Source organism: Kineosporia succinea (assembly GCF_030811555.1).
GTDB lineage: Bacteria > Actinomycetota > Actinomycetes > Actinomycetales > Kineosporiaceae > Kineosporia > Kineosporia succinea.
The window spans coordinates 3,904,840-4,135,525 of sequence record NZ_JAUSQZ010000001.1 but is presented as its reverse complement, the minus strand read 5'-3'; the positions used below and the strand labels follow the sequence as shown (position 1 = coordinate 4,135,525).

The following is a 230,686-nucleotide window of genomic DNA, read 5'->3' as shown; positions in this document are numbered from 1 at the left end:
CCTCGGTGGCCGGGAAGAGAGCGGTGAGGTCGATGTCGTTACCCGACTCGTCCTTCACCGAAGCGCGCTCGAGCACCTGGGCGAGGGCCTTGCGGCGGCCGACCTCGGCCACCATCGACGGCACCTGACCGGCCTGGTCGACGGCCTTGATGAACTCGTTCGGGTCCATCCGGTACTGCTGGGCGGAGGCGAGCAGGTACTCGATCAGCTCTTGCTGACCGACCTGGACCTCTTCCTTCTCGGCGATCGCGTCGAGCAGGAGCTGGGCCTTGAACGCCTTGCGGGCCTCGACCTCGACCTCTTCGCCGTGCGGGTCGTCCTCCGCCTTGTTCTCCTGCTCGAGGTGCTGCTTGACCTCGGCCTTGATGATGCCGTCGGGCACGGGGATCTCGACGCCGTCGAGCAGCTTCTCGAGGAGGCGCTCGCGGGCCTGGATGCCCTGCTGGTACTTCGCCTCCTGCTCGGCCTGCTCGGAGAGGCTGGCGCGCAGCTCCTCGAGCGTGTCGAACTCGGACGCCATCTGGGCGAACTCGTCGTCGGCCTCGGGCAGCTCGCGCTCCTTCACCGACTGCACGGTGACGGTGACGTGGGCTTCCTCACCGGCGCGGTCGCCACCGGCCAGCGGCGAGTCGAACGTGGTGGTCTCGCCGGCCGAGAGGCCCGGGAGCACCTCGTCCATGCCCTGGAGCATCTCGCCCGAGCCGACCCGGTAGGAGACGCCCTTGACCGAGTCGATCTCGTCGCCGTCGATCGAGGCGGTGATGTCGATGCTGAGGAAGTCGCCGTCGGCGGCCGGGCGCTCGACGGTGACGAGGGAGCCAAAGCGCTCGCGCAGCGTCTGGAGGCGCTCGTCGACCTGCTCGTCGCCGACCTTCACGTCGTCCACGACGACCTCGACCGCGTCGAGGGCGGGAAGCTCGAACTCGGGACGCACGTCGACCTCGGCGGTGAACGCCAGGTCACCGCCGGTGGCCGGGTCGGGCACGGACGTGACGTCGACCTCGGGCTGGCCGAGCGGGCGGATCTCGGTCTCCTCGACGGCCTGCGAGTAGAAACCGGGAAGCGCGTTGTTCACGGCCTCCTCGATCACGACGCCCCGGCCGAACCGCTGGTCGATGATGCGCGGCGGCACCTTGCCCTTGCGGAAACCGGGGACCGTGACCTGCGTCGCGATGTTCTTGTACGCGGCGTCCATGCTCGGCTTGAGTTCGTCGAAGGGCACCTCGACGGTCAGCTTGACCCGGGTGGGGTTGAGGGTCTCGACGGCGCTCTTCACGAGGGGACTTCTCCTGGCCTTTGGACAACTGAGGACGATGTGGCCAGCTGTCGGTCCCGGCAGCCGGTGCGCGATCGCGCGCCTGGGAGCAGGACAGGCATCATGGCCTTCGGCACATCCTAGCCGCGCTACGAAGGCGCGCAGGACATGCCCGACCCACCCTAGCCACTATTCGTGACCGAGAGCTCGCTCAAGCCCGTGACCAGGCCAGATGTTCGGCGCATCACTGCGCTCGTCGGGGTACCCGGATTCGAACCGGGGGCCTTCCGCTCCCAAAGCGGACGCGCTACCAAGCTGCGCCACACCCCGCCGACACCCATGGAGGCCGTGCTCGTGGTCCGACCGACCGGGTGACAGGCAGTAGGCTACGACACGTTGGCGGAACCGTTCGCCCGGTTTCCGGATTTCCGGGTATCGTGCAGACTGCTCCACCGCGCGGGTGTAGCTCAATGGTAGAGCCCCAGCCTTCCAAGCTGGTCATGCCGGTTCGATCCCGGTCACCCGCTCCGCTGCGAAGGGCCAGGTCAGAGGCGGGCAGCCTCCGATCCTGGCCCTTCGTCACGAGGCTGACATCGCCTGCCGTGCCAGACGGGCCGTTCACGGGCCACCATCTGATCCACTCTCGCTGATCAGGTCATGGTGCTCGAAGTCGTCGGCCTCCACGCGGGCGACACTGTCGAGCAGGCGACGGGCATTAGCCGGCGAACGCAGCAGGTAGCGCGTTTCCGCCAGGGAGCGCCAGAGATGTTCCGGCGTCGAGAAAGCCGCCCCCGGCTTTGGACGCGATCTCCTCGTCATCGTTGACCTTTCGATGAGCGGAACGGATGTTTGCGCACCTCACTTGCCGGCATGGCCTTGGCAACCTCCAAGTCGCACCACAGCGCGCTACCGCTCAGAGTGGGTGGAGAGCTCGTGAGTTGAATAGGACCTGTCCCGGCACCTTCACGCCCTTGCTCTCTCCGGGTACGTATCGATAGTCATGGACGGTGACGAACCGGACACAGGAGATCGAGCGATCCCTGTCCGCGCTCGCCACCGCACTGCATCAGCACCACGAGCAGACCACCGGCGCGAGCACCGCGGTGGAGGAACGGGCGCTGAGCTGCTGGGAGCACGGCTGGGACTCCGTGGCCCAGGGATACGAGGCCGCCTCGGAATACCTGGGTGAGGTCGCCGGAGAACTGGCCGAAGTGTCTGACCGAACCGATCGCTGTTTGAGCGTCCTCCAGCAACTGCACGGCGAGCACGGTCTGACGGGGGTCGCCGACCAACTGTCGGCGGCAACGTCTGAGATCGACATCGGCCTGGACCGGGTGCTGGCTCAACTCGCCGAAACCCATTCCGTCCTCGCCGCGACCGGCGAGGAGTACTTCGCTGAATTCCTTCACCGCCTGATCGAGACGATCCAGGGGTCGGCCGAGGCACTCACGACGCTCCAGAACGACATCGCCGATGAACTGGCATCCTCCGCCGCGGGCAGAACAACCGGAGGCAAACCGGAAAGCGAACCGTCTGGCACTCTGGCCGCGATCCGGACACGCATCACAGAGCTAAGCCGCCAAGGCCATTCCCCGCAACGCCACGGCACCCAGGTCACTGACCGGCAACTCACCGACCGGGCTCTCTGGGGCATCGACCCGATGACCGGAACCACCACCGACGGCGTCCACGGCGGCACTCATCAGTACAGCCGTAACGCCACCAAGTTCACGAGCGACGAAGCACTGATCCGGGCCGACCAGCACATCCGCTCGACGAGCGAGTACTCGGCCAAGGAAAGAGAGTGCCAGACCACAGGACGCCGCACATTCGTGGTCCGGGCCCCGTTGAAGGATGTCTTCGGCCCGGACTACCTCAACCAGGTGAAGGGGATCCGGCGCACCGGATCTCAACGAAGGCCGACAGGCGACCCACCAGGCAGCACTCCCCCAGAGCAGTCGGACCTTCATGACGGATTCGTCCACGCCGTCTTCCGCAGGACCAGCGACGGCGAATACCATCTCACCACTATGTATCCGGACCCCAAGGAATGAACGTGACCACAGACCCCGACATCAAAACCTTTCTGGATTTCTCCGCAGGTGCCATGAACATTAACGGACTCATCCGAAACTGGGAAAACGAGTTCGTCGAAGAGATGGAGAATCTGAAGATCGAATCTCTGAGAACCAGCTTCCGCCAGGGTTTCGCCAAGAGCCTGAACGGCCAGATCACCCCGCTCGAGTACGAACGCGCAACCGGATGGGAGTTCGACACCCAGGAAGAACTGCACGATCACCTGAAAGCACTCTGGGCCAGATTCTACGGCGACGCCAATCCCGAGGACGGCCTCAAGTGAATGCCGATACCCGCAACGCCCGGGCACAGATGCCATACCGCACCGGGATTCAGGGAATGTCTCCCCGTCCTCGTCGACACCGACTGACTCGCAGCCCGACCGGCATCCCGACCGTTATGCAGGTTCGCGAGCGCTCTACCGAAACGCCCGGCCCGGCATCCCGACCGATCAGCGAGGTCCGTTGACCGCCCAGCTCCCCCCGAACGTCCGTACCGCCGTTCGCGTCCTGTGGGACTACCACGACCTTCACCACGTCCTGACCCCTACGGACCTCGGAATCGGTCTCGGCAGTCACGATCTCGGCGTGGCCACCTGCGCGGCACAGCTCTACCTGGGCGGCACCGTGCCGTTCATCGTCTTCACCGGTGCCAACGCCCCCACGACCATCGAGCGCTTCCCCCGTGGCGAGGCGGTGCACTACCGCGAGCACGCTCTCGGCCTCGGGGTGCCGGACGAGGTCGTCCTGGTCGAGTCCCGGGCCCGGAACACCGGCGAGAACATCACCTTTAGCCGGGATCTGCTGCGCGAGCGCGGAGTCGAGCCCCGTTCCGTCACTCTCGTCACGCGTCCCTACCAGCAGCGCCGCGCCTATGCCACGTGCCGCAAGCTGTGGCCCGAGGTCGGGACCGTGCAGTGCGCGTCCCTGCCCCTGGCGCTCGACGACTACGTCGCCCGTATCGGTGATGCCGACCGCGTGGTGAGCATGCTCGTGGGAGACACCCAGCGCATCGAGGTCTACGCCGACCGGGGTTTCGCCGTGGAGCAGCCCGTGCCCGACGAGGTGCGCGCCGCGTTCCACGAGCTCGTCGACGCCGGTTACACGTCCCGCCTGATCTGAGCGCCCACCCCGGACGAGGACAATTCCGGGTCCGGGCCACGTCACCGGCGCCCCTGCCAGAATGACGCCGTGATCACCGTCGCCACCCCCGCCGACCGCCCGGCCGTCGTCCGCATGCTCGTCGCGGCCTTCGTGACCGACCCGTTCCTGCGGCTCGCCTTTCCCGATGACGCCGAGTACCCCGCCGGGGCGGAGGCGTTCTTCGGGCACCTCTTCGACCAGCGCGTCGGGCACGGCACGGTCTGGATCGCGGACGGCGGCACCGCGGCCGCGCTCTGGGAGCCGCCGGGCATCACCTTGAAACCGGAACTGCGACTGGATGAACCGGCCCGTTCCCGGATGCGCGCCTATGACGACGCCGTGCACCACGCCCTGCCCGCCGAACCCTTCTTCTACCTGGGTGTTCTCGGCACCCATCCGGATCACCAGGGGCGCGGGCACGGGCGGGCCGTGATGGCCGCCGGACTGGAAGAGGCTGCCCGGCAGAATCTTCCGGCCTACCTGGAGACCACCAATCCGGGCAACGTCGCCCTGTACGAGCGGGCCGGCTGGAGGGTCACCGCCGAGCTCGACAGTCCTCTGCCCGTCTGGGTGATGAAGCAGTAGAACCTCAGTCGGGGTAGTACTTCCACTCTCGCTGGTCGTACATCCAGTAGTAGTGCGGCCGTCCGGGAACTCCCGTGGTGCGGAACGGCTTTCCGTGGTCGTCGATGCGCAGCGTGCCGTGCCGGCCGCCCGAGCTCCAGTCCAGCTCCAGGTACCAGCTCACGTCGTGCTTCTCGACCACCGCGGCGACCTGCAGCTGCACCGGGTCACTGCTGCTGGTCTTCAGCGGAAGTGTGTTACCGGCCGCGGATCTCGGCTTCGGCTGGGGCATGTCCAGGTTCACGTCGAAGATCGCCGTGTCCACCTTGCCCCCGCAGCCGTCGCCGAGCACGAACACGTTCCCGGCCGTCGGCGTCTCCTTCGACTCGACGGTGCGCACGTTCAGCGACTCCAGCACCACCGTGTCGTTGCCGGTGCCCTGAACCGTCACGGTCAGGTCGTGATGGTGGGTCACCACACCGTCGAGCGCACTCACCCAGGCCGAGGTGTCCGGCACGTCGACCGGCGGGGGCACCTGGTCGGCGGTGCTGTCGACCAGGATGTCGCGGGCACACAGGGTGAACGGGGTCACGAGCACGTCGAGCGGTGCCGGGGGGCCGACGGTGGACGGCGCGGTCACCGGCGTCGCCCCGTCACCTCCCGGGGTCCCCGAGGAGGAGCCGTTCACGACGTTCAGCACGCCCAGCGGCACGCCGACCGCGAGCGCCACCGCGCCCACGACAGCCAAAGCCCCGAAACGGCGGCGCCGGGCCGACGGCACGGGCGGCGAAGAGATGGTCTCGGTGGGGTGCGGCCCGGAGGCCGCGCCATCGGTCTGCATCGAATCCTCCGTGTCCACCCCCGATTCCGGGTGATGGTCGTCCCGGGAACCCGGGACCGGTGCGACCGACGCGACCGCGTCGTCCGCCCTGGACAGGCCGTCGTTCGCGAGGCCCGAGCGGGACTGGCCGTCGCTCGCGAGGCCCGAGGGTGATTGGCCGTCGTTCGCGAGGCCCGAGCGTGATTGGCCGTCGTTCGCGAGCCCGGCCGCCGGGACACCGGCACCCGCGTCGGGAACCGGTGCCGACGCGTCCTCGAGCTGATCGCCCGGCGCGGCCGAATCGTCGCGCCGGGCCCGCCGCTCGAGCGCGTCGGCCCAGCGACGGTTCAGCTCGGCCAGTTCGGTGGGACTCGCCTTGCACAGCCGGGCGAACCGCTCGACCGGCGCGAACTCCAGCGGCACCGTCTCGCCGTTGCAATAGCGGTGCAGGGTGGACGTGCTGGAGTGGAGCCGCCGGGCGAGGACGCCGTAGCTGAGGCCCGATCGTTCCTTCAGCGTCAGCAGCATCGCGGCCAGGCTGTCCTGGCCGGCCTGCTCGTCCATCGTGCGCTCCGGTCCGCTCGGCTCACCGGGACGGAAATCGCCCGGGAAGCCGCATCTTGCCCTAACCGCCGCGAGCGCCGCGAACCCCCGAAGTCACAGCCGTCTGCCGGGTGTGCGGTCGGTGTAGGTGACGGTCGGGTCGTACATCACGCGAGCGCGGTTCTTCTTGAGCAGCTCCTCACCGACGTGGTTGCCGGTGCGCCGGTCGATCACCCGCCGCCAGATCTCGTTGCTGCGCCACCAGACGCCGCGCAGCTGCTGGAACCGCTCCTGCCGGGCCTCGACGTGGTAGCTGTGCGCGGGCATCACGGCGGCCCGCAGTTCCCCCTCGAGATGGGTCTCCCCCACGCGGATCCGCAGTTGGTAGGGCACGTCGGTGTCGTTGCGCAGCTGCAGGTCGATGTAGTTGTAGAAGATGGACGTCCCGGTCCCCCAGGGGATCACGCGGCCGGAGTCGGGGAACGGGTCGAAGCTGTGCTCCGAGCGCTCGACGATCGTCAGTGGGCTGTGCAGGGCCATCCAGTGCAGCAGGTTCGCGGCCTGGCAGATGCCCCCGCCGATGTCGGGCCTCACCTCGCCGCCGGACAGGAACATCCCGACGACGTAGCCCTTCTTCGCGGTGGCCCGGCCGACCAGCCGGCAGAACGAGAACGTCTCGCCGGGTGCGATGACGACCCCGTCGAGCTGGCCGGCGGCGATGCGCAGGTTGATGACCTTGTTGCGCTGGAGCCACATGTCGGCGTCGCCGAGCTGCCTGAGCAACAGCGAGCGGTGACGCTTCACCAGCACGGGCAGCGGTTCGGTGCTGCGGGTACGGGTGAAGGTCGCACCACCGACGAGCCACTTCACCCGGCGGCGCATCCGGAAGTACGTGACCGCGAGGGGCAGGATCCAGGGCCAGCGCTCGCTGGGGCGGATCGGGGGCAGCCGGGTCTTGATGACGGACGCGTCGGTGGGCTCGGGCGCACCGGTGCCGGCGGGGAGATCGGCGGGGAGGGGAACGGCAGGCATCAGGCGGCCTTTCGCAGCGGGATCGGGGTGGCCCCAGCCTGCGGCCGGCCTTGTCCCGCCGTCCCCGGATCGGCCCGCCTGGGACGTTCCACCCCGTCCCACCTGCGACGACGCCGACCGGCCGGAACGTCAGCCGAAGGGCGGGCGCTGCAGTTGCACCTGGTGCTCGGTGTCCTGGAAGCCGAGGGCGCGGTACAGGCGGATCGCGTGGTACCCCGGGTCGGCCACGATGACCAGCTCGCGTACGTCCGGGCGGTGCAGGCCCCACTCGCCGAGCTGGTGCACCAGCGACGAGGCCAGGCCGCGCTGCCGGAACCCCGGGTGGGTCTCCACGTTCTGGTAGCGGGCAACCCCCTCGCCGTCGGTGTAGAGCCCGGCGCCGCAGCGCATCGTCCCCTCGACGAAGGCGCCGAACCAGACCCCGTGCCCGGCCTCGGCCAGCCGGCGGTGCTCGGCCACCTTGCGCCGCAGGTACCCCGCGTGGGCCGGGGTCACGCGGACCTCGTCGAGTGCCAGGCGCAGCTGCACCGCCTGCTCCCAGTCGGCGTCACCGAACAGCGGGCGGATCTCGGCGTCGGCCGCGGCCGGCGCCCGCAGCGCGGAGGCGGTGAGCACGGTGTCGACGAGAACGTCCAGGCCCAGGTCGATCGCGCCGTCGATGTCCCCGACCGTGCCGTCGGGACGGTCGAGACCGAGTGCGACGTGCGGCGCCTCGGGGAACTCACGGGCGAACTCCCGCACCCAGCCCGGCCACTCCCCCGGGCCGGGCCGTTCCCGCAGCAGCAGGAAGTTGCCCCACCAGTACGCCGGGTTCGACGGTGTGCGCACGACCAGGTGCGACCCGCGGTCGGAGACATCGGAGCCACCCAGCCCGCGCAGCATCAGATCGGTCCGGTACCCCAGCGACGCCACCCTCATGCCGTGCAGGGTAGTGATCGGCCACCGGACTCAGAACATCCCGAGGTACTCCCTCTGCTCCCAGTCCGAGACGTGCAGCAGGTAGCGCTCGAACTCGCGGCGCTTGATCGCGGCGTACCAGGCCACCGTGTCGGCCCCCAGCGCGTCGGCGAAGACCGGATCGTGTTCCAGCGCCTCGACCGCCTCGCCGAGCGAGCGCGGAAGTCGGGGCGCATCACTCTCGTAGGGGTTCGCGACCGGTTCCCGCAGCGCCAGGCCGCGCCGCATCCCGTCCAGGCCGCTGACCAGTTGCGAGGCGATGTAGAGGTACGGGTTCGCGGCCGGCTCACCGGTGCGGTTCTCCAGCCGGGTGCCCGCGCCGCCGATGACGGCCCGCACCATCGCCCCCTTGTTGTCCACGCCCCAGGCCACCCGGTCCGGCGCCAGCGAGTAGGGCTGATAACGCTTGTACCCGTTGACGGTCGGGGTGCTGAAGGCCGCCGCACCCCGGGCGTGCGTGAGCAGGCCCTCCAGGTAACCGCGGGCCACCGGGGAGAGGCCGTCCGGCGCCGCGAACACCGGCTGCCCCGATTCGGCCGAGGTGAGCGACTGGTGCAGATGCCAGCCGGTGGAAGCGCTCTCGGCACCCTGCGGCCTCGACATGAACGTGGCCTCGTAGCCCAGGCGCCGCGCGATCTGGCGCACGGCACTGCGGCACAGCACCACCGCGTCGGCCGTCTCCGCCGCGTCCGCGGCCTCCATCGTGATCTCCAGCTGGCTCGGCCCGAACTCCAGCTCGATCGACCGCAGCGGCAGGTCGAGCGCCGTCAGCCCCCGGTAGAGCGCCTGCACCAGGTCGTCGAAGGTGTCCAGGCCCTCTTCGTGCAGCAGCTGGGAACCGGGGGAGGTCGGTTCCATCCGGGGTCCGGCCCCGGGAACGCCCGCGACGGGACGGAAGACGTGGAACTCCAGCTCCGCCCCCACCGTCATCCGGTAGCCGGTGCGCTCCAGCTCCGACAGCTGGCGCCGCAGCAGGTCCCGGGTGCTGAACGCCACGTCCGACCCGTCGGGGAAACGCAGGTCGCAGAGGATCCACCCGGTGCGCGCGGCCCAGGGCAGCACCCGGAACGTGGTCGGGTCGGGCACCAGCACCACGTCACCCGCCCCGGAGAGCTGACGGACCCCGAGTCCGGCGTCAGGTGCGAAGACCGGGAACACGGACTTGCCGGACGTGTCCTTCAGCAGCAGCGAGCTGGGCGCGGTGAGACCCGAGCGCATGGCCGCGGCGACGGCGGAGCGGGCGATCGTCTTGCCGCGCAGCAGACCGTGCTGGTCGACGAACGCGAATCGAACCATCTCCAGGCCGATCTCGTCGATCACCCGGCGCATCTGGGCCGAGGCGGCGTACTGCGCCTCGCTCCGGAGCCCGAACTCGTCGACGAACCCCCCGCGGTCCTTGGCCAGCATCGGGCGGGCGCTGCGCCCCTCACCCGCCGCGGCCACGTCGCGCTCGTCGTGGTTGCGCCGGGCCGGCCCCGGGAAGGCGAGTGCAGACGCGTCGTCAGGCATCGGCGTTCTCCGGTGACCGGGAGGCCCACGGGGAAGCCTGCCGGCGCTCGGCATCCACGGAAACCCAGTGTTCCTGCCAGTTCTCGTTGGCCGCGGTGGTGTCGACCGCGAGCGGTCCGGTGCAGGCGGCGGCCTCCGTCTCGTCGAGCGGGTGCGCGGGCAGCCGCCCACCGGCGGCGAACGCGTCGATCGCCTTCAGCAGCAGCCGGCGGTTCGCGGTGACGGCCCGGTCGGAGACGCCGAGACGCTCGACGGTGCGGTCCTGGATCGGGCCCATGCTCTCCACCGCCCACTGGTCGTGGACGTTGATGTCCAGGCCCATGCCGGTGTAGGTGGTCGTTCTCTGCTCGACCGGATCGAAACCCCAGTCGTTGGAACGGTTTCGCAGCGGGCGGTAGTCGGGCAGGCTGACCTCGGCCAGGCGCTGCCGCAGAAGTGTCTCCTTGTCGGTCTTCTCGGCGTAGTCGTACCAGATCATGTACCAGTAGTGATGGTGGTCGTCGATCGGCACGTGCCACTGCGTGAACACCTTGGTCCTGCCGAACGGCACCACGAAGGCGTTGGGGAACAGCAGATTCGTGACCCGCACATGCTTGAGGGCCTCGGTCAGCTGCCGCACCGCGAACACCCGCAGGCCGTGGGCCGCGCTCTCCACCTCGATGTCGGGCCGGAAGTGGTCGCCGACCAGCTTGGACAGCTTCGTGCCGGTGCCCTCGACCTCCTCGCTGAACTGCTGGCCGTAGGTCTCGCGGGGGTCCTCGTCGATGAAGCGGTGCAGGAACGAGACGTGACTGGGATCGATGCCGCCCTCCACCCCCTGCAGCCAGTTGCACTCCCACAGGCCCTTGAACGCGAACGTGTACTCGTCGGGCGCGGCGAAGCAGTCGTAGTTCGGGAACGGCGGCGGATCACCGGCGCCCAGGTAGGCGAAGATGATGCCGTTCTTCTCCTGGCACGGGTAGCTCGAGACCCGGATCTTGTCGGCGAACCGGCTGTGCTCGGGCTCGGCGGGCTGGTCGACGCAACGACCGTCGGCGTTGAAGAGCCAGCCGTGGTAGAGGCAGCGCAGGCCACCGTCCTCCAGCCGGCCGTACGACAGGTCGACCCCGCGATGGGCGCAGTACCGGCTGATCAGACCCCAGGTGCGGTCGGGCTTACGGAAGAGCACCAGGTCTTCGCCGAACAGCCGCACCGCCTTGACCGGTTTCTCGTCGGACATCTCGGAGACCAGTGCCGCCGGCTGCCAGTAGGCCCGCATCAGCCCGCCCAGCGCGGTGCCCGGCCCGGTCCGGGTGAGCTTCTCGTTGTCCTCGCGCTTCAGCACCGACGACCTCCTCGACCAAAGCAGTGAATGGATCCCAACTTAACAGTCGTGGATCCCATTAGACAGACTTCCCACCCACACTTGTCGGACTTGGGTCCGATCCGTGGAGTTCTGCTAGCTTCGTCGAGTTGAGCTTTTCGCGAAGGGAACAACAGTGGACGCTGCATCGGGGCACGCCCTGGTGGACGACGTGGCAGCGCGCATCCGTGAGCGCATCATGTCGGGCGAGATCCCGATCGGCGCCCAGCTGCGGCAGGCCGAACTCGCCACCGACTTCGGGGTGAGCCGTACCCCGATCCGCGAGGCCCTGCGCCAGCTGCAGAGTGGCGGGCTGATCGAGGTGCTGCCCAATCGTGGCGCCGTGGTGCGGGTTCCGGCCCCCTGGGAGGTCCGCGAGGCCTACGAGGTGCGCGCCGAGCTCGAGGCATTGGCTGCCACCCGGGCGGTCGACCGGGTCACCGACGCCGAGCTCGACGAGCTGCGGCGCGCGAACCGGTCGATGTACGACCAGTCGTCGGCGGTGAGCCGCGGTGAGACCCCCGAGGCCACCGGCAAGCCCGCCAACGACGTCTTCCACACGCTGATCCTGACCATCTCGGCCAATGCCCGGCTGGGCCGCGCGGTCAACGACATCAACGAGACGTTCCCGCGCAACGTGTCGTCGGCCCTCATCGTCAACGACGCCCGGCAGCGCGAGGAGAACTTCCGCGAGCACGAGCGCATCGTGGCGGCGCTCGCGGCCGGTGACACCGAGGCGGCCGGCCGTGAGATGCGTGAGCACGTGCGCAAGGCCGGTGAGCACCTGGCGCACTGGTACGAGCGCCGGTCGAGCACGGTCTTCCGGGGGTAGATCCCCCAAGGCGACGATGAAGGACGCGTCGGTCGACGCGTCCTTCATTGTCGCCCTTGGTCTTTCAGTGACAGCACTCGTCGGCAGCGCCGTGGCTCATCGGCGCCGGCAGATCCAGCGACGGGTTGCGGTCGAAGAAGCCGTCCGGCTCCAGGCGCATGCCGAGGCGGTGCACCGGCATGATCGGCCACTCCTCCGGACGCGGCACGTGATGCACCCCGATCACCGGCCAGAGCACGAGTTCCGCACCGTCGAGCGACCGGTCGGCCTGCTGCCAGGCCTGGATGCCGTCGGCCCCCAGATCGGCCTGGTTCGGGTACTCCCCGGCGATGAACCGCTCGTTGCCGTCGAACACCGAGGCCCACAGGTGCTGCCCGACGAACGGCGCCTTGCGTTCCACCACGCTGCCCGGCTTTGCGAAGAGCCGTGCGGTGTTCTGGATCGACAGCCGGTACGCGGTCTTGTCGCCGTACCGGTTCACCGTGTCGTCGCTCTCGACCAGCCAGAACGTCGACGCGGCCGGATTGGCCCGGCGCGCAGCGGCTTTCTCGGTCAGCAGCGGGGTGCGTACCACCTTGCAGGCGTTGCCGTACGGGTTGAGCTCCTCGTCCTCCTCGACCTCGGAGTGCACCTCGTAGAGCCGGTTGACCGGGCCGTCGACGGCCATGTCCATGCGCATGCCGAAGTAGTGCTGGTGGTTCGGCGCCTGCACGTTGGGGCTGACGAGGCGCCCGTAGGCCGGCCGCGCGTCGTCGGCGATGCCCGAGACCGACATGACGCCGGTGAGCTTGATCTCCAGCTCGATCATGCCGTCCTGGTAGAACGACCAGTAGAAGCCGTAGTCGTAGTTGGCGACCGTGGCGAAGAACGAGACCACCAGACGCCGGGCGCGGCGCACGTCGGCCTCGCCGGTGCGGGTGTTCACGTGCTTCCAGAGGATCGAGTAGTCCTCCTCGTGCAGGCAGACCGCGTTCTTGATGGTGCGCGCGTCACCGTGGCCGTTCACCACCGCGGCGTCGAAGTAGCGGATCTCGCCCAGGCAGTCACAGCCCAGCTCGAGCGAGGCGGTGAGCGGTCCGGCGCCGTACTCGCCCCAGTCGAAGAAGTTCTTGCGGTAGGCCGTGGGGTCGGGGTCGAGGTAGGGCACGTACATCTCGTTCACCGCCGCGCGCTTCACGATCGACCGCCCGGCGTGGGTGATGTCGTGCAGCACCATGCCCTCGCGGTGCGTGAACCCGATGCGGAAGGCCCAGTCCTGCCAGGTGATCAGCTGCCCGTCGATGCCGAAACCGGGCCCCTCGGGCTGGATGATCTCGAGCGGGGACACCTCCCGGTCGGGACCCCAGCTGCCCGAACGGTAGTTGCCGTGCTCGGAGGCCATCGGCAGCACGCCGTGGTCTTCGATGGAGAGGACCTCGAGCGTCTCCAGGTCGATGATCGGCACCAGGCCGGCCACCGGACGGGCGTATCCGTTGTCGTCGGCGCTCTCGCGGTGCCACACCGTGCCCCACGAAAGCCGGCGGTCCTCGTAGCCCTCGGGCTCGAACCCGGTGATCGACTCGGGGTCGACCCAGACCAGCGACACGTCGGTGATCCCGCGCTTGGCCAGGGCGTCCTTCAGCCCCTGGTCCTCCCGGCAGGCCTGCGCCACGAGCCGGGCCTCCTCGCTGGAGACGCCGGGGCGCTTGGCGTCCACGTCCCGCCAGGTCGCCAGCGAGGCCTCGCGGTCGTCGCCGGCCGTCCAGGCCGCGACCTCCCACGCGGCGTGCGCGTCCGGGTTCATCACCACGGTGCGCACCGGGCGGCCCTGACCGGGGGCCAGGGCGCGGGCGAGGGCCTCGTCCACCGCGATACCCCAGAAGCGCGGCCGGTCACCGATGCGGGCGTCGGCCCGGACCAGGGCGATCACCCCGGCGATCTCGTCCTCGGTGAGCGGGTCGTTCCAGTGGCGCGTCACTGCGTACTCCTCACGTGATGGCGCTGTACGCCGACGAATTCCAGGTCTTCCCGCGGGTTCCCGAGCACCAGGTCGGCCACGGCCTCCCCCACGGCGGGACCGAACTTGAACCCGTGCCCGGAGCAGGCCGCGGCGACGGTGACGGCGGGCGACCAGGGCAGGGTGCCGATGACGAAACGTCTGTCGGCGGTCATGGTGTAGAGGCACGACGCGACCTCGGCCACCTCCGGCTCGATGCCCGGCACGTAGCTCGTCATCAGGGTGACCAGCTCGTCGATCTCGGCCGGCGTGGCCGGAGTCGCGGGTTCGTCCGGATCCCAGACCTTTCCGGCGTCGATTCCGGCCTTGAACCCGTTGCCGTCGGCGTCGGGAATGCCGAACACCAGGCCCTCCGGCCGGTCGACCGAGAAGCAGCCGAGCTGCGGCGGCTGCCCGGCGCTCTGCCCGGCGGCCAGGGTGACCGTGACGATGCGCCAGACCTCGAACAGGTGGGCCAGTTCGGGAACCAGTGTGCCGGACCAGGACCCGGCCGTGAGAACCAGCTTGCGGCAGCTGATCTCGCGACGGTCGGTGGTCACGACCACACCCTCCCCCTTCTGACGCCACGACAGCACGCTCTCGCCGAACGCGAGAACAGCGCCGTCGGCCACCGCACCTTCCTGAGCGCCCCTCAGCGCCGTCGAGGCCTCGAGCACTCCGGCGTCAGGATCGTGAACCCCCGCATACCCCTCCGGTGCGACGAATCCCGGCATGACCGCGGCCATCTCGGACCGGCCCTTCAGTACCGAGGTACCCGGCCCCTGCATACTCGACTCGCCCGCATAGGTGTAGAGACCTCCCGTGCGATGCAGGAGCGGGGTGCCGAAGGCCGCCTCCCAGCGGGCCCAGCCGGCGTAGGCCCTTTCCACGAGCGGGTTCCAGAGCTGGTTCGGGTAGGCCCGGCGGATCATCCGGGTGCGTCCGTGCGACGATCCCCGGCTGTGGCCCGGATCGAACCGTTCCAGCCCGAGCACCTCGACCCCGCGCCGGCTCAGCTCATGAACGGCGGCCGAGCCGTGAATCCCGAGCCCGACCACGACCACGTCGACGTCCGTCATGTCAGCCCCCCGTCGCGATCCGGGCGACCGCGTCCACCAGCGCAGCCATGTCGTCGTCATCGTTGTAGACGTGCACCGACGCCCGCACCACCGCGTCCACGCCCCGCGCGCCCAGGTCCCACTGCGCGTGCGAGGCCGGCACCGAGACCGTGCGCACGCCCAGCCGGCCGAGCTGCTCGTTCACCCGCAGCGGGGTGATGCCGTCGACGGTGAAGGTCACGATGGCGGACGGGGAGCACGGCGGATCCTGGACGGTCACCTTCGGTGTCTCCGCCAGACTTTCGCGCAGGGACGCGGCGCGGGCCACGAGATGCCGCTCGGTCTGCTCGGTTCCGAGGGACAGGGCCTCCTCGAGCGCCACCCCCAGCCCGACGCGTGCCCCGATCGACGCCTCCCAGGTCTCGAACCGGCGCGCCCCGGGCTTGAGTTCCCAGCTGGTGGACGCGGTCCAGACCGCCCCGCGCACGTCGGGTGCGGTCGGGGGGAGGTCGAGGCCGGCACTGACGTAGGCGAATCCGGTGCCGCGCGGGGCCCGGAGGAACTTGCGGCCGGTGGTGACGAGGACGTCGCACCCGATCTCGGTGACGTCGATGTGCACCTGGCCGACGGACTGCGTGGCGTCGAGCACGTAGCGGGCGCCGTGACGCCGGGCCAGGGCGCCGATCGCGGCGACCGGCTCGACCAGGCCGGACGAGGTGGGGATGTGCGCGACGCAGACCACGGCCGGGCCGCCGGAGGCGAGCTGCCCGTCGAGCGCGGTCAGGTCGATCGTGCCGTTCGGGTCGTTGGGCACGACCACCAGCTCGACGTCGTGCTCTCGGCCCAGGCTCATCAGGTGCAGCGCGTGGCTGACGTAGGTCGACCGGCTGACCAGCAGGCGACTCTTGTTCTCCCCGAGGCGGAGCGCGTCGACGATCGAGCGCAGGCCGGTGCTGGCACTGTCGAACAGCGCGATCTCCGGCGCCTGCGCCCCGATCAGCCGGGCCGCGTCGCCGTAGACCGCCTCGATCCGGTCGGCCACCTGGTGCGCGGCCTCGTACCCGCCGATCCGCTCCTCCAGCCGGAGGTGGTCGACCACGGCCTGCACCACCGAGGCGGTCGGCAGGGCCGAGCCCGCGGCATTGAAGTGATGCGTGACGGCCGCTCCCGGCGTGCGCGCCCGCTCGGCCGCCACGTCGATCGGGCCGCGCACCTGTAGCGAGCTCTCCACACCAACCGCCTCGTGATAGCAACGTCGATCCATCTGCATCCAATTCTATGCGAGATGGATCCAATTTGAACAGGTGGCTCTACAGCGCCACGACCACGGCCTTGCTCTCCGTGTAGCCGAGCAGCGCCTCATCACCCAGGTCACGGCCGATGCCGGAGTCCTTCACACCGCCGAAACCCAGGGCGGGGTCGAAGATGTTGTAGGTGTTGACCCAGATCGTGCCGGCGTCGATGCGCGCCGCGACCCGGTGAGCCCGGCGCAGGTCGTTGGTCCAGACCCCGCCCGCCAGGCCGTAACTGGAGTCGTTGGCGATCGCGATCGCCTCGTCCTCGTCGTCGAAACCGATCACGCCCACGACCGGGCCGAAGATCTCCTCGCGGGCGATCACCATGTCGTTGCGCACCCCGGTGAACAGCGTGGGCTCGACGTAATAGCCCGGGCCGGAGGGTGTCCCACCCCCGGCCACCAGCTCCGCCCCCTCGGCGACCCCCTGCTCGACGTAGCCGAGCACCTGCGCCCTCTGCTCCGCCGAGACCAACGGGCCGACCGAGACCCCGCCGCCCAGCCCGTCTCCCATCGGCACCTTCGCGACCGCCGCGGTGAGCCGCGCCGTCATCTCCGGAAGGATCGAGTTCTGCACCAGCAGGCGGCTTCCCGCCGTGCACATCTGGCCGGAGTGACCGAACGAGGCCCGCATGGCCATGGTGACGGCCGCATCCAGATCGGCGTCGGCGAACACGATGTTGGCGCTCTTGCCCCCGAGCTCGAGCGTGACCCGCTTGAACGTGGAGGCGGCGGAACGGCCCACCAGGCGCCCCACCTCGGTGCTGCCGGTGAACGAGACCTTCGACACGCCAGGATGTTCCACCAGTGCGGCACCCACCCGCCCGTCACCGGTGAGAACGCTGACCACACCGTCGGGCACCCCGGCCTCGCGCATGATCGCCGCCAGGCGGAGCATCGTGAGAGGCGTCTGCTCGGCCGGTTTCACCACGATCGGGCAGCCGGCCGCCAGGGCCGGAGCGATCTTGAAGGCCCCGGTCATGATCGGGAAGTTCCAGGGCAGGATCAGCGCGGCGACACCCACCGGGTTCAGCGTGGTGTAGACGTGGTGGCCGTCACCGATCGGCACGGTGGCCCCGGCCAGACGGGAGGGAGCGCCCGCGTAGTGCCGGAAAGTTCTTGCGGCGTTGGCGGTGTCGGCCCGCGAGCGCTCGATCGGCTTGCCGTTGTCGCGGGTCTCGAGGACGGCCAGATCTTCGAGCTCGGCCTCGATCAGGTCGGCGATCCGGTTGAGCACCCGGGCTCGTTCGAGCGGGTCGAGGCCGGTCCAGGTGCGGTCGGCCAGGGCCTGACGCCCGGCCCGCACGGCCTGATCGACGTCGGACGCGGTGGCCTGGGGCACCTGGGTGAGCACCTGCTCGGTGGCCGGGTCGACGACGTCGAAGAGCTCACGCCCGTCGGACACCCACTCCCCCGCCAGCAGGAACGGGCTCACGGCGGGCAGGGCGCCCAGACCGTCGCGCAGCGTCTCGGACACGTGATCTCCTCACGACTCGACTTCTCGGGATCCTAACAAATGAACATTGGATCCAACTAACGTCCGTGAGTATGCGGCTCCGCGTGCGTGTTCCTGAGACCGGAACCTCGTCGCGGTCAGTTCCCCGGGCGCTCAGGGCCGCCCGGCCGATCAGCTGTAGGTCACCTGGGTCAGATGCGGTTCGCCGTGGGCCAGTTCGCCGAGAAGGGCGAGGGGCGCCAGGGCGGACGCGTCGGCACACGTGATCGTCACGGTCCGGCTTCCGGAGGTGGTGGCGTAACGGTCGCCGATCCGGCCGAGGGTGTCGCTGAGCGCGGACTGCCCGGCCCGGATCGTGCTTTCGGCCGGGGCGTCGATCGTGGTCAGCAGCACGGTGCCCAGGGTGGGAGTGGCACTCCCGCCCGAGGTGCCGCTCTCGGTCAGGGCGTTGAGCAGGGACCGGGCGGCGCGGGCCTCGGTGGCGTAGACGCCGGCGAACGTGCGGTCGTGCTCGGTCACGCCGGTCACGTGCACGACGAGGTCGAGGCGGCCGCGGTCGGCGAGCACGGTCTTGACCAGGCGCACGGCCTCGGACTCGTCGGCGGTGTCGAGGCGGTGGTGCACGACGTCGGCGAGGTGGCCCTCGGCGGTGCGGGTCGTGGCGAGATCAGCCAGCAGCTGCCCGACCTGGCGGGAGGCCAGGGCCTCGCGCGCCTGGAGATCGACCGCTCCGGGCAGCAGTCCTCCGGACCGGGCCAGGGCGGCGTAGAGGTCGGCGAGGTCGCGGGCCGTCTCCGCGTCGCCCTCGTCCTCGCACGACACCGGGGCCGGGGCTTCGGCCGGGGGCTCAGGCGCGGTCGGGCCGGCCAGGTCGACACGGCATCCGGCGCGGGCCAGGTCGCGCACCAGATCGGCTGCGACGCCGTGGAACCCACCGGAGACGAGCACGACGCTGCCCGGCTCGAGACCGGCCTCCCGGATCAGCTCGGCCGCACTGCCGGGGTCACCGGTGATGGGCTGGGGCGTCATCTCGGCCCGGAACCAGCGTCCACCCCAGCGCGTGACCTCAGCCGCCCGATCCGCCGCCACCGACGTCCCTTCTCTCGAGGCAGGCACCCCACCCGCGGTGGGCACCACCCCTCGAGCGGGCGCCGCACCCGGCGCGGGCGGTGGGGTGTGGGGGTTCGGGAGGGCGGGGCGGAGGACTTCGGTGGCTACTTCGGGGAGCAGGGTGGGCTCGGGGGCCCGGTCGGTGATGTCGACCAGGCGGATCTGGGCGTGGGGGTGGCCGAGGCGGAGAGCTCGCAGGGTTCCGGCGAGGCCGTCGGACTCCGTCCCCCCGCCGGTCAGCGCCACGAGACGCCCCACCCCGGACTTCAGCGCCCACGTCAGGTGCGGGTGGACGTCGGGCAGGGCAGCACGCGGGGCCTCGGAAAGTGGGCCGGTGAGGAGGACGCCCGCGACGTCCACCACGGGGCTCGAAAGATCGTCGGCGACCCGCACCGCCGAACCGTGTGAGCGCAGGAGGGCGGCGAGTTCGTTCACCCTGGGGCCCCGGCCGACGAGCAACCAGGAGCCGGAGGAAGTGGCGTCAGCGGGCTCGAGCAGGCGCAGGGTGCGCACCCGGCGCACGGGCCGCTCGTCGGCCGCCTCGGGGTCGGGGGTGTCGTCGTTCAGGTAGGCGAGCATCACCTCGCGCTGCGTGGCCAGCATCTGCTCACTGACCCGCAGGTACTCAGCCATGAGCTCGTCGCGCACGGTCGAGGCGCTGGCGCGTGCGCGCGCGTCGCTCATCCACCCTCCCTACGGTGTGAAGGCGGGGCCCGCTGAACCGGACGTCCGTACGAGACGGTACCGGGTGATGGTTCACGGATCGCACCAAATGTCATGGACGACCCGCGCCGGGGCGATACGGATCACTCTCCGCGCCCGTCCGGCTGCGGCGTGAATGCGCTCAAAGGGCACGAGGACGCGTGGTGATCAGGAGGGCGCCGAACGTATCGTGAAGGGTGGCGATGCTGCCGCACCTCAACGACCACGACGTTTCAGGGTTGCCCGTGATCACCGAGCTGCTACGCGCTCTCTCCCCTTGGCGCCGGGCCGAGCCCCCGGCGTCCTCACCCGACCCGTTCGAGGCGCTGCGCCTGCAGATGCGCCTGGCCGTGCTGGCCGACGAGATGGCCCGGCTGCACCACGACGAGACGATCTTCGCCCGGGCGGCCCGGCTCGAGGCCCGCGCCGCGGCCTACGACGCTCTGCTCGGAAAGGCCTGCTGCCTGGCCGGCGTCGCCGAGCCGGCGCCGGAGTGCGCCCCGGTGGGACACGCCACTCCACCGCCGGTGCGGCTGGCCGGCCGCGACCTGCGCGCCCGGCGAGAGCTGCTTCTCGCCGAGCGCGGCTGGTCGTGGTGACGCGTGCCTACTGCTTGATCGTGTTCTTGCCGGTGCCGCCGAGCAGCGTGTCGGTGCCGGGACCGCCGGACAGCTTGTCGTTGCCGCTGTTGCCGTAGATCGTGTCGGCGCCGCTGTTGCCGTAGACGGTGTCGTTGCCCCGGCCGCCGTACAGGGTGTCGTTGCCCTTGCCGCCGTGGATCAGGTCGTCGCCGTCGTCGCCCCAGATGTCCTGGCGACCGTCACCGCCGTAGATCTTGTCGTTACCGGCGCCGCCGTGGACGCGGTTCCAGTCACCCGCGGTACGGATGACGTCGGCCCCCGCTCCCCCGTCGATCGAGGCCAGGTCACCGACCTGGTAGGCGGTGGTGATCGTGTCGTTGCCCGAGCCACCCCCGATCAGGTTCGGGTCGATCTTGCTGGTGGTGCTGGTGTACGTGTCGTGGCCCGCGCCGAGGTCGAACGCGTCGCTGTCGTAGCTGTCCTCGGTCTTGTTCACGAACTTCACCGTGTCGTTGCCGTCGCCCAGCCGGAAGGTGCCGACCCGGTCGGGGTCCTGCCCCGACTCGTAGACGAACGTGCAGACCAGCAGCGTCTTGTCGGAGCTGGTCGGGTAGGTGCAGCGGTCGTCGGACGAGGTGATCTCGACGCTGTCGTCGAGGCGGTAGGTGAACTCCGCCGATCCGAAGGGCGACTCGTCGTTCTCGACCGGCGCCTCGCTCTTGGTCACGGTCAGCCGGTTGGCCTGGCCCGCCGCCGCGGTGTAGGTGAGACCAGCACCGCTGACGGTGACCTGGGCCGGTCCCGTCGCCGCCTGGGCGGCGCCGCCGGTGAGCACCACCAGGGAACCACCCGCGGCCAGCAGGGTCGCCGTCACCGTGAGTCCGGCCGACGTGCGCCGGGTGTTACGCGTGTCCACGGAGAACCTCCGTCATCGAAAATCGTTCGGACACAGTGCACCATGCCAGAGATGCCCACGCCGCACCGGCAGAACCGGCCGGGACGGGCCTGAACTGCGTGAACGACCCGACCGGTTGCCCTTTCGCCCCGACCGGAGTGGGGAATCGGTGCCGGCGCCCGCCAAAGGCACCGACCCGTCCGTGCTTTGGATCAGTAACCCCAGCGCTCGACCATGGGACGCAGCTCGACCGGGACCTCGGAGATGTCGGGCAGCGGGCGGCCCTTCTGGATCGTGCCCGTCTTGATCTTCTCCTTCCAGTCGCCGATGCCCTTGACGAAGTCGCCGTGGTCCTTCTTGCCGTACTCGAGCATGCCCGGCTCCCACTCCAGGCCGAGGAACTCGCAGATCGCCTGGGTCTGCTTCTCCGGCTCGGCGGTCAGGTCCTCGTAACGCAGGGTCAGGCCGACCCGCTTGTTCCGGGCCTTCTCCAGGTACTCCATGTAGTTCAGCGTGTGCGTGATCGCGGTCGCCAGGGGACGCCGCTCCGGGTCGCCCTCGTGCCAGGACTGGGCGATCGACCAGGGATGACGGATCAGGTAGACGAACTTGGCCCGGGGCCAGGCGGTGGCCAGCCGGTCGGCGACGAACACGTTGCTCGGGGTCTTCTCGACCAGCACCGACTTGCCGCTCAGCGTGAGCTCGCGGTGCAGGAGACGGTCCCAGAGCAGGTGCTCGAGGTCGCGCTCGTTGATGTCGGCGTGCTCGAGGGCCTGCTGCACCGGCTCGGTGTAGGCGCTGACCTGGATGCGCCGGAAGTGCATCTCGTGCGGCGCGTGGATCTGGGAGTGACTGTTCAGCACCACCCGCAGCAAGGTGGAGCCGGACCTCACGGACGAGAGCACGAAGACGGGGCGCTGGAGGAGCCGGTCACGGGGATCGGACGGACGACGCACCGGGACCCGCTTGGCCTTCGGCTCCTCCACCACCGGTTCCGGCGGGGCGTCGGATTCGTCCTGAATCTTCACCACCCGAAACCCGAAACGTTGCTCGAGTTCGCGATTGACCGCTGCTACCACTTTGCGTCGCTGTGCCACGCGCAGAGAGGTTACGCAATTTCTCTGTGCGTTGTGCATGCGTGACCTGTGTAGACCCCGAGTTGGTACGAAATTCGAACATGACCTGAACGAATGTCGAGGTTCGTCGTCCGTTCGGTTGATAGAACTCGACTCGAATACCCGTTGGTTAAGTGCGGGTGAAGCGGACAGCACTGTTCGGGATTCACAGGCAACTGTGATGATGAGGAGGTGCCGGAACCCACAGAGCCCGAAGCCGCGGAGCACGTCGAGGTCATCGTCGTCGGCGCCGGGCTGTCGGGCATCGGCACGGCCTGCCACCTGCAGCGCTCCCTGCCTGATGTGTCCTACGTGATCCTTGAGTCACGTGATACCAGCGGGGGCACGTGGGACCTGTTCCGATACCCGGGACTGCGCTCCGACTCCGACATGTTCACCCTCGGATACTCGTTCAATCCCTGGAGGTCTCCCGTCGCCATCGCCGAGGGTGCGGCCATCCTGCGCTACGTGCGGGAAACCGCCGAGGCGTTCGGCGTCGATTCCCGGATCCGCTACCGACAACGCGTGGTTTCGGCTTCCTGGAGCCAGGAGAAGGCTCGCTGGACGGTGCGGATCGCGGCCGACGGGAAAGACCGCACGATGAGTTGCGACTTTCTCTATCTGAATACTGGGTATTACGACTACGCCGATCCCTATCGGCCGGAGTTCACACGTCAAAGCGAATTCACCGGCGAATTGATTCATCCGCAACTGTGGCCCAGAACCGCGAACTGGGACGATCAGGACGTCGTGGTGATCGGCAGCGGCGCGACCGCGGTCACCCTGGCCCCGGCACTCGCACCTCGCGCCCGCAGCGTGGTGATGCTCCAGCGCTCACCCGGCTACGTGATCTCGCTGCCCCGGCGTAACACCGTGGCGGAGCGCCTGTTCCGCTGGTTCCCGCCGGTGATCGCCTCCCGCCTGGAACGGGCCCGCAGCGCCGGCGTGGTCAGCCTGATGTGGCACGTCTCCCGCATCGCACCCCGCCGCACGGCCCGCTGGCTGGTCGGTCGGGTGCGCCACGCACTCCCGCACGGCTACCCGGTGCGTGAACACTTCACACCGTCGTACCGTCCCTGGGACCAGCGCCTGTGCGTCGCTCCCGACGGCGACCTGTTCACCGCCGTCGCGGCCGGTGACGTGGAGATGGTGACCGGGCGGATCGCGGCGCTGGGCGAGCGCTCGGTGGAGCTCGACGACGGGCGCTCGCTGCCGGCCGACCTGATCGTGCTGGCCACCGGGCTGCGGGTGAAGATGCTCGGCGGGATCGCGCTCGACCTCGACGGGGAGCCGGTCGTGCCCGCCGACACCGTGCTGCACAAGGGCACGATGCTGTCCGGGGTGCCGAACCTCGCGGTGTCCGTCGGCTACGCGAATGCGTCCTGGACGCTGAAGATCGAGCTGTCGGCCCGGCTGGTGGTGCGCACACTGCGGTACATGCGCTGGCACGGCTACCGCGTCGTGGTGGCCTCACCGCCGCCCACCCCGGGCCGGGTGCCGCTGATGTCGCTGATGTCGGGGTATCTGCGGCGGGCCGAGGGGCTGCCCACGCAGGGGCGGCACTGGCCGTGGCGCATGGTCTCGTCGTACTGGGTGGACGCGGCGCTGATGCGGGCCGGGCGCCTGCACGGCCGGGGGATTCACTACCTCCGCTGATCCGGGGGCCCTCAGGCCTGCCTCGTTCGGCTGAACCGAACCGGGACAGGACCGGCACCGCCACCCGGCCCGGTCAAGACCCTGCGGGCTCCCGCCGAGACAGAGCGGGTGAAGACGGGGGTCGAACACAACGGTTCCGGCGTTTCCCTGCTGGTCTGCGGGACCGGCGGGAAGACCTTCGCCGTGCCGCTCACGAGCGTGCGCGAGACCATGCGCCCGCTGCCCACCTCAGCGGTTCCCGGGATGCCGCCGTTCGTGCTCGGGGTGGCCCGGATCCGCGGATCGGCCGTGCCCGTGGTCGATTCCGGGATTCTCACCGGCGGGGCCGCGGTGGACGCGTCGCGCTGGATCACGCTGCACACCGACGACCACCGCGCGGTCGCCCTGGCGGTGCAGAGCATCGCCGGGATCCGCACCGTGGAGCGCGACGACCTGGAGGAGCTGCCGCCGCTGCTCGACGGTGACGCCCCCCAGCTGTTCTCGGCCCTGGTCTCGCGGGACGCCCAGCTGCTGCTGGCCCTGCAGGCCTCGCACCTGCTGCCCGACGGCGTCTGGGAGCGGCTGGCGGAGGTGACGTCATCCTGACCGACCACCGGGTGGGCCCCCGGCTACGGGCCGAGCAGATGGACCGGTTCGCCCACCTCGTGGAGCGCCGGCTCGGGCTGGTGTTCGAGGGCGGCGACCGGGAGCGGCTCAGTCACGCCCTGCTCCACCGCCTGCCCTCGCCGCAGCGCGTCACCGCGTACCTCGACGACCTCGAGGCCGGTTGCGAGGCCGGGGTTCCCACCGCCCTCGACGAGCTGGCCGCCCTGGCCTCCGACCTCACCGTGGGCGAGACCTACTTCCTGCGTCAGCCCGACCAGTTCCGGGTGCTGACCCACAGCGTCCTGCCCGACCGGATGTCCCGCCCCGACCGGCCCCTGCAGCCCACGACCGAGTCTCCGTACACGCGTCCGCTGGCCCCCCGTGTGCTCTCGGCCGGCTGCGCGAGTGGTGAGGAGGCCTACTCCCTGGCCATCGCCCTGGCCGAGGCCGGCTACCCCGACGCCCGCGTCACCGGGATCGACGTGAACCCGGCGGCCCTGGCCAAGGCCCGGGCCGGGCGGTACACCTCGTGGTCGATGCGGGCCGTGCCCCCACTGACCCAGCGCCACTGGTTCAGCACCTCCGACCAGCACTTCTCGGTGGTGCCGAAACTGCTGGCGGCCGTGGACTTCCGCGCCCGCAACCTGGCCGCGCCGGACCCGGCGTTCTGGCGGCCCACCTTCGACGTGATCTTCTGCCGCAACGTGCTGATGTACTTCTCCCCCACGATGATGGCGGACGTGGTGCACCGGCTCGCGTCGGCGCTGCTGCCCGGTGGCTACCTGTTCCTCGGGTCGGCCGAGACGCTGCGCGGGCTGTCCGAGGAGTTCGGGCTGCGGGAGACCGACGGCACGTTCTACTACCAGCTCGCCGACCCCGCCGCACCCGCCCCGGCCCCCACCCGGCCCCGGGTGCGGGCGCTGCCCCGGCCGCGCCCGGTGCCCGGGCCGGAAAGCCTGTCGGCCGCGGACTTCCAGCAGGTGCTCGACCTGATCCGGGCCGAGCGGTACGGCGCCGCGCTGGGCGCGATGGAGCGCATCCCGGTGCCGACCAGCCCGCCGCGCACCACCCGGGAGACCGAGGTGGTGCTGGTGCGGGCCGTTCTCCTGACCCAGTCCGGCGACCTGGCCGGGGCCGGACGCGACGCGCATCGCCTTCTCGGGCAGGGAGTCTCGGTCTCCGCCGACGCCCACGCCGTGCTCGCCACCGGCCGCGAGGCCGACTCCGACCCGCGCGGCGCCCTGCTGCACTGGCGGGCCGCGGCCGACGCCGACCCCCGGTTCGCGATCGCCCACCTGCAGCTCGGGCGGCTCAGCCGGGCCGGAGGCGACCCACGCGGCGCGGCGCGGGCCTACGACCGCGCCGCCGAGCTGCTGCCGCACGAGACCGAGCGCCGGGTGCTGCTTTTCGGTGGGGGCTTCGACCGGGGCGCACTGCTGTCGGTGTGCCGCACGATGTCCCGCGGCGGTGCCTCGTGAGCCCGCACCGCACCGGGCTCGCCGAACTGGCCGGGCGAGCCCCGGCGATGCGCGCCGAGTTCGACACCTCGTTCGCCGAGGTGCCGGCCGCGGTGGTGCTCGACCTCGAGGACGTGCTCGCGATCCGGCTCGGCGACGAGGAACGGCTGATCACGCTGGACGAGGTGGCCCGGGTGACGTCCCGGCCCGCGATCACCGCGCTGCCCACCTTCCACCCGGCGATGATCGGCGTGGTCAGCGACCGGGGCAGCCTGGCCGCCGTGTGGGACCTGGCCCTCCTGCTCGGCCTGCCCGCGCAGAGCCCGGACTGGCTGGTCGTGCCGTCGGCCGAACCCGGTCTGGCCATCACCTTCGAGCACTTCGCCGGCTTCCGCCGGGTGGAGAGCGCCCGGATCGGCGACGAGGAGCGGCTGCGGCTGGCCGACCTGGTCCGGCTCGTGCGGGACCGAGCCGGGGCCCAGAACGAGGGAGACCCCAGATGAAGGCAACCTGGACGTTCGGCCGGACCCTGGCGGCCGGCTTCGCGGCGGTGCTGCTGCTCAACGTGATCGGCGGCACCGTGGCGATCTTCGGGCTGAGCGAGGTGGTGCGGGCCAAGGACCGGGTGATCGAGGTCGACAGCGAACTCGAGCTGCTGGCCCAGCAACTGCTCACGGCGCGCGCCGAACGGGCCGCGGAGGTACGCGGTTACCTGCTGACCAGCGATCCGGAGTTCCGCGACGCGGCGCGCCGCGACGCCGACGAATTCGAGGCCGCCATCGAGAAGGCCGACGGCCTGGTGCACACCGAGCGGGGTCACGCGCTGGTCGACTCGATCCGGACGGCGGAGGTCAATTCCCGCAAGGCCCAGGACGAGCTGATCGCGCTGCGCACGACGCGCAGCACCCAGGAGGTCGCGGACGCGTTCGCCGGCGCCGGCACGACCCGGCAGACCCTGCAGCGGTCCCTGAACGAGTTCGCCGCCTACGAGCGGCAACTCAAGCAGGAGGGAATCGCCTCGGCCGACTCGGCGCAGCGCCGCGACATCATCACCATCGTCTCGGTGATCGCCGGGGCGGTGCTGGCGACCGCGCTGATCGGCTGGAACATCACGCGCCGTCTGCGGAACCGCATCGGCACCGCGGTGGGAGAGGTGCAGACCTCCTCGGCCGAGCTCCAGACCACCGCCAACCAGCAGGCCGTGGGCTCGATGGAACAGGCGACGGCGATGAGCGAGATCTCCACCACCGTCAACGAACTGCTCGCCACCTCGCGACAGATCACCGAGAGCGCGCAGCGGGTGGCGGACGTCGCCGAGCAGACCGCGTCGGCGGGCGGGACCGGGCGCACCCGGCTGGAGTCGGCGCAGCAGTCGATGGCCGAGATCCGTGAGCAGGTGCAGGCGATCGTCGGTCACACGATGGCGCTGGGCGAGAAGTCGCAGCAGATCGGGGCCGTGCTCGACATCGTCTCGGAACTGGCCGAGCAGACCAACATCCTGGCGATCAACTCGACGATCGAGGCGGCCGGGGCCGGGGAGAGCGGGCGGCGTTTCGGTGTGGTCGCCGACGAGATCCGCAAACTGGCCGACCGGGTGGCGGAGTCGACCAAGGAGATCCGCTCGCTCATCGACGTGGTGCGCGACTCGGTGCACACCACGATGATGGCCACCGAGATCGGCGCCAAGTCGGTGGACACCGGCACCGCCCAGTTCGAGGGCGTGGCCGCCCAGTTCGAGCAGATCGTCGACCTGGTGCAGACCACCACCGAGGCGGCCCGCGAGATCGAGCTGTCCACCAAGCAGCAGAGCACCGCCGTGGAGCAGGTGAACTTCGCGGTCTCGAACGTCACCCAGACCACCAAGGAGGCCGAGACCAGCTCCACCCAGACCCTGGCCACCGCCTCGCAGCTGGCCGAGCTCTCGGCCCGGCTGCGGCGGATCATCGAGCCGGTCCCGGGCATCCATCCGGTGACGGGCAGCCACCCGGCCACGGGCGGCCATCCGGTCGCGGCGGGCCGGTACTCCCCCGGTCGCGACGACGAGGAGGAGTCGACCGAGCCGTGAGCGATCTCTTCCAGTACTTCCGGATCGAGGCCCGGGAGCTCGTCGACGAGCTCTCGGTGGCCCTGTCCGGGCTGGCCCGGGGCGGTCCGGCGACCGAGCAGGCCGGTATCGCGCTACGGCACGCGCACACCCTCAAGGGGGCCGCGCGGGTGGTGGCGCGCACCGCGATGGCCGACCGGGTGCACGAGCTCGAGGAGATGCTCGGGCCCTTCCGCAGCTCGGCCGACCCGGTGCCGCCGGAGCTGCTCGAGCGCATGCAGACCCTGGTCGACGCCCTCAGCGACGAGCTCGAGACCGCTTCCGCCACCGGTGACTCAACGGTGGACGACGTGGTCGCCGGAGCGGGCCCGGCGGCTCCCGAACCGCTCGCCGAGGAGACGCCGGTCCCCCTGCCCCGCAGCAGCGGTGACGGCGGCGGCACAATCGGGATGTCCCGGTCCGAGGAACCGGTGACCCCGGCCAGCCCCGCGGCCACCGCCCGTGCGTCCCTCGCCGAGATCGACAGCCTGATCGACGGCGTCAGCCAGACCCGTACCCAGCTCGGGGCGGTGCGCGACGGCGCCCGCCGGGCCCGGCGGCTGCGGGCCACGGCCGAGGCCGAGGGCCGGTTCACCGAGGAGCAGAGCGACGAACTGCTGGCGCTGGCGCGGCGTCTGGAGACCGGCGCCGACCGGATCGAGCGGGAGCTGCGCGAGGTCTACACCACCGCCGAGCGGCTGCGCCTGATCCCGGTCGACACCATCGTGCCCGACCTGGAACGCGGGGTGCGGGACGTGACCGCGGCCCAGGGCAAACACGCCCGGCTCGAGGTGCGTGGCGCCGAGATCGCCCTGGACGCGACCGTTCTCGCCGGGGCCCAGACCGCCCTGCGCCAGATCGTGCGCAACGCGGTGGCCCACGGCGTGGAGATGCCGGAGCAGCGCCTGGCCGCGGGCAAGGAACGGGTCGGGCGGGTGCGGATCGAGGTCACGCACAGCGCGGCCGGGGTGCGCTTTCGCTGCGTCGACGACGGGAGCGGCATCGACCTGGCCGGGGTACGGCGGAAACTGGTGCAGACCGGGCGGATCCCGGCCGAGGACGTCAGCGACGCCGAGACCCTGCGGCTGCTGCTCGGCGGCGGCATCAGCACCGCGGCGACGGTCAGCGAGATCTCCGGGCACGGCATCGGGCTCGACGTGGTGCAGGACGTGGTGCGGCGTATCGGCGGGCGGATCGAGATCAGCACCACCCCGGGCCGGGGCACCACCATCGACCTGATCGCCCCCGCCTCGATGACCGCCCAGGAAGTGGTGCTGGTGCGGGCCGGCGGCAGCTCGGCCGGGAGCCTCGACGGCGGCGGGCGCACCACCGACGCCGGTTCCGTGGTGGCCCTTCCGCTGCGGGCCGTGCGCCGGGCCCGGCGGATCGCGACGGCCGACTTCCCGGGCCCGTCCGCGGTGCTGTACGACGGCCGCCGTATCCCCTACGCGCCGCTGCCCGACCTGCTCGGCCTGGCCGGCGGCGACCTCTCCCCGATCGACGACCAGAGCTCCCGGGACGCCCACGGCACCACGGTCCTCCTGCTCGACGGAACGAAAGGAACGGTGGCGGTGGGAGTCTCGCGACTCATCGGGACCGCCGACGTCGCCGTCCGGGCCCTGCCCGCCCTGGCGCCGGTGCCACCGCTGGTGGCCGGGCTCTGGATCGATCTCGACGGCTGTCCCCGGCCGGTGCTCGACCCGGCGCACCTCGCCGCCACCGTGACCACCGCGTCCACCGGAGGCCGGGAACCCCGGGCGACCACCACGTCCACCATCACCCGGCCCGGCACCGAAAGACCCGGCGGCCAGGGCGTCGCCGTGCTGATCGTGGACGACTCGCTGACCACCCGGATGGTGGAGCGCAGCATCCTGGAGAGCGCGGGATACCTGGTGGACGAGGCCGGTTCGGCCGAGGAAGGGCTCTCGATGGCCGCCCGGAAGCGGTACGCACTGGCGGTCGTCGACGTGGAGATGCCGGGCATGGACGGCTTCGGGTTCATCGAGCAGACCCGGACCCGGCCCGAACTACGGCACCTGCCCTGTGTTCTGCTCACCACCAAGGCCTCCCCGGAAGACCGGGAACGCGGCCGGGCGGCGGGCGCGCGCGGGCACATCGACAAGGGCGAGTTCCACCAGAGCACGCTGCTGGACACGGTGGCGGGCCTGATCGCGGAGGGGGCGCGGCCGTGACCCGGGACACCCGGATCCGGGTTCTCGTGGTCGAGGACTCGCGCACCGTGCGGGCGCGGATCGTCGCCGCCCTGCGCTCCGACCCGGCGCTCGAGGTGGTCGGCGAGGCCGGCGACGGGCAGGCCGCGATCGACGAGTGCACCCGGCTGCGGCCGGATGTCGTGACCATGGACATGATGCTGCCCGGCCTGTCCGGCCTGGCCGCGACCGAGCACCTGATGCAGCACTGCCCGACGCCGATCCTGGTGATCTCCAGCGCCGACAACCGGGCCGGGTTCATCGACACCATCGCCGCGCTCGACGCCGGGGCGGTGGACGTGCTCGACAAGCCGCTCGGCCGGGACACGGTGGGCGCCAACGAGAACTGGGACCGGGAGTTCCTGCGGACGGTGAAGCTGGTGTCGAAGATCCGGGTGATCCGGCGGGTCGGGCACCATCCGGCCGTACCGGTACCGCGCGCGCAACCGGCGCCGCGGGTGGACCCGGGCCACCCCTACTCGGTGGTGGCGATCGGCGCGTCCACCGGCGGGCCGACCGCGGTGGCGGCCCTTCTACGTTCTCTCCCGGTCACTTTCGTGCTCCCCATCCTGCTCGTGCTGCACGTGCACGAGTCGTTCGGCACCGCGTTCGCCAGCTGGCTGGCCGAGGTCACCGAACGGCGGGTACGCCTGGCCGTGAGCGGCGAACCACTCTCGCACGTCGCGCCGGGCGAGGTCGTGATGGCTCCGCCGGGCCGGCACCTGCGGGTGCTGGGCAGCACGCTGGTGCTCACCGACGAACCGGAAAGACATTCCTGCCGGCCCAGTGTCGACGTGCTGTTCGAGTCGCTGGCGGCCTCGCACGGCCCCCGGGTGGCGGCCGTGCTGCTCACCGGAATGGGCCGCGACGGGGCCCTCGGGCTGCTCGACATCGACCGGGGCGGTGGCCTGACCATTGCCCAGGACGAGGCCACCTCGGCGGTGTTCGGCATGCCGGGCGAGGCGGTGCGCCTGGGCGCCGCGCAGCACGTGCTCGGCATCGACGCGATCGGGCCGGCCCTGGGCCGGCTCACCGTCCCCTCCGACCTGGCCGCACGGGTGAGGCACCGATGACCACCGAACAGCTGGAGACCACCGGCACCGTTCTGATCCTGGACGACAGCCTGACGGTCCGCATGGACCTGAAACACGCCTTCGAGCGAGCCGGCTGGCGCACGGTTCCGTGCGCCACGGTGGCCGCGGCCTGGGAGCAGCTGGCCGAGCAGGAGGTGGACTGCGTGGTGCTCGACGTGGTGCTGCCCGACGGCGACGGGGTGGACGTGCTGCGCCAGCTGCGCACCGATCCCGTCACGGCGGCGCTGCCGGTGCTCATGCTCAGCGCCGAGGTGGAGGTCAAGGACCGGATCCGGGGCCTGCGCACCGGCGCCGACGAGTACCTCGGAAAGCCCTACGACTCCGGCTATCTGGTGGCCCGGGCGCAGGAGCTGTGCCGTCCCGCCACCCCGGAGGCCGCCGACCACGTGGTGCGGGTCCTGGTGATCGACGACGACCCGGAGGTGCAGGAGCGCTTCACGACGCTGCTGCAGCACAACGGGTACGAGGTGTTCCAGGCCGACTCCGGGCTGGCCGGGCTGCGGCACGCGGCGGTGCGGCGGCCCGACGCGGTGCTGGTCGACGCCCTGCTGCCGGACATCGACGGCGCCACCGTGATCCGCCGGATCCGGCTGGACTCGGCCCTGCGGGGCATCGCCTGCCTGCTGCTCGCGGCCTCCGACGACGCCGGGGCCGAGCTGACCGCGCTGGACGCCGGGGCGGACGCCTTCGTGCAGGCCGGCACCGACTCCGGGGTGGTGGTGGCGAAACTGCAGGCGGCGCTGAGGCAGGCCACCGTGCCCGGCACCGGCGTGGACACGGCCAGCCTGCAGCGGCTCAAGAAGGTGGTGGCGATCGGGACCACCGTGATCGCCGCGGACCACCTGCGCGGTGAGGGTTTCGACGTGGTGCAGGCGAGCAGTGGGGAGGAGGCCCTGGAGCTGCTGGCCTTCCAGCGCTGCGACTGCATCCTGTTCTCCCCGGGAGCCGACGACGACTTCCTGGACGTGTGCCGCAAGATCAAGGCGGCGCCCGGGGTGCGGGACGTGCCCCTGATCGTGGTGGGTGACGACGAACGGCGCCAGAGCATGGTCGACGCGCTCGACGCGGGGGCCGACGACTACGTCGCCAGCACGGTCGACCCCCGGGTGCTGCTGGCCCGGATCCGGGCCCAGCTGCAGCGCAAGCAGGTCGCCGACGAGCACCGGCAGATCCGGGAGAGCCTGCTGCGCAAGGAGATCGAGGCGGCCCAGGCCCGGGCGGACGCCGAGATCGCGCTCACCAAGGCCGCGATGGTCGAGGAGCTGGAGCGCAAGAACCAGGAGCTGGAGGCGTTCAGCTACTCGGTCTCGCACGACCTGCGCTCACCGCTGCGGGCGATCGACGGGTTCACGGCCATGCTGCTCGAGGTGGTCGACGAGCACCTCGACGAGTCCGGCCGGCACTACGCCGACCGGATCCGGGCGTCGGTGAAGCGGATGAACGAGATGATCGACGACCTGATCGAGCTGTCCCGGGTGGGCCGCGCCGAGGTGACCCGGCGGCCGGTGGACGTGGGGGCCCTGGCCGGGGAGATCCTGGCCGATCTGGCGGTGGGGTCGCCGGGGCGGTCGGTGGAGGTGGTGGTGGCGGAGGGGCTGGACGCGTCGGCGGACGCCCGGCTACTGCGCAACGTGCTGGAGAACCTGCTCGGCAACGCCTGGAAGTTCAGCGGGGCCATGGACGACCCCCGGATCGAGGTGGGCCGGTCCGGCCCGGACGAGTTCTTCGTCCGGGACAACGGATCCGGCTTCGACATGGCCCAGGCGGGGCGCCTGTTCTCACCCTTCCAGCGGCTGCACAAGCAGAGCGAGTTCCCCGGCACGGGCATCGGCCTGGCCACCGTGCACCGCATCATCGAGCGGCACGGCGGCCGGATCTGGGCGGAGTCGGCGCCGGGCGAGGGCGCGACGTTCCGGTTCACGCTTCCCGGGTGACGACAGCGTCGACGTCTGGACCTGGGGTGCCCGCCGGGTCGCCGGCGCCGTGGCCGGGGCGTCCACCGCGGTGACCGGCACGCCGAGCAGGGCGGTGAGCCGGGACGCGAAATCGCCCAGCCCGGCCTCCGCCCCGCCGCCCGAGGTGCGTTCCCCGGGAGCCGTCACGATCATCACCGGCCGCCGGTGCAGGCCGGCCCGGAGCAGGTCGAGCGCCATCTGCTCGGCGGTGATCCGGCCCGCGGCCCCCCACGGCTCGCCGCACCAGCGGCGCACCCAGACCAGGGTCGGTCCCGGGGGCACGACCCGGGCCAGGGCCCGGCCGATGCCGTCGTCGTAGCGCAGGCCCACCACCGTGTCGTCCCGGCGCACCTCGACCGGGGCCCAGCGCCGGCCCGGGGCCCGGCCGGGGGCCCGCAGGCGGACCGGTTCCACGGCCTCGTCGGACAGCCAGGCCGGCTGACCGGGCGCGTTCAGGTTCGATCCCAGCCAGCCCGACGGGCGCGGGTAGCGCACCAGCATGGCCTCGGCCTCCGGAGGCAGGTCGACCCGCTCGATCCAGCCCTCGTCGCTCCAGCGGGTGTCGGTGACCGACGTGACCGCCGGGACCGCGCCCAGGGCGCGCAGCTGCTCGATCCGGGTCAGCACGGCGATCCAGGCCGCGCCCGGGTCGGGCAGCGAGGCGATCACCGGGGCGACCTCGCTCAGGTAGAGGTTGCCCCGGCGGTTCAGCAGATGGCGGGCGAGGGTGGAGACGACGTCCAGGAGCAGCTCGGCGGTCTCCTCCGGACCGAGCGGGCCGGCCTTCTCCTCCAGAGATCCCGGGGCCCAGCTGAGTTCGCTGTGGTAGTCGATGGCCGCGGGCACGAGCCGGACCATGGCGCGGCCGAGCGGCTTCACCCGGACCGCGGCCAGCACCCGGTGGTGGTTGCGGCCGGTGCGGTGCACCACCGAGTACCGCAGCAGCCCCTTGTCGGCGCGGGCGTAGCGCTCGGTCATGAAGTGGGTGTCGCCGAACAACTGGGGCTGGTCGAGCCGGTACTGCAGCCGGGAGATCTCACGCCACAGACGCATCGCGGGATGCCCGGCGGGCGCCACGATCACGTCGTTGCCCCCGCTGCCGAACTCCTCGATCACGATGACGCTGAAGGCCGGGGTCGAGGCCGCCACGTCGTCGAACATCGTCGGCAGGGCGTCTCCACCGACGAACCCGTTGTCGCCGTCCACGTAGGCGCCACCCAGCTGGGTGACGATCTCGACCCGCAGATGGTCACTGGCCGCCGCGTACGCGCGGGGCCGGCGCTTCGCCCGCTCCGCCGCCATCTGGGCCCACAGCACGGTGTCCGTCCCCGCGTGGAAGACCTCCTCGAAGTTCACCACCAGGACGCCGTTGTCACGGGCCCAGTCGAGCATCGAGCGGATCCCCCGGGCCCGCGGGCCCGGGTCGACGTCGCGCAGCGCCGCCAGCGCCTCCGGCCGGCTCACGTCGGTCCACAGCACGAAGGTGACACGCCCGGCGTACTCCCGGGCGGCGGAACCGTAGTTCGCACGGAACCCCCCGGACTCCGGGAGCGGGCCTCCCATCCAGATGCCGTGCACCAGGTGGGGCAGGACCACCTCGGCGTCCAGCCGGGGCGCCTTGCGACGCTGGCCCCAGGCCCGCGCCCGCTCGTCCTTGGCAGCGCGGCTGACCCGGCCCTCCTGCCCCTGCATCAGCCGGACGCCCAGGTCACCCGCGTCGGGGGCCGGGACGGCGTCCGGGCCGGCGAGGTCCAGCCAGCGCAGGAAGGTGTCCACCGCCTCGGGCGGCAGCTTGGACACGTCCACCGTCTGCCAGGCCGGACGCGCCGGGCGGACTCGGCGCCGGTACGGGTCCGGTCCCATCCGCCAGGCCAGCTCGGCCTCGAAACCCGCCGTGTAGAGGCGCTTGTCGGTGATGCGACGCAGCCAGGACACCGCGTCCCGGGTGCCCTCGGACATCGGTACGTCCTTGCCGGGCCGGAACGTCAGGAACGGCTCGGTGTCGAAGACCTGCGGTGCCTCGGTGCCCCGCAGACCGGACAGCAGCTCGGCGGCCCGCCGTCGGCGGCGCTCGCCGTCCTCGTCCTGCCGTGCCCGCAGCTGGGCCGCGGACGAGACCACCTGGGTCGGGTGTGGACGACCGGGCTCGTGGGCCACGACGACCGGACGGCCCAGCAACGCCGTCAGCCGGGCGGCGAACCACTCCCGGCCGTGCTCCGGTCCACCGGCCATCCGCAGCAGGATCGGCCCGGTCAGCGGGCCGACGCCGGACAGGACCGCCGCGACGTCCTCCGGGGTCACGAGCACCCGTCCCACGCAGGCTCTTCCGTCCCGCCCGGAGAGCTGGACCCCGGTGAATCCGTCGGGCAGCCACGCCGCCCGGGTGACGACGCTGGACGCGGCGGCGATCCGCGAGGTGGCGAGGTCACCCTCCGGCGGCGCGAGCACGAGCTTCATCGGCACGACCAGCTCGTCGAGGACCCAGGCGAGCTCTCGGGTCTGGCCCAGCTCCCGGGCGAACCCGTCACCGCGCCCCCGGGTGGGCACGAGCAGCCGCTCGGCGGCCGCGGGCAGTCCCACGTAGTCCGGGCGACCGTCGTCGGTCCAGCGGAACCGGGTCACCGAGGTGATCTGCGGGACGGCGTTGCGCTCGGCCAGCAGGGCGAGGAACCGCAGCAGCGCGAGCCAGGCGGCGTCCGGGTCGGGCATCGTCTCGATCACCGGGGCGACGGCGGTCAGGTGCAGGTCGCCGGGACGGCTGATCAGACGCCGGACCAGGGAGGCCACGACCTGGGCGAGGCGGCCCGAGAACGGCGCGATCGCCGCGGGCGGCAGGGGCCGTCCGGTGGGGGCGACGCGACGTCCGCCGCCGGAGTCGGTCCAGGTGCGGGCGCTCTGCTCGCGGATCGCCCCCATCACCCGGACCAGGCGCGGATCGCTGTGGGAGATGCCCAGAAGACGCATGACACTCGAGTGCACGAACCCGGCCCGCAGCGCCACGGTGTAGCGGTGCCAGTAGCGGTACGGCGCCGCCGCGGCCCGGCGCTGCACCAGGTCGGACCGGCCGAACAGGAACTCCTGGCTCACCGAGCAGGCGATCCGGTCCATCTCCCGCCACAGGACCAGGGCCGGGTGCCGGGCCGGGGCCACGATCACGTCACAGTTCACCCGCGCCGGCGGGGTCACGTGCGGGGTGAAGGCGTGCACCGACCGGGCGACGGCCGCGAACACGGCGGGCAGGTTCTGGGCCCCTTCCCGTTCGACCGGCTCGCGCTCGTCACCGGGGAACAGGAAGCGGTCGTCGCTGTCCACGTAGGCCCCGCCGAAGCGGTTCATGATCTCCAGCCGGAGCCGGTCGCTGGCCCCGGAGTAGCCGCGGGGCAGCAGCTTCACCATGTCGGCCACGTACTGCCACCACAGGTGCATGGGGGCGCCCGCGTGGAACACCTCGGTCACCGGGACCACCGAGATCCCTTGCGCACGAGCCCAGTTCAGCATGGAACGCACGACCGCGGCGCGTCCCTCCGGTCGTGGCTCGGCCATCGCCCGGGCCGCCTCGGACCGGGTCAGGTCGGTCCACACCACGAAGTGCACCTGCCCGTGGTAGTGCCGGGCCGCCGCGCCGAAATTGATCCGCAGCAGCCCGTTCTCGGGGGCCGGGCCACCGACCCAGATGCCGTGCACGACATGCGGAATCGCCGCGCGGGCGGGCAGCGGCGGCGCCCCCTCGACCCCCCAGTCCCGGCCCGGGCGGACCCGGCTGACCTTGTTGCGGGCCAGTCCCTCCGGCGCGAGCTCACCCGGGGCGGGTGCGACGAACTCACCGTCGAGGCGGGTCAGGCTCAGCCCGGCGAAGAACGAGGCGACCCGGTTGGCCGGGATCCGCAGGACGTCGACGCCCTCCAGGAAGGCCGGCTCCGGAGCCGGGCGGCGGAAGCCGAACAGGTCGGGCCCGAGGTGGGCCAGCATCCGGGCCTCGTGCGCCGGGTCACCGACCGGCTGCCGGAGCAGTTCCCCCAGCCAGGGCCGGATCCGGGCGCCACGGGGCCCCTCCAGGTCGGGGGCGACGGGACGCAACGCCGGGGACGGGACCCGCCCGACCCGTTGCCGCAGGGCCGAGCACAGCAGGGAGGCGGTCCGCTCGGACGCCGCCCCGGCCGCGCGGGCCCGCCCCGGCTCCGGGAGCACGGTCAGGGAATTCCCCGGGGCGCCGACCACCGACCGCACCAGGGCCGGGCCGGTGAGTTCGCCCAGCAGCCAGACCGGTTCACCGTCCGGGCCGGCGCCCGCGCCGATCCACGGCCAGGGGTGCGGGCCGCGGTACAGCAGCGCGGCCGCCGCCGCCGGCAGCCGGACCGGCGTGGGCACGCCGTCCTGACCGGCCCGGACGTCGGTCACGGACCGCACCTGCGGGATCCCGCGCGTCCCGGCCAGTTCGGTGACCAGGGTGAGAACGGCGACCCAGAGCTCGTCCCGGTCGGGCCGGGTGTCGACGAGCGGGGCGACGGCCGCCAGGTGAAGGTCTCCCTCGCGGGCGATCAGGCCCCGGACGAGTGACGTCACCAGGCGCCGGGCGACCTCCCCGGCACTCGTCCCGGGGCGTGCGGTCACCGGGGACGACGTGTCCGCCGGCTTCCGGCGCCGGGTCTCGTCGGGAGTGAGGCCGAAACGCTCCCGGAGCATGGTGAGCGCGGCCCGGGTCCGGGCCCGGTCCGGGCGGCGGCGCCAGGCCTCGGCGGGCGGCAGAACCGGGCCGAGCGTCGTCATCGTCTCCGCCCCGCCGAGCAGCTCCCGCTCCGGCCGGGCCGCGGTGACGCGCAGGAGCTCGCGCCATAGGTAGAGGGCCGGATGGTGGGCCGGGGCGACGATCACCTCGCCCTCCGGTCCGCGCACGCTGAAGTCGGTGGCTCCTGCGAGCGCACCGGGCTCATCGGGCTCACCGGGCACCTCGATCCCGGCGTCCACGTGGACACCGCCGAAGCGGATCAGGACCTCGAGCCGGACGTGCTGCGCGGCGAAGTCGAGCGCCTCGTCCCGGGCCGCGAGGTAGTGCTCGTGCAGGAGCATGGGCGCCCCGGCGTGGAACACCTCGTCGATGTTCACCAGCAGGGTGCCGGTCTCCGAGGCCCGGCGCAGCCAGGCCTCGACCTCGGCGTCCGGCCGGACGGTCTGTTCCCGGGTGACGTCGGTCCAGACGACGAGGGTCGCGGTGGTGCTCGCCGGCGGGGCGTCCTCCAGCGGGCCGGGGCCGCCCAGCCGGACCGAGTGCACGATGTCCGGGACCGCTTCGGCCACCGGGATCCTCAGCATCGCCGCGGAGTCGTCGCCGGGCATCGGGACCACCGGTCCCGGCTCCCGCAGCAGCTGTGCGGGGGTGAGGGAGTCGGCGTGCGGGGCCGGGGCGGTCAGGCTGAGCCGGCGGAGGAACGGCAGCACGGCGGCGGGGGCCAGCGCGGTCACGTCGACGCCGGTCAGGAAACCCGGGGCGGGGTGCGGCGCCCGGCCGCCGAAGAGGTCCGGGCCGAGGGCCGCCGCCAGCTCCGCCTCCCCGGCCTCGTCGTAGAGGCGCTCGTCGCCGGTCACGCGCAGCCAGCCGCGCAGGGCTCGCCCGGGGGCCGGACGCGGGGCGGGGGCGGTGTCCGCCCGCAGGTCCGCACGCAGGTCCCGGAGGAGGGGTGGCACGCGTTCCCCCAGGTCCGTGGCCGTCTCCCCGACGGCGGGCCGGCCCACCGAAGCAATCTCCTTCACAGCACCTAGCACGGTTCTCGCCACGGGAGCGTTCAACGGTGACCTTCCGTGACGACCGGGTCGGTCCCCCGTCTTCGCGGGAGACCCCTTCCCGGGTTAGGGTTTCGGGGTCTACCACCGGGGGGTCGTACAGGACGGAGCACGATTGCCTGGCCAGGCCCCGGGGTCCCCGACACCCCTGACTCCCGCCGCCGTGCCCGTGCTTCCGGCTCCTGAGGCGCTCGCCTCGGCCCGTTCCGCGTACGCCGCCCTGGCTCTCCTCGATCCCCGCACACCGGTACCGGCCGCGCGGCGCGCCCTGCTGCGCCGGCTGGCCGACGTCACCCACGCCGATCACGCGCAACTGTGGCGGGCCCGGACGGACGACCCGACGCGACTACGGGCGGTGATGTGCTGGCCGCCGGACGCCGTGCCCTCCCGGGAACAGGGAACGACCGAACTGCGCCGGTTCCCGCACGCCCTGCTGCACGGCCCGCAGGATCAGGTGCACACGGTGCTGACCCTGGCTCCCGGCCGCAGTTCCCGGCGCCGCCGGCGGGAGCTGGCCGACACCGCGAACTGCCTGATGGTCCTGCACCAGCGCGAGGACCTGCAGACCGAGCTACGGCGCCAGGTCGGGTACACCACCCAGCTGGCCGGTGAGGTCCTGGACTCGTCCCGGCGGCTGGCCGGGGTGCGAGAACTGGAACGCCGGCGGGTGGCGGCCGAGGTCGTCACCTTCAGCCGTGGGCGGCTGACCCCGCTGCAGACCGGGATCGACCGGCTGATGCGTGAACCGGACCTCGACGGCCGGCTGGGCGACCTGCGGACCCAGCTCGACCGGCTGCTCACCGACTTCCGTTCACTGGTGCGCGGTATCCACCCGCAGGTGCTCTACCGCCAGGGGCTGCGGGCGGCGCTGGCCGAGGTGGCGAGCGCCCATCCGGGCCGGGTGCGGATCACCGGTTCGGTACCGGCCCGGGTGGACCAGGAGGTCGCCGCCTCTCTCTACTACCTGAGCGCCGCGGCCCTGCACGCGCTCGGCGCGGGCGGGTCCGACCTGGAGATCGTGCTCGAGCACCGGCTCCTGGCCAGCCGCGCGGCCGGGCTCCAGGTCACCGTCCAGGCCCGCTGCGACCGCACCGAGGCCGCGGTCCGGGCCGAGCTGGCGGTGGACGCCGGCCGGCTGGGGACGCTCGGCGGCTGGGTCGGTGTGACCGGCGGGCCGGGCACCGTGCAGGTGGTGGCCTGGGTGCCCGACCGGCTCGAGCCGGTCTCCCGGGCCGCCCTGGTCGAGCCGGGCAACCTCTACGCCCGGGTGCGGGCGCAGGCGCTCTCGCTCGTGGCGCGGTACGCCGACGCGGCCGGCTCGGCGCGGGCCCGGCGCCTGCTCGGCCGGATGGACGAGCCCGTGCACGTGGCCGTGGTCGGGCTCGAGGAGGGCAGCCGCCGCACCGAGCGGATCACCGAGACCGTGCGCAACCGGCCGGATCTCGTGCTGGTGCCGGTGCTCCCCGACAGCCCGGCCACTCCCGCCGACGGCCTGCCGACGCTGCGTGGTGACCTGTCCATGGGCCTCATCGACACGGTGCCCGACGTGATCGTGCGGCCCTCCCCCGCCGCGCCCGAGGCGACCTTCGACGTGGAGCTGCCCGGCGCCGGTCTGCTGCGGGCCGGGGCCGACTGGCGCGACCTGTCCGAGGTGCTGACCACCGAGGTGGTGGCCCGGGCCGATCTGCTGCGGGCCCGCACCGCTCTGGGCACCCTGCTGCGCCTGGCGGTGGTGACCCCGCCACCGGCGCACCGGCTCGGCTCGATGGAGACCGACCTGGAGGAGCTCCGGCTCGGAGCGACCGAGCTGGTGGAGCTGGAGAGGACGGCAGCGCTCAGAAGGGGATGAACCCGAGCACCGTGGTGCCCGCCCCCGGCGCCGAGCGCACCTGCAGCCGGCCCCCGGCCGCCACCATGCGGCGCCGCATGTTCGCCATGCCGGACGACCCCTCGTGCAGGTGACGCGGGTCGGCGCCCGGCCCGGTGTCGGTCACCGAGAACGTGAGCCCGGCCGGGCTGTCCGACAGCCGCACGGTCACCTGGGCCTCGGGCGCGTGCTTGCGGGCGTTGTTCACCGCCTCCAGGCAGATGAAGTAGACGGCGAGCTCCACCAGCGCCTCGTACCGTCGTGCGGCGTCCCACTCCGACACGTCGAACCGCACCTGCGAGCCGGCGTCGCGGAACTCGGCCAGCAGCGCCGGCTGCACCCCGGCGTCCTGCAGCAGCGGGCTGCCGCCGGTGGCGGTGATGAACAGCGCGTTCTCGGCCCGGTCCAGGCCGTTGCGCAGGCGCAGCAGCTGTTTCCGCTGCCCCGGCACGTCGTCGTTGGCCGCGTGCAGCTCCAGCAGTCCCAGGGTCATCCCGAGGGCCACCAGGTGGTGCTGGGCGCCGTCGTGAAGGTCCCGCTCGATCTGACGGCGCTCGGCGTCACGCTCGCCGAAGGCCCGGCGCCGCACCGCCGCCACCCGTTCCGCATGCCCGCGCGCCGACTCCAGTGACCGGTCGATCTCGCTCTGCAGCTGAGCCCCCCGGAGCAACGGCCCGAGCAGCCCCGCCACCTCCGAGAGCAGTCGCCGACGGCGCCGCCCGAACGGGAGATAGCCCTGTTCGACCCCGATCTCGCCGACCTTCTCGCGGCCGGCCGTCAGCGCCGTCCAGCGCGGGCGGTGCGGTGACGGCTCGGCCGGCCAGGCGAACTCGCGGCCGTCGGAGAGCACGAGCCGGACCCGCGCGACGCCCAGCCCCGAGCGGATCTGGCGGCACAGCTGGGTCAGGTGCACGCCGCCGGGGCCCGGGCGGACCGCCGCGATCCCGGCCAGAAGCCCGTCCCTCCCGGTCGGGACGACGCTCATCCTTCCCGCCGGGCCCTCAGGTAGGTCAGCACGGCCAGAACCCGCCGGTGGTGGGACGTCGCGTCGGTGGGCAGGTTCAGCTTGGCGAAGATGGCGGCCACGTTCTTCTCCACGGCCTTCGGCGACAGGAACAGCTCCCGGGCGATGCCCGAGTTCGACCGGCCCTCGGCCATCAGCCGCAGCACCTCGGCCTCCCGCCCGGTCAGCGACCCCAGTTCGTCGGGCTGCCCGGCCGGGCTGCCGACCAGGTGCGCCGCCACCACCGGCTCGATCACGATCTCGCCGGCCGACACCCGGCGCACCGTGTCCCGCAGGGCGTCGGCGCTGGAGATGCGGTCTTTCAGGCGGTACCCGATGGCCTCGGTACCGATCTTCAGGATCTCCATCAGGTAGTGCGCCTCCGCGTAGTGCGAGAGCAGCAGCAGTCCTGTACGCGGGTGGAGGGCGCGCAGGCGGCGGGCCGTGGTCAGGCCCCCGTCGGGTTCCGGGGGCATCCGGATGTCGAGCACCGCGACGTCGACCGGGGTGCGCTCGATCAGGGCCGCCAGCTTGTCCCCGTCGTCCACCGCTCCGACCACGTGGTGCCCGGTGGCCTCGAGGAGCAGGACCAGGCCCTCCCGGAAGAGCGCGCCGTCCTCGGCCACCGCCACCCTCAGCGGGACGGGTGGCTCGGCGCTGGGGTCGGTCATGAGATCGCCATGGGTCTTGTGAATGAGCCTTCAGGTAGCCGCATCAGGTACAGCGGGGCAGATTACCTCGCTGGATTATCCTCAGCATCGAGCAAATATGCATTTCTCGAATCCGAGAGGAAACCGTTGAGCTACGGCCTGGGGATCGACGTCGGCACCGCGTTCACCGCCGCCGCCGTCAGCCGGGGTGGCCCGGTACGAACCTTACGGCTGGGCCGCCGCTCCCCCCTCATGCCCTCGGTGGTGCGGGCGCTCCCCGACGGCACGCTCGCGGCCGGAACCGGCGAGGGCGGGGCCGAGATCGCCGCGCACCTGTTCCGGCGTCGCCTGGGCGACTCCGCCCCGATGTCGGTCGGCGAGACCTCCAGCACCCCCGCGGAGCTGATGACCGCCCTGCTCACCGGCGTGCTCGAGCGGGTCAAGGCCCGGCTCGGCGGGCCTCCCGACCGGGTGGTGCTCACCTGTCCGGCCGGCTGGGGTCCCTACCGGCGTGAGCAGTTCGCGGAGGTCACCCGGCGGGCCGGGCTCAGCCGCGACCGGGTCACCCTGATCACCGACGCCGAGGCCGTGGTGGTGCACCACCACGGCGGCCGGCCGAGCGGTGGGCCCGCGCCGATCGCCGTGTACGACGCCGGGGGCAGCACGTTCGACGCCACGGTGATCCGGACCGTGCGGGTCGAGAACGCCGAGGCCGGCCCGATCGGCGTGCTCGGCGTGCCGGAGTCGCTGGAGTGGTTCGGCGGGGTCGACCTCGACGACGCGGTGATGACGCACCTGGACCGCGCCGCCGACGGTGCCGTCGGCCTTCTCGACCCGGCCCGGCCCGAGGACACGGCCGCGCTGCGCCGGCTGCGGGAGGCCTGCGTGCGGGCCAAGGAGTCGGTGTGGGAGGCCGGCTCGGTGGACATCGACGCCCCCGGCCTGGGCCGGTCGCGTCCGGTGACCCTCACCCGCGAGGCGCTGCAGGCCTGGCTCCGTCCTCCGCTCGAGGCCGGTCTGCCGGTGCTGCGGCGGGTCCTCGACTCGGTCGGGGTCCGGCCGGCCGACCTCGGTGAGGTGCTGCTGGTCGGCGGGACGGCCCGGATCCCCCTGGTGGCAACCATGCTGACCGAAGACCTGGGCCGCCCGGTGACGGTGCTCAGCGACCCCCAGCACCGCGCCGCGCTGGGCGCCGCGATGCTGGCGGGCCGGGCCCAGCGACCTGTGGGCCCAAGGGCCTAGGGTCTGCGGGTCCTGTGGGTCCCGTGGGCCCTGTGGGCTTTAGGGCTCCACCGGCCGGCCGGAATCCGGCGGCGAACTCTTCCCGTCCGTCCCCTGACGAGTGCTCGTCTGCGCAGTTCCCTCGGTGGCGGCCGGTGCTCCCGGGGTCTGCCCGGCCGGCAGCTGCCCGGTCGGAGCCTGCTGGGTCTGCCCGGCCGGGGCCTGCTGGGCCTGCCCGGCCGGCACCTGCTGGGTCTGCCCGGCCGACGCGGAACCCGCGGTGGCCTTCACCGGTTCCTGGTCGTAGAGGAACTCGCTGTCGGCCACGTTCCAGTGGGTGGCCAGGTACGAACCGGCCGGCGGCGCGGTGTTGAAGTAGTCGTCGCCGTTGCAGTCGATGACGTTGGCCGCGAGCCCGGCCTTCGACGCCCGGGCCGGCAGCTTGCAGACCTGCTTCAGGCCGCCCGCCGGAAGCCCCTCGTCGTCGTAGCAGAGCACGTCGTTCGCGTCCCAGCAGTGCCCCTTCTCGGAGGCGTGGGGCGCGCTCGGGTTCACCGCGCCCAGGGTGTGCAGGAGCTCGTGCAGAGTGGTCGACCAGCTCCAGCAGGAGGTGCCGATCATCGCGTAGTGCGGACCGTAGTTGTAGAGGTTGTACCAGTCGGGCAGATCGTTGCCGCCCGCCCCGAAACCGACGCCGCAGCCCGCCTGGTCGTACCAGACCACGTACTTGCGGTCGGCCCGGTCGTACCCCTGGGCCTTCAGCGCCGCGGTGATCGTGTCGGTGTCCTCCATCGACGTCTGCGGCACCACGACGTCCTCGACCACCTGCTGGCAGGTCATGGCGTCGCGGGCCCAGCGCACCTTGCGCCAGCCCCCGCCGTTGATCCGGGACGAGTAGACGAACGCCCGGTCGACCGTGTCCAGCCAGCTCCGGAACCGGCTCTCGTTGGCGGCGAACCGGTCGCTCTGGTCGTCACCCCGCACGTACAGCGCCAGTACCCGCTTGCCGGCCGTCGAATCGTCCGCGCACTGACCCACCGGTGCCGGCGACGTCGAGGTCACCGGGGTCGGCGAAGGGGGCGGAGCCGTCTCGGCGGCACTCGGAGAGGCCCCGGCCCGCGGCGCGAACGGGACCAGCGCCAGGCACAGCAGCAGCCCGACCACGGGGATCAGGGCCGGACCGCCGAGCCGGAGCAACCAGGTCTTCACGGTGCGATCAACGCCTTCCCAGCGCGGCCACGACGTCGGTCTGGGTCAGCAGCTGCATGTCCTGGACCGAGGGGTTCGGGATCGTGCGCAGCCGGCTCGCCTGCCGGGTGATCGCCTTGTCGAGCAGCTGACGGGCGTATCGGCCGTTGCCGAACGTGTCGCCGCGATCGACCGTGCCGAAGTGCGTCCGCAGCACCTGCAGGGTCTCCCCCGAGGCCTCGTACCCGCCCGAGCCGGCCAGGGCCTGGAAGATCGCGACCAGTTCGTCCGGGCTGTAGGAGGCGAAGTTGATCTGGTGGCTGAACCGCGACGCCAGACCGACGTTCGCGTCCAGGAACTGCTTCATGTCCCCGGTGTACCCGGCCACGATCACCACGATCTCGTCGCGGTGGTCCTCCATCAGCTTGACCAGCGTGTCGATCGCCTCGCGGCCGAAGTCGTTACCGGCCCCGGGCGGCGCGAGCGTGTACGCCTCGTCGATGAACATCACGCCGCCGCGGGCGCGGTTGAACACCTCGAGCGTCTTCTGCGCGGTGTGCCCCACGTACTGCCCGACCAGGTCGGCACGGGCCACCTCGACCATCTGACCGGTCGAGAGCACCCCCATCGCGTTCAGCAGCTGCGCGTAGAGCCGGGCCACGGTGGTCTTACCGGTACCGGGCGGGCCCGCGAAGACCAGGTGCCGGGACATCGACGGAGCCGGCAGCCCCGCCTCCACGCGGGCCTTGGCCGAGGCGATCAGGTCGACGACGTCGGCCACCTCACGCTTGACCTCCTGCAGGCCGATCATGCTCTCGAGCTTGTGCATGAGGCCGTCCACGATCGCCCCGGTGGCACTTCCGCCCGAGGTCGAGGTGTCGGCGGTGTCGGACAGGTCCTCGGGAAGCAGCCGGGCCAGCTCGATCTCGGCGACGTCGGGGGTGGCCGCCAGCCGGTAGGCCTGCCGGCCCAGCATCTCCTCGAACACCAGCCGGGCCGAACGCGCGTTACCGAACGTCTCGGTGCGGGGCATCTTGTCGAAGACGCGGCGCAGCGCCTGCTGCGTCTCGTACTCCAGCGCGTAGTGGTTCTTGCGGCACAGCCGCTCCACGATCGTCACCAGCTCGTCGCTGGAGTAGCTCTCGAACTCCACGGTCTTGGTAAAACGCGAGTCCAGGCCCGGGTTCTGGGCCATGAAGGCCCGCATGTTGGGCGCGTACCCGGCCACGATGACCACCAGCTCGTCGCGGTGGTCCTCCATCAGCTTGACCAGGGTGTCGATCGCCTCGCTGCCGAAGTCCTGGCTGCTGCCGTCGGGCGGGGCGAGAGTGTAGGCCTCGTCAATGAAAAGCACTCCCCCGAGCGCCTCCTCGACCTTCTTGGTGGTCTTCACCGCGGTGCCACCGATGTGCTCGGCCACCAGGTCGGCCCGCGCCACCTCGACCATCTGACCGGTCTTCAGCACGCCGAGCGCGTAGAGGATCTTTCCGTAAAGCCTGGCCACCGTGGTCTTACCGGTACCGGGAGGACCGGCGAAGACGAGGTGACGCGACATCGGCGGGGCCTGCAGCCCGGCCGAGGAACGCCGCTTGGCCACCTGGTGCAGGCCCACCAGGGTTCCCACCTCGCGCTTCACCGCGGCCAGGCCGACCATCGCGCTCAGCTCGGACAGCAGCACCTTGATCGGGTCGTCGTCCTTGGCCTCGTCGGCCTTCGGCTTCTCCGGCGCTGACCGGTCGTAGGCCTGCAGCGAGACCCGCTCACCACCGCCTTCCCCCGACGACGGACGTTCGGGTCGCTGGGGAGCGACCGGTCGCCTCGGTTCGGGGTCCCGGGAGGGGGACGGACGGACGCCGTTGTGACCGACGTCGAGATCCGACGTGTCCACGATGATGCCGGGGTTCGAGGTGACGAGCCCCTCGCCCTGGTTGCCGCGCAGCGTGCAGCCGCGCACCGCCACCGGGCGGTTGGTGCGGACGTCCACGCCGTCCCGGGCGTTCGAGATCACCTCGGTGCTCACCAGTGACCCCTGGCTGCCCTGCTCCCAGATCACGCCGGTGCCCTGGGAATCACGCACCCGGCAGCCGCTGAGTTCGGCGACCGCGCCGTCCCCCACCAGCACCCCGGTGCGCTCGGACGCGGACACGTCGGTCGAGCTCACGGTCGCCCGCGAGCCCGAGGCCAGGTCGAGGCCCGAACGGCTGGCCTTGACCTGCGAATTGCTCATGATCAGAACGGTTTCGCCGGCCAACCGGACACCGGCGCGGGTCGCCGCCTCGAGCGTCACGCCCTCGACGGTGACCAGGCCACCGGCGGCGTGCAGACCGTACTGGCCGCCGTTGACCTTCAGCCCGCGCAGCATCGGCCTCGCCGAGTTCTCGACCGAGATCCCGACCTCGTTCTCGGTCAGCACGGTGCCGTCGACGGTGGCGGACGACTCCCCGATGAGAAGCAGCCCGACGCCCTTCGACCCGGTCACCGACCCACCGGTGATCACCGGCGCGGCCTGCTCGATGACGGCCACCCCGGCCGCGCCCGACCCGGAGAACCCGCACCCCCGGAACGCTCCGGTCGCCGTGCCCGAGACGTGCAGCGAATGTCCCTGCGAGTCCTGCACCGTGCAGTCGGTGAGGTCCGGGGCGGCCGCGTCGCGCAGCACCACACCGTGCGCCGCGGACCCGACGAAAGTGCTCTCCTCGACGCGAGGCACGGCCTGCCCGCCGACGTAGAGGCCGACCTGCGCGTCCTGGACCGTGGTGCGCACCATCTCCAGGCGGGCGTCCTGCTGAACCACCACGCCGGCGCCCTCGACCCCGTTGATCACGCAGTCGCGCAGCACCGCCGCACTGGAGCCACCGGCCATCACGCCGCTGCCCTTGACCCGGCTGATCGTGCAGCTCTCGAAGACCGGAGCGCTCTCCCCGGCCAGGAGGAGCCCGCCGTTGCCGAGGTCCTCCAGCGTGACGCCCTTGAACTCGCCGCTGCCCTCCTCCACGACCACGCCCGAGCCGGCCGGATTGCGGATCGTGCCGCCCTGCATCCGGGCCCGGCCGCCCCGCACGTGCAGTGCGGCCACGCCCCGGGCCTCGATGACGCAGTCGACGAGGCGGACGTTGCCGCCGAGCACCTGCATCGTCGGAAGTTCCTGGTCACCGCCGCGGATCGTCAGCCCGTTCAGCTCGACCCGGCCGTGCGCCACCAGAACACCCTGTCCGGGCGGGATCTCGATGATCACCGTGCCCGGCCCCTCTTCCGCGACCACGGTCACGTCCTGCCGGAACGCGAGCTGCTCGCGGTAGGTCCCGGGCCGCACCGCGACCGTGGCCCCCCGTGAGGCCGAGGCCAGAGCCTGGCCGATACCGGTGACGCAGTCGGAGTCCGTAGCTGATACGGACAGCACCGCGACGGTCATGACCGTGCTCCTTCGGGTTGGGGGCTCAGCGCGTACAACGTTCCGTCGGAACGCATGCCGAGCGGATAGCGCCACTGCTCGGGAATCTTGTGCTGCATCTCGTTCTCGGGGGCCCGCTCGATCGACTCCCGCAGCCGCTCGGCGGCCCGGGCATCGGCGGACGAGTCCGGTCGGGGCCGCCCCTGGGCACCGGGCGGCAACTCCCGCAGGAGCACCCGCAGCCGGCCGCCGTCCTCCGGCTGCACCACGTCGAGCACCACGAACTGGGCTCCCGGGGCGAAGAGCACCCGGGCGGCGCCGTCGTCGGCCGGGCCGGTGACCCGGTCGGTACGACGAGCCGTGCTCGACCAGATCGCGTACTCCACGGTGCTCTCGGACTGCGTGACCGGGCTCAGCCGGGCCTCGGTGAAGGCGGGCTCGACCAGCCGCAGCCCGGAGCGGTACCGCTTCAGCTGACTGGTGTCGGGACTTCCGGCCCGGAACACCGGCCCCACCACCGCGGGCAGCCGGCTCAGGCCCGAACGGGCGCAGCGGGCCAGCAGAGCCGCGCCGGCCGGGTCGATCTCGGCGAAACCGCCGTCAGAATCGATCTTCTCACCGCGCAGCACGGCGTCGACCATGGTGCTCGCACCGGACAGGTGAGCCCGCACCGCGACCAGACCGACCATCAGGTCACCCCGGCCGGCCGCCGCCCGCAGTCCCGGCTGAAGCGCGAGCACGCCGGTGATCGCCCGGGCGTGAGCCTCGTAGCGCCAGCCCAGCAGCGAGCGGATCTGCTCACGGTCCTCGCGCGACGCATCCCCCGCAACCTCGGCCCAGCCGGCCCGCTCCCGCTCGTCCTCCTCGAAAAGGTCGGCGGACTGCGCGTTCTCCTGCGCCTCAGCCTGCTCGGCCGCCGCCTGGAGCTCAGGATCCGCCTTGATCTCGGCCTCGATCTCGGCGCGCGTCCGGGGCTCCGCCGGCTCCTCGACCGGGATCGCCCGGGCCTGCGCGACGGACGGGAATTCCAGCTGCACCAGAGCGGCCGCGACCTCCCCGATCGGGAGAACCGCCTCCGGCAGTGGCTTTCCGGCTCGTCGCGCGGAAGCGCCACCCCGGATCGGGGCCCGGGTGGCCCGGGTCGGCGTGGTCGCGCGGCGCGACGCCACCGCTCCGGTAGTGGGCGAAGTTCCGGCGGACGCGGTTTCCCCGGTGTCGCTCTCGGCCTCGGCATCCCCTTCAGCCTCGACCGTGCCCTCGAAAGCCTCGGTGCTGGCTGAGGTTTTGGTTTCCGCCTCGGTTTCGGCGCCGGTTTCGGTGCCGGTTTCGGTGCCGGTTTCGGTGCCGGTTTCGGTGCCGGTTTCGGTGCCGGTGGACGCGTCGGCCTGGCTGGAGTCCGCAACCCCCGGGTCCGCAACCCCCGGGTCCGTGACCTCGGAGTCCGGAGCCGCAGAATCCGGAGCCTCGGAGTTCGGAGCCTCGGAGTCCGCGTCGGCGGGCTTGTCGGTGCCCCCGAACTCAATGGCCCCGGCCGACGCCCCGGACACCGTGATCCCCGGGATCGCCAGGTCAGGAACCGATCCGCCCAGCAGTTCGGTGGTGCCGGAACGCGAAATCCCACGCGCCGGCACGTTCCCTTCGGCCTCGTCGCCGACCGTAGCGGCCACCGCGCCCAACTCGGCCGGCCCGGCCTCGCCAACCTGCCCGGCCTCGCCAACCCGCCCGGCCTCTTCGATCTGCGCGGCCGCCCCAGCCTGCCCGGCCTCGCCAACCTGCCCGGCCTCTTCGATCTGCCCGGCCTCTTCGATCTGCCCGGCCTCTTCGATCTGCGCGGCCACCCCAGCCTGCCCGGCCTCGCCAATCTGCCCGGCCTCTTCGATCTGCGCGGCCACCCCAGCCTGCCCAGCCTCGTGAACCTGCCCGGCCTCTTCGATCTGCGCGGCCCCAGCCTGCCCGGCCTCGCCAACCTGCCCCGTCTCGTCAACCCGCCCGGCCTCGTCAACCCGCCCGGCCTCGCCAGCATCACCCGCCGGCCCCGCCGCCTCGGTCGGCGCGGCGACCTCAGCCTGCGCGGCCACCTCAACGTCGCCCGCCCGGCTGGCTGCCTCGGTCTGCGCGGCCCTCTCGGTCTGCGCGGCCCCCTCCGTCTGCCCGGCCCCCTCGGTCTGCGCGGTCTGGTCGACCTGCGCGGTCTGGTCGACCTGGTCGACCGGTGAGGCGGATTCGTCCGGCGCCGCCGACTCGACCGAGGTGACCTGCTCAGCCTCGGGAACCGCTTCGTCCGACAGAGCCTGGTCTGCAGGATCGCCGTTCACCTCCGGCTCCGCCGATGCGGACGGACGACCTTCCTCGGCCTCCGCGGCCAGACCTACTTCTTCGGCCGCCGCCGGCTCCCCGCGGAGGCGCTCAGCTTCCTCGGTCAGCCGTACCTGCTCCGCCGCCGCAGCCTCGGACTCGCGTTCGGCCAGCTCGGCGAGGCGGGCTCGTTCGGACTCCGCCGCCAGACGCTCCGCCTCAGCCTCCTCAGCCAGACGCGCCCGCTCAGCCTCCTCAGCCAGACGCGCCCGCTCAGCCTCCTCAGCCAGACGCGCCCGCTCGACCTCCTCGGCCAGACGGGCTCGCTCGACCTCCTCGGCCAGACGGGCTCGCTCGACCTCCTCGGCCAGACGGGCTCGCTCGACCTCCTCGGCCAGACGCGCCTGCTCGACCTCCGCCGCCAGACGAGCCCGCTCAGCCAGACGGATCCACTCAGCTTCCTCAGCCAGGCGCGCCCGCTCGGCCTCGTCAGCCAGACGTGCCTTTTCCGCTTCCTCAACCAGACGAGCCCGCTCGGCTTCCTCAGCCAGACGCGCCTTTTCCGCTTCCTCAACCAGACGCGCCCGCTCGGCCTCATCAACCAGACGAGCCCGCTCAGCTTCCTCAGCCAGACGCGCCTGCTCAGCCTCTTCGACCAAACGCGCCCACTCGGCATCCTCAACCAGACGCGCCCGCTCGGCTTCCTGAGCCAGACGCGCCTTTTCAGCTTCCTCGACCAGACGTGCCCGCTCAGCCTCTTCAGCCAGACGGGCCCGCTCCGCTTCCTCAGCCAGACGGGCCTTTTCAGCCTCCTCAGCCTGACGCGTCTGCTCCGCCAAGCGGGCCTGCTCGGCCTCACGCCTGGCCAGTTCCAGCGCCCGCGCGGCCTCGGCCTCCGCCGCCATACGGGCTTGCTGGGCCTCGGAACGCCGAATCTGTTCCAGCCGGGCGGCCTCGGCCTGACGGGACTGCTTCACGGACTCCAGGGTCTCCGCGAGCACGGCCGGCGTGGAGGCCCCCGGGCCGGCGAAAAATTCTGTCCGCTGGTCGTCTTCAGGCTTCGGGGGCGTGCCTCCGATCAGGTCCTCGAACGAGTCCGAGGCACCGACCGCCATCCAGGCGGGAGCCGCACCCGGTGAGCCGACAGCGTGAGGCGGTGGGGCGTCCGTCATCGGAGGGGCCGGCACCGGACCGGTGACCCGGATCGGAGTCGTCGCCCCGGCGAGGCCGGGCCGCTCCGGCCCCGAGTGCGAGGGCACCCGCGGACGACGGGCGACGGGCAGCACCCGCCCGAGTTCGACCGGCCCGACCCCGCCGGGGGCCCGGGAGACGAAACCGGCCTGCGCCATCAGGATCCGGGGGCCGAGCAGGATCGGGCCCGGGCTGCCGATCACGACGACCTCGAGAGCCGAGGCCAGGCTGGACATCACCGAACCGAGCACGGCGGGAGCCACCTCCCCACCGGCGGCCAGCACCACCGGACGCCGGTCCCAGTCCGGGCTGCAGCGGATGGCCTGGGCCAGCATCCGGGGGGAGACCGGGCGTCCGTCGACGCGGAAACCGCTGCGCCCGAACGGGACATGGACGACGAAGTGGGAGTCCGGAGCGGCCGGGAGTTCCTCGACCGGAAGCGGCGGCGCCATGAAGAACCAGCCGGCCCGGGTCGCGAGCCCGGCGGCGAGAACCCGCTCGGTCGCGGCGTCGGACGGCATCGGCGGCGCCTCTTTCCGCCGCGCCGGGACGCGCCGGGAGGGGACCCCGCTCGGCGTGATCTGCCATCCTTCCGCGGACAGCCGCACCGAGGGCGTCCCGTCCGTCCCGAACCGGAGGTCACCGCTGCCCCGCAGCTGGGCCCAGCCGGGCCGGTTCAGCATCCAGGGCCGGGACCGGCGCCGCGATCGGCGCCCCGGTTCCCGGGAGGAGGGCATCAGGCGTTCACCTGCGGCACGGTCCAGACCGGCTCGTCGTCCTGGGGATGCTGCAGGAAGCTCAGCACCCGGTGCAGGGCGACGTCGGACACCTCGGGCCAGTCCGGGGAGGACCTCAGGTAGTCGAGCAGCTCGGCCTCGGGGGCGAGGCCGTAGCGCTCGAGGTAGTAGCCGATCGTGTCGGTCCAGACCCAGTTCCCGTCGGTGCGGAAGGTCAGGGGCACGATCTCCGGACGCTCGGGGTCGAGGATGTCGCTCATCGTGGCCGACGTGGTCATCACCGGCAGGCCGTTGCCGAGGTACTGCAGCAGCCGGGTGAGCTCGTCCAGGTCGTCGATCACCGGGTGGTCCTCGGCGAACATCGGGCCGTGCCGGGGGTCGACCCGGTCGAACACCCTCGCCATACGCACCGGCACGGCCGGCTCGTCGGACCACACCAGCGCCGCGTGGGCGCAGGCACTGCTCTGGTAGGCGGGCACCGGCGTCCCCGGACCGCACACCTCGACCTGGGGGTTCGTCTCACCGGCGCTGAACAGGGCGTGCTGCATCCGGCCGGTGATCGCGGCCAGGTCGTCGGCCGGGTGCGGGCCGGTCTGCACCACGAACACGCGGCGCGGCGCCGGCCAGGGGGATCCGTCGGCCGGGGTCCGCCAGGCCCGCCACACCGCGACCAGGCCGGACTCCTGCCCGGCGGCGAGACGGATGGCGTGGTCGGCGTCGTCGAGCAGCGGGCCGGAGTCGGCGGTGGTCAGGTCGATCGGGCCGGGATGGGCGGCGGGGTCGTCGAGGCGCGGGTCGGCCGGGCTGAAGACCCAGGGCACGGGCATGATCACCGAGTCGTCGATCCGCTCGAGGGAGTCCACGAGCTCGGTGTCCTCCCCCGCCCGCCGCAGCTCCTGCGCCATCATCGCGGCGTCCCGCGTGAGCACGGGCACGCGAGCGGTCGCGGCGGCGAAGCCGACGGCCTGCGCCACGTCGATCGTCGCGCCCTCGGACAGCCAGTCCCGGGCCTCACTGATCAGGTCGTCGGGCAGCGCCCCGGCCAGCCGGAGCAGCATCGTGTGCCACGCCTCGGGCCCGGGGTCGAACCCGATCGGCCGGGTCGAGTCCTCGTCGGTGCTGGAGTCGCCGAAGGAGGGCGGCCCCCATGCCGCCACGTCGGTCTCCTGCCGGGACATCTCCGACTCGGGCACTGCCACCTCCGGTCACACGCCTGTTCCGGCCCGCACCACGCGGACCGGCCCCTACCCCCTGCACGGACGGGCAGCGGGAAGGGTTCAAGCTGGATCCGGACGATTGTCAGCCGGCAGCCCGAGAGCCGGGCGAGGCCCGCGACCAGGCCGACCACGTGCCGGCCCGAACGCCGTCCAGGTGCCCTCGCGCGGGCCCTCAGCTGTCCAGACCCGGCCGCGGGGTGACCTCCGTGATCAGCCGGCCGTCGGCCGTGAACCTCACCGGGCCCGTCAACGGGGTGACCCTCGGGGCCAGACCGGGCCGGCCGACCGTGGGCGAACCCCATTCCTGAGGCCGCGGACCGCGACGGGTCGCTGGGGCCGCACTCAGGTCGGGGCCCGTCCCGTCGGCCCATCCGGCCGCCGGCGAGATGTGACCGACGGCCACGACTTCGGTGCGGGCGGCGATGCGTGGGGCCAGGGACCGCACGATCTTGGCGACCGTCGCCCGCTGCGCCGGGGTCAGGCCGAACACACCGGGCAGGAACAGCAGACGGGAGGACGCAGCGGCCGGGTGGCGTCGCACGTCGAAGCCCGGGTGCGGGTCACCCGGGAAGGTCACCAGCAGTCCGCCGGCGACCACCTGGACCTGGGCGTCGTCCACCCGGAACCGGCCCTCACCCTCAGACGTCACGTCCGGCCCGGTGAGAACGTCCAGCCCCGGGTTCGGCGCCGCCGGCTGCTCACCGTCCGGACGCGAGGCCACCGGCCCGGCCGCCGGGGACTCCCCCACCGCGGCATCCAGCCGAAGGACCTGGTCCTGCGCCCAGTCCCGCTGCCCGGCCAGGTGGTCGGCCTCGCGCTGCGCGGCCTGCCCCTGCGGACTGCCCGGGGTCGCCGCATCGGCCTCGGCCTGGGCCTCGCGGCGCAGCCCCTCGACGTGCCCGGCCCAGTCGTCGTAGGCGTCCCGCAGCTCACGCCGCATCTGATCGGGCCCACGCACCGGGGTCCGGCCGGCGGGCGACGCCGTCTCGCCGGACGTCTCGGCGCCCTCCGGGGTCGCGCCGTCACCGAACGACGGGGTGCCGAGGACCTCCGCCCGCTGCTGCGGATCCGGGTCGAATCCCTTCCACAGCGGCGGGTTACCGTCCGACGACGGCACCAGGGCACTCACCCTCCGCCCGGTCTGCCCGGCGATCTCGCGGGCCAGCACCTCGGCATCGGGCAGCGACTTCTGCTGCGTCACCTCGATTCCCGGCGAGCGCAGCACCAGGTTCCCGGTGTCGTCGACCACCAGGTTCCAGCGGTCCGACAGGCCGATCTCGGCACCGGCGCGCTCCGCCTCCGGCCCCGGCGGGCCGAGTGTGGGCGCGGTCTGCGGGGCCGCGGTGAGACGGTCGAGCCGCAGCAGCTGGTCACGGCGGAACGTTTGCTCCTCCTGGCGTTCGTCGAGCTGCCGGGTCGATCGGTCCCGCAGATGATCGGCCTGCGCACCGTCGATCCGGTCGGCCACGGCGTTGCGCACGGCGTTCGCGTCGCGCTGGATCGCCAGCCGCTGCGAGCTGTCCCGTTCCGCCCGCACCAGGGTCAGCTGGAGCTTCTCGGCCACCTGACCCGCGGCCCAGGCCGAGAGTTGCTCCCCCGGGGTCTTTCCGGACGGCGGGTCACCCAGCGCGGCCAGGGTCGCGGCCGCCTCGTCGACGCCTTCGACGGGCCGCAGCGACGAGAAGTCGGGCTGCAGAGCCTGGTTCAGCCAGGTCCGGGCCGCCCGGGGAGCCCCGTCGCCGTCCCGGACACTGATCGAGTCCCAGCGCTCGCCGGGCAGCGCGGTCAGCCGCTCGATCGTCTGCTCGCGGGTGCCGGCGTCGACCTCCCAGATGGTGGACGACGTGGGCACGCCGGTCTCTCCCGGAGCCTTCACGATCGGGTCACCCGAGGTGACGTCCTCGGAAACGTCGTCACCCGCGTCCGAAAGACTGCTCTCTGAAGCCCTTTCCGGAATCGTCGGCACACCGGCCGGCTGCGGGGTGCCCGAGGCGGTGAACGCCACGGTCGCGGCCGCGACCGGTTCGGCGTGACGCATCAGACCCTCCAGCGAGGCGAACGACGGCCCGGAGCCGGGTTCGAAGAGGTCACCACCCCGTGCGGGCGGACGGCTCGAGATCGCCTCCACCAGACCGTCCAGGGAGGCGAACGACGCCTCCGGGCGAGGCTCGAAGAGGTCACCGCCCCGTGCGGGCGGACGGTCCGAGATCAACTCCACGAGACCGTCGAGCGAAGCGGACGACGCCTCCGGACGGGGCTCGAGGACGTCTTCGGGAGTGACCACCGGGGCCGGAGCGTCCCAGTCCGTCACCGTGATCTCGGGGAGCGCCAGAGGACCGAACGCCCGTGTCTGCGCCTGGACCGCGTCGTCCTCCGGAACCGGCCGCAGGCCGCCGGACTCGGGACGCAACTGCAGCCCGGAGCGGGGTGCTCCGTCGAGACGCCCGAGAACGTCGTCGAGGGCCTCGGTCAGGGAACCGTGAGCCGTCCAGGTGCGATCGGCACCGGAAGGCACGATCTCCCAGGTGTTCCGGGCGTCGACGGCGCTGTGCAGCGGGGCGGTGGCGTTGACGGATGCCGGCCGGGCGACGGCGGCCTCGGTGGTGGGCACCCTCAGCGGGCCCGCGACCCCCACGACGACGGTGCCCTCCGGGAGCGCGGACGCGATCTCCTGAAGGGTGCGGGTGCCGGCCGGGAGCGAGTCCGAGACCAGGACCAGCACCCGGATCTTCTCGTCGTGCCGCACGATCGGGGCCAGGTAGTCGGCCGCGAAGGCGGCCGCCGTCACCGGGCGACCGTAGGCCGTCACCCCGAGCACGGGTGAGTCGGCCGTGGGCTCGGCGAAGTCCAGGTGGACGATCGAGGCGCGGGGCTCGTCGACCGTCGGGAACTCCTGCCGGGCGAGCAGTTCGGGCCCCGGCGTGTTCCGGGCACCGGGCAGGAACCAGCCGGAGGGAACCTTGACCGGCACCGGGGTACCGGTCCAGTCGCCCAGCCCGGCATCGTGCACGAGCCGTTGCGGAGACCACTGGGCCTCCACCAGGTTTCGCACCCGGAAGGTGATGGGCATCTCGGTGCCGCCGTAACCGATCTTGTCGCGCTCGTTGCGCGTACGCACCGTCACGGTGACCTCGGCGTCCAGGTAGACCGGCCCGTACCAGGTGGTGTCGAGCTCCCATGCCTCCCACTGGGTGGTGACGCGCTGGGAGGCCGAGAGCCCCATCTGGGACTTGCCCGAGTACATCGGCGCGGCGATCAGCGTGGCCGCGACCGGGTCGGCCGTGGCCTTGCCCCCGTTGCCCTCCACCGGGCGGGACCCGAACCGCAGCGGCATCAGCGTGTTCGGCCCGGCGCCGTGCGCGTCACCGGTCTGCATCGAGGCGTTTCCCGGAGCCGATCCGGCCGTCATGACGTCGGCCCGGCCGGCCACCTGCACCGCCGGGAAGTTCGTCGAGACCTTCGGGTCCACCAGGCGGAAACTGACCGACAGCGCGCCGGTCGTGTCGGTGAAGACGCTGCCGGTCGACCGCACGGGCACCCCCAGCCGGGCGGCGTCACCGCTCGCGCCGGTACCGGTCTGGATCAGATGGTTCTCCAGCACCGAGGGGTCGGTCAGGGCCCGCAGCTCGTCCTGGCCGATCTGCCCCCAGGCGGCCAGCAGCGCGGGCGAACCGGCGTGTTCCTCCAGCGCCCGGCTCCACGCGTCGTAGAGGTGCCGGACCTTGGCCGGGTCGAGCTGCAGCGTGATGTCCTTGCGCATCAGCTCGGCCCCGGTGAACGTCACCTCCGGCCGGCCCGAGGACGGGGCCCCGGGAGCGATCCGGCTGATGATCGGCTCACCGGTGGGCGCCGGCAACGGGCGCCGCAGGGCCGCGGTCGACGTGGCCGTCTGCACGCCGAGGGAGATGTCGCGGTTCGCGACGTTGGCCGTCGTACCCGTGGGACGGGACGCGGTGACCTGCTGGACGTGCCGGGACAAGGCCGTCGGCAGGCCCAGGCCGACCGTGTTCAGCAGCGGCGAGGGCCGCCACACACTGATCAGGGCGACCGAGACGCGGGCCTGGCCCACCTGCCCGGTGAGCGCGCCCTTCTCCTCGAAACCGTCGTAGCGGAACGAACTCGACGCGAACGAGCCGGCGTCGCTGCGGAACCGGCCCTGCAGCATCTCCGCGACGAACTGGCTCTGCGGCATGACCGGCGCCGCCACCCCGTTGACGATGCCGGTCGTGCCCACCGAGACGTTCAGCGCGGTGGAGCGCCCCCAGGCCGTTCCGGCCCGCCACTCGCCCCGGTTGTAGTACGACACGCTGCCTTCGGGCGCCTCGGTGGAGACCAGGCCCCGCCCGTCCGGGTCGATGTCGAGACGCAGCAGCAACTGCGTCACACGCTGGCCGAGGAACGTGCCGTCCACCCGCGTCAGCAGCAGACCGCCGGCTCGCATCCGGCCCTCCTGGCTGCCCAGGGCCTGCGGCGAGAGCATCGTGTCGAGACCACCCCGGACGGACGCCCCGGGCACCCCGAGCTGCCAGAGGGATCCCAGCGCTCCCGGGTCGTGCAGACGGAGCAGATCGGTGACGCCCTCCAGCACCGGGTTGTGGCGGCTCAGGGCCGGCGCGCCCGCCGCGGGCAGGAAGTGCTCCAGGCCCGAGATCAGCGGAAGCAAGGGATATTCCGCTACCGGCGTCGGGTCGGAATCGCTGAGCGGCGCGGTCGGGACGACTCGCTCGGCCTGGCCCGGTGCGTACCGGACCACGTCGGTGCCGGGCAGATCGGCCCGCACCACCCGGGGCTCGCCCTCCCGCAGGGCGGGCAGGTCCAGCTCGGCCGACTCCAGCTCGGCCAGGGTGTACGAGGTGCGCTCCGGGCGGAGGAACTGGATGCCGTCGGGCACGTCCACGTCGACCGCCACGGCCCGGAGGCCGAGGTGCTGGTCCACGCGCCGGCTCTCGGTGAGGTTCCGGCTCGAGACCGCGACGACACGCCAGCGCACCACGCCGGTCTGTCCCAGGTGGGGCAGCTTCGCGGTGATCTTGTGCCCCGGGGCGCGAGTGACCATCTGGGTCGAGCTGCGGGTGTCCGACACCGTGTAGCTCGGGCCGACCCGCACGTGCGCACCGCCGCCCTGGGCATTGCCGTACTCGTCCCGGCCCGGCGACTGGGTCGCGCCGAGCCGCGCGTTCGCCTCCACCCCGAAAGCGGCCACGGTGCTGGACGTCACGGTCGTCGCGGCGGAGTGCTCCGTCACCATGCTCGTGTCGAGCGTGATGCGGTCGCCCGTCGCCGACATCTGGTGCACCACCGGAACCAGGGCGAACTGGGCCTCCCGGTCTCCGAACGTCAGCTTCTGCGAGACCTTTCCGGCCTGGACGCCGGCGTCCCGGACGAACACGCCCCGTAGCTGGTCGCGGGTGACGGCCGAACCGGCCCACAACCCGGCCTGATCCCGGTCGATCCCCACGGCGACGAGCTGGTCGACCAGGGCGGCACGCACGGCCTGCACGCCGTCGACCCCGATGACCCGGTCGGAGGGGCGCACCTCGACCGTCCCGGGGGGATCGGTGTACGGCGAGAAGACCCAGCCGGTGTCGAACTGCCACCAGCGTCCCGGCTGACGAGTCGGGGTCTGGGTCTGCGTTCCCTCCCACCGGGTGAGCGCCTTGTCGACGTCGTCGAGACGCTCGACCGCCAGGGTGGGCACCCGCTCCAGCGCCGGGGTCGGCGCCGGGTCCGCCGACGGACCGTCCTCGAGGGTCGGGAGCAGCGGATCGGCCGTCGACGTGAGTGGTTCGGGCACCATCCAGCCGGCATCGGCCCGGAACTGCTCGCTGCCGGACGCCCTCAGGACCGGAGCCTGACGCCCCACCAGCCCGCGGGCCCCCTTCTCGATCGCGCGCACGATCTGCGCCGACACGTCGGGCGAGAGCACCCGGCTGACCGAGACGCTCAGCGTCACCTCGGCCGGGTAGCGGAAGACCCAGGCCGGGCCCGAGTACGAGAGCTGCTTGGACACGGCCCCGCCGTGCGGGACGTCGACGGTGTCGGTGTGCGTGCGGCTGGCCGAGGAGCCCGCCAGGAAACGCCCCTGGAGCGTGCGGTCGGTTCCCGGGACCGGCAGGGTGAACTGCCAGCGCGAGCCCACGGACACCCCGGTGCCGCTGCCGTCGGCCCCGCTGTGGGCGTGGTCGAACGACCCGCTCGGGTTCATCCCGACCGTGGCGTCCACCACCCGGAAGGAGTCTCCCGGCACCGGTTCCAGACGCCGCGCCGTCAGCTCGAAGGTGATGTGCTCGTGGTCGCCCGAGGCCAGCTCGCGTACGTAGGTCGCGCTGCGCCCACCGTCGGAGAAGATCGCCTCCTGCCCGTAGCGCACGTCCGGCTCGCTGAAGTGTGCCGTCAGGAACTCTTCCAGCAACAGGTCCTCGTCCCGGGTGCGCGGCGGCACGGCCACCCGGTCGGCCCCCGGGTCCCGGCGGGAGCGCTCGAGCAGCGCCAGACGATCGGTGAACCTCTTCACCAGGTTGTGGGTCCCGGTGATCCCGAGATTGCCCGCGAAGCCGGACGGGCCGGTCGGGCGGGCCAGGTTCAGCGGCGCGAACCGGTTTTCCGCTGTCTCGACCGTGGTTTCGGCCGGCGCTTCCGGCGCCGGCGCGTCGTCGGGCGTGAGTGTCGGCGCGTCGTCGGGCGTCGGTGCCGGCGCATCGTCGGACGTGAGCACCGGTGCGTCGTCCGGCGTGAGCGCCGGCTGGCCCGGCGTGACCGCGGTCCCGGTCACCGGCGGCGTCGGCGTCGGCGTCGGCGTCGGCGAGGTGGCCGCCTCGGCCAGGGCCTTCTCGAACAGCGGCACCATCTCCGTGGGCACGTAGACCGTGACGGACAGATCGGTGCGCAGATCCGCGACGGGAGCACCCGCGTCCGTCGTCTGCCCGGTGATCGCCTCGGCGCCCAGCGACAGACGCACCTGGAGCTGGAACGGCACACTGGAACCCGAGAAGCCCACCTTCTCCGACACTCCCAGCCCCTGGGAGCTCGTGAGCGTCACCCCTCGCGACGTGCTGACCGGGAACCCCACGGCCACCAGGGGAACCCAACTGCCCAGTGGCGCAAGGCTTCCCGTGACACCGGCGGAGAAGCCGAAGGTCCCGCTGTTGCCCTGCCCCCAGACCAGGCTGCCCGAGCCACTCTGGTCCAGGCGCACGGGCACCTCGACCGGCGGGCCCAGACGCCGCGCCGCCAGCACCTCGGCACCGAGACGGGGAGACAGCCGACGGCCCTTGGTCCAGGGCACCGCCGGCAGCGGCATGGACGTGCCGAGGATCCGGGGCAGTTCGTGCAGGACCGCGTTCTCGGCCAGGCGGTGCGACGCCACGGTCGACACGAGCGAGTCCGGACGCTCCGAGAGAGCCTCCCGCGCGGCGCGTTCCAGGTTTCCCAGACCACCGATCGGGCCGTAACCGGGAAGCACCCCGCCCAGGGCCGAGGTGAGCGGCGCGGCCTCGGAACCGGTCACCCAGGGGCCGGGATCCGGCTGGTAGGTGGCGATCTTCTCGGGGAACGAGACCCGCAGCGGGCGGGTGTCGGGGGTGTGCTGCACCGACTCGAACAGGACGGTGTCGCTGCCCTGCGCCCGCACCCGGGTGACCAGACGGGCGGCCAGATCGAAGTAGACCTGGGCCCCGGCCTGCACCGGCCCCCCGCCGGAACCGGAGTCCTGGCCCGCGCCGGCCGTGCGGGTGGAGGTCGACGAGGCACTGATACCACCGCTGACCATCACCGCCATGTTGCCCTGGCTGATGCTCGCCAGCACCGAGAAGTCGGCCGTACCGGTCTTGGTGAAGGTCTGGGCGATAGCGACCGAGCGCGACACCATGCCGTCCAGGGCACCGCTGAAGTTCTCCCCCGCGCGCGGCCGGGGCTGCTGGGACGGCGTCACCCGCTGGGCACCGTCGCGGTCGACGTCGCTGAGGCTCACCGTCATGGTGTGCCCGGCGGCGCTCACGTCGAGGCCGCCCTCCAGCATCATCCGGGCCGCGTCGGTGGCCCCCAGCTGGCCGATCCGGGAGGCCAGGTTCTGCTGCAGTTGCGCGAGCAGGGCCGGGGACGGGGACGTGGCGAACTGCGTGGCCAGGCCCGTGAAGGCCGGGTCGGTGAATCCGGTGCCGGCGAAGCTGTCGGCCCGGCCGAGAGGGCCGAACCCGAACTGCTCCCCCGTGACCAGGTTGACCCCGGTCACCGGAAAGGCGCCGGACCGCCCGAAACCGGCAGGCAGAACCGCCGGTTTCGCGGCCGCGTCCTGGATCGCCCCGTCGAGCCGCGCGGTCTCGACGAGCGCCGCCCGGCTGATCGCGGCGGACTCGCGCCCGGCCGCCAGCCGGGACAGGTCCCGGGCCATCGTGACCATGACCAGGGCGTCCGCCAGCTCGGGCACCAGACGCGCGCCGGCGTTGGCGACCAGCTGCCGCCAGTCCGGGTCGTCCCGGCCCGGGAGCATCGTCATCCCGAGCCCGGCCTCGACCTCGTCGCCGATCTCCCGCAGGGCCCGCTCGTGCCCCGGGTCGATCGTGGACTCCCCCAGCGCGCTCTCCAGCCGGCCGGCCACGAACGGCGCCCAGGCCAGGTGCCCGGCGAGATCGCTCAGTTCCGAGCGGGCCGCCGCGTCCAGGCCCGTCAGCACCTTGCTGTCGCCGCCGAGCTGGTCGACCGTCTCGGCGAACTCGTTCCGCCCCTGCGTCGTGAGCCGGTCGATCGCGGCGGCCAGGTCGCCGTCCGTCAACCGGGCGACACGGTCGAGCCCGGCCAGGTCGGCCAGGGCGTCGGTGTCACCCAGCAGCGCCCCCTCGAGCAGGTGACTCACCACCGGCGTGGCGAGCCGGAGCCGTTCGGCCGCCGTCGCCTCGACCCCGTCCGGGAACTGCCCGGAGATGCCGCGCAGGCTCTCGACCAGCGTGGTGTTCTGGCCCGGGGTCCGTGCGGCGGCCGACAGTTCGAGGGAGGGAACGGACGGGACGCGGCTCATGCCCTTGCCCCGTTCGGCGCTGCGGCTCCCCGGTCCACCACCCCGTCCGCCGCTCGCGCCGACGCCCTGCCCACCGGTGCGGCCACCGCTCGGGCCGCTGCCCGTGACCGTGGTCTGATCGCCGGACTGGGAGCCGCTCTGGTCACCGCCCTGGCTGCTGCCCTGGTGGCCGCCCAGCCCACCCGTGTGACCACCGCTGAAGCCACCGCTCGGGCCCCCGCCGGAGTCCCCGCTCGGCATGGAGGGGAAGAAGTCGGGGTTACCGCCCTCGCCCCGGAGCAGCAGCAGGCCCGCACCGCCCAGCGCTCCCCGGACCGCCTCCCGGACGTCCCGGAAGGTGTCCGACGTCAGGGTGTCCGGGCCTTCCCCGGCCGGGGCGTGGGCCAGCAGCATCGCGGCCACCACCGGAACCGCGTCCTGCTTCACCGCGTTCAGCGAACGATCGACCGGCAGCCCTCGCAGCACGTCCTCGGCCGCGGCCCGGAAGGGCCCGGCGAGCGAACCAGCCTCCCCCAGAGCATCTCTCGACTGCCGCGTGCGGTCTCTCCACCAGGAGTCGAACGGCGTGGTGCGGTCCCGCTGGAGCCGGGCCCCGGTGAAGCCCGTGAGCCCGGAGACCTTGAGCAGATCGGCCGACTCCCGGCCGAACCGGTCGGCCCGCAGATTCACGCCGGGCTCCGGCCCGACCGGGAGCGGGGTCGTGAGATCGTCCGGCCGCGGCGTGCCCTCCGCCGTGAACGAGACGCCCGGCGTGACGGCCGGGGCCGGGCGGGGCAGGACGGACCTCTCACCGGAACGGTCCGGGGTCGGCCAGTACGGGTCGAGACCGCTCCATCCCGGGCCGGGGTCGATGGTGCTCCAGCTGCCGGTGCGGTCGACCAGTGACCCGTCCGCCCCCTGGAACGTGACGTTACCCGGGGTTCCCGGGTGCCGATCGGCCGACAGCGGGGCCTGCATCGCCGCGGTGACGAGGGCCTGGGCGGAATGCTTCCAGGAGAAGCCCTTCAGAGCCTCCTGCAGGTCGGCCGCCTTCACCTCGCGATCCCGGATGTCGCGCGCGAGGTTCTCGATCGCGCCGACCCAGTCGCTCACCGCGTCGAGCGGGTTGGACGACGACTGCGCCACGCTGTCGGAGTGCCCGAGGAAGTTCAGGAAGTCCGCGGCACCGCTCTCACTGTTGACCAGCACCGGGATGCCCTCGCCCGCAGCCTCCGTCGCCACCAGGCCGAAACCCTCGTGCAGCGACGGCATGATGATCGCATCGGCGTCGGCGCGGTCCCGGACCAGGTCGAGCGGATCCTTGGTGAAGCCTCTCAGATCCAGTGCGTCACCGTAGATCTCGACAATGTGGTTCCAGCGCTGACGGAGACTCTCCTCCTTCTGGGCGTCCGTCGCGTCCGGCGGCAGCGGGTCGTCCCAGCTCGTGTTCACGTCGTCGCCGATCGAGGAACCGTCGTCGCTGAACGCCCGGCGTTCGGAATCGGCCGGCGACGCGGGCGTCTCCGACCGGGCCACTCCCGCCGGCCCGCCCCGCACGATGATCTTCACGTTGAGCTCGTCGGCGCCCTGGCTCAGGTCGACCGGCCGACCGTGCTTCAGGGACTCGCGGTGGGCGTCGACCGAAGCGTTGAGGTGCTGTGACCGGAGGGCCCAGATCGCCTTCAGCGCACCCTCGACACCCTTGATCGGGTCGGTCGCCCGCCCGGAGAGCAGGAGGGTGATCGGCTTCCCGGGATCCCGGGAGCCACCGCGAGCCTCGCCCGACACCGTCGCCCCGGGGATCAGAGCGTGCAGGGACTGACCGTGGACGTCGCGCTGAGCCAGCCGGTCGGCCTCGCGGGTGAGCAGTTCCCCGACACCGACGATCAGGTCGGACCGGGTCATCACGTCCTGGTCGATCGCGGCCTTCCGCGCACCCGACTGGTACGCCTTGGCCCACGGGGTGCCGGCGTCCGGGGCGGGCGGAACCACCTTCGCGTCCTCCGGATCCAGGTCCGGCTTCTTCACCACGTCGAGCCGGAGCGGGCTGGTGTGCAGGAAGTGCACCAGCTTCGCCTCCGGGAAGAAGTTCTGCCGGATCCGGTCCGCGGCCGGCCCCGAGAACCGGGAGTGGCCCAGGACCAGGTCGAACTTCCCGCCCAGCCCCTTCGGCAGCTCGTCGCCGTTCGCGATCGCCATCAGGCGGTCCCGGCCCTCGACGTTCCGTGCGGTCTGATCCGCGGTCGGGGGCACGTTCACGACGCTCACGTCGCCGTGCTTCGCGCTCACGTCGGCGGCGTCGTAGCCGTCGTGCCCGTCGACGGTCAGCAGCACCACGTCGTTGTCGCCGGCCAGGCCGTTGGTGAGCTCGAGGTTGAACACCGGGACGCCCCCGAGACCGTGACCGCTCTCGTCGATCACGACCAGGATGCGCGGACGGTCACCGGCCGTCGGCACGAGGTGCACGTGCTGCGGATCCGCGCCCGCCTCGTCGTCCCGGTCGTGACCGCCGCCGGAGTCGCCGTCCGGCTCGTTCCCCGCATCGGTGGTGCCGTCGCCCTGGTGCTGAGAAGGCCCGCCGAAGTCGGGATTACCACCCCGCAGGCCCGGCGGGTCGATCCCCAGACCACGGATGATCTCGCGGCCGGCGTCCTGAACCCGGCGGGCGGTGTCCGATCCCGGCGGATTGTCCAGCAAGAGCGCCGTCAGTACCGGAACCACGTCCTGGCGCACACGGTTCGGGGCCGTCGTCCGGAGACGACGCGCGATGTCCTCCGCATTCTGCCGGGCCGGACCCACCTCGGAATTCGGCCTGCCGTCGAGGAACTCACGCACCTGCCGCGACGTCCCGTGGAACCAGCGGTCGAAACTCTCGCCCCGATCCTCCTTGCTCATCGGGTCACGCCAGCTGTTCGCGTCCCCCAGACCCGCCCCCTCCAGAGCGTCGTCCAGCCCTTCGCGGAAATCGGTGACGTCGAAACCGGACTCGATCTGCACGCCTCGCGGCAGCGGCCAGTACGGATCCAGGCCGTTCCAGTCCGGGCCCGGGTCGGTCGAGCGCCAGTCCGCCGTCTGATCCACCAAGGACCCGTTACGCCCCTGGAACGTGATCAGACCCGTGGCCCCATCAGCTCGCTCCTGCCGCGACGGCGCCTGCGCCGCCGCGTCGATCATCGACTGCGCGGCATCCTTCCAGGAGAAATCCTTCAGAACCTCCTGCAGCTCCGCCGCCTTCTCGTTGCGCTCCCGGAGGTCGTGCGCCAGATCCTTGATCGCGGAGGTCCAGTCGTGCACGGCCTCGATCGGGTTCGACGACGAATCCGCCACACTGTCGTCGAAGCCGAGGAACCGCAGGAAGTCCCCGGCCCCGCTCTCCGCATTCACGAGAACGGGAATGCCCTCGCCGGCGCCCTCGGTCGCGACCAGCCCGAACCCCTCGTGCAGCGACGGCATGATGATCGCGTCGGCCTCGGCCCGGTCGTTCACCAGATCCTGCGGGTCCTTGGTGAAACCCCGCAGATCCAGCATGTCGCCGTACAACCGCACGATGTTGTTCCACCGCTGTCTGAGCGCGGCGTCCTTCTGCGCGTCCGTCGCGTCCGCGGGCAGTTCGTCGTTCCACCGCGTGTCCACCGGGCTACTGGGGACGCTGCTGTCGGAATCGCTGTCGGGCTCCGGGAACAGGAACGTGGTCCGGTCCACACCGGCCGGCCCACCCCGCACGATGATCTTCACATTGTGCTCGTCAGCGCCCCTCGAGAGGTCGCCACCGTCCTCGGCCGCGGCGTTCAGCTGCTGCTGACGCAGGTTCCAGACCGCCTTCAGCGCTCCCTCGACGCCCTTGATCGGGTCCGTCGCCCGCCCCGAAAGCAGGAGGGTGATGGGCTTTTCCGGATCCCTCGTGTGCGTACGCGGACCGCCGGCCACCGAACCCGGAATCAGCGCGTGCAGGGCCTGGCCGTTCTCGTCCCGCTTCGCCAGACGATCGGCCTCACGGGTCAGCAATTCACCGACACCCACGACCAGGTCGGACTTCACCATGACGCTCTGGTCGATGTCCGCCTTGCGCTTACCCGAGTTGTACGCCTTCGCCCACGGGGTCTTCGCGTCCGCCGGCGGGGGAACCACCGTGGCATCAGCCGGGTCCAGATCCGGCTTCTTCACCACGTCCAGCCGCAACGGGCTGGTGTGCAGGAAGTGCACGAGTTTCGCGTCGGGGTAGAAGTTCTCGCGAATGCGGCCGGCGGCCGGGCCCGAGAACCGGGAGTGGCCCAGCACCAGGTCGTACTTCTGTCCCAAGCCCTGGGGCGGGGCGTCCCCGTTCGCGATCGACATCAGGCGATCGCGGCCCTCGCCCGTGTCCCCCGGCTTCGGCGGGACGTTCACGACACTCACGCCGCCGTGCGCCGCGCTCACCCGGGCCGCGTCGTAGTCCCCGTGCGCGTCGACCGTCAGCAGGGTGACGTCGTTGTTCTGCGAAAGACCGTTCGTGAGCTCGAGATTGAACACCGGGACGCCACCCAGCCCGTGACCGGACTCGTCGATCACGACCAGGACCTTCGGACGGCCGTCATTCGACGGCGCAACGACATGGACGTGCTGCGGGTCCACACCCGCGTCATCGTCGCTGTCGCCATCGTCGTCCGACTCGTTCTCGGAATCCGCATCGCTGTCGTCGCTGTCGTCGCGGTGCTGAGAAGGACCACCGAAGTCCGGATTACCGCCCCGCACCCGGGTCGGATCGATTCCCAGACCGCGAATGATCTCCCCGGCCGCATCCCGGATCCCGGTCACCGTCTCCGGCGTCTGCGGGCTGTCCATCAGCATCGCCGTGATCACCGGGACCACGTCGTACTTCACCTTGTTCGGTGCCGTCGTGGGCAGGCGGCGGACGATGTCCTCCGCCTGCTGCCTCACCGGACCGACCTCGGGCGTGGGCCTGCCCGCCAGGTAATCCTTCGCCTGCTGCGACCGCCGGTCGAACCAGGAATCGAACGAGCCTCCCCGGTCGCCCTTCCCACCCCGGTCACGCTGCGTCGACGGATCGCCCAGACCCGAATCGCGCAGGGCGTCGTCCAGCCCGTCCCGAAGATCGGTGACATCGAACCCGGAAGTCTCCCCCGAGTCCTTCGGCCGCGGCCAGTACGGGTCCAGACCGTTCCAGTCCGGCCCTGGATCCGTCGACTGCCAGTCCGCCGTCTGATCGACCAGCGAACCGTTCCCGCCCTGGAAGGTGATCTGCCCCGTCGCCCCGTCGGCCCGCTCCTCGCGCGTGGGCGCCTGCATCGCGGCATCGACCAGAGAACGCGCGGAATCCCGCCAGGTGTAGTCCTTCAGGACCTCCTGCAGTTCCGCGGCCTTCTCGTTGCGCTCGTTGAGATCCCGCGCCAGGTCCTTGATCGCCTGGGTCCAGTCACCCACCGCCTCCACCGGATTCGACGACGAATCCGCCACGCTGTCGTCGTACCCCAGGAACCGCAGGAAGTCTCCCGCACCGCTCTCGGCATTGACGAGCACCGGAATACCCTCACCAGCGCCCTCGGTCGCCACGAGACCGAAGCCCTCGTGCAGCGAGGGCATGATGATGGCGTCGGCCTCGGCGCGGTCATTGACCAGGTCCTGCGGGTCCTTCGTGAAACCGCGCAGGTCGAGCATGTCGCCGTACAACCGCACGATGTTGTTCCACCGCTGCCTCAGCGCCGCTTCCTTCTGCGCATCCGTCGCATTCGCCGGCAGCTCGTCGTTCCACCGCGTGTCCACCGGACTGCTCGGCGCGCTGCTGTCGGAATCGCTGTCCGGCTCCGGGAACAGGAACGTGTTCCGGTCCACGCCCGCGGGCCCACCGCGCACGATGATCTTCACGTTGTGCTCGTCAGCGCCTCGCGACAGATCACCGCCATCTTCAGCCGCGGCGTTCAGCTGCTGCTGACGCAGGTTCCAGACCGCCTTCAGCGCACCTTCGACACCCTTGATCGGATCCGTCGCGCGTCCCGAAAGCAGCAGGGTGATGGGCTTCTCAGGAGCACGGACGTGCGTACGCGGACCACCGGCCACCGAACCCGGGATCAGAGCGTGCAGCGACTGGCCGTTCTCGTCCCGCTTCGCCAGACGATCGGCCTCACGCGTCAGCAGCTCACCGACACCCACCACGAGGTCGGACTTGACCATGACGCTCTGGTCGATGTCCGCCTTGCGACGACCCGAGTTGTACGCGTTGGCCCACGGGGTCTTGGAGTCGGCCGGGGGCGGGACCACGGTCGCGTCCGCCGGGTCCAGGTCCGGCTTCTTCACCACATCGAGCCGCAGCGGGCTCGTGTGCAGGAAGTGCACGAGTTTCGCGTCCGGATAGAAGTTCTCGCGAATGCGGTCGGCGGCCGGACCCGAGAAGCGCGAGTGGCCCAGCACCAGGTCGTAGGAGTCGCCCAGGCCCTTCGGCGGTGCTGCACCGTTCGCGATCGCCATCAGACGATCGCGCCCCTCACCCGTCTGTCCCGGCGACGGCGGAACATTCACCACACTGACGCCGCCGTGGTTGGCGCTCACCTGAGCGGCGTTGTAATCACCGTGCGCATCGACCGTCAGCAGCGTGACGTCATTGTCGGCCGCGAGGCCGTTCGTGAGCTCCAGGTTGAACACCGGAACCCCACCCAGCCCGTGACCACTCTCGTCGATGACGACCAGGATCTTCGGACGTCCGTCATTCACCGGAGGAACGATGTGCACGTGCTGCGGATCCACACCCGCGTCATCGTCACCGTCGTACCCGTCGTCCGACTCGTTCTCAGAATCGGCGTCGCTGTTGTCGTGCTGCGGATCCGCGAAGTTCGGATTACCGCCCAGGCCGGGTGTTTCCCGGATCCCCAGGCCACGGATGATCTCCCCGGCGGCGTCCCGGATCATCGCGGTCGTGTCCGCGTTCAGTGGATTGTCCATGAGCAAGGCCGTCATCACCGGGACGACGTCCTGCCGCACCCGGTTCGGCGATGTCGTCGGCAGGCGCCGGGCGACGTCCTCCGCCAGCTGCCGGGCCTCGTTGACGGCCGCTCGCGGCCTCTCGTCGAGGAATTCGCGGGCCTGCTGCGACGTCTCGTGGAACCAGCGGTCGAAGCTCCGGCCCTCGTCCTCCTTGCTCATGACGTCGCGCAGGGTCGACGGGTCCTCGAGGCCGGCCTGCGCCAGGGCGTCGTCCAGACCGTCCCGGAAGCCGGTGACGTCGAAGGGTGAGGTGATCTGGACGCCGCGGGGAAGCGGCCAGTACGGATCGAGCCCGTTCCAGTCCGGTCCGGGATCCGTTGACCGCCAGTCCGCGGTCTGATCGACCAGCGACCCCTTGCTGCCCTGGAACGTGATCCGGCCGCTCGTCCCGTCCGCCCGGTCCTGCGCCGACGGCGCCTTCTGGGCCGCATCCACCAGTGAACGCGCGGAGTCTCTCCAGGTGTAGTCCTTCAGGACCTCCTGCAGCTCCGCGGCCTTCTCGTTGCGGTCCTCGATGTCACGGGCCAGGTCCTTGATCGCATCGACCCAGTCACCCACCGCATCGACCGGATTCGACGACGAGTCGGCCACGCTGTCGTCGAAACCCAGGAACCGCAGGAAGTCCCCGGCGCCGCTCTCCGCGTTCACGAGCACCGGGATGCCCTCGCCCGCCCCCTCGGTCGCCACGAGACCGAAACCCTCGTGCAGCGACGGCATGATGATCGCGTCGGCCTCGGCCCGGTCGTTCACCAGATCCTGCGGGTCCTTCGTGAAACCGCGCAGATCGAGAGCATCTCCGTAGAGGCGCACGATGTTGTTCCACCGCGCCTGCAGAGCCGCCTTCTTCTGGGCGTCGGTCGCGTCGGACTGCGGAGGCACCCAGCTGGTGTCGACCTCCCCGTCGCTGTCGCTCTGGTAGGTGCCGTCGTCCAGGGCGTCACGGCTCACACCGTCGGGACCGCCCCGCACGATGATCTTGACGTTGAACTCGTCCGCGCCGTCGCGATGCTGTGACCGCAGGCTCCAGATCGCCTTCAGCGCGCCCTCGACACCCTTGATCGGGTCGGTGGCCCGGCCGGAGAGCAACAGGGTGATCGGCTTGTCCGGATTCCGGGTCCAGGCGCGCGGAGCCCCCGCCACCGATCCGGGGATCAGAGCGTGCAGCGACTGGCCGTTCTCCTCCCGCTTCGCCAGACGGTCGGCCTCACGCGTCAGCAGCTCACCGACCCCCACGACCAGGTCGGACTCCACCATCACACTCTGGTCGATGTCCGCCTTGCGCCGACCCGAGGTGTACGCCCTGCTCCAGGGCGTGTTCGCGTCCGCCGGCGGCGGGACCACCGTCGCGTCGTCGGGGTTCAGGTCCGGGTTCTTGACCACGTCCAGCCGCAGTGGGCTGGTGTGCAGGAAGTGCACGAGCTTGGCCTCGGGGAACCAGTTCTCCCGCATCCGCTGAGCCGCCGGCCCCGAGAACCGGGAGTGCCCCAGCACCATGTCGTACGTGCCCGTCAGACCGGCCGGGGGCTTGCCGTTCGCGACCGCCATCAGACGGTCCCGGCCCTCGCCGCCCTGACCCGGGTTCGGCGGGACGTTCACGACACTCACGTCACCGTGGTTGGCGCTCACCTGAGCGGCGTTGTAGTCACCGTGCGCGTCGACCGTCAGGAGGGTCACGTCGTTGTCGGCCGAGAGGCCGTTCGTGAGCTCCAGGTTGAAGACCGGTACGCCACCCAGCCCGTGACCGGACTCGTCGATCACGACCAGGATCTTCGGGCGTCCGTCATTCGACGGCGGAACGATGTGCACGTGCTGTGAATTCAGGCCCGCGTCGTCGTCGGCACCGTCGGGGTCTGCGTCCGACTCGTTCTCGGAATCCGCGTCACTGTCGTCGCGGTGCTGCGAAGGGCCGCCGAAGTCCGGGTTGCCACCCCGGCCGGGCGTTTCGCGGATCCCGAGTCCCCGGATCATCTCCACGGCCGCATCCCGTACGAGAGCGGTGTTGTCGGGGTTCTGGGGGTTGTCCAGCAGCAGAGCCGTCATCATCGGGACGACGACCTGATTCACGCGGTTCGGAGCCGTGGTCGGCAGGCGGCGCGCGATGTCCTCCGCCAGGGCCCGGGTCTGCCGGACGTCCTGCTCGGACTCGCGGTCGAGGTAGGTCTCGGCCCGCTCCAGCTGCTGCGCGAACCAGCGGTCGAAGCGGGCGCCCGCTTCGGTGCGGTCCCGGCGGTCGCGCAGGGTCGCGCGGTCGCTCATGCCGGCGTCGCGCAGGGCGCTGCCCAGATCGCCGCCGAAGGCCCGGATCCCGAAGTCGACGTTCTGCTGCGCCTCCTGCGGCAGCGGCCAGTACGGTTCGAGACCGTTCCACTCCGGGCCGGGGTCGACCGTCTCCCAGTCGTCACTCCGGTCGACGATCTCGCCGCCCCGCCCCTGCACGGTGACCTGGCCGCTCGCCCCGGCGGCCCGCTCCTGCGGCGAGGGAGCCTCGTTCGCCGCCTGCACCAGCGCCTGGGCGGCGTGGTCCCAGGAGAAGTCGCGCAGAACCTTCTGCAGCTTCTCGGCCTTGAACTCCCGGCGCTCGATGTCCTGGGCGAGCTTCTTGATCGCGTCGCCCCAGTCGCTCACCGCGTCGATCGGGTTGGACGACGACTGCGCCACGCTGTCGGAGTGCCCGAGGAAGTTCAGGAAGTCCGCGGCACCGCTCTCACTGTTGACCAGCACCGGAATACCCTCACCGGCGCCCTCGGTCGCGACCAGGCCGAAGCCCTCGTGCAGCGACGGCATGATGATCGCGTCCGCCTCGGCCCGGTCGTTCACCAGATCCTGCGGGTCCTTCGTGAACCCCCGCAGATCCAGCATGTCGCCGTACAACCGCACGATGTTGTTCCACCGCTGCCTGAGCGCGGCGTCCTTCTGCGCGTCCGTCGCGTTCGCCGGGAGCTCGTCGTTCCAGCGCGTGTCGACCGGACTGCTCGGCGCACTGCTGTCGGAATCGCTGTCCGGCTCCGGGAACAGGAACGTGGTCCGGTCCACGCCCGCGGGCCCACCGCGAACGATGATCTTCACGTTGTGCTCGGCCGCACCCCGCGACAGGTCACCGTCTCCCTCGGCCGCCGCGTTCAGCTGCTGCTGACGGAGGTTCCAGACCGCCTTCAGCGCCCCCTCGACCCCCTTGATCGGGTCCGTCGCCCGACCTGAGAGCAGCAGGGTGATGGGCTTCTCGGGATCACGGGTGCGCACGCGCGGAGCGCCCGACACGGCCCCCGGGATCAGGGCGTGCAGCGACTGGCCGTTCTGGGAACGGTTGGCCAGCCGGTCGGCCTCGCGGGTCAGCAGTTCGCCGACCCCCACGATCAGGTCGGACTTGACCATCACGCTCTGGTCGATGTCCGCCTTGCGACGACCCGAGTTGTACGCCTTGCTCCAGGGTGTCTCGGCGTCAGCAGGCGGTGGGACGACCTTCGCGTCCGCCGGGTCCAGGTCGGGCTTCTTCACCACATCGAGCCGCAACGGACTCGTGTGCAGGAAGTGCACCAGCTTGGCATCGGGGAAGAAGCTGTCCCGGATCCGGTCGGCGGCCGGCCCGGAGAACCGGGAATGCCCCAGCACCATGTCGAAGTCGTGGCCCAGCCCGTCGGGGAGACTGTCGGCGTTCGCGATCGCCATCAGCCGATCGCGCCCCTCCCCCTTCTGCCCCGGGGCCGGCGGCACGTTCACCACACTCACGTTGCCGTGCGCCGCGCTCACCCGGGCCGCGTCGTAGTCACCGTGGGCGTCGACCGTCAGCAGGGTGACGTCGTTCTCCTTGGCCAGCCCGTTGGTGAGCTCCAGGTTGAAGACCGGGACACCCCCCAGCCCGTGACCACTCTCGTCGATCACGACCAGGATCTTCGGGCGTCCGTCGTTCGACGGCGGAACGATGTGGACGTGCTGCGGATCCACGCCCGCATCATCGTCGTCGCTGTCGTGGTCGTCGGCCGACTCGTTCTCGGAGTCCGCGTCACTGTCGTCGAGGTGCTGCGAGGGACCGCCGAAGTCCGGGTTCCCGCCCAGTCCGGGCGTTGTGCGAATCCCCAGACCACGGATCATCTGCTCGGCCGCATCCCGCACCGAGACCGCGGTGTCGGGCGTCAGCGGCGTGTCCAGCAACACGGCCGTGAGCACCGGAACGACATCTTGCCGCACCCGGTTCGGCGCCGTTGTCGGCAGGTTTCGCGTCAGGCTCTCCGCGTTGGCCCTCGCCTCGTTGACCCGTCCCCGCGGCTTGTCGTCCAGGAACTCCCGGGCCTGATCCAGCTGGTTCGCGAACCACCGATCGAAGCTCCCGCCCCGATCCTGCTTGCTCATCGGGTCACGCAACACCGAGCGATCACCCAGGCCGGCGACGTCGAGCGCGTTGTCGAGGCCCTCGCGGAAGCCGGCGATGCCGAACTCCGACCCGATCTGAACACCGCGCGGCAACGGCCAGTACGGATCCAGACCGTTCCAGTCCGGACCCGGATCCGTCGACTTCCAGTCCGCCGTCTGATCGACCAGCGAACCATTGGCCCCCTGGAACGTGATCAGACCCTTCTCACCATCGGCACGATCCTCGGCCGACGGAGCATTCTGCGCCGCGTCCACCATCGAACGCGCGGCGTCCCGCCAGGAGAAGTCCCTCAGGACATCCTGCAGCTCTGCGGCCTTCTCGTTGCGCTCGTTGAGATCCCGCGCCAGGTCCTTGATCGCCTGGGTCCAGTCGCTCACCGCCTCGATCGGATTCGACGACGAATCAGCCACACTCTCGTCAAAGCCCAGGAACCGCAGGAAGTCTCCCGCACCGCTCTCGGCATTGACGAGCACCGGGATACCCTCACCAGCGCCCTCGGTCGCCACGAGACCGAAGCCCTCGTGCAGCGAGGGCATGATGATGGCGTCGGCCTCGGCGCGGTCATTGACCAGATCCTGCGGATCCTTCGTGAAACCGCGCAGGTCGAGCATGTCGCCGTACAGCCGAACAATGTTGTTCCAGCGCTGCCTGAGCGCGGCGTCCTTCTGCGCATCCGTCGCGTCCGCGGGCAGCTCGTCGTTCCACCGCGTGTCCACGGGACTGCTCGGCGCACTGCTGTCGGAATCACTGTCCGGCTCCGGGAACAAGAACGTGTTCCGGTCCACGCCCGCGGGCCCACCGCGCACGATGATCTTCACATTGTGCTCGCCGGCACCCCGGGAGAAGTCGCCGTCACCCGTCTCGGCCGCCGCGTTCAGTTGCTGCTGCCGGAGGTTCCAGACCGCCTTCAGCGCACCCTCGACACCCTTGATCGGATCCGTCGCCCGACCCGAAAGCAGCAGAGTGATGGGCTTTTCCGGATCACGCGTATGCGTACGCGGACCGCCGGCCACCGAACCCGGAATCAGCGCGTGCAGGGCCTGGCCGTTCTCGTCCCGCTTCGCCAGACGATCGGCCTCACGGGTCAGCAGCTCACCCACGCCGACCACGAGATCGGACTTCACCATCACGCTCTGATCGATGTCCGCCTTACGACGACCAGAGTTGTACGCCTTCGCCCACGGGGTCTTCGCGTCCGCCGGCGGGGGAACGACCGTCGCGTCCGCCCGATCCAGGTCCGGCTTCTTCACCACGTCCAGCCGCAGCGGGCTGGTGTGCAGGAAGTGCACGAGTTTCGCGTCCGGGTAGAAGTTCTCCCGGATCTTGTCCGCCGCCGGACCCGAGAACCGCGAGTGGCCCAGCACCAGGTCGTACTTCTGCCCCAAGCCCTGGGGCGGGGCGTCACCGTTCGCGATCGACATCAGGCGATCGCGGCCCTCGCCGGTGTCCCCCGGCTTCGGCGGGACGTTCACCACGCTGACGTCACCGTGGTTGGCGCTCACCTGAGCGGCGTTGTAATCACCGTGCGCATCGACCGTCAGCAGCGTGACGTCATTGTCGGACGCGAGGCCGTTCGTGAGCTCCAGGTTGAACACCGGAACCCCACCCAGCCCGTGACCCGACTCGTCGATCACGACCAGGATCTTCGGACGTCCATCATTCACCGGAGGAACGATGTGCACGTGCTGCGGATCCACACCCGCGTCATCGTCAGTGTCGTACCCGTTGTCCGACTCGTTCTCGGAATCCGCGTCACTGTCGCTGTCGTCGCGATGCTGGGACGGACCACCGAAGTCCGGGTTGCCGCCTCGCAGACCCGGCGGATCGATACCCAGACCCCGGATCATCTCCCGGCCCGCGTCCTGCACCTCGCGTGAGATGTCCGGGCCCTGCGGATTCTCGAGCAGCAGGGCGGTCATCACCGGAAGGATGTCTTGCTTCAACCGGTTCGGCGCCGTCGTCCGGAGACGACGCGCGATGTCCTCGGCGTTCTGCCACGCCGGGCCCTTCTCGGCAATCGGTTTGCCGTCGAGGAAATCCTTGGCCTGCTGCGACGTCTCGTGGAACCAGCCGTCGAAACTCTGCCCCTGGTCGTTCTTGTCCATCGGGTTACGCCAGCTGCCCGGGTCACCCAGGCCGGCGACGTCGAGCGCGTCGTCGAGGCCATCGCGGAAGCCGGCGATGCCGAACTCCGACCCGATCTGAACACCGCGCGGCAACGGCCAGTACGGATCCAGACCGTTCCAGTCCGGGCCGGGGTCGGTCGACTTCCAATCGGCCGTCTGATCGACCAGCGAACCATTGGCCCCCTGGAACGTGATCAGACCCTTCTCACCATCGGCGCGATCCTCGGCCGACGGAGCATTCTGCGCCGCGTCCACCATCGCCTCGGCGGCGTCCTTCCAGGAGAAGTCCTTCAAGACCTCCTGCAGGTCCGCGGCCTTCTCGTTGCGCTGCTCGATGTCACGGGCCAGGTCCTTGATCGCCTGGGTCCAGTCACCCACCGCCTCCACCGGATTCGACGACGAATCCGCCACGCTGTCGTCGTACCCCAGGAACCGCAGGAAGTCTCCCGCACCGCTCTCGGCATTGACGAGCACCGGAATACCCTCACCAGCGCCCTCGGTCGCCACGAGACCGAAGCCCTCGTGCAGCGAGGGCATGATGATGGCGTCGGCCTCGGCGCGGTCATTGACCAGGTCCTGCGGGTCCTTCGTGAAACCGCGCAGGTCGAGCATGTCGCCGTACAACCGCACGATGTTGTTCCAGCGCTGCCTCAGCGCCGCTTCCTTCTGCGCATCCGTGGCATTCGCCGGCAGCTCGTCGTTCCACCGTGTGTCCACGGGACTGCTCGGCGCACTGCTGTCGGAATCACTGTCCGGCTCCGGGAACAAGAACGTGTTCCGGTCCACACCGGCCGGACCACCGCGAACGATGATCTTCACATTGTGCTCGTCGGCGGCTCGCGACAGGTCACCGCCGCCGCTCTCGGCGGCTGAGTTCAGCTGCTGCTGACGGAGGTTCCAGACCGCCTTCAGAGCACCCTCGACGCCCTTGATCGGGTCCGTCGCCCGCCCTGACAGCAGCAGAGTGATCGGCTTTTCCGGGTCACGGGTATGACTGCGTGGGTCACCCGCCACCGAACCCGGAATCAGGGCGTGCAGGGCCTGGCCGTTCTCGTCCCGCTTCGCCAGACGATCGGCCTCACGCGTCAGCAGCTCGCCCACCCCGACGACGAGGTCCGCCTTGACCATCACGCTCTGGTCGATGTCCGCCTTACGACGACCCGAGTTGTACGCCTTCGCCCACGGCGTCTTCGCGTCGGCCGGAGGCGGAACCACGGTCGCGTCCGCCGGATCCAGATCCGGCCTCTTCACCACATCCAGCCGCAACGGGCTCGTATGCAGGAAGTGCACGAGTTTCGCGTCCGGATAAAAGTTCTCACGAATGCGGTCAGCGGCCGGACCCGAGAACCGGGAGTGGCCCAGCACCAGGTCGTACTTCTGCCCCAAGCCCTTGGGCGGGGCGTCCCCGTTCGCGATCGTCGTCAGCCGGTCGCGGCCCTCGACCCCATGGGCCACCTGCTCGGAGGTCGGCGGAACGTTCACCACGCTCACGCCACCATGCGCCGCACTCACATCGGCGGCGCGGTAGTCGCCATGGGCGTCGACCGTCAGCAACGTGACGTCGTTGTTCTCCGAAAGACCCCGCGTCAGCTCCAGGTTGAACACCGGAACCCCGCCCAGCCCGTGACCCGACTCGTCGATCACGACCAGGATCTTCGGACGTCCGTCATTGGCCGGCGGAACGATGCGAACGTGCTGCGGATCCAGACCCGCGTCATCGTCGCCGTCGTACCCGTCGTCCGACTCGTTCTCGGAATCGGCGTCGCTGTTGTCGTGCTGCGGATCCGCGAAGTTCGGATTACCGCCCCGCAGCCCCGGAGGATCGATCCCCAGACCGCGGATCATCTCCCGACCCGCGTCCTGAACCTGCGTCGTGGTGTCGGGCCCCGGCGGGTTGTTCAGCAACAGAGCCGTCAGGACCGGGACCACGTCTTGCTTCACCCGGTTCGGAGCCGTCGTCGGCAGGCGACGCGCGATGTCCTCCGCGTTCTGACGCGCCGGGCCCTTCTCGGCCACCGGCTTGCCGTCGAGGAATTCCTTGGCCTGCTGTGACGTCTCGTGGAACCACGTATCGAAGCTGTCACCCCGGTCGTCCTTGCTCAGGGGGTTGCGCCAGCTGTCCGGGTTCCCCAGACCGGCGCCCCTCAGAGCGTCGTCAAGACCGTCGCGGAAATGAGTGGCGCCGAAACTCGTATCGATCTGAACACCGCGCGGCAACGGCCAGTACGGATCCAGACCGTTCCAGTCCGGACCCGGATCCGTCGACTTCCAATCGGCCGTCTGATCGACCAGCGAACCATTGGCCCCCTGGAACGTGATCAGACCCTTCTCACCATCGGCACGATCCTCGGCCGACGGAGCATTCTGCGCCGCGTCCACCATCGAACGCGCGGCGTCCCGCCAGGAGAAGTCCTTCAAGACCTCCTGCAGGTCCGCGGCCTTCTCGTTGCGCTCGTTGAGATCCCGCGCCAGGTCCTTGATCGCCTGGGTCCAGTCGCTCACCGCCTCGATCGGATTCGACGACGAATCAGCCACACTCTCGTCAAAGCCCAGGAACCGCAGGAAGTCTCCCGCACCGCTCTCGGCATTGACGAGCACCGGAATACCCTCACCAGCACCTTCCGTCGCCACCAGGCCGAAGCCCTCGTGCAGCGACGGCATGATGATCGCGTCGGCCTCGGCGCGGTCATTCACCAGATCCTGGGGGTCCTTGGTGAAACCGCGCAGATCCAGCATGTCGCCGTACAGGCGCACGATGTTGTTCCACCGCTGCTGAAGAGCCGCTTCCTTCTGAGCGTCCGTCGCGTTGGCCGGAAGCTCGTCGTTCCAGCGGGTGTCCACCGGACTGGTCGGGGTGTTGCTGCCGTCGGAATCGCTGTCGGGCTCGGGGAACAGGAACGTGTTCCGGTCCACACCGGCCGGACCACCGCGCACGATGATCTTCACATTGTGCTCGTCGGCACCCCGCGACAGGTCACCGCCACCTTCGGCCGCGGCGTTCAACTGCTGCTGACGGAGGTTCCAGACCGCCTTCAGCGCACCCTCGACACCCTTGATCGGATCCGTCGCCCGCCCCGAAAGCAGAAGGGTGATGGGTTTTTCCGGGTCACGCGTGTGCGTGCGCGGATTGCCGGCCACGGACCCCGGAATGAGTGCGTGGAGTGCCTGGCCGTGCTGGTCGCGGTTGCTCAGGCGGTCGGCCTCCCGGGTCAGCAGCTCCCCCACACCGACGACGAGGTCGGACTTGATCATGACGCTCTGGTCGATATCAGCCTTACGACGTCCGGAGTTGTACGCGTTGGCCCACGGCGTTTTCGCGTCGGCGGGCGGGGGAACGACCGTCGCGTCCTCCGGATTGAGGTCCGGCCTCTTCACCACATCGAGCCGCAGCGGGCTCGTGTGCAGGAAGTGCACGAGTTTGGCGTCGGGGTAGAAGTTCTCGCGGATCTTGTCCGCTGCCGGCCCGGAGAAACGGGAGTGGCCCAGCACCATGTCGTACTGGTCGCCCAACCCCTTCGGCGGGGCATCCCCGTTCGCGATCGCCATCAGGCGGTCGCGACCCTCACCGGTCTGGCCCGGCGAGGGCGGGACGTTGACCACGCTCACGTCACCGTGCGTCGCACTGACCCGAGCGGCGTTGTAGTCACCGTGCGCATCGACCGTCAGCAGCGTGACGTCATTGTCGGCGGCGAGGCCGTTGGTGAGCTCCAGGTTGAACACCGGAACCCCACCCAGCCCGTGACCGGACTCGTCGATCACGACCAGGATCTTCGGGCGTCCATCATTGGCCGGAGGAACGATGTGAACGTGCTGCGGATCCACGTCCGCGCCATCGTGGTGGCCGTCGTCCGAATCGCTGTCGTCCGAATCGTTCTCGGAATCCGCATCGCTGTCGTCGTGCTGCTGAGCCGGATCCGCGAAGTTCGGGTTACCTCCCCGCAGACCGGGCGGATCGATCCCGAGCCCGCGGATCATCTCCCGGGCGGCGTCCTGCACTTCCCTCGTGGTGTCCGGTCCGGCCGGGTTGTCGAGCAGCATGGCCGTCATGACCGGAACGATGTCCTGCCGCACCCGGTTCGGAGCCGTCGTCGGCAGGCGACGCGCGATGTCCTCGGCGTTCTGCCGCGCCGGGCCGCTCTCCGCCCGTGGCTTGCTGTCGACGTAATTCTTGGCCTGCTGCGACGTCTCGTGGAACCAGCTGTCGAAGCTCTCTCCCCGGTCGTCCTTGCTCATCGGGTTGCGCCAGCTGCCCGGCTCTCCCAGGCCGGCACCGTCCAGGGCGTCGTCGAGACCGTCGCGGAGATCGGTGACGTCGAACGCGGAGTTCTCCCCCGAGTCCTTCGGCACCGGCCAGTACGGGTCGAGGCCGTTCCAGTTCGGCCCCGGGTCGGTCGACTGCCAGGTCGCGGTCTGGTCGACCAGCGAGCCGTTGCCGCCCTGGAACGTGATCTGGCCGGTCGCCCCGTCGGCGCGCTCCTGCCGGGTCGGGGCCTGCAGGGCGGCGTCGACCAGGGAACGGGCGGAGTCTCGCCAGGTGTAGTCCTTCAGGACCTCCTGGAGCTCGGCGGCCTTCTCGTCGCGCTGGTCGATGTCCTGCGCCAGCTTCTTGATCGCGTCGGTCCAGTCGCCGACGGCCTCGATCGGGTTGGACGAGGAGTCCGCGACGCTGTCGTCATAACCCAGGAACCGCAGGAAGTCCCCGGCCCCGCTCTCGCCGTTGACGAGCACCGGAATGCCCTCGCCCGCGCCCTCCGTCGCCACCAGGCCGAAACCCTCGTGCAGCGACGGCATGATGATCGCGTCCGCCTCCGCGCGGTCATTCACCAGATCCCGCGGATCCTTGGTGAAACCGCGCAGATCCAGCATGTCGCCGTACAGCCGCACGATGTTGTTCCACCGCTGCTGAAGCGCGGCCTCCTTCTGCGCATCCGTCGCGTTCGGAGGAAGCTCGTCGTTCCAGCGCGTATCCACCGGGCTGGTCAGGGTGTTGCTGCCGTCGGAGTCACTGTCGGGCTCGGGGAACAGGAACGTGGTGCGATCGACGCCGGGAGGACCACCCCGCACGATGATCTTCACATTGTGCGCAGCAGCTCCCCGCGAGAGGTCGCCACCGCCCTCGGCCGCGGAGTTGAGCTGCTGCTGGCGGAGGTTCCAGACCGCCTTCAGCGCACCCTCGACGCCCTTGATCGGGTCGGTCGCCCGCCCCGAAAGCAGCAGAGTCATGGGCTTTTCCGGATCACGCGTATGCGTGCGCGGACCACCCGCCACCGAACCCGGAATGAGCGCGTGCAGAGACTGGCCGTGCTGATCACGGTTGCTCAGGCGATCGGCTTCACGGGTCAGCAACTCGCCCACGCCGACCACGAGATCGGACTTCACCATCACGCTCTGATCGATGTCCGCCTTACGACGACCAGAGTTGTACGCATTGGCCCACGGCGTCTTCGCATCCGCCGGCGGCGGAACGACCGTCGCGTCCGCCGGATCCAGGTCCGGCTTCTTCACCACGTCCAGCCGCAGCGGGCTGGTGTGCAGGAAGTGCACGAGTTTCGCGTCCGGATAGAAGTTCTCGCGGATCTTGTCCGCCGCCGGACCCGAGAACCGCGAGTGGCCCAGCACCAGGTCGTACTTCTGTCCCAAGCCCTGGGGCGGGGCGTCACCGTTCGCGATCGACATCAGCCGGTCGCGACCCTCGCCGGTGTCCCCCGGCTTCGGCGGGACGTTCACCACACTGACGTCACCGTGGTTGGCGCTCACCTGAGCGGCGTTGTAATCACCGTGCGCATCGACCGTCAGCAGCGTGACGTCATTGTCGGACGCGAGGCCGTTCGTGAGCTCCAGGTTGAACACCGGAACCCCACCCAGCCCGTGACCCGACTCGTCGATCACGACCAGGATCTTCGGACGTCCATCATTCACCGGAGGAACGATGTGCACGTGCTGCGGATCCATGCCCGCGTCGCCGCTGTCACTGTCGCTGTCGTCGTCGGAGTCGCTGTCCGAGTCGTTCTCGGAGTCCGCGTCGTGATCCTGCGTCGGATCCGCGAAGTTCGGGTTGCCACCCCGCAGGCCGGGCGGGTCGATACCGAGACCACGGATGATCTCCCGGCCGGCGTCGTGCACCTCCCGGATCGTGTCCGGGGTGGGTGGGTTGTCCAGCAGCAGCGCGGTCAGCACGGGCACCACGTCCTGCCGCACCCGGTTCGGGGCCGTCGTCTGCAGGCGACGCGCGATGTCTTCGGCGTTCTGCCGCGCCGGGCCCACCTCGGCGCGTGGCTTGTCGTCCAGAAAATCGCGAGCCTGCTGCGATGTCTCGTGGAACCAGCTGTCGAAGCTGTCGCCCCGGTCGTCCTTGCTCATCGGGTTGCGCCAGCTGCCCGGCTCTCCCAGGCCGGCGCCGTCGAGGGCGTCGTCGAGACCGTCGCGGAAATCGGTGACGTCGAAACCCGAGTTCATCTGCACGCCGCGTGGGAGCGGCCAGTACGGGTCGAGACCGTTCCAGTCCGGGCCCGGGTCAGTAGATTTCCAGTCGGCGGTCTGGTCGACGAGCGAGCCGTTGCGGCCCTGGAACGTGATCAGGCCGCTGGTGCCGTCGGCCCGCTCCTGACGCGTTGGCGCGTTCTGCGCCGCGTCCACCATCGACTGCGCGGCGTCCTTCCAGGAGAAGTCCTTCAGGACCTGCTGAAGATCGACTGCCTTCTCGTTGCGCTGATCGAGGTCCTTCGCGAGATCCTTGATCGCCTCGGTCCAGTCGCTGACCGCCTCGATCGGGTTGGACGACGAATCCGTGACGCTGTCGTCGTACCCGAGGAACCGCAGGAAATCGCCCGCGCCGCTCTCGGCATTGACCAGGACCGGGATGCCCTCGCCGGCTCCCTCCGTGGCCACGAGGCCGAAACCCTCGTGCAGCGAGGGCATGATGATCGCGTCGGCCTCGGCCCGGTCATTGACCAGGTCCTGGGGGTCCTTGGTGAAACCGCGCAGATCCAGCATGTCACCGTACAACCGCACGATGTTGTTCCACCGCTGCTGAAGCGCGGCCTCCTTCTGCGCGTCCGTCGCGTTCGGAGGAAGCTCGTCGTTCCAACGGGTGTCGACCGGGCTCGTCGGGGTGTTGCTGCCGTCAGAATCGCTGTCGGGCTCGGGGAACAGGAACGTGTTCCGGTCCACGCCCGCCGGACCACCCCGCACGATGATCTTCACATTGTGCTCGCCGGCGCCCTGCGAGAGGTCGCCACCGCCCTCGGCCGCGGCGTTCAGCTGCTGCTGCCGCAGGTTCCAGACCGCCTTCAGCGCACCCTCGACGCCCTTGATCGGATCCGTCGCCCGACCCGAAAGCAGCAGAGTGATGGGCTTTTCCGGATCACGCGTATGCGTGCGCGGACCACCCGCGACCGAACCGGGAATCAGGGCGTGCAGAGCCTGACCGTGCTGATCGCGGTTGCTCAGGCGATCGGCCTCACGGGTGAGTAGCTCACCCACACCCACGACCAGGTCGGACTCGACCATCACGCTCTGGTCGATGTCCGCCTTACGACGACCAGAGTTGTACGCGTTCGCCCACGGGGTCTTGGCGTCGGCCGGAGGCGGGACCACGGTCGCGTCCGCCGGATCCAGGTCCGGCTTCTTCACCACGTCCAGCCGCAGCGGGCTCGTGTGCAGGAAGTGCACGAGTTTCGCGTCGGGGAACCAGTTCTCCCGCATCCGCTGTGCCGCCGGACCGGAGAACCGCGAGTGGCCCAGCACCATGTCGTACGTACCCGTCAGGCCGGCGGGGGGCTTGCCGTCGGCGATCGACATCAGCCGGTCGCGACCCTCGACCTTCTTGCTGACCTGGTCGGGCGTCGGCGGCACGTTCACCACGCTGACATCACCGTGGTTCGCGCTCACCTGCGCGGCGTTGTAGTCACCGTGCGCATCGACGGTCAGCAGGGTGACGTCGTTGTTCTCGGACAGGCCGTTGGTGAGTTCGAGGTTGAACACCGGGACACCGCCGAGACCGTGGCCGCTCTCGTCGATGACCACGAGGATCTTCGGGCGTCCATCATTCGCCGGGGGAACGATGTGGACGTGCTGCGGATCCACGCCCGCGTCATCGACACTGTCATGGTCGCTGTCGTCGTCACTGTCGTCGTCGGAGTCGCTGTCGTTCTCCGAGTCCGCGTCACCGTCGTCGGTGCGATCCTGAGAAGGACCAGCAAAGTCCGGATTACCGCCCCGCAGACCCGGCGGGTCGATCCCCAGACCCCGGACCATCTCCTGCGCCGCCGCATAGACGTCCCGCGAGGTGTCAGGCCCCGCAGGGTTGTCGAGCAACATGGCCGCCATCACCGGCACGATGTCCTGCCGCACCCGGAACGGAGCCGTCGTCGGCAGACGACGCGCCATGTCCCCGGCGTTCTGCTCGGCCGGCCCCCTCTCGGAGACCGGCTTGCTGTTGACGTAATCCTTCGCCTGCTGAGACGTCTCGTGGAACCAGCTGTCGAAGCTGTCACCCCGGTCGTCCTTGCCCATCGGGTTGCGCCAACTGCCCGGCTCTCCCAGGCCGGCGTCGTCCAGGGCGTCGTCGAGATCGTCCCGGAAACTGGTGACGTCGAAGTCCGACCCCATCTGCACGCCACGTGGGAGCGGCCAGTAGGGGTCGAGGCCGTTCCAGTCCGGCCCGGGATCCGTCGCCTGCCAGTCCGCGGTCTGGTCGACCAGAGACCCGTTGCGCCCCTGGAAGGTGATCTGACCGGTCTCGCCATCGGCCCGGTCCCGCGCGGACGGAGCGTTCTGCGCGGCGTCGATCATCGACCGGGCCGCATCCCGCCAGGAGAAGTCCTTCAGGACCTCCTGAAGATCCGCTGCCTTCTCGTTGCGCCGGTCGAGGTCCTTGGCCAGATCCTTGATCGCCTCGGTCCAGTCGCTGACCGCCTCGATCGGGTTGGACGACGAGTCGGTCACGCTGTCGTCGTACCCGAGGAACCGCAGGAAATCGCCCGCGCCGCTCTCGGCATTGACCAGGACCGGGATGCCCTCGCCGGCTCCCTCCGTGGCCACCAGGCCGAAACCCTCGTGCAGCGAGGGCATGATGATCGCGTCGGCCTCGGCCCGGTCATTGACCAGGTCCTGCGGATCCTTCGTGAAACCGCGCAGATCCAGCATGTCGCCGTACAACCGCACGATGTTGTTCCACCGCTGCTTGAGCGCGGCCTCCTTCTGCGCGTCCGTCGCGTTCGGAGGAAGCTCGTCGTTCCAGCGGGTGTCCACCGGACTGGTCGGGGTGTTGCTGCCGTCAGAGTCACTGTCGGGCTCGGGGAACAGGAACGTGTTCCGGTCCACGCCCGCCGGACCACCACGCACGATGATCTTCACATTGTGGTCACCGGCGCCCTGCGAAAGATCACCACCGCCCTCGGCCGCGGCGTTCAGCTGCTGCTGCCGCAGGTTCCAGACCGCCTTCAGGGCGCCCTCGACGCCCTTGATCGGGTCGGTCGCCCGACCCGAAAGCAGCAGAGTGATGGGCTTTTCCGGATCACGCGTGTGCGTGCGCGGACCACCCGCCACGGAACCGGGAATCAGGGCGTGCAGAGCCTGACCGTGCTGATCGCGGTTGCTCAGGCGATCGGCCTCACGGGTCAGCAACTCACCGACCCCCACGACCAGGTCGGACTTCACCATGACGCTCTGGTCGATGTCCGCCTTACGACGACCAGAGTTGTAGGCATTGGCCCACGGCGTCTTCGCGTCGGCCGGAGGCGGAACGACCGTCGCGTCCGCCGGATCCAGGTCCGGCTTCTTCACCACGTCCAGCCGCAGCGGGCTCGTGTGCAGGAAGTGCACGAGTTTCGCTTCCGGATAGAAGTTCTCGCGGATCTTGTCCGCCGCCGGCCCCGAGAACCGCGAATGCCCCAGCACGAAGTCGTACTTCCTGCCCAGCCCCTTGGGCGGGGCGTCACCGTTCGCGATCGACATCAGCCGATCGCGCCCCTCGCCCGTCTGCCCTGGCTTCGGCGGAACGTTCACCACGCTGACATCACCGTGATTGGCACTCACCTGCGCGGCGTTGTAATCACCGTGCGCGTCAACCGTCAGCAGTGTGACGTCATTGTCGGCCGACAGCCCGTTGGTGAGCTCCAGATTGAACACCGGAACCCCACCCAGCCCGTGACCGGACTCATCGATCACGACAAGGACCTTCGGGCGTCCATCATTGGCCGGAGGAACGATATGGACGTGCTGCGGATCCACGCCCGCGTCATCGACACTGTCGTCGTCGGAGTCGCTGTCGTTCTCCGAGTCCGCGTCACCGTCGTCGGTGCGATCCTGAGAAGGACCAGCGAAGTCCGGATTACCGCCCCGCAGACCAGGCGGGTCGATCCCCAGACCCCGGACGATCTCCTGCGCCGCCGCATAGACGTCACGCGAGGTATCGGGCCCCGCAGGGTTGTCGAGCAACATGGCCGCCATCACCGGCACGATGTCCTGCCGCACCCGGAACGGAGCCGTCGTCGGCAGACGACGCGCCATGTCCTCAGCGTTCTGCTCGGCCGGCCCCCTCTCGGAGATCGGCTTGCTGTTGACGTAATCCTTCGCCTGCTGAGACGTGTCGCGGAACCAGCTGTCGAAGCTGCCGCCCCGGTCGTCCTTGCTCTTCGGGTCGCGCCAGCTCCCCGGGTCGCTCAGACCCGCGTCGTCCAGAGCGTCGTCGAGGTCGTCGCGGAGATCGGTGACGTCGAACGCGGAACTGTCGGCCGAGTCCTTCGGCCGCGGCCAGTAGGGCTCGAGGCCGTTCCAGTCCGGCCCGGGATCCGTCGACTGCCAGTCCGCGGTCTGGTCGACCAGAGACCCGTTGCGGCCCTGGAACGTGATCTGACCGGTGGCCCCGTCGTTACGCTGCTGCTGGGTCGGCGCCTGCATCGCCGCGTCGACCATCGACTGCGCGGCGTCCTTCCAGGAGAAGTCCTTGAGGATCTCCTGCAGGTCGGCCGCCCGGTCGTTGCGCTGCTCGATGTCGCGGGCGAGGTCCTGGATCGCCTGGGTCCAGTCGCCCACGGCCTCGATCGGGTTCGACGACGAGTCGGTCACGCTGTCGTCGAAGCCGAGGAACCGCATGAAGTCCCCGGCCCCGCTCTCGCCGTTCACCAGGATCGGGATGCCCTCACCGGCGCCCTCGGTCGCGACGAGACCGAAACCTTCGTGCAGCGAGGGCATGATGATCGCGTCGGCCTCGGCCCGGTCGTTCACCAGGTCCTGTGGGTCCTTCGTGAACCCCCGCAGGTCCAGCATGTCGCCGTACAGGCGCACGATGTTGTTCCACCGCTGCTTGAGCGCGGCCTCCTTCTGCGCATCCGTCGCGTTCGGAGGAAGCTCGTCGTTCCAGCGGGTGTCCACCGGACTGGTCGGGGTGTTGCTGCCGTCAGAGTCACTGTCGGGCTCGGGGAACAGGAACGTGTTCCGGTCCACGCCCGCCGGACCACCACGCACGATGATCTTCACATTGTGGTCACCGGCGCCCTGCGAAAGATCACCACCGCCCTCGGCCGCGGAGTTGAGCTGCTGCTGCCGAAGGTTCCAGACCGCCTTCAGGGCGCCCTCGACACCCTTGATCGGGTCGGTCGCCCGACCGGAAAGCAGAAGGGTGATGGGCTTTTCAGGATCACGCGTGTGGGTACGCGGCCCCCCGGCGACCGAACCGGGAATCAGGTTGTGCAGCGACTGGCCGTGCTGATCGCGGTTGCTCAGGCGATCGGCTTCACGAGTCAGCAACTCGCCCACCCCGACGACGAGGTCGGACTTCACCATGACGCTCTGGTCGATGTCCGCCTTACGACGACCCGAGTTGTACGCATTGGCCCACGGCGTCTTCGCGTCGGCCGGAGGCGGGACCACGGTCGCGTCCGCCGGATCCAGGTCCGGCTTCTTCACCACATCGAGCCGCAGCGGGCTCGTGTGCAGGAAGTGCACGAGTTTCGCGTCCGGATAGAAGTTCTCGCGGATCTTGTCCGCCGCCGGCCCCGAGAACCGCGAATGCCCCAGCACCAGGTCGTACTTCTGCCCCAGGCCCTTGGGCGGGGCGTCACCGTTCGCGATCGACATCAGCCGATCGCGCCCCTCGCCCGTCTGCCCTGGCTTCGGCGGCACGTTCACCACGCTGACATCACCGTGGTTCGCGCTCACCTGCGCGGCGTTGTAGTCACCGTGCGCGTCAACCGTCAGGAGGGTGACGTCATTGTTCTCCGAAAGACCGTTGGTGAGCTCCAGATTGAATACCGGAACCCCACCCAACCCGTGACCACTCTCGTCGATGACGACCAGGATCTTGGGGCGTCCGTCATTGGCCGGAGGAACGATGTGGACGTGCTGCGGATCCACGCCCGCGTCATCGACGCTGTCGGAGTCGCTGTCGTCGTCGGAGTCGCTGTCGTTCTCCGAATCCGCGTCGCTGTCGTCGTCGCGGTGAGTGTTGGTGTCGGCGTCAGTACTGTGAGACGGCCCGGCGAAGTCCGGGTTGCCGCCCCGTAGCTTGGTCGGGTCGATCCCCAGCCCGCGGATCATCTCGTTCGCGGCGTCGCGGATGTCGGTGACCGTGTCGGGCGTCTGCGGACTGTCCAGCAGCATCGCCGTGATCACCGGGACCACGTCGTACTTCACCTTGTTGGGGGCGGTCGTGGGCAGACGACGGGCGATGTCCTCCGCCTGCTGACGTACCGGTCCGACCTCCGGCGTGGGTTTGCTCGCCAGGTAGTCCTTCGCCTGCTGCGACCGCTGGTCGAACCAGGTGTCGAACGAGTCGCCCCGGTCGTTCTTGCCGCCCCGGTCGCGCTGCGCCGACGGGTTGTCCAGACCCGAGTCGTGCAGAGCGTCGTCGAGGGAGTCCCGCAGGTCGGTGACGTCGAAACCCGAGTCGTTCTGAACACCGCGCGGGAGCGGCCAGTACGGGTCCAGACCGTTCCACTCCGGGCCCGGATCGGTCGATTTCCAGTCCGCGGTCTGGTCGACCAACGACCCGTTCGGGCCCTGGAACGTGATCTGGCCGGTGGCCCCGTCGTTACGCTGCTGCTGGGTCGGCGCCTGCATCGCCGCGTCGACCATCGACTGCGCCGAGTCCTTCCAGGAGAAGTCCTTCAGGACCTCCTGCAGTTCGGCCGCCTTGTCGTTGCGCTGGTCGATGTTCTTCGCCAGGTCCTTGATCGCCTCGACCCAGTCACCCACGGCCTCCACCGGGTTCGACGACGAGTCGGTCACGCTGTCGTCGTACCCGAGGAACCGCAGGAAATCGCCGGCGCCGCTCTCGGCGTTCACGAGCACCGGGATGCCCTCGCCCGCGCCCTCGGTCGCCACGAGACCGAAACCCTCGTGCAGCGACGGCATGATGATCGCGTCGGCCTCGGCCCGGTCGTTCACCAGGTCCTGGGGGTCCTTGGTGAAGCCGCGCAGATCCAGCATGTCGCCGTAGAGGCGCACGATGTTGTTCCACCGCTGCTGAAGGGCGGCCTCCTTCTGCGCGTCCGTCGCGTTCGGAGGAAGCTCGTTGTTCCAGCGGGTGTCCACCGGGCTGGTCGGGGTGTTGCTGCCGTCGGAGTCACTGTCGGGCTCGGGGAACAGGAACGTGGTGCGATCGACGCCGGGAGGACCACCCCGCACGATGATCTTCACGTTGTACTCGTCGGCGCCCTGGGTCAGGTCGACATCGTCGCCGTTGCGCAGCCCCTGGTCGTTCGCGTTCGCCGTGGCGTTCAGGTGCTGCTGCCGCAGGTTCCAGACGGCCTGCAGCGCCCCCTCGACACCCTTGATCGGGTCGGTCGCCCGCCCCGAGAGCAGCAGAGTGATGGGCTTTTCCGGATCACGCGTATGCGTGCGCGGACCACCCGCCACCGAACCCGGAATGAGCGCGTGCAGCGACTGGCCGTGCTGATCGCGGTTGCTCAGGCGATCGGCTTCACGGGTCAGCAACTCGCCCACACCGACCACGAGGTCGGACTTCACCATCACGCTCTGGTCGATGTCCGCCTTACGACGACCAGAGTTGTACGCATTGGCCCACGGCGTCTTCGCATCCGCCGGCGGCGGAACGACCGTCGCGTCCGCCGGATCCAGATCCGGCTTCTTCACCACATCCAGCCGCAGCGGACTCGTGTGCAGGAAATGCACGAGTTTCGCGTCCGGATAGAAGTTCTCCCGGATCTTGTCCGCCGCCGGCCCCGAGAACCGCGAATGCCCCAGCACCAGGTCGTACTTCTCCCCCAGGCCCTTGGGCGGGGCGTCACCGTTCGCGATCGACATCAGCCGATCGCGCCCCTCGCCGGTGTCCCCCGGCTTCGGCGGCACGTTCACCACACTGACATCACCGTGGTTGGCACTCACCTGAGCGGCGTTGTAATCACCATGCGCGTCGACGGTCAGCAGGGTGACGTCGTTGTTGCCCGAGAGGCCGTTGGTGAGTTCGAGGTTGAACACCGGGACGCCGCCGAGGCCGTGGCCGCTCTCGTCGATGACGACGAGGATCTTCGGGCGTCCGTCGTTGACCGGGGGGACGATGTGGACGTGCTGGGAGTTCAGGTCCGTGTCGTCGTGGGTGACGACGTCGTCTTCGTTGTCGCTGTCGTCTGCGTCGTTGTCGTTCTCGGAGTCCGCGTCGCTGTCGTCGGCGCGGTTCTGAGAAGGTCCACCGAAGTCCGGGTTTCCGCCCTTGAGCCCAGGCGGGTCGATGCCCAGCCCGTGGATCAGGTCGCCCGCGGCATCGCGGATCTGCTGAATGGTCTCCGGGGTCTGCGGAGTGTCCATGAGCAGGGACGTGATGATGGGGATGACGTCGTTGCGGACCTTGTTCGGTGAGGTCGTGGGCAGACGGCGGGCGATGTCCTCGGCCGTCTGCCGCACCGGGCCGACCTGGGCCGGGGGCTTGCCGGCCAGGTCGGTCCTGGCCTGCTGCGCCTGCTGGTTGAACCAGGTGTCGAAACCGGCCCCGCGGTCTTCCTTGCCGCCGGGGTCACGCAGGACCGAGGGGTTGTCCAGACCGGAGTCGCGCAGCGCGGAGTCGAGGTCGGAACGGAAGTCGTCGATGCGGGTGGGGCCGGGGTTGCCCGGGGTGGGGTCGGGCTGCAGCTGCTGCTGGTCGGTCTGGGTCTGGTTGTCGGTGCTCGAATCCGGTTGCGTCGCGGGCTGGTTGGCCGGCTGAGGGGTCGGCTGGTCGGAGACCGGGGACTCGGGTCCGGAATCTTGCTGGACCTCCGGGGCAGGCTGGGTCTGAACCTCGGGGGCAGGCTGGGTCTGGACCTGCGGGGTCGGCTCCGGCTGAACGCTTGCGTCCGGCTGGGGCTGGGTCTGCGGCGTCGGCTCCGGCTGGACATTGGCGTCCGGCTGGGGCTGAGTCTGCGGCGTCGGCTCCGGCTGGACGTCGGGGTCCGGCTGGGGCGTCACGCTGTCGACCGAGGGGTTCGGCACGACCGCCGGGATGTCGAGGCCCCGCAGATCGGGGTGCAGGGTCGGCACGACCGGGGGCACCCGGGTGACCGAGGGGTCGGGCGCGGGCGGCGCGATCGGCTGCACCTTCCCGGACGAGTCGACCACGATCATCTGCGCACCGGCCGGCGGCGTCGACGGCAGGTTGCCCCGCACCTGCACGGGCGTGGAAGTCGGCTGACCGGAAGGGTTCACGTCGGGCTGACGGAGATCGACGATCACCGTCTGGTCGCGCCAGTTGACCAGGGTCAGGTTCTGGGCGGGACCGTCGGGCGTCGGCACGTTCACGACCACCGTGGTGCCGTGGCCGCCGTCGCCAAGGGCCTTCAGGGCTCCGTCCCAGCTGTTGCCCACCGGGTTCCAGCCGGCCGGGTCGGGAGTCGGCGTGACCAGCGGCGTGGATGCGGGCGGGGGCGGAAGCGGAGTCGTCTGGCCCGGGTGCAGCAGGGTCTGCAGCTGCTGGCTGTCGACCATGTGACCGCCGAGAGGCAGGTTCTGGGCCGGGTTCTGGAGCACCTGCTGCTGGCGGTCGACGATGAACTGGTTGAGCTGCTGCTGCGCCGCACCCGGATCGGTGAGTGGCGAGGTGTTGAAAGAGGAGATGGGGTCCCGGTTCACCATCTGCTCGTACCAGGTGGTGTACTGCTTCAGCGCCTCGTTCTGACGGTCCTGCAGGTTCTTGATCTCGCCGGCGGACGCGTCGGGGTGCTGCGCGAGAACCGTGTTCGTCTCGTCGTGCAGTGAATCCCGCATCTGGTCGGGCGTGATGATGGGACCTGTCGTGTCGACCATCGGATCGGGCGTCGGCAACGGCAGCGGGCTGGGCGTGGGCGTCGGGGTGGGCAGGGCCCAGGAACCGCCGCCCGTGGCGTCGGGGGTCAACACCGGCGGCAGAACGGAGTTCTCGGTCACGGGGATCGGCCCGAGCAGGTCAGGCCCAGGAACGGTCGTGGTCCCCGAACCGTTCTGGCTCGAACCGTTCTGCCCGGAACCGTTCTGCCCGGAACCGTTCTGGCCCGAACCGTTCTGACTACCGGAGGCCGGGTTGACAGGGTTGTTCGACCCCGACCCGCTCGTCACGGGGCCGTTCTGCCCCGGAGTGTTCACGAAACTCGTCACGACCGGCGGATTTCCGCCGGTTCCGGTGGTCGACCCGCTGGTCGGTGCGGGCGAACCAGAATGGAGGACGTTGTTGTCACCGCTGCCGGTTGACACGACGGTGTTGTCGTCGCCTCCACGACCGGGCTGGCCGGACTGACCGCCGCCCGAGGTGTTTCCGGACTGCCCACCCGTAACCACCGGCTGGTTGGTCACATTGACATTGTTGTTCGAGGAACCCTGCCCGTTGACCACCGGCGGCACCGGGAGGTTGTTCCCACCCGACAACGAGCCGGTGTCCGGGTTGTAGCCCCCCTTGGTGTCTTTCGGGTCGGGCGAGGTGTTGCCGTCACCGTTGACCGTCGACGGAGAACCGTTCTTGTCACCACCGCCACCGAACAGGAAGCTCGGCTTGTTCAGACCGCCCGGCTTGTTGAGCAGCGCCAGGCTGGCCAGACCGGCGGCACCGGCCCCACCGGTCGCGGCCGTCTCGATCATCGCCGACATCGCGGCCGAGGCACTGACCGACCAGGTGCCGTTGAGGATGCCGTTGGCCATGAGTTCGGCCACGACCTCGGTGCCGATGCCCACCGGGAACTCGGTGACCAGGTCGGCGACGAACTCGTTCTTGCCCTTGTGGAGATCGATGTTCAGGTTCTTGAACACGTTCTTGACGCCGCCGCCCAGGAACTTCGCTCCCGGGAAGGCGGTGCCGAAGATGACGAGGGTGCTGATCACGGCGCCCAGCGCGGAGTCACTGAGCTTCTTGCCGTCGAGACCGCCGGGGCGGATGCCCATCGCGACCTGCTCGAGCTGGGCCAGGAGCCCGGTGCCGACCTCGTAGATGAAGCTCGAGGCGGTGATCTTCACGCCGACCGTGGTGGCCGCCCGCAGCACCGACTGCTTCGCGATCTCACGGGAGGTCACGATGCGGGCGATCGCGCCCGGCGGGTCGTAGAGCATCTCGACGTAGGCGATCGCCATCTGCACGGCCAGGAAGATGATCATCCAGCGCATCAGGCGCTTGAGATAGTCGACCTCCAGGGCCATCTCGTCGAGATAGCGCCCCGAACCCTCGAGCATGTCCGCCGTCGAGTACAGCAGTTTGGGCTCGGTCAGGGCGTACGGTGCCACCGAACCGTAGAAGGCGCCCTCGGTCTCACCTTTCAGGTTTCCCTGGACGTTGCGCAGCATCTTCTCGATCTGCGGCGCGTACTCCCGCAGCATGTTCGCGATGTTGCGCAGCTCGGCCGACCCCATACGCATCTTGGCGTCGTTGGCCGCCGGGTACTTCACCCCGGTGATGAACTCGAGGAGGAGCTTGGTGTCCGAGCTCGTGATGGCCACCAAGCCACCTCTTTCCGGTCGTGGTACTCAGAATGCTGACGCCCCGGGCCCTCCCCCGGGCACGAAAACGGCCGGTCGGATCACGGCGTCCGCGATCTGACCGGCCGGTCGATCAGTGCTTGCCGCCCGACGTGCCCGCACCCCAGTTACCCACGGTGGCCGCGTTCTCACCGGCGATGTCGCGCAGGGCGCCGGCGGTGGTGACCCCGTCGGTGAACTTCAGCAGGGTCTCGCCGAGGCCGCCGGTGGTGCTCTGGCTGATCTCGCCGACCATCTTCCAGGTCTTCTCGACACCCTGCGAGAGCTCGTCGTCGGCGTTGCCGTCGATGATCGAGCCGATCTGGTTGAACATCCGGTCCATCCGGTCGCGGATCACCCCGAGCCCGCTGACGGCCAGGTCCATCCCCTGGATGCCGGCCCCGAGGCTGTCGGGGTTGTGGCTGATCTCACCGCTCATGGGAGCTCCCTGCGTCTCGGAATGTCGTCGGGCGCCACGTTGGGCATGGACCGCCCGGCCGCGTCGAGCAGACTGTCCATCAGATCGTCCATCGTAGACGCCGGATTCATCAGGTCCAGGGGCAGCGCGGCATTCGGCGTGAGCTCGGCGATACTCGCCATGCCCGCCGCGATCGCCTGGGACCGGGCCTCTTCAATCGTCTCGACCAGCAGCTTTCCCAGTTCGGCGGGGGCCAGGGAACGGTAGGCGCTGGCTCGGAACGTGATGTCCTGCACCTCGCCCCGGCCACCCACCGTGACCGTGAACATCTTGTTCTTGGGCGTCGCCTTGTGCACGGCGGAGTTTCCGCGCATCCGGATGTCGTCGGCCAGCTGCCGCACCTGGTCGAGTTCGTCCTGCGCCCGCCGGAACTCGCCGAGCTCGTCCTCAGACTTCATCGTTACCTCCTCTTCCACCACTCATCGCTGGTCATCGGTCCGGGCCGACCGTCGCGCCCGGCCCGGGGTGTTCATGAAATCGGTGTCGGTCTCCGGGTTCTCCAGGTCCGGAACCTCCAGCGGCGCCTGCAGGTCGTTGTAGAAGCGACCGACCACGGCCGGGCCGACATCGGGATCGGAACCCCACACGTCGTCCACTCCCTGCATGTTGACGTTCCGGTTGCGCCCCTGGTCACGGCTTCGGGACGAGGCGGTGAACGACCCGGGCACGCCTCCCGCGCCGGGCATCATCGGCATCATGCCCGGTGCACCGGCGCCGCCGATAGAGCCGACAGCGGCACCCGCACTCGCTCCGGCCACCGACGACGGCACACTGAGCGTGCCGATGTTCTCCACACCCGCCAGTTTGCCACCCGGTTCGAATGCCTTGACCGAGAAACCGGTTCCGCTGCCCAGGTCGGTGGCCAGGGACTTCGAGATGTTGCCCAACGGAGCGTCACTGCCCGACGGCATACCGAAATCACCGCCGCCCTGGCCCACCCCGAGTCCGTCGAGGGCCGTGGGGAACTGACTGGAGGGCAGGTCGAGACCGAAACCACCCGAAGAGCTGCCCCCGGTTCGACCCTGAGCGACCGGGTCGTTACTCAGACCGAGCTCGGACAGCTGCCCCGGGCTCAGATCGACGTCGTCGAGAAGCCCCGCCCGCTGCAGGTCTTCCAGCTGACCGGGGGTCAGGTCACCGAGCGACTCCAGCGCGGAGCCGTCGCTCCCCAGGAGCCCGTCCTCCTGGAGCGTGCTGAGCTGCTCGGACGTGACCGGGACGTCGTCGAGCAGCCCGGCGTCCTGCAGGTCGCCGAGCTGACCGCCGGTGAGATCCCCCAGGTCCTGGGGGCCACTGAGCATGCGCAGGCTCGACCCGGAGTCCAGCGAGGACGAGGAGAACAGCATCGCCCCGTCGTCGTCGGAGCGGCCCGGCCCGGAGTCGGCTCCGACCCCGTCGAGCAGCCCGTCACCCTGCAGCTCCCGGAGCTGGTCGTCGCTCAGGTCGCCGAGCGTCGAGGCGTCTGGCGCGTCCAGCCCGGCCGAGGCCAGGGCGTCTCGCATGTCGTCGGTGAGCGGGATCCCGTCGAGACCACCGTCGTCGCGGCGCTGGATGAGCTGCGTCGCGGTCAGGCCGCCCAGTCCCGCCGGCCCCAGGATCCAGTTGTCGTCGTTGTTCTGCTCGCTGCTCACCACCAGGTCGTCGAGCAGTCCCTGCTCCTGGAGCTCGGTGAGCTGTTCCAGGGTGAGCTCGTCGAGAGTGACCGCCCCGTCGGCCGCCATCCCGGCGTCCCTCAGGACGTCCCGCATCTCGTCGGTGACGAGGAACTGCTCCAGCTGCCCCGAGGTCTTGACCCGCGACAGCTGGCCCTGGCTCATCGTGCCCAGCGACAGGCCCAGCCCGGCGGATCCGAAGCTCGAGCCGCCGAAGCCACCGTCGCCGCCGCCCGAGCCGACGAGCGTACCGGCGCCCATGACGAAACCCGGATTGAGCTGCCCCGCTCCGGCTCCGCCGGCCGCGCCGCCGTCGGCCCCGAAGCCACCGTCACCGAAACCGCCCGCACTGCCGGAACCGAACGCGTTCGGGTCGGTGCGGAAGGCCGAAGCGTCTCCCCCACCGCCGAACTCGCCGGCCCCGTTGACGACGTCCTGGGTACCGAACGTGTTCGCGTCGCCACCGCCGCCGAAGAAGCGGGTGTCCTGCCCCAGGCCGAGCCCGCCCGGGCCGTTGCCGGTCGGGGTGTCCGGCGGCAGGTTGGTGAACGTGTTGCCGACCTGGCTTCCGCCCGTGGCCGGATCGGGGTCACCGTTCTCGCCGTCCCCGAACTGGTTGTCACCACCCGCCCCCGGAGAGTTGGGATTGTTGTCGGCGTTCGGGGTGTTGTTCTGGGAGGTCTCGGTGCCGTCGCCGGGGATCGGGCGCCCCTCGAGAGCGGCCGTCGCCCGCTCGAACTCGGTCACCAGGCGGGTGGCGGCGGCCAGCGAGTCGGGGAAGAGCGACGACACCTCGGTGGCCCACTTGGCCCGGATCGCGGAGTCGAGCGCCGTCCAGCTGCCGGCCTGGAACACGTCGTACGGCCCGGCCGCCGCCCCCAGTTCCGGGATGGTCATGAGGATCGTGTGCGAGGCGACGGTCTTCTCCTCACCACCCCCGGCCCCCAGGACACCGTCGGACGTGACGTTGTGGTCGGCGTTCAGGTCCTGTCCGGCCAGGGCCGCCAGGGTCGACTCCAGACGGGCACTGTTGAGCAGCTTGATCACGAAGTTGATCGGGTTGAGCAGTGCCCCCTCGTAGCGGGCACCGAGATTGGCCAGCTCCCGCAGCACCTGCTCCTGGAAGTTGCGGGCCGCCTGATAGGCGCCGTCGAACGCCGAGTCCCAGGCCTGGGCCTTCTCCCGGGCGCCCTCGACCTTGCCCATCGCGGTGTGGATCCGCGACACGAAGGTCTCGCTGGCCGAGCCCCGGAACGACGTCGAGTCCTGGTCGAGATTGTCGAGCATGGACAGCATCTCGTCGAGCTTCTGGCCGTAGTACTCGGCCACCGCCGCATACCAGAGGCGGGTGCGGTGAAGACTGCTGGGGTCCAGCACCTTTCCGTCACCCATGTAGCCGGGCACGGCCTGGTAGAACTGCTGCCAGGCGTCCCGGGTCAGCACCAGGTTGCCCACGCCGGGCGTATTTGCGTCGTACGTGTTGATGTTCGGGCTGCCGGCCAGCTGGATCTCCACGTACTCGTTCTTCGTGGAGTCCAGCCGCCGCCAGAAGGTGAGCTTCCCGTCCGTCCGCTCGGCCGTCCAGCCCGCCGAGGGCTTGTCGCCCTGGGCCACCAGAACCAGCCAGGGTGGTGCCCCCGGCTTGCCCACCTCCCCCGGGGTCACCGCCGGATCGATCGATCCCACCCCGCCGGGCGCGCCCAGAGCGTGCATGAGCACGTTGAACACCACCTGTTCGATCGAGGTCCCCGGTTCGTACGGTGCCATCTCTCCTCATCGCTCCTGAAAAAGTTTGACGCCGGCCGGCTCAGGCCCGGCCGGGCCTGCGCTGGTGGTCGGGCTTCGGCGCCGGGCGCGGTGCGCTCGGGAAGCCCGGCATCATCGGCTCTTCCGTGACGTCGAAGTCGTCGTCGGCGTCGGAACGGCCGATCACTGCGGGGGCGGCGTCGAACGGATCCGTGCCCCAGACGTCTTCGTCCTCGGTGAGCCAGGTCTTGCGTTCCCGCTCCTTGCCCTGCGCGCCGCCACCAGGATTACCCATACCGGGCATCATCGGCATCATGCCCTGGCCACTGGTGCCGTTCAGCTTCGCCGCCGCGTCGGCCGCCTGGGCGTCCTCCATCGACGTGGTCAGGTTGCCGATGTTGCTGGCCCCGGCCAGCTCACCGTCCGGCTTGATGCCGCCCGTGGAAAGGCCGGTGTTGCCCGGCATGTTCGACGACATCGCCGCGGAGACGTTCTTCAGCGGGGTGCCGGTGTCGGCCCCGAGACCACCACTCGCGCCGCCGCCACCGACGTCCATCGTGTCGATCGCCGTCGGGAACGAGCTCAGCGGGGTGTCGGAGCCGAACGAGTCGGGGCTCAGCCCCGATCCGAGGCCCCCGCCCAGACCGTCGGTGCCCGGGTCGGAGGAGGACAGTCCCGAACCGAGACCCGCCCCCAGCCCCGAACCGAGCCCCGAACCGAGCCCCGCTCCCAGCCCGCCGGTGTCCGCGTCGAGACCGGAACCGCCGACCCCGAGCTCGGCCAGCTGGGTGGGGGTCAGGTCGACGTCGTCGAGCAGACCGGCCCGCTGCAGGTCCTGCAGCTGCGCGGTCGACAGGTCACCCAGCGAGTCGATGCCGGTGGTGTCGGACCCGAGCAGACCATCGGCCTGGAGCTCGGCGATCTGCTCGCCGGTGAGCGGGATGTCGTCGAGCAGTCCCGAGCTCTGCAGTTGCGAGAGCTGCCCACCGCTGAGATCGCCCAGGTCGGAGGGTGTCTCGGTGAGCGACGAGCCGAGGTCGAGGCCGTCGCCGGAGCTCAGCAGCCCGGAGTCCTGGAGGATCTGCTTGTCTTCGTCGGTCAGACCCAGGTCGTCGAGGAGCCCGTTGTCCTGCAGGGCGTCGAGCTGGTCGAGGCTCAGGTCGCCCAGCGTGCTCGCACCGTCGGCCGGCATCCCGGCCTCGGCCAGGGCGTCGATCATCGCGCCGGTGAGCGGCACGTCGTCGAGGGCCCCGGACTCCTGCAGCGCGTCGAGCTGGCTGGCGGAGAGGTCGCCCAGGTTCTCCGGGGTGAGCAGACCGGCCTTCGAGAGGATCTCCTGGTCGGCCGCGCTCAGGTCGATGTCGTCGAGCAGCCCGGCGTCGGACAGGGCGTCGAGCTGAGCGTCGCTGAGCTCACCGAGGTTCGTGGCGCCGCCGGCCGGAAGACCGGCCTCCTCCAGCGCGTCCCGCATCTCGTCGGTGATCGGCTGGTCGTCGAGCGCACCCGCGTCGCGCAGGGCAGCGAGCTGCTTGCGCCCGAGCTGGCCCAGGGAGGTGGGCGTTCCGGCCGCACCGCCCAGCCCCAGACCGTCGCCGATCCCTCCACCGATACCGCCGCCGATGTCCCCGCCGACACCGCCGCCGACACCCCCGCCGACACCGCCACCCACCTCGGCGTCGGGGATCCCGTTCCCGTCGGAGTCGAGCCCGCCGCCGAAGTTCGAGCCACCGGTGGCGCTCTCCTCGGAGTCCAGGATCCCGTTGTCGTTGAGGTCGAGTTCCGGCGCCAGCGAGGACATCCGGTTCAGACCCGTGAGGGTCTCGTCGTCCGGGCCGAGCCCACCCCCGCCGCCGCTCGAGAAGAACGGGCTGTCTGTCGTGTCGAGGTTCAGGTTGGGGCTGGAGTTGGGGTTTCCGAGGCCGTCGTCGAGGTTCAGGCCGCCGCCACCACCGCCACCGGTGAGGTCGGGCGTCGGGCCGAAGTTCAGGTTGGGGCCGTCACCCCAGTTGAACGACGGGATGTTGAGGTTGTTGTTACCGCCGCCCCCACCACCGCCGCCGCCGCCCAGGTCGAAGTTCGGCCAGTTGATGCCACCGGTGTTGAGACCACCGCTGTTGACGTCCGCGTTGTAGGGCGGCTTCGGGTTCTTCTTGACCTCCGGCACCTTCAGCTGCGGCACCGCGGCCTCGAAGGCCGTGTTCATGGCGGCGGCGGACGCGATCGTCTTGGGGAACGACGCGGCGAGCATCTCGGCCCACCGTTTGCGCAGGCCCTGGTCGATGACCTGCCAGCTCGCCTTGTTGAAGACGTCGTGCGGGCCGGGGTTCTCGATGCCGGGAATGGTGATCGAGATGGTGTACCAGTTCTTGACACTGTTGGTGATGAGGCCACCACCGTTGTCGCCGGTACCACCGTTGGTCGCGAGGTTGTCGCCGGAGTTCAGGTCGGTCAGCGAGGCGTTCGGATTGCTCGTCTGGGTGGACGTGTACCCGTTGGACTGCCGGCCGCCGTTCGCCTGCTGGTAGTTGCTCGTGACGGTGGCCCCGTTCAGGGCCTTGACCACGAAGTTGTGGGGGTTGAGCAGGGCGCTGCCCAGCGTCGGATGGCTCCAGACCTTCCGGAACTCCTCGTCCAGATCCTTGGCGAACTGGGCGGCCGCGTCCCCCGCGGCCCCGAAGGTCTTGGTGAAGCTGTCGCTGGCGGCCTTGGCCTCGGCCACCTTGACCTTGCCGATCTCGACGGACCGGACGTAGGCCTGGCTGGCCGACCCCTTGAAGGCACTGTCGTCCTTCTTGACGTCCTTGATCATGTTGTCCATGTCGGTCCAGCGATTGTGGTAGTACAGCCCCATCGCATCGAACGCGGCACGGGTGTTGAGGATCGAGGCCGGGTCGAGCACCGAACCCGACTGACTCCCCACCAGTTTGGGAACCTCCCGGGCGAAAGTCTGCCAGGCGTCCCGAATCTTGGGCAGGTCGCTGCCGCTGAAGCTGCCGGTGTCTTCCTTGCGGATCGTGGTGTTGTTGTCCGCCGTACCGGTGAGCTGGATCTCGATCCACTCGACGTGCGTACCCGGGTGCTTACGCCAGAACGTCAGCTTCCCGTCGCTGGTCCCCGGCTTCCAGCCTGCGGTCAGCTTGTCTTCCTTGTGGCTGACGTAGAGCCACTCCTTGGTGCCGGAGGCAATCGTGGCAGGCCTGAACTCGTCAGCCGGGTCCTTGTCGCCAGCCCCCACGCCGAGACCGAATCCCAGCACCCGGGCCACCACCATCTCAATGGTGACGCCAATGTCCATCCCTCTCACCACTCCTGATCTCTGGCTGACCGCCCGGCCGCACCGGCCCGGTGGCCGGTGCGGCCGGCACCGTCGTCACTGTCGTGACAGGTCAGGTGGTCTGACCGCCACTGGTCGTCGCCGGTCCGCTCGCAACTTCCTCGACGTAGTACCCGAACTCGTCCGCCGTGATGTTGTTCAGGTTCTGGATCTCTTCCTGGTTCTCCAGGAGGTCGTCCAGACCTTCGTAGAGGTTCTCCGACTGGATCTTGAACTGACCCATCCGGCCGGCGAAGTTCTCGCGCACCGCCTCGGCGGCGTTGTACAGGTTCGTACCGGGGGTGAACTTACCGCCACCGCTCGGCATCACGAGCTTCTGGCTCAGGTTGAACGTCTGACCCGTGGTCCAGCTGTGGTAGCCGAGCCGGGAGACCGCCTGGTCGTAGAAGTTCGCGAAGTCCGTCTTCCGGGCCTTCAGGTAGGCCTCGTTGATGACGATGGGCTCTGCCATGTCTTCTGCCTCCCTTCCCTTTTCAGGTGGCCGCCGGCGACCGGAGGACACCGGTCACCGACGTCCGCACGCTGACGTCTGGTCAGCCGCCGAAGCCGGCGGCGCCCTTCTTGTCGCCCATCAGGATCTCGTTGTGGATCGCGTCGAGCGCCTGAATACCCTTGCCCATCGCCATGTTCATGGCGGTCTGGCCCTGGTTCCACTCGTTCTGCGCCACCGCGTAGTTGGCGGGGGCCTCACCCTCGTTGGCGATCTTGAAGGCCTCGGCCGCGCGGGTGAGGTCGGCCAGCGAGCTCTCGAGCTTCTTGGTCAGCGCGATGAGGTCGGCGCCGGTGTCCAGACCACCCTGCGGGTTGTAGCTGTAACCGTTGGTCATCTCGTCTCCAGGGATTCTGTAGTTGCTTGTGCGGATCCGCGGAAGCGGATCAGACGCCCTGCGCCCAGCCGGAGCCGTAGCTCTGGTTGTTCGTCTCGGTCGTCGTGGTGACGACGCGGTACTGGCCCATCGACTCGTTGATCATGTTGAGGGCGTTCTGCACGCGGGTGAAGCCGGAACGCCACTCGCTCATGCTGTTCTGGTAACGCGTGGCCGCGTCACCGGAGTACGAGGACGCCAGCAGCGCCTGCGCCGAGTCGACGCCGCTCTGGATCGTCTTGCACTCGGCCTGCGCGGTGTCGAACGCCGCGAGCATGTTCTGGGTGGTGACCGGGTCGTATGTCCTCTGGCCGTTGGCACCAGTCGCCATGACGGTTTTCCTCTCCTGATGGGGTGTCGCGCACCGGCACACCGACTTTCGGCGTCACCGGCTCCTTCCCGCCAGGAACCTCCTGGCGGTGGTCTGAAAAGATGCCCGTCACCGCAGGCCCGCCGTGCTCAGCAGGGTTCCCGGGCGCAACAGGCCGATGAACGACCGGGGCACACCGACCGCCTGGGTCGCGTCGTACCCCAGCGCCTTGATCACGTCCTCGTCGGCCAGCGGGTACGCCGTGCCGGAGTCGTTGACCAGGAGGTACGAGGGGTTCGAGCCGTCCTCGGCGAGCGAGAGGCCGACCAGGCGGCCGGCTCCCGGCACGACCCGTACGGCCTGCGTGGGCTCGCTGACGTTCTCCTGCGTCGAGCCGTTGCCGACGTGCGCCCCGGCCGGCAGCGGGGCCCGGACCAGGTCGACCTGGTCGGTGCCGGCCGCGGACTGCTCGACGCACGGCGCGCTGCCGCTGGACTCGCGGTTCACCGCCGGCGGAACACTCGGCAGGCCACTGCTGTTCGCGGGCGACGTCTTCTGCGCCGCGGCCAGCCCGGCCGCGCTGATGGTGCGGGTCGGACGGCCCGAGTCGCCGCTGCCGAGCAGGTACTGGGTGCGGTTCAGCGCCGACAGGCCGTTGCGCTGCAGCACGTAGTAGGTGCTGTCGACGGTGGTCCCGGTGGCGAAGAAGTCACCGATCCGGGCCCGCTGACCGTCGATCTCGGGTCCGGGCCCGCCGGCGCCGGGCACCGGGGACGGCCCCAGTGTGGGACCGGCCGGGATCAGGTCGAGCCAGGCCGTGGGCACCCGCAGCGGGGTCACGTTGCCCCAGCCGAGTACGTCCGCCACCCAGGGCTCGCCCAGCGGCAGGGCCTGCCCCTGCCAGAGAAGGGTCGTACTGCGTCCCGGGGCGGTGACGAGCAGGCCCTCGTCGTCGGTGAAACGGTCGGTGGACGGCTCCGACCCGATGTCCGTGACCACCCCGACGGTGGGGGCCGTGGCGTAGTTCGCGCTCGGGGTGGTCGCGCAGACCCGCCAGATGCCGGTCGCGAGGCCGGTCGTGGTGGGCAGGCTGTCGGGCGCGCCCTGGATGCCGATCGGTTCCCCGCGCGGAACGTCCTGCAGGGTGCTGCTCTTCACCGACGCCGTGGTCACCGCCCCGCCGACCGCCAGACGCGCCGAGGCCAGGTTCTCCACCGGGCGCAGCAGACCGTCGATCATCAGGTAGCGGCTGCCGTCGGTCTTGTTGACGATCAGGGTGTTCGCCGCCTGCCAGGCGGTCGAGCCGCTGGACGAGAGCAGCGCGTACAACGCCACTCCCCCGCAGGCCAGCAGGCCGACCATGACACTGGCCGCGAAGCCGCGCAGGTCACGGCGGGTGGGGTTCTCCACGCTGTCCGGCTCGGCGCTCACCAGCGCGCCCGCCAGCCGCTGGGTCATGTACGACTGGGCCTCGACCTGGTCCCGGCGTGACTGCATGTCAGCCCACCATCGAACGGATCAGGGCGTAGTAGCCGAGGACGCCGATCGCCAGCGGTACCAGCGCCGCGAGCGCGAGCACGTGCAGGATGTCGCCGGCCCGGCCCCAGACCGGGGTGAGCCGGCGCAGCTGGAGCGTGTGGGCGAGGGTCGCCAGGGTGGCGGCGCCGGCGGCCAGGGCGGTGACGAGGAGCAGGCGGCCGAGGGTGTTCGCGTCGGCGGCGGCGCAGATCGCGATCGCGCCGATGCCGATCACCGAGGGGACGGCGAGGGCCAGGCGGTGCCAGGCGCTGGTCATGACGCGCAGGGCGAGCAGCGGCGGGATCGAGGCGACGGCGGCGGCGCACGGGCCGAGCCAGCCGGGTTCGGCGGCCAGGAGCACCAGGGCCACGGCCGACGGAAGGCCGATGCCGACGTAGAGGGCGGTCATCAGCTGGTCGGCGGTGGCGGCGCCGTCGACGACCTCGGCCCCGGGTTCGGGGTCGATGTCCTTCTGCAGGTCCTCGGGCACGACGGGGAGTTCCGGCAGACGCAGGCGGCAGAGCCGGAAGCCGAGGTTGGGCACGTAGGGCCGGACGGCCGCGGCGAGCAGCAGCCCGAGCGTGGCGATCTGGACGTACTTGAGGTTGGTCAGGAGGACGAGGACGCCGGTGACCAGGGTGAGAACGGTGGTCACCAGGAGGAGGGTGACCCAGGGGGTGATGCGGCGGGGGCGGATGATCAGGTTCGCGGCCATGCCGGTCACGACGAGCATGGTGGCGGCGACGAACATGGTGACGGCGGGCCCGGTCCGGTCGGCGAGCTCGAGGAAGCCGGACAGCCCGATCGCGCCGTCCACCCCGAAGAGCACGGCACCGCCGGCCAGGACGACGGCGACCGCGCGGTCCTTGACCCGGTGCTCGGCGACCCAGGCACCGCTGAGGAACGCGACGGCGGCGACGACTCCGAAGGCGGCGCGGGCGAGGGATCCGCCCTCGAACCAGAGGGTGGCGGCGCCGACGAGCATGGTCGCGACCGAGGTGACGAGGGCCGCGGTGCGGGTCCAGGCCGGTCGCCACAGCCCGGAGCGGGTGCTCAGGCCGGTGGCGATGCCGTCGATCAGGTCGTCGAAGTCGAGCGGCGGGATCTGTTCGGAGCGGGGGCGCAGGTGCAGGTGCTGGCCGTCGGCGAGGCCGAGTTCGTCAACGGTCTGGTCCTCGTCCAGGGGGGTCTCACCGAGGCGCTGCAGAACCCAGCCGCTGTGCTCGAGGCCACGGTCCGCGAGGTCCGGGCCGAGCGCGTGCAGCAGGGCGGGCAGCAGGTCCGCGAGCGGCACGTGGACGGGCACCGACAGATCGACCTGGCTGGTCGGTCCGGTGATGACGAGCCTGCAGAGCTCGCCGGTGCTGGTGTCGGGCATACCGGGTTGCACGTGGCGGACGTCCGGTCGGTTCACCGATCGGATCTCGATTCGGATGAATATCCGGTGAGCGCTCCGGCCACCTCATCCGTGTGAGTGGTGTGACGACCGTACCTTTCCGCCGGCCCGCACGCCGGAACGGACCGGAGATGCCGCACGGGGAGATCACTCTCCAGGAGCCGCCCGAACTGCCGGAGGTCAAGCCGGCGGGAATGCGCATGCTCATCACCGTGCTGCCGATGATGCTCATGACCGGCGGCATGCTGCTCATGTACACGAACCGTGGCAGTGGTGGCAGCTCCGGCGGTGGGGGCATGAGCTACCTGATGATGGGCATGATGGCCGCCGGCATGGTGGGCATGGCGGCCGGTCAGATGGTGACGGCCGGCGGTGACCGCAAGCACCAGGTCGGGGGCGACCGGCGCGACTATCTGCGGTACCTGTCCCAGACGCGTCGGCAGGTGCGCACCTTCGCGGAGAAGCAGCGCTCGGCGCTGGCCTGGCGGCATCCGGACCCGGAGTCGTTGTGGTCGATGGCGATGACGAGCAGGTTGTGGGAACGGCGGCCCGCACACCCGGATTTCGGTGAGTTGCGGGTCGGGTACGGTCCGCAGCGGCTGGCGGTGCGCATCACCCCGCTGCAGACCAAGCCGGTGGAGGACCTGGAGCCGATCGCGGCCAAGGCGCTGCGGCGGTTCATCAAGGCGTACACGATGATCCCGGACCAGCCGGTGGCCCTGTTCGTGCGGGGTTTCGCGCACATCCGGGTGGGCAGCGACGAGGGCACCAAGGAGGACGCCCGGCAGATGGTGCGGGCGCTCATCGCCCAGCTGGTCACGTTCCACGCCCCGGACGAGGTGCTGGTGGCGGTGTGCACGTCGAAGGACGCGGCGCCGGAGTGGACCTGGATGAAGTGGCTGCCGCACGCACAGCACGAGAGCGCGGTGGACGCGGCGGGCCCGGTGCGGTTGTTCGGGGAGTCGCTGGAGGACGTGGAACGTCTTCTGGGGCAGCCGTTCGGGGAGCGCGCGAAGTTCGAGTCGGGTGCGACTCCTTCGCGCGAGGAGCCTTTCGTCGTGGTGATCAACGACGGTGGACGCATTCCGCCCGGCGCGCGGTTCCTCGCCAGCGGTTACCGGAACGCGGTGATGATCGACCTGGACGGGCACGCCGAGGCGGCGGGCCGAGGGGTGCTCACGCTGGACGTCACGGCGACGAACGTGGACATGGTGAAGAAGGACCGGGTCGGCCGTGAGGTGCGGACCCGGCTGTGCTCGCCCGACGGCCTGTCGCTGAACCGGGCCCGGTCGCTGGCCAAACTGCTGGCGCCGCACTCGACCCGGAGCGGCGGCTCGGACCAGCAGGTGCAGGACGGTCTCACGGCGGACCTGGACCTGCCCCTGCTGCTCGGGATCGACGACCTCGAGAACTACGACCCGCGCCCGGCCTGGGCCTCGCGCAAGCCGAAGGACCGGCTGCGGGTCCCGATCGGCGTCGCCGCCGACGGTTCACCGATCGAGCTGGACATCAAGGAGTCCGCCGAGGACGGCATGGGCCCGCACGGCATGCTGATCGGCGCGACCGGCTCGGGCAAGAGCGAGCTGCTGCGCACCCTGGTGATGGGTCTGGCGGCGACGCACTCGTCGGAGACGCTGAACTTCGTGCTGGTCGACTTCAAGGGTGGTGCGACCTTCGCCGGCCTGGACGACCTTCCGCACGTGTCCGCGACCATCACCAACCTGGCCGACGAGGCCGCTCTGGTCGACCGGATGCACGACGCGCTGAGCGGTGAGCTGGTGCGGCGCCAGGAACTGCTGCGCGCGGCGGGCAACTACAGCTCGGTGCGCGACTACGAACGGGCCCGGGTGAAGGGCGCGGCGCTCGATCCGCTGCCCACCCTGTTCCTCGTCGTCGACGAGTTCAGCGAGCTGATCGCCACCCACGGCGACTTCATCGACCTGTTCGTGATGATCGGCCGGCTCGGCCGGTCGCTGGCGGTGCACCTCCTGCTCGCCTCGCAGCGTCTGGACGACGGCCGTATCCACCAGCTCGAGGGTCACCTCTCGTACCGGATCGGTCTGCGTACCTTCTCGGCCATGGAGTCGCGGGCCGTCATCGGTGTGCCGGACGCCTACGAGCTGCCGTCGGCGCCCGGTAACGGTTACCTGCGCTCCGACGTCGCCACCATCACCCGTTTCAAGGCCGCCTACGTGTCCGGCCCGCACCGGCTGCGGTCGAAGAAGATCCGCCAGGAGGTCATCGCCAGTCAGGTGCTCCCGTACGGGGTGAGCTACCTGCCGGTGGCGAAGCCGGTGGAGGCCGAGGAGGAGAAGCCGAAGTCGGAGGACGACGGCGAGGGCGTGGCCGCGCCGCTGCAGTCGTCGGTGATGTCGGTGCTGGCCTCACGCCTGTTCGAGCAGGGGCCCCCGGCGCACCAGGTGTGGCTGCCCCCGCTGGAGCAGCCGCCGACGCTGGACCAGGTGCTGCCGCCGCTGCTTCCCGACCCCGACCACGGCCTGCGCCCGGTCGAGAGCGATCCCTCGCAGCTGCTGCAGGTGCCGATCGGTCTCATCGACAAGCCGTTCGAGCAGATCCGCGACCTGCTGGTGGTGGACCTGGCCGGGGTCGGTGGCCACGCCGGTATCGCGGGTGGCCCGCAGAGCGGCAAGAGCACGCTGCTGCGCACGCTGATCACCGGTCTGGCTCTCACCCACTCGCCGCGCGAGGTGCAGTTCTACTGCCTCGACTTCGGCGGTGGCTCGCTGTCCGCGATCGGTGACCTCCCGCACGTGGGTGGGGTGACCGGGCGGCACGACCCGGACCGGATCAACCGCACGATCGCGGAGATCTCCACGCTGCTGACCGAACGTGAGCGCCAGTTCGCCGCGCTCGACGTGGCCGGGATGCCCGCCTACCGCGAACTGCTGGCCTCGGGCGCCGTCGAGGACCCCTTCGGCGACGTCTTCCTCGTCGTGGACGGCTGGTTCACGCTGCGCCAGGAGTTCGAGGCGGCCGAGGAGAAGGTGCGCGAGATCGCCGGGCGGGGCCTGAACTACGGCGTCCACATCCTGCTCACGGCCTCTCGCTGGTCGGAGATCCACCACACGATGCGCGACAAGATCGGCACCAAGCTGGAGCTGCGGCTGGGTGACGCGGTCGAGTCCGGCATCGACCTGCGGGCCGCGGCGCAGGTGCCGAAGCAGGCGGGACGCGGTCTGACGGACAGCAAGCTGCACTTCCTCGGCGCGCTGCCCCGGATCGACGGCCTGAGCACCGCCGCCGACCTGGTGCAGGGCACCCGTCACCTGGTCTCGTCAGTCGTGGACAGCTGGAGCGGGCCCACGGTGCGGCCGGTGCGGACGCTGCCGATGCAGCTTCCGGTCGAGGACCTGCCCGGGGTCGAGGGCGACATCCGGATCGCCCTGGGCCTGGACGAGACCCATCTCAAGCCGGTCTGGCACGACTTCCGCGCCCAGCCGCACCTGACCGTGCTCGGCGACACCGAGAGCGGGAAGACGAACCTGCTGCGCGTGGTGCTGAAGGGCATCCTCGAGCGGTACTCCCCGCAGGAGGCACGGATCATGGCGGTGGACTACCGCCGCGAGCTGTTCGACCTGATCCCCGAGGAGTACCGCCTGGGCTACTCGGTCTCGCTGGACACCACCAAACACACCGCGGCGGACGCTGTCTCGGGTCTGAAACCCCGGCTGCCCGGGCCGGACATCACCCCCGACCAGCTGCGCCGCCGCGACTGGTGGAAGGGCCCCCTGCTGTTCGTCCTGATCGACGACTACGACCTGATCGCGGGCATGGACAATCCGCTGAGCGAGTTCGTGCCGCTCCTGCCGCAGGCCGGTGACATCGGCCTGCACGTCGTGCTGACCCGCGCGGCGGCCGGCCTGATGCGGATGTCGATGGACCCGGTCCTGCGCCGGATGCAGGAGCTGAACACTCCCGACCTGGCGCTGTCGTGCCCGCCCAACGAGGGCCCGCTGCTGGGCAACGTGAAGGCCCGGCACCTGCCGCCCGGCCGGGCCCAGCTCCTCACCCGGCGTGGTGGCCGGCTGATCCAGACCGCGATGGCACCGGCCCTGGAGACCGCCGATATCTGATCGTGACGAAGAGGGCGGCCCCACAGACCTGTGCCGACCGGCGGCAGACCCTATGCAGCAATATGCGCCGATCTGTGACGGAGCCATAGTCAATAGGGTTTGCCCCCGTTCTTCCCGGGGGGCCGTCCCCCTGAGGGCGGGGGCACACCCTGTACCGAGCGTCACTCTGTTCTTGCCAGGCTCGGAACATGTCGCAGATCGCGGAACAGACCCGGCCCCTGTCGACCGTCCCCCGGGTCCGTCCCACCACTGACACCGTCGGCCGCAGCGAGCAGGAGAAGCGCTTCGTCGACCTCGTCCACACCCATCGCGCCGGCCTGCTGGCGTACACCAGCCGCCTCACCGGGGGTGACACCGGGCGCGCCGAGGACATCGTTCAGGAGACGTTCACCCGGGCCTGGCGACGCATCGATCTGCTCACCCCGCAGCACGGCTCGGTGGGCTCCTGGCTACGCCGCGTGGCCGCGAACGTCGCGATCGACCACCACCGCATGCGCCAGGCCCGCCCCAGCGAGGTGGAGCTGCAGCACCACGACGCCCCGATGCGGCAAGATGGGACAGACGGGACTGATCAGATCCTCGTCGGGATGGTGGTTCACGACATGCTCAGCTCAATCTGGCCGGAACACCGGGCAGTGCTCGAAGAGGTCTACCTGAAGGACCGCACCGCGGCCGAGGCCGCCGAAGTGCTCGGCATCCCGGTCGGTACGGTGAAGAGCCGCCTGTTCTACGCGTTGCGTACCCTGCGTGGCAACGCCCTGACGAACGGGCTACGGGCCGGCTGACATGAACGCCCAGCAGATCACGATCGCCGCCGCGGTGATCCTGATCCTCGTCGGACTCCTCCTCATCGGGCTCGGCACCCGCCCCACCAGCGCGGCCGTCCACGTCCCGGTGGAGGAGGCGGACCCGTCCGGGACCGGCACCGGTGAACTGCCCGAGGTCACCGCGATGGATGCCCTCGCCGACCCCGCCGACCCGCCGGAAGACGTCGAAGACCCCACTCCCCCGCTGGCCGTCGTCGAGACCCGGCCCTTCGTGCCGCTCGTGCGCCCCGGCCACGAGAGCACCCCGCCGGAGCGGCACCGCTGCCGCGACCAGGTCGGCCCCGGGCTGGACGCCGACCTGGCCGAGGTGGTCCGCCTGCTGGAGAGCAAGTCCCCCGAGCTGCGCGGCATGCTGCTCAACACGTCCTCGGCCGTCGTGGCCCAGGAGCTCGCGGTCCTGCGCGCCTACCTGCGTGGCGCCCTGACCGGGCTGGACACCCGGCTGCGCAACGGCCCCGCGCACGAGGGTGACCGCGACACCGTCGCCTGCCTGGTGGCCGGGCTGAACCGGCTGCCCGTGCACCACGGCGCCTGCTTCCACCGGGCCCCGCGCGGCGAGGTCCGGCTCAACACCTTCTTCCCCGGCAGCGTGCTCACCGAGCCGGCCTTCACCCGGGCCGACCGCAACGCCTTCCCGGCCAGCGGGGTCGACGCCGGTCCCCTGGTCAACTACGTGATCTGGTCGGAGACCGGGCGTCGCACACCGCTTCTCGTCGGGCACACCGACACCGTGATGTTCGACGTGACCACCCGCTTCCGGGTCCTCGCCATCGACCAGCAGCACGGGGACGCCACGGTGTACCTGTTCGAGGAGGCCGACCGGCCCTCCCCCCGGGCCCGCCGCGAGAACCAGGTTCTCGAGCACCTGCGCACCCGGGCCGCCGCGGCCGGGGTCGGCCCGATCGACGGCCCGGCCCCCTCACCGGTGTCCCATCCGGGCCTCGACGACTTCGGGCGTCCGTACGCCCTGCGCACCGATGCCGAGACCGAGTCCGTGCGCTGAAACCTGTGGCCGTCACCGGGCGCCAGCCGGTTCAGGCGCGGCGGGCCGAGTAGAACTGGAAGACGCTCCCCTCGCCCCCGCTCGCCGAACAGGTCTCCAGACTCAGCCCGGACGCGGCGATCTCGGCCCCGGTGACCAGGACCGGTGTGTGCCCGAACACCACCAGCACCCCACCGGGGGCCACCACCCGGCTCAGTCGCGCCAGGTGCCGACGGGCCTGCAGCGTCGTCACCACCTCGGCGTTGAGGAACCGGCAGAACACGAAATCGGCCGTTCCGTCGGCCAGTACGGGGAACGCCGCGTCCGCGTGATGCACCTCGTCGACCCGGGAGGCCGCGTGTCCGGCCATCTCCGCGGACAGGTCCTGCCCGATCGTGCGCGCCCCCGGCACGCCCCGCTTGACCGCCGCCAGGAAGTCACCGGTCGAGCAGGCCGGGTCGAACACCACCGGATCCGGCCGGGAACCGCCTGCCACCAGCCCGACCGAGACCTCCCGCAGCAGTTCCTCGCCCCGGGCCAGCGAGTCCGGTCGCCCGGCTGGCAGCGACCAGCCCTGCGGCGGCGAGAGCATCTCCCCCTCCGGGTAGACCTTGCTGAACGGGAACACGATCTCGGTACCCGGCCGGCGCGCGATCACGTCGATCACCCCACGCCGCTCCGCCTCGGTGAACGGGTGGAAGAACACGCTCACGGCCCGGGAGTCCGACCGGAACGTGTCGAGCACCCCCAGCACGTGGCCCGCCCGCACCCGCGAGCAGTACGGTTCCGCGATCAGCCCCTGCTGCCACAACGGCGACAGCAGCTTGCGGCCCACCACGACATCGCCGCCGACGCGGACCGTGAACAGGTTCTGCGGGAACCTGTCCAGGGGCTCGGTCCAGGCCCGGCGGCCGCGGTCCCGCACCACCGAGCCCCGGAACGCGCTCACCGGCCCGGCCGCGGGGATGTCGGCGGCAGCCAGCAGATCCTTCTCGACGGGTAGCCATTCGGCCTCGGCTGAGCTCACCGCTGCATTGTCCCGGATCACCGGAGGGGCCGGACCGCGGCCGTCACCCGGTACCGCCGCAACGGGTCGACCGGCCGGAGCGGGTCAGCTCTTGCTGAACGTCCAGACGTGGTCGTCGTTCGGCGAGCACGGGTACAGGGTCAGCACCTGGTCGATCTTGTCGTTGCCGCCCGCGTTCGAGATGTCGAGGCAGAGACCACTCTTCACGTTGATCAGGTAGAAACCGTTGCCCTGCTTCTGCTTCTTGAACATCTGGTTGTCCTGGTCACCGATGTTGCAGGCGCTCATCGTCAGCTGGGTGCCCGATCCCATGACCTCCCGGCCGGGGACGTCGAAGCACCACTTCGACTTGGCGTTGCGCAGCAGGAAGGTGCCGTTCGACTGCAGAACGGTCTCGTACTCCTGGTTGTCGGTCGTACCCGGGTAGCAGTAGTGCGAGACCGGCGTGGTGAGCTCGGCGACGCCCTCGGCGCCCGGCAGGTCGATGCAGCGGTTGTCGAGGACGAGACTCTTGATCGTCCCGACGTTGCGGACGACGGTGTCGGGCTTCTTCTCGACCGCCTCGGCCGCCGTGACCGCCTTGTCCTTCTCGGCCGTGCTCTGCTTCGCCACCTTGGCCGGCGCGGAAGACGGGGCCGGCTCGGCCTTCTCGGTGACGGTGCGGGTGCGCACCGGAACCGGGGCCTCGGCCTCCTGCGTCTGCGTCCTCTTCGGCCGCGGGGCCACGCTGGTCTGCACCGGCTCCGTGGTCGCCTCGGCGGTCACCGTCGGGTCGGTCACCGGTCCCAGTTCGGTGGCCGTGAGCGCCGTGTTCTGCTGCGGTGTCCCGTCGGAGCCCGCGACCATGCTCACGGTCGCCACCCCACCGAGGGCGATGCCACCGACCACGGCGATCACGCCCGTGATCACGGCGACGCCGTGCATCCCCTGGAGGGAGAGGGACCGGCCGAACCGGCTCCTGCCCGGGGAACGCCCCGGCTCCGGGGGCGGCACGGCCGAACTCCCGCCATCGGAATTCTGCTGTTCGCTGTTCACGGTTCTTCTCCCTGGAACGGCTGCAACGCCACGGCTGCGACCCTCCACCTTGGCAGCACCACACGGATGCTCCGGGCCAAGTGTTCACCCGACCACCGGCCGGGGATCAGATCTGCCCTTTCGTCATACCGAACGAGGTCCGGAAAGACATTGACCGACCCCTCGGCGCCGCACCCGATCCGTAGCACTCTCGTCCCGGTGACCTCTGGGCTGCCAGATTGATCAGATGAAGAGCATGCCGAACTTTCTCGACGACGTGGCGCCGCTCACCCCGCACCTCGTCGCCCTGCGTCGCCGTCTGCACACGGTGCCTGAGGTGGGCCTGCACCTGATGCGCACGCAGGCACTGGTTCTGGAGGCGCTGAACGGGCTCGACCTCTCCGTCTCCACCGGTCTGCGGCTGTCGTCGGTGGTCGCCGTGCTGCGGGGCGGGCGGCCCGGGCCGGTCGTGCTGCTGCGCGGGGACATGGACGCGCTGCCGATCACCGAGAGCACCGGCCTGGACTTCGCCTCCACCGACGGAGCCATGCACGCCTGCGGCCACGACCTGCACACCGCGGGCCTCCTCGGCGCGGTGCGCCTGCTGCACGAGCGCAGGGCCGACCTGCCGGGAACGGTCGTGTTCGCGTTCCAGCCCGGCGAGGAGGGTTTCCGGGGAGCGCCGCTCATGCTGCAGGAGGGGCTGCTGGACGAGGCGGGCGAACGTCCGGTGGCGGCCTACGCGATCCACGTCGACTGTGCGAGCCCGCGAGGGGTGTTCAGCACCCGCCCGGGCGCGATGATGGCCAGCTCGAACGGCATCACGCTCCGGGTGCGGGCGGCCGGAGGACACGCGGCCCTGCCGCACGGGGGCGTCGACCCGGTGCCGGTGGCGGCCGAGATCATCCTGGCCATCCAGACTTTCGTCACCCGCCGCATCCCGGTGGGTGATCCCGCCGTGATCTCGGCGACCCGGCTGGCCAGCAGCTCGTCGGCCCCGAACGTGATGCCCCACGAGGTACAGATCGATCTCGGCGTGCGGGCGCTCTCGGAGGAGACCCTCGAACTGGTGACGACCGAACTTCCCGCCCTGGTGACCGCGCTGGCCGCCGCGCACCGCTGCTCCGTCGAGGTGGGCGTCCGTCGTTCGTATCCGGTGACCCGCAACGACCCGGCCGAGACCACCCGGGTCGTGCGGTGGCTGGAGGAGCTGCACGGGAAGGAGCAGGTCAACCTGCTCGAGACCCCGGTGATGGCCTCGGAGGACTTCTCGTTCATGCTCGAGGAAGTCCCCGGAACCCTGGTGTTCCTGGGAGCTCAGGTCTCCCCCGACGCCGCTCCCCCGCTGCACTCACCCACCGCGGTCTTCGACGACTCGGTGCTGGGGATGCAGGCCGCGACCCTGGCCGAGCTGGCCTGGCGACGGCTCTCGGCCTGAACCCTCCGCCTGAACCGTCCGCCCGAACCGTCCGCCCGAACCGTCCGCCCGATCGGCCGGCCTGAACCTCAGGACGAGAACGTCCACACGTGGTCGTCGTCCGGCGAGCAGGTCAGCAGCCGCAACTGCTGGTCGGCCGCCAGGTTCCCGTCACCCTCGTCCGAGACGTCCAGACACAGGCCGCTCTTCACGTTCTTCAGGTAGAAACCGCCGCCCTGCTTCTGTTTCGTGAACATCTGGTTGTCGCCGTCACCGAGCAGGCAGGTGTGGGTGTTCACCACGATGCCCGACTCGGCCGCGCCGGAACCGTTCACGTCGAGACACCAGTGCGACTTCACGTTGCGGATTGCGAACGTGCCGTCGGGCTGCAGCAGGAGCTCGTACTCCTGGTTGTCGCCGCTGCCGTAGGTGCAGGTGTACTGGGTGACGAGCACGTTCTCGCCGGCCGCGCCGGTGCCCGGAAGATCCACGCACAGACCGGTCTTCAGATTCTTGATCAGGCCGGCCGCTCGGACGACCGGGCCCGGCGCCTTCCGCCTCGGACCGGCGCTGGCCGAGACCGCCGGCTTCCCGCCCTTGGGGGACGCGGTGACCCCGACCGTGCGGGTCACCGTCTTCGTGCGGACCGGGTCCTTCGTCTCCGTCGGCTTCACCGGTTCCGTCTCCCTCGCGGACTCCGGGCCCGCAGTGGCACCGGCCGTCGGGGGCGCCACCGTGGACTGGAGATCGGACGCGGCCAGCGACGCGTCCTGCGCACCACCCCCGCCGGGCCCTCCACCCACCGCGTCGATCGCGACCATCCCACCCAGCACCACACCGGCCACGACCGCCAGTGACCCCGAGATCACGGCGACACCGCGCAACCCCCGGGTGGGGACGCCGACCCCGGGGCGGCGGCCCGTCGCCGGGCCCTTCCCGGAGTCGAGGAAACCCCGTTCGCGCTCGGTGCGGTCCTCACCACTCACGGTCGCCCTCCCACGAAAACGGCTGCTCGGGAGGGTTCACCGTGACATCCGGCCCGCTCGCGAGCCCCATCGACCGGGCCCGGATACCCGATTTCACCCCGATACCTGCCCCCGGTTACCCCGGACGCCGCGCTCCCCCGATGCCGCGATCCGCCCGGCCCCGTCACCCAGCCACCCCCGTCGCCCAGCCAACCCCGTCGCCCAGCCAACCCGTCACCCAGCCAACCCGTCACCCGGCCGGCCCCGTGACGTGCACCGGGCCTAACTCACCACCGGGGTGTTCTTCCGGACCGCCCGCGCCACCGCCTGCACCTCGCGCAGCACCGCGGCCACCGCCGGAACCCGCGCCATGTCGGGCCACAGCAGCGCATAGGTACGCCGCAGGGGCCAGTCCCGCAGAGGGCGGTAGACCAGATCGGTGCGCGCGTGCGCGAGCAGACCGAGCTCGTTCATCAGTGAGATGCCCATGCCCGAGGCGACCAGAGCCTGCACGGTGAGCACGTCGTCCACCGTGGCCACGATCTTGGGACTGAAACCGGCGTTGGTGCAGGCGGCCAGGAACCGGTCGCGAAAACTCTCCATCACCCAGTCGCAGTCGGCCAGCTCGCTGAGGTCGATGCTCTTGCGGCGCGAGAGCGGATGCCCGGCCGGCATCACGACGCAGCGCCGGTCGGTGACGAGTTCCCGCCGCAGCATGGTGCTCTCACCCTCGGGCAGGTCTTCGTTGGCCCAGTTGCAGAGCAGGCCCAGGTCGACCTCACCGGCCCGGATCAGCCGCCGCGCCTCCACCGGTTCGGCCTGGGTCACGGTGATGCGGATGTTCGGGTTCGAGGTGCGCAGCCGGTCGATCACCGGAGGCAGCAACCGGATCAGGCCGCTCTGGAACGCCACCACCCGCACCAGCCCGCCGCCGCGCGCGACCGTGGAGGACATGTCCTGCTCGACGGCCCGCAGCACCGAGAACACGTTGTCGGCGTGCCCCAGCAGCACCTCTCCCAGCTCGGTGAGCTGCAGCCCGCGCCCGACCCGCACCACCACCGGGGCGCCCAGCGACTGCTGCAGCCGCCGCATCTGGTAACTCACCGCCGGTTGCGTGTAACCGAGAGCAGCTGCCGCCGCCGTGTACGAGCCCGTGCGAGCCACCTCAGCCAGCACCCGCAACTGCTGAACGTCCACCGGATCAGTATGTCCGCAGCATGTTTCGCCTGAGTGAGACCACCCATAAAGAGTTCTGATGGATCCGCGAAAAAACTCTCGTTGGACGGTAGAGATTGCCCGCCGGTTGAATGTCCGCATTGCCCGATCTTCTTGCGGAGGCCAGCCGTGTTCGTCAGAAAGAGCCCGCCGGACACCGTGATCCCGGCGACCGAGGGCGCGAACGCCGACTCCCTGATCCGGATTCGTGACCTGAACAAACACTTCGGCTCGTTCCAGTGCCTTTTCGACATCAATCTCGACGTCGCCCTGGGCGAGGTCGTGGTGGTGATCGGGCCGTCCGGCTCGGGCAAGTCCACGCTCTGCCGCTGCGTCAACCGGCTCGAGACGATCAGCTCCGGCGTGATCGAGGTGGCCGGGCGGCCGGTGCCGGCCGAGGGCAGGGAGCTCGCCCGGCTGCGGGCTCAGGCCGGCATGGTGTTCCAGTCGTTCAACCTGTTCTCGCACCTCACCGTGCTGCAGAACGTGGCCCTGGCTCCGGTCAAGGTACGCCGCCTCCCCAGGCCCCGGGCTCACGCCCTGGCCCGCGAGCTGCTCGAACGCGTGGGCATGGCCGACCAGGCCGACAAGCATCCGGGTCAGCTGTCCGGCGGGCAGCAGCAGCGGGTGGCCATCGCCCGGGCCCTGGCCATGGAGCCGAAGGTGCTGCTCTGCGACGAGCCCACCTCCGCGCTCGACCCGGAGATGATCCAGGAGGTGCTCGACGTGCTCACCGGCCTGGCCGCCGAGGGCATGACCATGCTCGTCGTGACCCACGAGATGGGCTTCGCCCGCCGGGCCGCCGACCGGGTGGTGTTCATGGACGGCGGGCGCATTCTCGACGTCGCCCCGCCGGAACAGTTCTTCACCGATCCCCGGAACGACCGCGCCGCCGACTTCCTTGCCAAAGTCCTCACCCACTAAGACCTATGGGAGAAATTCTGATGTCCAGCCTCGTCCGCACCACCGGCGCCGCCATTGCCGTCCTGGCCCTCGTCAGCGCCTGCTCCAGCGACCCCCAGGTCGCCGCCGTCCCCGGTCAGGCCCAGGCCACCTCCAAGGCCGACAGCTCCGCGATCGACGCCCTGATCAAGGCCCAGCAGCCCGCCGCCGACCTGCCCGCCGGGTCGACCGCGGCCAAGATCAAGGAGAAGGGTGAGCTCACCGTCGGCGGGGTGCAGACCTCGGCCCTGTTCTCGCTGCTCAACCCCACCACCGGCAAGGTCGAGGGTTTCGACGCGGCGATGTCGCAACTGCTGGCCGACTACATCGTCGGTGAGCCGAAGACCAAGCTGGTGAACGTGACCTCGCAGACCCGGGAGGCGCTGATCCAGAACGGTTCCGTGGACGTCGTGTTCGCCACCTACACCATCACCGACGAGCGCAAGGAGAAGGTCTCCTTCGCCGGGCCGTACTACCAGGACGGCATCGGCATCGAGGTGAAGAAGGGCACGACCGGCATCACCAAGCTGGAGGACCTGAACGGCCGGACGGTGGTGACGCAGTCGGCCTCGACCGCCCCGAACGCCATCACCAAGGCCGCCCCGGACGCCAAGATCCAGCTGTTCGAGACCAACACCGAGGCGCTGCAGGCACTTCGGCAGGGGCGCGCCGACGCCTACGTGATCGACCAGTCGATCCTGGCCGGCAACGCGGTCACCAACGACGACGTCGAGGTGATCGGCGAGAAGTTCAGTGAGGACCCCTACGGCATCGGCCTGGCCAAGGACGACGCCGACTTCCGGGCGTTCGTGAACGACTGGCTGCAGCAGAAGATCGACGACGGCACCTGGGCCAAGGTCTGGGAGGCCACCATCGGCACCGAGGTCCCGGGTGGCGCCCCGACCCCGCCCGCGATCGAGAAGTGAGATGGACGTCGTCACCGGCAATCTGGACGTCTTCGGATCCGGTCTGCTGGTCTCGCTGAAGATCAGCCTCTCCACGTTCGCGCTGGCGGGCCTGCTCGGCCTGGTGCTCACGGTCTGCCGGATCAGCCCGGTACTCCCCCTGCGCCTGGCCGCGACGGTCTACGTGGAGCTGGTCCGGAGCGTCCCCCTGCTCGTCCTGCTCACCCTGTTCGTCTTCGGCCTGCCGGAGATCGGCCTGATCTCCTCGCTGCTGTGGACGGCGGTGGCGGCGATGAGTCTCTACTGGGCAACATTTTTCAGCGAGACGCTGAGGTCGGGCATCCGGGCCGTCCCGAGGGGGCAGATCGAGGCGGCCCGGGCCCTCGGGTTCACGTTCGGCCAGGTGCTGCGGCTGGTGGTACTGCCGCAGGCCCTGCGCGGCATCGTGCAGCCGCTGGCCTCACTGCTGATCGCGGTGGTGCTGAACTCCTCGCTCGCCGCCGCGGTCGGGGTGACCGAGGAGCTCACCGGCCAGACCCAGCTGCTCGACCAGCGCTACGCCGAGCCACTGATCACGTTCGGCGCCGCCGCGGCCTGTTACGTGGCCCTGACCTTCGTCATCGGCCGGTCCGCCGGCTACCTCGACCGGAAACTGGCGGTGTCCCGATGAATACCGGCCTGTTGCAGAGGATCGGGGCGCAGGACGCCGCGCTCTTCGACGCCCCCGGCCCGCGCGGGCGACGCCGCATCCGCATCGCCACGGTGATCTCGCTGATCGTCCTGGCCGCCCTGATCGTCCTGGCGGTGCGGCAGTTCGCGGTCAACGGCCAGCTGCGATGGTCGAAATGGGAGCTGTTCACGCAGTGGCCGGTGATCCGGTACCTGCTCGACGCGCTCGGGGCCACCCTGCAGGTCACGCTGGTCAGCGGCGCGGTCGCGCTGCCGCTGGGCGCCCTGCTGGCCCTGGCCCGGCTGTCCCGCAGCCCACTCGTGCGCCTCCCGGCCGCCGTGTACGTGGAAGTGCTGCGGGCGATTCCGCTGCTGCTGCTCATCTATGCGTTCCTGCTCGGCCTGCCCGGCACCGGCCTGCGCATCCCGCTGTTCTGGCAGCTCATCCTCCCGATCGTGCTGACCAACGCGGCAGTGCTGGCCGAGATCTTCCGGGCGGCGGTGAAGGCCCTGCCGAAGGGCCAGACCGAGGCCGCCCACGCCCTCGGGCTGGGCTACTGGCCCACGGTGCGGCTCGTGGTGCTGCCGCAGGCGGTGCGCCTGTCCGCCCCCGCCCTGATCAGCCAGGTCATCCGGCTGCTCAAGGACAGCACCCTGGGTTACGTCGTGAGCTACCTCGAACTGCTCTACTCGGCGCGGGTTCTCGGCGAGTTCAACCACACGGTCATCCAGAGCTTCGTGGTGGTGGCGGGCGTGTTCGTGGTCGCCAACCTCACCCTGGCCGCGATCGCGGGGCACCTCGAGCGCCGCCTCGGCGGCGGCACACATCCCTGAAACCGGAAGGAACACCATCCATGTGCCGACTCATCGGCGCCGTCTCCCGGCACCGCGCCCCCGTGGCCGACCTGCTCGGCGACGACCTCGACCCGTTCATCCGGCTGGCCTGCGAGCACAAGGACGGCTGGGGGCTCGCTTTCAGGCAGGAGGACGGCACGATCGGCATCCTGCGCGGCATCGACCGGGCCGACGACAGCGACCGGCTCCAGCACGCCCTGAAGCATCAGCTCACCGACATGGCCGTCCTGCACATCCGGATGGCCAGCCCGAACCTGGCCGTCACGGTGAACAACACGCACCCGTTCGGCGACGCCCGCGCCGCCTTCGCCCACAACGGCGAGATCCGCCCCGTCGCCGCCCTCGAGAAGCTGATCGACCCCGACCTGCTGGCCACCGCCGCCGGCACGACCGACAGTGAGCGCTACTACCTGGCCGTGCGCGAGCGGATGAACCGGGGAGTCACGCCCGGTGACGCGATCACCCTTACGGCACAGGCGATCACGCAGAGCTCCGACCTGGTCGTGAGCCTGAACGCGATGATGCTCACCCCGACGGGTCTGTACGCGTACGCACAGCATGATCCACATTCAGAGGTGATCGGCCGTCGCGGCCCGGCCTATTTCGGCCTGAGTTACCGTCAGGAGGAAGACCTCGTCGTGGTCGCGTCGGAAGGCTGGCCACAGCCCGCCGGACGATGGGCAGCGCTGCCCGACGGGGAGGTCGCCGAATTTCCGGCACTTCACCCGTAAAGGCCAGTAATCCCTTTACCAGAATTCTCTTTCTGACGCAGGCTTAACATTCCATTCATGTCCTAACGCGCCAAAATCGCGGTATACATTGACACCGCCCACGGTTCAGCAGGGTTGCCACGACCTTCAGGTCGGCAAGAAATCCGGGCTGGGCAAGACAGGTGCACCAGACGAGAAACGCGTGGAAGCGACGGTTGAGACGATGAGCGTTGGCCCGCAGACCGCCCGTACGTGGCCCGGTTCCGGCCGCCCGGCCGTGGTGGCCGAACGGCAGCTGAGAAGGATCCGGATCGCGGTCGAGGCCGTCGACGTGTTCAGTCGCGCCGGGGTGGCGGGGCTGATCGGCCCGAGCCCCGACATCCAGCTCCTGCCCACTCCGCAGCTGCCCCAGGCCGACGTGGTGATCGTGGTCGCGCCCCGGCTGAGCGGCAAGGCGCTGCGCCGTCTGCGTGGCCTGCGCGAGGTCTGCAAGGCCCCGTTCGTGCTGATCCTCGACAACCTGGGTGACGGCGACTGGCTGGCAGCCGCCGAGGTCGGGGTCTCCGGGGCGATGTGGCGCGCCGACGTCACCCCCGACCAGTTCACCGATCTGATCCGCACGGTGATGAGCGGCGGCAGCTCGCTCCCGCCCGAGGTGCAGGGCCGACTGCTGAAAGACGTGGCCCACCTGCAGCAGACCGTGCTCGGCCCGCGTGGCCTCACCGCCTCCGGCCTGGAGACGCGCGAGGTCGACGTGCTGCGGCTGATCGCCGAGGGCCTGGACACCGCCGAGATCGCCGACCGGATGAAGTATTCCGAGCGCACGGTGAAGAACATCCTCTACGCGATGATGACGCGCCTGAACCTGCGTAACCGTTCGCACGCAGTCGCTTACGCCATGCGGTCGGGCATCATCTGAGTCAGTGCCGGTCCCTGGACCTTCGGCTCGGGGAGGTGCCCCCGGTGTCGGTCACCCGGGGTTCACCGGCTCAGCTCGAGTGGGCGGTCAGTTCGGACAGCTGGGCCGCGGGCCAGCCGTCGTTCGCGCTGAAGGTCAGCTTCAGATAACGCACCGGCGCCGGGGTGAACGAGACACCGGTGGCGTTACGGGCCGCGGAGTTCGCGTCGAAGACGTAGCCCCGGCCCGACCTCAGCCGCACCCACGACGAGCCGTCGCGACTGCCGCTGATCGAGATGGTCTGCGTGCGCCGGTTCCAGTCGGCCACCGGCGGCAGCGCCAGCTCCAGCCGGCCCACGACCCGGGCGCGGCCCAGGTCGACGGTGATGCTCTGCGGAAAGCCGGAAGCCGCTTCCCAGTAGGAGTTCACGTCACCGTCGGTGATGTGCGCGGCCGCGTAGTCCTGGGTGTGGCTGCTCTCGGACACCGCCTTCGACGCGGCCAGGTTCACCGACGGGTCGACGGCCGCGGGCGTGGTCGTCTTCTCGCTCTGCGTGGCCGGGGTGCTCCGATCGGCTGGACTCCCGGTCTTTTTCGAGGAGATCGGACCGGAAGGACGGGCGGTCGAGGCCGGTTCCCGAGCGGGCTCCGAAGTCGTCTTCCGGGCAGGCCCGTTCGTGGTCCGCCCGGTCGCCGACGGGCTGGGCGAGACCTCGGGCGGGTTCGAGGGCGGCACCGCCGCAACCGTCGGCCCGATCCCCGTCTCGTCGGAGAAGAGCGGGGTGGGGTCGTCGTGATCCGCCGGCGCCCGCACCAGGGCCACCCCGCCGAGGAGCACCCCCGACACCACCGCGACCGACCCGGCGATCACCGCCGCCCGGCGGTACTTCCGGGGAGCCGGCGCCGGATCGCTCTCGTTCACATCTGCTCCTGCGACGGATCGGGCCAGGGACAGCAGCTGGTCAGCGATGCCACCCGTATCGGTGAATACGTGCCGAAGCGGGACCTTACCGCTTCCCCGTCCGGCCGAGAACGGCTGCGCGGGAACCTGGCCCTGCCACCGTGGCTCGATGATGCGCCGATGACCCACGACCGGATCGAGGCCGCTCTCCTGCCGGTACTGGCTGCGCGAGCTCGGCCAGGACAGGCCTCAGGGCAGCAGGCCGCGCACATAGGCGGCCTGGCCCACGTGCTGCGCGTCGTCGTCGACGATACTGACCAGCCGCACGCCCAGGGTGACGGGCGGGTCCCAGGCGTCGTCCACCACCCGGTCGAGGTCGGCGTCGCTCAGTCCGGACAGGTACTCCAGGGTGCGGGCGTGCGCGGCGTCGTAGTAGTCGACCAGCAGCTGGGGGTCGTCGACGCGCACCCTGGCCACGTCGTCGGACGACATGCCGTAGCCGTGCTCGGTGATCTCGAACGGCAGCCCGAAACGTTCGTGCCACCCCTGTGACGCCCAGACCTCGTCGGTGCCCGCGACGTCCGCGATCTGCGCGTCCTGCACCCGGGCCAGGTGCCAGAGCAGCCAGGCGATCGAGTTGCCCGTTCCGTTCGGGCGGTGGGCCAGCTGGTCGGCGGTGAGCCCCTGGGCGACGGCGGCCACGTTCTCCTTGACCCGGTCGAGCGAGTCCTTCAGCAGCTCGGAAGTGTTCATGGGGTCGAATCTAGGACGCGCCGGGAACCGGGGCGACCCGGCCGATCACCCTTAAGTCGCATTCCGCGGATCATCCCCACGACGGCATCGGGGAGGAACGTCGCGACCGTAGGGTCGTACCCATGACGCAGCAGCCCTCGTGGACCCGGTTCTCGCTCCACCTCGTGGAGTTCGTGGTGCTCGCCGCCGCACTGGCGGCCCTGGAGTTCTGCCGGCGGGGTCCCCTCGACGGCCGGCCCTTCCTCTGGACCGGGCTGGCCCTCGTGGTCGTCGGAGTCGCTCTGCTCAGCGGGCTTTCGCACGCGGCGCTGGGGATGGCGAAGGCTCGTTCCGCCGACCCGGACACGTACGAGGACGTCAGCTGGTGAACAACGTGACCAGCAGGAACACGTTGAGCGACACCACGGCCCCGAGCACCACCCCGGCCACGGCCACCGTGACCGGGTGGTTGCGGGCGTCCCCCATCACCGCGCGCCGGCTGGTGAACCAGACCAGAGGGGCCAGGGCGAAAGGGATCCCGAACGAGAGGACGACCTGGCTGAGCACCAGGGCGGCCGTCGGGTCGACGCCGATCGCCAGCACGACCAGGGCGGGCAGCACCGAGACGCACCGCCGCACCCAGATCGAGACGCTGCGGTGCAGGAAGCCGGACATGATGGTCTGGCCCGAGTAGACCCCCACGCAGGTCGAGGCCAGGCTCGAGGCCAGCAGCGCCGAGGCGAACACCCAGCCGCTGAACGCCCCCGTCACCGCGGTGAATCCGGCGTGAGCCCCCTCGAGCGTGTCGGTCGGGGCGAGCACCGTGGCGGCCAGCATGATCGAGATGTTCACGGCGGCGGCCAGCAGCATCGCCCCGACGATCTCCCGCCGGGTGATCCGGATCAGCCGGGGCACGGCCCGCCCCGAGATCAGCGCCTCGCCCTTGGTCAGGTGCGAGTGCAGGTACACCACGTGGGGCATCACCGTGGCACCGACGATTCCGGCCGCCAGGTAGGCACTCTCGGTTCCCTCCAGTCGGGGCCGGAACCCCGCCGCCAGGTCGGCCCCGCCCAGGGGCGCGCGCAGCGCCTGGTAGGCGAACCCGGCTGCCACCACCGCGAAACAGACGTAGACCACGGGCCGGAAGGCGTCCCGGCCGCGCACGTGCAGCGTCAGGATCGCGAACGCGGCCACCACCATGATCGCGGCGCCGGGCAGCAGCGGCAGGCCGAACAGCAGGTTGAGCGCGATCGCCCCGCCGACCACCTCGGCCAGGTCGGTCATGATCACGACCAGCTCCGCCTGCAGCCACATCGCGATGCGGGCCGGGCGGGACAGGTGCTGCTTGCACTGCTCGGGCAGCGACTGCCCGGTGACCAGGCCGAGCTTGGCCGACAGGTACTGCACCAGCATGCCGACGGCGCTGGCCGCGACCACCACCCAGACCAGCAGCGTGCCGTACTGGGCGCCGGCCGAGACGTTCGTGGCGAAGTTGCCCGGGTCGATGTAGGCGACGGCGGCGACCAGGGCCGAGCCCAGCGTGGTGCCGACGGCGCGGCGGCCGGTGCCGGACTCGCGGACGCCCCCGGTGACCGGGGTCGTGAGTGTGGCGGTGGGTGGATTCATCGGGCTCCTCGTCGAACGGGCGGACCGGACAGCAGCCCGGTCCGCCCCGCGCCGCCTAAGGCCTAGTAGATGTTGGACGGGCGGACCATTCCCTCGGCCAGGTCACCGAAGCCGGGGGCGACGATCGCGCCCGGGTTGCCCAGCACCTCCTCCACGATCAGAGTCTCGGTGGTGAGGAGGAGCGCGGCGACGGACGCCGCGCTCTGCAGCGCCGAGCGGGTCACCTTCAGCGGATCGATGATCCCGAAATCGAACATGTCGCCGTATTCGCCGGTCAGGGCGTTGAACCCCTGACCGGTGGGACGGCCCGCAACTTCCCGCACCACCTGGTCACCGTCGTGCCCGGCGTTGATCACGATCCAGCGCAGCGGCTCTTCCAGAGCCCGGCGCACGATATCGCGGCCGACCGCCGCGTCACCCTCCAACACGAGCGAGTCGAGCGCCGGTTGTGCCTGCACCAGCGCCGTGCCGCCGCCGGCCACCACGCCCTCCTCGATCGCCGCCAGCGTGGCCTGCAGCGAGTCCTCGAGACGGTGCTGCTTCTCCTTCAGCTCGACGTCGGTCACCGCGCCCACGTTGATCACCGCGACCTGGCCGGAGAGCCGGGCCATGCGCATCCTCAGCGTGTCCTGGTCGTGCTCGTTCTCGGCCCGGGCCAGCTCCTTGCCGATCCGCTGCACCCGCAGCTGCACCTCGGCGGCGTCACCGTGACCACCGACGATCGTGGTGCCGGCCTCGGTCACCGTGATGCGCCGCGCCCGGCCCAGCTGCTCCAGCCGCACCGACGACAGGTCGACCCCCGACTCGGAGCTGACCACGCGCCCGCCGAGCACCACGGCCAGGTCTTCCAGCTCGGCCACCCGGCGGTGCCCGAAGCCGGGCGCCCGCACCGCGACCGAGTGGAAGGTGTCGTGCAGATGGTTGGTGATGAGCATCGACAGCGCCGGGCCGTCGACGTTCTCGGCCAGGACCGCCAGCGGCCGCCCGGTGCGCCGCACCTGCTCCAGCACCGGCATCAGGTTCTGCACCGAGTCGATCTTCTCGTTCGTCAGCAGCACGAACGCGTCGTCGAGCACGGCCTCCATCCGGTCCTTGTCGGTGACGAAGTAGGGCGAGATGTAGCCGTGGTCGAACTCCACGCCGTCGGTGTAGCTGACGCCCATGCCGAAGTGCGGCCACTCCTCCACCGTCACCACCCCGGTGTTGCCGACCTTCTCCATGGCCTGGGCGATGACCTCCCCGATCTCGGAGTCGTTGTTGGCCGACAGCATGGCCACGTGCTGCAGGTCGGAGCGCCCGCCCACCGGCACGCTGCGATCGGCCAGCACCTCGATCACCGTCGCCACCGCCCGCTCGATGCCGCGCTTCACCTGCATCGGGTTGGCGCCCGCGTCAACGGCTCTCAGCCCCTCGCGGACGAGGGCCTGGGCGAGCACGGTGGCGGTGGTGGTGCCGTCCCCGGCCACCCCGTTGGTCTTCATCGCGACTTCTTTGACGAGCTGCGCGCCCATGTTCGCGAACGGGTCACGCAGCTGGATCTCGCGGGCGATCGTCACCCCGTCGTTGGTGATCGTCGGGGCCCCGGTCATCTTCTCGATCACCGCGTTGCGGCCCTTCGGGCCCAGGGTGACCTTCACGGCGTCCGCCAGGGCGTTGACCCCGGCCTCCAGCAGGCTTCGTGCGTCCCGGTCGAAACGCAGGTCCTTGGCCATAAGGTCCTCCTTTACGGAATCAAGATCGCTCGGCCGCGCACGTTCCCGGCGTCGAGATCATCGAGGGCGGACTGAAATTCGGTCAGAGGATACGTAGCCGTGTGCAGCGTGACCCTGCCCCGCGCCGCCAGCACCATCAGCTCGACCAGGTCGCTGTACGAGCCGACCAGGTTGCCGATGAAGTTGATCTCGGTCGAGATGATGTCGATCGCCGGAACCGAAAGGGTTCCGCCGTAACCGATCACGTAGTAGTTGCCGGCCCGGCGCAGCATCGCCACCCCGTCCTCGAGAGCACCACCCTCGCCGACGAAGTCGATCACCGCCTCGGCCCCGTTGCCGTCGGTCAGGTCGAGCACCTGCCGCACGTGCGAACCGTCGGCGACGACCGTGTGCTCGGCGCCCAGCTCCGCGGCGAGCTTCAGGGCGTCGGCAGAACGGTCCACCACCACCAGGCGAGCTCCGGAGAGCGCGAGGAAGACCTGCACCCCGATGTGCCCGAGACCACCGGCCCCGATCACGACCGCGGTGTCGCCCGGCCTCAGCACCCGGGCCGCCTTGGCCACGGCGTGGTAGGCGGTGAGCCCGGCATCGGCCAGCGCGGCCACCGCCGAGGGCTGCAGCGCCGGGTCGAGCCGAACCACGGAACGGGCGTTGGTGAGCAGGTATTCGGCATACCCACCGTCGGTGTCGATGCCCGGGAACTTCGAGGCGACGCAGTGCACGTCGTCACCGTCGCGGCAGGCCCGGCACAGCCCGCAGGTGACGAGCGGATGCAGGATCACCGGGTCACCCACTGCCACGTTCGTGACGGCCGACCCGACCTCCGCCACCCAGCCCGCGTTCTCGTGCCCGATCGTGTAGGGCAACGCGACCTGAGACTTCTGCTCCCACTGCCCCTCGATGATGTGCAGGTCGGTGCGGCACACCCCGGCGCCGCCGACCTTCACGATCACGTCGAGGGGCGAGGACAGCACCGGATCCGGTACCTCGGTCAATGTCGGCTTCGTGTCGTACTTCCCCAGCTGAACGGCCTTCATGACGCCTTCCTCACCTCGATCCCACTGAACGTTCCCTCAATGTCCGCCGTGCCGTAGCGTGTTTCGAGCAGACCCCGGCAGAAGATCCCGTTGCCGTCGATGCTCACCCGCACGGTCCTGGCGTACCGCAGGCGCCTCGGCACGTCGTCGACCGGCGTGCCGTCGTCGTTCACGAGCAACGGCGCCTGCGGATCCGCCGTCAGGCCCAGGTCGGCCCGTCTCCGTAACAGGGACTCGGTGGCAGACCCGGAAGGCAGATCCGACAGGTGGGCCCGCGTGAGACCCTCGATCTCCCAGCCCTCTTCGAGCAGCGACCGGCACGAACGTTCCAGGCAGGCGGTGTGGGCCTTGCGCCGGAACGTGTTCCGCAGCTGCTCCAGCTCGCCCTCCGCCTGGCCGGGGAACGACCCGCTGAACCCCGCGTCCGCGGCCACTCCCCCGTTGATCTCCTCGGAGGCGAAGTGGTCGTCGAGCCGTACGGTCACGTGGTGGGTCCAGTCCAGAGAAGTGAGGACGTCGTGGGCGTCCGCCACCATCAGGTAGGCGAAGTTCGGGGCACAGAAGTAGGTGGGCAGCCGCAGCCGCACACGCACGTCCCCACCCGAGATCTCCACCTCGGTGACGAACTTCAGGTCGGTGATCGGCTCGTCCAGCTCCGGGTCACGCACAGCCCCCAGAGCCGACCAGACCTCGTCCCCGCGACTCACGCCGTCACCGGGTGCGTCTCGTCGACGGGCGCCGAGCCGATCGACTCCCCCGTGGTCGGCCCGGGCGTCGTGATCCGGGCCTCGGCCGGCACCTCGAAGCCGTACAGCCGCGCCGCGTTCAGCCCGAGGATCTTCTTCTTGACCTCGGTGGTGAGCACGCCGTACTCGCCCTGCATGTCCTCGGGGATCTGGAAGTCGACGAACATCTCGACCAGCCACTTCGGCTGCCAGATCGCGTAGTCGCTGGCGAAGGTGAGCCGGTTCCCGTCGAGCCAGTAGAGCAGTTCGCCGATGATCTGGGCGAAGTAGCGCGGCCGGCTGTAGATGAACGGCATGGCCACGGCCAGGCCGCCGTAGACGTTGGGCTCCTGGGTGGCGATCCAGCAGAAGTCCTCCAGCCGGGGCAGGCCCACGTGCTCGATGATGAAGTTCAGGTTCGGGAACGCGGTGGCCACCTCGTCGACGTCGGCCACGTCGAAGGCGTCCCGGTTGAGCGGGTAGATCGTCGGGCCCTTGTGCACGTGAATGTTCCTGATGCCCAGGGCTTCGCACTTCTCCAGGTACCGGTACGACCAGGGATCGGTGAGCTTCCAGCCCTTGGAGTCGCCCTTCCACTCGGCCGTGTAGAGCTTCACGCCCTTCAGGTTCCAGCGCTCGTGCAGGGCTTCCAGGGCGTCGAGGCCGGCCTCCCCGTCGCGCGGGTCCCAGGCGCCGTTGGTGATGAGCCTCGACGGGTGCTTCTCGGCCAGGGCACCGTTGCGCTCGGTGGTGTTGAAACCCTCGGTGTAGAAATCGGTCAGGTAGGTGGGCTGGAAGATGCCCTTGTCCACGTAACCGACGTCGAACAGGTCGTGCAGCAGGTCGTCCTCGGTGTACGACCCGAACTTCTCCAGGTCCCAGACCCACTCGGACGGGCTCAGGTTCTTCTGGTAGTCGTAGAAGCACCCGGTGAAACCCGCTCCGTAGCGGTTCTTCTGGTTCGACGCCCCACCGTTCCAGAAGTGGATGTGGCTGTCGACCACGTAGTACTTCTCACCGTCCTTCTCGTACACGTCACTCCACCACCTTGAGGTCGAAATCGATGTACTCGGCGGCGTCCTCGGGATTGGCGAAGAGCATCGTGCGGTCGTCGAAGTGCACCATGCGCCCGTAGTGGGTCGACATGATCTCCTCGAAGTCCGACTGGTCGAACTCGCTGCCCAGGGCCTGGCTGATCTCGTCGAAGTCGAAGGTCAGCAGCTTCTCGCCGTCGACGCGGATCATCGAGGGGTACTCGGCGATCTTCACGCCGTCCTTGGAACGCATCACCTCGGCCACCACGTAGCCGTTCTGGTTGTTCATCAGCGTCACCCCGCACTTGTTCGACGCGGTGGCGTTGGGCTCCCCGAAACTCATTCCGCCAGCTCCTTCGGCTCCTCGAGGCCCAGATCGGACAGCACCTCACGCAGGTCGTCCTTGGCCGCGGCCAAGGAGTCGGCGAAGGGCACCACCCGCTCGGCCGGGTGCGACCAGATCGGCTGCAGCTCGTGCGCCGCGTGCAGGCTGACCGGCAGCCACTCGCCCAGCCACTCCTGCAGTTGCGCCCGGTTGGCGGCCCCGTGCTCGGCGTCGCGCACCAGCAGGGTGAGAAGTGACCGCGTGTAGGCCAGGTCGCGGGCATAGTCGTTCTCGCCGGTGCCGACCAGCGAGGGCGTCACGTAGTCGCCGTTGCGGGCGCTGATCTGCATCACCAGGTGCGAGCGGAAGAGCCCGCCGACCAGCGTCTCGTAGACCACGTTGGTCGCGAACAGCGCCTGACCCCAGTCGCCGATCGCGGTGAGGCGCTCGGCGTTCTCGCGCACGCCCTGCCAGAGGGGGTCCTCGTGCCAGACCGAGCGGTGCACCGAGCCGTCGAAGCCGATGCCGGCCTCGCTCAGGTCGAGGTTGTACAGCGCCAGATCCTGGGCGAACCGCAGCTTGTGGGCGCTGTTCACGGCCATCGCGTTGTTGATCATGTTGGTCGGGGCCGAGCGCTGGCAGGCGACGAACACGTGCAGGCCGATGCCGTTCTCGGCGTGCATCCAGGCCCCGAGGTTGCGCTCGACGAAGTGCATCCAGCCCGGGCTCCAGCCCGCGTACGCCCCGGCCAGCTTGGCGTTGGCCAGGTTCTGCTGGATCTGCCGCACCACGTTGGCGTTGTTGCGGTAGATCGTCTGTTCCCACTCCTGGTTGGGGTCGCGGAACTGGTGCCAGTCGTTGGATTTCAGCGCGGTCCAGTCCTGCGGGTAGCCGCCCTCGCCGTCGGCGAAGCCGTAGATCCAGCCCTGGGTCAGGTAGCGGGCCGGGTCGGGCTGCACGTCGAACGTGACGTCCTCGTAGGTGGTGGCCCGCAGCTTGGCCGGCTCGAAGTAGTTGTACGAGCGGCTGGTCGAGCTGGGGAAGTCCAGGGCGCCGGCCTCGGCGTCGGTGAACTCGGGTTTCGGAAAGCTGCGCACGGCATCGTGATCCGGGCGCTTGACGGGTGTCGCCATGTCAGACCCTCAGCTTCCTTCAGGAGACGCTGGTCGTGAACTTGTCGAAGTGGATCCGGTCGGTGGGGACGTCCTTGCTCTCGAGCAGGGCGATCGTGGCGTCGACCATCGGCGGCGGGCCGCAGAGGTAGCAGTCGGCCTCGCTCAGATCGGGTTCGTTCCGGTCCACCACATCGGTGACGAGACCGAGATCCCCGGTGACCCCGAGCGTCCCCCAGGGGGCTTCGGTGACGTGGGAGAGCGCGGGGACGAAGCGGAAATCCCTGATCCGCTCGCCGAGAGCGAGGATCTCCGGCAGGTAGAACAGATCCTCGGGCGTGCGGGCGCCGTAGTAGAACACCACCGGACGCCGCGACCCGGTCTCGGCCAGCCGGCGCAGCAGCGAGAGGATCGGGGCCATGCCCGCTCCCCCGGCGATGCACACGACGCGACGCCCGTCGTCCTCCCCCGAGGCCCGCAGGGTGCACGAGCCGTAGGGGCCGGTGAGGGTCAGGGGGTCACCGGGTTTCAGCTCCGAGTCGAGCAGACCGGAGAAGTGCCCACCCGGATACTTCTTGATGATGAACTCGACCTCGGGAGAACCCGGGGTGGTCGCCATCGAGAACGAACGCCTGACATCGCTGCCGGGCCGGCGGATCTCGGCGTACTGCCCGGCGCGATGGGTGAACCGTCCTCCGGTCTGGAGTTTCAGCGAGACGATGTCGGACGTGAGCGCGGTGATCGAGGCGATGCGCGCCGATACCGTCTGGATCGGCACCGCGTTGCGCAGCTCCTCCTCGTCGTAGTTGATCAGCTCGACGGTGATGTCGCTGTTGGCGTGGGTCTTGCACAGCAGCACGTAGCCCTCGTCGCTCTCGTAGTCGGCGAGCGCGAACGTGGAGTAGCGGGCCATCTGCACGTCGCCGTCGATGAGGAACGACTTGCAGGCCGAGCACTGGCCCTCGCGGCAGCCGTGCATGAGGGCGATGCCCTGCCGGAACGCGGCGTCCAGCACGGTCTCGTCCTCGTCGACCTCCATCTCCAGGTCGACGGGCTCGAACTGCACGCGGTGCTTGTCACCCATGGGAGAGCTCCTGTCGCTCGACGAGGGGACCTCGGTGGCGGCCGAAGCTGGGGACCGCCGCCACCGAGGCCGTTCCTGGTGTCAGGCCGCCGGCCGTCCGGCCGGGCCACCCGCCCTGTAGGCGGCGACGGCCGCCTCGCGCTCGGCGTCCGTCATCTCGTTCAGCAGCACGTTCGGGCTGGAGAACGTGATGCCGCGGACGTCGTCGAGCGTCCACAGCTTCTTCGGGTCGTCGAGGTCCAGGTGCGGCTGCGGGATCAGGGTCCGGCCGTCGTCCCGCACGTAGCCGAGCGAGCTGATGACGTCGGCGAGATCCTGGTTGTGGTGCAGGGTCTCCCACTCGCGGTGACCGGTGAGGCGTCCCATGTTCGGGGTGGGGCGTCCCTCGTACTCCGGCCGGAAGGCCTTGATGTCGGTCCAGGCGCAGGTCTCGGAGCAGTAGGTGCGCCACTGCCCGTCGACCTTCTCGGTGACCATGTCGGGCCGGATGAGGCAGGGGACCATGCAGGTCCAGCAGCGGTGCGGGTACTGGTAGTCGACGTTCTCGAAGGCGATGGGCTTGTTGCGGCCGGGGTAGCGCAACCGGTTGTAGTTCTCCCACCAGACGCCGTACTTGTTGTACCAGCCGGGGTACTTCGACTCGAACCACTCGAAGTCCACGTCGGTCATCGGGTCGATACGCCAGTAGTTGACCGGCCAGCCGGTGGCGAAGAACTGGGCGACCTCGTGCACGTAGCCCTTGTTCCAGATCCGGTTCCAGGCCTCCTCCACCAGGTCGTGGGGGATCTTGAGGCCGTACTTCTCGAGCGGGATGAGGTAGCTGCGGTAGTAGTCGTCGTAGATCCAGCGCCGCCACATCTCGGCGTAGGAGTCGCGGTCGGGGCGCCGGTCCTTGGTGCCGTACTCGATGAAGGTGCCGATCGCGGCGTCCACCACGCAGTGGTTGTTCCACCAGGCGTAGCGCAGGTCGCGTTCGAGGAGCTGCCGGTTGCTCTCGTCGGCGAGGGCCATCAGCAGGATCGAGTAGCCGTTGCTGATGTGGCGGGACTCGTCGCTCTGCACCGAGTGGAACACGGTGGGCAGCAGGTAGTCGCCGTTGGCCGCGGCCTCCGACGGCATGGCCACGAACAGGGTGTTGGTGAAGGCGGTCTCGGCGACCACGGTGAGGTAGATGTTGGCCGCGGTGATCGCGTCACCGGTGATGAAGCCCTCGCCGAACTGCCGGCCGATGGTGCCCGCGTAGTTGTTCGCGAACGCCTTCTCGCTCATGTCGAACCCGGCCGGGTCGATGTAGTGGTTCATGTAGAGCCGCTTGAGGTTCATCTGGATCGTCGAGTGCCGGACCTCGTCGATCATCTGCACGGCCAGCCCGTTGTGGATCTCCGGGTTGGGCACGGCGTCGATGGCCATCGGCATGGCCCGGGCCGCGCTGATCTCGGGGAACGGGATGATCGACAGGAACAGTTTCTGCCACTCCATCCAGCGCTGCTGCACCTGCCGGAACATGTTGCCGCGGATCGCGCCGTCCATGGCGCCGAAGACGCGGTTGTCCTTCTCCTCCTCCATCGGGAAGTAGGAGCGCAGGATCTGCTTGAGAGGGTCCTTCTTCGGTGCCTTCTCGAAGGTGTAGTCGGTGCCGAAGCGGGTCGCCGGGGTGGCGAAGGTGGGTTCCCACGACAGCTCGGTGATCTTCTTGTGCGCCTTGCTGAGGCTCTGTCTGCTCACGGTGCCTCCCTCGGTCGGGGTGCGTCGGCTTCGATCACATCCGATCCCGGGGTCGGCGAGCGTCTCAATCTGAGACGCGGGTGCCCAGGGTCGGTGCAGCCACCCGTACAGATCGGCGGGGAGCGCCGCCGCTGCCCGTTCCCGGTGCACCGGACCTCATCGGCGCCGCGACGATCCCGGCGCTCGCCGTCCTGAAAAGGGTTGCTGCACCGCCTGACCTGAGTTCACCGCTACCCCGCACATGCCGGACGGGCCGGATCCCAGGTCGGGAACCTGTCCAGATCCCCGCTGCCGGGTTACTGTGCAGCGAGGACTCTCGCGGCACCAAGGACGGTGGCGAATGAGCGCGACACGCAATCCGGGGACGTGGCGCCGGGAGATCGCCGACGCCCGCGAGCGTTTCCTCACGCAGCAGGACATCTCACCTGACATCGTGCGTCAGCCGATTCTCGCCTCGTGGTCGCGCAGCCACCGCCGGGGTGTCGAGGCCGATCACATCGACCTGCCGTTCGTCGATGATCTGGACACCGACTCACCGCTCGTCACGGCGGCCGCGCCGATCCTGCGCGAGCTCGGTGCGCAGCTGCAGAGTGAACCGGTCAGCATCCTGCTCACCGACGCGCAGGGCGTGGTGCTCGACCGCGTCGACTCCGACCCGGCGATCGCCCGTTACCTCGATCGCGTCGACCTGGCGCCGGGTTTCAGCTACGCCGAGCGGTTCGTCGGCACGAACGGCATCGGCACCGCACTCGACGAGGGCCGGCCGACGCTGGTGCAGGGGCCCGAGCACTACGCCGAGAACCTGGAGCGCCTGGCCTGCGCCGGGGTCCCGATCAAGCACCCGGTGCGGGGCACGGTGCTGGGCGCGCTCGACCTGACCTCGTGGGCGGGTGAGTCCGCCGCGATGATGCAGGCGCTGGCCGGGGCGTGCGCCGAGCGGATCGAGCGGGGGCTGCTCAACACGGCCGGGCTGACCGAGCTGGCGCTGTTCCGGGAGTACCTGCGCACGTCGCAGCGCACGAACGGGGTGGTGCTGGCCGTCAACGGCGACGTGGTGATGATGAACGAGCGGGCCCGGCGCACCCTGAGCCCGGCCGACCAGCACTCGCTGATGGAGTGGGCGGCGGACGTGCGCGGCGAACCCGGGCCGGTCACGCTGATCTGTGACCTGCCCAGCGGCCTGGTCGCGCGGCTGGGGTACCGGCCCGTCGAAGGACGACGTGGTCAGCTGGGCGGTGTCGTCGAGGTGCGCTTCAGCCGGCAGCCGGTCGCGGCCCGGCCCCGGCGCGACGTGGCCGCACTGCCGGGGCTGGTGGGCGGCAGCGGGGTCTGGCAGCGGTGCGTCGCGGAGGTGGAGAACTGCTACCGGCAGCGCGAGTGGGTGGTGCTGTCGGGTGAGTCGGGCACCGGCAAACTGGCGCTGCTGCGGGCGGTGCGGGCCCGGCACGACCCGGCCGGTCACTTCCGGGTGATGAGCGGTGAGGAGAGCGCCGACCCCACGATGGTGGACGCGTGGCTCGACGCGGTCTCCGGCGAACTGTCAGGCGGTGGCGGGGTTCTCGTGATCCGGCACGCCGACCGGCTGTCTCCCGAGGCGCTGACCGGCCTGGGGTCGCTGCTGCAGGCGTCGACCGACTGCTGGGTGGCGCTGACCGTGACCGGTGCCGACGACCCGGGTGTGGCGACGCACCTGCTGCCGCACTTCCCGCACACCGTGACGGTGCCGTCGCTGCGTCACCACAGCGAGGACGTGCCCGAGCTGGTGACGAGCCTGATGGCCGGGCTGGCCCGGGGGCACCGGCTGCGGTTCGGGTTCGACGCGATGCAGCAGCTGATCCGCTCACCCTGGCCCGGCAACGTGACCCAGCTGCGGTCGGTGCTGATCGAGCTGCTGGCGGTGCGGCGGTCGGGCACCGTGCACGCGGGCGACCTGCCGGCCCAGGCCCGCTCGGCGATCCGGCGCCAGCTCAGCCCCATCGAGGCGCTCGAGCGGGACGCGATCGTGCGGAGCCTGACCACGCACGGCGGCAACAAGACCCGGGCCAGTGCCGAGCTGGGGATGTCCCGGGCCACGATCTACCGAAAGATCCGCGACTACGGGATCTCGGGGGTGTAGGTGGGGCGGGCCCTGTGCGGCCCACCCCACCCCGGCGTCAGCCGATGGCCGCTTCCAGGGCCGCACCGTAGGCGGCGTGGCCGGTCGCGTTCGGGTGGAACCACTCCGTCTGGTTCTGCACGTTGGTCCCGATGATCCACGGGTCGGCCGAGCAGGCGGCGTGCCCCACGAACTCGTCCCGCACGTCCACCAGCTTCACCCGCGAGGCCCGGGCCGCCCGGGCGACCGCGGCGTCCAGCGCGGTGATCTGGTCGGCGATCAGGCTCCGGCGGTAGCTGTTCGGGGTGATCGCCCCGCAGCTGCCGGTGCCCTGGTCGATGAGCTGCGGGTAGTTCAGCACGACCACCCGGGCGCGCGGGGCCAGCGTCTTGACCTCGGCGTACAGCTCCTCGAGGTCACCCTCCAGAACGTTGGTCGCGTAGTCGGCGCCGGCCGTCGTGGCCGCCGCGCAGTCGGCGTCCGTGCCGCCCAGGCAGGCCTGGAGCGAACGCGAGAAGCCGCTGTTGTCATTGCCGCCGATGGTCAGCGTCACCAGCTTCGTCTTCCGGCTGAGCGCGCTGAGCTGGTTCGCCCAGACGTCGTCGGTGTCGGCGCCGCTGCAGGTGACGTCGGTCAGCGTGAACCGCGGGTGCTCCGCCGCCCAGGTGTGGGCGTAGTTGAGCGGACTGCGCAGGCACGCGCCGGACTCCGCGTCGTACGGCGGAGCCCCGACCCCGGCCGCGTAGGAGTCGCCGAGCGCGACGTACTCCCCCCGGGCCCCGGCACTGGCCGGCCCCGCCTGCACCGTCACGAGTGTCGCGAGACCGAGCAGCGCGACCACCGCGGCGATCAGGATCGCCATGGCCTTCTTCATGTGTTGCCCCCCTTGTGGCTACTTGATGGCACTACATGGTGCACAGCAAGATTGCCGCCAGGAGGCGATTTGCAACATTTGACCCTAGAGACCCTTGAGACCCTTGGGCTCCTCTTCGGGCTCCTTCGTCTTCTTCACCCGGTCCTGCTCACCCCAGGCGAAGAGGGCCGCGCCGACAATCGGGACGAGGAGACTCACCCAGCCGGGCACGTGCGGGAGGTCGGGGAGGTCCGGCAGGTCGGGCAGGTCGGGCAGGTCGGGCAGGGGGATCTTGGGCAGATCGACGCTGGGCAGCGGCAGGTCGGGCACCGGGATCCCGGGCAGGCCGACCGAGAAGTGCCAGCCGATCAACGCGACCAGGGCGGTGAGCAGAACCGGCAGCAACACCCCCGCGGTCGCGATCGCCGTCTGGCCGGCGACGTAGAGAAACGGCCTGTCCCGCATGACCTCCTGGCGCGCGTGGGCCTGGCTGCCCACGGCCGGGAGCAGGTCACGGCCGCCCCGGCCGAGCACGGCGCGAACGTTGGCCGTGTCGTCACCCTCCGCCTGATGCAGTGAGACCCTCAGCGCCGAACCGCCGATCGGCATCAGCCGCAGGCTCATCGCACCGTTCTCGCCACCGTCCAGCATCGGAGTCGTGTCGACGGTGCGGCAGCGCGCCACCTCGACGCCGTCACAGGTCCAGCGGAGCCTGCGGATCAGGCGGCGCTGCGAGACCTCGACCGTGTGGGTGCGGCCGTCGGTGGTGGTGAGGTGCCAGCGTTCCGGGGTTTTCGCCATGTCCTGAACGCTATTCAGGTCAGGACGCGATGACGTCAGGCCGAAGTCGCACCGGTCTGTCATCCAAAGTGGCATCCGGAGCGGTGCGGATCAGGGCCGGGAGGCGGACGGCGGGAGCTCGTGAGGGGCCGGCTCGGGCTCGTCGGCCAGCGGGTCGACGCCCTCCTCGAACCGCACCAGCACCACCGCGGCCACCGCTGTGAGCAGGAACCCGGCCACGAACACGGCCCAGAACCCGTCGCGTACCTGGTCGCCGAGGAAGGCCACCCCGGCCACGGCCGGCGCGACGGTCTGGGTGCTGATCAGCGCGGTGGTGGCGGCGGTGACCGACCCCCGTTGCAGCGCCAGGGAGTAGAGGAAGAACGCGAGGACGCCCGCCAGCACCAGGGCGTAGGTGGACGCCGAGGTGACGAGGTCACCGAGCACGAAGTCGGGCAGCAACCGGGAGGCGACGGCGACCACCGCGTAGCCCATGCCACCGGCCAGGCCGAGCACCGCGGCGGCGAAGGTGCCCTCGAACCGGGTGGCCACGAACGCCACCACGACGATACCGACGAGCACGGCGAACAGCGTGCCGGTGAGCACGGGGGTGGCCCGCTCGGTGCCGGTGTCACCCGCCGCCGACGACAGCAGCACCAGACCCGCGACCACCGCGGCGATGGCGACCCACTCCAGGCGGCTCAACCGGTCGTGGAAGTAGCGCACCGCCAGCAGGGCCGTGACCACGAGGCTCATCGCGATGCCGGTCTGGGCCAGGAAGAGCGGAACCTGGCGCACCGAGATCAGGTGGAACACGTAGCCGAGCATCATCAGCACGATCGAGGCCAGCAGCATCGGGCGCCGCAGCAGCTCGACGAGCGTGCGCACGGTGAGGCCACCCTCCGGGATCTCCCGAGCGGCGGTCGCCTGGAGGATGGACGCCACGCCGTACATCACGGCGGCGACGAGAGCAGAGCCGAGTCCGAGCAGCACCCGACCATTGTCCCAGGCCGGCCTGGGAGAAGTCCGGGAGGCTGCTGTGCCCTGCGCACGCCCCTCCCCCGAACGGCCCGGAGCCCGGTCCGGTTCACTCCGGTTCTGTGGCCTGGATCATTGAACTGCCCTGTCATGAGCCACCTTTGAACCAGATCTGAGTTCCGGTTGACCATCCCGGCGGCACCGCCTCAGTAGCGTCGCGACGCGCAGGCCCCGGGCGCGGACACGCGCGGGGCCCGCCGTCCGACCGCCTCTGCCCCATTCGTCCCGGGAGTTTCCCTCGTGGCCACCACACGCCGCCGTACCGTCCTCGCCGCCGCCCTGGCCACCCCGTTCGCCGCCTTCGGCGCTCTCGGGGTGCAGAGAGTCGTCGCCGCGCCTGCCGCCACCGTCGCGAAGAGCGCCGCCGGTGACGTCGTCGGCAAGATCACCGTCGGCTACCAGGGTTGGTTCGCGGCCATCGGCGACCAGGCCCCCGTCAACTGCTGGTGGCACTGGAGCCCGGACGCGCAGAAGGCGCCCTCGGCGAGCAACAACGGCATCAAGGCCTGGCCCGAGACGGGCGAGTACGAGAACACCTACCGGACCGGCTTCGCCGCTCTCGGCAACGGGAAGCCAGCCGAGCTGTTCTCGTCGTACGACCAGCAGACCGTGGACGTGCACTTCGCCTGGATGCAGGAGAACGGCTGCGACACCGCGGCCCTGCAGCGCTTCGACCCGACCGGTGGCGAGGGCCCGACCCGCGACGGCATGACCGCCAAGGTGCGCACCGCGGCCGAGGCGACCGGCCGCAAGTTCTACGTCATGTACGACGTCACGGGCTGGAAGGAGATGGCGACCCAGCTGCCCGCCGACTGGACCGGCACGATGAAGGCCTACACGTCGTCCTCCGCGTACGCGACCCAGAACGGCAAGCCAGTGGTCTGCATCTGGGGTTTCGGGTTCAACGACGAGAATCACGCGTTCAGCGCCGCCGAGTGCCTGAAGGTGATCACCTGGCTACAGGATCAGGGCTGTTACGTGATCGGCGGCGTGCCCACCTACTGGCGCGAGGGCAAGAACGACTCCCGCGCCGGTTTCCTCGACGTCTACCACGCGTTCGACATGCTCTCGCCGTGGATGGTCGGGCGCATCGGTGACGCCGCCGGCTCGGACTGGTTCGCCGAGAAGGTGAACGCGCCCGACCAGGCCGACTGCGACGCCCACGGCATCGACTACCAGCCGTGCGTGCTGCCCGGTGATGTCAGCGAGCGTCAGCGCGCCCACGGCGACTTCATGTGGCGGCAGTTCTACAACCTGGTCGGGGTGGGGGCGGCAGGCCTCTACATCTCGATGTTCGACGAGTACAACGAGGGCAACCAGATCGCGAAGACCACCGAGTCGTCCGCGACCACCCCGCCCGGCTTCCTGGCGCTCGACGAAGACGGCACGGCCTGCTCGTCCGACTACTACCTGCGCCTGACCAACGACGGCGGGAGGATGCTGAAGGGCGAGATCGCGCTGACCGCGAAGCGTCCCACCTCACCGATGGTGGGCGCCGATCCGGAGGGTGGCGACGACGCGACGAGAAACGTCGGGCTGAAGGCGGCGGCGAACGGCAGGTTCGTGACCGCGTCGGCGTCAGGGCTGGTGGCCTCGGCCGCGGCGAAGGGCACGGCCGAGACGTTCGGCCTGATCGACCTGGGCGCGGGCAACGTGGCGCTGCGGTCGCGGGGCACGGGTGACTACGTCTGCGCGGAGGACGCGGGGGCCTCGGCCCTGACCGCCGACCGGGCCGCCGTCGGCGGGTGGGAGATCTTCGCCCTCGTCAAGAACGGTGACGGCACCGTGAGCCTGCGCAGCGGGGCGAACGGGAAGTACGTGTGCGCCGAGGACTCGGGGAATGCCGGGTTGGTCGCCAATCGCGACGCGATCGGGCCGTGGGAGTCGTTCACGCTGATCTGAGCCTCGCGGGTAGACCTGCTTCCCGCCTCGGCCGGGCGTGAACCGGACCGGCCGGGCCCCCGTGCACCCGGTCGTCAGCAACCGACCTCCACCAGGGAGAGACCTTGCTCAAGCACGCGATGCACCGCCGGATCACGGCCGGTCTGGCCGCCGTCGTCGCCACGGCCGGTCTGGCCACCGCGACGGCCACGTCCGCGTCGGCCTCGACGATCCCGAACGGCCAGATCCAGCTGTGTGCCCAGGGCAACTACCCGGCCTACATCCACATCCTGGACCGGCAGATCAACGACAGCGGAGCCAGCACCGGGGGTTTCGCCAGCACGATCGTCAACCCGGGCGACTGCTGGATCACGTCGTTCAACACGCACGGCGGTGCCAACCAGGTCGACGTCGTGGGCCTGCGCCCCGACGGCTCCGAGTTCTACATCGGCAGCCAGTGGTGGAACAGCGCGACCGGCCTGGGGCTGGGGGCCGAGGGCTCGCCGGAGAGCCCGTACATCTGGCAGTGGTGACCAGCTCGCGCGCATGAGAAACGCCCCCGGCCCTTGACGGGCCGGGGGCGTTTCTCGAGGTCAGGCCGGTCAGGCCTCGACGGGCTCCTTCGCCTTCGCCCGGTCGGCGAACTGCAGGTACACGCTGCTGCCGAAGTAGTAGGCGATGTAGAGGAGCGAACCCCAGATGATGATCTGGCTCGGGCTGCCCGCGTCTTTCTGCGACAGCAGCACCGCGTAGGCCACCAGCCAGGCCGCGGTGAGCGCCAGGTTGGTGCGGCGGAAGGCCCGGGTGCGTGACGGGTAGATGTACTTGATCGGCACGAACACCAGCGCCGAGCACACCGCCAGGATGATCGCGGTGGTGGCCGGGCTCAGGTCGGCCACGATCACGTAGAACGCGACCACGTTCCAGTAGCTGGGGAAGCCCAGGAAGAAGTGGTCGTCGGTCTTGGCGTCGACCCGGCAGAACTGGTAGCTCGAGGCCAGCAGCGGCGCGGCGGCGAGAGTGCCACCGAGCACGCCCTCGGGCAGGTAGCCGCACGTCCACAGCAGCACCACGGGCGCGAACACGTAGGTGATGTAGTCGACGATGTCGTCGAGGCGGGCGCCGTCGAACGACGGGATCGTCTCCTTCACCCGCAGGCGCCGGGCGAGCATGCCGTCGGTGCCGTCGATGACCAGAGCGGCCAGACTGATCCACAGGGCCCTGATCGCGTCACCGTCGAAGGCGGCGATCACCATGAGGAACGCGAGAACAGTGCCGCTCGCGGTGTAGAGATGAACGGCCATGCCGGCAAGTCGGAACCGAGTCGATGCTTCGAAAGGCTCGAATACGACGTCGTGAGTCGTCAGCGGAACCCCCGGGCAACAGGATCAAGGATGGTCGGACCTCTCGCCCGAACAGGCTCGAGCGGTGAAAGTCTCTCACAGTCCCAATGGGCTCAAGGCCCGTCTGCCGGTCGCCCAGTGGTCACATCCGCGTCACCCGTGGTCATCTTCCCAGTTCCCTGACGCATCGCCGGCTACATCCCGGGGAGTACACCGAGCGCGGTACGCGGCCTTTTGTTCTGCCCACGAGTGCCTTCCCGCGACGGACGCGGTGGACCGGGCCCGGGTCCGAGGCTCGAGCCATGAACATTTCCTTCGCGGGCCGCCTCGTCCGGCTCCTGCACCACGCTCCCCGCCGGTCGTTGCTGGCCGTGCTCCTGTTCGTCGCCCTGGCCGGGGTCGTCGGTGGCCCGGTGGCCGGGGCGATGCAGACCGAGGGCGGTTTCGCCCCGGGCGACGCCGAGTCGGTGCGGGCGGTCGAGCGGATCGAGGCGGCCACCGGCCGGGCGGCGTCGGCCGGGGTGCTGCTGATCGTCGAGCCCGCGGCCGTGGACCGGGCCGTCTCCACCCTGAGCGGGATCGGGGGCGTCACCGACGTCGCCGCCGCGGGCTCCGCGTCCGACGGCAGTTCCGTGCTGGTGACCGGGACGCTGCTGGCGAGCGCCTCCGAGGACGAGGTCGGCCACGACGTGTTCGAGGCCTTCGACGGCAACGACGCGGTGACCGCGGGTGGTTCGGCGGTGATGGGCCTGCAGCTCGGTGAGCAGACCGAGCAGGACCTGACCCGGGCCGAGCTGCTGGCCTTCCCGGCGCTGGTGCTGCTGTCGATCCTGATCTTCGGCGGGCGGGGTGCGGTGCTGCCGCTGGTCGTCGGGGTGACCACGGTGATGGGCACGTTCGCGGTGCTGACCGGTGTGAACCAGCTCTACGGACTGAGCATCTTCGCCCTCAACCTGGTGATCGGCCTGGGTCTCGGCCTGGCCGTCGACTACTCCCTCTTCCTGCTCAACCGGTATCGCGAGGAGCTCGCGGCCGGGGTCACGGGGGCGGACGCGGTGCTCACCACCCTGCGCACGGCGGGTCGCACGGTGGTCTACTCGGCTGCGACGGTGGCCGTCGCGCTGGCCACGCTCGCTGTGTTCCCGATGGGCTTCCTGCGGTCGATGGGCATCGCCGGGGCGGCGGTCGCGGTGGTCGCCGCGCTGGCCTCGCTCGTCGTCGCGCCGGTGTTCTTCGGGCTCTGGGGCGCGAAGCTCGCCCGCCGCACCAAGGACCGCTCGCGGGACGACGACCGCTGGTACCGCCTCTCGCACGCCGTGATGCGGCGGCCGGGCGTGATCGCCACCGCGACCGCCCTGGTGATGCTGGTGCTGGCCGCCCCCGCGCTGCGCGCCGACTGGACCCCGGTCGACGCCACGATCATCCCGAAGGACCTCAGCTCGCGCATCGTCGCCGACACCCTGACCGAGCGCTACTCCGGTGACAGCAGCACCCCGGTCACCGTCGCTCTGCGGGGCACGGACGTCACGTCCTTCGCGGACGCGGCGGCCTCGCTCCCCGGAGTCGCCGCACCGGCCGAGCCGGTCTCGCTGGGTGCGAACACCTGGCAGCTGGACCTCCTGGTGAAGGGGGACGCGGCCGGCGACGAGGCCCGCCGGGTGGTCGAGGAGGTCCGGGCGCTGGCCGCGGACCGGGGCGTGGACGCGCTCGTGGCCGGGCCGGCCGCCGAGTTCATCGACCAGCAGGACGCGATCGGCAGCACCCTGCCGCTGGCCGTGACCCTGCTCGTGGTGCTGACCATGCTGGTGCTCTGGCTGATGACCGGCTCGGTGGTGCTCCCGGTCAAGGCCGTGGTGATGAACGTGCTCACGGTCGGGGTCTCGCTCGGCGCGATCACCTTCGTCTACCAGGACGGCCGCCTGACCGGCCTGCTCGGCTACACACCCAACGGCGGGGTCGAGCCGACCAACTTCCTGGTCGCCGCGGCCATGGTCTTCGCCCTCTCCACCGACTACGGCGTCTTCCTGCTCGGCCGGATCAAGGAGGCGCGGGAGTCCGGTCTCGGCGAGCGCGAGGCGGTCGCGACCGGCCTGGGCCGCACCGGCAGCATCGTGACGGCCGCCGCGCTGCTGCTGGCCGTGGCCATCGGCGCCTTCAGCACCAGCGAGATCTCGTTCATGCAGCAGATCGGGATCGCCACGGCGGTCGGGGTGCTGGTGGACGCGTTCATCGTGCGGTCGCTGCTGGTGCCGACCCTGATGGCGATGATGGGTAAGTGGAACTGGTGGTCGCCGATGTGGCTGCGCCGGGTGCACGACCGGGTAGGCCTGTCCGAGGGCCGGCCGGAACTCGTCACCGCCTCCTGATCCGGCACCGTCCATCTGCCGAACCTCCCCGCCCGGCGGGGAGGTTCGGCCTGTTACGCGGCAACCGCGAAAGGGAGGGCCGATGGCTTCTAGGCTCGGTACCGTGCCCCGGCTTCACGCACCCCGTCCCGCCGACCTCGCGCTGACCGTTCTCTGCGTCGTCCTGATGCTCGTCGAGCTGCGTCTGCACCACCTGCCGCCGGCCGTGGGCTCCGTCTCGACCATCGTGCTCGCGGCGCTGCCGGTGCTCGTGCGCCGTCAGTTCCCGGTCGGGTCGCTGGTTCTCGCGTTCACGGCGCTGTTCGTGCTGGCCCAGGCCGACGCCGGCATCTACAACACGATCCCCGGCCCGGCCGTGCTCTGCGCCCACGAGGTCGCCAGCCACTACGGCCGCCGGGTCTCGCTGGCGGCCGGGGCCGTCTGCGCCGTTCTGACCATGGCGATCCTGCAGATCTACAGCCCGCACGCCGTGCTCAGCTGGGGCACCGCACAGAACATGGCCCTGGTGGTGCTGCCGCTGGCCCTCGGGGTGGCCGCTCACGACCGCCGCGCCTGGACCCAGGCCCTGCTGGACCGGGCGGCCACGGCCGAGCGCAACCAGGAGGAGACCGCCCGGCGCCGGGTCAGCGAGGAACGGCTGCGCATCGCCCGCGACGTGCACGACGCGGTCGCCCACGCCCTGGTCACCATCAACGTGCAGGCCGGGGTCGGTGCCTACCTGGTGAAGTCCGACCCGGACGAGGCGCACGTCGCGCTGCGCACCATCAAGCAGGTCAGCGGCGACGCCCTGACCGACCTGCGCTCCACGCTCGGGGTGCTGCGCGAGGCCACCGGCGCTCCCCCGCCCGGCATCGACGCGCTCGGCGAGCTGGCCGAGAGCATGCGCACCGCCGGCATCGACCTGACTCTCGACATCGACGACGTCGGGCCGCATCTGCCCACCTCCGTCGGCACCACGGCCTACCGCGTCGTGCAGGAGGCCCTGACCAACACGCTCCGGCACGCCGGGCCGACCTGCGCGCACATCACCGTCACCCGTGACCGCTCCGCCCTGACGCTGCGGATCAGCGACGACGGCGGCACCCCCACCGACCTGCTCAGCCGCAGCGGGTCGGGCAACGGCCTGCGCGGCATGCGGGAACGGGCCACCGCGCTGGGTGGCACCCTGGAGGCCGGGCCCCGCCCCACCGGCGGCTGGCTCGTGAAAGCCGTTCTCCCCCTCGAGAAAGAGGTCGACGCACCGTGATCAAGGTGCTCCTGGTCGACGACCAGCCCCTGCTGCGGGCCGGTTTCCGGGCCCTGATGAACGCCGTGCCCGACCTGGAGGTGGTCGGCGAGGCCGGCGACGGCGACACCGCGGTCACCCTGGCCGCCCAGACCCGGCCCGACGTCGTGCTGATGGACGTGCAGATGCCCCGCGCCGACGGGCTCGGCGCCACCGCGCGGATCACCGCGAGCCTGCCGGGCACCCGGGTGATCGTGCTGACGACGTTCGAGCTGGACGAGTACGTGTTCGGCGCGCTGAAGGCCGGGGCCTCGGGCTTCCTGCTCAAGGACATCGAGCCGGAGGCCCTGATCGACGCGGTGCGGCTGGTGCACGAAGGTCAGGCCCTGCTCGCGCCGCAGGTCACCGGGCGGCTGATCCAGGCCTACGTCACCACGCAGAGACCCACGCCGGCTCCCTCTTCTGCACCGCCGAGGAACGACCTCACCGGTCTCACCCACCGCGAGCGCGACATCCTCGGCCTGGTCGCCGCCGGCATGTCGAACAAGGAGATCGCCGAAGAACTGGTGCTCTCCCCGCTGACCGTGAAGACGCACGTGTCCCGGGTTCTCGGCAAGCTCGGCGCCCGCGACCGGGCCCAGCTGGTGGTCATCGCCTACGAGAACGACCTGGCCGGCGGCCCGAACCGGAGCTGAACCGGCACGGTTCGCTCACCTGATCGGGCTCCGGCGCGGGGCTACCGGCGCGGGGCTACCGGCGCGGGTCGATCACCGCGACCCCGCTCGGCGGGCGCTCGGCCATCGCGGCCAGAGCGGGCCCGGCCTCCTCCAGCGTGAGGTGGGTCGTGATCATCGACGCCGGGTCGAGCCGCCCGCCCGCCACCATCCCCAGCAGCGCGGGGTAGGCGTGCGCGGCCATCCCGTGCGAGCCGAGAACCTCGAGCTCCCGGCCGATCACGACGTGCATCGGCACGGCCGGCAGCCCCAGGACGGGAGGCAGGAGACCGACCTGCACGTGCCGTCCCCTCGGGCGCAGGCCCAGGATCGAGTTGACGCAGGTCTGGTGCGCGCCGAGTGCGTCCAGGGAGAGGTGCGCACCGCCGCCGGTGACCTCCACGACCGACGCGACCACCTCGTCCACCATTGAGCTGTTGATCGTGACCTCGGCCCCCAGACGCGCCGCGAGCGCGAGAGCCGCGTCGTTGACGTCGACGGCGACCACCCGGGCGCCGGAGGCCACGGCGATCGCGACGGCCGACAGACCCACGCCGCCGCACCCGTGCACAGCCACCCACTCGCCCGCACGCACCCGGCCCACCTGCGTCACCGCCCGGAACGAGGTGCCGAACCGGCAGCCGAGCACGGCCGCGACCTCCATCGGCACCGCGTCGGGCAGCGGCACCAGGTTCACCGCGGCCCGCTCGACCACCACCTGCTCGGCGTAGGAACCCCAGCGGGTGAAACCGGGCTGGCGCTGGTCGAGGCAGACCTGACCGTCGCCCTGACGGCAGGGTTCACAGACCCCGCAGGCGTACACGAACGGAGCCGTGACCCGCTGCCCGACCGCGAAACCGGTGACCCCGGAACCGATCGCGCGCACCCGCCCGGCGAACTCGTGCCCGGGCACGTGCGGGAGCCTCACGTCGTCGTCGTGCCCGGCCAGCGCGTGCCAGTCGGAGCGGCACAGACCGGTCGCCTCGACGGCCACCACCACACCGCCCGTCGGCGCCTCGGGCTCGGGGACCTCCCGCACCTCAGGGACGTCACCGAACGCCTCGAACACCACTGCGCGCATGCCAGGTACCTCCGTCACGGTTCAGGGGCACCAGCATGCCTGGTCAGGCACCGCCTCCCCGACACCGGCCGGGTGCGCGCCGGTTCAGCCGAGGAGCTTCTTGAAGAGACTTCCCGCCGAGGTGTGGGTCTCGAGCATGTGCGAGCCGCTGCTGCCCACGTTGACCTCGAAGTACGAGTGGTAGCCGACGTTGTTCGACGGGTCGTTGATGAAGTCGAACATCTGCTGGATGTAGTACTTGTTGTCGCCGCCACCGTGACCGTCGGGCCGCTCCCACAGGCCCCACTCGGGCAGCGTGAGCGGCTTGCCCTTGCTCCTGGCGAAGTCGGCCCAGAAGTTCAGGCCGAACGTGCCGTTCAGCGTGTTGTTCCAGGCGGTTTCGCGGCTGGACTGCTTGCAGGCCGCGTTGCAGCTCTTCGGGTAGGGGTACGAGCCCTCGACCCAGGAGATGTCGTAGGTGTCGATGCCGACGTAGTCGACGTACTGGTTGCCGGGGTAGTACTTGGTGGAGTCGTAGACCTCGCCACCGATGTTCGGGTTCCAGTCGAACTCGAGCTTCTCGGTGCCCGGCACCGAGCGCATCGCCTCGACGATGTGCCGCCAGTAGCCGATGAAGTTGGCCTTGGTGTCGGGGTGCCAGCGCGAGGCGCTGAGGTTGAACTCCCAGCCCAGCCGGATGATCGAGTCGCCCTGGTCGGCGTTCACCAGGTTCTGCGCGAGAGTCTTGAAGTACTGGTCGTACTCACCGGCGGCGCCGGCCGCCATGGTGGCCGAGTCGTCTTGGGTGGGCAGCATCGCGGTGGCGTAGACCATGCGGTAGCCCGAGCCCTTCCATGCCTCGAGCATGTAGGCCGGGTTGGCGATCTCGTCCCAGCTGGTGCGGCTGGAGAAGTCGGTGGCGTAGTCGACGTCGCGCCCCAGCCAGTCGCCGAACGCCTCGACCTCGCCGGGGTAGGTGCCCCGGAAGACCCCGAGCTTGACCGAGTCCGCCGCCCCGGCCACCGGTTTCGCGGTGGTCTTCTTCGGGGCCGGGGCCGCGGCGGCCCTGGTCTCGGACTTCTTGACCGTGGCCTTCCGGGTTTTCGTGGCCGTGGCCGTGGCTCTGGCCGAGGGGGCGAGCGTGGGGGTGGTCTCGCCCATCGCGAGCGAGGCGCTGGTGGACGCGGTGGCCGCCGTGAGCGCGGCCGTGCCGGTGGTGTCGGGCCCGGTGGGGATGCGGTCGATGGCGACGACGACACCGGCCAGCACGGCGAGCACGAGAGCGGCCCCGCTCACGACCGTGACCAGGGACGGCCTGCGGTCTTTGCGGGCGCGGCGGCCCTTCTCGGCCTCGCGACGGGCCCGGCGCGTGGCCGGGCGGCTCACGTTGCCCAGGGAGTGGGTGTGGGGCGCGCTGTCGATCGGCTCGCGGCGTTCGGAGGACTGAGGGCCGGAGGACCGGCTCTCAGTGGGCCGGGCGGTGGAGCGGGACGGCCTGCCGGTGCCGTGCGGGCGGGACGGGCCACCCACCGCCGACTCGCCGTGGTCTCGCCGGGGCGCTTCCTGAGCCTGCTGCGCGGCGCGCGCGTCACGGCGGCTGCGGGGCACGAACAGTTCTTCGTCAGGGGCCGGCGAGTACGGGTGCGGGGGACGTTCAGGCATCGACGAGCTCCGGCCTCCTGTCCGGACTCATCACCGAGAGGATCGGAAGAACCGATCGACGCAGCCGCCGGACCACGATTGGTCACGTACCGAAATCATAACGGCCCGAGACAGGCCGATCAGCCTGCTTGACGAAGATTTGACCATCGCTCCCAGTAACCACCCAGGGACGGTGCTGACATCCTGGTCAGCACCGTCCCTGAGGGTTAATTCCGGTTGAGGCAGTTGCGGCGGCCGCTCAGCCGACCTTCACCAGAGCCGTCGTGTAGCTCTTGGCCCCTGCCTTCACGGTGATGGTCTTCGGGGTCTGGCCCTTGGCCAGACCGGACGGCAGGCTGAGCCTGTACGCCAGGCCGTCCCAGGCCGGGGCGCTGAGACTGGCCTTCACCCCGTACTTCTCGACCTTGCCGTTCGCCCGGGTCACCGAGACCAGCGGCGTGCCCTTCTTGAGCAGCGTGACCGCCCGCAGTTCGGACTGCGTCGAGGTCACCATGGCCTTGGCGTAGGCGGCGCGGCTGTTCTTGTACTTGCCCTTCAGCCCGAGCACCACGCCGTAGATCGTGTAGGTCTTGCCGTTGACCTTGTCGGTGGCGGCGAACAGCAGGCAGGCCCCGGCCGGGGTGGTCGTGCCGGTCTTGATGCCGATCACGTTGTTCGAGCCCAGGAGCTTGTTGGTGTTCGACAGCGTGTTCAGCGGGATCTTGGCCGACTTCGTCTTCACGATCTCGCGGAACGCCACCTTGCCCATCGCCGCCGGGGCCAGGTCGAGCAGGTCCTCGGTGCTGCTGGCCGACTTGGTGCTCATGCCGGTCGGGTCCACGTAGGTGGTGTTGGTCATGCCCAGCGACCTGGCGTTCGCGTTCATCTTGCTCACGAACTTGCTCACCGAGCCGGAGTCCCAGCGGGCCAGGGTCTCGGCGAAGTTGGCGCCCGATGAGATCAGCAGGCCCTGCAGCAGCTGCCGCTGGGTCAGCCGGGTGCCCGCCTTGACCTTGAGCACGGTCGCGCCCTCGGACCGGAGCCGGTTGTACGAGGCCACGTCGGCCGAGGTCAGGGTGATGCTCGGGCCACTGGCCCCCGCGGCGAGCGGGTGGCTCTTCAAGATCGTGTACGCCGTCATCACTTTCGCGATGCTGGCCGTCGGGACCTTGGCGGTGGCGCTGTTCTTGCTGCCGACGGTGGCCAGACCGGCCACCTCGAGACGGGCCCGGCCGGCCGCCGGCCAGTCGACGTCGACCGCGCCGCCCGGCACCTTCTGGGTGGCACTCACCAGCAACTTGGCCTTGGTGGCCTTCGTGGCCTGGACGGCCACCGGCTGCGCCGAGGCGAGCGTCGGCGGCACCCCGACGGTCGTGACCACGAAGGCCGTGACCGCGATGGTGGCACCGGCCACGGAGCGCTTCTTGAAAGTGCTGCGACGGATGTTCACGAGGGAAGACTAGGGAATTACCTCGCACCCCGGCACCAAGACCTCCGAACTTCCCGATATCGGTGCCTTTCCTGCCTGATCGTGTAAAACCGGTGTCCGATCCGGTGAACGACCGACGGGCCGGATCCGTGGTTCCAGTTACCCGGACGCCCGAGGCGTCCGGCCCACCGACGTGACGACGAGAGGACCCGGGGTGCACGCGCGGGGTGACGCGACGACGGCGGTGGAGGCCTCGGCGGGCTGGGAGTCGACACCCCTGCAGGTGGTGATCCTCGCGCCCGACCATCTCGACGAGCTGGGCGTGATCGAGCTGTTCCGGCGGGGCGAGGAGTTCCGGCCGGTGCCCACGGCCCGCGCCCGCCACGCGAACCTGCTGGTCGCGGTCGCGGAATCCGCCTCCCCGGCGCTGTTCCGGCGGATCCGCGAACTGGACCTGCGCACCGGTGCGCCGGTGGTGCTGTTCCTCGATGCGGACGACGACGTGCGCCTGCCGGTCTGGCTGGAGGCCGGGCCGTGCACGGTGGTGCCCCGGCGCCGGCTCACCGCCGACCATTTCACCACCGTGCTGCGCTCGGCCGTGGGTGCCCACGGCCGCTCGCCGGGCCCGCACGAGTACCCGGACAGCTTCGACCAGCGCGAGGTCGCGGTGCTGGCGCTGGTGGCCCAGGGCTGCGAGAACGCCGAGATCGCCCGGCAGCTGAACTATTCCGAGCGCACGATCAAGTACGTGCTGGCCGGCCTGATGACGAAGCACGGTCTGCGCAACCGCGCCCACGCGGTGGCGGAGGCGATCCGGTCGGGCCTGATCTGAGCGCGTGCTCACCTCGCGGGCCGAAGCGCATTACGCTGGCCCCACGATGAAGGTGTTGTTCTCGGCGGCCCCGGCGACGGGCCGGTCCTGCGCGTTCCTCCCCCTGGCGCGGGCCTTCGCCGAGCGCGGGCACCAGGTGGCCGTGCTCTCCGCCGGGGTGCCGCACCCGGCGCTGCGGCAGGCTCTGGCACGGGTGCGTTGCACCTACCTGAACACCGATCCGTCCGGGCGCATGCGGGTGCCGGCGGCGAGCGAGGCCGCGGCCGTGCGGCTGGAGACCTGCGGCGAGCGCTCCCTGCACCTGGCCGGCGACTGGCGCCCCGACCTGGTGATCAACGAACCGTACGACTTCACCGGGGTTTTCGTGGCCCGCGCGCTGCGCCGCCCGCTGGCCACGGTGGCCAACGGCCCGGCCGCCCCGCCCGAGTACACCGACGCCCTCACCCGTGGTGTGGCCGGCTGGTTCGCCCGTCACCGCCTCGATCCCCCGGCCCTGGTGCCCGCCGGGCAGTGGCTGATCAACACCCGCCCCGAGGCCCTCGGGGCGTGGCCCGTGCCTCCCGGCGTCACCGCTCTGACCCTGCGCCCCACCGACGACGCCGCGACGGTCGTTCCCTCGTCCGGTCGGCGTCCTCGCGTTCTGGTGGCCCTGGGAGCGCACTTCGGCGACCGCAGCACCGTGCACCGGGTGCTCGGTGCCCTCACCTCCGGCCGTCACCCCGAGCTGCTGGTGCGCGAGCGCAGCCTGCCGCCGCACTCCCCGCTGGCGAACCGGGTGTCCCGGGCCGCGTTCCGGCCCTCGGCCGACCGGTTCCCGGGCACCGCGACCGCTCTCGTGCACGGCGGCAGCGAGACCGTGCTGAACCTGCTGGCGCAGGGCGTTCCGCTGGTCGTGCTGCCGCTCGGGCCGGGCCAGTTCGTGGAGGCGGTGCTGACCCAGCGGGCGGGCTGCGGCGTCGCGCTGCTGGTGCCGCCCGGCCGGCTGCGCGATCTCGCCCCCGGGCACCTGCGGTCGGTGATGGCCGAGGTCATGGGCAATCCCTGGTACCGCTCGAACGCCGAGAGGGTGGCCGCGGAGATCGCCGCGATGCCGACGGCGGCGCGGGTGGCCGACCAGCTGGCCACCGCGGTGCGCGGCGACCGGGTGCGCCCGACCCGATTGAGGCCGCCCGGCCCGGACCCGGGCCGGGCACCGCGCAAGGCACCCCCGACCGCCGAAACCCCGCACGCGATGACGGCTTCCTAGCCCACCGCCAGGCCGAGCGGTGCCCAGCTGACCGTGCCCGGCTGACCGTGCCTAGCTGACGGTCCAGATGTGGTCGTCGGTGGTCGAGCAGGTGAACAGGGTGAGCGCCTGGCCGGCGTGCTTGTTGCCGCCGTTGGTGTTCGAGACGTCCAGGCACAGGCCGCTCTTCACGTGCACGAGCCAGTATCCCTGGCCTTTCGGAACGGCGCTGAACATCTGGTTGTCGGAGTCGCCCGCCTGGCAGGGGCTCGCGAGCACGCCGGTGGCCAGGTCGACGGAGCCGGAGCCGGGCAGATCGAGGCAGTAGTTCGTCTTCAGGTTGCGGATCAGGTACTGGCCGAACTGCTCGACCATCTGGAAGTCCTGATTGTCTGCGGCCCCCGGGATGCAGTCGTACTGGCTGACCGCGTGGCCGGGCTCGGGCACGCCGGCGTCGGGCAGGTCGACGCAGAATCCGGTGCTCAGGTTGCGGATCACGCCCATCTCGGCGATCGGGGTGACGGCCTGCTGCACCTTCGGGTCGACCACCTGGTCGACCTGCTTGCCGGGCGTGTCCGCGTCGTCACCGGAAGTGCCCTGCCGGCCGGGCTTCTCGGTGGTCTTGCGGACCGCGGGAGAGGCCGAGGGACGAGGGGACGCCGCGTGGGTGCGGTTGGCGCGCTCGGTGTCGTCGATGTCGGTGACCTCGTCGCCCGGGCCGGGCGGCAGCGCGTCGAGCTGCTGGTCGTCGAGAACGGTCGCGCCGTCGCCGCGGTTCTCGTCGAAACGGGCCACCGAGTCGACGGCCATCGTGCCGCCGATCACCGCGCAGACCACGATGGTCACGAAGCCGACCACGGCCGCGGCGCCCTTGACGCCACGCGAGGACACCCCGAACGGCAGCCGCGAGGCCGAATCCGAGCCGGGGACGGCCGAATCGGCGTCACCGAGGTCGAGTTCACTCTCCGTGTGCTCGTCAGCACTCAGTTCGCGGGTTCCCACGGAACCACCTTTGCACTTCCGGGCGGGTTGGGGAAACGGCCAGGAGTCACGATCTGTGAATGGCTCCCGTTTCTCGGCAGCCGCGGGCAATCCCGGCGACAGACACTGCGGGTCTGGTCCCTCCGGCGAGCGCGGTAACCCCCACCGGAACCGCGATGCACCGCCAGAACCCGCAGGCCTGCCCGGTCTTCACGAGGGGCCGGTCTCAGCGCCCTCGCCGACGGCAAAACATACTGCACCCGCTCGTCCCGGCGAAGTTCGCCACATCCGCGCAGGCGCGCCCACCGGCGGGCCGCGACCACGTCGTCCATCATCGGCGGCCCGGAAACCCGCACCCCGGAACCGGACCCGACCGCCCTACCTGATCAGGCGCAGTGCCCCGATCATGTCGTTGTACCCGTCGGGCGTCATCGACATCGGCAACCGCACCACGCGCGGACGCAGGTGAGCCACCCGCGGGATCAGCTCGGCCTTCCAGAAGCTCATCGTGCCGGGCTGCACGGCCGTGAGATTGCCGCTCCACCAGGCGTCCAGCTCGACCAGCACACTGCCGTCACTCTGTACCCGGCCCTGTTCGGAGCGCACCGCGAGCCGGGGCCCGCCGAAGTTGACGTCGCGAAACAGCACGCAGAGCACTCCCCCGGAGGGCAGGCGCAGCGCCTCGTCGGCCTGCTGGTGGCGCTTCAGGCCGGACAGCATCGCGTCGATGTCGGGAGCCAGGTCGGGCACCTCCGGGGTGGCGAGGAACGGATCGGCCTCACCGACCTCGTACTCCTGCCCGGCGCGACGGCGGGCGGTGCGCCTCACCGAGGGGGGCGGTGGCGGTGCCGGTTGACTACGTCGCTCAAACTCCACGTTCGGCTCTCCCTGTCCCGCGCGGCGTGCTCCTTCTCGAGGGCACGGACCGCGGGGCGCCGGGGTTCACCGCACCCGGCCCGCCCTCGAGGTGGAGGTGTCTGCGCATAGGGACGAAACGCAACCCTAGGCAGGTCTTAACCTCCCGATCTCACTCGGCTTCCTAGTTTCGACGCGTCACGGAGCACTCAGCCGGCGCGCCGCACGCTGTGTGGTCGATCCGGCACCGGTCGCCAGGGGTGAGCCCGAGGCGGGGTGTTCCGCAGTGAGGAAGCATGAGCATCAAGCGAATGAACCGTCGTCGTATCGCGGTGGCCTCCGCGGCCGGACTCGTCGTCCTGCTCGGGGTCGGGTCGTTCTCGGTCGCCAGCGCCGCCAACCCGTGGAAGCGGGACCGGGGGCACTCCCGGCCCGGCCCCACCGCGACCACGTCCCCGACGGCCGGCGCCACCCCCGAGGACGACGAAGCCGCAGACGACGAGACCGCGACCTCCGCGCCGTCGGCGACCACCACGTCCGCCGGCGGTGACGTGACCCTGCCGCCGGCCGACGGGCAGTTCGACTACCAGATCGGCGGGGCCTACACCCCGGCGAGCTCGGTGAAGATCGTCGACCGCGACCGTGAGGCCGAGCCGGCCGCGGGCAAGTACAACGTCTGCTACGTCAACGCCTTCCAGACCCAGCCGGGCGAGGCGGACTTCTGGACCGGCAGCCACGACGACCTGCTGCTGAAGACGAAGAGCGGCGACTACGTGGAGGACTCGGAGTGGGGCGAGTTCCTGCTCGACACCTCCACCGCCGCCAAGCGCACGGCCCTGGCCTCGATCGTGGGTGGCTGGATCGACGGCTGCGCCACCGCCGGTTTCGACGCGATCGAGCCCGACAACCTGGACACCTACGATCGTTCGGGCAAGCTGCTCACCAAGGCGAACAACCTCGCCTTCGCGAAACTTCTGGCCGACCGGGCCCACTCGAAGGGCCTGGCGATCGCCCAGAAGAACACCTCCGAGATCACCGAGGCCGAGGCCACCACGGCCGGCTTCGACTTCGCGGTCGCCGAGGAGTGCCAGGTGTACAGCGAATGCGACTCCTACACCGACATCTACGACGACCTGGTCTACGAGGTCGAGTACACCGACAACGGAAAGTCCGCCTACACCAAGGCCTGTGCGGCTCAGGGCAAGGACATCTCGGTGATCCTGCGCGACCGTGACGTGGTTCCCTCGGGTGACAAGGCGTACCACTACGAGAACTGCTGACAGGCTTCGATTGATGGACGACGTGGTCACCCGCGTCGTCCATCATCGGGTTTCAGGGGTTTCAGGGGTTTTCAGAGCGGGAGACCCCGGCCCTCCACGACGCTCTTCATCACGAGCGTGGAATTGAGCCGCTGCACACCGGGAAGCGTGGCCAGCTCACCGTCGTACAGCTTCTGGTACGCGGTCAGGTCCTCGGCCACGACCCGCAGCAGATAGTCCGGGCTGCCGAACAGCCGCTGCGCCAGCAGCACGTTCGGGATCCCGGTGAGTGCCTCCTCCAGCGCCGCGACGGTCGCCGCGCTGGAGGAGGTCAGGGTCACGAAGACCAGCGCCTCGAACCCCAGACCGACACTGCCCGGCCGGATCTGCGCGCTGTAGCCGGTGATCACACCATCACGCTCCAGCGCCCGCAGCCGGCGGTGGCACGGCGACACGGTCAGGCCGACGCGATCGGCCAGTTCGGTGAGGGTCAGCCGGCCGTCAGCCTGGAGCTGCGCAAGAATCTCGCGGTCGAGGGCGTCCATCCCCCAATTCTTTCCCTTCCTGAAGCCCTGCGGTGCCAGATCCGGGCAGCACTTCCCGTGAGATTCGCCGTACTTTCTGTTGCATCACTGGAATGCTTCGAAAGAACGGCAGGAGTCATGACTTTCGGGATGGTTGCCGGGTTCTGGGTGGTTTCGTGCCTCCTGGTGCTGACCCCGGGCGCCGACTGGGCCTACGCCATCTCGGCCGGGCTGCGTCACCGCTCGGTGGTGCCCGCCGTCTCCGGGCTGCTGGCCGGTTACCTGATCATCACCGCGGTGGTGGCCGCGGGCGCCGCCGCGCTGATCACCAGCACACCGGGCGCCCTGACCATGCTCACGCTGGCGGGTGCGGCCTACCTCGGCTACCTGGGCGTGACGACGGTCCTGAACCCGCCGGTGCCGTCCGCCACCTCCGAGGTGTCCACCTCGTGGAGGGCACAGGTCTTCCGCGGCGCGGCCGTCAGCGGGTTCAATCCCAAGGCCCTGCTGCTGTTCCTGGCCCTGCTGCCGCAGTTCACCGATCCGGACGCGACCTGGCCCCTGACCGCGCAACTCGTGGCGCTGGGCGGTGTGCACATGCTGATGTGCGCGCTGGTCTACACCGGCGTCGGAGCCGGTTCGCGGGCCGTGCTGAAGACCCGGCCGACCGCGGCGAAACTGGTGTCCCGGGGATCCGGGATCGCCATGACCGCGATCGCGCTGGGCCTCCTCCTCGAACAGCTCAGCTGACCGGTACCAGTCCCCTGCGGGTGGCCCGGTCGACCGGCACGATCAGCGGAGTGCCGGTCTCCGGGTCGGGGATGACGCGGCACTTCAGGCCGAACGTCTCCTCGACCATCGCGGCGGTCACGATCTCCGACGGCGAGCCCTCGGCCACGATCCGGCCCTCGCGCATCGCGATCAGGTGGGTCGCGTAGCGGGTGGCCAGGTTGAGGTCGTGCAGCACCGCGACCATCGTGCGACCCTGCTCGTGCAGATCGGCGCAGAGGTCGAGAACCTCGACCTGGTGCGTGATGTCGAGGTAGGTGGTGGGCTCGTCGAGCAGCAGGATCGGCGTCTGCTGGGCCAGGGCCATGGCCAGCCAGACCCGCTGCCGCTGACCGCCCGAGAGCTCACCGACGTAGCGCTTCGACAGCTCGTGCACGTTGGTCTGTTCCATCGCCTCGACGACGATGGCCTCGTCCTCCTTCGACCACTGACGCAGCAGCGACTGGTGCGCGTAGCGGCCGCGGGCCACCAGGTCGCCGACCGTGATGCCGTTCGGCGCGATCGGCGTCTGCGGCAGCATGCCCAGCCGGTGTGCGACCTGCTTGCTGGAGTAGCTGCCGATCAGCTTGTCGTCGAGGTACACCTGCCCGGCCCGCGGCCCCAGCAACCGGGCGAGAGCCTTGAGTAGCGTCGACTTTCCGCAGGCGTTGGGCCCCACGATGACGGTGAACGACTCGTCGGGGATCGAGACCCCGAGGTCTTCCGCGACCACCCGCTGGTCGTAACTGAGGGTCAGGCCCTCGGCGCGCAGCCTGCTCATGAGATCAACGACCCTTCCGCCATTCGTGCACCAGCAACCAGCACAGATACGCCCCGCCGAGCAGCCCGGTGGCGATGCCGACCGGCACCGGGCCGGAGGGCAGCGCCCGTTGCGCCACCCAGTCGCTCGCCACCAGCAGCAGCGCCCCCATCGCGGCCGCCCCCGCGAGACCCGCTCCGGCACTGCGGGTCACGCGCAACGCCAGCTGCGGGGCGGCGAGCGCGACGAACGCGATCGGGCCGGCCGCCGCGGTGGCGACGCCGGCCAGGGCCACCGCGCAGACGAAGAGGATGCCCCGGGTGCGCTCGACCGGAACGCCCAGGGCGGTGGCCGTCTCGTCGCCCAGGGCCAGCATGTTCAGGTGCCGGCCCTGCCAGAACGCGATCGGCAGCACGATCAGCACGGTGAGCAGCAGCGGCCGGAGTTGTTCCCAGGAGCGGCCGTTCAGGGTTCCGATGAGCCAGACCTGGGCGCCCACGGCCTCGTCGAGGCGGGCCCGGGTGATGAGGAACGAGTTGAACGCGTCGAGCATCGCGCCGATACCGATGCCGACGAGGATCAGCCGGAAGCTCTGGCTGCCCTTGCGGTAGGCCAGCAGGTAGATGGCGACCGAGGTGACGACGCAGCCGATCAGGGCGCCGAGCGCGATCTGGTCGGTACTGCCGTGCATCACCAGGATCACGATGAGCGCGCCACTGGAGGCACCGATGGTCAGGCCGATGAAGTCCGGGCTGCCGAGCGGGTTGCGGGTCAGGTTCTGGAAGATCGAGCCGCTGACGCCGAGCGCGGCGCCGACGAACAGCGCGGTCAGGGTCCGGGGCAGCCGCAGGTCCATGATGATGAACTGCGCACCGGGGATCTGCTCGCCCAGCAGGGTGCGCACCACGTCGGGCAGGGGCACGTCGAAGTCGCCGCTGGCCAGGCTGTACAGCGAGATCGCCAGGGCCAGAACGAGAAGCACGACGACGGACGTGGCGGCCCGGACGTCGACGCGCGCCGAGAACGATCCGGTCGGGTTGCGGACGACCCGCCCGCTGAGCACGCGCCGGTCGCTCACCGCCCGCCGGTCGCCCGGCATCCGCTGGTCGCTCACCCGCTGATCGCTCACCCGCTGGTCGCGCATCCGCTGGTCGCTCACAGCTGGGCCAGCCGTCGGCGGCGGGCCAGGACGATGAACATCGGCGCCCCGAGGAACGCGGTGACGATGCCGACCTGCAGTTCCGAGGGAGCGGCGACGACCCGGCCGATGATGTCGGCGGTCAGCAGCAGCACCGGCGCGAGCACCATCGAGTAGATCAGGATCCAGCGCTGGTCGGGCCCGGTGAACATGCGGGTCACGTGGGGCACGGCCAGGCCGACGAAGTAGATCGGGCCGACCGCCGCGGTGGCGCCGCCGCACAGCAGGGTCACGGCGAGCATGCCGAGCAGCCGGGTGCGCATCACGTGTGCGCCGAGGGCGCGGCCGGTTTCCTCCCCCATGGCCAGGGCGTTGAGAGCCGGGCCGAGGGACAGTGCGAGCAGGATGCCGCCGAGGACGAACGGGGCGACCTTCCAGCCGGCCTCGGTGCTCACGTCGCCGAGGGAGCCGACCTCCCAGAACCGGAACTTGTTGAACACGTCGGGGCGCAGCACCAGGATCGCGTAGATGCCGCTGCCCATCACGGTGGTGATCGCGATGCCGGCCAGGATCTGCCGGTCGGGGGTGGCCGAGCGCCCGGTGTTGCCCAGCAGGAACACGATCACCGAGGTGAGGGCGGCGCCGAGGAAGGCGAACCAGACGTAGCCGCTGATCGTGGTGACGCCGAGGAACGCGATGGCCAGCACCACACCGGTGGACGCGCCCAGGTTCACGCCGAGCAGACCGGGCTCGGCCAGCGGGTTCAGGGTCAGCGCCTGCATCAGCGCACCCGAGAGTCCCAGTGCCGCACCGACCATCAGACCGACCAGGGTGCGCGGCAGGCGCAGGTCGTGGATGATCGCGGCGTTCGACGAGCCGTCATTGTGCCACCACAGCCGCCAGCTCTCGCCGAACGGGATGAACTTGGCACCGAACGCCAGGCTGGCCACGATCACCGCGGCCAGCAGCACCAGCGACACGATCAGGCCGACGACGCGCAGCGAGGTGCGGCCCCCGACGTCCCGGGACTCGACCGGGGCTTCCTCCGGCACGTCGACGGTCACCGCCATCGAATCCTCCTCCAGCACTCCGTCCGAGCCCGGGCACGCCGTGAGAAAGTCGGCAGGCAGCACTCGTCGAGGCACGCACTGTGCCCGGACCGTTAGGTTAGCCTTACTTCATATGAGCGTGTCCAGTGCCGTCCCTTCCGTGACTCCGCCGGTGACGAGGAAAGACGTTCTGCGCAGCACCCTCCTGAATCGCCGGGGCCTGGTCGCGGCGGGAACGGCCCTGCTGTGCACGCACCAGCTCTGCGAGGCGCTGGTACCGGTGGTCATCGGCCGGGTGGTGGACGAGGCGGTCGCCGGATCGCGGTCGGCGCAGGCCGGGCTGTCCGACCTGCTGCTGTGGATCGGCGTCCTCGCGGGGCTCTTCCTCACACTGTCGAACAGTTACCGGCACGGCGCCCGCAAGATCGAGGCCGCGGCCGAGTGGGGTGCCCACGACCTGCGGATGCGTCTCACCGAGCGGGTTCTCGACGCCCGCGGCGGGGCCGAGGAAGGCCGGCTGCCCGGGACGCTGGCCAGCATCGCGACCAGTGACGCGCAGCGGGTGGGCGCGGTCGTCACCGCCGCCGGGGCCGGGCTGGCGCAGATCGTGGCGATGGTCGTGGCCGCCGTCGCGCTGCTGGTGGTCAGCCTGCCGCTGGGCCTGCTGGTGCTGATCGGGGCGCCGCTCATGCTCTGGCTGACCCACGTGCTGGGCCGGCCGCTGGAGAGCCGCAGCGAGGCCGAGCAGGAGGAGGCCGCCGCCGCCTCCGGAGTGGCCGCCGACCTGGTCTCCGGGCTGCGGGTGCTCAAAGGCATCGGCGCCGAGCAGGTCGCGGTCGAGCGCTACCGCATCCCGAGCCAGCGGGCGCTGACCGCCACCGTGCGGGCGGCGCAGGCCCGGGGCGCCTACGAGGGCGCGATCCTGCTGATGACCGGCATCTTCCTGGCGCTGGTGGCCGCCGTCGGCGGAAAACTGGCGTTGGACGGCGACATCAGCATCGGCGACCTGACCGCGGCGATCGGCCTGGCGCAGTTCCTGCTCGGCCCGCTGCAGGTGTTCGCCTGGGTCGGTTCCGAGCTGGCGGCCGGGCGGGCCAGTGCCGGCCGGGTCGCCGAGGTGCTGTCCAGCCCGGAGTTGGTCGGGCCGGGCGAGATGGCCGGGGGTGGGCTGCGCCCGTCGGCACCGGTCGGGATCGCGCTCGATGACGTGGCTTCGGGATGCCTGCAGCAGGTCGACCTGCGGGTGGCGCCGGGTGAGGTGATCGGTGTGGTGGCCCGCGACCCGGCCGATGCGGTGGCCCTGCTGCGGCTGCTCGGGCGCGAGCTCGATCCGGACCGCGGGCAGGTGAAGCTGGAGGAGGTGCCGTTGTCGTCGCTGCATCCCGACCAGGTGCGGGCCCGGGTGCTCGTGGCCGCGCACGACGCCGGGCTGTTCGGCGGGCCGCTGCTGGAGAGCATCGAGAGTGATAGCGGCAGTGACGAACTCACCGAGCGGGTGCTCGCGGCCAGCGCGGCCGACGAGGTCATCGCGAGCCTGCCCGAGGGCCGGGCCACGGTGCTGACCGAGCGGGGCGGCAACCTCTCCGGCGGGCAGCGGCAGCGGGTGGCGCTGGCCCGGGCGCTGAACGTCGACGCGTCGGTGCTGGTGCTGCACGACCCGACGACGGCGGTGGACAGCGTCACCGAGGCGCGGATCGCGGCCGGGCTGCGGGCCGTGCGCGCGGGGCGCACCACGCTGCTGGTGACAACGAGCCCGGCGCTGCTGGCGGTGACGGACAGGGTGGTGCTGCTCGTGGAGGGACGGACCGTGGCCCAGGGACCGCACCCGGAGCTGGTGCGCGAGAACGAGACCTACCGATCGACGGTGCTGTCGTGACGGGCACCCTGCCGATCGCCACCGCGGCGCGCTGCCGCCAGATCGTCGGCAGCCTGGTCCGCCCGCACCGGGTGCCCGCGGTCACCGGTGTGGTGGTGCTGGTCGTGGCCACCGCGGTGGGCCTGCTGAGCTCGCCGCTGCTGGGCCGCATCGTCGACGTGGTGGCGCGGGGCGAGGGGGCCGGGTCGCTCGTCGGGCCGGCCGTCGGCATCGCGGTGGTGGCGCTGGTGCAGGGGCTGCTCACCCCGATCGGCATGTCCCAGCTGGCCACGGCGGGTGAGTCGGCGCTGGCCGAACTGCGCGAGCGGTTCGTGGAGAAGGCGCTGCACCTGCCGATCGCCGACCTGGAGCGGGCCGGGTCGGGCGACCTGACCTCACGGGTCACGAACGACGTGCAGCGCATCAGCGAGGGCGTGCGCGAGGCGGTCCCCGAGTTCGCCCGCTCCGCGCTGGCGATCGTGCTGACGCTGGGTGCCCTGGCGGTGCTCGACTACCGGTTCCTGCTGGTGGCGCTGCTCGCGGCGCCGATCCAGGTGCTGACCGTGCGCTGGTACCTGCGGCGGGCCGGGCGGGTCTACGCCGAGCAGCGGGTGGCGGCCGGGGAGCAGCAGCAGCAACTGCTGGAGACGATCGGCGGGGCCCGTACGGTGCGGGCGTTCCGGCTGACCGGACGCCAGGTGCCGCGGGTGGCGGCCGCCTCGTCGCGCACGGTCGACCGCACGCTCGACGGCATCGCCCTGCAGACCGGCTTCTTCGGGCGCCTGAACCTGGCCGAGTTCATCGGCCTGTCCGGCGTTCTCGTCGTCGGCTACCTGCTCGTGCGCGACGGTGCGGTGTCGATCGGCACCGCCTCGGCCGCCGCGTTCTACTTCCACGGCCTGTTCACGCCGATCAACACGGCGCTCTTCCTTCTCGACGAGGCGCAGTCGGCCGCGGCCAGCCTGGCCCGGCTGGTCGGGGTCGTCGACCTGCCCGACCGCACGGCCACCGGCGCCCCCGCGATCGAGGCGAGGGACGCGTCCGTCATCGTCGAGAAGGTGGGCCACGCCTACACCCCCGGGCACGACGTGCTCACCGGCGTGGACCTCGAGATCCCGGCCGGGCACCGGGTGGCCGTGGTCGGCGCGAGCGGCGCCGGAAAAACCACCCTGGTGAAGCTCATCGCGGGGTTCCACCCGCCCGCGACCGGCCGGATCCGCCTGGGGGCCAAGGACATCGACGAGCTGGGGCCGGACGGCACCCGCCGCACGGTCGCCCTGGTGACCCAGGAGGTGCACGTGTTCGCCGGCCCGCTGGCCGACGACCTGCGCCTGGCGCGACCCGACGCGTCGGCCGAAGAGCTCGAGAAGGCACTGGAACTCGTGCACGCACTCGAGTGGGTGCGACTGCTGCCGGACGGCCTGGACACGATCGTCGGCGACGGCGGGCACGACCTCACCGCAGCCCAGGCCCAGCAGCTCGCGCTGGCCCGGCTGGTGCTGGCCGACCCGCCGGTGGCGATCCTCGACGAGGCCACCGCCGAGGCCGGCAGCGCCGGTGCCCGGCTGCTGGAACGCTCTGCGCTGCAGGCCCTCACCGGGAGGACGTCGGTGGTGGTGGCGCACCGCCTGACCCAGGCCGCCAGTGCCGACCGGATCGTGGTGATGGAGGCCGGACAGGTGGCCGAGCAAGGCACGCACGCCGAACTACTGGCGCACGGCGGGCTTTACGCGGGACTGTGGAAGGCGTGGTCGAAAGACTTCTAGGGCAGCTCTTTTGCCCACAAACGCCCCCTTGTATCCGGAAATGCGGGGCCCGGCGATCCACGCCACGCTGTTGGTCGTCCGAACAGATCTCACCGGAAGGAACCGAAAAATGATCAAGCGAGCCGCCTTCGGCACTGCCACCGCTCTCGCCGCCGTCAGCGCCGTGGCCACGGCCGGTCCCGCCCTGGCGATCGACAGCCCGTCGTGCAGTGACTCGGGTGCGTCCGGCTACGTCCAGCTCATCAACGACCCCGAGGACGACGGCACTTTCGTGCCGCTCCAGTGCTTCGCCAACGCGGGCACCTGGAACGGCAGCGTCACCGGGGTCGAGGGCATCACCACCGGCGTCAACGCGGTGACGGTGACCTACGTGGACGGCAGCGGGGCCCACACGTCCGACTACTCGGCCGGCACGGACACCCAGCTGGGTCAGAGCGCGGTCGAGGTCACCTCGGTCACGATTCACTGATCCCGCCGACCGCCCCGCCCTTGACCCCACCGGGTCGAGGGCGGGCCGTGTTTTGGCCACATCCGGACCGTTGCCCACCCACCGCTTCAGGCGATGACCTCGATGTCCCCGTCCTCGACGTGGGCGGCTGCCCGCCGAGTGATGTCGCACTGCGGGCCATCCCGCAGCTCCGCGATCGCCCAAGGTCACGATTACCGCAGCTCGTTGAGACGGTGGGCCCCAGCTATTAGGGTAGGCAAACCTAAACATGGAGGTCCCGATGTCTCCCCGTACCGTGCGGGCCGGAATGTCCCGGCGTGCGTTCGGCGCCACGATCGCCACCGCCGGCCTGGCGTTCGTCGCCGCCTGCGGTGGTGGTTCCGACAGTTCGTCCGACAGCGCCGCCACCGGTGAGGCCGCGGCGGGTGACGCGTTCCCGGTGACGATCGACCACAAGTTCGGCTCGACCGAGATCACGGCCAAGCCGGCCAAGGTCGTCGTGGTGGGCCTGGTCGAGCAGGACGCCCTGCTCGCGCTCGGCACCGTCCCGATCGCCACCACCAAGTGGTTCGGCGAGAACGAGGGCGAGATCTGGCCCTGGGCCACGGACAAGCTCGGCGGCGCCACCGTGCCGACCGTGCTCGACAGCACCGACGGCATCCAGTTCGAGCAGATCGCCTCGCTGCAGCCCGACCTCATCATCGGCATGTACTCCAACGTGGCGCAGGAGGACTACGACAAGCTGTCGAAGATCGCTCCCACCCTGCCCGCCCCGAAGGACAGCAACGACTACGCGGTCGCCTGGGACGTCATCACCACCACCGTCGGCAAGGCGCTCGGGCAGTCCGAGGCCGCGCAGAAACTAGTCGACGACGTCAACGCGCAGTTCGAGGAGGCCAAGACGGCCAACCCCGGCTTCACGGGCAAGACCGGCCTGATGGCAACGCTTTACGAGGGCTACTACGTCTACGCGGCCGACGATCCGCGCGGGCAGTTCCTGCAGTCGCTCGGCTTCACCATGCCCGACGGCCTCGCCGACGTGGTGAAAGACCAGTTCGGCGCCAACGTCAGCAAGGAGCGGGTCGACCTGCTCGACGTCGACGCCCTGGTCTGGCTGGTGCCGAACGCGACGAAGGACAAGCCCGGCCTGGCCGCCGACAACCTCTACAACAAGCTCGACGTCTTCAAGAACGGCGGCGACGTCTACCTCAACGACGGCAGCGACGGTGAGGTCGTCTCCACGCTGGGCAGTGCCACCTCGTTCGTGACGGTGCTGAGCATCCCGTACCTGATCGAGAACCTGGTGCCGAAGATCGCCCAGGCCGCCGACGGCGACCCGGGCACCCCGGTCGCGGACGAGAGCGCCTAGGCGTCGACGAGTTTCGGCCCCGGGGTGGACTGCACTCCTCCCCGGGGCCGATCAGCGATCCCCGGTTCGATCCGAGGAACCGGGCGCGATCAACGAGCCGAGCGCACCGTCACCATCAGCGCCGCCGTCTTGTGCGGCAGTTCCAGCTCGGCCTGCCGGCGGAACCCGGCCGCCTCGAACATCCGCACCGCGGCCACGTTCCGGGCGTCCGGTTCGGCCACCACCAGCTCACAGGCCGGGTCGTCGGTGAAGAGCTGTGCCACCAGGGACTTCACCATCTCCCGCCCGAAACCCCGCCCGGTGTGCCGCTGATCACCGATGGCCAGGTGCAGCCCGAGGTCGTGGGGACCGGCCGGGTAGTAGCCCGAGATCAGGTCCCGGGCCGGGCGGTAGATCTCGAGGTAGGCGAAGGGCTCGCCGTCGCGCAGCACCAGCACCGGACGCGAGTAGGCCCCGGCGATCTGGGCGCGCAGGTACCCGTTCCAGCGGTCGGCCGGCCAGTCCTGCTGCCAGAACCGCTCCACGTGCGGCTGCGCCATCCAGTGCACCAGCCGCGCCTCGTCGGTGCTGCCGGGCCGCAGGAGCCGGGCCTGCCAGGGGAACGGGAGCGAGGGCACGGCCGGCGCGGAGGTCGCGAGGACGGCGGCGGGCAGGCCCTCGCGGATCTCCCGGGTCAGGACCGGCTCGGGCGACACCTCAGGCGTTGCCGTTCATGAACTCGACCAGGCTCTTCGGGCGCAGGTCGGTCCAGTTGGTCTCGATGTACTCCACGCAGGCGGGGCGGGACTCCGGCCCGAACACGGTGCGCCAGCCGGCCGGCACGTCGACGAAGTCGGGCCAGAGGCTGTGCTGGTTCTCGTCGTTCACCAGCACGAGATACACACCGTCGGGGTTCTCGAACGGATTGGTCATGACTGCTCCTTAGCTTGCTCGGTCAGGGCGTCCAGGGCCCGGAACCAGGTGTCGGCGAGGTCTTCCACCGCCGCCGCGCTGATCACACCCCGCGGATAGGCCCAGCTGACGGTGAGCTGCGGCCCGTGCGGGCGGTCTTCGGTCTGTGCGTTGACGATGAGCGCGTAGGTCTCGGGCATGTTCTCGTCGGCCCCGTTGTCGGCCGCCTCCACCTCGGGGGCGTACGACCAGTCGGTGGCCTCGGGGAAGTCGAGACGGCCCATGTAGTTGAACTCGATCTGCGGCTCGCCGTACCCGGCCAGCTCGTCGGCCGTGTCGGGGTTGAGGTGGCGCAGCAGGCCGTAGCCCATCCCGTTGTCGGGAAGGGCCGCCAGAGAATGCTTCACGTTCGCGACCGCCCGGGCCGCGTGCGCACCGCCGGCCAGCGCGTCGTCGAGGTCGATGTCGCCCGGGTCGAGCAGCACCGGGAAGACGTTGGTGAACCAGCCCACCGTGCGGGAGAGATCGACGCTGCGATCACCGGTGACCTGCTCCTCCCGTCCGTGCCCCTCGAGGGCGACCAGTACACCCGATCCGCGGGACCGGGCGGGGTCACGGGGGGACGTCGACGGGCCAGCACTCCCTTCGACACGGGCATTCCCCCCGTGACCCGGCCCGGCCCCGCGGTCGGCGTACCGCCGGCGCAGATCACCGACCGCGAGGGCCAGCGCTGTGAGCAGTACGTCGTTCACCGCCGCCCCGTAGGCTGCCGGGACGGTGGTGAGCAGCGGGGCGGTCTTCTCGGTGGGCAGTTCGCGGTTGACCTCCTGGATGGAGGCCGCGCGGTCGAGCGCCGGGTCGACGTCACGGTCGACCGGGAGCCTGCCTGCCCGGGTGAGAACATCACGCCATTGCGGCATTTCCGTTGCACGGGTGTGGGCCTGCCCCGCCAGGAGCGAGGCCCAGCGCCGGAAGGATGTTTCCTCCGGCGCGAGATCGATACTACCCGAGAGGGTTTGGGCGTACGCAATAGCCAGGTCGGGCAGAAGAATGCGCCATGAAACACCGTCGACCACGAGATGGTGGATCAGGAGCAGCAGACGCCCCGGCTCGCCCGGCCCACGGTCGAAGCGGGCCGCCCGCAGCATGACGCCCTCACGGGGCCGCAGCCCGGCCTGCTCCACCCGGGCCTGCCGGGCGACGGCCTCCCAGAGCTGCTCCGGGCCGAACCCGCGGGCCGGAACGGTGCGGACCAGCGGCGCCGGCCACTGCTCCGGCACCTCGAGCCCGTCGTCCGTCAACCGCGACCGGAGCATGCCGTGCGTGGCCACCACCGCGTTCAGCGCGGCCTGCAGACGCTCCGGGTCCACGTCGGCCGGGAGCTGGATCACCGCGGACTGGTTGAACCCGTCGATCGGGCCCTCGACCTGGGTGAGCCAGTGCATCACCGGGGTCAGGGGCATCACGCCGGACTGGTCGTCGGCCCGTGCCCCGGCCGGGTTCTCGGTCACCAGGCCGTCCAGCGCCGCCACCGTGCGGGCCGTGAACACGCTGCGCGGACTCACCCGCAGCCCGGCTCCCCGCAGGCGGCTGACCAGCTGCATGGCGACGATGCTGTCACCGCCGAGGGCGAAGAAGTCGTCGTCGATCCCGACGTCGGCCAGGCCGAGCACGGCGGCGAACACGTCGCACAGCACCTTCTGCCGGGCCGTCCCGGGAGCCCGTCCCCCGGCCCGCGCGGCCCGGTCGGGTTCGGGAAGCGCGGCCCGGTCGAGCTTTCCGTTGGCCAGTGTGGGGAACGTCTGGAGCACCACGAAGGCCGACGGAACCATGTGCTCGGGCAGGGATTCCGCGACCGAACGGCGTATATCGGCCGGTTCCGGGGTGAATCCGGCGGCCGGGACCAGGTAGGCGATCAGCTGGCGACGCCGGCCCAGGGCCACGACCGAGCGGGACACCGCGTCGAGACGGTCGAGCGCGGCCTCGATCTCGGCCAGCTCGACCCGGAAACCGCGCACCTTCACCTGGTCGTCGCCGCGACCGGCGAGCACGATCCGGCCCTGCTCCCAGTGCGCCAGGTCACCGGTGCGGTACATGCGCATCCCCGCGCTGAACGGGCTGGCCACGAAACGCTCGGCCGTCAGGGCGGACCGGTTCAGGTAGCCGCGGGCCAGACCCTCACCGGCGAGGTACAGCTCACCGGTCACGCCCGGGGGCACCGGGCGCAGCGCGCGGTCGAGAATGTACGCCCGGGTGCCGGTCACCGGGCCGCCCACGTGAGGACGCGTCGACGGGGTCAGTCTCGCGGTCAGGGCGTCGACGGTGGACTCGGTCGGGCCGTAGAGATTGAAGGCCCGCGTGGTGCCCAGCCCGGCCAGACGGTTCCAGAGCTCGGCCGGCACCGCCTCACCCCCGACGCCGATCACGGCGAGATCCCCGTCCCGCAGCCCGGAGTCGAGCAGCTGGCCCATGTGCGAGGGGGTGAGCTCGACGAAGTCGACGTCCCGGTCCCGCAGCAGCCCGATCAGGGCCTCCGGATCGCGGCGGGTCTCCTCGTCGACGATGTGCAGGGCGTGCCCGTCGAAGAGCCAGAGCTGGGGCTGCCAGCTCGCGTCGAACGAGAACGACCAGGCGTGGGCCACGTTCAGCCGGTCCCGGCCGCTGATCTCCTGGGCCGGGCGGTACAGCGTCTCGCGGTGGCTGCGGAACAGCGCGGCGATGCTCGCGTGGGTGACGACCACGCCCTTCGGCCGCCCGGTCGAGCCCGAGGTGTAGATGACGTAGGCCGGGCTCGCGGCCCGGACGGACGGCAGCGGCCCGGGCCGGGTCCGGGCCAGGGCCTCGATCGTCTCCGGGGCGTCGAGCGCGATCGTGGGCACCGAGGAGCCCACGTCGACCCCGAGACCCGAGACGAGAAGGTGCGGCCGCGCGTCCTCGAGCATGCCCGCGACGTGCGCCGGTGGGTAGGCCGTGTCGACGGGCAGGTACGCGGCCCCCGAACGCAGCACCGCCAGGATCGCGATCATCGTGGCGGCCGAGCGGGGCAGGGCGATCGCGACCAGCTGCTCGGGCCCCGCCCCGTGCCGGATCAGCAGCTGGGCCAGGCGGTTGGAGGCGTCGTCGAGCTCGCGGAAGGTCAGCGAGAGGTCCGGGCCGACGAGGGCGGTGGCCTCCGGATGCCGGGCCACGACGTCGGTGAAGAGCCCGGGCAGGGTGAGACGCGCCTGATCACGCTGCGGGTGCGGGTCACCCCAGCCCAGGATCTGCGCGCGCCGGGCCGCCGGCATGAGGTCGAGCGCCCCGACCGCGGTTCCGGGATCGGCCAGCAGTGCCCGGAACGCCGCGCGCATCATGTCCTGGATCTGCTCGACCTGCTCGGCCGTGAAGAGGTCGTCGCGGTACTCGGCGCCGAGCGTCAGCCGCTCCCCCGGGTCGACGACCCAGGCGAACGGGTAGTGCGTGGCGTCGCGGCCCCCGGCGTCCACCGCCTGCAGCGCATCGTCGGACGAGGCCTCACCGGGCGGGTAGTTCTCGAAGACCAGCAAGGTGTCGAACAGTTCGCCCAGTCCGGCGCGGCGCTGGATCCCGGCCAGCCCGGCGTACTGGTACGGCAGCAGCTCGACCTGCTCGGCCTGCAGCCGGCGGACGAAAGCGCCCAGCCCCTCGGCCGGATCGAGCTTCGCCCGCACCGGCAGGGTGTTGATGAACAGGCCGATCATGTCCTCGGCGCCGGCCACCTCGGGCGGACGGCCCGACACGGTCGCGCCGAACACCACGTCGTCCTGACCGGTCAGCCGGGCCAGCACCAGCGACCAGGCCGCCCGCACCAGTGTGTTCACGGTGACGCCCTCGGCCCGGCACCAGGCCGTCAGCCCGGCGGTGAGGTCGGCCGGGAGCTCCCGCACGAGGATCCGCGGGATCCGCGGCTCGCGCGTCGGGTCGGCCGCGGCGATGCGGGTCGGCTCGGCGAGGCCGTCCAGCGCCCGGTCCCAGGCCCGGTCGGCCGCGGCCGGATCCTGGGAACCCAGCCAGGACAGATAGGTCCGGTAGTCGTGGGACGCGGGCTCGCGGCCGCCGTAGAGGTCGGACAGCTCTCGCATCAGGGGCCCGCGCGACCAGCCGTCGAGCAGCAGGTGCTGGTGCGTGACGACCAGGCGGTGCCGGTCGGGCGCCAGACGCACCAGGGCGAAGCGGATCAGGGGCGCCGTGGACACGTCGAACCGGCGGGCCTCACGCTCCAGCACGGCGGCCCAGTTCCCCGTGGGCCCCAGATCGTCGAACGCCCAGGGCACCACGACCGGGCCGGCCACTACCCCGACGGCTCGGCCCGACTGCAGGAACCGGTACCCGGCGCGGAGATTGGCGTGCCGGTCGACGAGTGCCTGCGCAGCGCCGCGCAGGCGCGCCGCGTTTACCGACCCGAGCTCGAAGGTGAGCTGGACGGTGTAGACGTCCACCCCGTCCGCCATGTTCATCGACGCGTGGAAGAGCAGACCGGTCTGCAGCGGTGTGAGCGGCAGAACCTCGCGGTGACGGCCGATCTCGTCCTTCTCGTCGGGCGTGAGGGTGATCAGCTCGCGATCGACAGCCACGGATCGCCCCTCGGTGTGCGCCTTCTCGGCGAGGCGCGCCACCGTGCGCAGCTGGAAGACGTCCTTCGGGCTCAGCGTCAGACCCTCGCGCCGCAACAGGCTGACGAGCTGCATGGCCACGATGCTGTCGCCACCGAGGGTGAAGAAGTCGTCGTGCACCCCGACCCGCTCGATCCCGACGACCCGGGCGACCTTGGCCGCGATCAGGGTCTCGCGCTCGGTGCGGGGTTCGTCGTGACCGGCCTGCGCGGCGAAGTCGGGGGCGGGCAGGGCCTTCCGGTCGAGCTTGCCGTTCGGCGTGGTCGGGAGCTCGTCGAGCCGGACCACCGCCTGCGGCACCAGGTGCTCGGGCAGGTTCCGGCGCAGGTGCTCGAGGATCTCCGGCGCATCGCCACCCGTCACGTAGGCGACGAGCTGCACCCGGCCCGGCCGGTCCTCCCGCGCCAGCACCGCCGCGGCACCGACGGACTCGATCTGCGCGAGGGCGTGCTCGATCTCGCCCAGCTCGATCCGGAACCCGCGGATCTTGACCTGGTGGTCCGCGCGGCCCAGGAACTCCAGGGCCCCGTCGTCACGGCGGCGCGCCAGATCGCCCGTGCGGTAGAGCCTCCGGCCCGACGGACCGGCCACGAACCGCTCGGCCGTCAGCGCCGGGCGCCCGCGGTAGGCGTCGGCCAGCTGGACCCCGCCGAGGTAGAGCTCTCCCGTCACCCCCGGCGGCACGGGCTGCAGCGACGCGTCGAGCACGTGGGCGCCGGTGTTCCAGACCGGGCGGCCGATCGGGACGTTCGGTTCCCCGGAGGCGGGCCCGGCGGTGACATCGACCGCGGCCTCGGTGGGTCCGTAGAAGTTGAACAGGGGGACGCCGGTCGCCTCGCCGAATCGCCGGGCCAGGTCACCGGGCAGGGCCTCGCCACTGCTGATGACGCGGCGCAGGCTGGTCTGCCGGGAGGCCTCGGGCAGGAACGCCGCCAGCATCGACGGCACGAAATGGGCCGTGGTGACGCCCTCTTCGTCGATCAGCTGAGCCAGGTAGCGCGGGTCCTGGTGGCCGCCCGGTTTCGCCACCACCAGGGTGGCCCCGGTGATGAGCGGCCAGAAGAACTCCCAGACGCTGACGTCGAAGCCGAACGGGGTCTTCTGCAGCACCCGGTCGGTCGCGTCGAGCGGGTGCTCGGCCTGCATCCACAGCAGGCGGTTCACGATCGCGCGGTGCGAGACCAGCACGCCCTTGGGCTTGCCGGTGCTGCCCGAGGTGTAGATCAGGTACGCGGGCAGGGCGGGGTTCGGTGCCGGCCGGGGGTGGACGTCGTGGCCGGCCGCGGAGCCGTCGTCACGCACCGGGATTGCCCGGACCTCAGGGAGGTTCTGGATGATCCGGGACAACGGGGTGGGGGTGGCGACGACGACGGCCCGGGGCCTCGCGTCCTCCAGCAGCTCCTGGATGCGGACGGGCGGCTGGCCGAGGTCCAGCGGGAGGTAGGCGGCACCCGCCTTGTGGGTCGCCAGCAGGGCGACCACCAGCTCGGGTGAGCGTTCCAGGGCGACGGCCACCACGTCCCCCGCCGACACCCCACCGGCCACCAGACGGGCAGCCAGACGGGTCGCCCGGGCGTCGAGCTCGGCGTACGTCAGCCCCGCCCCCTCGAAACGCACGGCCACGGCCTCGGGGGTGCGGGCGGCCGTCTCGGCGAACCGGGCCGTCAGCGTGGTCTCCGGAATCTCGACCGAAGGCCCTTCGCCCGCGCTCAGGTACGACTCCACCGACTCCGGCGCGCTCGGGGTGAGCCGGCCGACCGGGGTCTCCGGCGCGTCCACCATCGTGGTGATCAGGCGCCCGAGGGCCGAGAGCAGCCAGTCCATCAGGGCCGGGCCGATCAGGTCGGTGCGGTACTCCGCGCCGATCGACAGGCCCGCTCCCCCGACGGCCGACCAGGTCAGCGGGTAGTGCGTGGCGTCGCGGCCCTCACGGACGCAGATGTCCAGCCCGTCGGCGGAACCCGGGTCGTCCGGGTAGTTCTCGAAGACCAGCAGCGAGTCGAACAGTTCACCGAGACCGGCCTCGCGCTGGATCGCGGGCAGGCCGAGGTACTGGTGCTCCATCAGCCCGGCCTGGTTCTCCTGCAACCGGTTCAGCACCTGCCGCGCCGGCTCGGCCGGGCTCCAGCGCACCCGCACCGGCACGGTCTGGATGAACAGGCCCACGGTGTCTTCGACGCCGGGCAGCTCCGGCGGGCGGCCCGCCACCGTGGCGCCGAACACCACGTCGTCGCGCCCGGTGAGACGGCCCAGCAGCAGACCCCACGCCGCCTGCACCACGGTGTTGGCCGTGACACCCAGCGTTTTCAGTGCCGGGAGGTCGAGATCCAGGCCGACCGAGGCGATCGGGCCGCGCGCGGGGAACCCGGCCGGCACCACCCGCGACGGTTCCTCCAGACCGGACAGCTCCGAACGCCAGGCCGCACGCGATGTTTCCGGGCTCTGCGCCGTCAGCCAGGCCAGGTAGTCGCGGTAGGCCGGAGGCGCGGGCACGGCGGAGGGGTCGTCGGCCCGGTACAGCGCCCGCAGGTCGGCGATGAGCGGGGAACGCGACCAGCCGTCCATCAGCAGGTGGTGATGTGTGAGAACGAGCAGCGGCCGGGGCATTCCGCTGACGAGCATCCAGCGGACCAGCGGCGGGCGGTCGAGGTCGAACGGACGCTCGCGCTCGGCGTCCAGACGGGCCCGCAGCGCGGCCGGACGGTCGGGCGCCGGCAGGGCACTGAGATCCAGCTCCAGCCATTCGGCGGTGACCTCGGGCGGGGGGACCACCGCGGCGGCCCGGCCCGAGCGCAGGTGCCGGAAACCCGCCCGCAGGTTGGAATGGCGCACCAGCAGGGCATCGACCGCGCGGTGCAGGCGGTCGACGTCGACACCGGAGAGCTCGAACGTGAACTGCACGGTGTAGACGTCGTCGCCGAGCCCGGCGTGGAAGACCATGCCCTCCTGCATCGGGGTGAGCGGCAGGACCTCGGCGGCGTCCGGGGCCTCGCCCGGTTCGAGCGCCACCAGCGCGGCCGCGGACGGCACCGAACCGTCGGCCGTGGGCACCACCGTGGCGACCGCGGCCAGCCCGGCCACCGTGCGGCGGGCGAACACCTGGCGCGGTGTGATGCGCAGCCCGGCCCGGCGCACCCGGCTGACGAGCTGCATGGCCACGATGCTGTCGCCGCCGAGGGTGAAGAAGTCGTCGTCGATGCTGAGCGTGGCCACCCCCAGCACCTCGGAAACGGCCTGGTGCAGCACCTCTTCGCGAGGGGTCCGCGGAGACCGGCCCCGGCTGCCGTCGAGCACGGGGGCGGGCAGGGCGTTCAGGTCGGTCTTGCCGTTGGCCGTCATCGGCAGCCGGTCGAGCACCACGATCGCCGTCGGCACCATGTGGTCGGGCAGCACCGCGGCGGCCCGGGCCCGCAGTTCCGGCGGCGTGGCGGAGCCGGCGACGTAGCCCACGAGAATCCGCTTGCCGGGCTGGTCCTCGCGCACCGTCACGACGGCGCGGTCCACCCCGGGGGAAGCCGCCAGCACGGCCTCGATCTCGCCCGGCTCGATACGGAACCCGCGGATCTTGATCTGGTCGTCGGCCCGGCCGAGGAACTGCAACTCCCCCTCCGGAGACCGCGAGACCAGGTCGCCGGTGCGGTACATGCGCCCGCCGGGCACGAACGGGTCGGCGACGAACCGCTCCGCGGTCAGCGCGGCGCGGCCCAGGTAGCCGCGGGCCAGACCGTCGCCGGCCAGGTAGAGCTCTCCCGGCACACCGTCGAGAACCGGGCGAAGGGACGCGTCGAGCAGGTGGGCGCGCACGTGCGGGTCGGGCACGCCGATCGGGACCGGGCCGCGGTGCTGGGGCGAGGTGCGGTGCAGCGTGGCGTTGGTGGTGGCCTCGGTGGGGCCGTAGCAGTTGAACATCGGGCGATCGGTGCCGAACCGGGCCACCAGGGCGGGCGGAACCACCTCGGTGCCGACGAGAGTGGTCATGCCCGGCGGGAGATCGACCTCGGCCGGCATCCCGGCCAGCAACGCCGGGGGCAGGGCCGCGATCGTGATGCCCTGCTGCACCAGGTATTCGACCAGGGCCGGACCCGCGACCCGGCGTTCGGCCGGGGTGACCACGAGGCGGCCACCGGTGAGCAGGCCCATGCAGAGCTCGAAGAACGTGACGTCGAAACTCGGCGAGGCGAACTGCAGCACCCGGCTGCCCGGGTCCAGCCCGAAGCGCAGCACGGCCGTGTCGAGCAGCTTGGCGGCGCCCTCGTGCGGCACCACCACGCCCTTCGGGCGGCCGGTGGATCCCGAGGTGTAGATCACGTAGGCGGCGTCGAGCGGGGTGAGATCCACCGGGGGACGCGTCGAGGGCCGTGTGGGGTCGTCCTCGGTTCCCAGGGTGGTTCCCCCGAAGGGCACACCGCTCCCGAGAAGGACCACGGGGCGGGCGTCGTCGAGCATGTACGCGACGCGGTCGGCCGGGTAGTCGAGGTCGATCGCCAGGTAGGCGGCCCCCGACTTGAGCACCGCGAGCAGGCTCACGACCAGCTCGATGCCGCGGGGCACGGCCACGGCGACGACCTGCCCGCGACCGGCCCCGGCGGCGATCAGCCGGTGGGCGAGCCGATTGGCGCGCGCGTCGAGCTCGGCGTAGGTCAGGGCCCGGCTCTCGAAGACCAGGGCGACGTCGTCGGCGTGCGCGGCCCGGGCCGCTTCGAAGAGCTGCGGGAAGGAGGCCGGTGCGGTGGGGCTCTCCACCGCCGGGACGCTCCGCTCACCAGGCAGCAGCACGTCGATCGTCGAGGCCGGACGGGCCGGGTCGGCGATCAGGGCGTTCAGCACCAGCAGCAACCGGTCGGCGATGGTCTGCGCCCGTGACGCCGTGAAAAGCTCTCCGTTGTAGCGCAGTTCGAGTGACAGTCGCTCCCCCGCGTCGGCGACCAGCACGAGGGGGTAGTGCGTCGCGTCCTCGGCGTCGGTGGCGACCAGGCGCAGGCCGGGAGCGGGCTCGTCCCAGCCGTTCTCGTCGAACGGGTAGTTCTCGAACACCACCAGCGTGTCGAAGAGCTCCCCCGCGCCGGCGGCCCGGCGGATCTGCGGCAGCGGCAGGTACTGGTGATCGATGAGCGACGCCTGCCGGTCCTGCAGACGGGTGAGCAGTGCGTCGACCGACTCACCCCGCCGCGGCGCGACCCGCACCGGCACGGTGTTGATGAACAGCCCGATCATCGCCTCGACACCCGGGACCTCGGCCGGGCGGCCGGACACCGTACTGCCGAACACCACGTCGTCCCGGCCGGTCAGGGCCCCGACGGTGAGCCCCCAGGCGGCCTGCACCACGGTATTGAGCGTGAGGCCCCGTGCGGTGGCGAAGCGGGCCAGGGCCTGCGCGTCGATGCTCCGCGCGGCGCTGCCCGGCAGCACCGGCACCCGCAGCGGGTCGGAGGGCGCGACCAGGGTCGGGCCGTCGAGCCCGGCCAGCGCGTCCTTCCAGGCCCCGGTCGCGGCCGCCGCGTCCCACTTCTGCAGCCAGGCCAGGTAGTCGCGGTAGGCCGGCGGCGCGGGCAGCGACCGCCCGGCGTAGAGCGCGAAGAACTCCTGCAGCAGCAACGGCGACGACCAGCCGTCGAGCAGCACGTGGTGGTGGGAAACCACGAGGCGCGTGGACCTCTCGCCCAGCCGCACCACCGTGAACCGGATCAGCGGCGGCCGGGCCAGGTCGAAGACCCGGTTCCGCTCGGCGTCGAGAATCTCCTCGGACCGGGCCCGGGCGTGCTGGTCGAACCTCAGGTCGACCTCCTGCCAGCCGATCTCGGTGCGCCCGGCGACGACCGCCACCGCGACCCCGGCCCTGGTGCGCCGGAAACCGGCCCGCAGGTTGGGATGCCGCTGCAGCACCGCCTCCGCGGCGGCGCGCGCGGCGACCGGGTCGAACGGGCCCTCCAGCTCGAGCGACGTGCACACCGTGTAGACGTCGCGCTCACCCAGCTGGGCGTGGAAGAGCATGCCCTCCTGCAGCGGGGAGAGCGGGAGGATGTCGGCGATCTTCTTCTCGGTCACTCGAATTCCGCCTCGAGCTCGTCGATGTCGTCCTGGGTGAGCTCCACCAGGTCGAGGTCGGACGGGGTGTGCCCGCCCGCGTCGGGTGCGGCCGCGTGCTGCTCGAGCCCGGCCAGGGCGTCGAACCAGGTGCGGGCCAGGGTTTTCACGGTCTCCTCGGGCAGCCGCCCGGCCGGCCACGACCAGGAGGCGTGCAGCCAGGGGCCGTCGGGACGGTCCTCGGTGGACACGTTGAGCTCCAGCGGGTACGCGACCGGCATGGCCTCGTCCGCGCCGCCGCCCCACTCCAGCACGGCCCAGTCGTCGTGCGCCTGCTCGGACAGGGACATCCGGCCCAGGTAGTTGAACCCGATGAACGGCCTGACCCCCGAGAGCAGGCCCCCGGTGGCCGGGTTCAGGTACCGCAGCAGCCCGAACCCGAGTCCGCCGTCCGGCACCGACCGCAGCTGTTCCTTGACGGCCTTCAGCACCTTGCCGGCGGCCGGTCCGCCCGCGAGCACGTCCCGCGTGTCCACCGGCCCCGGGTCGAGCGTCAGCGGGTACTCACTCGTGAACCAGCCCACCGTGCGGGAGAGATCGACGTCGTCACCGCGTCCGTGCCCCTCTACCCCGATCACGGCCGGCTCGTCCGGCAGCACGGCGCGCAGGGCCACGGTGAGCGCCGTGAGCAGCACGTCGTCCACCCCGGCGTGGAAGGCCGCGGGCACGGTGGTGAGCAGCGCCCGCGTGCGCCCGGGCGGCAGCTCGAGCGTGAGCTCCCGGACCTGACCTCTCCGGTCCGTCTCCGGACCGGGCGTGGCCGGCTGCTGCCAGAACGCCAGTTGCGCCAGCGTTTCCGGATGCTCGGCGCGCTCCGCGAGGCGGTGCGACCAGGTGCGGAACGACACCGGGACGGCGGGGAGCACCACCCCGTTCCAGGCGGCCCGGAGGTCGTCGAGCAGGATGCGCCAGGACACCCCGTCGATGACGAGATGGTGCGCCTTCAGGGTCAGACGGCGGCCGGCCCACGTGGCCACGACCATGACACCCGCGGCCGGGTCCAGGTCGCGCTCACCGAGCCGCGCCCGCACCGCGCCGGGTTCGGGCACGAGCAACCCGTCGTCGGTCAGCCGGGCCCGCAGCAGGTCGTGGCGGTCGAGCAGCGCCTGCAGCACCGCGGTGAGACGTTCCGCGGTCGCCTGCGCCGGGGTCACCACCGTCATCGACTGGTGGTACTGCCCGAACGGCCCTCCGCCCTCGATCAGGGCCCGCTGGATCGGGGTGAAGGGCACCAGGCCGCGCCCGGCGCTCTCCGGTTCCGGTTCGGCGGCCGTCGCGGTGACCGCCACCCGCGCGAGACCGGCGACGGTCTTGTGCCGGAACACGTCGCGCGGGGTGATGGTCAGCCCCGCCGCCCGGGCCCGGGACACCAGCTGGATCGAGACGATGCTGTCGCCGCCGAGGGTGAAGAAGTCGTCGTCCACCCCCACCCGGTCGAGGCCGAGCACGTCCGCGAACAGCGCCGCCAGGATCTCCTGGGTGCTGTCGGCCGGGGCGCGGTCGCCGACCAGGTCGTCCAGCACCGGCACGGGCAGGGCGGCCACGTCGAGCTTGCCGCTGACCGTGCGGGGCAGGGCGTCGAGCGTGGTGAAGACGGCGGGAACCATGTACGCGGGCAATGACCCGGCCAGCCGGTCACGCGGTGACGACGACGGGTCGCCCGCCAGGTAGGCGGCCAGGCGGCGCACCCCCGGCGCGTCCTCCCGCACCACCACCGCGGCCTCGGCCACCCCGGGCACGCTCAGCAGCGCGGCCTCGATCTCGCCGAGCTCGATCCGGAAACCGCGCAGCTTCACCTGGCCGTCGGTGCGCCCGGCGAACTCGAGCACCCCGTCCGGACTCCAGCGGGCGAGGTCACCGGTGCGGTACATGCGCGTCCCCGGCCGGAACGGGTCGGCCACGAAACTCGCGGCGGTGAGCCCGGGCCGGTTCAGGTACCCGTGGGCGAGCCCGGCCCCGGCCAGGTAGAGCTCCCCGGTCACCCCGGCCGGAACCGTCGTCAGAAACCCGTCCAGCACGTACGCCCGCACCCCCGCGACCCGGCGCGCGGAGCGTCCCCCATCGGGATCGCCCACCCAGGTGTACGCGTCGACGGAGGCCTCGGTCGGACCGTAGAGGTCGTGCACGGCCAGACCGGGAACCGCGCAGGCCCGCCGCCAGGTCTCGCCGTCGACGGCCTCGCCGCCGACCAGCAGCACCTTCAGCCCGGCCTCGAGCAGACCAGCACCGATCAGCTGACGCAGGTGAGTGGGAGTCATCTCGAGCACGTCGAGCCGCTCACGACGCACGGTCGCGACCACCTCGTCCGGATCGCGGTAGTCGTCGAGCACGTGCAGGGTGTGCCCGGCCAGCATCCACAGGAGCGGGTCGAGCGAGGCGTCGAACACGAACGAGGCCACGTGCCCGACCCGGTGGGGCTCCGGCGGGTCACCCATCAGCCGGGAGCGGTGCGAGCGGAACAGGTTCACCAGGCCGCGGTGCGGAACCACCACGCCCTTGGGCCTTCCCGTCGACCCGGAGGTGTAGATGACGTAGGCCGGCTGGTCTTCGTGCGGGCGGACGGTCAGCGGTTCCCCGAGCAGCGGTTCGTCCAGCCGCAGCGTCTCCACGCCGACCGGCCGGATCGGCCCGGTGGTCAGCAGGATTCGCGGGGCCGCGTCCCGCAGCACGAGATCGACGCGCTCGGGCGCCTGGTCGAGGTCGAGCGGCAGGTAGGCCGCCCCGGCCCGGAGCACGCCCAGCAGCGCGGGCACGATCAGGTCGCGGGGCAGGCCGAGCGCGACCACGTCACCGGGCCTCACCCCGCGGGCGGCGAGTCCTCCGGCGAGAGCGGCGGTCCAGCTGTCGAGCTGGGCGAAGGTCCAGGTGCGGCCGCCGGCCTCCAGCGCGGTGGCCCCCGGAGTGCGGGCGGCCTGGTCGGCGAACACGTCGACGACGGACGCGGGTCCGGACCCACCCGGGCCTGCGTCACCCCAGACGTGCAGCAGGGTCGCTGCCTCACCGGGCAGCAGCACGTCGAGGCGGCTCAGCCGGGTCGACGGTTCGCGGGCCACCTGGGCCAGCAGACCGAGCAGCCGCTCGACCAGCTGCCGGGCGCCGGCCCGGTCGTAGAGGTCGGTGCTGTACTCGAGAGCGATCCCGAGTCCGGAAGGCTTCTCGGAGACGTCGAACGACAGGTCGAACTTGGCACTGTCGGCCGGGATCTCCGCCTCGGAGACCGAGAGACCCTCCAGCGCGGGCATTTCGGAACCGGCCGCCAGGTACGAGACCATGACCTGGAACAGCGGGTGGCGACTCGGCGAGCGTTCCGGTCCCACCGCGTCCACCACCCGCTCGAACGGCACGTCCTGCCGGTCGAAGGCGGCCAGGTCGGCGTCGCGCACCCGGGCCAGCAACTCGGTGAAGGCCGGGTCGCCGGAGGTGTCGGTGCGCAGCACCAGGGTGTTGACGAAGAAGCCGACCAGGTCGGTGAGCGCGTCGTCGGTGCGCCCGGCGACCGGGGCGCCGAGCGGGAGGTCCGGCCCGGCGCCGAGCCGCGTGAGCAGCGAGGCGACCGCCGACTGCACCAGCATGAACATGCTCACGCCGTGCGACCGCGCGAGATCCCGCAGCCGGGCGGCGATCTCGTCGGGCACGGCCAGCTCGACCACTCCCCCGGACCCGGTGCGGGTCTGGGGGCGCGGCCGGGCGCCCGGCAGCGTCAGCTCGTCGGGGGCGCCGTCGAGGGCCTGCTTCCACCAGGCCAGCTGCTCGTCGGCCAGGTTCCGGGTCTCGTGGTCGAGGCCCAGCAGATCGCGCTGCCAGAGGGTGTAGTCGGCGTACTGCACGGGCAGGGGTGCGAAGTCGGGTTCGGCGCCCCGCAGCCGGGCCGCGTAGGCCGTGCCGAGGTCACGCACCAGCGGTTCCTGTGACCACTCGTCGGCCGCGACGTGGTGCACGAGGATCAGCAGGGTCCACTCGTGCGCGCCGCCCGAGACGTAGACGCGCACCGGCAGGTCGGCGTCGAGCCGGAACCCGTACCCGGCCTGGGCCAGGGCGTCGTCCACCACCGCGAACGGCACCCGCACGGCCTGCGGGTCGAGCACGAACTGGTACACCTCGTCGCCGCCCACCTCGTCGCCGCGGCCCGGGGTGAGGCGGGTGCGCAGGCTCTCGTGCCGCCGCACCAGGTCGGCGACGGCCTGGCGCAGGGCGTCGAGGTCGAGGTGACCGCGCAGACGCCAGGCGAAGGGCACGTCGTAGGTCGAGTTCGGGCCCTCGAACCGGTACTGGAACCACAGGCGTTGCTGGGCGGGCGAGAGCGGCGTCCGTGCCGGCCTTCTCGCCGGGACCAGGGCCGGCCGGACGGTGGCCCCGGAGGCGAACACCACGGGCGCCAGCTCCGCGACCGTGCGGTGCCGGAACACCTCGGGCACGCCGACCTGCAGGCCGAGCACCGCGCGGATCCGGTTGGCCAGGCGCATGACGAGCAGCGAGTGCCCGCCGAGGGTGAAGAAGTCGTCGTGCACGCCGACCCGCTCGACCTCGAGCACGTCGGCGAAGAGCCCGGCGAGCACTTCCTCCCGGGGGTTGCGGGGCGCCGCGGTGTGCTCGGTGACGTCGATCGCGGGCAGGGCGCGCTCGTCGAGCTTGCCGTTGACGGTGCGGGGCAGGGCGTCGAGGGTGACGAAGGCGGCGGGCACCATGTAGCCCGGGAGGACACCGCCGAGGTGGGCCTTCAGCGTGGCCGGGTCGATCGGGTCGACCGGGTCGCCCTGCGGCACCAGGTAGGCGGCCAGCGTGGGGCCGCGCAGCACCACGGCCGCCTGCGAGATCTCCGGCCGGGCGCGCAGCACGGTCTCGATCTCGCCGAGTTCGACCCGGTAGCCGCGGATCTTGACCTGGCCGTCGACGCGCCCGGCGAACTGCAGCACGCCGTCGGCGTCCCACCGGGCCCGGTCGCCGGTGCGGTACATCCGCTGCCCGGTCTGGAACGGGTCGGCCACGAACCGGCCCGCGGTGAGACCCGGCCGGTTCAGGTAGCCGTGGGCCAGACCGGCGCCGGCCACGTAGAGCTCACCGGTGACACCCGTCGGCACCGGGCGCAGGGCGGCGTCGAGCACGTAGGTGCGCACCCCGTCGAGCCGGTAGGCGGCCCGTCCGCCGGAGGTGTCGCCGTGCCAGCCGTACGCGTCCACCGAGGCCTCGGTCGGCCCGTACAGGTCGTGCACCACCAGCCCGGGCACCGCGCAGACGGTCTGCCAGACGGCCGGATCCACCGCCTCGCCGCCGACGAGCAGCACCGAGAGCCCGGCCTCGAGCAGGCCTGCCGGTATCAGCTCCCGGAGGTAGGTGGGGGTCACGTCGAGAACGTCGACGGACGCGTCGGTCAGGTGAGCGACGACGGCGGACGAGTCGCGGTACACGTCCTCGGGCACCACGTGCAGTTCGTGCCCGAAGAGCATCCAGAGCACGGGTTCCCAGGAGCCGTCGAAAACGAACGACGCCACGTGCGCCACCCGCCGGGGCCGCGTCGCGTCTCCCATGAGACGGGCCCGGTGCGAGGTGGCCAGGTTGACGAGACCCGCGTGCGGCACCACCACCCCCTTGGGACGGCCGGTGGAGCCCGAGGTGTGGATGACGTACGCGGGCATGTCCGGGACCAGGCGCCCGCCCCGGTCGGGATCGCTCAGCGGGGCGTCGCTCTCGTCGCCCTCGAGCAGCAGCGGCGAGTCGAGAGTCAGCGCGGGCCGGGCGTCGTCGAGCACGGCCTGCACCCGCTCGGGCGCCTGCCGGGTGTCCACGGGCAGGTACGCGGCACCGGTCTTGAGCACGGCCACGATCGCGGGCAGCATCCAGGCCCGGTCGAGGTTCAGCGCCACCAGCCGGCCGCGCAGCGGACCGGCCCAGAGCAGCACCCGGGCGGCGCGGTTGGTCCAGGCCTCCAGCTCGGCGAAGGTCCAGGAGCGCTCGGCGGTGACCAGGGCGGTCGCGTGCGGGGTGAGACGGGCCTGCCGCTCGACCAGGTCGACCACGGTCAGGCCCATGGTGTCGAGCGAGACCGGGCCGCCGGCGGCCCATTCGCCCGTCACCCGTTCGCGTTCGCCGGGCAGCAGGACGTCGTAGGTGCTCAGGTGGGCCTGCGGCTCGTCGGCGATCTGCTGCAGCAGGTGCACCAGCCGGGCACCGAACGAGGCGGCGGTCGCGGCGTCGAACAGGTCGGCGCTGTACTCGATCGAGCCGTCCAGACCGGAGCGGCCCCGGTCGGTGACGTCGAACGAGAGGTCGAACTTGGAGGTGGCCCAGTCGACGCGCACCGGCAGGCAGCTCAGGCCGGGCAGGTCCAGCGGTCGCTCACCGGCGGGCAGGTACACCACCATCACCTGGAACAGCGGGTGACGGCCCAGCGAGCGTTCCGGGTTCAGGACCTCGACGAGCCGGTCGAACGGCAGGTCCTGACGGTCGAACGCGGCCAGGTCGGCGTCCCGCACCCGGCCCAGCAGGTCGCCGAACGCCGGGTCGCCGGAGGTGTCGGTGCGCAGCACCAGCGTGTTGAGGAAGAACCCGACCAGGTCGTCGAGTGCCGCGTCGGTACGGCCCGCGATCGGTGATCCGAGCGGGATGTCATCACCGGCGCCGAGTTTCGACAGCAGCACGGCGACGGCCGACTGCAGCAGCATGAACATCGAGACGTCGTGCCGGGCGGCCACGGCCCGCAGACTCTCGGCCAGCGGAGCCTGGACCCGGAACGACTCGGTGCCGCCGGCGAAGCTGGCCCGCTCCGGGCGGCGGCGGTCGAACGGCAGGTTCAGCTCGCCGGGCAGCCCGTCCAGCCGGTCGCGCCACCACTGCTCCTGCTTCGTGGCCAGGCCGGTGGGAGCGCCCTCCGGGCCGAGCAGATCGCGCTGCCAGAGCGTGAAGTCGGCGTACTGCACCGGGAGCGGGGCGAACGCGGGCGCCTCGCCCAGCGAGCGGGCGGCGTAGGCGGTGGACAGGTCCTTCAGCAGCGGCCCGTCCGAGGCGTCGTCGGCCGCGATGTGGTGGGCCAGCAGGAGCAGCACGTGCTCGTCGGGGGCGACCCGGAAGAGCGTGGCCCGCAGCGGGATCTCCTCGTCCAGCCGGAAACCGTGACGGGACGCCTGGTTCAGCCGCTCGCCGAGCCTCGGGTGCCGGTCCGGGCCGGAGGCCTCGACCACCTCGAACGACGGCACCGCGTCCACCACCACCTGCTGCTCGTCGACGACGAGCGTGCGCAGGCTCTCGTGGCGCCGCACCAGGTCGCCGACGGCCGCCTCGAGCGCGGGCACGTCCAGGGCCCCGATCAGACGCCAGGTCATCGGGATGTTGTAGGTCGCCGACGGGCCCTCGAGCAGGTACTGGAACCAGAGGCGGCGCTGGGCGGACGAGAGCGGGACCCGCTCGGGCCGGGGCCGGTGCGCGCTCAGCCGGGGACGCTCGTCCGCCGGCTCCTCGGGCAGGCGCCGGGCGAGCTGCTCGACGGTGGGCGCGTCGAACACGTCGCGCACGCCGACCTTCAGGCCGAGGAGCCCGCGCAGCCGGCCGGCCAGGCGCATGACGAGCAGGGAGTGCCCGCCGAGCGCGAAGAAGTCGTCGTGGATGCCGACCTCGGGCAGGCCCAGCACCTCGGCGAACACCGCGGCCAGGGCGCTCTGGCGTTCGGTGCGGGGTTTCGCCGACGGACGGGGGTGGTCGCCGCCCGCGGGCAGGGCCTTCTCGTCGAGCTTGCCGTTCACGGTGCGCGGCAGCCGGTCGAGGACCACCACGGTGGACGGGATGAGCGGGCGTGGGAGCCGGCCGGTCAGGGCCGCGCGGATCTCGTCGGGGCGGGCCTGGCGATGGGTGGTCACGTAGGCCACGAGACCCCGCTCGCGCACGACGACCGCGGCCTGGGACACCATGCGCAGCTCGTGCAGCGCGGCCTCGATCTCACCGAGCTCGACCCGGATCCCGTTGACCTTGACCTGCCGGTCGCCGCGGCCGAGGATCTCGAGCACCCCGCCGGTGCCCCAGCGGGCCAGGTCGCCGGTGCGGTACATCCGCTCGCCCGCGTGCTCGCCGGTGGCGAACGGGTCGGCGACGAAACTGACGGCGGTGAGCCCGGCCCGGTTCAGGTAGCCGAGGGCGAGACCCGTGCCGGCGACGTAGAGTTCACCGGTCACCCCGGCCGGCACCGGACGCAGGGCGCCGTCGAGAACGTAGGTGCGCACCCCGTCCACCGTCTGCCGTGACCGCCCGCCCGACGCGTCCCCGGCCCAGCCGTACGCGTCCACCGTGGTCTCGGTAGGCCCGTAGAGATCGTGCACCCGCAGGCCCGGCTCGGCGCAGATCCGGCGCCACAGTTCGGGATCCACGGCCTCGCCGCCGACCGTGAGCATCTTCAGGCGGCACTCGAGCAGACCGGCGGGGATCAGCTCACCGAGGTAGGTGGGGGTGACGTCGAGCCCGTTGACGCCGTGCTGGTCGATGTAGGTGATGAGGGCTTCGGGGTCCTTGTAGACGCTCTCGCCGATCACGTGCAGCTGGTGCCCGGCGAGCATCCAGAGCACCAGGTCCCAGGACGCGTCGAAGCTGAACGACTGCACGTGGCCGAGCCGCAGACGTCCGGGGTGGTGCGACATCAGATGACGCCGGTGGCTGGCCAAGAGGTTGGCCAGCGCGCCGTGCGAGGTGATGACGCCCTTGGGCAGACCGGTGGAACCCGACGTGTAGATGACGTAGGCGGCCTGCTCGGGGGCGATCGGCGGGAGGGCGCAATCGGCTGCGAACCAGGCGTTCTCGAGCTGCTCGACGGAACGCAGGACGACACCCGGCGTCGCGTCCGAGAGGATCCCGTAGGTGCGGGCGGACGGGGCGGAAGGGTCGACCGGGAGCGCGGCGGCCCCGGTCTTCATCACCGCCAGGAGAGCCGGCAGGACCCAGGCACGGGGCAGGGACAGCGCGACGATCTGGCCGTCGAGGTCGTGGGTGGCGCGCAGGCCGGCGGCGACGCGGCTGCTCCACGTCTCGAGCTCGGCGTAGGTCCAGCGCTGCTGCTCGGTGACCAGGGCAATCGCGTCGGGGGTGCGGCGGGCCTGCTCGTGCAGGACGTCGAGCACCGAGGCGGGGACGTCGACGGGCGTGCCCTGGTGCGCGAAAGAGCCGAGCAGCTCGGCCCGCTCCCCCTCCAGGAGCAGGTCGAGCCGCCCGGCCGCGGAAATAGTACCGCGAGAAAGTTGCCGCAGTACACCGGCGAGCCGGGCCAGCACGGCCCGCGCCGTGTCGGCGTCGATCTGGTCGGGGGCGAATTCCAGCTCCAGGCGCAGGCGTTCGCCTGGACGAGTGGTCAGACTCAGCGGGTAGTGCGACGCGTCGTGGATCGCCACGCCCGCGATCTCCACATCGTCCACACAGCGGGGCAGCGTGTCGCCGAGCGGGTAGTTCTCGAAAACCGTGATCGTGTCGAACAGATCGCCCACCCCGGCGGCGCGCTGGATCGCGGCCAGGCCGAGGTGGTGGTGGTCGAGAACGGCGCTCTGCGAATCCTGCAGCCGGCGCAGCAGTTCGCCGGGGGTGGCGGCCGGGTCGATCCGCACCCGGACCGGCACGGTGTTGACGAAGAGCCCGACCATGGTGTGGACGCCGGGCAGCTCGGGCGGGCGGCCGGACACGGTGGCGCCGAACACCACGTCGTCCGAGCCGGTCAGCGCGGAGAGCACGAGTCCCCAGGCGCCCTGCACGGCGGTGTTCAGCGTGACCCGCTCGTCGCGGGCGAAGGCGGCCAGGCGGCGGGTGTCGTCCGGGGTGAGTTCCTCGACCAGGTACTGGGGCAACTGGGTGCCGGGCCGACGGTCCGGTGCCACACGCGTCCCCTGCTCGAGACCGCCCAGAACCTCGCGCCAGGCCGCGTGCGCGGCGTCGGTGTCGCGGCCGCGCAGCCAGTTCAGGTAGAGCCGGTGGTCGGGCGGCGCGGGCAGCGGGGCGCTCTGGGGGTCGGCGAGGGTGAGCAGCTCGTCGAGCAGTACCGGCATCGACCAGCCGTCGAGCAGCAGGTGGTGGTGGGTGAGCACGAGCCGGTGACGTTCGGGGCCGAGGCGGTAGAGGGTGACGCGCATCAGCGGGGCGGCGGCCGGGTCGAAGCCGCGCAGCCGGTCGGTCCGGGTCTGGGCGGCGAGTTCCTGCTCCAGCGTGCCCTCTCCGTGGCCCTGAGCGGTGAGGTGGCCGAGATCGATCTCCTGCCAGGGCATCGTCACGTCGGCGCCGACCAGGGCCACGCTCTCGCCGGTCTTGCGCTGGCGGAAGGCGACCCTCAGATTCGGGTGCCGGTCGAGGAGTTCCTGCGCGGCGGCGCGCCACCGGTCGCTGTCGATCGGCCCGTGCAGGTCGACGTGCAGCTGCCCGGTGTACACGTCGGGGACGTCGGTGTGCCCCCGGTTCTCGTGGACGTGGAACAGGATGCCTTCCTGCAGAGGTGTCAGCGGCAGGATGTCCTGGATCCGCGAGCTCACTGGTCCCACTCGCTCTCGAACTCGTCGATCTCGTCCTGGCTCAGTGTGGTCAGAGTCAGGTCGGACGGGGTGTGCCCGCCCGATTTCTCGCTCACCGTGTGGGCGACCAGGGCGGCGAGGGCCGCGAACCAGCCCCCGGCCAGGTCGCGCACGGCGTCTTCGTCGAACAGGGCCGACGGGTAGGCCCAGGTGACGCCGAGCTGCGGGCCCGCCGGGGTGTCCTGGGTGAAGGCGTTGACCTCGAGGGAGTACGGGGCCACCGGCATGCCGTCGTCGAAGCCACCTTTGAGGACGCCGTGGCCGGGTACGGCCCGCCAGTCACCGGTGCTCTCGCCGGTACCGAACCGGCCCAGGTAGTTGAAGCTGATCTGGGGCCGGGGGTGTTCCTGGAACTCCCGATTCAGGTAGTGCAGCACCCCGAAGCCGAGCCCGTGGTCGGGCAGGGCGCGCAGTTGTTCCTTGACGCGTTTGAGGGCGCGGCCGGCCGCGGGGCCACCGGCGAGGGCGTCGTCGAGGTCGATCGGGCCCGGGTCGAGACGCACCGGGAAGACGCTCGTGAACCAGCCGACGGTGCGCGACAGGTCGATGCCGGGGGCGAACTCCTCACGGCCGTGGCCCTCCAGCGCGATGAGGACGCCCGGGGTGGGACCGAACTCGTGACGCCGGCGCCAGTCGAGCCCGGCCAGGGCCAGGGCGGTGAGGAGCACGTCGTTGATCTCGGCGTGGAAGGCGGCCGGGACGGTGCTCAGGACCGGCCGGGTCAGCTCGGCGGGCAGGTTCAGGGTGAGACGCCGGACGGTGTCCAGATCGCCGATCGGGTCGAGCGCGCGGGGGGTGATCAGGCGGTCGCCGGGTTCGAGGATGCTGCGCCAGAGTGCTGTCTCGGTGCTGCGGTCGGACGCGTGCAGGATCTCGGACCAGCGGCGGAACGAGGTGCCGGCGGGCTCCAGCTCGGGGACGGGCCGGGCTTCCTGGGTGGGCCGGGCGGCTTGGTTGGGCCGGGCCTCTTGGGTGGGCGCCTCTTGGGTGGGCGCCTCCTGGGTGGGCGCCTCCTGGGTGGGCGCCTCCTGGGTGGGCGCCTCCTGGGTGGGCGCCTCCTGGGTGGGCGCCTCCTGGGTGGGCGCCGCGCCTCCTGGGTGGGCGCCTCCTGGGTGGGCGCCTCCTGGGTGGGCGCCTCCTGGGTGGGCGCCTCCTGGGTGGGCGCCTCCTGGGTGGGCCGGGTGGCTAGGGCGTCCGGGGCAGCTTGAGCGGGCCGAGCGGGTTGGGTGGGTCGGGCGGGTTGGGCCGTGGTGGCGGTCTGCGTCACGCAGGCGGCGTGGGCGGCGGCCAGGTCGGACTCGAGGATGCGCCAGGAGACACCGTCGATGACGGTGTGGTGGATGACGACGAGCAGCCGGCCCTCCACGGAACCCGCGCTGCCCCCGACCTCACTTCTGACCGGGGCGGCGTCGTCTTCCCGGGTGGGTGGGGTGTAGCCCGGGCGGTCTTCTCGGGGCTCTCCGGGCTCTCCGGGCTCTCCGGGCTCTCCGGGCTCTCCGGGCTCTCCGGGCTCTCCGGGCTCTCCGGGCTCTCCGGGCTCTCCGGGCTCTCCGGGCTCTCCGGGCTCTCCGGGGAACCAGACCAGCTGGGCCATCACGCCCTCGGCCGGGCGCAGTTCGTCCATCGCGCGCTCGGTCTCGGCGGTGACGGCCTCGTCGGTGAACGCCCGGCCGGTCGGCCGAACGGCCTGTCCCCGGGGCTCGGCCGGCACCCGCAGCAGGCCCTCGTCACGCCGCAGCTCGGCGTTGAGCACCGGGTGCTTGTGCACCACGGCGGCCCAGATCGTCTCCAGGACATCGAGCGTCAGACCGGCCGGGGTGCTGAACACCATCGACTGGCTGAACCGGTCGAACGGGGCCCCGGTCTGCGCCAGCCAGTGCAGGATCGGGGTGAAGCGCACGTCGCCGGAGGCCACGTCGGTGTCGTCGCGGGCCGCCGACGCCGAGACCGCCTCCCGGGCCAGCGCGGCCACGGTGCGGTGCTCGAACACCTGACGTGGGGTCAGCACCAGCCCGGCCTCCCGGGCCCGGATCACCACCTGGATCGAGACGATGCTGTCACCGCCGAGCGCGAAGAAGTCGTCGTCGGCGCCCACCGCGGGCAGGCCCAGCAGACCCGCGACGATGCCGCAGAGCAGCTCCTCGCGATCGGTGCGGGGCTTGCGGCCCGACGGGGCCACCGCGAACACCGGCTCGGGAAGCGCCGAGCGGTCGAGCTTTCCGCTGACCAGCACCGGGAGCTCGTCGAGCACCACGAAGGCCGACGGCACCATGTACTCCGGCAGCAGACCGGCGCAGTGCGTGCGCAGCGCCGCCACCACGGTGGAGTCGTCGGGCACGGGGACGTTGGCGAGGTCGCTCCTGAGGTCAGTCGTCGTACCGGCCGCCACCACGTGCACCACGTCGTCCGCGGCCATCTCCGGACGCACCAGGATCAGGTCGAACGCGGCCGGGTCGTCGCCCGACCAGACCGCCCGGGCCCGGTACCCGTTCTTCTCGGCCAGGCGCAGCAACTGCTCCGGGTCCGCCCCCTCCGGCACCGGCGGGCCCCCGAAGAAGCCGCGCTCGCGCGACCGGTCCGGCGTCAGGCGGGCGTTCGGGATCCCCGCGACCCGCACCGAGGCGGGAGCCGAGGCGAGCAACGACCCCAGCCCCGACGCGTCCTGGCCCCCGGGCCCCCAGGTGACCGACCGCCCGACCGCCACCGGCACACGCGCCGAGAGCACCACGTCGTAGCGGTAGCGGCTCAGCTCGTTGGCGTAATCGGCTCGCTTGAGCGAGATCTCGGCGCTCTCGAACAGCCGGCTGCCCGCCGCGTAGGCCTCGAACCAGCGGGGATCCAGCAGCAGTTCGTGCTCGGACGAGACCGCGTGCTCGACATCCGCCGCCGAGGAACCGATCCCGCTGCGCAACGTGCGCAGCAGCCGCAGGTTCCGCACGTCACCGATGAAGATCCGGCCGCCCGGCGCCAGCAGCCCGGCCGCCTGGTCGAGCACCGTGGCCAGGTAGTCCGGGCCCGGGAAGTACTGGGCCACGGAGTTGATCACGATCGTGTCGAAATGCCGTTCCGGCAGGCCGGTCACGTCGTCCGCGGGCTGAGCGGCCAGAAGCACCCGCCCGGCCAGGTCCGGACTCTGCCGCACCTTCTCCCACAGCCGGGCCACGGCCTCCTCGGAAAGATCCGTGCCCCAGTAGGTCTCGGCATCGGTTGCGAGCTTCCAGAGCAGGAGCCCACTACCGACCCCGATCTCGAGCACGCGACGGGGGGCCAGCGCCCGGATCGCCGCGACGGTCTCCGAGCGCCACGAGCGCATCTGCTCCAGCGGGATCGGCGTTCCGTCGTAGCTGGAGTTCCAGCCGGTGAAGTTCTCCTCGTGCGCCTCGCTCGCGCCGGCCGAGTAGAGCATCTCGTGCAGGTCTTTCCAGGTCTCGACGGTGGTCTCGGCATCGACCGCCGACGAGAGCGCGACGTAGCCCACCAGACGGCCCGAACGCACCGTGACGGCACTGTTGGCCACCCGCGGATGACGCCGCAGCACCGCCTCGATCTCACCCGGCTCGATCCGGTAGCCGCGCACCTTGACCTGGTCGTCGACGCGGCCCAGGAAGTCGAGGCGCCCGTCGTCGAGCTGCCGCACCAGGTCGCCGGTGCGGTACATCCGCTCCCCCGCACGGTGCGGGTCGGCCACGAAACGCTCGGCGGTGAGGGCGAACCGGCCCAGGTAGCCGCGGGCCAGACCGGGCCCGGACAGGTACAGCTCACCGGTGGACGCGGGTTTCAGCTTCTCGTCGAGCACGTGGACGTAGGTGCCCGGGTCGGCGATACCGATCGGAACCCGCTCACCGTCGAGGGTTTCCGGCGACGAGAGGCCGAGCGTCGAGTTGACCGTGGCCTCGGTCGGGCCGTAGGCGTTGAACATCGACCGCCCGGCGCCCCAGCGCCGCACCAGCTCGGGCGAGACCCGCTCGGTGCCGGCCAGCAGCGTCGCGGGCGGGAAGTGCGCGTCGGACGGCATCGCGGCCAGAAGTGCGGGCGGCAGGATCATGAAGGTGATCTCGTTGCGCAGCGCGTAGTCGGCCAGTTCCTTCACCGGGTAGCGCAACTCGCTCGGCACCACGACCAGGGTGCCGCCCGAGAGCAGCCCCAGGCAGAGGTCCCAGAAGGCCACGTCGAAGCTCGGCGAGGCGAAGTGCAGCACCCGGCTGTGCGGGCCGATGCCGAACCGCTCGACCTGCGTGGCCAGCAACTTGGAGACCCCGGCGTGCGAGAGCACCACACCCTTGGGCCTGCCGGTGGAACCGGAGGTGTAGATGACGTAGGCCGCGTGTCCCGCACTCAGGGCCGGGGTCTCGAAGTCCCCGGGGGCGAGGTCGTCCATCAGCACGACCGGCAGGTCGTGAGAAGGCAGCTGACCGGCCGACTCCCGCGTCGCCACCAGTGCGAGCGGAGACGCGTCCTGGAGCAGATACTGAATGCGCGCCGGAGGGTGATCGGTGTCGATCGGCAGGTACGCCGCCCCCGCGAGCAGCACCCCCACCTCGGCCACGATCATCTCCAGCGACCGCGGAACCGCCAGCCCGACCACGCTTTCCGGTCCGACACCGCGATCCCGGAGAGCCGCGGCCAGACCGCGGGCCCTCGCGTCCAGCTCGGCGTACGTCAGCGACGACTCCCCGTGCACCACCGCGGTCCGGCCCGGCGCACGACCGACCTGCTCCGCGAAAACCTCTGGCCAGGTACGGCCCTCATGCGGGTTCACCACATCGGTTCCTAGGAGATGAGACGGCGCAGGGCGGCCGCGGGAGCCTTCGCCCCGCCGGCGGGTTGCACCGAGGGGGTCCCGGCGACCACGGAGGCGAGGATCTCCCCCGCCCGCACGGCGATCGTGGACAGCAGCGACGACGACAGACCGTGCGTATGCTCGGTGCCACCCTGCAGGTAGATACCGCAGCGGATGCCCGGCGTGGTCTCGACCCGGTAGTCGCGCTGCACCCTGAGCCGGCCCCCGGTGTCGGGCGGGCAGAACGCGGCCAGGTCACCGAGCAGCGGCAGCGGGTCGACCGGGTCGTAACCGGTCGCGAAAACAGCCAGATCGGCGTCGATGTCGACAGTGCGGTCGCCGGTCAGGGAACGCACCGTCACCGCCACGCTGCTGTCCTGCTCGCGCACCGCCTCGACCCGGGCCACGTTCATCATGGTCAGGCGTTCCCGGCCGACGACCTTCTCCTGGTACGTGCGGCGGTACAGCTCCTCGATCAGCTCGCCGTCCACCACCGAGTAGTTGGTGTTGGCGTGATAGCCCATGAGCAGCTTCTTGACGTGGACCGGGGCCTCGAAGAAGTCGTCCACCGCGTCCGGGTCGAAAATCCGGTTGGCGAAAGGACTGTCGTCGGCCGGGCTGTAGCCGTAGCGGGAGAACACCGAGACCACCTCGGCCTCGGGGAACCGCCCGTGCAGGAAGGCCGTGACCTCGGCCGCGCTCTGCCCGGCCCCGACCACCACGAAGCGCCGGGCGGCCTCGACGTCGATCTCCTCGACGCGGTGCAGCAGCTGCTGGTTGTGCCAGACGTGCTCGGAGCCCGAAATCCCCTCGGGGAAGCGCGGTTGCAGGCCGGTCGCGATGACGACGTTGCGCGCGCGATAGGTGACCTCACGGCCGGTGCCGTCGGCGTTCAGCTCACGGGCGGTGACGTCGAGGGCCACCACCTCGTCACCCTCCAGCACCGGCTCCAGCCGGGTCACCTCGTGCCCCCAGTCGACCAGGTCGGCGACCCGGGCGGAGGCCCACTCCAGGTAGGCGTGGAACTCCAGGCGCAGCGGGAAGAGGGTCTTGTGGTTGATGAAGTCGACCAGCCGGCCACACTCGTGCAGGTACGACAGGAAGCTGAAGCTGCTTGCCGGATTGCGCAGCGTGACCAGGTCTTTCAGGAACGAGACCTGCATCGTGGCATCGTCGAGGAGCATGCCCCGGTGCCATCCGAATGCCGGTTGACGCTCGAAGAAACGTACCGCCACGCGCTCGGTGTCGTTAGCCTGGTCGTTGTGTTCCACCGCCGCGATGGCCAGGGCAAGGTTCGAGGGTCCGAACCCGATGCCGATGAGGTCGTGGACCGGGTGGTCGTTCGTCCCCGTGGACGAGCTCATGAAATGTCCTCCGGGACACATCGTCGCAATCGCTGCATCGAGCATTTACTTAGGTGAGGCTACCCTAACGATTGCCGGGATGACATAGTCCAGGACGAAACAAAACCGCTTCACGGGAGGCCTTGTGCGCGTCGTCATGTTCGGCTATCAGACCTGGGGTCATCGCACGCTCCAGGCCCTGCTCGGCTCCGGTCACGAAGTGGTTCTGGTGGTCACCCACCCACGCAGCGAGCACGCGTACGAGAAGATCTGGGACGACAACGTGGCCGACCTGGCCGCCGAGCACGGCATCCCGGTGGTGATCCGGAACCGGCCCGACGAAGGACTTCTCGAGCAGTTGCGGGCCGTGGCGCCCGACCTCATCGTGGCCAACAACTGGCGCACGTACCTCCCCGAGGAGATCTGGTCGCTGCCGCCGCGGGGCACCCTCAACGTGCACGACTCGCTGCTGCCCACCTACGCCGGGTTCTCACCGCTCATCTGGGCCCTCATCAACGGTGAGCCCGAGGTCGGGGTCACGGCCCACCTGATGAACGAGACCCTCGACGCCGGGCCCGTCGTGGTGCAGAAGTCGGTCGCGGTCGGGCCCCGCGACACCACGACCGACCTGTTCCACGCCACGCTCGATCTGATCGAGCCGATCCTGCACGAGAGTCTCGAGGCGATCGCCGCCGGCCGCACCGACTTCACCCCGCAGGACCGGTCGCGGGCCAGCTTCTTCCACAAACGGTCCGACGAGGACAGCCGCATCGACTGGACCTGGTCGGCGGCCGAACTCGACCGGCTGGTGCGGGCTCTCAGCGACCCCTACCCCAGCGCGTACTGCTTCCACCGGGGGGCGCGGCTGCGGATCACCGGGGCGCGGGTGTCCACCGAGCGCTACGGCGGCACTCCCGGGCGGATCTTCTACCGGGAGGACGACGGGGTGGTCGTCGTGGCCGGCGCCTCCGCGCGCAGCGGTCGCGAGCACGGGCTGTGCATCACCCGGGTGCGCACCGAAGACGGCACCGACCACCTGGCGCCCGACTACTTCACGACGATGGGCGGTTACCTCACCTGAGACCGGCGCCCGAGCCCCGGCGCACGGCCCGAGCCCCTGCGCGCGCCCGCGCCCCGGTGCGCGCTCGCGCCTCAACGCACGCGAGGGCCGAAGGTCGCGTGGACGCCCGGCGAGAACAGGACGCTGTCAGGAGTTCTCGCGGCCAGGTCACCGAAACCGGCCGCGGCGAGGATCTGGTCGTCGAACGTCTCCAGCCGGGCCCTTCGCAGGGGCCAGGTCTCGTGCGCGTTCGGCCAGTAGTAGCTGCCCTGGTGCAGTCCCCAGCGGGCGGTCAGCCATTGCTCCAGCTCGCCGGTGCCGCCGACCGGCTCGCCCACGGTGACCTGGATGAGCGAGTGGGCGGGTCCGGTCACGCGGGGTGCCCTCGAGAGGCGCTTCGCGTACGGACGACGTGCGCACCGGTACGTCACCCGGTCACCTTCGCGCTCGTACCCCATCGACGACCAGATGTAGGGCAGCCCCGGGCCGAGACGCGCCACCAGCACCGGAACCAGACGGTCGGCGTCCAGGCTGACGAAGACGACCCCCCGGCGTCCCTTCTCGTCGACCGAGTACAGGCGCACGTTGGTCTCGCGGAAGGAGCCGAGGAAGGGCACTCCGGGTGACCCGAGGAGCCCGATGTCACGCATGAGGAAGGGCACCAGCCCGACGTAGGTCTTGCCGCCGAACGTGTCCGGCCGGGTGCCCGGCGGCAGGTAGGGCACGACCCGCTCCGGCTCGACCGCCCAGTGCAGGAAGGTCAGTTCGGCCCAGGTCTGGGTGAACACGGTGCGGCCGACCGGCCGGGGAGCCAGCGGGGTCACGGGTTCTGCGTCCATCCGGCGATGCTAGACGGCGAGGTCAGACGGCGATGGTTCCGGAGATCACGGTCACGGCCCGGCCACCGATCCAGTTGCGGTGCTGTTCGCCCAGCTGCACGCTGATGCGCCCGTCGCGCCCGCGGTGCCGCCCCTGAAAGGCGCGGTAGCCCGGGCCTTCCAGGGCCGCGTCCAGGCCGGTGAGCTGAAGGTGCGCGGCCACGCAGGCGTTGCCGCTGCCGCACACCGGGTCTTCGTCGATGCGCTCACCCTCGCGGAAGAACGAGCGCACGTGCACCTCGGAGTCGTGCAGCGCGTAGAGCGTGATGTCCGGTGTGACGGAGCTGATCCCGGCGAAGGCCGCGGGGTCGAGGCGCAGCGAGTCGAGCTCGTCGAGGCTCACCCGGGCGGTGAGCCAGCGCGGGCCGATCTCGATGACGGTGGGGGCCTCCGCCTTCACACCGCCCAGGGTCGCGGTGAGCAGATCGGTGGTCTCCCCCGGTTCCAGGGGCTCCACCGCGATGGGCGGCGGTGCGGCGAACGCGATCGCCCCGTCGTCCAGACGACGCAGTTCCACCAGGCCGGCGCCGCACTCCTGGGTCCACGACCCGCGCGAGGGGAGCCTCGACGCGTCCAGAAGCCCGGAAACCGTGCCGATCGTGGGGTGCCCCGCGAACGGGAGCTCGCGCCCGGGGGTGAAGATCCGGACCCGGTAGTCGGCCTCGGGGCGGGTCGGCGGGAGCACGAACGTGGTCTCGGACAGGTTGGTCCAGTTGGCCAGGCGCTGCATCTCGGCGTCGGTCAGGCCCTCGGCATCGAGCACCACGGCCACCGGATTGCCCCGGCCGGGCTGCGTGGTGAAGACGTCGACCTGAGCGAATGAGCGCATGGCGACACGGTGTCAGCGTCCGGGCCGGCCGGACACGGCCAATCGTCCGCCGGTGGACCGGTTGCCCCTACCGGCGTACGGGAACCCGGGGTTGTCCACAGGTGCGGTTGCTGTGGACAACGGCGGCCGGTGGGTGCGGGGGTGGGGCAGCCTGGTGTCCGGGCGATCGCGAGGGGGCATTCCGATGACGGACGACGTGCGCACCAGGGGTTTTCGGGTCGAGATGGTCACGGAGCCCGGCGGGCGGGTGCGCCGGGTACACACCGCTGGGCTGTGGTTCGCCGGGCTGCCGGAGCTCGTGGTCGATCCACCGCGGGCCTTGCGGTCGCTGGGCTTCTTCCTGGCCTGCGCCCTGGTCGCCCTGGGGCACGAGCTGCTCGAGGCCGAGCACCTCACGATCGAGCCCGTGCACGACCTCCTGAACGGTGAGCCGGTGCGGCTGTGGCTGGACCGGCCCGAGGCCCCCGACGACGATCTGGTGGCCCGGCTCGGCGGCGAGGTGGACACGGTGATCCGGGTCAGGTGCTCGCTGTGGGACTCCTAGGCCGCGCGGGGGTCGCGACGGGCACAGCTGGTATCGGAACGGACACGCACAGACTGGTATGTAACTCCCCTTCGTGGCATATTCGGGCCCTGGTCCACGATCATCCGGGGGTTCGTGAGGTGAGGTTCGCGGTCACGCTGCGAGACGGCCGGGCAGCCGGCACCCAGACCGAGGCGCTCCTTGACGCGCACCCCGACGCCGAACTCGCCCGGCTGCTGCCCCACCTGCTGCAGGCCCTCGACGACGACACCGATCCCGCACAGGCCTACCGGGTGCCGGTCTGGGTGGACGGGCACCGGGCCTCGGGCGAGGGCATCCCGGCCGACACGCTGCGCTCGGCCGGGATCCGGCCGGGCAGCATCATCGAGCTGCACGCGCACGAGGAGCAGCCCGTGCCGCAGCCGTCCGGGGTCGCCGAGGTGCGGGTGGTGAACGGGCCCGGGGCGGGCCGGGTGCACCGTCTCGGCCTGGGGCAGACCGTGATCGGGCACGAGGCACCGGGTCTCGACCTGCCCGACGAGGGGCTGCCCGCCGACGCCCTGACGCTGAGCGCCCGGCCGGGTGGCCTGGTCGACGTGATCCCGGGCCTGGCGGTCACTTTCGCGCTCGACGGCGAGGAGCAGACCGAGCGCCGGGCCTGGCCGAACGGCGCCTACCTGCGGGTGGCGGGCACGGTGCTGCAGCTGGCCGAGGTCAGCGAGCCCGACGCCGACGTCCAGCCGCTCGACGAGGCGCTCGGCACAGAGCTGTTCCGGCACAGCCGTTCGCCCAGACCACGCAGCGGGGCCCGGTTCGTGCTCCCGCCGCGTCCGCCCAACGCCCGCTCGATCCCGGGCCGCGAGCAGCGCCGTCTGCTCACCAAGTGGCTGCGCGACCGGGAGGCGGCGCGCGCCGAGATCCTGACCACGCTCGAGCGGGAGACCCAGGAGCGCCGCGAGGCCACACCCGACCCGGCGCAGACGCTGCTGGCGGCCGTCGGCCCCGGGCGCCGCCTGTGGGAGCGGCTCGCGCTCGACGACGACTGGCTCCAGCTGCGGCTGGGCCTGGCCGCGCAGCCGCCGCGCACGGTCATCGACGACCGCGACTCCGGCGCCCCGCTGCGGGTGGGCCGCACCCGCTGGCGCACCCAGCCCGCCGACTCCCTGCCCACGCTGCTGCACGACGTCCCGGTCACGCTGAACCTGCAGGCGGTCGGGGTGCTCGGGCTGGCCGGCAAGTCCTCGGTCACGCAGGCCACGGCCCGCTGGCTGGTGGCCCAGTGCGCCACCTTCCACGCCCCCCGCGAGCTGCGCATCACGGTGCTGACGGGGCACGACTACGCGGCCCGGCGGCGCTGGGAGTGGGTGTCCCGGCTGCCGCACGCCCGTCCCGACGAGGCGTCCGGGGTGTCGGTGCTGATCGGCAACGACCACGACTCGATCGAGCGGCGGCTGCTCGAGCTGGGCAGCCTGATCGACGAGCGGCTGCGCCAGGTGCGCCCGCCCGGCCAGCGGGTCACGGCGTCGCCCGAGGTGGTGGTGGTCTTCGACGGCATCCGCCGTCTGTCCGGCATTCCGGGGGTGCTGCCGCTGCTCGAAGAGGGGGCGAATGCGGGCATCCACGCGATCTGCCTGGAAGACGACGAGCAGGCCCTGCCCCGGGAGTGCCGGGCGGTGGTGACCGCCACGCCCGAGGGTGAGCTGGTCTTCCGCCGCTCCGACGCAGAGTCGGCCGAGCTGGCCGGCATCCGCCCCGACCTGGTGGAGGCGGCCTGGGCCGACCGCCTGTCGCGGTCGCTGGCCGCGGTGCGCATGGCCACGGCCCACCGCCACCCCGACGAGGCCCCGCCCGAAGACCCCCTGGCCTGGCCCATCGGCTGGGACGACGTCGGCTACCCGGCCCCGATCAGAACCTCCGGCCGCCCCTGACCGAACGAGCCCGCGGGGCGCCGTCAGCCCGCCGGTTTCCTCGCACCCTCCCGGGCACCGTGTCCGCGGCCATCGCCACAACCGGGCCGGAGCTCCGAGAACCCCGACCCGGCCGTGAGGTTCAGGGTTCGACGATGTTCTGCACCTCGGCCACCGGGATGTTCACCGTGACCGCGTTCGTCAGCCCGGCCAGCCCACCGGTCGTGCCGTCGGACCCCACCCAGGCCGCGGCCCACGCGGTGCTCGCCTCGACCGGGTAGCCACCGGGATATCCGGTCGAGGCCTTGGCGAACTCGACCGTGCAGGCACCGGCTTCGCTCATGCCCTGGGTGTAGGGCTTGATCGCGATCGCGGGCGCGCACTGCTTGCTGCCACCGGGCCAGCTGAGCCCCAGGCCACCCGTCGTCGCGGTGACCTCGGCCCAGACGTCGCCCCCGACCACCTCGGCGCGGATCGAGCGGGTCCCCGCCGTACCGCCGACCGAGTCCGGGTCGGTGACCCAGAAGAACGTGGGCAGCCCCACCAGCGTGGCGTCGTCAGTGTCGTGCACCCGTGGGTTGCGATCGATCTCGGGGTCCGGGATCTCCATGTTGTCGCGGGCGGCCTGCGCCAGCTCCTCCGGTGTCACCAGAGGAGCTGGAATGGCCTCGCCGGCGCCGAAGGCGCGATAGAGGAAGACCTCACCGGTGGTGCCGTCGCCCAGAATCGGGAAGTCGGCCCCACCGTCCCAGCCGCCCAGCCCGTAGTCGGGGTAGTCGGCCGGGTCCTTGCAGTACGCCTTGTACCAGGACACGTCCTGACCGGCCTCCTCCCGCTCCACCGCGGCGAGCCAGACGCTGCGGGGCCCGTACTGCCTGATCATGCCCGGCCCTTGAGCACCCCCGGTCACCTCGTCGTACCAGTCGAGCATGGCCTTGGCGTCGCTGTAGGGCCCGGCGGCCGGTTCCCACCAGCACACCGGGTGGAGATTGACCGCGATCGTGCTCCCGCCGCCGCCCCCAGGCGCTGCATTCCCACTGAATCGAACCTGCACCGACACCGAATAGCCGCCCGGCTCGGTGGTTCCCGGCCCCTGGTCGGCGTGAGCCCCCGTCACCGGGGCCAGGACGGCGAACGGCACGGCGGCCGCCGCCAGCGCGAGAGCGCCCAGGCGGGCTCTCACTTCTTCCACCCCTCACACGTCGGGGCTTCTTTCGTGGGCCAGCTGGTGACCTTCCAGACCCCTTGCGCCTTCTGCACTTTCATCCTGATCAGCATTCCTCCGGGAGGCGGCACGAGCACGTACCCGTTCTCGTCGAGCTCGGACGTGGCGTCGAAGTGGCAGCCGGTCACGGTGAGGGTGTCACCACTCCCCCGGACCGACGAGACGTTGACGACGAACCGGCCGACGGACCTGCGCCCGGCGGCCTGCTGACTGGCGGCGCGCTCCTGCGCGCTGGTGAGCGCCGGCCCGGAGGCGACGGCCGCGAGCGCGGCCTCGTCCACCGTCCAGGTGTTGGAGATCCGGACGCGCTGCTCCATGTACCCGACCACCGCGTCCACCGCGCTCTTGGCGTCGGCGGTGCCCGCGCGGACCTTTCCACGTTCCACCCAGGCGCCTTCTCCGCGGGCGTCGGCGGGTGAATAGGTGACATCGGTGGACGCTGGGGAGGCGGCCCGGGAAACAGTCGGTATCGATTCGGTCTCGGAGGGTGCGGGGGCGGACGTGGCACCGCCGGTTCCGGCTCCCGAGACGCTCGGTGCACTTGCCCCGGAGGCCTCGCCGGACTCGTATTCCGGCAGGTCATAGGGGTTGTCGGAGCCGCACCCGGCAAGGGTCGCCCCGGTCAGGGCGGCCACGATCGCGACCGCCGGAATCACGCCTGCTCGGCGCCTCATACCAGCTCCGGCTCCTTGTCCAGCCACCCGTAGGGCTGATTGACCACTTCACCCGAATCGGTACATCAAACGTTTCTCAACCATCACATCCTGATTAGTGCATAAGGTGCGTCAAGGTGGCATTATCGTCACCCTTCGTGGAGTGCCTAGATCACTGGTGTCACGGGTGATCGCTAGCTGCAGCAGGCCATGTCGACTCAGTAATCAGACCGCCAATCAGACCAGACTGGAAGATCAAGAACAAACCATCCCGAAGCAACCTCACGGCAGATGGTCCGAGGAGAGCTCTTGAGCACGCAGGAACGCACCGACGTCCGGTCCCGGGAGTCCGGCGTCCGGCCCGACACCTCGCGCGGGCGGACGGCCTCCGGCGCCTCCTCCACGCCCTCCGAGCGCCTTCCCCGTCCCCCGGGCACCCGGCGTCCCGGTCTGGCGGTTCTCGCGGTTCTGCTGATCGTGCTCGGGGCGGCGGTGGCCGGCCTGCTCGCGCTGCGGCTCGACGAGCGGCAGGACGTGCTGGTCGCCCGCGGCACCATCGTGGTCGGGCAGCAGATCACCGCCGAGGACCTGGCCGTGGCCAAGGTCGCCTCCGACGGCGTCACGGTGATCGGCGCCGACCAGGCCGACGCGGTGATCGGCCGGTTCGCGAGTGCCCTGATCCCGCCCGGCCGGCTGATCGACCCCGACATGCTCGGCGGCAGCAGCCTGCTGAGCTCTGACAAGGCCGCCGTCGGGGTGCCGCTGGGGACGGGCCGTTACCCGGCCAGCGGCCTCGAGACGGGTGACCTCGTCCAGGTGGTGCAGGCCCTCGAGGGCGAGGGCAAGGAGATTGCCGCGCGGGCCACCGTGAGCTCGGTGCGCACCCCCGAGGACGGCGTCTTCGCCTCCGGGGGCGGGCAGACCGTGGTGACCCTCATCGTCAGCCGTAACGAGGCCGTCAAGGTCGCCGCCGCGGCCGCCGCCGACCAGATCAGCCTCGTGCTCCTGGAACGCGGGGCCACCACGAAGGGCAACTGATGGCGCTCGTCGTCCTCGTCTCCGCCAAGGGCGCACCGGGCGTCACCACGCTCACCGTCGCTCTCGCCGCCCTGACCCCGGGCGCCGTGGCCGCCGACCTCGATCCGGACGGTGGTGACCTGGGGCTGCGCTACCGCCGCCCCGACGGAGCACCGCTCGACACCGATCTCGGGGTGCTCTCGCTGGCCAACGGCCTGCGTCGCGACCTCCCCGGGCCGCGGTGGCAGCCGCAGCCCGAACCGGCCCCGCGGGGTTCGGCCTCGGCCCGGCTCGAAGACCACCTCCAGGTCACCGGGGGCGGTCTCGACCTGCTGCTCGGCGTCACCGGCCCGGAGCAGGCCGCCGGGCTGGGTCCGCTGTGGAGTCCGCTGGCCCGGGCCCTGTCCGAGGCGGGCCGCACGGTCTACGCCGACTGCGGCCGGGTCGGCCCGGCCGCCCCCACCATGCCGGTGGTGCACCAGGCCGACGCCGTGATCGTCGTGGCCCGGCCGGAACTCGAGGAGCTGGCCCACCTGCGTGAGCGCCTGCGCTTCCTGAACACCTCGGTGCCCGGGCGTTTCGCCGGCCGCGCCCAGATCGGCGTGGTGCTGGTGGCTCCCGAGCGCGACCGGGCGGTGGCCGGCCGCACCGAGCAACTGCTGCACTCGTCCGGCGTCGGGGTGCCCGTGCTCGGCACGATGGCGCTCGACCAGCGGGGGGCCGAGGCGCTGCGGGGCATGAACCGCAGCCGCCTGAACCGCTCGACGCTGATCCGCTCGGTGCGCTCGCTGCTGCCGTCGGTGAGTCTGCTGGCAGGCACGATCCCGGAGCTGTCCCACCCCCAGGTCGTGGTGAACGCGGCCGCCGCGCGGGCCCAGGCCACGCCGCCGGCGCCGCCCCGGGCGCAGCCGTCCGCCCCCGAGGAGCCCGCACCCGTCCCGCCGGTCGCCGCGCCCGCTCCCGCCTGGCCCGAGCCGGCCCGCACGCCGCTGCGCCCGGTGCCCGCCGAGCCCCCGGCCCACCGTCCGTTCGACGCCGCCCCCGAGGAGCAGACCCTCCCGCTGCGCCGTCACAACTCGTTCTTCGGCGACGCGCTGCCGGTCGACGAGGATCCCTCTCTCCAGCACATCCAGGTCGCGCCCGGCGTTTTCACCACGTCGGCAGGTGCCGGGCCGCAGAACCAGCTTGAGGACGACGCGCGCACCGACGCCTCTCCCCTCACCTCCCGGCCCGTCCCGGGCGAGGTGCGCGGGTTCGCCGGCCTGACCACCCCGCCGGGCACCGCCCCGGATCCGCTCGACACCTCCGGCACCCGCCCGATCGACGAACTGCGTCACACCCGTTCCCGGCGAGCCGCTGCCGGCCGCGACCCGGGTCCGCTGCCGGCCTCTGAGCGCCGCCGCGCACGTCGTCACCGGCTGCCCACCGAGGACTCCGAGACCGGTTACGGCATGGGCAGTTCGGACAGCCAGAACGAGGGCAACCCGGCCGTCGGCAACTGGCTGCAGGACCGGCGTTCCGAGGCCCCCGACACCGTCGCCCCCGACAAGCAGGCCTGGAGCGCCCTGCGGGACTGGGCGACGCAGGACGACGACCGGCCCGCAGCCCGTTCCGGCGGCGCCCCCGGCGATCACCTGCGCGTCGTCGTCGACCCCAAAGACCCTCTCGGCCTGGGTGACACGGCCGCCCGCACCGCCCCGGAGACCACCACCCCTCCCGGGAACGCCCCCGGCCCTCTCGGGAACACCCCCGGCCTCGGCTACCCCCGCAGCGAAGCCCAGCCCGGCGAACCGGCCACGACCGGCCACCCGGGCCCCTTCGACACGCTGGAGCCATTGCCGAAGCGACGTCCGCAGGCCATCCCGGACCCGGAAGACCTGGCCGCCGTCGTGACGTCGACCGATCCACTCATCCCCGGCGACGCCGAGGGCACCCCGTCCAGTCCGGTGGCGGAGGAGACGGCAACCTCGGCCGACGCGCTCGGCAACCGCTGGTCGCCGGAGACGGAGACGGAGACCTCCACGAACCCGCCCCATGACCACGGATCGCCGGACGAGACGGCCCCGCCGGCCGACGAATCCTCGAGCACCGGCGTCCTTTCCCGACCGGACGAGCTCTCCCGGCCCAGCGCCCTTTCCCGGCCCGACGCCGCCTCCCGGTCCGACGTCCCCTCCCCGCCCTCCGGTGAAGACGCTTCCCCGGCCGGGGACCGCCGGCCGACCGGTGAGATCGTGCTGCCCGGCGACTCCCGGCCGCAGGACGAGCAGGCCGCGAAACCGCACGAGTCCCGCGGCTTCTCCGACCGCACCCGCCCTCCGGCCGAGCGGGCCGAGGGCACCGGCTGGATCGCTCCCGACATGCCTCCCGCCCGGATGTCGTCGCCGGTGAGGGTGCCGGTGGTGGGCCCGTCCACGGGTGCGATGCGGCACGTCGCACCGGCCGGCTCCCCCGGGAACCCACCACCGGAGCCGACCTGGGGCACTCCGGCCACCACCACGTCCGCCGGCGGCTCCGGCACTCCGCCCGAGCCGAACCGGGAGACGCACTCGACCACCGCGTCCGCCGACGACCCCACCAGGACGATCCACCCGACCCGCGAGAGCGACCCGGCCACCCCGACCACCACGTCCACCGGCACCCCCACCACTGAGAACCAGCCCGCCGAGACCCCGGCCCCCAAGCCCTTCTACGACCGCACCGCGATCCTGCGGGACATTCGCGACCGGGCCCGCCAGGGCGCCGACGGCACCGGGACCTGGGCCGGGCACAGTGGCAACACCGGGTCGCTGCGACAGGTCGGGAACCCCGGTCCGCGAACGGAACGCACCGGCCCCGGCGCGATCGTCCGGGCCCTGCGCGACCCCTACGAACCGGCCGACGCACCGCTGGAGTCACCGGCCGGCGAGAAGCCTTCCGCCGGAGCCCCGAACCCGTCAGACTCGCCGCAGGATCAGGGCGACGAACCGGCCGGGGGTCGCTGATGGCCATCGACCAGCGCGTCGTGCGCCGGCTGCGCGAGGAGGTCGCCGACCTCCTCGCCCAGCAGCGCCGCGAGGACGCCCTGACCGGCTCCGCCCCGATGAGCGCGGAGGACGAGCGTCAGTACGCCCGCGCCGTCATCGGCCGGGTGCTGGATCTGCACGCCCGGTCGGAACTCTCGCTGGGCCGCACCCCTCCCGACCCGGACGAGGAGGGTGAGCTCGCCGAGGGCATCCACGCGGCCCTCTTCGGAGTCGGCCGGCTGCAGCCACTTCTCGACGACCCGCTCGTCGAGAACATCGACATCAACGGCTACGACCAGGTTTTCGTCGGGTACGCGGACGGGCGCGAGCTCGCGATGCCGCCGGTGGCCGAGTCCGACGACGAGCTGATCGAGCTGGTGCAGCTGCTGGGCGCCTACTCGGGTCTGGCCAGCCGCTCGTTCGACGTCGCCAATCCGCAGCTCGACCTGCGGCTGCCCGACGGCTCGCGCCTGTCGGCGGTCATGGGGGTCACGCCGCGGCCGGCGCTGTCGATCCGGCGCTCACGGCTCAGCAAGGTCACGCTCGACGAGCTGGTGACCAACGGGTCGCTGACGCCGGAGCTCGCCTCGTTCCTCTCGGCGGCGGTCCGGGCCCGCAAGAACATCATGATCGCGGGGGCCACGAACGCCGGCAAGACCACCCTGCTGCGGGCCCTGGCCCACGAGATCCCGCCCACCGAGCGGCTGATCACGGTGGAGCGCTCGCTCGAGCTGGGGCTCGGCGAGTTCCCCGACCTGCACCCGAACGTGGTGCCGATGGAGGAGCGCCTGCCCAACTCCGAGGGGCAGGGCACGATCGGCATGGCCGACCTGGTGCGTCGCTCGCTGCGCATGAACCCGAGCCGGGTGATCGTCGGCGAGGTACTCGGCGACGAGATCGTCACGATGCTCAACGCGATGAGCCAGGGCAACGACGGCTCGCTCTCGACGATCCACGCGAACTCCGCGATCGAGGTGTTCAACCGGATCTGCACCTACGCCATCCAGTCCGCCGAGCGCCTGCCGACCGAGGCCACGATGATGCTCATCGCGGGCGCCATCGACTTCGTGGTGTTCGTGGAACGCCGCAACGACTACGCCGAGGGCGGTGCGCTGCGGCGCATCATCACCAGCGTGCGCGAGGTGAACGGTGTCGACGGACGCGTTCTCTCCAGTGAGGTCTTCCGGGCCGGGCCCGACGGCCGGGCCGCCCCGGCGGCTCCGATCGCCTGCATCGACGAGCTGATCCGGGCCGGTTACGACCCGGCGGTGGCCGCGGGGTGGCCGGCATGATCGCCGATCTGACGAGCGGGACGCAGTCGGTGATCCTGCTGGCCGGGGCCCTGGCCGGCGGTGGCATCGCGCTGCTGGTCGACTCGCTGGTGCGCCGCGACCGGCGCAGCGCCGGCACCGACTCGCGCTCGCTGTCCGGCCGGACGGTCAGGCGCCTGAGGGGTTTCGGCACGCGCCTGCCGATCGCCGTGCTCGTCGGCCTGTTCATCCTGACGGTCACGGCCTGGCCGGTGGCCGCGCTCGCGGCGGTCGCGATGATCCTGGCCTGGCCCGCGCTGATGGGCGGCGCCCGGGCCGAACGCCAGCAGGCCGAGCGGCTCGAGGCCCTGGCCCTGTGGACCGAGTCGCTGAGGGACACCATCGCCGGTGCGGTCGGCCTGGAGCAGGCTGTCATCGCCACCTCCCGCGCGGCCCCGGCCCCGATCGCCGAGGAGATCGTCACCCTGGCCGACCGGCTGCGGGTGCGGGTCCCGCTGCCGACGGCCCTGCACCGGCTGGCCGACGACCTCGACGACGCCAGCGCCGACCTGGTGGTGGCCGCGCTGCTGCTGAACGCCCGCCTGCGCGGCCCGGGTCTGCGCCAGGTGCTGACCAGCCTGGCCGACTCGGTGCGGGCCGAGGTGGAGATGCGCGGCCGGGTGACGGCCGGGCGGGCCGCGACCCGCCGCAGCGTGCAGATCGTGGTCGCGGTGACCCTGGTGTTCGTGCTCGGGCTGCGCACCTTCAACCCGGCCTACGTGGAGCCCTACCGCGATCCGGCCGGGCAGGCGGTGATGGCCATCGTGGTCGGCTTCTTCGCGGCCGGCTTCCTGTGGCTCAAGCAGCTCGCCACGTACGACCTCCCGGAGCGCTTCATGCACAGCTCGGGCTCGTCCGAGGAGGTGGCCCGGTGATCGCCGTCGTGCTCGCCGGGGCCGTCGCCGGGGCCGGGGTGCTCCTGCTCGTCGTCGCCTACGCCCGCCCGGCCATGCGCGGGTCGGGGGCCCCGGCCTCGCTGGCCGCGCTCGACGCCGAGCGGCAGAAGCTCTCGACCCGGAGCACCTCCCCGCCCGCGGCCGGCGACTCCCGCTGGTCCGGGAGCGTCGGCCGGTTCCTGCGCCGCCAGCTCGAGCTCAGCGGGATCCACCTGTCCGCGAACGTGCGCTCCGATCTGGCACTGATCGACCGGCCGATCGAGACCCACCTGGCGTACAGCCTTCTCGGCGCCGCGATCGGCGCCGTGACGCCGTTCCTGTTCGGTGGGGTCCTCCTCGGGCTGATCGACGGCCTGCCGGTGTCCACGCCGGTGTTCCTCGGTCTGGCCGGCCTGGTCGTCGGCGCCCTGGCGCCGACCCTGCAGGCGAGTCAGCGGGCCACCGTGCGGCGCCGCGACTTCCGGCACGTGGTGAGCTCGTTCCTCGACCTGGTCGCGCTCAATCTGGCCGGGGGCCGGGGTATTCCGGAGGCACTGAACTCGGCCGCCTCGGTCAGCGACGGCTGGGCGCTGGTGCGGCTGCGCGACACCCTGTCCATCGCCCGGCTGCAAGGCGTCACCCCGTGGTCGGCGCTGAGCCGGCTGGGCGAGGAGACCGGGGTGAACGAGCTCAGCGACCTGGGCGCGGCGCTGGAACTGGTCGCGGACGACGGGGCCAAGGTGCGCGAGTCCCTGGCCGCGCGGGCGGCGTCGATGCGGCGTCGAGAGATGGCCGACGTGGAGGGCCGGGCCCAGGCCCGCTCGCAGTCCATGCTCGTGGCCCAGCTGCTGCTGGCCGTGGGCTTCCTGATCTTCCTGATCTACCCGGCGATCGTCCGGGTCCTCTTCGAGACCTGACTGACGGAACAGCGATGAAGGAGACACCTGATGAACAGCGGACCGTTCCGCTTCCCCCCGGGAACCCTGATCGGCCACACCGAGATGGTGGTGCGCGGGCGCATCGACCGGGCGCGGGCCCGGGTGATCCAGGGCCCGGCCGATCTCGGCGCGTCGGTCGTGGAGTGGGTGATCATCTCGGCCGTGCTGGTGGCACTCGCGGCGGCCGTGGGCACCGCGCTCTACAACAAGATCATGGCCAAGGCGAACACGATCAACCTCGACACCCCGGTCGGCGGCGGCAACCCCTGATCCGGGCCCACGGGCGGCGTGACCGGGGGGCCAGCACGATCGAGCTGGCGCTCTACATGCCGCTCCTGCTGTTCGTCATCTTCGCCACCGTGCAGGCGGCGCTGCTGTTCCTGGGCAACCAGGCGGCGAACGCGGCGGCCCGCGAGGCGGCCCGGGTGGCCCGGACCAACGGCGGGGCGGTGGCCGCCGGGATGGCGGAGGCCCGCGGCCGGGCGTATGCGGCGCAGGTCGGGGCCGGGGTGATCGACGACGTGACGGTGCAGGTGTCCGCGGTCGGCAACGACGAGGTGCGTGCGGTGGTGACGGGTAAGGGGATCCAGGTCGTCCCGGGCATTCCGGGGGTCCGGATCCGCCAGGTGGTGCAGGGCCCGATCGAGGAGTTCAGGCCGGACCTATGACGACGCAGCGGATTTCCCGAGGACGACGAGCCCGAGAGCGGGGCTCGATGAGCGTGGAGGTCGTGATCGTCACGCCCCTGCTCGTGGCCTTCCTGCTGCTCGTGGTGGCGTTCGGGAGGTACGTGGCGGTGCGCGGTGAGGTGGAGGCGGCGAGCCGGGACGCGGTGCGCGCGGCTTCCCTGGAGCGCGACGCGGCGGCGGCCCAGGGGGCCGCGACGCGAACGGCGAACGCATCGCTGGGCGGCCGGTGGACCTGTTCGGCGGTGGGCCTCAAGGGCCAGTTCGTGGCCGGCGGGGTGATCGAGACGGAACTGAGCTGTCAGGTTCCGGTGAGTGACCTGGGGCTGCTCGGGCTCCCGGGGACGGTGACGGTGCGGGCCTCCAGTTCTTCCCCACTGGACGTCTACCGCCGCACCGGGAACGGAGGGGCACCATGAAGCACCGGAACTGCCGGCAGCATGACGACTCCGGCCAGGCAACGGTTTTCGTGGTGGCCTTCGCCGTGGTGCTGCTCGTGCTGGCCGGCCTGGTGGTGGACGGCGGCCTCGCGATCAACGCCCGGCAGCGGGTGACGGACGACGTGGAGCAGGCCGCGCGCGCCGGAGCCCGCGAGATCCAGGTGGACATCCTCCGGGCGAACGGGACGGTGCTCATCGATCCGGAGGCGGCCCGGACGGCGGCGGCGAAATTCCTCTCCACCCGCGACTACCCGGCGTCCGGCGTGAGCATCACGGCGGACACCCAGCACGTCGCGGTGCAGGCGACGATCGAGCAGAAGACCGCGCTGCTGTCACTGATCTACTTCAACAGTTTCACCGTGACCGCCGAGGGCCAGGCCCGGCCGGCGGTGGGCATCACCGGGGAGGGCTTGCCATGACGGCGCATTCAGCGAACGGCCCGGCGACGGGTGCCGGCCGGTTCCACCCGCAGGCGCCGGAGGCGCCTCGTCGTTCGAGGACCGGAGCGTTGCTCTCCGGCCTGGCGCTGCTCGCGCTGCTGGCCGGGGTCCCGGCCGGGTTGTACGTGCTCGCCGAACCGGTGCTGCGTGAGGAACGGCTGCGCGAGACCTTCACACTGACGGGCACTCTCGGCATGGACCAGGTGCTGGCCGTGCTGGTGGTCGTGGCCGCGCTGGCCTGGCTGCAGTTCGTGATCTGCGTGCTGGTCGAGCTGGGGGCCGCGATGCGCGGCGGGGTGCTGGCGGCGCCGGTGCCGTTGTCGGGGCCGAGTCAGCGTCTGGCCCGGTGGCTGGTCGGCTCGATGCTGCTGGTCGGTGTGATGGCCGGGCAGATGGGCGTGGCCCAGGCGTCGATCCGCCCCGACCAGGGGTCGGCGAAGGCCGGTTCGTCGGTCAGCGCGGCGGCGTCCTCGGACCCGGACACGCTCTACGTCTTCGACGCGAACACCACTCCGCCACAGGTGGAACCGGCCGTGTACGGCGGCGCCAACCGGCACCTCACGGCGACCCAGGCGGCGGCCGAGGCGGCGAACGCGCGGCGCACCCAGGCCCAGGCCGAGCGGGTGGCGAGCGGCCAGGCGAGCCGGGACGAGCTGGCTCTGGACGGGCACAAGGTCTACATCGTCGACAAGCCCACCGGGCGGCACCACGACACGCTCTGGGAGATCGCCGAGCGTCATCTCGGCGACGGGCGGCGCTACCACGAGATCTACCGGCTCAACGAGGGACGCATGCAGCCCGACGGCCGCACGCTGCACCTCGCGCGGCTGATCCAGCCGGGCTGGCGGCTCATCATGCCGGAGGACGCGGTGGGCGTCTCCCGGTGGGTGGCCGACCGGAGCGCCCCGGCGCCGGGCTCGGGGCAGAGCTCGAACCCGGGGCAGGGCAACGGGTCGGGTCAGGGCACGGGGCCGGGTTCCGGTCAGGGGTCGGGTTCGGGGGCCGATGAGGGACGCGGCGGTGAGGCCGGGTCGCAGACGCCGGGTTCGTCGGCGGGTTCGTCGGCGGGTTCGTCGGCGGGTCAGGAGAACTCGTCCGGGGGCGCGCAGACCGGGGGTGGTTCCGCACCGGGGAAGACCCCGGGGAACGCTTCGGGGAACGCGCCCAGGCCGAGCGCTGCCCAAAGTGCTTCTCCCAGCCCCACGTACAGCAGCGGGGCCCCGGTCCCGGGCGACTCGCGGTACGTCTCCAGCCAGCACCCCGAGGTCGTCGGGCAGGGCACGCGGGTACTGCCCAGCGATCCGACGCCACCGCGGGGCAGCACCGTCCCGGCTCGTCCGGGCGGCGACGGCGGGGTTCAGGCCCCCAGCGGTTCCCAGGGGCAGGCCTCGTCCGCCGCGGCGTCCCCGAGCACGGCGGCCCCGTCGAGCCAGGCGGCGTCCCCGAGCGCGGCGGCGTCGTCGAGCCCGACCGGATCCCCGCGGGCCGCGTCGCCCGAGGCGACCGCGACGGCCGGTGCCGGAGGGGCGTCCTCGAGCACGTCGTCCTCCAGCAGCTCAAAAGCCCCGGGTGCCAACGAGACCACCGCCCCTTCCCAGGCCGTTCCGCCCGCGCCCACGACGGCCAGTGGCGAGGGTGGCCGCACCGACGCGTCCCCCGGCCGGGGCACCGAGGTGGACTCGCGCGACAACCTGCCCGCCGAGCTGATCGGTGCGGGCCTGGTGGCGGCCGCCCTGCTCGGCACCCTGCTGCTGATCCGGCGCCGCCGGCGCGGCGGCCAGGACGACCCGGGCATCTTCGAGCGGGAGACCGAGGTCTGGCTGCGCACCGGGGCGGACGCCGACCGCGGCGCCCTGCTCGACCTGGCGCTGCGCTCGCTGCCGAAAGCCTGCCGGGAAGCCCGGCTTCCGCTCCCCCAGGCCTACGGCGCGGTGGTCGACGACGACGGTCTCGACCTGTTGCTGACCATGGCCCACCCGTCGGCGCCGCCGCCGTGGACCGGCCTCGACGACGGCCTGCGCTGGCGCCTGACCTACGCCGACGCCCAGCACCTGGTGGCCCACGGCGACAGCGCCTACCCGCTGTTGGCGTCGGTCGGGCGCGACCAGTCGGGCCGGGACGCGCTGATCAACCTGGGTGCCGCGGCCGGGCCGGTCGCGGTGGTCGGGAGTCCCGCGATGGCGGCCGCCGTGGTGCGGGCCCTGGCGCTGGGCCTGGCCGGCAACCCCTGGTCGCGAGGCATCGAGGTGCTCACGGCCGATCTGCCCCCGGCCCTGCCGGCCATCGCGGCGGGCCGGCTGCTGCCCGTCAACGGGGCGAAATCCCTGACCGAGCAACTGGAACAGGGCTCGACCCGGATGCCCCGCACCGGTCCGGTCCAGATCCTCACCGGTGGCCCGGCGCCCGGCAGCCGCCCGGAGCGCGTCGCGATCTTCGGGGCCCCGCTCAACGTGCAGACGGCCTCCCGGTTGCAGGCCGTGGTCAGCCGGGGCGCCGACCTGTCCGTGGTGGTGACCGGCGACCTGCCCGGGGCCCGCTGGCGGCTGCGGGTCGACGACGGCGGGGTGCTGACCTGCGACGAGCTCTCGCTGCAGGTCACCGCGAACCGGCTGGGCGACGGCAGCATCGAGCGGCTGCACTCGCTGTTCGTCTCGGCCGGCACCCCCGACCTGCCCACGGCCACCGGGCCGCAGGGCGAGCGGGTGGCCGACACCGACGGCGTGGTCGAGACCGACGACATCACCTGGGCGCAGTCCCCGGTGCGGGTCGCGATCCTCGGCGAGGTCGACGTGCAGGCCCCCGGCCAGATCGACCCGCACCGCCGGGTGGTGGCCGAGGAGATCCTGGCCTACCTGGCGTTGCACCCGGCCGGAACACACCCGACGGTGCTCGGCTCGGCGATCTGGCCGCGCGGCGTCACGTCCGACGTGCGTGACGACATGCTCGCCGAGGTGCAGGAGTGGCTCGGCGCGGGCCGGTTGCGCGAGGGCTCGGACGGACGGCTACGGCTGACGTCCGACGTGCCGTGCGACTGGGACGTGCTGCGCACCCTGATCACCCGGGCCGACCGCACCGGCGAGCGCACCCGCGAGCGCGATCTGCTCGTCCGGGCGCTGCATCTGGTGCGCGGGCCGCTGATCGGGGGCATCGCCCACGGCACCTACACCTGGCTGCCCCGCACCGGCGTGGAACGGCAGGCCGAGAACCTGATCTTCGACGCGGCGAGCCGGTTGTGCCGGATCGCCTCGGAGGACGGTGACCACCTGGCCGTGGCGGAGGCCGCGACGGCCGGGCTGCGGGCCGTGCCGCACGCGCAGCACCTGTGGCGGTACGTCATCCGGGCCGAGTACGCGCTGGGTGGCCCGGGCCGGCTGAACGACGTGGCCGATCACGTGCGGTACGTGCTGGCCTCGTCGGGTGTGGACGTGGAGCCGGAGACGGCGACGCTGATCGAGCACCTGACCGGCAGCGCCCAGACCCCGACCAGCACGTTCTGACGCTCACCCGGCCACGCACTCCGAGCCCCGGTCGCGAGACCGGGGCTCGGTGTGCGTCCGTCATCGAAACTCAGGACCAGCGGCCGTACTTCGCCGCCGTGGTGCTGGCCGGCACGAAGCCCGAGCACGACACCGCGCCGCTGAACTTCGGGGTGATGCGCTTGGTCAGCGCACCCTTGACCGGCTTGCTGCTGTCCTTGGTGTTGTTGATCAGCTTGGGGAACCCGGACAGCGCGGTGCTGACCACCTTGTTGCCCGAGCCGGTGACGTGGTTGCCGATGACGGCGGCGTTGTAGTTCTTCACGTACTGCGCGCCCTTGGGCGGGTTGATCAGCTGCTGGGCGATGAGGTTGTTGCGCACCTCGACCTTGCGGCTGGCGTACCCGATGATCACCCCGGCGGCGGAGCGGGTGATGGTGTTGCGGCGGATGGTGACGTTCGCGGCGCCGGTGGACGAGCTCGGCCCGGCCGCCTTGATCGCGGCGCCGTTCTCGGTGTTGAACATGACGTTCCGCTCGATCGTGCCCGGACCGGAGGTGTATCCCGGCATCAGGTAGATGTTGTGGAAGTTCATGAACGCGCCGCCGGAGGCGTTGTTGTCGTGGATGCAGTTGTCGGAGATCCGGTAGTTCTTCGGCACCCCGTTCTTCGACGACGAGCTGACCATCACGTTGGAGACGCCGACCGTGCCCCACACCTCGGAGTTCACGAACGACCAGCCGGTGCCGCCGTCGAACTTGACCAGGAACTCCTTGCGTCCGTCGGCCGGGTTACGGGTGACGTTGATGCCGCTGACGCGCCAGTAGTCCGCGTTCTCGAGCTGCAGCGTCCCCTTGATGACGACCCGCTCACCCGGCGCGTTCTGCATCTGGATCGGCGCATCGGCCGTTCCCGGCGACGCCCCGTAACCGGCTGCCCCGATGTAGGTCCCGCCCCGCACGATGATGGTGTCACCGGGCTGCGCCAGCTTGATCGCCTTGGTGATCGAGGCCAGCGGCTTGGTGGCCGCCGACATCCGGGTGACACCGTCACTGCCCTTGGGCGAGACGTAGATGACGCGGCCCGACTCCGACGCGGCCCTCACCGTGCTGCTCGACTGCACGGTGCCGCTCGCCTGCGTGTTTCCGCTCGCCTGCACAGTGCCGCTCGCCTGCACCGCGCGGCTGGCGGCCGGAGCCACGTCGGCGTGCGACGGCCCGGCCAGAACGGCGGCGGATGCTGCGGCGACGGTGATGCCGAGGGCTGCGATGCGATGGTTTCGTCGGGTCAGCACAAACGGTTTCTCGGGACCGGGTGCCCCCCGCTTGAGTGACACTCTGTGGTGTCGGACCCGATCGGAGCAAGATTTTGGACTCGACCCGGGCCTGACCTGCGGATCCCTTGATCAAGCTACTTGATCGTCTCCACCGTTCGGCCGCATCGATCGGCGAGCCCGGCGCCGCATGTCTCTCGGCCTGGTCCGGTGATCGGCCTGCCCCGGGAGGGTAGGGGGCTCCATCACCAGAACGGTCATACGATCGACAATGTCTGGGCCCCTTTTCTTTACGCGTCGTCCGGGCATTCGCCAAGAGACGTCCCCTGTTCTCCGGGAGGGTGCGCCGGATGGCTCGTCCGGAGGTGGTAGGACGGCTCGCGGTGTCACGCCCAGCCGCGTGACGAGACCGCCGGACAGAAGGAAGGAGCGGGCAGGCCGACAACCGCACCCGGCAGAAGGGGGGGCCGTCAGAACGGCGGCTGTTTGGCGGACGACGGGCGGCGGGCGCGCGAGCAGGCAGGCGCAAGCGGGCAGGCGTGCGAGCAGGCAGGCGCGAGCGGGCAGGCGTGCGAGCAGGCAGGCGCGAGCGGGCAGGCGTGCGAGCAGGCAGACGCGGGCGAGCAGACGCGGGCGAGCAGACGCGAGCCGGCAGACGAGCGGGGAGCTCGGTGGCTCAGGAGCGGCGGATGATGACCAGGGAGCGGTCGTCGCCTTCTTCGCTGCGGATGGCCTCGGCGATGCGGGCGGCAGCGGCCTCGACGCCGCGGGCGATGAGGGGGTCGGCGCGTCCGACGAGGCGGTCGATGCCGCGGCCGACGTCGAGGCGGCGGCTCTCGACCAGGCCGTCGGTGTAGAGCATGAGGGCGTCGCCGCGGTCGAGGCGACCGGCGATCGAGGGGTACGAGGCGTCGGCCAGAACGCCCAGGGCGGGGCCCTGTTCGGCGTCGAGCACGTCCCAGCGGCCGGATCCCGCGTGATAGTGCGCGACCGGCGGGTGCCCGGCGCCGGTGACGATGAACCCGCCGCCGGTCAGGTCGAGGCTGACGTGGACGGCTGTGGCGAAACCGCCGTCGGGACCGCCCAGCTGCACCACGTGATGGTTGGCGGCGGCCAGGAGGCCGGCCGAGGGAACGGCGTCGAGCAGGGCCCGCATCGCCCCGGCCAGGAGCATCGCCCGGGCGCCGGCCTGGTAGCCGTTGCCGGACACGTCGACCAGCACCACCTCCAGCGCATCCGGGCGGGGCTGCTGGGTGACGAGGAAGTCGCCGCTGAACGAGTCTCCGTGGGCCGGGCGCAGATCGGTGTCGAACCGCCAGCCCTCCGGCAGCCGGGGCCGGGCCGAGCGGATCAGCATCTCGTGGCGCAGGTCGATGAGCACGGCGTCGGCGGTGGACGCGTCCCGCAGGCCGGAGTCGAGGGCGTCGCGCTCGCGGCGCTGCAGCCAGCCCAGCAGCACGGCTCCGGCCAGGATGAGCACGACCGGCACCAGCGACCAGAACTGCTGCCCGGTGAGCACCAGCACGACCAGCACCACGACGCCGATCAGCGCGCCGTCACGCACCAGGTGACGGGGCCGCACCACGGCCGAACCGAGCACCAGGAAGAGGCCCACGCAGGCGGCGGGCAGGTAGTCGGGGGCGTGCTGCGCGACCAGGGCGAACCCGGTGGCGGCGACGACGTTCAGCCAGACCCGGCCCGGCCCCGGGCTGCTGCCCTGGTCGACCCAGCGGCGGGTGTCACCGGCCAGACGCCGGGCGGCCCGGCGGGCGGCGCGACGGACGGTGCGGCGTGCGGTGCGCCCGGCGAGACCACGCAGCGTGCGACGGACGGCCCGGCCCACGGCACTGCGGGCCACGAGCCCGAACGCCCGGCGAGCCGTGCGGAGCTTCGGGCCGAGCCAGAGCGTGAGGCGGGCCCGTATCCGGTGCGCGGCCCGGCCACCGGCCTCCCCGGTGAGCTTCTGCCAGATCCGGCGGACGACGAAACTGACCACGTCGCGCGGCCCTTCGACCGGCTCCGCGCTGGACGCCGCACCCCGGGCAGGCCGCGGCCGGGGCACACGCACCGTGTGCCCCGGCGCCTCGCGCCCAGGGGTACCCGGTTTCGGGGACCTGGGCTCGGGCAGCCGCGACGAGCCGTGGTTCAACGTGGCCATGCCCCGATCTTAGCCACACTGTAACTAAATAACCACGATGCGTAACCGTGGGGTGTCGGGGCCGGTTGGGGCTGGTTGGGCGGTTTTAAACGGCGGACGCCTTATTCGGGCAGAGCCGGCAGGTCGCCGGTGGTCTCGTACCCGGCGAGCTGCTCGATGCGGCGAATGTGCCGCGGGTTCTCGCTGAACGGCTCGGCCAGGAACGCCTCGACGAAGCTGGTGGCCTCGTCGACGGAGTGCATCCGGGCGCCGACCGCCATGACGTTGGCGTTGTTGTGCTGACGGCCGAGCTTCGCGGTCTCCAGGCTCCAGGCCAGGGCGGCCCGCACACCCTTCACCTTGTTCGCCGCGATCTGCTCACCGTTGCCGGAGCCGCCGATGACGACGCACAGGCTGCCCGGGTCGCCGGCCACCGCCTCGCCCGCCCGCAGGCAGAACGGCGGGTAATCGTCTTCCGGGTCGTACTGGTGCGGCCCGTGATCGACGATCTCGTGACCGGCCTCGGTGAGGTGCTTGGCCAGGTGCTGCTTCAGTTCCAGACCCGCGTGGTCTGATCCCAGGTGGACGCGCATGACGCACAGTCTGGCACTCCCGGCGCGAGCCGGGAGTGCCGCGTCCACCAAAGGATCTAGACGTCGAACTGCGGCGACTCGGTCCGCGTGCGCTTCAGCTCGAAGAAGTACGGGTTGGCGGCGACGAGGAGCGTGCCGTCCCAGAGCTTTCCGGCCTCCTCGCCGGTGGGCACCCGGGTGATGACCGGCCCGAAGAAGGCGCTGTCGTTGAACGCGACGACCGGCGTGCCGACGTCCTCACCGACCTTGCCGATGCCCTCGGCGTGGCTCGCGCGCAGCTGCGGGTCGTACTCGTCGGACTCGGCGTACTTGGCCAGCTCGGCCGGCAGCCCCACCTCGGCCAGAGCCTTGGCGATGACGACCGAGTAGTCCTTCTCCTTCTTGTAGTGGATCTCCGCGCCCATGGCGTCGTACAGGGCCTTCACGTACTGCTCGCCGTGCAGCTCGCGGGCGGCGATGACGACCCGGACCGGCCCCCACCCCTTGTCCATCAGGTCGCGGTACTCCTGCGGCAGGTCCCGGCCCTCGTTCAGCACGGACAGGCTCATCACGTGCCACTTCACGTCGACGGGGCGCACCTTCTCCACCTCGAGGATCCACCGGGAGGTGGCCCAGGCGAAGGGGCACAGCGGGTCGAACCAGAAATCGGCGGTGTCGCGCTCACTCATGGAAACGTGCCTCTCGGTCAAGGGGTGATCACTCCGGTAGTCGCAACGTAGCGCCCGGCCACTGTCATCCCGCACACCGGCCGGGCACCGACGCGTCCTTGATGAGAGGATCCGGGATTGAGCAATCCGCACCCTTGACGCCTCTCACCGGCCGGCCCGCGACACGCCCCGTCCACCCGCCGGTGAGGTGAAGGCGCCCCTTGAAGGAGGAACCCCGTGCCCGGTACGAACCTCACCCGCGACGAGGCGGCCGCCCGCGCCGCCGCGTTCACGGTGCAGTCGTATGACATCGACCTGGACCTCACGACGGGCCCTGACACCTTCCGCTCCGTCACCACGGTGAAGTTCACCGCCTCGAGCAGCGACCCGGGCCTGTTCATCGACCTGATCGCCCCGACCGTGCACGAGGTCGTGCTCAACGGCACGGCCCTCGACGTCTCCGAGGTCGTCAGCACCGCGCGCATCGCGCTGCCGGGCCTGGCCGACGGCGAGAACGAGCTACGCGTGGTCGCCGACGCCGCCTACATGCAGACCGGCGAGGGCCTGCACCGCTTCGTCGACCCGGTCGACGGCGAGACCTACCTCTACTCCCAGTTCGAGGTGGCCGACGCCCGGCGGGTGTTCGCCTGCTTCGACCAGCCCGACCTGAAGTCGGTCTACACCTGGACGGTCAAGGCCCCGAGCCACTGGCACGTGGTCACGGTCGCCTCCGAGGTCGAGCCCGAGCCGGCCGGCAACAGCACCTCGGTCTGGCGTTTCCGGCCCACCGAGCTGATGAGCCCCTACGTCACCGCGCTGGTCGCCGGTCCCTATCACCGGGTCACCGACGAGCTGACCGTGCGCGACGGCCGCACCATCCCCCTCGGTGTCTTCTGCCGCAAGTCGCTCGCCGAGCACCTCGACGCCGACAACGTCATCGCGATCACCAAGGCCGGTTTCACCTGGTTCGAGGAGACCTTCGACTGCGACTACCCGTTCCCCAAGTACGACCAGCTCTTCGTGCCGGAGTTCAACGCCGGTGCGATGGAGAACGCGGGCGCGGTCACCATCACCGAGGTCTACGTGTTCCGCTCGCGGGTGCCCAAGGCCCTGATCGAGCGCCGCGCCCTCACCATCCTGCACGAGCTCGCCCACATGTGGTTCGGCGACCTGGTCACCATGCGCTGGTGGGACGACCTGTGGCTGAACGAGTCGTTCGCCGAGTACGCGAGCACCCGCTGCCAGGCCGAGGCCACCGAGTGGGCCACCTCCTGGACCACTTTCAGCAGTGCCGAGAAGTCCTGGGCCTACCGTCAGGACCAGCTCAGCTCCACCCACCCGATCGTCGCCGACATGCGCGACCTCGAGGACGTGGAGGTCAACTTCGACGGGATCACCTACGCCAAGGGCGCTTCCGTGCTGAAGCAGCTGGTGTACTGGGTCGGCCAGGACGCCTTCGACGCCGGCCTGCGGCAGTACTTCAAGACCCACGCCTGGGGCAACACCACGCTGAAAGACCTTCTCGGGCACCTGGAGAAGACCAGCGGCCGTGACCTCGACAGCTGGAGCGCGGCCTGGCTGCAGACCGCCGGCGTCAACACCCTGCGCCCGGTGATCGAGACCGGCGAAGACCGGGTCATCACCCGGTTCGCCATCGCCCAGGAGGCTAGCGAGGAGTACCCGCACCTGCGTCCGCACCGGCTCGTGGTCGGCGGTTACGACGTGGTGGAGGGCAAGCTGCGCCGCACCACCCGGATCGAGCTCGACGTCACCGGCGCCCTCACCGAGGTGCCGCAGCTGACCGGAAGCGCGCGTCCCGACCTGATTCTCATCAACGACGAAGACCTCGCCTACACCAAGATCCGCCTCGACGCCGGGTCGCTCGACACCGCCATCGGTCACCTCGCGCACTTCGAGGACTCCCTGGCCCGCACCCTGATCTGGGGCGCCGCCTGGGACATGACCCGCGACGCGGAGCTGCCCGCCCGCAGCTTCGTCGACCTGGTGCTGTCGAACATCGCCTCCGTCGACGACCCGAGCGTGGCCCAGACCCTGCTGCGCCAGCTCTCCGCCACCCTGGATTCGTACGTGGCCCCCGAGTTCCGCGACGAGACCTCGGCCACCGCCGCCGACCGGCTCTTCGCGCTGCTGAAGACGGCCGAACCGGGCAGCGACACCCAGCTGCTGCTGGCCCGTTCGTTCGCCGCGCACGCGAGCACCCCGTCGCAGCTGGCCTCGATCGCCGACCTGCTCTCGGGCAAGCTCACGATCGAGGGCCTGGCCGTCGACACCGAGATGCGCTGGGGCCTGCTCACCTCCCTGGTGGCCGGGGGCACCGCCGGTGAGCACGAGATCGAGGCCGAGCTGACCCGTGACGACACCGCGACCGGCCGGGTCCACGCCGCCGCCGCGCGCGCCGCGACGCCGACCGCCGAGGCCAAGGCGGCCGCGTTCACGAGCGTGGTCGACGACGGCGACCTGCCGAACACCGTGCAACAGGCCGTGATCGGCGGTTTCAACCGGGTGCACGACCGGTCGCTGCTCGCGCCCTACACGCAGCCGTACTTCGCGGCGCTGACCAAGGTCTGGGCCGAGCGCACCAGCGAGATGGCCGGTCAGATCGCGACCGGGCTCTACCCGTCGTCGCAGCCGGTCGGCGAGGTGCTGGCGGCGACCGAGGAGTGGCTGTCCACGACCGAGGCCGAGCCGGCCCTGCGCCGCATGGTGATCGAGGGTCGCGACGCGGTCGCCCGTGCCGCCCGGGCGCAGGAGCGTGACCGCCAGGCCTGAAAAGCCGGTTGACCCGATGGGGGACGTTGTGCGCACCGGTGCGCACGACGTCCCCCATCGGCGTTCAGGACGGGGCGAAGAGCTCTCGGAACACCCGCCCCGAGTTCTTAAGGTCCCGCAGCCGATGATTGCCGTCGGGCTTCACGTCGTACTCGAAATATGCCTGGTAGGCAACGTTGTTCGCCGGGTCGGCGATGAACTCGTGCATCCGCTCGATGAAATACGGGTTGTCACCGCCGCCGTGCCCGTCCGGCCGCTCCCACAGCCCCCACTCCGGCAGCGACATCGGCTTCCCCTGCCGCGCCGCGAATCTCGACCAGAACCGCAGGCCGTAGCGCGAGTCGTAGGTGTCGTTCCAGGCCTTGGCCTGACGCTGACGCCGGCAGGTCGTGGAGCACGTGTCCGGGTAGGGGTAGGTGCCCTTGGCCCAGGAGATGTCGTACACGTCGACGCCGACGTAGTCGACGTAGTCGCGCCCGGGATAGAAGCGCGTCGAATCGTAGGTGTTACCACCGTTGTTCACGTTCCAGTCGAACGCCAGCCCTTCGGCCCCCGGCACCGCCCGCATCGTCGTGACGACCCGCCGCCAGTACGCGATGAAGTCGTCCGCCTCCCCCGGATGCCAGCGCCAGGAGCCCAGATTGAACTCCCAGCCCAGCCGCAGCACCGCGTCGCCCTGCCCGTAGGCCACCAGGTTCTGCGCGAGCGTGCGGTAGTACTCGTCGTAGTCACCCCGCGCCCCGGCGGCCAGGCTGACGTCGAGCGAGTCGTCCTCCGGCAGCATCGCCAGCCCGAACACGATCCGGTAGTCCTCGTCCTGCCAGGACTTCAGCTGATCGAACGGGTTCGCGATGTCGTTCCAGGTGCGCCGCAGCGAGAAGTCGACCACGTACTGCACGTCCCGCCCGGCCCAGTCGCCGAAATCCCGCACCCCGTCGGGGGACCAGCAGCAGAACACCCCGAACGCGGCCTCCTTGTCGGCGGCGTTGGGAGTTCTCGGGGTGATGGTGGACGTGGGGGTCGCCGCCGGCGCGGGCGCGTCACTTCCGCGGTGGATGAGCGCGTAGGTGAGCCCCACGGCCACCACGACCAGCAGGGCGGCGAGGATCTTGACCTTGGCGTTCAGGGAATCTCCGCGGGCGTGGTGTCGTCGATGCCGATGCCGAACTCGGCGGCCAGCAGCGGCGCCAGCTGACCGAGCTGCGCCGAGCTCACGGTGACGCCACGCAGCCGGTCCAGCCCGACGATCTTGTGCAGCTCGGCGCCGCGCAGGTCGACGTCTTTCAGTTCGGCCCGCTGCAGGTCGAGGATCTGCAGCGTGCTGCCGTGGAAGGCCAGGCTCTGGGCCGTGGCCTCGCCCAGGTCCAGCTCCTCGATCGAGCACCGGGTGAACGCCACGTCGCGCAGCGTGGCCCCCCGCAGGTTCAGGTAGGTGATCTTGCAGTCGACGAAATGAACGCTGCCCCAGTGGTTCTCGTACAGCTCGGCCGACCCGATGCGAGCCCCCTCGACCCGCACGTCCCGCCAGTCACCCCGCCCGCCCCGCACCGACGGGAACCGGGCCTGGGTGATCGAGCAGTCCCGCAGCCGCAGCGACCGCAGGTCGGCCTCGTCGGCGCCGACGTCGGTCAGCGTGCACTCCATCACCGAGGCGCCGTTCAGGTCGAGCTCGCCGAGATCCACCCCGGCGAAGGCCAGGCCGTCGAGCCGGGCCCCGCGCAGCAGCTCCGCCGGATCGCCGGGTTCCAGCCCGCCGAGCCGGATCTCGTCGATGCGCGGCGCCTGCGGGCCGCTCTTCTTCGCGCGTGGGGTCACTCCGGTTCCACCCAGTCGTTCGGGTGCAGCCGGGAGTCGACGATGCGCACCAGGCTGTTCACCCGGGCCGAGTCCATCAGGTCGTCGAGCAGGATCGGCTGGCCCACGCCGTCGGCGAGAGGCAGCCGCCAGTTGGGGTACTCGTCGTTGGTGCCGGGCTGGTTGATCGTGCGCCGGTCGCCCACCGCGTCGGCCAGCTGCACCCCGATCAGCTTGGCCGGGGTGAGAGCGAGGAACGCGTGCAGCGCCTCCACCTTCTCGCGCTCACCGGCCTCGGGTGCCAGCAGACCGAGGCGCACGAGCTGGTCGATCACGTCGCGCTGCTCGGCCGCGTCGACCGCGGCCTCCTCGTCGTAGGAACGGGTGAGAAGGCCCAGCCGGTCACGCAGCTCGATGTGCTCACCGGCGAGATAGCCCGCGGTGGGCGGCAGGTCGTGCGTGGTGACGGTGGCCAGGCACAGGTCGCGCCACTCCTGCGGCGCCAGCGGCTGCCCGTCACCCTCGTAGTCCCGCTCGAACCACAGGATCGACGTGCCCAGCACCCCGCGCTCCTTCAGGTACTCACGGGTGGACGGCTCGACGTTGCCGAGATCCTCGCCGATCACGAAACAGCCCGCCCGCTGCGCCTCCAGCGCCAGCAGGCCGATCATCGCCTCGTGGTCGTACTTCACGTAGGTGCCGTCGGCCGGTGAGTTCCCCTCGGGCACCCACCAGAACCGGAACAGCCCGAGGATGTGGTCGATCCGCAGGGCCCCGGCGTGACGCAGCAGGGTCCGCAGCATCGCCCGGTAGGGCTCGTAGCCCAGCTCGGCCAGCCGGTCGGGCCGCCACGGCGGCTGCGACCAGTCCTGGCCCTGCTGGTTGAACGCGTCGGGCGGGGCCCCCGCGGTGACGCCGATGGCCAGCACGTCGGCCAGGGCCCAGGCGTCGGCACCGTCGGGGTGCACCCCCACGGCCAGGTCGTGCACCACGCCGACCGACATCCCGGCGTCGTGCGCGACCGCGGCCACGTTGGCGAGCTGCTGGTCGAGACACCACTGCAGCCAGCGGAAGTACTCGACGCGGTCGGCCAGCTCCTCGCGGACCTGCGCCACCGCCTCGCCCCGGGGGTCACGGAAGTGCTCGGGCCACTTCGAGGTGGGCAGGCCGTACCGCTCGGCCAGCGCGCTCCAGGTGGCGAAGTCCTCCAGGCCCTGGCCCTCGCGCAGGCAGTAGGCCTCGAACTGGGCCTGCCGCTCGCGACTGCGCGGGTGCTCGAAAACGGTCTGCAGCGAGGCGGACTTGGCCGCCCAGACCGCGTCGCGGTCGAGCTCCTTGGGGTCGGTGTTGAGCGCCCGCATGGCCTCGGCCTGCCACTCGATGATCGCGCGCTCGGTGGACGCCAGGTAGGCGACCTCCGGAATGTCCTCGACCCGCAGGTAGACCGGGTTGAAGAAGCGGCGGGTGGTGGGCAGGTAGGGCGAAGGGGTCATCGGGGACACCGGCTCGGCCGCGTGCAGCGGGTTCACCAGCACGTAGTCGGCGCCACCGGCCCGAGCGCTCCAGCCGGTGAGCTCGGCCAGGTCACCCAGGTCGCCCAGGCCCCAGCTGCGCGACGAGCGCACCTGGTACAGCTGCGTCATGAAGCCCCAGGCGCGGCTCTCCGACACCGAGGGCGCCAGGTCGATGCGCCGGGGGGTGACCACGAACGGACGCGTGATCTCGCCCGACTGGTTCTCGCTGCCGGGGTGCCGGGCGGCCGGCTGGTAGCGGGCCCTGAGCTGGTGGTCGCCGACCGGGATGTCGCCCAGCACCATGTAGTTGACCCGGCGCACGGCCCGTCCACCGACGGTCGCCCGTCCCTCCTCCAGGCTCGGCTGGTCGCCGGCCAGGGGCAGTTTCAGGCTCGCGCCGCCCTCGGTCTCCAGGCGCACGTCGAGCCGGTGCAGCGGCATGTCGGCCTCGATGTGCACGCCGATCACCGCCGAGTCACCCTGGCGCACCACGGTGACGTCGGGCAGCAGCTTCTCCCAGGGCCGGCGGTTCAGCTCGGCGAGCGCGGCCCGCACGTGCACGCCGGTGCGCACCGGCATGTCCAGCGCCGCGAGCACACCGCACAGGGTGTGGGTGCTCACCGGGACGAGCTTGCCCTTCCAGTCCTTGAACTCGGTCGCCACGCCCAGCCCGGCGGCCAGCTCGACGAGTTCCTCGGGCGCGGGGGCGTCGAGGTCGAGGTTCCCGTCGGTCAACGGGGGACGCCGGATCTCACCGGGGGTGCCCGGGTCACCGTCGTGGTCGAGGGTGTCGTCGGGGCCGGGTTCGCCGGATCCGGGAAGGATCGGCGTCTTCCAGGTCTCGGACAGCGGGATCCCGGCCGGGGGCGTGGGCGCGCTGATGTCGTAGAACGAGCCCTCGTCGTCCGGGCCGACGTTCGCCTGGTGGCTCGTCCGGCCGGGCTCTCGGCTCTCCTGGCGGTCGGGTCGCTGCTCGGTCACCGTTGTGCTTCCGTCGGGTTCGGGATCAGGTCAGGTGTTCACTTCGTCGCTGATTGTCTCCGTCGAATCCTGCCAGAGTTATACCCGTTGTGACGCCCGGGCCACCCTTACGGCCAGGGACGACCTCCATGGAGCACTCCCCTGCGCGCCGGGACTGTCGGACCCCACCTTTACTGTGTGCTCATGAGCACCTCCCCCCGACGATCGGGCGTGTCCAAGCCCTCTGCCGATCGCCTCGACCTGGTCGAGGAGCTGCACGGCCAGGGCGTCGCCGACCCCTACCGCGGGCTGGAAGACGCCTCCGCCGAGCCCACCCGGGCCTGGTCACAGGCTCAGGACGAGCTGTTCGCGCAGGAGTCGGCGGGCTGGGCCGGGCGCGACCGGATGCGCGGCCGGCTGGGTGAGCTGATGGGCTCGGGCGCCACCGGGGTGCCGATCTGGCGTGGGGGGCGGGTGTTCTCGATGCGCCGTGAGCCGGGTCAGGAGCACAGCGTGCTCCACGTGCAGGACGCGCCCGACGCCGAGCGCCGCCCCCTGGTCGACCCGATCGCGATTGACTCCTCGGGCACCACCACGCTCGACGCCTGGCAGCCCGACCGCGAGGGCAAGCTGCTGGCCTACCAGCTCTCCGAGGGCGGCACCGAGGAGAGCGTGCTGCGCATCGTCGACGTGACCACCGGCGAGCTGGTCGACGGGCCGATCGACCGGGCGCGCTACTCCCCCGTGTCCTGGATCCCGGGCGGGCTGCCGGCCGCCTCCTCCGACGAGGGCCGGGTCCCCGCGTTCTTCTACGTGCGCCGCCTGCCCGCCGATCAGGTCCCCGCCGGTGAGGAGCAGTACCATCGGCGAATCTGGCTGCACCGCGTGGGTTCCGACCCGTCCACCGACGTGAAGGTGTTCGGCGACGGGCACGACCCGCGCACCTACTTCGGCGTGGGCCTGTCGCGCGACGGGCGCTGGCTGGTGGTCTCGGCCGCGATCGGCACGGCGCCCCGCAACGACGTCTGGATCGCCGACCTGAGTGCTCCCGGCGCGCACGAGGCCCCCGGGTTCACGCCGATCGCGACCGGTCTCGACGCCCAGTTCGGCGCGCACGTGGGGCGCGACGGGCGGCTCTACGTCTTCACCGACCTCGACGCCCCGCGCGGCCGGCTGGCGGTGACCGACCCGAGCACCCCCGGCCCCGAGCACTGGCGCGACCTGATCCCGCAGCACGACGAGGCGGTCCTGCAGGACTGGACGGTGCTCGACGGCGAGGCCCTGATCGACAGCCCGCTCCTGCTGGCGAAGTGGACGCGGCACGCGGTCTCCGAGATCAGCGTGCACGACCTGGATTCCGGCTCCCGCTACCCCGGGCCCTCGGGCTCGGTCGACCTGCCCGGCGTCGGCACCGTCGGGGGTCTGGTGGCGCGGCCCGAGGGCGGGCACGAGTGCTGGTTCACCTACACCGACCACGTCACCCCGCCGCACGTCTACCGGCTCGACGGGCAGACCGGCCGGGTCGAGCTGTACTCGAAGCCGCCGGGCACGGTCGAGGTCCCCGAGGTCGTCACCCGTCAGCTGGAGTACACCTCGGCGGACGGCACGATCGTGCGGATGTTCGTGACCTCCCGCGCCGATCTGCTCGACGCCGAGGGCGGGCCGCTCGAGCCGCGGCCCACGATCCTCTACGGCTACGGCGGTTTCGGCGTCCCGATGACGCCGGGCTACTCGTCCACCATCCTGGCCTGGGCCGAGGCCGGCGGCGTCTACGCGGTGGCGAACCTGCGCGGCGGCAGCGAGGAGGGCGAGGAGTGGCACCGGGCCGGCATGCTCGGCCACAAGCAGAACGTCTTCGACGACTTCCACGCCGCGGCCGAGCACCTGGTCGCCACCGGCTGGACCACCTCGTCGCAGCTGGCGATCAGCGGCGGCTCGAACGGCGGGCTGCTGGTCGGGGCCGCGCTCACCCAGCGGCCGGAGCTGTACCGGGCCGTGGTCTGCTCGGCGCCCCTGCTCGACATGATCCGCTACGAGAAGTTCGGCCTGGGCGCGACCTGGAACGTGGAGTACGGCTCGGCCGACGACCCCGAGCAGTTCGGCTGGCTGCTCGCGTACTCGCCGTATCACCGGGTCGAGGAGGGCGTCGAGTACCCGGCGACGCTGTTCACGGTGTTCGACGGCGACACCCGGGTCGATCCGCTGCACGCCCGCAAGCTGTGCGCGGCCCTGCAGCACGCCACCACGGGCGAGGAGTCCGAGCGACCGGTGCTGCTGCGGCGCGAGAAAGACGTGGGCCACGGTGCCCGCTCGCTGTCGCGCACGATCGCGTTGTCCACCGACACCATCACGTTCCTGGCCCACCAGACGGGCCTGAAGCTGTAGCGGCCACCCCGGTCGGGCACCCCCGCGAACTGTGGGGGTGCCGATGGGCCGTGTCGTGCGTCCGCACGTAGTTCGGCCCATCCAGCCGGTTCACCCGGGCCGGTTCGTCCACAAACCTCCACATCCGGGTTTCACCGTCGTCACCTGACGCCGATAGCCTCGGCCGAATGTTCGCCGCTCCACTCGTCGCCGCCCACATCAAGGTGAGTGCGCTGCTCGGCTCGTCGACCCCCGACCCGAGCGGCACCGGCACTCCATCTCCCACGGTCAGCCCGACCCCGGCCCCCAGCGCCACCTCGATCTCCGACGGCCTGGCCAACGTCATCGTCGACGCGCAGAAGAACGTCCAGAACCAGGTCTGCACCAAGGACGACTTCTCGATCTGCGGCCTCACCCTGCGGGTGACCGGCAGTCAGCGCACCGGCCAGTGGCTCGACTTCATCCTCGGCACCCCGCTGCGCGTCGCGTTCCTCATCTTCGTCGGCTGGCTCGTGCGCAAGATCGTGCACCGGCTGATCGGGAGACTCGCGCGCCGCATCGCCGACGGCACCACGGCCCCCGGCGGCGGCAGAACCGGTGAGTCCACCCAGGACGCCGACGCCACGCCCGCCCCGGTCACTCCCCCGATGGTCACGCGCCGCCGGGCCCGCTCGAAAACCCTGGCCCAGGTGCTGCGCAGCATCACCTCGGTGATCATCTTCATCGTCGTCGCCCTGATGGTGATGGACGAGATCGGCCTGCCGATCACCCCGCTGCTGGCCAGTTTCAGCGTCATCGGCGTGGCCCTCGGCCTGGGTGCGCAGAGCGTGGTGCGCGACGTGCTGGCCGGCATGTTCATGATCCTCGAAGACCAGTACGGCGTGGGCGACTCGGTCAACGTCGGCGAGGCCAGCGGTGTGGTCGAGGCGGTCGGGCTGCGGGTGACGCAGCTGCGCGACCTCAACGGCACGGTCTGGTACGTGCGCAACGGCGAGATCCTGTCGGTCGGCAACTCGTCGCAGGGCTGGTCGCGGGCCGTGGTCGACGTCAATGTCGGCTTCGAGGAAGACATCGAGCACGTCGAGGACATGCTCGAGGAGATCGGCCGCCGGGTGCACGCCGACCCCAAGTACACGGCCCTGATCATGGAAGACCCGGAGATCTGGGGGGTCGAGTCGGTGACCACCGACAGCGTCGTGGTGCGCATGGTGGTCAAGACGCTGCCCGACCAGTCGGCCCCGATCGCCCGTGAGATCCGGCGGCGCATCCGGCTGAACTTCCGCCGCGACGGCATCGTCATGCACTCCACCCCGCGCACGGTGATCGTGAACTCGGGCGAACCGACGCCGCCGATGAACCCGGCCTTCGGCTCCCCGGCCTCCCCGTCCTCCTCTGCCTCCCCGTCCTCCTCGGACACCGGTAGTCCCACCGCTGACTCCAGCTCCAAGCGTCACCCGGAGGAGAAGGAGCTGGGCCGCTAGGACGCGTCCGGTCACGGCCGGGGGCGGCGGCGCGTGCCGGGCCCGGCCACGACCCCGCATCACTCAGGGTCGGCGCCGGTGCCGGGCCACGACCCCGCATCACTCAGGGTCGGCGCCGGAACGGGCCCGGCCACCGCCTGGATCGCCAGGCCGTGGCCGGGCCCGTTCCGGGCTAGCCTGGCCGCATGACCTACGCGGAGCGGCCCGCCGCCCGCGACGGCGTCGTGCTCTGGCGCAGCGTGTCCGAGGCGGCGCAGCCGTCGCTGATCCTGCCCGACGGCTGCCTCGACCTGCTGTGGGACGGCTCGCGGCTGATCGTCGCCGGTCCCGACACGGTGGCGCGCACGCACGTTCCCGGCGCCCTGCCTGAAGACGCGCCGGTCGCGCCGAGCGCTCCTGTCCCCCTGGGTGCCACCCGGTTCACGGCCCTGCGGTTCGGCGCCGCCACCGGACCCGCCGCGCTGGGAGTGGCCGCGTCCGACGTCGTCGACCGGCTCGTCCCCCTGGAAGATCTGTGGGGCACCCGCCGCACCCGCGAGCTCGCCGAACGGGTGGCGGCCGCCGAGACACGCACCCGGGGCGGAGCCGCCCACGCGCTGGAGAGCTGGCTGCGCTCCGCGCCCGAACCGGCCGATCCGCTCGGGCGCCGGGTGTTCGGCATGGCCCGGGCCGGTGTGCCGGTCGCCGAGATGGCCGACCGGGCCGGCTTCAGCGCCCGGCAGCTGCAGCGCCGCAGCCAGGAGCTCTTCGGTTACGGCGCCGGTCATCTGCTGCGGGTGCTCCGGCTGCAGCGGGCTCTGGCCCGGGCGCGTGCCGGCGTTCCCCTGGCCCGGGCGGCCGCCGACGCGGGCTACTGCGACCAGGCCCACCTCTCCCGCGAGACGAAGTCCCTGACCGGCACCACTCCCCGCACCCTGCTCAGCTGACGCTCACCGCCGCACCACCGAGACCGCGGACACCCCCAGCAGCCCGTCGAGCGGAACCCGCGCCCGGCGCTGCCCCGGGTCGACGGTGTAGCCACTCTCGCGCAACTGCCTCAGCAGCATCGACGCCAGGGGCATCGCCAGATGCCGCCCCCAGCACCGTTCCTGCACATGGCCGAAGGGCAGGTAGCCGGGATGGGTGTCGGGGTCGAGCTCCTGCCAGCGGTCCGGGCGGAACCGCCCGGGCTCGTCCCACAGCGCCGGGTCACGCTGGCTGAGGAAGTTCAGGAAGAGCAGGTCGTCGCCGGGCCGGATCCGGGCGTCGAGCGCCGGGTACTCGGGCGAGGCCAGCCGCAGCAGGTTCCACGACGGGGGCAGCAGACGCAGGGTCTCGAGCAGGATGTGCTCGTCCGGGGTGTCGTCGTCGAAGGGGGCACCGAGCCACAGCGCGCTCGTGACCATGGTGGACACCAGCAGGGCCACCGGCACCGAGAGCCGGCGGTAGAGCACCATCGCGTGCCGGCGGTCGCGGTACCCGGACCGTCCCGTGGTCAGCGCGGCCAGGTGCGAGATCCCGCTCCGGGCCGGTCCTTGCGGCAGGGCGGCCACCCCGGCCGCGAACGACGTCCAGGTCACGTGGGGCAGCAGCTGCATGCCGCGGCCACTGAGCAGGCGCAGCCGGTAGGGATCCCGGCCGAGCACCAGGTCGCGCAGGTAGCGGTGCCCGGTGCGCGGCCACCGCCCGGTGAGGTCGGGAGCAGCCGACTGGGCGGAGGAGAGCGCCGCCCGCACGTCCTGTCCCAGTGCCCGCATCCCCGCCGCCGACTCCGGCTGGGTGACCGCGCGTCCGAAGATCGGCTTGAAGGTGGGACGTTCGGCCGGGCCCGCGGGCCGGCTGCGCATCAGCGTGTCGGTCATCGCCGGGCCGGCCACGCCGACGGTGTCCTTCTCGAGGCGGAACAGGTCCTGCCCCAGGTGGTCGTGGAGCAGCCCCTCCAGGCGCGGCGCCAGTACGGTGGCCCGATCAGCGGTCATCGGCAACCCCTTTCGGCGGCCGGCCCGGCGGGAGGTGACTGCCCGCCGGGCCGGTGACGCATCAGATCCAGCCGTACCAGGCCTTGCTCTTCAGACTGCGACGGTGAGCGATCTTCTTCTGGAGCGAGCGAATGATGGTCATGCGCGGCCGTCCCTTCTGATCAGCTGACAACGATCACCCAGTTGTACGCCCCATATGTCCGATTCAGTTACCCCAGGCAAGCATCCCGGGTTGCCTCAGATCCATTTCTTCCCCTGTGCGGCAAGCATTTTCAGCCGAACGAGTAGCTGCCCGATCGAGCAGCCGCGGCGGCACGTCCCCGCACGCCGCTCAGCCCAGCGGCGCGAAGAGGTCGACCTGGTTCCCGTC

135 protein-coding genes, 2 tRNA genes and 2 pseudogenes (2 of these 139 running past the window's edge) are annotated in these 230,686 nt (G+C 71.1%); 58 read left to right on the top strand and 81 right to left on the bottom strand.

All coding sequences use genetic code 11. The features are described from left to right. On the bottom strand, positions 1–1,276 hold the 5' portion of the coding sequence (tig, locus tag J2S57_RS17850; RefSeq protein WP_307244349.1) for a trigger factor. The gene continues 89 nt to the left of window position 1, outside the view; 1,276 of the gene's 1,365 nt are visible here — the first part of the coding sequence; it begins with the start codon at positions 1,274–1,276; its stop codon lies beyond the left edge, outside the window. 235 nt (positions 1,277–1,511) lie between these two features. Beyond that, a tRNA-Pro gene (locus J2S57_RS17845) sits at positions 1,512–1,585 on the bottom strand. A gap of 126 nt (positions 1,586–1,711) precedes the next feature. Here J2S57_RS17845 and J2S57_RS17840 point away from each other — a divergent pair. Next, positions 1,712–1,782, top strand: a tRNA-Gly gene (locus J2S57_RS17840). Between the two features lie 91 nt (positions 1,783–1,873). Here J2S57_RS17840 and J2S57_RS35550 read toward each other — a convergent pair. After that, a pseudogene (locus J2S57_RS35550) lies at positions 1,874–2,002 on the bottom strand (type II toxin-antitoxin system Phd/YefM family antitoxin); the annotation flags it as partial. Positions 2,003–2,262: 260 nt separating this feature from the next. On the opposite strand from J2S57_RS35550, the gene J2S57_RS17835 reads away from it, so the two are divergent. The 4 genes from J2S57_RS17835 to J2S57_RS17820 all read left to right on the top strand — a co-directional run bounded on the left by J2S57_RS17835 (position 2,263) and on the right by J2S57_RS17820 (position 5,058). Beyond that, entirely contained in the window at positions 2,263–3,309 is a 1,047-nt protein-coding gene (locus tag J2S57_RS17835) for a hypothetical protein (protein ID WP_307244347.1), read from the top strand. Between the two features lie 2 nt (positions 3,310–3,311). Then, positions 3,312–3,614 carry a hypothetical protein gene (locus J2S57_RS17830; protein WP_307244344.1) on the top strand — a complete coding sequence of 101 codons (303 nt, stop codon included), beginning with the start codon at positions 3,312–3,314 and terminating at the stop codon, positions 3,612–3,614. A 181-nt stretch (positions 3,615–3,795) separates the two neighbouring features. After that, entirely contained in the window at positions 3,796–4,452 is a 657-nt protein-coding gene (locus J2S57_RS17825) for a YdcF family protein (protein ID WP_307244341.1), read from the top strand. A gap of 69 nt (positions 4,453–4,521) precedes the next feature. Continuing rightward, the gene (locus J2S57_RS17820; RefSeq protein ID WP_307244338.1) at positions 4,522–5,058 is read left to right on the top strand and encodes a GNAT family N-acetyltransferase; all 537 of its coding nucleotides are present in this window, start codon (positions 4,522–4,524) and stop codon (positions 5,056–5,058) included. Positions 5,059–5,062: 4 nt separating this feature from the next. On the opposite strand, the gene J2S57_RS17815 is transcribed toward J2S57_RS17820, so the two are convergent. The 5 genes from J2S57_RS17815 to J2S57_RS17795 all read right to left on the bottom strand — a co-directional run bounded on the left by J2S57_RS17815 (position 5,063) and on the right by J2S57_RS17795 (position 11,222). Next, entirely contained in the window at positions 5,063–6,421 is a 1,359-nt protein-coding gene (locus tag J2S57_RS17815) for a helix-turn-helix domain-containing protein (RefSeq protein WP_307244335.1), read from the bottom strand. Positions 6,422–6,514: 93 nt separating this feature from the next. Continuing rightward, positions 6,515–7,432 (bottom strand): VanW family protein, encoded by a 918-nt coding sequence (locus tag J2S57_RS17810; RefSeq protein ID WP_307244333.1) that lies wholly within the window; start codon positions 7,430–7,432, stop codon positions 6,515–6,517. Positions 7,433–7,561: 129 nt separating this feature from the next. Further along, positions 7,562–8,350 (bottom strand): GNAT family N-acetyltransferase, encoded by a 789-nt coding sequence (locus tag J2S57_RS17805; protein WP_307244332.1) that lies wholly within the window; start codon positions 8,348–8,350, stop codon positions 7,562–7,564. Positions 8,351–8,380: 30 nt separating this feature from the next. Further along, positions 8,381–9,796 (bottom strand): glutamine synthetase family protein, encoded by a 1,416-nt coding sequence (locus J2S57_RS17800; RefSeq protein ID WP_370882671.1) that lies wholly within the window; start codon positions 9,794–9,796, stop codon positions 8,381–8,383. 94 nt (positions 9,797–9,890) lie between these two features. Continuing rightward, positions 9,891–11,222, bottom strand: coding sequence for a Rieske 2Fe-2S domain-containing protein (locus J2S57_RS17795; RefSeq protein ID WP_307244328.1), 1,332 nt, complete (start codon positions 11,220–11,222; stop codon positions 9,891–9,893). Between the two features lie 154 nt (positions 11,223–11,376). Between J2S57_RS17795 and J2S57_RS17790 the strand changes: the two genes are divergently transcribed. After that, positions 11,377–12,072, top strand: coding sequence for a GntR family transcriptional regulator (locus J2S57_RS17790; RefSeq protein WP_307244325.1), 696 nt, complete (start codon positions 11,377–11,379; stop codon positions 12,070–12,072). Positions 12,073–12,136: 64 nt separating this feature from the next. On the opposite strand, the gene J2S57_RS17785 is transcribed toward J2S57_RS17790, so the two are convergent. From J2S57_RS17785 to J2S57_RS17765, 5 genes are all read right to left on the bottom strand, one after another. Beyond that, positions 12,137–14,029 carry a primary-amine oxidase gene (locus tag J2S57_RS17785; protein ID WP_307244322.1) on the bottom strand — a complete coding sequence of 631 codons (1,893 nt, stop codon included), beginning with the start codon at positions 14,027–14,029 and terminating at the stop codon, positions 12,137–12,139. Further along, positions 14,026–15,126, bottom strand: coding sequence for an N-methyl-L-tryptophan oxidase (gene solA / locus J2S57_RS17780; protein ID WP_307244320.1), 1,101 nt, complete (start codon positions 15,124–15,126; stop codon positions 14,026–14,028). The genes J2S57_RS17785 and solA overlap by 4 nt, the downstream gene beginning before the upstream one ends. Before the next feature lies 1 nt (position 15,127). Beyond that, entirely contained in the window at positions 15,128–16,336 is a 1,209-nt protein-coding gene (locus tag J2S57_RS17775; RefSeq protein ID WP_307244318.1) for an aminotransferase class V-fold PLP-dependent enzyme, read from the bottom strand. Between the two features lie 79 nt (positions 16,337–16,415). Further along, the gene (locus J2S57_RS17770; RefSeq protein WP_307244315.1) at positions 16,416–17,876 is read right to left on the bottom strand and encodes an aldehyde dehydrogenase family protein; all 1,461 of its coding nucleotides are present in this window, start codon (positions 17,874–17,876) and stop codon (positions 16,416–16,418) included. Positions 17,877–18,026: 150 nt separating this feature from the next. Next, entirely contained in the window at positions 18,027–19,649 is a 1,623-nt protein-coding gene (locus J2S57_RS17765) for a Rossmann-fold NAD(P)-binding domain-containing protein (RefSeq protein WP_307244313.1), read from the bottom strand. Between the two features lie 263 nt (positions 19,650–19,912). Between J2S57_RS17765 and J2S57_RS17760 the strand changes: the two genes are divergently transcribed. Further along, positions 19,913–20,266 (top strand): hypothetical protein, encoded by a 354-nt coding sequence (locus tag J2S57_RS17760; RefSeq protein WP_307244311.1) that lies wholly within the window; start codon positions 19,913–19,915, stop codon positions 20,264–20,266. A 7-nt stretch (positions 20,267–20,273) separates the two neighbouring features. Here the strand turns inward: J2S57_RS17760 and J2S57_RS17755 are convergent, their stop codons facing one another. Both J2S57_RS17755 and J2S57_RS17750 read right to left on the bottom strand, forming a co-directional pair. Next, positions 20,274–21,164 carry a calcium-binding protein gene (locus J2S57_RS17755; protein ID WP_307244309.1) on the bottom strand — a complete coding sequence of 297 codons (891 nt, stop codon included), beginning with the start codon at positions 21,162–21,164 and terminating at the stop codon, positions 20,274–20,276. A 191-nt stretch (positions 21,165–21,355) separates the two neighbouring features. Further along, positions 21,356–22,171, bottom strand: a complete 816-nt coding sequence (locus J2S57_RS17750) for a sulfotransferase family protein (protein WP_307244307.1) — start codon at positions 22,169–22,171, stop codon at positions 21,356–21,358. Positions 22,172–22,450: 279 nt separating this feature from the next. On the opposite strand from J2S57_RS17750, the gene J2S57_RS17745 reads away from it, so the two are divergent. The 7 genes from J2S57_RS17745 to cheB all read left to right on the top strand — a co-directional run bounded on the left by J2S57_RS17745 (position 22,451) and on the right by cheB (position 31,322). Continuing rightward, positions 22,451–23,914: a flavin-containing monooxygenase gene (locus tag J2S57_RS17745; RefSeq protein WP_307244304.1), complete on the top strand. Its 1,464-nt coding sequence runs from the start codon at positions 22,451–22,453 to the stop codon at positions 23,912–23,914. 108 nt (positions 23,915–24,022) lie between these two features. Then, positions 24,023–24,499 (top strand): chemotaxis protein CheW, encoded by a 477-nt coding sequence (locus J2S57_RS17740; RefSeq protein ID WP_307244301.1) that lies wholly within the window; start codon positions 24,023–24,025, stop codon positions 24,497–24,499. 11 nt (positions 24,500–24,510) lie between these two features. Continuing rightward, the gene (locus tag J2S57_RS17735; protein ID WP_307244298.1) at positions 24,511–25,977 is read left to right on the top strand and encodes a CheR family methyltransferase; all 1,467 of its coding nucleotides are present in this window, start codon (positions 24,511–24,513) and stop codon (positions 25,975–25,977) included. Next, on the top strand, positions 25,974–26,459 hold the full coding sequence (locus J2S57_RS17730; RefSeq protein WP_307244296.1) for a chemotaxis protein CheW: 486 nt from the start codon (positions 25,974–25,976) through the stop codon (positions 26,457–26,459). The genes J2S57_RS17735 and J2S57_RS17730 overlap by 4 nt, the downstream gene beginning before the upstream one ends. Next, a complete protein-coding gene (locus J2S57_RS17725) occupies positions 26,456–28,021 on the top strand; it encodes a HAMP domain-containing methyl-accepting chemotaxis protein (RefSeq protein ID WP_307244294.1) in 1,566 nt (521 codons plus the stop codon). Before J2S57_RS17730 ends, J2S57_RS17725 begins: the two co-directional genes overlap by 4 nt. Then, complete coding sequence (locus tag J2S57_RS17720; RefSeq protein ID WP_307244292.1) at positions 28,018–30,231, top strand: hybrid sensor histidine kinase/response regulator; 2,214 nt, start codon at positions 28,018–28,020, stop codon at positions 30,229–30,231. Before J2S57_RS17725 ends, J2S57_RS17720 begins: the two co-directional genes overlap by 4 nt. Next, the gene (cheB, locus tag J2S57_RS17715) at positions 30,228–31,322 is read left to right on the top strand and encodes a chemotaxis-specific protein-glutamate methyltransferase CheB (protein ID WP_307244289.1); all 1,095 of its coding nucleotides are present in this window, start codon (positions 30,228–30,230) and stop codon (positions 31,320–31,322) included. Before J2S57_RS17720 ends, cheB begins: the two co-directional genes overlap by 4 nt. A 1,799-nt stretch (positions 31,323–33,121) precedes the next feature. Here cheB and J2S57_RS17710 read toward each other — a convergent pair. Next, the gene (locus J2S57_RS17710) at positions 33,122–39,046 is read right to left on the bottom strand and encodes a hypothetical protein (RefSeq protein ID WP_307244287.1); all 5,925 of its coding nucleotides are present in this window, start codon (positions 39,044–39,046) and stop codon (positions 33,122–33,124) included. A gap of 193 nt (positions 39,047–39,239) precedes the next feature. Between J2S57_RS17710 and J2S57_RS17705 the strand changes: the two genes are divergently transcribed. After that, a complete protein-coding gene (locus tag J2S57_RS17705; protein WP_307244285.1) occupies positions 39,240–40,925 on the top strand; it encodes a hypothetical protein in 1,686 nt (561 codons plus the stop codon). Here J2S57_RS17705 and J2S57_RS17700 read toward each other — a convergent pair. Together J2S57_RS17700 and J2S57_RS17695 are read right to left on the bottom strand one after the other, a co-directional pair. After that, entirely contained in the window at positions 40,912–41,928 is a 1,017-nt protein-coding gene (locus J2S57_RS17700) for a sensor histidine kinase (protein WP_307244282.1), read from the bottom strand. The genes J2S57_RS17705 and J2S57_RS17700 overlap by 14 nt on opposite strands. Continuing rightward, positions 41,925–42,584, bottom strand: coding sequence for a response regulator transcription factor (locus tag J2S57_RS17695; RefSeq protein WP_370882670.1), 660 nt, complete (start codon positions 42,582–42,584; stop codon positions 41,925–41,927). The genes J2S57_RS17700 and J2S57_RS17695 overlap by 4 nt, the downstream gene beginning before the upstream one ends. 159 nt (positions 42,585–42,743) lie before the next feature. On the opposite strand from J2S57_RS17695, the gene J2S57_RS17690 reads away from it, so the two are divergent. Then, a complete protein-coding gene (locus J2S57_RS17690; protein ID WP_307244277.1) occupies positions 42,744–43,838 on the top strand; it encodes an Hsp70 family protein in 1,095 nt (364 codons plus the stop codon). Positions 43,839–43,877: 39 nt separating this feature from the next. Here J2S57_RS17690 and J2S57_RS17685 read toward each other — a convergent pair whose 3' ends face one another. From J2S57_RS17685 to eccD, 14 genes are all read right to left on the bottom strand, one after another. Continuing rightward, positions 43,878–45,026 carry a hypothetical protein gene (locus J2S57_RS17685; RefSeq protein ID WP_307244275.1) on the bottom strand — a complete coding sequence of 383 codons (1,149 nt, stop codon included), beginning with the start codon at positions 45,024–45,026 and terminating at the stop codon, positions 43,878–43,880. Positions 45,027–45,033: 7 nt separating this feature from the next. Beyond that, positions 45,034–48,417 (bottom strand): right-handed parallel beta-helix repeat-containing protein, encoded by a 3,384-nt coding sequence (locus tag J2S57_RS17680; RefSeq protein ID WP_307244273.1) that lies wholly within the window; start codon positions 48,415–48,417, stop codon positions 45,034–45,036. Further along, on the bottom strand, positions 48,414–52,619 hold the full coding sequence (locus J2S57_RS17675; protein WP_307244271.1) for a hypothetical protein: 4,206 nt from the start codon (positions 52,617–52,619) through the stop codon (positions 48,414–48,416). Before J2S57_RS17675 ends, J2S57_RS17680 begins: the two co-directional genes overlap by 4 nt. Next, positions 52,619–53,812: a hypothetical protein gene (locus J2S57_RS17670; RefSeq protein ID WP_307244269.1), complete on the bottom strand. Its 1,194-nt coding sequence runs from the start codon at positions 53,810–53,812 to the stop codon at positions 52,619–52,621. The genes J2S57_RS17675 and J2S57_RS17670 overlap by 1 nt, the downstream gene beginning before the upstream one ends. Positions 53,813–54,008: 196 nt before the next feature. Then, complete coding sequence (locus J2S57_RS17665) at positions 54,009–94,190, bottom strand: hypothetical protein (protein ID WP_307244266.1); 40,182 nt, start codon at positions 94,188–94,190, stop codon at positions 54,009–54,011. Between the two features lie 112 nt (positions 94,191–94,302). Continuing rightward, the gene (locus J2S57_RS17660) at positions 94,303–94,647 is read right to left on the bottom strand and encodes a hypothetical protein (protein ID WP_307244263.1); all 345 of its coding nucleotides are present in this window, start codon (positions 94,645–94,647) and stop codon (positions 94,303–94,305) included. Beyond that, complete coding sequence (locus J2S57_RS17655; RefSeq protein WP_307244261.1) at positions 94,644–95,084, bottom strand: YbaB/EbfC family nucleoid-associated protein; 441 nt, start codon at positions 95,082–95,084, stop codon at positions 94,644–94,646. The genes J2S57_RS17660 and J2S57_RS17655 overlap by 4 nt, the downstream gene beginning before the upstream one ends. Positions 95,085–95,105: 21 nt before the next feature. Continuing rightward, positions 95,106–98,105 carry a hypothetical protein gene (locus tag J2S57_RS17650; RefSeq protein ID WP_307244258.1) on the bottom strand — a complete coding sequence of 1,000 codons (3,000 nt, stop codon included), beginning with the start codon at positions 98,103–98,105 and terminating at the stop codon, positions 95,106–95,108. Positions 98,106–98,145: 40 nt separating this feature from the next. Continuing rightward, positions 98,146–101,379, bottom strand: a complete 3,234-nt coding sequence (locus tag J2S57_RS17645; protein ID WP_307244255.1) for a hypothetical protein — start codon at positions 101,377–101,379, stop codon at positions 98,146–98,148. Positions 101,380–101,470: 91 nt separating this feature from the next. After that, the gene (locus J2S57_RS17640; RefSeq protein ID WP_307244252.1) at positions 101,471–101,869 is read right to left on the bottom strand and encodes a hypothetical protein; all 399 of its coding nucleotides are present in this window, start codon (positions 101,867–101,869) and stop codon (positions 101,471–101,473) included. An 82-nt stretch (positions 101,870–101,951) separates the two neighbouring features. Further along, positions 101,952–102,245 (bottom strand): WXG100 family type VII secretion target, encoded by a 294-nt coding sequence (locus J2S57_RS17635; protein ID WP_307244250.1) that lies wholly within the window; start codon positions 102,243–102,245, stop codon positions 101,952–101,954. Positions 102,246–102,294: 49 nt separating this feature from the next. Next, positions 102,295–102,615 (bottom strand): WXG100 family type VII secretion target, encoded by a 321-nt coding sequence (locus tag J2S57_RS17630; protein ID WP_307244248.1) that lies wholly within the window; start codon positions 102,613–102,615, stop codon positions 102,295–102,297. 108 nt (positions 102,616–102,723) lie between these two features. After that, positions 102,724–104,091 (bottom strand): type VII secretion protein EccB, encoded by a 1,368-nt coding sequence (eccB, locus tag J2S57_RS17625; RefSeq protein WP_307244246.1) that lies wholly within the window; start codon positions 104,089–104,091, stop codon positions 102,724–102,726. 1 nt (position 104,092) lies between these two features. After that, positions 104,093–105,490 (bottom strand): type VII secretion integral membrane protein EccD, encoded by a 1,398-nt coding sequence (eccD, locus tag J2S57_RS17620; RefSeq protein WP_307244244.1) that lies wholly within the window; start codon positions 105,488–105,490, stop codon positions 104,093–104,095. A 149-nt stretch (positions 105,491–105,639) separates the two neighbouring features. Here eccD and eccCa point away from each other — a divergent pair, with 149 nt between their 5' ends. From eccCa to J2S57_RS17605, 3 genes are all read left to right on the top strand, one after another. Then, positions 105,640–109,602, top strand: a complete 3,963-nt coding sequence (gene eccCa / locus J2S57_RS17615) for a type VII secretion protein EccCa (protein WP_307244242.1) — start codon at positions 105,640–105,642, stop codon at positions 109,600–109,602. A 188-nt stretch (positions 109,603–109,790) separates the two neighbouring features. Further along, the gene (locus J2S57_RS17610; protein ID WP_307244239.1) at positions 109,791–110,387 is read left to right on the top strand and encodes a sigma-70 family RNA polymerase sigma factor; all 597 of its coding nucleotides are present in this window, start codon (positions 109,791–109,793) and stop codon (positions 110,385–110,387) included. A 1-nt stretch (position 110,388) separates the two neighbouring features. Next, the gene (locus tag J2S57_RS17605; protein WP_307244238.1) at positions 110,389–111,432 is read left to right on the top strand and encodes a hypothetical protein; all 1,044 of its coding nucleotides are present in this window, start codon (positions 110,389–110,391) and stop codon (positions 111,430–111,432) included. A gap of 31 nt (positions 111,433–111,463) precedes the next feature. Here the strand turns inward: J2S57_RS17605 and J2S57_RS17600 are convergent, their stop codons facing one another. Continuing rightward, positions 111,464–112,438: a class I SAM-dependent methyltransferase gene (locus J2S57_RS17600; protein WP_307244236.1), complete on the bottom strand. Its 975-nt coding sequence runs from the start codon at positions 112,436–112,438 to the stop codon at positions 111,464–111,466. An 84-nt stretch (positions 112,439–112,522) separates the two neighbouring features. Beyond that, positions 112,523–113,362 (bottom strand): RICIN domain-containing protein, encoded by an 840-nt coding sequence (locus J2S57_RS17595; protein WP_307244234.1) that lies wholly within the window; start codon positions 113,360–113,362, stop codon positions 112,523–112,525. 337 nt (positions 113,363–113,699) lie between these two features. Between J2S57_RS17595 and J2S57_RS17590 the strand changes: the two genes are divergently transcribed. Continuing rightward, on the top strand, positions 113,700–114,890 hold the full coding sequence (locus J2S57_RS17590; RefSeq protein ID WP_307244231.1) for a M20 metallopeptidase family protein: 1,191 nt from the start codon (positions 113,700–113,702) through the stop codon (positions 114,888–114,890). 68 nt (positions 114,891–114,958) lie between these two features. Here the strand turns inward: J2S57_RS17590 and J2S57_RS17585 are convergent, their stop codons facing one another. Continuing rightward, positions 114,959–115,855 (bottom strand): RICIN domain-containing protein, encoded by an 897-nt coding sequence (locus J2S57_RS17585; protein ID WP_307244229.1) that lies wholly within the window; start codon positions 115,853–115,855, stop codon positions 114,959–114,961. Positions 115,856–116,116: 261 nt separating this feature from the next. Then, a complete protein-coding gene (locus J2S57_RS17580) occupies positions 116,117–117,031 on the bottom strand; it encodes a LysR family transcriptional regulator (RefSeq protein WP_307244227.1) in 915 nt (304 codons plus the stop codon). Positions 117,032–117,211: 180 nt separating this feature from the next. Between J2S57_RS17580 and J2S57_RS17575 the strand changes: the two genes are divergently transcribed. From J2S57_RS17575 to J2S57_RS17550, 6 genes are all read left to right on the top strand, one after another. Beyond that, positions 117,212–117,973: an amino acid ABC transporter ATP-binding protein gene (locus J2S57_RS17575; RefSeq protein ID WP_370882669.1), complete on the top strand. Its 762-nt coding sequence runs from the start codon at positions 117,212–117,214 to the stop codon at positions 117,971–117,973. Positions 117,974–117,993: 20 nt separating this feature from the next. Then, entirely contained in the window at positions 117,994–118,917 is a 924-nt protein-coding gene (locus J2S57_RS17570) for a glutamate ABC transporter substrate-binding protein (protein WP_307244225.1), read from the top strand. A 1-nt stretch (position 118,918) separates the two neighbouring features. Next, positions 118,919–119,566 carry an amino acid ABC transporter permease gene (locus tag J2S57_RS17565; protein WP_307244223.1) on the top strand — a complete coding sequence of 216 codons (648 nt, stop codon included), beginning with the start codon at positions 118,919–118,921 and terminating at the stop codon, positions 119,564–119,566. Further along, entirely contained in the window at positions 119,563–120,399 is an 837-nt protein-coding gene (locus J2S57_RS17560; protein ID WP_307244221.1) for an amino acid ABC transporter permease, read from the top strand. Before J2S57_RS17565 ends, J2S57_RS17560 begins: the two co-directional genes overlap by 4 nt. A 20-nt stretch (positions 120,400–120,419) precedes the next feature. Beyond that, positions 120,420–121,151, top strand: coding sequence for a class II glutamine amidotransferase (locus J2S57_RS17555; RefSeq protein ID WP_307244219.1), 732 nt, complete (start codon positions 120,420–120,422; stop codon positions 121,149–121,151). Positions 121,152–121,353: 202 nt separating this feature from the next. Continuing rightward, positions 121,354–122,049 carry a helix-turn-helix transcriptional regulator gene (locus J2S57_RS17550; protein WP_307244217.1) on the top strand — a complete coding sequence of 232 codons (696 nt, stop codon included), beginning with the start codon at positions 121,354–121,356 and terminating at the stop codon, positions 122,047–122,049. Between the two features lie 70 nt (positions 122,050–122,119). Here the strand turns inward: J2S57_RS17550 and J2S57_RS17545 are convergent, their stop codons facing one another. Both J2S57_RS17545 and J2S57_RS17540 read right to left on the bottom strand, forming a co-directional pair. Next, entirely contained in the window at positions 122,120–122,950 is an 831-nt protein-coding gene (locus J2S57_RS17545) for a discoidin domain-containing protein (protein ID WP_307244215.1), read from the bottom strand. 228 nt (positions 122,951–123,178) lie between these two features. Next, positions 123,179–123,682, bottom strand: coding sequence for a mycothiol transferase (locus J2S57_RS17540; RefSeq protein WP_307244211.1), 504 nt, complete (start codon positions 123,680–123,682; stop codon positions 123,179–123,181). Between the two features lie 122 nt (positions 123,683–123,804). Between J2S57_RS17540 and J2S57_RS17535 the strand changes: the two genes are divergently transcribed. Beyond that, positions 123,805–124,050: a hypothetical protein gene (locus J2S57_RS17535; protein ID WP_307244208.1), complete on the top strand. Its 246-nt coding sequence runs from the start codon at positions 123,805–123,807 to the stop codon at positions 124,048–124,050. On the opposite strand, the gene J2S57_RS17530 is transcribed toward J2S57_RS17535, so the two are convergent. From J2S57_RS17530 to J2S57_RS17490, 9 genes are all read right to left on the bottom strand, one after another. Then, the gene (locus J2S57_RS17530; RefSeq protein ID WP_307244206.1) at positions 124,040–125,287 is read right to left on the bottom strand and encodes an Nramp family divalent metal transporter; all 1,248 of its coding nucleotides are present in this window, start codon (positions 125,285–125,287) and stop codon (positions 124,040–124,042) included. The genes J2S57_RS17535 and J2S57_RS17530 overlap by 11 nt on opposite strands. Before the next feature lie 62 nt (positions 125,288–125,349). Next, entirely contained in the window at positions 125,350–126,999 is a 1,650-nt protein-coding gene (gene groL / locus J2S57_RS17525; RefSeq protein ID WP_307244204.1) for a chaperonin GroEL, read from the bottom strand. Between the two features lie 11 nt (positions 127,000–127,010). Beyond that, positions 127,011–128,036, bottom strand: coding sequence for an NAD(P)-dependent alcohol dehydrogenase (locus J2S57_RS17520; protein WP_307244201.1), 1,026 nt, complete (start codon positions 128,034–128,036; stop codon positions 127,011–127,013). Next, positions 128,033–128,743 (bottom strand): iron-sulfur cluster assembly protein, encoded by a 711-nt coding sequence (locus J2S57_RS17515; RefSeq protein WP_307244199.1) that lies wholly within the window; start codon positions 128,741–128,743, stop codon positions 128,033–128,035. Before J2S57_RS17515 ends, J2S57_RS17520 begins: the two co-directional genes overlap by 4 nt. Further along, positions 128,740–129,795, bottom strand: a complete 1,056-nt coding sequence (locus J2S57_RS17510) for an amidohydrolase family protein (RefSeq protein ID WP_307244197.1) — start codon at positions 129,793–129,795, stop codon at positions 128,740–128,742. Before J2S57_RS17510 ends, J2S57_RS17515 begins: the two co-directional genes overlap by 4 nt. Position 129,796: 1 nt before the next feature. Further along, positions 129,797–130,138, bottom strand: coding sequence for a propane 2-monooxygenase effector subunit MimD (gene mimD, locus J2S57_RS17505; protein WP_307244195.1), 342 nt, complete (start codon positions 130,136–130,138; stop codon positions 129,797–129,799). Next, positions 130,135–131,253: an aromatic/alkene monooxygenase hydroxylase subunit beta gene (locus J2S57_RS17500; RefSeq protein WP_307244193.1), complete on the bottom strand. Its 1,119-nt coding sequence runs from the start codon at positions 131,251–131,253 to the stop codon at positions 130,135–130,137. The genes mimD and J2S57_RS17500 overlap by 4 nt, the downstream gene beginning before the upstream one ends. Before the next feature lie 19 nt (positions 131,254–131,272). Then, complete coding sequence (locus tag J2S57_RS17495; RefSeq protein WP_307244190.1) at positions 131,273–132,316, bottom strand: 2Fe-2S iron-sulfur cluster-binding protein; 1,044 nt, start codon at positions 132,314–132,316, stop codon at positions 131,273–131,275. A gap of 81 nt (positions 132,317–132,397) precedes the next feature. Then, positions 132,398–134,041, bottom strand: a complete 1,644-nt coding sequence (locus tag J2S57_RS17490; RefSeq protein WP_307244187.1) for a ferritin family protein — start codon at positions 134,039–134,041, stop codon at positions 132,398–132,400. Positions 134,042–134,381: 340 nt separating this feature from the next. Here J2S57_RS17490 and J2S57_RS17485 point away from each other — a divergent pair, with 340 nt between their 5' ends. Further along, positions 134,382–136,157 (top strand): sigma-54-dependent Fis family transcriptional regulator, encoded by a 1,776-nt coding sequence (locus tag J2S57_RS17485; protein ID WP_307244185.1) that lies wholly within the window; start codon positions 134,382–134,384, stop codon positions 136,155–136,157. Positions 136,158–136,194: 37 nt separating this feature from the next. On the opposite strand, the gene J2S57_RS17480 is transcribed toward J2S57_RS17485, so the two are convergent. The 3 genes from J2S57_RS17480 to J2S57_RS17470 all read right to left on the bottom strand — a co-directional run bounded on the left by J2S57_RS17480 (position 136,195) and on the right by J2S57_RS17470 (position 138,762). Continuing rightward, the gene (locus J2S57_RS17480) at positions 136,195–137,010 is read right to left on the bottom strand and encodes an SGNH/GDSL hydrolase family protein (protein ID WP_307244183.1); all 816 of its coding nucleotides are present in this window, start codon (positions 137,008–137,010) and stop codon (positions 136,195–136,197) included. An 84-nt stretch (positions 137,011–137,094) separates the two neighbouring features. Continuing rightward, a complete protein-coding gene (locus tag J2S57_RS17475; protein WP_307244181.1) occupies positions 137,095–137,790 on the bottom strand; it encodes a hypothetical protein in 696 nt (231 codons plus the stop codon). A gap of 90 nt (positions 137,791–137,880) precedes the next feature. Beyond that, positions 137,881–138,762, bottom strand: a complete 882-nt coding sequence (locus tag J2S57_RS17470; RefSeq protein WP_307244179.1) for a DMT family transporter — start codon at positions 138,760–138,762, stop codon at positions 137,881–137,883. 285 nt (positions 138,763–139,047) lie between these two features. On the opposite strand from J2S57_RS17470, the gene J2S57_RS17465 reads away from it, so the two are divergent. After that, on the top strand, positions 139,048–140,709 hold the full coding sequence (locus J2S57_RS17465) for a hypothetical protein (RefSeq protein WP_307244177.1): 1,662 nt from the start codon (positions 139,048–139,050) through the stop codon (positions 140,707–140,709). A 104-nt stretch (positions 140,710–140,813) separates the two neighbouring features. After that, complete coding sequence (locus J2S57_RS17460; RefSeq protein WP_307244175.1) at positions 140,814–141,221, top strand: hypothetical protein; 408 nt, start codon at positions 140,814–140,816, stop codon at positions 141,219–141,221. Positions 141,222–141,290: 69 nt separating this feature from the next. Here the strand turns inward: J2S57_RS17460 and J2S57_RS17455 are convergent, their stop codons facing one another. Then, entirely contained in the window at positions 141,291–141,992 is a 702-nt protein-coding gene (locus J2S57_RS17455; RefSeq protein ID WP_307244173.1) for a CDP-alcohol phosphatidyltransferase family protein, read from the bottom strand. Positions 141,993–142,333: 341 nt separating this feature from the next. On the opposite strand from J2S57_RS17455, the gene J2S57_RS17450 reads away from it, so the two are divergent. The 3 genes from J2S57_RS17450 to J2S57_RS17440 all read left to right on the top strand — a co-directional run bounded on the left by J2S57_RS17450 (position 142,334) and on the right by J2S57_RS17440 (position 146,317). Further along, positions 142,334–144,397: an MMPL family transporter gene (locus J2S57_RS17450; protein WP_307244171.1), complete on the top strand. Its 2,064-nt coding sequence runs from the start codon at positions 142,334–142,336 to the stop codon at positions 144,395–144,397. A 103-nt stretch (positions 144,398–144,500) separates the two neighbouring features. Further along, positions 144,501–145,643, top strand: coding sequence for a sensor histidine kinase (locus J2S57_RS17445; protein ID WP_307244169.1), 1,143 nt, complete (start codon positions 144,501–144,503; stop codon positions 145,641–145,643). Next, positions 145,640–146,317, top strand: a complete 678-nt coding sequence (locus tag J2S57_RS17440; RefSeq protein WP_307244166.1) for a response regulator — start codon at positions 145,640–145,642, stop codon at positions 146,315–146,317. Before J2S57_RS17445 ends, J2S57_RS17440 begins: the two co-directional genes overlap by 4 nt. Positions 146,318–146,372: 55 nt before the next feature. On the opposite strand, the gene J2S57_RS17435 is transcribed toward J2S57_RS17440, so the two are convergent. The 3 genes from J2S57_RS17435 to J2S57_RS17425 all read right to left on the bottom strand — a co-directional run bounded on the left by J2S57_RS17435 (position 146,373) and on the right by J2S57_RS17425 (position 150,486). Next, the gene (locus tag J2S57_RS17435; RefSeq protein ID WP_307244163.1) at positions 146,373–147,416 is read right to left on the bottom strand and encodes an alcohol dehydrogenase catalytic domain-containing protein; all 1,044 of its coding nucleotides are present in this window, start codon (positions 147,414–147,416) and stop codon (positions 146,373–146,375) included. Positions 147,417–147,500: 84 nt separating this feature from the next. After that, a complete protein-coding gene (locus tag J2S57_RS17430) occupies positions 147,501–149,057 on the bottom strand; it encodes a glycoside hydrolase family 26 protein (protein ID WP_307244160.1) in 1,557 nt (518 codons plus the stop codon). Between the two features lie 238 nt (positions 149,058–149,295). Next, positions 149,296–150,486: a D-alanyl-D-alanine carboxypeptidase family protein gene (locus tag J2S57_RS17425; protein WP_307244157.1), complete on the bottom strand. Its 1,191-nt coding sequence runs from the start codon at positions 150,484–150,486 to the stop codon at positions 149,296–149,298. Positions 150,487–150,679: 193 nt separating this feature from the next. Between J2S57_RS17425 and J2S57_RS17420 the strand changes: the two genes are divergently transcribed. Then, positions 150,680–151,297 (top strand): helix-turn-helix transcriptional regulator, encoded by a 618-nt coding sequence (locus J2S57_RS17420; protein WP_307244155.1) that lies wholly within the window; start codon positions 150,680–150,682, stop codon positions 151,295–151,297. 46 nt (positions 151,298–151,343) lie between these two features. Beyond that, positions 151,344–152,543, top strand: coding sequence for a nucleotide disphospho-sugar-binding domain-containing protein (locus J2S57_RS17415; protein WP_307244153.1), 1,200 nt, complete (start codon positions 151,344–151,346; stop codon positions 152,541–152,543). 51 nt (positions 152,544–152,594) lie between these two features. Here J2S57_RS17415 and J2S57_RS17410 read toward each other — a convergent pair whose 3' ends face one another. Continuing rightward, positions 152,595–153,524: an RICIN domain-containing protein gene (locus J2S57_RS17410; RefSeq protein ID WP_307244151.1), complete on the bottom strand. Its 930-nt coding sequence runs from the start codon at positions 153,522–153,524 to the stop codon at positions 152,595–152,597. A 357-nt stretch (positions 153,525–153,881) separates the two neighbouring features. Further along, positions 153,882–154,331 (bottom strand): hypothetical protein, encoded by a 450-nt coding sequence (locus J2S57_RS17405; RefSeq protein WP_307244149.1) that lies wholly within the window; start codon positions 154,329–154,331, stop codon positions 153,882–153,884. A 323-nt stretch (positions 154,332–154,654) separates the two neighbouring features. On the opposite strand from J2S57_RS17405, the gene J2S57_RS17400 reads away from it, so the two are divergent. Further along, positions 154,655–155,638: an endo alpha-1,4 polygalactosaminidase gene (locus J2S57_RS17400; RefSeq protein WP_307244147.1), complete on the top strand. Its 984-nt coding sequence runs from the start codon at positions 154,655–154,657 to the stop codon at positions 155,636–155,638. Positions 155,639–155,709: 71 nt separating this feature from the next. On the opposite strand, the gene J2S57_RS17395 is transcribed toward J2S57_RS17400, so the two are convergent. After that, positions 155,710–156,162, bottom strand: coding sequence for an Lrp/AsnC family transcriptional regulator (locus J2S57_RS17395; protein WP_307244145.1), 453 nt, complete (start codon positions 156,160–156,162; stop codon positions 155,710–155,712). A 117-nt stretch (positions 156,163–156,279) separates the two neighbouring features. On the opposite strand from J2S57_RS17395, the gene J2S57_RS17390 reads away from it, so the two are divergent. Continuing rightward, positions 156,280–156,891: a LysE family translocator gene (locus J2S57_RS17390; protein WP_307244142.1), complete on the top strand. Its 612-nt coding sequence runs from the start codon at positions 156,280–156,282 to the stop codon at positions 156,889–156,891. Here J2S57_RS17390 and J2S57_RS17385 read toward each other — a convergent pair. From J2S57_RS17385 to J2S57_RS17375, 3 genes are read right to left on the bottom strand one after another with little or no spacing between them, the layout of a single operon-like run. After that, positions 156,884–157,690: an ABC transporter ATP-binding protein gene (locus J2S57_RS17385; RefSeq protein ID WP_307244139.1), complete on the bottom strand. Its 807-nt coding sequence runs from the start codon at positions 157,688–157,690 to the stop codon at positions 156,884–156,886. The two genes, J2S57_RS17390 and J2S57_RS17385, sit on opposite strands and share 8 nt — an antisense overlap. Positions 157,691–157,694: 4 nt before the next feature. Further along, positions 157,695–158,828, bottom strand: coding sequence for a FecCD family ABC transporter permease (locus J2S57_RS17380; protein ID WP_307244136.1), 1,134 nt, complete (start codon positions 158,826–158,828; stop codon positions 157,695–157,697). Continuing rightward, on the bottom strand, positions 158,825–159,877 hold the full coding sequence (locus tag J2S57_RS17375) for a FecCD family ABC transporter permease (RefSeq protein WP_307244133.1): 1,053 nt from the start codon (positions 159,875–159,877) through the stop codon (positions 158,825–158,827). Before J2S57_RS17375 ends, J2S57_RS17380 begins: the two co-directional genes overlap by 4 nt. Before the next feature lie 151 nt (positions 159,878–160,028). Between J2S57_RS17375 and J2S57_RS17370 the strand changes: the two genes are divergently transcribed. The 4 genes from J2S57_RS17370 to J2S57_RS17355 all read left to right on the top strand — a co-directional run bounded on the left by J2S57_RS17370 (position 160,029) and on the right by J2S57_RS17355 (position 165,294). Beyond that, positions 160,029–161,732, top strand: a complete 1,704-nt coding sequence (locus J2S57_RS17370) for an ABC transporter ATP-binding protein (RefSeq protein ID WP_307244132.1) — start codon at positions 160,029–160,031, stop codon at positions 161,730–161,732. After that, positions 161,729–163,477, top strand: a complete 1,749-nt coding sequence (locus J2S57_RS17365; protein WP_307244130.1) for an ABC transporter ATP-binding protein — start codon at positions 161,729–161,731, stop codon at positions 163,475–163,477. Before J2S57_RS17370 ends, J2S57_RS17365 begins: the two co-directional genes overlap by 4 nt. Before the next feature lie 109 nt (positions 163,478–163,586). Next, positions 163,587–163,946, top strand: coding sequence for a beta/gamma crystallin domain-containing protein (locus tag J2S57_RS17360; protein WP_307244128.1), 360 nt, complete (start codon positions 163,587–163,589; stop codon positions 163,944–163,946). 259 nt (positions 163,947–164,205) lie between these two features. Further along, complete coding sequence (locus J2S57_RS17355) at positions 164,206–165,294, top strand: iron-siderophore ABC transporter substrate-binding protein (protein ID WP_307244125.1); 1,089 nt, start codon at positions 164,206–164,208, stop codon at positions 165,292–165,294. Between the two features lie 89 nt (positions 165,295–165,383). Here the strand turns inward: J2S57_RS17355 and J2S57_RS17350 are convergent, their stop codons facing one another. The 7 genes and pseudogenes from J2S57_RS17350 to J2S57_RS17320 all read right to left on the bottom strand — a co-directional run bounded on the left by J2S57_RS17350 (position 165,384) and on the right by J2S57_RS17320 (position 193,567). Then, positions 165,384–165,989 carry a GNAT family N-acetyltransferase gene (locus J2S57_RS17350; protein ID WP_307244123.1) on the bottom strand — a complete coding sequence of 202 codons (606 nt, stop codon included), beginning with the start codon at positions 165,987–165,989 and terminating at the stop codon, positions 165,384–165,386. A 1-nt stretch (position 165,990) separates the two neighbouring features. Continuing rightward, the gene (locus tag J2S57_RS17345) at positions 165,991–166,206 is read right to left on the bottom strand and encodes an MbtH family protein (protein ID WP_307244121.1); all 216 of its coding nucleotides are present in this window, start codon (positions 166,204–166,206) and stop codon (positions 165,991–165,993) included. Further along, positions 166,203–176,861, bottom strand: a complete 10,659-nt coding sequence (locus J2S57_RS17340; RefSeq protein ID WP_307244116.1) for a non-ribosomal peptide synthetase — start codon at positions 176,859–176,861, stop codon at positions 166,203–166,205. Before J2S57_RS17340 ends, J2S57_RS17345 begins: the two co-directional genes overlap by 4 nt. Then, positions 176,858–187,384 (bottom strand): non-ribosomal peptide synthetase, encoded by a 10,527-nt coding sequence (locus J2S57_RS17335; RefSeq protein WP_307244114.1) that lies wholly within the window; start codon positions 187,382–187,384, stop codon positions 176,858–176,860. Before J2S57_RS17335 ends, J2S57_RS17340 begins: the two co-directional genes overlap by 4 nt. Then, on the bottom strand, positions 187,381–188,292 hold the full coding sequence (locus J2S57_RS17330; RefSeq protein WP_307251068.1) for a condensation domain-containing protein: 912 nt from the start codon (positions 188,290–188,292) through the stop codon (positions 187,381–187,383). The genes J2S57_RS17335 and J2S57_RS17330 overlap by 4 nt, the downstream gene beginning before the upstream one ends. A 1,052-nt stretch (positions 188,293–189,344) precedes the next feature. Then, positions 189,345–192,161 (bottom strand): annotated as a pseudogene (locus J2S57_RS17325) (amino acid adenylation domain-containing protein); the annotation flags it as partial. Positions 192,162–192,193: 32 nt separating this feature from the next. Next, on the bottom strand, positions 192,194–193,567 hold the full coding sequence (locus tag J2S57_RS17320; protein WP_307244109.1) for a lysine N(6)-hydroxylase/L-ornithine N(5)-oxygenase family protein: 1,374 nt from the start codon (positions 193,565–193,567) through the stop codon (positions 192,194–192,196). Positions 193,568–193,691: 124 nt separating this feature from the next. Between J2S57_RS17320 and J2S57_RS17315 the strand changes: the two genes are divergently transcribed. Next, positions 193,692–194,627: a methionyl-tRNA formyltransferase gene (locus J2S57_RS17315; RefSeq protein WP_307244107.1), complete on the top strand. Its 936-nt coding sequence runs from the start codon at positions 193,692–193,694 to the stop codon at positions 194,625–194,627. 71 nt (positions 194,628–194,698) lie between these two features. Here the strand turns inward: J2S57_RS17315 and J2S57_RS17310 are convergent, their stop codons facing one another. Together J2S57_RS17310 and J2S57_RS17305 are read right to left on the bottom strand one after the other, a co-directional pair. Further along, on the bottom strand, positions 194,699–195,445 hold the full coding sequence (locus tag J2S57_RS17310) for a YqjF family protein (protein ID WP_307244105.1): 747 nt from the start codon (positions 195,443–195,445) through the stop codon (positions 194,699–194,701). A gap of 22 nt (positions 195,446–195,467) precedes the next feature. Further along, positions 195,468–196,313 (bottom strand): PhzF family phenazine biosynthesis protein, encoded by an 846-nt coding sequence (locus J2S57_RS17305; protein ID WP_307244103.1) that lies wholly within the window; start codon positions 196,311–196,313, stop codon positions 195,468–195,470. 184 nt (positions 196,314–196,497) lie between these two features. Here J2S57_RS17305 and J2S57_RS17300 point away from each other — a divergent pair, with 184 nt between their 5' ends. Next, entirely contained in the window at positions 196,498–196,857 is a 360-nt protein-coding gene (locus J2S57_RS17300) for a hypothetical protein (RefSeq protein ID WP_307244099.1), read from the top strand. A gap of 119 nt (positions 196,858–196,976) precedes the next feature. Next, positions 196,977–198,764: a hypothetical protein gene (locus J2S57_RS17295; protein WP_307244097.1), complete on the top strand. Its 1,788-nt coding sequence runs from the start codon at positions 196,977–196,979 to the stop codon at positions 198,762–198,764. Positions 198,765–198,885: 121 nt separating this feature from the next. On the opposite strand, the gene J2S57_RS17290 is transcribed toward J2S57_RS17295, so the two are convergent. After that, complete coding sequence (locus J2S57_RS17290; protein WP_307244095.1) at positions 198,886–199,926, bottom strand: hypothetical protein; 1,041 nt, start codon at positions 199,924–199,926, stop codon at positions 198,886–198,888. Then, complete coding sequence (locus J2S57_RS17285; RefSeq protein ID WP_307244091.1) at positions 199,923–200,642, bottom strand: hypothetical protein; 720 nt, start codon at positions 200,640–200,642, stop codon at positions 199,923–199,925. Before J2S57_RS17285 ends, J2S57_RS17290 begins: the two co-directional genes overlap by 4 nt. Positions 200,643–200,930: 288 nt before the next feature. Here J2S57_RS17285 and J2S57_RS17280 point away from each other — a divergent pair, with 288 nt between their 5' ends. From J2S57_RS17280 to J2S57_RS17235, 10 genes are read left to right on the top strand one after another with little or no spacing between them, the layout of a single operon-like run. Beyond that, on the top strand, positions 200,931–201,659 hold the full coding sequence (locus J2S57_RS17280; protein ID WP_307244088.1) for an SAF domain-containing protein: 729 nt from the start codon (positions 200,931–200,933) through the stop codon (positions 201,657–201,659). Further along, positions 201,659–204,619: a hypothetical protein gene (locus tag J2S57_RS17275; RefSeq protein ID WP_307244085.1), complete on the top strand. Its 2,961-nt coding sequence runs from the start codon at positions 201,659–201,661 to the stop codon at positions 204,617–204,619. Before J2S57_RS17280 ends, J2S57_RS17275 begins: the two co-directional genes overlap by 1 nt. Further along, positions 204,619–205,932, top strand: a complete 1,314-nt coding sequence (locus J2S57_RS17270; protein ID WP_307244083.1) for a TadA family conjugal transfer-associated ATPase — start codon at positions 204,619–204,621, stop codon at positions 205,930–205,932. Before J2S57_RS17275 ends, J2S57_RS17270 begins: the two co-directional genes overlap by 1 nt. Then, positions 205,929–206,825, top strand: coding sequence for a type II secretion system F family protein (locus J2S57_RS17265; protein WP_307244081.1), 897 nt, complete (start codon positions 205,929–205,931; stop codon positions 206,823–206,825). Before J2S57_RS17270 ends, J2S57_RS17265 begins: the two co-directional genes overlap by 4 nt. Continuing rightward, positions 206,822–207,742: a type II secretion system F family protein gene (locus J2S57_RS17260; RefSeq protein WP_307244079.1), complete on the top strand. Its 921-nt coding sequence runs from the start codon at positions 206,822–206,824 to the stop codon at positions 207,740–207,742. The genes J2S57_RS17265 and J2S57_RS17260 overlap by 4 nt, the downstream gene beginning before the upstream one ends. A gap of 30 nt (positions 207,743–207,772) precedes the next feature. Further along, positions 207,773–208,033, top strand: a complete 261-nt coding sequence (locus J2S57_RS17255) for a hypothetical protein (protein ID WP_307244074.1) — start codon at positions 207,773–207,775, stop codon at positions 208,031–208,033. After that, a complete protein-coding gene (locus tag J2S57_RS17250) occupies positions 208,030–208,431 on the top strand; it encodes a TadE/TadG family type IV pilus assembly protein (RefSeq protein ID WP_307251066.1) in 402 nt (133 codons plus the stop codon). The genes J2S57_RS17255 and J2S57_RS17250 overlap by 4 nt, the downstream gene beginning before the upstream one ends. A gap of 47 nt (positions 208,432–208,478) precedes the next feature. Then, entirely contained in the window at positions 208,479–208,868 is a 390-nt protein-coding gene (locus J2S57_RS17245; protein ID WP_307244071.1) for a TadE/TadG family type IV pilus assembly protein, read from the top strand. Further along, positions 208,865–209,308 carry a pilus assembly protein TadG-related protein gene (locus J2S57_RS17240; RefSeq protein WP_307244069.1) on the top strand — a complete coding sequence of 148 codons (444 nt, stop codon included), beginning with the start codon at positions 208,865–208,867 and terminating at the stop codon, positions 209,306–209,308. The genes J2S57_RS17245 and J2S57_RS17240 overlap by 4 nt, the downstream gene beginning before the upstream one ends. Further along, positions 209,305–212,826, top strand: a complete 3,522-nt coding sequence (locus J2S57_RS17235; protein WP_307244067.1) for an AfsR/SARP family transcriptional regulator — start codon at positions 209,305–209,307, stop codon at positions 212,824–212,826. The genes J2S57_RS17240 and J2S57_RS17235 overlap by 4 nt, the downstream gene beginning before the upstream one ends. A gap of 70 nt (positions 212,827–212,896) precedes the next feature. Here the strand turns inward: J2S57_RS17235 and J2S57_RS17230 are convergent, their stop codons facing one another. From J2S57_RS17230 to J2S57_RS17215, 4 genes are all read right to left on the bottom strand, one after another. Next, entirely contained in the window at positions 212,897–214,099 is a 1,203-nt protein-coding gene (locus J2S57_RS17230) for a right-handed parallel beta-helix repeat-containing protein (RefSeq protein WP_307244064.1), read from the bottom strand. A 655-nt stretch (positions 214,100–214,754) separates the two neighbouring features. Next, complete coding sequence (locus tag J2S57_RS17225; RefSeq protein WP_307244062.1) at positions 214,755–216,236, bottom strand: PP2C family protein-serine/threonine phosphatase; 1,482 nt, start codon at positions 216,234–216,236, stop codon at positions 214,755–214,757. Positions 216,237–216,337: 101 nt separating this feature from the next. After that, entirely contained in the window at positions 216,338–216,808 is a 471-nt protein-coding gene (locus tag J2S57_RS17220; protein WP_307244060.1) for a ribose-5-phosphate isomerase, read from the bottom strand. 56 nt (positions 216,809–216,864) lie between these two features. Continuing rightward, positions 216,865–217,476: a mycothiol-dependent nitroreductase Rv2466c family protein gene (locus J2S57_RS17215; protein WP_307244058.1), complete on the bottom strand. Its 612-nt coding sequence runs from the start codon at positions 217,474–217,476 to the stop codon at positions 216,865–216,867. 216 nt (positions 217,477–217,692) lie between these two features. Here J2S57_RS17215 and pepN point away from each other — a divergent pair, with 216 nt between their 5' ends. Continuing rightward, positions 217,693–220,245, top strand: a complete 2,553-nt coding sequence (gene pepN, locus J2S57_RS17210) for an aminopeptidase N (protein WP_307244056.1) — start codon at positions 217,693–217,695, stop codon at positions 220,243–220,245. Positions 220,246–220,309: 64 nt separating this feature from the next. Here the strand turns inward: pepN and J2S57_RS17205 are convergent, their stop codons facing one another. From J2S57_RS17205 to malQ, 3 genes are read right to left on the bottom strand one after another with little or no spacing between them, the layout of a single operon-like run. Further along, positions 220,310–221,332, bottom strand: a complete 1,023-nt coding sequence (locus J2S57_RS17205) for a glycoside hydrolase family 26 protein (RefSeq protein WP_307244054.1) — start codon at positions 221,330–221,332, stop codon at positions 220,310–220,312. A gap of 35 nt (positions 221,333–221,367) precedes the next feature. Next, a complete protein-coding gene (locus J2S57_RS17200; RefSeq protein WP_307244051.1) occupies positions 221,368–222,060 on the bottom strand; it encodes a pentapeptide repeat-containing protein in 693 nt (230 codons plus the stop codon). Beyond that, positions 222,057–224,534, bottom strand: coding sequence for a 4-alpha-glucanotransferase (gene malQ / locus J2S57_RS17195; RefSeq protein ID WP_307244049.1), 2,478 nt, complete (start codon positions 224,532–224,534; stop codon positions 222,057–222,059). The genes J2S57_RS17200 and malQ overlap by 4 nt, the downstream gene beginning before the upstream one ends. A 183-nt stretch (positions 224,535–224,717) precedes the next feature. Here malQ and J2S57_RS17190 point away from each other — a divergent pair, with 183 nt between their 5' ends. From J2S57_RS17190 to J2S57_RS17180, 3 genes are all read left to right on the top strand, one after another. Then, on the top strand, positions 224,718–226,898 hold the full coding sequence (locus J2S57_RS17190; RefSeq protein ID WP_307244047.1) for a prolyl oligopeptidase family serine peptidase: 2,181 nt from the start codon (positions 224,718–224,720) through the stop codon (positions 226,896–226,898). 167 nt (positions 226,899–227,065) lie between these two features. Beyond that, a complete protein-coding gene (locus tag J2S57_RS17185; protein ID WP_307244045.1) occupies positions 227,066–228,358 on the top strand; it encodes a mechanosensitive ion channel family protein in 1,293 nt (430 codons plus the stop codon). 185 nt (positions 228,359–228,543) lie between these two features. After that, positions 228,544–229,284 carry a helix-turn-helix domain-containing protein gene (locus J2S57_RS17180; RefSeq protein WP_307244043.1) on the top strand — a complete coding sequence of 247 codons (741 nt, stop codon included), beginning with the start codon at positions 228,544–228,546 and terminating at the stop codon, positions 229,282–229,284. 3 nt (positions 229,285–229,287) lie between these two features. Here J2S57_RS17180 and J2S57_RS17175 read toward each other — a convergent pair whose 3' ends face one another. The 3 genes from J2S57_RS17175 to J2S57_RS17170 all read right to left on the bottom strand — a co-directional run. Then, positions 229,288–230,316: a cytochrome P450 gene (locus J2S57_RS17175; RefSeq protein ID WP_307244041.1), complete on the bottom strand. Its 1,029-nt coding sequence runs from the start codon at positions 230,314–230,316 to the stop codon at positions 229,288–229,290. 61 nt (positions 230,317–230,377) lie between these two features. Further along, positions 230,378–230,458, bottom strand: a complete 81-nt coding sequence (locus J2S57_RS35355) for a tryptorubin family RiPP precursor (RefSeq protein ID WP_370882668.1) — start codon at positions 230,456–230,458, stop codon at positions 230,378–230,380. Between the two features lie 189 nt (positions 230,459–230,647). Then, positions 230,648–230,686 carry the final stretch of a VOC family protein gene (locus tag J2S57_RS17170; RefSeq protein ID WP_307244039.1) on the bottom strand. It continues 360 nt past the right edge of the window, so only the last 39 of its 399 coding nucleotides appear in the window; its start codon lies beyond the right edge, outside the window; the stop codon is at positions 230,648–230,650.

Excerpts from the sequence above, each read along its gene's own strand:
- J2S57_RS17645 (WP_307244255.1), bottom strand. The coding sequence starts at position 101,379 with ATGGACATTGGCGTCACCATTGAGATGGTGGTGGCCCGGGTGCTGGGA.
- J2S57_RS17530 (WP_307244206.1), bottom strand. The coding sequence starts at position 125,287 with ATGAATCCACCCACCGCCACACTCACGACCCCGGTCACCGGGGGCGTC.
- J2S57_RS17190 (WP_307244047.1), top strand. The coding sequence starts at position 224,718 with ATGAGCACCTCCCCCCGACGATCGGGCGTGTCCAAGCCCTCTGCCGAT.
- J2S57_RS17320 (WP_307244109.1), bottom strand. The coding sequence starts at position 193,567 with ATGAGCTCGTCCACGGGGACGAACGACCACCCGGTCCACGACCTCATC.
- J2S57_RS17495 (WP_307244190.1), bottom strand. The coding sequence starts at position 132,316 with ATGGGTGACAAGCACCGCGTGCAGTTCGAGCCCGTCGACCTGGAGATG.
- eccB (WP_307244246.1), bottom strand. The coding sequence starts at position 104,091 with ATGCAGTCACGCCGGGACCAGGTCGAGGCCCAGTCGTACATGACCCAG.
- J2S57_RS17395 (WP_307244145.1), bottom strand. The coding sequence starts at position 156,162 with ATGGACGCCCTCGACCGCGAGATTCTTGCGCAGCTCCAGGCTGACGGC.
- J2S57_RS17810 (WP_307244333.1), bottom strand. The coding sequence starts at position 7,432 with ATGCCTGCCGTTCCCCTCCCCGCCGATCTCCCCGCCGGCACCGGTGCG.
- J2S57_RS17180 (WP_307244043.1), top strand. The coding sequence starts at position 228,544 with ATGACCTACGCGGAGCGGCCCGCCGCCCGCGACGGCGTCGTGCTCTGG.
- J2S57_RS17265 (WP_307244081.1), top strand. The coding sequence starts at position 205,929 with ATGATCGCCGATCTGACGAGCGGGACGCAGTCGGTGATCCTGCTGGCC.
- J2S57_RS17375 (WP_307244133.1), bottom strand. The coding sequence starts at position 159,877 with ATGGCGGTGACCGTCGACGTGCCGGAGGAAGCCCCGGTCGAGTCCCGG.
- J2S57_RS17355 (WP_307244125.1), top strand. The coding sequence starts at position 164,206 with ATGTCTCCCCGTACCGTGCGGGCCGGAATGTCCCGGCGTGCGTTCGGC.
- J2S57_RS17555 (WP_307244219.1), top strand. The coding sequence starts at position 120,420 with ATGTGCCGACTCATCGGCGCCGTCTCCCGGCACCGCGCCCCCGTGGCC.
- J2S57_RS17430 (WP_307244160.1), bottom strand. The coding sequence starts at position 149,057 with ATGCCTGAACGTCCCCCGCACCCGTACTCGCCGGCCCCTGACGAAGAA.
- J2S57_RS17270 (WP_307244083.1), top strand. The coding sequence starts at position 204,619 with ATGGCCATCGACCAGCGCGTCGTGCGCCGGCTGCGCGAGGAGGTCGCC.
- J2S57_RS17310 (WP_307244105.1), bottom strand. The coding sequence starts at position 195,445 with ATGGACGCAGAACCCGTGACCCCGCTGGCTCCCCGGCCGGTCGGCCGC.
- J2S57_RS17640 (WP_307244252.1), bottom strand. The coding sequence starts at position 101,869 with ATGGCAGAGCCCATCGTCATCAACGAGGCCTACCTGAAGGCCCGGAAG.
- J2S57_RS17475 (WP_307244181.1), bottom strand. The coding sequence starts at position 137,790 with ATGGCGAAAACCCCGGAACGCTGGCACCTCACCACCACCGACGGCCGC.
- eccD (WP_307244244.1), bottom strand. The coding sequence starts at position 105,490 with ATGCCCGACACCAGCACCGGCGAGCTCTGCAGGCTCGTCATCACCGGA.
- eccCa (WP_307244242.1), top strand. The coding sequence starts at position 105,640 with ATGCCGCACGGGGAGATCACTCTCCAGGAGCCGCCCGAACTGCCGGAG.
- J2S57_RS17245 (WP_307244071.1), top strand. The coding sequence starts at position 208,479 with ATGAGCGTGGAGGTCGTGATCGTCACGCCCCTGCTCGTGGCCTTCCTG.
- J2S57_RS17630 (WP_307244248.1), bottom strand. The coding sequence starts at position 102,615 with ATGGCGACTGGTGCCAACGGCCAGAGGACATACGACCCGGTCACCACC.
- J2S57_RS17485 (WP_307244185.1), top strand. The coding sequence starts at position 134,382 with ATGAGCGCGACACGCAATCCGGGGACGTGGCGCCGGGAGATCGCCGAC.
- J2S57_RS17175 (WP_307244041.1), bottom strand. The coding sequence starts at position 230,316 with ATGACCGCTGATCGGGCCACCGTACTGGCGCCGCGCCTGGAGGGGCTG.
- J2S57_RS17570 (WP_307244225.1), top strand. The coding sequence starts at position 117,994 with ATGTCCAGCCTCGTCCGCACCACCGGCGCCGCCATTGCCGTCCTGGCC.
- J2S57_RS17700 (WP_307244282.1), bottom strand. The coding sequence starts at position 41,928 with ATGAGCGTCGTCCCGACCGGGAGGGACGGGCTTCTGGCCGGGATCGCG.
- J2S57_RS17675 (WP_307244271.1), bottom strand. The coding sequence starts at position 52,619 with ATGCCCTCCTCCCGGGAACCGGGGCGCCGATCGCGGCGCCGGTCCCGG.
- J2S57_RS17500 (WP_307244193.1), bottom strand. The coding sequence starts at position 131,253 with ATGGCGACACCCGTCAAGCGCCCGGATCACGATGCCGTGCGCAGCTTT.
- J2S57_RS17360 (WP_307244128.1), top strand. The coding sequence starts at position 163,587 with ATGATCAAGCGAGCCGCCTTCGGCACTGCCACCGCTCTCGCCGCCGTC.
- J2S57_RS17650 (WP_307244258.1), bottom strand. The coding sequence starts at position 98,105 with ATGGCACCGTACGAACCGGGGACCTCGATCGAACAGGTGGTGTTCAAC.
- J2S57_RS17225 (WP_307244062.1), bottom strand. The coding sequence starts at position 216,236 with ATGGCCACGTTGAACCACGGCTCGTCGCGGCTGCCCGAGCCCAGGTCC.
- J2S57_RS17385 (WP_307244139.1), bottom strand. The coding sequence starts at position 157,690 with ATGAGCAGGCTGCGCGCCGAGGGCCTGACCCTCAGTTACGACCAGCGG.
- J2S57_RS17305 (WP_307244103.1), bottom strand. The coding sequence starts at position 196,313 with ATGCGCTCATTCGCTCAGGTCGACGTCTTCACCACGCAGCCCGGCCGG.
- J2S57_RS17590 (WP_307244231.1), top strand. The coding sequence starts at position 113,700 with ATGAAGAGCATGCCGAACTTTCTCGACGACGTGGCGCCGCTCACCCCG.
- J2S57_RS17765 (WP_307244313.1), bottom strand. The coding sequence starts at position 19,649 with ATGAGCGACGCGCGCGCACGCGCCAGCGCCTCGACCGTGCGCGACGAG.
- J2S57_RS17725 (WP_307244294.1), top strand. The coding sequence starts at position 26,456 with ATGAAGGCAACCTGGACGTTCGGCCGGACCCTGGCGGCCGGCTTCGCG.
- J2S57_RS17655 (WP_307244261.1), bottom strand. The coding sequence starts at position 95,084 with ATGAAGTCTGAGGACGAGCTCGGCGAGTTCCGGCGGGCGCAGGACGAA.
- J2S57_RS17345 (WP_307244121.1), bottom strand. The coding sequence starts at position 166,206 with ATGACCAATCCGTTCGAGAACCCCGACGGTGTGTATCTCGTGCTGGTG.
- J2S57_RS17595 (WP_307244234.1), bottom strand. The coding sequence starts at position 113,362 with ATGCACGGCGTCGCCGTGATCACGGGCGTGATCGCCGTGGTCGGTGGC.
- J2S57_RS35355 (WP_370882668.1), bottom strand. The coding sequence starts at position 230,458 with ATGACCATCATTCGCTCGCTCCAGAAGAAGATCGCTCACCGTCGCAGT.
- solA (WP_307244320.1), bottom strand. The coding sequence starts at position 15,126 with ATGACGGACGTCGACGTGGTCGTGGTCGGGCTCGGGATTCACGGCTCG.
- J2S57_RS17240 (WP_307244069.1), top strand. The coding sequence starts at position 208,865 with ATGAAGCACCGGAACTGCCGGCAGCATGACGACTCCGGCCAGGCAACG.
- J2S57_RS17400 (WP_307244147.1), top strand. The coding sequence starts at position 154,655 with ATGAGCATCAAGCGAATGAACCGTCGTCGTATCGCGGTGGCCTCCGCG.
- J2S57_RS17610 (WP_307244239.1), top strand. The coding sequence starts at position 109,791 with ATGTCGCAGATCGCGGAACAGACCCGGCCCCTGTCGACCGTCCCCCGG.
- J2S57_RS17535 (WP_307244208.1), top strand. The coding sequence starts at position 123,805 with ATGACGCAGCAGCCCTCGTGGACCCGGTTCTCGCTCCACCTCGTGGAG.
- J2S57_RS17800 (WP_370882671.1), bottom strand. The coding sequence starts at position 9,796 with ATGCTGGCCAAGGACCGCGGGGGGTTCGTCGACGAGTTCGGGCTCCGG.
- J2S57_RS17450 (WP_307244171.1), top strand. The coding sequence starts at position 142,334 with ATGAACATTTCCTTCGCGGGCCGCCTCGTCCGGCTCCTGCACCACGCT.
- J2S57_RS17805 (WP_307244332.1), bottom strand. The coding sequence starts at position 8,350 with ATGAGGGTGGCGTCGCTGGGGTACCGGACCGATCTGATGCTGCGCGGG.
- J2S57_RS17220 (WP_307244060.1), bottom strand. The coding sequence starts at position 216,808 with ATGCGCGTCCACCTGGGATCAGACCACGCGGGTCTGGAACTGAAGCAG.
- J2S57_RS17605 (WP_307244238.1), top strand. The coding sequence starts at position 110,389 with ATGAACGCCCAGCAGATCACGATCGCCGCCGCGGTGATCCTGATCCTC.
- J2S57_RS17560 (WP_307244221.1), top strand. The coding sequence starts at position 119,563 with ATGAATACCGGCCTGTTGCAGAGGATCGGGGCGCAGGACGCCGCGCTC.
- J2S57_RS17275 (WP_307244085.1), top strand. The coding sequence starts at position 201,659 with ATGGCGCTCGTCGTCCTCGTCTCCGCCAAGGGCGCACCGGGCGTCACC.
- J2S57_RS17390 (WP_307244142.1), top strand. The coding sequence starts at position 156,280 with ATGACTTTCGGGATGGTTGCCGGGTTCTGGGTGGTTTCGTGCCTCCTG.
- J2S57_RS17815 (WP_307244335.1), bottom strand. The coding sequence starts at position 6,421 with ATGGACGAGCAGGCCGGCCAGGACAGCCTGGCCGCGATGCTGCTGACG.
- J2S57_RS17285 (WP_307244091.1), bottom strand. The coding sequence starts at position 200,642 with ATGAGGCGCCGAGCAGGCGTGATTCCGGCGGTCGCGATCGTGGCCGCC.
- J2S57_RS17435 (WP_307244163.1), bottom strand. The coding sequence starts at position 147,416 with ATGCGCGCAGTGGTGTTCGAGGCGTTCGGTGACGTCCCTGAGGTGCGG.
- J2S57_RS17635 (WP_307244250.1), bottom strand. The coding sequence starts at position 102,245 with ATGACCAACGGTTACAGCTACAACCCGCAGGGTGGTCTGGACACCGGC.
- J2S57_RS17300 (WP_307244099.1), top strand. The coding sequence starts at position 196,498 with ATGACGGACGACGTGCGCACCAGGGGTTTTCGGGTCGAGATGGTCACG.
- J2S57_RS17550 (WP_307244217.1), top strand. The coding sequence starts at position 121,354 with ATGAGCGTTGGCCCGCAGACCGCCCGTACGTGGCCCGGTTCCGGCCGC.
- mimD (WP_307244195.1), bottom strand. The coding sequence starts at position 130,138 with ATGAGTTTCGGGGAGCCCAACGCCACCGCGTCGAACAAGTGCGGGGTG.
- J2S57_RS17480 (WP_307244183.1), bottom strand. The coding sequence starts at position 137,010 with ATGAAGAAGGCCATGGCGATCCTGATCGCCGCGGTGGTCGCGCTGCTC.
- J2S57_RS17565 (WP_307244223.1), top strand. The coding sequence starts at position 118,919 with ATGGACGTCGTCACCGGCAATCTGGACGTCTTCGGATCCGGTCTGCTG.
- J2S57_RS17540 (WP_307244211.1), bottom strand. The coding sequence starts at position 123,682 with ATGAACACTTCCGAGCTGCTGAAGGACTCGCTCGACCGGGTCAAGGAG.
- J2S57_RS17660 (WP_307244263.1), bottom strand. The coding sequence starts at position 94,647 with ATGAGCGGTGAGATCAGCCACAACCCCGACAGCCTCGGGGCCGGCATC.
- J2S57_RS17235 (WP_307244067.1), top strand. The coding sequence starts at position 209,305 with ATGACGGCGCATTCAGCGAACGGCCCGGCGACGGGTGCCGGCCGGTTC.
- J2S57_RS17520 (WP_307244201.1), bottom strand. The coding sequence starts at position 128,036 with ATGAAGGCCGTTCAGCTGGGGAAGTACGACACGAAGCCGACATTGACC.
- J2S57_RS17680 (WP_307244273.1), bottom strand. The coding sequence starts at position 48,417 with ATGACCGTCGCGGTGCTGTCCGTATCAGCTACGGACTCCGACTGCGTC.
- J2S57_RS17215 (WP_307244058.1), bottom strand. The coding sequence starts at position 217,476 with ATGAGTGAGCGCGACACCGCCGATTTCTGGTTCGACCCGCTGTGCCCC.
- J2S57_RS17255 (WP_307244074.1), top strand. The coding sequence starts at position 207,773 with ATGAACAGCGGACCGTTCCGCTTCCCCCCGGGAACCCTGATCGGCCAC.
- groL (WP_307244204.1), bottom strand. The coding sequence starts at position 126,999 with ATGGCCAAGGACCTGCGTTTCGACCGGGACGCACGAAGCCTGCTGGAG.
- J2S57_RS17185 (WP_307244045.1), top strand. The coding sequence starts at position 227,066 with ATGTTCGCCGCTCCACTCGTCGCCGCCCACATCAAGGTGAGTGCGCTG.
- J2S57_RS17415 (WP_307244153.1), top strand. The coding sequence starts at position 151,344 with ATGAAGGTGTTGTTCTCGGCGGCCCCGGCGACGGGCCGGTCCTGCGCG.
- J2S57_RS17455 (WP_307244173.1), bottom strand. The coding sequence starts at position 141,992 with ATGGCCGTTCATCTCTACACCGCGAGCGGCACTGTTCTCGCGTTCCTC.